Raw genomic sequence first — 210081 nt, 5'->3', positions numbered from 1 at the left:
TACGAGTTCCAAACTTTTGAATCGTTCCGTTACCAAGGGTATGGAAGCGGGACAAAGATTGGTTTCGAATATGATTGCGGAAATTTCCGGACTTAAAAACAAATCGAGACTTTTAAGAAAACTTTTCCTTCCTACGATCCGACCGGAAGAAGGAAAAAGTTAATCACTAAGCGGCTTCTGCGAACCTGATCTTTTTGATCTCCTCCTTTCTTTTTAATTCGGATACCGCGAAGTAATACGATTTTCGGACGGAATGTTCGCTTAACCCCAGATACCAGCCGATCTTTTTAAAACTTTTTTCTCCCGTTACCGCACTGCAGACTTCGACGATTTGTCTTCTGGAAATTTTCCACCTTTCCAAATTTTCAAAATGATGGATTTGCATATTTTGATAAAGCCTGGAAAGTTTTTCGTTTAGTTCCTTTTTCCTGAGCCAGGATCTTCTTTCTTCCTCCATATCCTTGGCGAAATAATCCTTTAATTTTAATTTTTTCTTTTTAAGTTTAGAATAGAATAATCTAAATTCCTTTAGACTCAAAGGAATTCTATGCTTTAGCTTGAGAATGAGAGAGGAGATCGGATCCATTTCGGAAAGAATGTTTCGGACTAAAAGAGAAGTCTCTCTGGTTTGGTTCAATATTTCTTTCGTAAACTCCGACCTTGGATCGTAAAATCTCTCGAAACCATCCGATAAAATTTCATTTTTCTTGAGCCGGAAGTCTTTTCTTCTCTGGTTCCATATTAAATTTTTAGTATATGCGGTGAAAAATGCGGGAAAATTGGAATATCCTCTTTCTTTGAATAGATGTAACACTTCTTCCGCATCCAAAACCAATTTAAGAATGATCTCTGAGCAGGAGTCTTCGTCCAAATGGTATCTTCCTTTTGCAAAAGTCCAGGCCCAGATCCAGGCTTCTTTTAAGAAATTTTCGGTATTCCCTTCCCTAAAATAAAAATCGACGGAAGAGATGAGTCGTCTGTCTTTTTCGGAGTTTTTTTCCATGATCGGATTTCGGAATAGATGACCCGATCTTCCACATATTTTAAAATAGAACCGTTCGCCTTAGATACTATGTTGGCGGCTAAGACGAACTTTTTTGGATTTTTTTATTTCTCGATCCTAGTGCAAGACTTGTGATATATCCTCGGGCGGAAGTATCCAACGGCTCGCTTAATAATCCCAAATCGGAAGAAAAGAATGATGGAGATATTTTTTTGCGTCTAGTTAATCCCGGCCGAAGAAGAAGGTTCCCGAGAAAGGATATAAGAATTTTTTTACAATATTTAAATTCTCTTTATTTGGATATTAATATCACTCAAGGATGAAAAATACAAAATGAAACGAATTCGTAGGAAGATAGGTCGCAATAGAAAACAAATATAAGGGACAAAAATATTTTCCGCAAGAGGACGAACACAATGAAAAAACTAATCCTACATTCCACGTTAGCTCTCGTATTAACCGGAGCGGTATTTTCTCAACCAAACGGCGGTCCAGGAGGACCTCCCGGAGGAGACCCGTGTAAAACGGAAAGACAAACTTATTGTAAAGATTCCAGACCAGGGCCGGAAACGGATCGCTGCCTCAAAGAATATATTTCAAAATTATCCGAAACTTGCAAAAATCACGTAAACGAAATGATCTCTCGTTTCGAAAAATTCAGATCAGCATGCGCTGCGGATGAGGAAAAATATTGTAAAAACGTGGAACGCGGACCAGCTCACATGAAATGTATGAGAGAAAACGAAAGTAAGTTATCCGCTTCGTGTAAGGCGGCACTTCCACCTCCTCCAGGCCATAGGATGTAAAAAGTATAAATCCTTTCGCTTACGCCGGTAAAATTCCCGGATCGTATTCATCCGTCGGTAAAGGTGTACAACCTGGAATTTTACTCCAGTCGGGCTCATCTCCTATATGACGGTATGAATGAGACCAAAGAATTCTGTCTTTCAAAACTAAGAATACGGCAGGCATTCTAAGTAAATGTCTGCCCTGCACTCCGTAGAAATTTCCTTTTGCAAGCGCTCTTACTGCACTCACCCAAACCTCCGGACCTGCCAATTCTATCAAGTTACCCTCTTGTATTTGGATCCGTTCATAAAAAGATGCGCTTGGGTCGGAGATTGCTTTTGCATCCGGCCAGAATCTGGAAAAAAACTCTTCTCCTTCTCTTACTGAGTCTGGATACACGAATAATATCGGTGGGAATGCAGCCATTTCGGAACTGAAAACGCGAAGGTCTTCGACCGTTTCTCTGCAAAATATACAACCAAGATGACGTAAGAATACGACTAAACTAGGTTTTTGCGGAAGATTATCCCCGAAACTTAGGCCGGTTAAATTTCGTCCTTCGACCTGGGATTCCAAAATTTCTTTCGGTAGGAATTTCATCTCTCTTTCAAATCTTCTACGATACCGGAAAGGAAATCGATTGCTTTTCTAGTCCTTAGACGAATTTCTTTCTACAATGGATTTGCATCATGTAGACCTTATCGTGTCTCTTCTGACCCTTACGGCAATGGAAATCGTTCTAGGGATCGATAATATCGTATTTCTTTCCATAGTAGTCGGTAAACTTCCAAAGGAACAACAGCGTAGCGGCCGCACGATCGGTCTTGTCGCAGCCTTAGGTTTTCGGATCGTGTTGTTATTTACGGTAAGTTGGCTTGCGAGCCTAACAAACGGACTTTTTCAAGTGGGAAATTTTACGGTTACGGGAAGGGATCTTATCATGCTCGGTGGTGGACTTTTTTTGATCGCGAAAAGTACCAGTGAGATCCATCACAAAATGGAAGACGGAGGAACGGATCTGGATACAGGGCCATCTCCTTCCTTTTTTAACGTCATTTTGCAAGTTATCATTCTGGATATTATTTTCTCGGTGGACTCTATCATCACGGCTATAGGTCTTTCGGGAAACCTAATGGTAATGGTTCTCGCCGTGGTTATTTCTCTTTTGATCATGCTGGTATTTTCGGGAAAGGTAAGCGATTTTATCAACGAACATCCAACGATGAAAATTTTGGCCCTTTCCTTTTTGATCATGATCGGCGTCATGTTGTTCGCCGACGGTTTACATTTCCATATTCCGAAAGGATATATTTATTTCTCTATGGCATTTTCCCTTCTCGTGGAGTTCATAAATATGCGGATTCGTAAGGCAAATCAATCCCCTTAAGAACTCTGGAATTGATCCTGGCCTTTCGATTCCAGATCGCCCAGCTCAGATTATAAAGTGGAGAAGACCAAAAGTTCGGCAATAAACCGTCGCTTACCGCAAGTTCCAATACTTGGTTTCTCCACTTTCTATAAAGTTTATCCGCTTCCTCCGCAGCTTCTTTAGTGATTGGATCCAGGGAGAGATTCCTGCTTAGGTTCAAAGTATATTCTACTTTTCGAATGTATTTTTCCTGCTTCTCCTTTAATTCCGCATTAAAGACGGAAACAGCCTTATCATAATTTTTTAAACATAATCGATATAAAATTTCATGATTCCACCAAAGAGAAGAATCAGGGTTAGTTCCCGGTTGTATGATATCTCCCTCTAAGAAAGTTTTTCCAGGAATAGAGAACGGAATAAAAATCGATAAAGATGGAATAGAACAACCTGTTGCCCAAAACTGAGAATTAATAGGATTCGTATCCAGTTCGGCGACAAAGGAAGAAGTAGTCTGATTCGGAGAAAAAGGTCCTCCTGCATGAAGACAAACGGAACCCATCCCGGATCGGACCGGAGAGAACCCTATACTTTTGGAAGGAAATCCTCCTTGGCTGATAGTGAGTGGAATACTTCCCTTCTCCTTACCCTCCAATCTTAGGATTTGCATTGCTTCGGAAACACCTAACTTGGATCCGAAAAATTTTCCTCCGCCGGTTACAATTTCCCTTCGTACTTTACATTTACTAAAACTAGTAAAAAGAGAATCCGAGAACGCGTCCTTAAAAGAAAACGTTTGTCCCTTCTTCAACCAACCTTTTGCTCTTGCAAAATCGATCGCATGAGAATGAAGCCCGTCGTAATCCGATCCCAATGTCAGACCGTTCGAGATTGCGTAAAATCCTTTGATCTTCTTCCAAGCCCAATATCTATCTGCAGTTTCCAGAACATACGCTTCTTTAGGATCCGCGATGATAAAACTATTATGATAGAAGAAGTTTCGATTCGAATAACCGCCGCATGCATCTTGTCCGAATCTTTCCAAATATTCTATGATCAAGTCTTTAGCTTCTGCGGCAGTATCGGAACGTTCTAGGCCCAATCTTAAAAGGTCCATCCCGGTCAGACCATCATTCTTCTTTTCGATCCGGATTTTGGTGAAGACCGCTTCGTTCCCGATCACTACATCTTTGGAATTCGCTCCCATCTCCGCTCCCCAAATATGAAGAGGACGAGAGATCAAAATCTCTCTGGATTTTTTAGAACTTGGGACATCGATGAAGGTAAGTCTTTGAATACTTTCCTTATATATTTTTTCAGGAAATCGGACCAAACATTGGGGCTCGTTCGGTTCTCTGTCCGAATTTTTTCCGAAGATCATTTTTCCGGAAGAAGTGGAATCCGGAGTCGCCACAAAAGTATCACACATAGGTAAGGGATACTAACTTTTTCTACGAGAAGAGCAAGACGTTTTTTTATTTAGAGAACTTCCAAAAGTAACATGGTCATATCGTCTTTTAATTCGGAAGAATGTAATCCCAGAACGGCTTCACCTAATGAATCCAAAAATACCCTACCGGAAAGTGATGTATAATCCCGAATGAGATCCAAGAATGCTTCGTATCCGAAAAAATCTTTTTCCCTTTCATAAAATTCGAACATTCCGTCTGAGAACAAAAGCACCCGATCTCCCGACTCTAATAAAATTTCGTAATCCTTATTGAATAGTTTAGGAAGTGCAAGAAGGACGGTTCCTTTCCCTGTCAATTCTTGTACGGAGCCATCGGACTTAATGAGGACCGCGGGATGATGTCCTGCATAAGAATAAGTTAGGCTTTTTTTCTCTCTATCCAATCTCATGTAGACAGCAGTGATAAAAAAACCGCCGATCATGGTCATCAAAGACTCATGGATCAAGGTTAGCCCTTTAGAAGGACTTTCTGCAACCGGTGCAACACTTTTAAATGCCATCACCGCCATCGCGGAAACCATTGCCGCAGAAACTCCATGACCCGCCGCATCCGCGAAAAAAAAGTCAAGCTCACCTTCCTTCCCCAGATTCGTTTTGATCAGATCCCCGCCTACACTTTCCAAAGGTTTAAAATAAGAGTAGATCCTAATATTTCCTGCCTCCGGAAATTCCAGATCCACTAAACTTTTTTGGGTTTTCTGGGCGATGGATAATTCTTCCTCGATATTGATCTGGAATTTTTCCATCTGCACATCCGCTTCCAATAATGTCTCGAATGTTCTCATTCTGAAACCGATCACAAGTACCGACAAAATTCCCGAGGAGATTAGACCGAAATAATACATGCCGACGTCTATCTTAGGATCTTTCACATGAATCCCGACAAAAAATGCGACCGCTATAAATATAAGCAGGACAGGAATGAGCACTCTCCGGTTGTTGATGGAAACTCCCATGCTGAATACGACAAGTATCAATCCGAACAGGTAACCTAGATACAGACCGTTCAGATACAAAAGATAAAAGGAATGGATACTCATTACCGCGAAATGAAAGAGCAAAACGGATTCGGAGTATTTTTTAAAATTTTCGAATTTAAAACTTAAGAATAGCGAAATACAAATTAAAGTAACATGAGTGGCCCGGATCCATTTCGGGTCGGAGATTCCGTTTTTTCCCAGATCGCCTAACAACAAGCCGAATCCCGCAAAAAAAAGGAAAAGGGACATTGCAAACCGAAATCTAGAAAGAGATTCCTCGGAGAGAAATTCCTTTAGGCTTGTGATTGCCGACGACTTATTTATCTTGTTGGAAGAATTGTTCCTTGTAGGCATCTGGGATCGCCGCCGGTTTTCCGGTAGAAAAATTAAACCATAACAGTTCCGCTTTTCCAGTCAACACGCATTCCCCTGCTTGATTCCACATAGAACACACGATAGAAAAAGATCTGTTCTTAACGGATTCCAATTTTACGGAAATATCAATCGTCTCCGGAAAACGTACCTGCTTTCTATAATCCATCTCCAAATGAGTAAGGACCGGTCCGCCTTCCAAAGGTTTCTGAGGAGATTCCCAAAGACGCATATCATTAAAAAAAGAAGCCCTCGCTGTTTCAAAATATCTTGCATAGACGACATTATTTACGTGACCAAAGGCATCCATATCACCCCAAGCCACTTTTTGCTGAACACTGTACGTGTATCTTTCCGGTTTAGACATAAAACTAGAAAAACCTAAGAGATCAATTCTGGAAAGGAAAGAATTTTCAGTAAAAAGAGATTTATGTTGCACTCGGTGAAAATTATGTGCAGTAATTTTAGATCCTATCTTTTACAAAACTTTGTCTTTTGCTTTTGGTGGATTTTTAAAACTTATACAAAAACGCTAAGAACATAATTGTTTTTTTCGTGAATTTTCTACTCTATGTGCTTACTAATATCTGTGCGAAAAAACTCTTCTTAGCTTTGCCTTTTCCATTGAAAGGCAGCTAACCTAATTTTTTTCACAGAATGATTCTAGGGTTTTACTGGAATAAATCCCTCCGATCAACCCGTGAATAATGGAGTCCCAAACCCCGGTGATAATTTTCACTTCAGGAATTTCCTTAGGATTCGGGCAACTGAACTCTATGGGGTCCGAAATGAAATAATATCCGGCCACTAGACTTCCCTGCCTGGCGGATTTCACTTCTTGCGTATTAGGTTTAAATACTAGAGCCTTGGAATCTTTTTGGAACGTAAGAACGGTTTTATGACATCCGAATAAAACCAAAACCAGAATTACAAGAATTTGTTTCACCATGGATAACACTCCACTTCCAGAGTTTGGGGAGAATAAATCCCGAGTGTCGATTGCTCTAATACTACGTCCCAAAATGTCATAAACTGATGCACTGACTTAGGTCCTTGGGGACAAAGAGAAGCGAGATTTACAACCTTTTCATTCGGCAAAAGACCCATTAGATAATAATGGTCCTTCATGCTGAAAGTCTCTCCTACCTTTCCTTTGGTATTTTTTTTCCGTTGGTCCAAAGCCGTTTTACATTCCGAACTTTCCGCATAGGCCAAACATGGCTCGGGCGGAATGGCGGGATACGTTACCCAAGCATGTCTACAATTGAAACCGAATAGGATCATAGTAAGGATATTTAATAAAGTCCGATTGATCATATAATTCATCCTCCCTCGAATTTCAGTTTTCAATTATGCTGCCTATACACTCTGATCGGAACTCCGTCTTTTCCGGTACTGATATAAACGAAATCCGAGCCGAATGTGAAGACCGAAATGGCCGAAAAGATCTGCTGCACGTTACTTGGATCGCCGAGTCCATTGGCTCCGATCTTAGACCAAACGTTCGCGGAATTAGGATTAGTCGAGTTCGTCCTATAAATCCTAATTCCTCCCGGATTATCAAACCCTACATACAAATATGAACCGTTTTTGATCAGCATGGAAATCGTCCGATTCGTAGGATCTCCGAAGTCAACATTCCCGCTTCCGTTATTTGCGATTAAACTCCAATCGCCTGATTCGCAACTGTCTGCCGCTCCGGTAAGGGCCGGACTACATACCCAGATCTGGGCCCTACGATTAGAGTCGTCGGTTCCGCCCGTACAACCGTTTGTTCCCGAGAATGGAGTAGTCCTAAAACCGGTAATTGTTCCGGCATCCGCCAAACATACGTTCCTTGCCACATATAGTTTTCCGTTAAATTCGGCAAAGGCTGGAAATGCCTTATCACCCGGGATCAGATCGAAGAATTTATATAACTCTAAGGAAAACCAGTTATTGCTCGGATTGTCCGTCGGACTCTCCACGTTATGCCAGTATTGATTTGTTCTAGGTCCGACCTCCAACCAATTAGCGCAAGTATCCGGAGCGGAACAAGGGGTAGTAGGATCCGGACTAGTCGAACGTATAATAGATCCGTTATGCCCGATTGCAGGCCCTCCACCATTCGCGGCATAGATCAAATTATTGAAAGTAAATACCGAATCAACATCCAAATAATGTCCCCAATTCGGAGAGGAATTGAGAGCCACTCCATTCGCAGTTCCTCCGAAATACGGAAGATAATTAATATACGTACGTTTTCCCTTGATGGCGACGGTATTTGCGTCGCAGTTATTTCCGGCGATGCAGTATCCGGTATCCGTATCCGCAGAATTAAAACTGATAAAACCGAAATCGGGAGAATCGTTGGCGGTATTTCCATCCCAATTTCGTTTCGCCCAACCTACCAAAAGTCTATTGTTCAACGTCAACATACTGGAAGGTGCAGCAGTAATTCCACCGGTTATATTGGCCCAATCCGTATATTTGAAATTTAAAGTATTATCGGAATCTAATGTATAATATACGTAATCACCGAAATAATATTGTCCTGCGATCAGTTGTGTTTTTGCCCCTGCTGCGAACAGGAAAGAATCCGACCCTAAAGATCCTACCGCAAAAATTCCCCTGCCGCTTTCATTATCGGGACCACATCCCAAAGCCCTGTCTGCGGAATTCGGAGTACATCCGGCATGCCCGAGAGTTTTAATGACCCCGTTTCCGGTATTTGCTGTATTTGTGGAAGTCCAAGAATCGTTTGCTTGGATCCCTACCCCACCCGGAGAAGCAACCGAATCACGGGGAAGACTAAAGCCGATCAGCTCCGGATTAGAACCGTCATAATTGAATCTGAGCGCAGCATTTCCCGCATTATTCGGTCCGCTATAAATTCTTCCTTTATAATCCACTAAATTCCCGAAAGTGGATCCGTAAGGATCAAACAATAGAGGGCCGTCGTCAAAATTTATCGGTGCAGAACCGCATCCTAAAAAGTTTACTCTATCGAAAGGACTAGATTGTATATTTTCCCCGTTTCCTGAATCCCTGATGGATCCCCAGGAAGAATTGTCGAATCCGTCCCCATTCACTCCGTTGGCCGCAATCAAAGAATATTGGCTTCCGGATTGTATATTACTATGGGACAAACAAACCTTGTTAGGATCCGCTGCTGCTCCTCCACAAGAAGTTCCGTCTAACGCAACAGCGCTTTGGATTTCTCCCAACGAAGCGGTATTTAATTTATAACGTTTCGCACATTCAGTCGGACTGGAGCAAAGAGCCGAACCTAAGGCGTCCACTCCACCTAGATACGATTTCGAAAAACCTAATATGACCTGGTTTAAATTTGCACAAGAAGCGGACTTCAATTTGATCTGCTCCGCCGCAACAAAATCGGCTGTGTTCGGGCAAGTTAATGCACCTGAACTGGCGCTAAGGCTGGCTTTATCGGCAATTACAGTATATTCGGTCCCGGCCGTAAGAGCGGTCCCCAGAGTCATAATGAATACCCTGGAATTAGTAGTAGCCGGAGAGAGAGAAGAAATAGCGATCGAATCAGGAGACGGATAAGAAGCCGTGTAATTTGTGTTATCCGAACAGCGGACCTGGTTAGAATCTTCCATTGATGTGATCGCACTGGATTTGACTAACTTATAACGATACGGTGCTCCTGCCTGGGTATTTGCATACATCACTTTAGAATATTCTATTTGTATATGTGTGGAATCGATGTACTGCGCTCTTAAAAGAATCGGTCTCTCCGTATCGCTTATGATAGTAAATGTCGTATTTCCAACGATACCGTCCAGACTAGCTCGAGCAGTTAAAGGGTATCCTTGCGTAGTATTAAATACGGCGGTGACCACCCCCTTTGTCGATGGGTCATTACTAACGGTCGCATTTCCGCTTGTCCCGTTTGCCAGTATGATTTCCCAAAGAACGAGCCCGGTAATTTCCCTAACACCATCCGTATAAGTACCGATCGCTCTATAGGAATATTTTTCTCCGGAAATTAAGATCCATTCTTCCGGGGTAACGGAAATGGAAATCAGTTGGGCCGCATTTACGGTTAAAGTCGCAGTCCCCGTAATGGAACCTAGAACGGACTCGATCGTGGTTTGTCCGACTGCCATACTTGTCACAAGACCTTTTGAACCTGAATTATCGACAAGTGCTACGGATGTGTTTGAAGAGGACCAACTTGCAGAATCTGTAATATTCTGAGTACTTCCATCCGTATAGGTTCCTGTAGCAGTCAATTGAGGATTGATCCCCTTAGGTATCGTTATAGGATTTACCGAATTGTAAGTGATCTGAATTGAGACCAAAGCAGCCGCACTTACGGTCAAAACGGTATTTCCGCTAAAAGATCCGGAAGTAGCGGTAATTGTTGTGGTTCCCAAACTCAGAGCGTTCGCCAGTCCCTTTCCTGAATTCGTATTATTGATCGTAGCAACACTCGTAACGGAAGAAGTCCAAGTAACGGTAGAAGTCAAATCCTGAGTGGTTCCGTCCGAAAAAGAGCCGGTTGCAGTGAATTGACGAGTCAATCCCTTGGCTACATTCGGATTTGTCGGAGTAACCTGGATGGATTCCAGAACTGCAGCGGTAACCGTAAAGGATGCCGTCCCACTTACACCGGAATATTGAGCCGTTATAGTAGTGGAACCTATATCTGCCGCATGTGCAAGACCTATCGTTCCCGCATTATCTACTGTCGCCACGGAAGTAACGCTTGAACTCCAAGTTGCAGAATTTGTTATATTTTGGGTGCTTGTATCGCTATACACGCCGATGGCGGTCAGTTGAGCGGTCCTACCCTTCGCGACCGAAGGCAAAGGATTTTGACCGCTTGCATAAATTTCGATCCGATCCAAAACAGCCGCGGAAATATAAACGATCGCCGATCCGGTAATGACCGTCCCACCTACCAAATTAGGAGGTGCGGAAACTCTAATGGTCGTATTTCCGGAATTGATCGCAGTTAATAATCCTTTGGAACCGCTGGTATCGTTTATTTCCGCAATACTCGTATCATCCGAACTCCACGATACAATCGTTGTAATATCTTGGAAAGATCCGTCGGCAAAAGAACCCGTTGCGATATATTGCATGTTTCTTCCCTTGGGAAGTCCGTTACCGGAAGTTTGTCCGATCGGAGGATCCACGGGAGTGATCTGAATAGAAACTAAACTTGTATCCACTACATTCACTGCAATAGATGCCGAAATTCCCCTATAATTCGCTCTAAGCTGGGTATTTCCTGCCCGGATCCCGGTTATATCTATCGTATCTGGATCATTATTCGGATTATGTAATACTCTTAGAATGGATCCGTTCCCGGAAGTTACGGCAAGTCCGGGATCTCCGGTTAAATCCTGACTCGTACCGTCAGCAAATATTCCTGTGACGGAACATTGACGTACTACACCGATCGCCAAATCGGTATTCTGATTTTGGCAAGTAATCGTGATGGAAGTAACGGGAGCCCTAGTTACTTCTAATTCCATTTCGGAGGTAAAATTCTTAAACCCGATCCTTACTCTTGCTCTACCCATCTCGGCACCGAGCACTTGCCCGGGAACGATTCCGCCGAAACTTAGGATTGAGGGATCAGAAGAAGACCAGTTAGCCTTTTCCGTTATGTCTTCTCGTTCCCCGAAAGTATAGATTGCGGTCGCTTTTAAAGAGAGTGTGGAAGTTTTCGCAAAAGATCCGGAAGGAGAATATATTTCGATCCGTTCTAAACTCCCTTTTCCGAATAGAAGAAAAAGAAAAGGATTCATACCCGAGCCGCCCCCAGCCTGCATCCCCGCCAGAGCGGTCAAACTTGGCCAAATAGTACAGCTTTGAAAAAGAAAAACACCGAACAATACGTATCCGGAAATTCGAGGAAGGATCGATCGAACACGGACAAACATGCCAAATATATTCCTTTTTTATAATTTATTTCCAAATAGAGAGAAAATAAGTATAACGAAAAACAAACGCACTATAACAAGTAGTCGTCCGTTTTTCTACAAATTTTTCGGAACATCGAACAATACACGAAAATATTAATATAACAAATCACGTAAAACTAATCCTAAGTAATTAGAAATAGAATGTTTCAAAACAAAATCCCAAAATTTTTCACACAAAACCGTCGATCGAAATCATAAAATAAGCTTAATAAATTATTTATTTCCATTTTTCTAATGTACATTTACTTAAAATACCAATCCCATAATTACGTCTCCCAAGATCGTTTTATAACAAACGAACACTTTCATCGGACAAAAAACTATTAATAGTTTACTAAAAAATAGAAATTATGCAAATAGGTCGCAAAATGAGGAGGAGAAGAAGGAGATCGTTTAAAAATATGTAAGCGTTTAAAACGCATTCCATTTTTATAAAACGCGTTCAAACTACATATCGCCGAGTAGCCTACGGGAAAATTTAAAAAACCGGTTTCAATGGATCCAAAAAAGAAAGGAGAACTGCTCAATCATGCTTTTACAAAATTTTGTAGTCACCCCGGCAGTGGATGCCAAAAAAACTTCACTTGTTTGGACGATTGGGCTATTCTACTCTTTATTAGCTGCAATAAACATCAGTTTTTTTTCGGTGATGATCTTCGAAAATCAATCCGATCTACTTTTAAGAAACTTTAAATTCCAATCCAAAACGTTAGCGGAAAAACTCCTACAGGAATTAAGTCTGATACAATTGTCCAAAGGGGAAGTTCAGTCTTACGACCTATTCGAAAGAAATCTAAAATTTTTAGGGACCAACTCCTACAAAGTATTCGACGAGAACGGAGAGATCTGGATAGCCCAACCGAAACAACCGTCGGAAGAGAATATTTCTCCGGAGATCATCTCCGAGATAAAACAATTAGCCGATTCCTCCGGAAATTTTGTAGGAACTCCGTATAAGGTGGATCTAGACGAGACGAATTTTTCGATCCGCCTTCTCGTTCCTTTTAAATCCGTTCAAAAAGAACCTTTGTATCTGTTGGGATTCGCCTCCCTTCCTTCGATCCAAGAAAGAGTAACACATATATTCGCGCAGATGGGGATCGCAATTTTTTGGGGAATCGTTTTCCACGGACTGTTCGGATATTATTTGTATAGGAGAATATTCAAAAAGATAGGAATACTAAAAAATACCAGCCATAAGATGTATACGGGAGACTTAAGCTCCAGAGTTGTATGGAATTTCAAGAACCAAGACGAATTGGACGATTTAGGACAAACATTCAACGCGATGGCGTCTCAGATAGATTCGAACATGGAGAGGATCACCAAACTAAATCGAGAAATTTCCAAGGAATTAGCGATCGGCAAAGAAGTTCAACAGATGTTCCTGCCGAACAAGATTACACTTTCCAGAATGGAACGTTACGGCCTATCCATATATTATAAACCCTTGCGAGAGGTTAGCGGAGATTTATACAAATTTTACAGATTAGGCTCCGGCAAGGATTCCTCACAATATTTTTTTCTGGCAGATGCCTCCGGCCACGGGGTTAGCGCCGCGTTGGTCACGGTAGTACTTGGGATTTTTACGGATGCGGTTTCCTTAAAATATGAATCTCCTGAAAAAACATTAAGCAGATTAAGCGATCTGATCGGCACAAAACTACAATCATCATTCTTTGCAACCGCCCTTCTTTTAAGATTATATCCCGACGGGACCTTGGAATTATGTAATGCCGCTCATAATGAACCGTTGATCTTAAGACCCTCTACGGATGAAATACGGACCATACCCACTTCCGGCCCACCTATGGGAACCATCACTGGATATTCATATAAGTTAGAGCGAATAAAACTCGCTCCCGGAGATAAGATACTGATGTATACGGACGGCTTAGTCGAAACGATCGGAGCCGAAGGAACCGAATTCGGGTTACAGAGGGTACAAGAATATTTTTTACTGAACAAGAACAAGTCCTGCAAAGAGATCGTAGACGGACTTTCCTTTGAATTCGAAAAATTCGCCGTCCGATTCAGGGATGATGTGAGCATACTCGCTTTTGAGATCCCGAAATGAAACGTTCCGCATACGTTATCTCCATTCTGATCGTGATCGTTTTCTTTCCGATATCGGCCTATTGGATCGGGAACGCGAAAATTTTAGAGCTTAGGTATCTACTATTAAAAGAAAGGATCATGAATTACGACTTGGCATCGGTCGTTTTAAAATCCAGAGTTCGTCTTACATTTTTGAATTCGGAAAATTTTAAAGAGGAACTCGTCACAGGAATATTAGAAAGTTCCATTCTAAACGAATCCCCTGAAAATCTTAGACTGTCATTGTCACCATGGGAAAGATCCGGAACATGGATCGCCAATGTCGTCAGATTTTTAACCTTAAAACCCCCGATCCATTTGGAGGAAGACCTAGAGCAAATATTCTATCTTCAACTCGCTTTCGAAATGGAAAGAAGCGGGATATACGATAAAGCGGATGAACAATATCGGTCTCTGGAAAAAAAATTAGACGCCCAAACGGACGAGGCGGCATTCGTTTCCCTACATCGGGGTTTTTGTTTAGCGGTAAAAGGAGAATTGGAGAATGCGGTCATAAAACTGAAAGAGACAATAGAAAAATATCCCGGAACACATTATTCGGAAACTGCAGAATTATTACTTTCCTTATTATTACAAAATCTTGATATTCGAACTTCCTTCAAATCCGAGGGAACAAACTCCGAAAAAATCTCCTATTTATTTTCCATTGGAGATTGTTCGGAAACCTTAAAATATCTGGATAATATCCGAAATCCAACCAGAAATGAACAATATATGCGGGCCCGTTGCACCGAACTAAAAGGAGAGATCCCGGAAGCCGTAAAAAAATACACCAACATCATAAAAACAGGCGGTAAAGACAAGGCCTCCGTTCTTTCCAACCGAAGGCTCATGGTTATCGGAAAATTTAAATTTAAGGATAAAGCCGTTACGGAAAATTCCATAAAAACCGCGGAAATACTAAACGATAAAGAAGCGTTGGAAGATTTTCGTACCATAGAATTATCCGGAAAGGACCCATATATCACGTCGGAAAATCCGAAAAAGTTATATAAAACGGGAGCCTTGGCGAATACGATTTCCCAATACGTTGAAAAAGCTTCCGAAGAATTAAAACAAGTCAAAGAGATAATATTAAATTCTTTCCGAAAGCCGGAAGAGAAAAAAACGCAAATAAATAAACTAAGTGCAGCCGAAAATTCCCCCGATCTGTCTCATCTTACTCCCACTTTAAAAATACTCTTAAAGAACGGCAGGACCTTCTTTGTAGACTCCATTCTACTGGAAGAAAAAAAGTTCATTATAAATTCTGAACGTTTCGAAATCAGTATCCCGATTGAAAATATAGATTCCATTTCACTTACAGCGAAAGAAGATCATACAATAGAATTAAAATATGATTGGTTAAGTGTTACCGTGAAATCCCAATCGGAAAAAATTATAGGCTCGAAATTGAATTTCATTTCGGAAAGTTTCCGCGTGGAACACAAAGATCCACTGACCCCAAAGGAGAACTATCCGATCCTAGAGATCCAAGAAGCAAAGGCTTTTAAAATTGTTAAGTAGTTCTATGGAAGGTTGCCTATACTCGCTTCGCTCCTGAAGTTGGATAAATCCTAATAGAAATATTGCCATGGAAGATCCACCTATAAGCCGGATTTTGTACTCTTGCGAGTGATGATCATTTATCTTGGTCTTTCAGTTACCGAAAAGACTCTTTGCTCTCTACCCGCGGCCCTGCAGAACCAACGATGGCCGCCTATTCGAGATTGCACCCGGGAGGGTTTACATTGCCCGCCTTTTTACAAAAGCGGCGGTGGGCTCTTACCCCGCCATTTCACCCTTACTAGAAAACTAGCGGTATATTTTCTGCTGCACTTTCCATATCCGGTTTCTTACGATCCCGAACTCCGGGAATTACCCGGTCCCGCGGTTCTATGGTGTCCGGACTTTCCTCACAAACTCCCCGAATGAGGGAAAAATCCGCTCGATCAGAAAAGAAAGCGCGACCATCCGGCAGACCTTCCAAAACGAGTATAAAAAAAAATCCGCGTAAGGCTATCCGTTTTCATACCATATAACTTGAAAAAAGATCGTTTCGCACAGAGAACACAGAGTGCACGGAGGGACCGAATCATTCCTCTGTGTTCTCCGTGAACTCCGTGTGAAATAAAAATGTAAAGAAAAGACCTTCCCTATTTTGCAACCTTCTCCCCAAAGCTCTCTCATATTTACTAATGTCATCGAAGAAAATACAAAAGCCTCATCCTGGAAGTTCCGAAAAAGCCAGGAAAGCCCTACGCTGGTTCGGAAGACTCTACGGTTCCTTATTTTATAAAACAGAAGTTTATGGATTAGAGAACGTACCTCAAACCGGAAGGGTCCTGGTACTCTCCAAACACCAAAGAAACGACGATATCCCGTTGGGACTCTCCAAAGCATTATATCATAGAAGAATGGATATCTGGGCGATCATGAAAGATTCCCTTGCTTCTCCCATTTATATGGACTATTTTCTAAAATGTGGAGGAATCCCCCTCAATAGAAAAGAACCTAGAAAAAGTAAAAACGACCTACTATTCGCTAAGAAAGTACTAAACGAAGGTAATATGCTCGTGATCTTTCCGGAACAAACCACAATTCCTTATAAAATGGGAAAGGGTCGCCCGGGCGGATTTAGATTCATTGTGGGAAAGCCGGAAGAGCCACTTCCTGTCCTATGCCTGGGATTGGAATATAAGCCAAGAGGATTCTTGCGTAGGACTAGCTTTATCGTCCGTGCTGGAAAACTTAGATACTTAACGGGGGATATGGACCCGGAAGATTTCCTCCATGACTGTATGCACGAGATCGCAAGCCTCACAAATCTCAAATACCCATTCGAACAGGCTAAAAAGACGAACGATTCAAATGGAGATCTAGAACTTCTCGAAACAATCTCCTAGAATCCATGTACTTTGGCTCGCACAGAGAGCACTGAGACCACGGAGGTGGGGTTCACGCCAAGACACTAGGTCGCAAAATTAAATTGTAGGAACTCCTATCGTGGGAATTAGAATCGCATATTGGAGTTCCTAATCACATTCCAACCGTATTTCCTATCTCCGTGTTCTCTGTGAGCTCCGTGTGCCAGCCACTTACCCAGAAAATCCCCACCTAAAATTAAAAAAAATCTAGTTTTTCCCAGAAACTTGGCACGGCGTTTGCACTATATCATACAAAGCCCTGGCTGAGAGATAAAAAGATGAACAGAATAATTAAAATTGCCTTAATTTTAAGCATCTCCACTGCAATTTATGCAGAACCTGAAACCAATGTGTTAGAGAGTTCGCTCAATAATTACACACCGGAGACAGAAGTCCAGCTGGCAAATAAGCTTACTGCCCTGGGAAGCCTAAAACAAAAAACCAGGGATTATGAAGGTGCAATCGCTTTTTATGATCAGTCCTTAGCTGTGAGAACAAAAATCGGTGATAAGGAAAGTTCCGGATACGCTCTAGTCCTGTATCTAAAATCCATCTCCGAATTCCGTCTCGGCAAATCCTGCCAAGCTTTAGAGAACATTAAAGAAGTTATCCATGTATACCAAAAGATTGGTGACCTTGATTCCGCTCTCCACGCAGAGGAAGAAGGTCTTAAAAAATACCAGGAAGCATGCAGCCTGGCTTTTGCGAAATAGCCAAGCCTGACTCTAAACAAGGACTAAGAAGCGCTAGGAAATCATCCCATCTCTAGTTCTAACTTCCCTGGTCCGCCCCTTTCGGGGCGGGCGCTTTTTTTGATTTGACTCCGTTTTTTTCCATCCTAATCTTACAGGAATTCCTGGGTTGGGATGACTCCCTTTCTTTCCCCGTCCAAAATACGTTTCTTTAGTTTTTTCTGAACCGCATCCATGCTATGATAAAACTTTAAGAAGCCATAAATAGAGAACACGGAGGCTTTACATGAAAATCGTTTTTAATTGGAAAAATTTAGATCATTCCGGAACGGCAGAAGATTATGCCGGAAAAAAGTTAGAACGAGTCTCTAAATACATACAAAAATTGGTTTCGATGGAAATTTCATTCGAACAGGTTCATGGACTGATCAGCGCTAATCTGAATTTAGCCGCAGACGGAAGCAAGTTTAACGCACAACATGAAGACAAAGATATTTATTCCTGCATAGACGGTTTAGAAGATAAGATCGTAAAACAAGTAAGTAAACACCACGACAAAAAAGCCGCTCATTGATGGACCAAGACAGGAAGTACGAAGAAGCGATAAAACATTTATCCGAGGGAGAGTTCGAGCTCTCCCGAAACTTATTCGATTCCCTATTGGAAGAAGACCCCGAAAACCCCGAGTTTGCCTCGGGGTTTTATATTTCTTCCTTCTGGGATCATAGAATCGATCGGATCCATCTCACAAAAGAAGGAAGAGAAAGAACGGGACTTTTATTGGAATTCCTGAAAGATTTCGATTCGGTGTATAAAAGTAAATCCTTCCCTCAAGAACTCTCCTATCATTCGGCGATGAGTTCAATTCTACAAGAAACTACGGACCAAGTGCGCATCGCACTTAGAAAAGAAGGCATTCAATCGCTTTCTCCTGGACTCATCGCGGAATTAGCTTACAGACTATTACTTGCTGAAGATACGGAACTTGCTTCCGAAGTATTACGTGATTCTTCCGGACTGGAAAGATTCTCTCCCGAATTATTATTTTTTAGAGCAGAATGTACATACCTAAGTGGGCAACAGGCGCAAGGACTGCTACTCTACAGAGAGGCTTTTTTAAAAGAACCGAGTGCGATCCGACTGGAATCCGTTCGTGCAGAGCCTATCTTCTCCGCGATACGGATCCTAAGAGAGGAATTTAAAGAAGAAGCTGAACTCAAAGAAGCATTACCTGTTCTTCTTCTAGAAAGAGGAGTATTCAAAGAGATCCGTAAAATGAGCGATAAGGAATTGGAAGCGTATCGTTCCGAATTGTTCAGACTTCGCGATTCTTTAGGGCTACGTAAAGGTGGAACGGAATTTAAGGTAAAGTGCAGAATGATCCAACTCTGTTGCGCTTTACTCGACTCCAGAACTTCTATCCTGTATGGAGAAGTAGCCCAGGAGGCTAAACGTATCCTGGATTCTTTAGATCCGAACTTATACCATAAAAGATTGAAAGTGTAAGGTTCGCACGGAGACCACAGGGTTCACAGAGAGACAACTTTCATACGAAAAACCTCTGTGTTCTCAGTGCGCTCTGTGCGAAAAAATTACTTAGAAGTGGATTCCAGAACTTGACGGATCTCTTGAGCAGTTCTATAATCCCCTTTTTCGATAAAGTATTGCTCTAACGCACCTAAGGTTTTAGAAGCTTGGGGATTTCTGGAAATTTCCAGAAGATGACGTGAATTCAGATCCACATCCACTCTTGCAGAAGAAGGAAGATCCACGAATTCGCGGTCTTCACCGACGGTTAGGGTTCCCGATCTTTCTGCCAAACTTGTTTCGTTGGAAGAAGAGAATCGGCCTACTGTTACTGCGAGAACTAAGATTGCAAGAGCTGCACTCAGGGAGTACTGGAAAGAACGGTTCCAGACAAAACTGCGGGAAAACTTGGACCAGGAGGTTTCTTCATCGAATCGGACATCTTTGAGGAGATTCTGCAGTCGAAGATCGAAATCCTTAGAAAGACGGATATCCTTCATCTGTTCCATTCTTAATTCGGAGACTGCTCGAACTAAAGAATTTTCTAATTTAACAAGATCCGGATCTTCTTTCTGAAAAATTGCCGAGAATCCGAATCTCGTGCTCTGCTGTTTACTTGTTTGTTTTTCCATACCTTACTACCTAAAAAAGCCTTCGCCCTTCCCATCTTTCATAATCAGATGTTTCAAAAATTCCTTTGCCTTAAAGAGCCGGCTTTTGACTGTTCCGATATTGGTTCCGAGGATCTCTGCTATTTGTGAATAGGACATTTCCTCGAAATACCGGAGCTCGATGACTTCTTTATATATATCCTCAAGCTCACCTATTTTGTTGATTAGATAGTTACTCTCGTCGGAAAGTTCTACTTTTTTTTCGAAGCTAATACGATCATCGGTGACCTGAAACTCGGAATCATCCATGGAATTCTCCCGGGCTCGTTTCCTTTTGGCCAGAAGGTCCTTGGACTTATTAACTACGATCCGGTACAACCAGGTATAAACCCCGGATTCTGCCCTAAAATTGCGTATTGAACGGTATCCAGAGATCAGGGCGTCTTGGACGATGTCTTCTGCGTCATCCCCGTCTTTTACCATGGAGACAGCTTTTCTATACAATCTCTCCCGATAAGGGCCGGTAAGTTCTATATATGCCTTGTCATCCCCTTCTTTGATCCGTTTTAGAAGCTGGATTTCTTTTTCTCGTACGGTTTGTTTGCGATGAGGATTATCGGTTTCGATCATTAGAAGCCTTTACGACATAGGTAGGCTCTTCCCTGGCCTTTGCAATAAAAATATGACGTAAAGAAGTCTGTGCAACCGTATGCGGTTTTAGGATTTTAACCTTCTAAGGAAAGATTGATGAGTATTAGGGACTCAGTTAATTCCAAAGGATCTCTAAAGCGTATCCCATATAAGAACTTTTGTTTAGAATCTACCTGTTTCGGGATTTTCCAAACTACGTCCCCTAAAAATTCCAAACGTTTACCGGTTCTTCTTTCGATGACAGAACCTTCGATCGGAACGGAGCCCGGCAGATCTTCTCCACTCATTAAAATGCAAATACCTGACTCGGAAATATTGCCTAGTTTTCCTTCCAAGGTAATGAGCCCGGAATCCACCTGCACGATGTACTCATCGAAATCTCTGGGATAAAATCTTGGGCTCCTAGGTTTTTGATCGGGGTCGCTCATCGATAAGGGTTCAAATTAGAAACGAATTCGACAAGTGTCCAGCGTTTTACTTTTTTCAGAAATCGAAGTAAATAAAAGGGATCTCTCCGTCGGGACTTAAGACCGCAAAACAAAATGCGATCAAAGGATAGAGAGAAAATTCCAACCAAGCCGGGATCTTCAACTCCTTTCCTTTTTCGTAAATCAGCCAACCTAGATAATGTCCAATGATCACACAAAGTATCGCAGGGATCCCTTGTTTTAACATATAAGGTCTCAGTTCCCCGCTCTGATATATGTACATTCCATGGATCATTTTCAGAGCGGATTCTATATTTGCGGAACGGAAGATCACCCCGAAGGTGACTGCCACCGAACTTGCGTATAGAACTCTAACGGGGGTTAATAATTTATCCCAAGAATCGGGAACGGTTAGGTTCGGGAATAATTTCGCTTTCCATTCTTTTAATACAGATTCTATTAATAGAAATCCGCCTTGGATAGAACCCCAGATCAAGAAGGTCCAATTGGCTCCGTGCCAAATCCCTCCCACGAACATCGTGAACCAAACGTTAAATCTATGGCGGAAGAGTCCCACACGATTCCCGCCCAGAGAGATATACACATAATCCCTAAGCCAACTAGAAAGAGTGATATGCCACCTTCTCCAGTGTTCCGTAACCGACTGAGAAATATAAGGCATTCTAAAATTCTCTGGTAACTCGTAACCTAAAAGCAGCGCCGCAGAATAGGCCATATCCGTGTAACCGCTAAAATCGCAATAAACCTGGACCCAGAAAAGAAATGCTCCCAACCAAAGAGCCTCCGTAGAATAGGCATCCGGGTTTTTAAAGATCAGATCCGCGATCGGGGAAATATTATCCGACAATACGACCTTCTTAAAATAACCCATTAGAAAATAACGGATCGCTTTTCTGAATGGTATATCTTCTATCTTTTTCTCGGTTTGTAATTGAGGTAAAAAACTTTTGGCAGTAACGATCGGTCCTGCCACCAATTGAGGAAAAAAGGATACGAATAACGCAAATTTTATGAAGTTTTTTTCGGAAGGAATCGCCCCCCTGTATACGTCTATCGTATAACTCAAACTCTGGAAGGTGTAGAAGGAAATCCCAACAGGAAGAACAATTTTAAGAATCGGGAATAAACTCGGGAAACCTAAAGTAACCAAGAACGCATTCAGATTTTCGCTCAAGAAACCGTAATATTTAAAAAAACCTAAAATGAATACAAGGTTCAATACCAGGCTGATTACGATCATCTTCTTGCGGAAACTTTGGTCCTTGGATTCGAAGATCAGGTCCGCTAAAAAGAAATCGATTACCGTGGATAATAAGATCAAACCGCCGAACTTCCAGTTCCAGCTCATATAGAAGATATAACTCATGATGAGTAGGAAGATATGGATAGACGATTTGCGTAACTTTGGCTCCGGGATAAGCGCCGGCAAAATGTACCAATGGGTTACAAATACGAAGGAGAAAAAAAGAAAAAATTCCAGTGTGGGAAAGATCACGTAGGTTCCCTAAATTAGGGGCATCTGCCCCAAAGAACGACTTTATTATTTATAAACCGTCTTTCGGTCCAGAAATACCGAGACAGGAACTAGGTCAAGGGATTCTCTTTCCTTTATCGGGTCGCTCTAGGCCGGAAACCTTTTAGTCAAGATTTTATCTCACAAAACGAAAGGAAGAATGTAAATCTCTTGCAAGATTTTTTCCATACTTTATTCGTAGTTTCGCATTCCATTCATATAAAGGAGTTCCGTTTTCAATGGTGAAAAACGTTTTAAAAAAAATCATCCTGACCTTGGTCCTGGTAGGAGCTAGCTTCGGTTCTTTGGCGAACTGTTTCGGAAAATTCGCACTTGTAAGAGTTTTCTACAATGCCAACGACGGGATCAATGTGGGCGGCGGCCTTCTTGCAAAAATCGTAAAAACGGTTCTGTTCTACATTCCTTTCGGATTTTTAATGGCAATCGGTGGATTTATCGACTTTCTTCTATTCAACCTGATCGAGTTCTGGTCCGGCAGTAACCCGGTAGGATTAAACGAGTACGATAAAGAAGGAAGATTCGCAAAATCTTTCGAACAAGACGGAGAAAAACTGACTTTAGTTTATACCGATTTCGGTTCCAGATTGGATCTGACTGCAGTTTCTAAAGAAGGGAAATCGGAAACCCTGACCGCTTTTCGTTCTCAACCCGGTAAATTTTTCGTAGAGAGAGAAGGAAATCTTTCCGAGATCGAAGTTACATCGCAATCCGTCGGATCCCAAGTGATCTTAAAACTTACCGAGCAAGGTAAATTAAAATCTTCTAAAGTAGTTGAAGCTCAAAGTTTGCAGGATCTGCAATTAAGAGCGGCAGAATCCCTTTAATATAAAGGCCGGGTCTATTCTTCCGACCTGACGTGCAAAAGATCCGCCCCGATTTTAAGGGCGGATCACTTTCCGATAATAACCTTTCAGGCTATTTATTCCCGGATTAAATACGTATCGATACCCTAAGTTTAGGGACGGGCTATAAATCTAGATTCAATCTTTAAAACGGAATTTTTTCCTAGTCCGCGTTTTGCAAACCATCTAGGATTCGCTTCCACCGCATACATTACCTTTTGGGTAGAATGATACAATACTTGCGTTTGGTTCGGGGCCATTTCGTAAACGTCGATGAGCTTTTTATCTTTTGAAAAATAACCGATACTCAATGGAATTAAGGTATTTTTCATCCAAAAAGAAAGGTAGTCCTCATTCGGAAAGATGAAGATCATTCCTTCATTCTCTCCTAACTTTTTGCGGAACATCAATCCTCTTTGTCTGGATTCGTCGGTGTTTGCAACCTCGACAAGCAAAGCATGCTCCCCTATATAGATGGTGGTTTTTTCTAAGTATAAGGGAGAATTATACTCCCCCCAACCCGCCATCGGAAGGCAGAATAGAACAGAAAGTAAGAAAAATCTAAAAATTTTCATGGTCCCTCAAAAATTAGGAGGACGTTTTTCTAAGAATGCTCCCATTCCTTCCTTGGATTCTTTTCCGGAGAATAGATTGGAAAATTCTTTTTTCTCGAATTCTTGTCCTTTAGATAACTGCATGTCTAATCCGTTCAGGATGACGGATTTGGCCGTAGAGACAGCGATTGGTCCTTTTTTGAGAATGGATTCCGCAGTCGCTTTAGCAGTGGAGATCAAATCTTCCCCGTCTTTAACAAGTTTATTTAATATACCGATACGATAAGCTTCTTCCGCACCGATCATATCTCCGGTAAAGATAAGTTCCGCAGCTCTTCCATAACCGATCAATCTCGCAAGTCTTTGGGTCCCGCCGAATCCAGGGATTAGCCCTAAAGAAACTTCGGGAAGTCCTAATTTTGCCTTTTCGGAACCGATACGAATATCGCAAGCAAGCGCAAGTTCCAGTCCTCCGCCCAATGCAAATCCGTTGACTGCCGCGATCGATATAAGTCTACTCTTCTGGATCCTGTCGAATGTGCTTTGTCCCAATGAGGCAAACTTCTCAGCCCCGCTTGTATTTAACTCTTTCATCTTAGCAATATCCGCTCCGGCTACGAAGGCTTTTCCTTGACCGGTTATGATAACAACTCGGATAGCAGGATCTTTTTCTAAGTTGGTTATCTCGCTAGTTAATTCGTTTAATAGTTCTTCGTTTAACGCGTTTAGCGCAGAAGGGCGGTTGATCTCCAGGATTGCCAGTTTGCCTTCTTTTTGCAAATGGATCAGCGATTCGTTCATAAATTTACTCCATCTCGATGATCAGAAAAAGTGTATCGTCTTCGAATTCCGCATCTCTAAAGAATGCGGACAATTCGGTTTGGACGGCTTCTTTAAACTGTTTTAAATCGGTAAAAGACTTATTTCTGTTCAGGATTTCAATAAGGCCTTCGCTTCCAAGCTGTTTTCCTTGCGGATTTCGATTCTCTATCAATCCGTCGGTATATAAAAATAACCTTTCTCCGGACTGGATCGGCAAAGAAACCAGTTCCGCGATAGGCCTTTTAATCCCGAATCCTAATATACTTCCGGTAGTTTCAATTTCCCTAAAGTCATTTCCGTTTCGGGAATGCATCAGATACGGATGTCCTCCATTCGCAAAATGGATCTCTTTAGAAATAAAATCGAAAAAGATATACACAGCGGAGGCATGATGGGATTTAAATTGCCTGAGAAGTGTCTCATCCAGATACTCCAATAATCGGACAGGATGAAGTTTAAGACGATAAGGCATCGTCGCTACCATAATTTTAATAAATGATGCGACTAACGCGGAAGCGATGCCGTGGCCCGCTATATCGGTCAAAAAAACCCCGGTGTTCCCTTCCCTTAACTGTATAAAATCGTAAAAATCTCCGCCGATCTCGTTAGGAGTGGATCTAAATACCTCGTATTTGAATCCTTTAATACTGATATCTTCCGGAAATAAAGTCTCCTGCACTTTTCTCGCAATTTGGAGTTCGTGCTGCAAAAATCTATACTCTGAATCCAGTTCGGAAGAAATACGGACTAATCTTCTGACAATCACTACGATCGTAGTCCCGATCAAACTTAGGATCAGGTAAACCACATCCGGAACGAATAGAACCAACGGGAATCCCGTAAAAGGGCCGTTCTTTAGTTTAAAATATATGAATCCGAGGTGCAATACGATGGAATAAGTCGCCGTTAAGAAACAACCCTTTACCTTAAGGCGGAACATTTGGAATAAGACCAAAAATCCGACTAGCAGGAAATAATTATTATATAGTTGTAAACTATGAAGATCGTCGAAGCTGTAAAACGATTCGTTTAAGATCAGCATCACTAAAAAAGTGATGCTACAATTCGTGCCGTGAATGACAGCAGGAAGATATTTCCTTTGAAAAGAAAGAACCAAGCTAAGTAGGTTTAAACTTAATATAAGGCCGAAATAAATAGTTCCATGAGGAGCATTCCGTATCTCAGGGATCAGGGCTAAAAAATATACTAGGAAATGAAGAAAAAATGCGAGTCGAATGAATGACTGATCGATCCGGACGAAATCTTTCCAAGCGCTTACCTCTCGGTAATTGAATTCGGTTTCCAGGAAAGACCAAGGGTTAAGTATCCCGCTAGCTTTTTTATTGGATAGATTCATCTAATATAAATTCGTAAATTTCAGAACCGTTAAATCTGATCGTCATGTTAAAGCCGGATCTAAGATATCGGTCCAATTTTTCCGCCAATTCCAAACCTTCTTTAGAATCCTTAATATTAGAATAATAGAAAGCAGCTGATTTTGATTTATAGTTATACGGAAATCTTTCGTTGATCAGTAAAGTAACACGAAATCCGCCTGGTCTTGTCTCTAAAACGATATGACTCACATCCTTGCGATTCAAGATCCTCTCATCCTTAGGTAGTTCCCAAGGATTGGTTACATCCGAAAAGATCGATACTCCGTAAAAAAACAGAGCGACCATACATAACAAGAAAGACGTCCGAGCATAATCGCGGGGAAATCCAGAAGTGTTATAATTAGGGACGCCGGTCTTCATGAGAGACAGGCACAAATCTTACAAAGGGCCTATGAAATGCAAATCAATAACCCAATCTTTCTCTTTCCGATTTTTTGCGATGCAAAGAAAAATACTTTTCCTTCTAGCTCAAGTTTCGCATATTCAAAGCCGCATGTTTTCCGAAAATAAATCCAAGCTAAAGACGGAAATGTGTCGATTGTTTGTCGTATTCATTCTTGTTTTTGAAACCTTCTACTCCTGCAAAGAAGAAGCGGGAGATCCGAATCCTTATGCTGATATTCTATCGTCGACTCCTCTTTCAAAGATAGAAAACTATGTCGGTTTGGAGTCCCAGGATTGGGACTCTAGGATTTTCAATTTGGACAAAGTAGCTTTGGAGTATGTAAAAGAACTAAATCGAGTGGATGGATTTACTGAATCACCTTCTCCATTAAAGGATCTTCAACCGTTCAAAACAACTCTATTAAATGCTTTGAATTCTCAATCTGGTCCGGTTGTTTCTCTTTTAAAAAAGAAACTTTTCCGTATTTACTTCTGTGAGGACTTAGGCGGCTCCGCAGTCACAGGGATCGTTCGAAAGGATGGGGATCCGATCGGAGGTTTTGTGATCTTAGATGCGAATACTCTCAACAGGAACGCAAACGATTGGATCAGTTATAAGGAAAATTCCTCCTTTCAAAAAGGAAATGTTAAGATACGAATCCGGATAGAAGAGGAAAAACAAAACTCCAAGTCGAATGCTCTTCGTTATATCCTATTACACGAATTTGGTCATATTCTTTCCGAAACGGAAAAGATAGGTCCAAGCTTTTTCTCCCATAAACGATCCTTTGCAAACTTTGAGTTCTATAAAGGTATTTGGAGATCGGAGAAGGTCAGTTATTTGGATGATTCCGTTTTTACATTCCGACCTCAAATCCGTTTTTATTCCGAATCTCTTTCTTTGGAAGAAAACTGGGAAAAAATTTATCCGGTCCTTTCCAAAACTCCTTTTCCTACACTATACTCTGCCACAAATGCGGACGATTTTTTTGCGGATTCTTTTGTTTCCTATGTGCATGTGATTTTGGAAAAGAAACCCTGGGCATTGGAAATATTAAAAAATAATAAAACGATTTTCAAAATGGGAAACGGTATAGAGAAAGATTCCTTGAGCACACAGAGGAAGATTATAGAAAAGATAATCTTTCCTTAGGTGATTTAAGGAGACACTGAGATGAGAGAGTCTCAAAGTTTAAACTTATCGACGGATTTCAAAAGTCCTTCGGATTGCCCATGCATCTCACTGGAATAAGAAGTCAGATCATCCGCTCCGGAAGCCACTTCCTGGGTTCCTTCCGAGATACTGACGATCGTTTTAGTGATCTCATCTGTAGCTCGTTTCTGTTCCTGGACCGCTTCCTCTATCTGTAAACTGAAACTCATCAGGAAATTCGCGGATTGATGGATGTCTTGTGTGTTCTTCTCTTGGGTCCGGACAGACTCCAATACTTTCTTCGCCGATAATCCGAAGGAATCAACGGAAGTTCTTAGCTTACGAAGGATATCGCTCGCCTCTTTCACCTTAGTGTTTCCGTTATGGACCGCGTTATTCGTCGAATCCACAAGTTCCCCGATCTCTTGCACCGAAGAAGAGGTCTGGGAGGCAAGTTTTCCGATCTCCTCCGCTACCACCGCAAATCCTTTGCCCGCTTCACCTGCACGTGCCGCTTCTATCGCCGCATTCAATGCAAGAAGATTCGTCTTTTCCGAAATCTCGGTTATGATCGATAAGATCTCGTTGATACGACTGGCACTTTCTCCGATCTCATCCATTGCCTGGTTTGTCGCTCCCATCGCGTTCTCACCCGTCAACGCTCTCTCTTGAGACTCGGAAGCCACTTGGGATAATGTCTGCATCTCATTATTGATCGTGCCGATCTGTTCGCGAAGAAGTACAACATTCGTATCGATCTCTTTCATGTTCTCGATCGCTTTCTCCATGGACCTGCGGACATTCTCCGCCGATGCAGCCAGTTCCTCCACCGCTGCGGACGATTCTTCCGCTGCGGAAGCCTGAGCCTGCGCAACATCCGAGAAGTTACGACTCGACTCCGCCATTTGGTCCGAGGTGTTATTCAATTTTGTGGAAGATGTTTTGATATCAAGAATGATCTTGGAAAGATTCACCTTCATTAGATCCATCGACTTGAGAAGCTTACCTATCTCATCCTCTCTCGATATATCCATATGCGATGTCAGATCTCCTTCCGCTATTTTCTCCGAAAAACCGATCGCTTCTAATAAGCCGGAGGTTATCAGTCGGTTAAAGATCAAGTTCAGAATGATCAGGATCACCACCATGATCACCAAAGACGACAAGATCGTCTGTAAGATCACTCCTCTCATATCCGACCAAAAGATCGAATCCGGGATCGACACTTCCACTGCCCAAGGTTTATCATAATTTCCTAATAAAAACGGGAAAAAATGATGGCCTTCTCCTCCTCCATGTAGAGAGAAAGGTTTTCCTGTTGCGATCCCTTCCGTAATCTGCTTCAGCCATTCTTGGTCCGGGTTCATTTTACCGACCAATGAAGGATCCTTTCCATTTGCGGCATAGGTCCCATTGGGAGAAATGAGAGTCAGATAACCTTCTCCCCTAAATGGTCGGATCGGGCCGAGTAGTTCCTGCAAGTTTTCCATGGCAAGGTCAATACCTACCACCCCGGAAAAACTTCCTCCTCGAAACACAGGTTTCACCAAGGAAACCATAAGTACATCTTTTCCACCTACAGGATAAGAAAAAGGGTCCGCAATATAATCATGCAGGGTCTTTTTCGGAATAGTATAGAACGCTCCGGACTCATCCAAATTTTCGTAATATATTACCGGCTCTATTGTGACGGCACCTTTCGATTTGTTGATATACGGTACAAATCTTCCTGTGCCGTCATGGTACGGCGGTTTATTCTTAAATCTTGCATCTTGTCCGTCAAAACCGTTAGGTTCGAATACCACCCAGGTTCCGAAATAATATTCGTTGGCCTCGACTAATTTCCATAACGCGGCGACAACTTCTTCCCGAGCGGGTTTAGAAGATTCTAATAGATACTGGGTCCCTCTGAGAGAACCCAACGCCAAATCCAAAAAATCCTTCACCTCATAAGTGAATCTTTCTCCGGCCATTCTGGAACCGTCTTCCACTTGATACTTCAGACTGAAATAAGATCCGATCGAGTTGATCGCAGTCAAAATGATCGAACCGGAGAGTAAAACCACCGACAGATAAAGTGAAATCCTGAACCGAATACTCATTTTATATATCCCTTATATACCTAGAAGTTTTGGCTGAACCCTATACTGAACCAAACCAAGTGAGAAGGAATTTTCTGAAGAAGATAAGACTCTCTCACGGATTGCCTCAATTGGTCCGGGATGGAAGTAGAGGAATTGATAAAATCCAATACTAACTGATTAGCGGGACCGTTCACCTTTCCCGGGTCCACGATCTTACCGTCCTTACTACTGGTATTTACATAACCTCCCGTCGCCCCGTAGTAATTATCCGTATCATAAATATATAAATTAGGTCTGTAAACGTCCGCAGCTTTTACGAAAAACTTTCCAAAAAAGAAAGTGATCGTGGAGGTGATATCCTGGATCCCGTATCTGTTATCCACGATATTATTGCTCATCGCATAGCCGATATTTACCTGTGGAAGTATCCGGAAAAAATTTCCTTCAAAAAACTCGTGGCCAACTGTCAACGAGAGATAATTCTTACCTGCCATCAAACCTGCGTTCTCTTGCGAAAATTGAGTAAAAAAGGAAACGGTAGGATTCGCCCATTGCAAGAAAGGTAATTTCCAAAAGAAAAAATATTCCTGCCAAGCCAAACGAGTGATCTGAGTGGAAGGGTTATTTGCTCCGGCAACACCTTGCGCGGCAGAAGAGTTGTATGCACCTAACGGAGGGGAAAGATACGCGGGGCTTTTTTGAAAAGTGTTATAAAACCAGATCCCTGCGGTAAATGTTCCCCAACTGGTCTTTTCAAAATTATAATAGAATGCATAGAACAATCCGTCCGAACGTTTCATACCGTTCTGTTCCTTTTTAAAAGCGGGAACGTCCCCACCGCAAGTAGAACCTGTGGTCGGATTTCCCGCTAAAAAGTTACTTTGAGTATCGTAAGGACAAGCAGAGTTTAACGCGTCCGGAGAAGGAGCGGAAAATGGACTCAAAGAACCCGCTGCCCCTTGTCCAGGATAAGCAGGTCCGGCCCCTCCTGGATACATTTGTAATCTTCCATCGCTGTCCCTATCGTTACGTTCCGTTAATTGGAAATTTCCCCAAAACTGGACCTGGAAACCTTTTAAAGGAGTATTAAAGGTGAGCGTAGGTTGATAAGAAGGAACGAAAGTCATAGCTCTATAACTTTCGTTATTTCTGCGGTTCGCGATCTCGCCGGAGAAACTAAGTCCCCGCCAAATAAAGTCCGTAACCACCTCATGAATCACTTCTATCGAAGTATCTCCCCCGTTACCGTTGCTGGATCCCGCACTCGGACCGTACATATTAGGAGGACCGGTCTCCACATGTCCTTGCGGAATATCGGAACCTTTTTGAGGAGGCCCTTTTTTGTCCAAGGTAGATGCCCCAGTATTCTGCCTTCCTTTTTCATAACTTACCTGAGCAACATTTTCCTTGCCTACGAAACGGACGTAGTCGTCATTCTCGGCTACTAATACCTTTTCTTCGTCTTCTAAAATGATCTTACCTCGGACTACTTGTCCGTTCTTCAAACGAACAAAATCAGCCGAGAATAATTCTCCAAAACCAAAAAGAATGAACAATCCTACCGTGAAGGCGAGCAGACGCTTCGGCCAAACTTCAAGGAACATAATTTTGTCTCCAATATAAACTAGGGCGGGCACCCTACTATCTCTAGATATTTCCCAAGTACATAGAGCGATTTCTGCGGGACGAGAATCCTAAAGAAGACGAAAAGAAATGTATATTTATCCGAACTCGTCACTCAAAAAATTTTCTTATAAAAAATATTGATAATTTATTTCTGAACGATTGAAATATTTCGGATAATTTACAAGGATCCAATCTTAGAAATCGGGAAATTTTTGCCTCATTCTTTCCACAAAATCACAACAAACGACAAATGAAAACCCGTGATCTCCAGTATTTTTGTTTTCAAACGAAGGTTTCCGCTTTCTATTCAATAGTAAGTGGATCCCAAAATTAACAAACGATTAAGCAAGGATCTCCTGGCGGAGTTAGAAGCAGCTAAACAAAAGATCTCCGAATTAGAGAAAAAAATAGAATTACTCTCCCGTTCGGAATCCGACAATCGTCTTTTACGGACGTTACTCGATTATTCCCCTTCAGCAATCACTATCGTTAACTACGAGACGGGGATCTTCGAAGAAGTCAACTCGACGGCCGAAATTCTTTTTGGACACACTAGAGAAGAATTCCTACGTTTAGGTCCTGCCGATATCTCTCCGGAATTTCAACCGGATGGAAAAAGTTCCAAAGTCTCCGCTTTCGAAAAAATGTCACTTGCAGTCCGAGGAGAAATTCCCGTATTCAGATGGGATCATTGTGACAAGCAAAACCAACTCATTCCTTGTGAAGTTCATCTGGTAAAGATCCCAGGTTCTAAAAATCTGATTCGCGGAAATATAATCGATCTTCGAAAAGAACTCGCTTCGGAAGCATTGTTAAAAAGTAGAGAGGAACAATTAGACTTAGTCATCAAAAGTGCAGACCTGGGTTTTTGGGATTGGAATATACCGAACGGTATCGTTATACCGAATGAAAAATGTGTGGAGATCCTTGGATTCACCATGGAGGAATTCCAAACTACAAACGAATTTTGGAGATCCAGGATTCATCCGGATGATCGTCCACTTATCGTAGAAGGACTAAAAGAACATATGGAAGGTCATTCGGAATTATTCGAAACCGACTTTCGAATGTTATGTAAGGACGGAAGTTGGAAATGGATCCGGTCCAGAGGAAAAGTTTGGGAGAGGGATAAGGACGGAACCCCTATACGAGCTCTCGGTATCCATATAGATATCACCGAGAAAAAGGAAACGGAAAAGATCCTTGAAGAAAAGGAAAGGACATTGGATTTAGCGGTCCAAGGCGCTAACCTTGGTATATGGGATTATAATATTATAACTAACGAACATCACGTGGATGAGAACTGGCTGAAAATGTTGGGGTATCGTCCTGGAGAAGTGAAACCTACATACGAATTTTGGAATGAAAGTCTTCACCCGGACGATAGAGACAAAACCAATTCCGCTTGGAAAAGTTACGTAACGGGAGAAACAACTTTCTATTCAACAGCGTTTCGTTTAAAGTGTAAGGACGGTTCTTATAAATGGATCTTAACAAGGGGAAAAATAGCCGAGAATGCTCCGGAAGGAAACCCGATCCGAATGATCGGAATCCATATAGATATTTCGGAACAGAAACACATAGAAGATGAATTAAGAGAAACAAAATTGTTCTTAGACAGAGCCCAAAAAACCGCAAAAATAGGGAGTTGGGAATACGATATACCATCGGGAAAAATGACCGCTTCCGAGGGGCTTTACCAAATATTAGAAACGAATGATAGAATGCTTGTACCTGCGTTCGATTACATTCACCCCGACGATCGGGAGAAAGTAGAAAAATATTTTAAACGATCGATAATCGAAGGAGTCTCCGCTGAAATAGAATATAGATCCATCACACCTTCCGGACAAGAGAAGTTCCTTTTAAACAAGACCGATTTTATCAAAGACTCGGAAGGAAAAGTTCTCAAACTTTTAGGAACAATCCAAGACATCAGCAACGAGATTAAAAGAAAAAAGAAAGAAGAATTCAAAAGAAATATAGAAAGACTTACCTCTTCCATCTCCACGGAACTTATCAACAGACCTATATTGGAAATCGAGGAAGCAATCTTCAATGCCATTCAAAAGATCACCCAAGCGTTCAAAATGTCTAGGGGCAATTTAGTATTATATGATACGAAAAAAATGATCAGGACTTTAGTATGCGAATTTATTGTCCCGGAATCGGAAAACAAGGAAGCAAGCTGGCCTCCGGAAAGTCCAGTGGATCCGAATAATTTTCTCACAAAAAAGATATTAAACGGGGAAATAGTAACACTTCAATTAGAGGATTTTCCCGAGTCGGATGCGCGAACCAAAATGCTTTCATTGCAAATCCAATTTTTGATCGCGGTTCCTCTAACCTTAGAAGGAAAAGTAGTCGGAGGTTTAGGAATGACCTCCGAGATACCTTTAAGCCGACTCGAAATGAAGTTTGGAGAGTTCGAACTCGCTAATTTAAAAGCGATCGGTGAAATACTTACAAACGCGATAGAAAGAAAAAGAAAACATAGCGAACTCATCGAGGAAAGGGATCTTCTTGCCGAGATCATGAAAACTTCCGTAGCAGCTATCACCGTTTTAAATCCGGAAGGAGAAATTTTATACGCGAATCCTTCGGCTGAAAAAGTGCTCGGATTGAACTTGGAACAGATCCAAAAAAGAAAATACAATGCACCTGAATGGAAGGCCACCTCGATAGACGGCGGAGAATGGACCGTAAACGACCAACCGTTCGTCAGAGTCCTTACCTCGGGACAACCCGTTTATGATATCAGGCACGCGATAGAGGATCAATCCGGAAATAAAAAATTCCTGTCCATTAACGGCGCACCCATCAAGGACAGGTCCGGTAAGATCAAAAATTTAGTATTTCTAATATTAGATATTACTGAAGCACTTCTGGCCGAAAAAGCCTTAAAACTGAGCGAAGAAAGACTAAGACTCGCGCTGAACGCTTCCAAAATGGGAACTTGGAGCTGGAATTTAAAAGATAGAACGGCCCATTGGTCCACCGACACTGCTTCCATTTTCGGGATAGATACTCATGATTTCGAAAAAGATAGCTCCGTATTCATGAGTCTAGTACATCCGGACGACAAAACCCTGATTCGAAAATCGATACGAAATAGTTTTTCAGGAAAAGAGAATGTAATCAATTTAGAATATAGATTTTTCCATCCGGATGGGACCATCCATTGGCTGGAAGTCAAAGGGCAAGTCTATCGGAACTCCAAAAAAGTCCCGGGACGAATGGCAGGGATCATTGCGGATATCACGGACAGGAAAAAGTCGGAGGAAAAATTAAAAGCTAGCGAAGCAAGATTTCAAACATTCTATAGATTTGCAAATGAAGCGATCATTTTCATTGACCCGAGAACGGAAGGAATTTTAGACACAAACCCGGCCTTCTTAAGAATATTCGGTTTTAAACAGAACGATCTGCACTCGATCTCTCCCGTATCATTATTCACTCCGGATTCATGGGCAACACTACATGCAAGGATACGCTCTTTTGAAAGCTCCGAAAACTTGGAATTGAGAGCGATACGCTGGAATGGTCGGATTTTTTCCGCGATAGGAAGCGTTCATTTTTATACAGAAAGAGAATCCTATGTAGCTGCAATCAGTCTTTTGGATACCTCCGCAATCCAAGAAGTGGAAGAATTAAAAGTGATTAACGACGAGATCTCTGTCAGGAATAGGCTGATCGAGATGCAAAAAAACGAACTACAGGAAACATTAGAAAACCTTAAAAAAGCTCAGGCTCAGCTTATACAATCCGAAAAAATGGCGGCACTCGGACAGTTGATCGCGGGTGTGGCCCACGAGATCAATAATCCGATCGGTGCAGTCCAAGCTTCCAACCAAAACCTTCAGGAATGTCTAATCCGTTTTCAGTCGATTTTACCGGATGTTCAGAACGTATTAACGGGAATGACTACCGAACAGGTTGAATCCTTTCGCCAATTCTTAAGTCTGGTCAGACAACCGAAAGACCAATTGGCAGGGATGGAAGAAAGAACGGCCAAGAAGAATATAGTATCTCAATTACAAGAACTGAATATTCCCAATCCTTATGCGATCGCAGATGCTCTGACTGATATGGGTTTCAGGGAATTACCCAAGACCGCTCTTCCATTCCTGGTCCGTGAAAGAGCGAACGTACTTTTGGAATACTCCACATTAGAAGCGTTCTTTTTCTCGAATACGAATACGATACAAATGGCCGTAGACAGAGTCTCCAAGATCCTTTACGCTTTAAAAAATTTCTCACATTTTGACACCATATCGGAAAAGATCCCGGCCTCCATCACGGAAAATATTGAGACAGTTCTCACAATATACCAGAACCAACTCAAAAAAGGCATCCAAGTCTCCAAGGAATACGAAAATATTCCGAAAATCTTATGTTATCCGGACGATTTGATCCATGTTTGGACAAATCTCATCTACAATTCTCTCCAAGCAATGGAGTTTAGGGGAGAAATCAGGATAAAAGTCTATCGTAAAGCGGACTTTATCAACGTAGAGATCACGGACAACGGTCCCGGAATCCCTGAGAATATTTTAGATAAAATTTTCCAACCGTTCTTTACAACCAAACTTCCCGGAGAAGGAAGCGGCCTGGGTTTGGACATCGTAAAGAAGATCGTGGAAAAACACAAAGGGAAAATCGAAGTAGAAACAAGACCCGGATTTACGATGTTCCGGATCCTGCTTCCTTTTGTAGAAGTTAAAGTTTAAACTTATCGACGGATTTCAAAAGCCCTTCGGATTGCCCATGCATCTCACTGGAATAAGAAGTCAAATCATCCGCTCCGGAAGCTACTTCCTGGGTTCCTTCCGAGATACTTACGATCGTTTTAGTGATCTCATCTGTGGCTCGTTTCTGTTCCTGGACCGCTTCCTCTATCTGTAAACTGAAACTCATCAGGAAATTCGCGGATTGATGGATGTCTTGTGTGTTCTTTTCTTGGGTCCGGACAGACTCCAATACCTTCTTCGCCGATAATCCGAAGGAATCAACGGAAGTCCGTAGCTTACGAAGGATATCGCTCGCCTCTTTCACCTTAGTGTTTCCGTTATGGACCGCGTTATTCGTCGAATCCACAAGTTCCCCGATCTCTTGCACCGAAGAAGAGGTCTGGGAGGCAAGTTTTCCGATCTCCTCCGCTACCACCGCAAATCCTTTACCCGCTTCACCTGCACGTGCCGCTTCTATCGCCGCATTCAATGCAAGAAGATTCGTCTTTTCCGAAATCTCGGTTATGATCGATAAGATCTCGTTGATACGACTGGCACTTTCTCCGATCTCATCCATTGCCTGGTTTGTCGCTCCCATCGCGTTCTCACCCGTCAACGCTCTCTCTTGAGACTCGGAAGCCACTTGGGATAATGTCTGCATCTCATTATTGATCGTGCCGATCTGTTCGCGAAGAAGTACAACATTCGTATCGATCTCTTTCATGTTCTCGATCGCTTTTTCCATGGACCTACGAACATTTTCAGCCGATGCAGCCAGTTCCTCCACCGCTGCGGACGATTCTTCCGCTGCGGAAGCCTGAGCCTGCGCAACATCCGAGAAGTTACGACTCGACTCCGCCATTTGGTCCGAGGTGTTATTCAATTTTGTGGAAGATGTTTTGATATCAAGAATGATCCTGGAAAGATTCACCTTCATTAGATCCATGGACTTGAGAAGCTTACCTATCTCATCCTCTCTCGATATATCCATATGCGACGTCAGATCTCCTTCCGCTATTTTCTCCGAAAAACCGATCGCTTCTAATAAGCCGGAGGTAATCAGTCGGTTAAAGATCAAGTTCAGAATGATCAGGATCACCACCATGATCACCAAAGACGACAAGATCGTCTGTAAGATCACTCCTCTCATATCCGACCAGAAGATCGAATCCGGGATCGACACTTCCACTGCCCAAGGTTTATCATAATTTCCTAATAAAAACGGGAAAAAATATCTAGTATGCCCCGCACCCTTGATCTGAAAATCCTCACCTTTCAAACTTAGTTCTTTTACTTGCGCAAGGATATTTTCTTCCGGGATCACCTTTCCCACTAAGGAAGGATCTCCTCCATTTGCGGCATAAAATCCTTCAGGCGAAACCAATGCCAGGTAACCTTCTCCCCTAAACGGCCGGATCGGTCCCAAAAGTTCCTGTAAATTCTCCATAGCGATGTCCGTTCCGACAGTCCCTACAAATTTTCCGTTCCGTAGGATCGGCTTCACCATCGAAACCATCAGTACATCTTTTCCGCTTACGGAATACACATAAGGATCGGAAATAAAATCTTTTTGGGTCTTCTTCGGAATTCGATAATAAAAGCTGATCGTATCATCCACATCGTACGATTCTGCGAATGTGATCTTTAAATCTCCGGTTGCTCGATTCCAATACGGAATAAATCTACCGGTCGCATCGTGGTAAGGAGTATTTTTATATCGGGCGTCCTGTCCATCGAAGCCGTTAGGTTCGTATAAAACCCAAGTTCCAAAAAAATGAGTATCGGTTTCGGCTAACTTTTTGAGAGAAGCGACCATTTCCTCACGAGAGGGATGAGTAGTTTCCAGCATGAATTGAAAACCTCTCAAAGAACCCAAAACGGAATTCAAAAAGTTCGAAATTTCATATTCATAACGTTTGCCGGCCATGGTAGATCCTGAATCCACCTGTGACTTTAAACTAAAATAAGAGGAAAACGAATTGATACCTGCCAGAACGAAAGAACCGGTCAAAAGTACAATCGATAAGTAAAGTGAAATTCTGTATCTAATACTCATAGTTAAAGCCCAAAAGACTATATTTTATTCCGATTTGGGAAAGGAAAAGCGAAAGATAGTGCATCCGGGTTTACTTTCCCAATCCCAGCTTCCCCCGTATTTTTTAGAAATGGATGCGGCAACGGCAAGTCCGATCCCTGCACCTTCACCTTCCGATTTTCCGGAAGATAGGACTTCCCCCACTTTTTCTCTGATATTTTTTGGAATACCTGAGCCGCTATCTTCCACCTCGCAGATTACCTTGGATTCCGCATCATAGATACTTACCTTAAGTTTTCCTTCCCCCGACATAGCCTGGTAAGCGTTATCCACGACTTGGGTCCAAAGCCTAACTAAATCTTCGGGAACACATCTCAAAGTAGCTTCCGAGACGTAATTTCTTTCTACGGTGACTCGGTTTCCACCCGCTCCTTCGTATACTCCAAGCACAACTTCCATCGTATCGGAAACCTTGACCCATCTTTCCTTATCTTCTTTTGCGATCCCGGAATACGTCTCCAATGCGGACACAATTTTATACATTCTATCAGTGGATCGATGGATTACCTCTTCCGAGATCTCTAACCCCCGAACAGCCATTAGAAATTCGGATATACGATCCCATTCGGAACATCTGCATAATTGAAGAATGAATTCCGGACAATCAACGAATCCAAGCTCAGCAACAACGGCCGCCTTATCACCCGCATTATCTATATCTTCCTGCTTTAAGAAAGCCTCGATAGAATGTCTAGTCTCTCTGAACTTTTTACCGATCTGTTCTTTATGATTTTCTAATGTTTTCTTCAAGGCGATGTTAAAAAATTCCCTTTCAGGATCGCTCGCCCGGCTCAAATATTCGAAAAGAAAAGGAAGAAGAACGGTTATCCTTTTCACATAAAAGGAAATATTCTCTCGAGAAGCTCCAATAGCACCTAATGGATTATTGATCTGATGACTGACCGCACCGGAAATCCTACCTATCGCCGTTAGCCTTTCGTTCCTAAGTAAGGTTTCCTGAGCGGTCTTTAATTCTCCTAATGCAACTTCCAATTCTTCTTTTTGAAGCCGGATAATCTCGTTACGTGAATAAATCTCTGCGGATTCTCTTAATATTTTTTCGGATCGGATCTGTTGGTCGATCGCGGCCAGTAACTTCTCCTTCATATTCTCCAATGTTACGAAAAGATGATGAATCTCGTCTTGGAAGTTCCTTATCGGGATTTGAGCGGAATAATTTCCGGCTCCCAGGGAATCCGCGAAAGTAGTAGCGGCGGATAATCCATCGACTACGTATTTGCAGAAGAACCTATCCAGAAAATACAAACATATCGGCAATAGTGCGAATGTGATGAATAAACATCTTAGAATGATAGGTCCAAGATCGTTCCATAAATAGGAATCCGGAACATAGACCTCGATGGCCCAATTCTTTCCGTATGTTCCCATACCGAAAGGGAATATGTAGGAGTTCCCACCTTCTACTAAATAGGCAAAAGGTTGACCTGAAGATAATGATCTTTGGATGGAATCCTTTAATTCAGGAGTTCCTGCGTCCTTCCCTTGCCGCAACGTATCCGCTCCATGAACCGCATATTTTCCGCCAGGAGAGATCAATGCCAAATGGCCGCCTCCGAACGGTCTTTTCGAAAATAATTCTTCTTCCAGGTCGGAAAGTTTCAGATCCAAACCGACTATTCCTATAAATCTTCCTTGGCGGATGATTGGCCGGATCAAGGAGATCATAAAAACATTCACTCCTTCCAGCGGATAAAAATACGGTTCTCCTACGTAATCTCTTAAGGTAGCTTTCGGGATCTGGTAATAGTTCCCGCTTTCGTCCGTATTATCATAATATACACTTTCTTCTAAGCTGATCTCATCCGGATTTTTGATACTTCTGTGAAAGTACGGGACAAATCTTCCCTTGGAGTTGGAACCCTTACGGCCGATAAAGGATGAATCCTTTCCGTCAAAAAGATTTGTTTCGAAGACCGCGCCTGCTCCTAAAAACCTTTTATCGTTCTGAAAAAGATTCAATAGATCTTTTTCGACGGAATCGCGGGAAGGACGGGAATGCTCCCAACGACTTTTTGCGTCTCCAACTTTAGAAATTGCTTCGGAAAAAATTTTACGTACTTCGAAGGAAGCCCCTTCCGCTTTTGCGAATGCTGCTTCCTGAGAGGAGACTTTGGAATCATAATATGCGGCTGCAGCCACCAACAAAGTTAGTAGGACCGAAAACGCAAATAGAACAATAGCGCAATAAAGAGAAAAGCGCGTTCGAAGGCTCATTATGCCCCCCTGTTTATTTAAGGGCTGAGGTGATAGTGGTTACTAGTTCTTTTTCGTCCCAAGGCTTTTTTAAGTAACTGTATAAATTGATCTCTTTCTTTAAAGCTTCAACGGAAGCGATATCGGCATGACCAGTAATGATGATCTTTTGGATTTCGGGATATCTCTGGTGAACGATCCGTAAAAATTCGTCCCCCTTGATATTTGGCATCAACCAGTCGGAAATTACGATCAGGATCTTGACTCCTTCTGTTACCAATTCTTCAATGATCTGCATCGCTTCGGACGCATCTAGAGCCGTCTCATAACGATAAGTATCTCCCAAATGTCTTTTGACTTGGGATTTCATACTCATCAAAATGAGCGCTTCATCATCAACAAAAAGAATCGCTTTCTCCACCGCTCCCCCGGTACCAACGTATAAATTAGACGAACAAAAACAGTAAAACCCCGGTTCAAAATCCGGAGCAAAACAAGGATACTTACTCTATAAATTATGATTGCAACTAATTTTCGACTTTATCCTCGAAAGAATGAGTTACAAGATCGCTTGGAAATAAATAGACCGAAGTACCTATTCAATAATTTTTATCGAAACCGGGGTTATGTCGGGAGAAGGCTGCATAATTAAGTAACCTTGCGAATATTCTATGCCCAGGGAACGTACAACTTTCAATTCCTCCGGTGTAGATACGAATTCAGCGACTACTTTCGCTCCGATCCGGTGAGCAAGTTCTGTGATGGCAGAAGTTAAAATGAATGCGGTCCGATTTCGCTCCAGGGATTGGATAAATTTTCCGTCGATCTTGATAAAGTCCGGCTGGATCTCCAATAATCTGGAAAAATTGGAATGTTCTACTCCGAAATCGTCGATTGCAATTTTTGCACCTAGCTCCTTCAATTCTGCGATCACTTTCAGACGTTCCGGATTTCCATGAAAACTTGCCGTCTCTAAAATTTCAAAAGTCACTCTAGAAGGATTGATCCCATAATGTTCCATTCTGGACAAAGCCCATTTCGGAAAACTTGGACTTTCCAATTCTGTCTCGGAAAGATTGATGGAAAATGAGTAAGTAGAATCAGAAAATTTTTTAAGCGCTTTTTCAAAAAGGATAGGACTGATCCTTCTCAAGAGCCCGGTGGATTTTGCCAGATACAAAAAACTTGCGGGAGCATAAACTTTTCCGTCTTCAACGATCCGAGCCAGGCACTCGAATTTTTCGACCTTACCGGTTTGGTTGTCCATAATCCCTTGGAAATATGGCACTATGTTGCCGGAATGGATTGCCTGATTCAGTCTTTTACCCAGATCCATATTGATCTTGTACAGATCCTGATCGTCCATCTTCTCTGAATACGAATAGATCCCCGCTTCGGAATCGAACTCGGGCTCTTGGCTTGCTTTAACAAGCGCTAGTCTCGCCTTATAGTACAGATCTTTTTTTCCACCTGCAGTGGCTATGGTTGCATTGATCCGGAAAGAAATCCCGGAAGCGGTAAAATAATCGGAACGGAGAAGGATCCTAAATGCGATCAGATGCGGTAGGAACTCCTCTTCCTGCACCTTGGACAGTATCGCGACCTCGTCCTCGTATACGTGGAAAATTTCTCCGTAGTTCCCTAAGATGGATTTCATGGAGTCCAGAAACTTCTTCATTAAATCCTTATAGAGAGAAACTCCAAAATCTCTTGTGGTCAAGGAAGTGGACTCTATACGTATCAACGCTAGAAGAGAATCTTCCCTTTCTTCCGTGGCAAGATCCAATCTTCTCCTTAAGGATTCCAAATTAGGAAGACCTGAGTCTCGATTATAGAGAAGGGCCTCTTCCAATTTTTTATTCAGTTCAAAAAGAGAAATATCCGACTCGTAAGAACGAACCGCTTCCTTTACCGTCATGAGTAGATCGTTCGAGTCCCAAGGTTTGGAAAGATATCGATATAAGTTCGCCTTGTTCAGTGCATTTCCCACGGACTCCGCACTTGCCTGTCCAGTGAGCATGATCTTTTTGGTGTTCGGATTTGTTTCTTGGATCCGGATCAGGAACTCGTCTCCCCTGATGCCCGGCATTACTTGGTCGCTCAATATCGCCGGGATATGGATCCCTGCCTGGTTACATTCCTCCACAATTTGGAGGGCGAGTTCCGCGCTATCTGCGGCTTCTATTTGATAACTTTTTCCGAAGGCGGATTTGAGCTGTTCCTTTAATCCTCGCAGAATGATCAATTCGTCATCCACGCATAAAATCACCGATCTTTTGGGCGATTCTTCTGATGATCCATTTTCTTGGGTTTTCACGATCGGATACTCGGAGAACTTGGGATTAGACGTGGAAAAAAAGAATTTCCGGCTCGGAGCAAAGAATATTTTTATTCTTATCTTGCGTGTATTTAAGTCTTAGTAATGGTCTTTTAATTGTTTTCATCTGAAATTAAAATGAACAAGGACTAAGGTCCAATATTGATCGCCGGATTCGATCTCCTTTATGATAAAAATAATTTTCGAAAACGATAAGGAAGTTTTCCTCGAACCTTCCGAATTAAACAAGTCATTATTAGAAATTTCCTTGGATGCGGGTATCCCTCATATACACGCTTGTGGAGGTAATGCACGTTGTTCCACCTGTAGGATACTTATCCAAGATGGGGACGAACATCTTCTTCCCCGTAACGAAATGGAAACGACACTTGCTTTGAAGAAGGGTTTTCCGGAGAACGTGAGACTCGCCTGCCAAACAAAGACCTCCGGCGATGTTGTTCTTCGTAGATTGGTCATTGATGAAGCTGACAAGGCCCTTGCATCCACATTCTCGGATCTGATATCAGGCATAGAAAAACCGGTTGCTATCTTATTCAGCGATATCCGAGGTTTCACCGGTTTTTCAGAAAGTCATTTGCCTTACGACGTCATCCACATTCTCAACCGTTACTTTTATAGAATGGGAGATAAGGTCCTAAAATACGGCGGGATCATCGATAAGTACATAGGAGACGGGCTAATGGCGATCTTCGGGTTGGAAGATCCGGACCCTCTTCGTGCCAATCTGAATGCGATCCGTTCCGCATTAGAGATGAGAGCCGAATTAGAAAGTTTGAATACTTATTTGCAAAACCATTTAGGCTCGGAATTCGAAATTGGGATCGGGATCAATTACGGAACGGCGATTTTAGGAAAGTTAGGACATCCTTTGAACATGTCATTCACTGCGATAGGTGACACAGTGAACTCCGCAAGTAGGATCGAAACAACCACAAAAAAAGCCGACGCAAAGATCTTAATTTCCCAAAAAGTTTATGAATCCGTAAAGGATAGGATCCAAAAGGGAAGAAGTTTCGAAACGAAACTGAAAGGTAAAACAGGAAATTATAGGGTCCACGAGGTGTTAGGGACCAAGAATAATTGTGAGGGAAGTGTTTGGCAAGAAACCGGGTACAGGATCTGGGATAAGATTGATCCGACTGAAGTGGGAGCTTGGCTCCGTATGGTGTTTCATGCCGCTTCTATCTTCTCTGCGGATGGAGAATGGTTAGGCTTGGAAGGCTCCATACGTTTTCCAACCATTATGAACGATGAGAACAATCGTGGCGTGGCAAAACAAATAGAAGAGATTATCCATTTAAAAGAAGAAATGGAAGAGGAAGGGAGAAAGAATGTTCCTTCTTTTGCGGACATGGTTGCTCTTTCAGGTGCCCTTGCTCTTCAAAAAGCGGGGGGACCGCAAGTCCATATTCTTCCCGGAAGACAGGACTCCAATTATCCGGCGGGAAGAATGCTTATGCCTGTAGATAGTCCTGACGTAAAAGATTCCTTGAATTATTTTTCCATGATGGGATTTTCCGCGAGAGATACGGTTCTACTGTTGGGAGTACATACATTGGGTTGGCATTCCAAAGGATCTTTTACGGAGACTCCGAATATATTCAATAATCATTATTTTAGGGACCTACTATTGGATGGCGGGGCGAGAATGCTTGCTTCCGACCGAGCCCTACTCGGTTCGGAAGAGACTAAAAGAATGGTGATGGAGTACGCGCTGAACGAGTCTCTATTTTTTAAAGACTTCCAAGGACTTTACCAGAGGTTAGTAGAACAAAAACGATTGGAAGAATCCTGACTCCGTTTTTTTCTGGAATTAGATGCGATTCCTGCCCGCTTTAGACAAGATCCCGGCTTACGAGGCCGGCAAACCGATTGAATTAGTCGTACGTGAATACGGAATTTCGCCTGACAAGGTTCTCAAACTCGCTTCGAACGAGAATCCGTACGGCGTATCTCCCAAGGTTTCCGAGACGATAAAAGAAGCGGTTTATAAGATGCCCTTGTATCCGGACGATTCCTATAAGGCGCTCAAGGATGCTCTTGCCAAAGTACACGGAGTAGATGCAAAAAACGTAATACAAGGGAACGGCAGCGATCAAATTTTCGATTTTGCGACCAGATCGGTCCTGAGTCCCGGGGACAAGATCCTACAGAACGGCAAAACATTCTCTATGTATTCTATATATGCAGGACAATGTGGAGCCGAAACAATCCAAACCGATTCCGAACTGCATGATCTGGACCAGTTTTTGGATCTGTATAAAAAACATTCTCCTAAGATCATATTCATCTGCTCTCCCTGCAACCCGATCGGGGACGCTTTAGACAAGGCAGATATATATACTTTTCTCCAAAATATTTCATCCGAAACCATGGTGGTTTTGGATGCGGCTTATATGGAATTCGGAAAAACCAGAGATCCTAAAAAAGAGATCCAAGCTGCGGATGTAATTTCAAAATTCCCTAATGTATTATATACCAATACGTTTTCTAAAATTTACGGATTAGGCGGGATGAGAATTGGATATGGTATCGCTTCCGAAGAAATGATCCGAGCATTCTATAAGTTACGACCGCCCTTCAATGTTTCTCAACTTTCTCAGTTAGCGGCTGCAACCGCGTTGAGCGACAGGGAATTCGTGGAAAATTATTTGAAGGCAAACCTAAAGGAAATGATCCGTTACGAAAAATTTGCAGAGAAGAAAGGGCTCTTTTACTTCGAATCTTATGCGAATTTTATCACGATCAAATTGGACAAAGCAAAATTGGATTCCACCCAAACCTTCGAGACATTGCTGAAGGAAGGGATCATATTACGAAATCTGAAAAGTTACGGATTGAATGCCTTGAGAATTACGATTGGAAGGCCGGAACAGAACGACCGGGTTTTAGAAAGGTTGTCGGAACTTCTTTAGTCGCTTCGCTTCTGAAGCCTGGGGATTTATTTATCGTATAGGTCTGGCCTCAGTCGGACAACTTTTTCTTCTCTACTTTCTGCCTTTTTAGTGCCGAAGTTCGCTGTTTCCGAGCGAGCAAACTCCTTTCTGACTTGGATCGGCCCTTTGGCTTGGAATTGGCTTTTTTCGTTTTTTTCTCTTTCGGATTGAAACATTCGAAACCTCCTTTTTTCGTCTTGGTGGTAAGACCTGCGATTCCCTTAATTAGTTTCGTCCCGAAACAGCGAATCCCTTACCGTATTATGTCAAAAATTTCCAGTTCTTGGCTAGCTTACTCCTTTTCTAGAACAAGTGAATGACTAAAATATTACAGAAAGATATTTCTTTTAAAGCGAATGAATGGACCTTTGCCCAATTGCTTGCCTATAATTTTTCGCCGGGTAGTTCGCTGGCTTGTTTGATCCAAGAAGAAAGTTGGGCCTCGTCGATTCCGTCTTCTTCTCGAATATCCAAATAACGCGTTCCCGGAACCTTGGAGGAACCCGGAGGCATCGGTTTTAATGAAGCTCCTTTGAAGAATGCTATCTTAACGTATTTGGCAAATACATGCACTCCGAGAAACCATCCGTGGCCTTCGATCCCGTAAAGTGGAGAGTTCCATTTTACCGCTTTACTAACATGAGGGACTGTTCTGACTATCAGTTCGTCGAGTTTACGCCCAATCTCTTTTTTCCAACCGGGCATAGCCGCGATATACTCTTGGACCGGGCCGTCTCCATAACCTTTTGCGATCTGAGGATTTCCTCCGGAAAGTAAGATAGGCTCCTTCTTTCCTGAATTCCGCATCCCAGTGGATTTCTTTGCGCCTGCCTTTTTAAACTTAGGTGATTTATTCATCGAAGTTTTAGTTGGCGCCTTCTTCTTTGCTGAAACCTTCTTTTTAATCATCTAATCCCTTACCTTTTAAAATATGAGGTATATACTTTTCAATCCTCGCCTCTCTAGTTTTAGATTGTTTGGCAGAAGAAAAATAAAGAAGGTATCCTCTTTGCCTACCTGGCGTCAACGACTCAAAAGCCGATCTTAAGTCGGGAGATTCTTCCAATTTACTTAAAAATTCTTCCGGCATATCGAACTCTTTTGTTTTTTTGAAATTCACTTTTTGGCCGGATTTTTCCACTTCGATCGCATTTTTGATATAAGCCTTTAAAGCGGTCTTAAGTTTGTCGATTTCCTTAACGTTAGTGAATCGGATCTGGCGAGCGGACTGCACATTTTTAGTTTGTTGTACTAAAATTCCATTTGGATCCTTTAATAACGCGCCTTTGAAAAACAAAAACGCACAATATTCTTTGAATCCATGTATCAAAACTATATTATTGTTTTGATATGTATAACAAGGTTGACCCCACTTTAATTCTTCGGTGAGTCCTAGGGCAAGAGCGATCTTGCGCAGGGCCTCATATTCTTCCTTCCATTGTTTGGCTTTATTAAAAAAGAAATCAACCTTTGGATTCATATTAGTCTCACTCACACTGAAGGGATCTTCCTATCTGTCGGCCGGAAATACCAGGAAACGATCGTAAGCACAAGTAATAATACGGGTCCGAAATATTCTTTTGCCCCGTCCCCGGCTGCAAAATGAGAGAAAACTGCTCCGGACATCGTAAAGAAAAATCCCGCATAGGCCCATTCCTTGACTAAAGGATATTTCGGGACAATTACAGCGATTACACCTAACAATTTCCAAACACCCAAAATGATCATCAGATAGGCCGGATATCCTAAATGTGCAAACATATCTGCTTCTTCTTTCATTTGGATGATCTGCACGATCCCGGTAGACACCATTCCTAAGGAAAGCCATGCAGTAGCGATCCAATATATAACCTTGTTTCTCATGTCCAATATCCTATTTTAATTTATTTACTACTTCTTGTAATCTATTATGGGCCATATTAATGCCCTGAGCAAACGGTAGCTTAAGCAGCTGGTCTCTAAGTGCAACGGACTTGAAGACAATGTGCATTGTAAGTTTGCTTTTTTCCTCACCGAGTTTTTCGAATTCTAAGAACTCCAGTTGAGGCGGAAAAGGAGAATTTTCCATTTCAAAAGTGCGGGTGATCTTTTGGTTAGGGACAAATTCATGAATAACACCGTTAAATCCGTGTTTGTTGCCATAAGGATCCGTAGTTTCATATTGCCAGCTTCCATGCTTTTTTCCTTCCAGTTTGATCACTTTGGTCCCCATCCATTCCTCTACGATCTCCGGCTCTATATGCGCCTTAAAAAGTAGATCCAAGGGAAGGTCGAATTCCCTGGTGATCAGCAATTCTTGTTTGCCGTCCTCTGCGTCAATTTTGGTTTTTTTTTCCATATCCTATTTTCTTGATCTGTATTTTTTCATTACGGATTCCAGTTTATCGAACCGGTCGTCCCACATTTTACGGAACGGTTCTATAAAGTCGGCAATTTCTTTCATCTTATTCAGATTCAATTGATAATAAATTTCCCTACCGTTCTGTTCTTGATTTAACAATTCACACTCTGTGAGAATTTGTAAATGTTTAGAAACAGTGGGCCTGGCAGTATCGAAATTGGATGCGATCGCCCCTGCAGTCATCGCCTGAGAGGCCACCATCAGGAGTATTGCACGCCTAGTGGGGTCTGCGATTGCTTGGAATACGTCCCTTCTTAAATTCATTATGTAGCCACTTAACTACAAATATAAATGTAGCTATTTAACTACGCAACATTTTTATTAAGTTATTTTACGAAAATCCAGAGACACGGAGGGGCCGCGATGTTGGAACTCCTACACGGATTGTAAGAGAAGGATTTGGTTGACGGAGCTAGGATTTTGTGATATGCGAGAATGCGCGCTCCCACGGGCCACTCCCCCCAATCCCAATGCAGGGTGGGGGCGGTTTTAAAAAAATGCTTTCGATTCTACTGTGCGAGTACCCGAAGTGGCCCACTCGTTTGATCTATCGATCACCGACTCGCATACGCGGTCGGCTTCTCGCTCCTATGGTCGCTGCGAAGGGGTGGGGGCGATCTTCATTTCCTGTCGGAACTCCTACAAGCTATTTCTTCTCCACTTTGCGGCTTTGCGAGACAAACCGCGGCAGTGATGCGCAGGGCTTTAGTCCGGGCTTGTCCGGATGAGCGCTTATGCGCGAACCCGTAGCAGCACGGCCTGAGCGGAGCGAAGGAGCCGCCCAAATTTTTCTTCGTAGAAATTATAAGAGTGGCTTACTCGTACTTTTTGCTAGAAATTTGTTTCCAGATAGAGGCAAGATGTTCCCTGATCTTTCCTTCCATTCCGTTTTTAGTCGGTTTATAGAATTGAGGAGGATTGTCAGAGAGATCGTCGGGAAAATAGGAGAATGGCACAAATCCGCCGAAATCATGAGGATATTTATACCCTTGTCCTGCTCCTTCTTTTTTATGAGTGGCAGTGGGAGCATTTCTAAGTCGATTCGGGATCTTTAAACTTGGCCCTCGTTCTTTCACAAAGGAAAGTGCGGAACCAATTCCTAAATAAGAGGCGTTGGACTTTGGACAAGAGGCTAAGAATGTAGTGACCTGCCCTAATACAATCCTTCCTTCCGGCATTCCGATCGTCTCTATTGCATGAAGTCCTGCAACAGCTAAAGGTAAACCATGAACGGAAGCATTTCCGATATCTTCGGATGCAAGGATAATGAGCCGTCTGGCGATAAAGAGCGGATCTTCTCCGCCTTCTAACATCATTGCTAGATAGAATAAAGCAGCATCAGGGTCGCTTCCTCTCACCGACTTGATGAACGCGGAGATCACATCATAATGACTCTCTCCACTTTGGTCGTATTCGATTACCCGACTTTCCAAAAATGTTTCTATATCGGAGGCTTCTATTTGGGTTCCGGCATCTTTCGAAAGAACAATTCCTTCCAAATTGGAGAGAAGTTTTCTAGCGTCTCCCCCGGAATAACGGACGAGTAGAGAACTTGCCTCTTTTGTAATATTCGGCTTCGGGTCTAAGGATTCTATACCTCTGGAAAGTATCTCTAATAGATCGTTCTCTCCTAAAGGTTCCAGTTTAAGGACCTGGCATCTGGACAATAATGGTCTTGTGATCCGAAAGGAGGGATTCTCCGTGGTGGCTCCGATAAGAACAATCGCTCCGGTCTCCACTCCTTTTAATAAACTATCTTGTTGGGAAGAACTGAATCTGTGGATCTCATCTAGAAAAAGTAAGATACTTCCTTCTTTTTCGGATCTTTCCAACAGCTTTTTGATGTCTGCTACACCGGTGGTGACTGCATTGTATTCCACAAAAGGTAGTTTCCACGTATTACCTAAAATCCTGGCGATCGTCGATTTTCCCGTGCCCGGAGGTCCGTATAGTAGAATACTTATCGGTTCTTTATATTTTTGTAATTGAAGTTTTGCCTTTTCCTGTCCAATGACCTGAGCAAAGGAACTAGGCCTGATCTTATGAGGAAGTGGCGCTCTTTCAAATAGACTGCCCAAGTTCTTCTTCCAATTCTCTTTGGACCTTTCGTATGCAGGAACGGATGGTGGAATTGCATACATCACATGCGCTATGGCAGCATACTAAGGATTGTTCCCTAATCTTCCCGTCCAATACATTCTCCACCAATTCGGAAATACGAACCGGTAAACCGAACCAATCCAAATTTTCTAAGATTAATTCTTTTCTGGTCTTAGGAATGAGTCTGGGAGAATCGTCCATCATCTAAACTTTTGTACCTTTGCTTCTAATATGCGTCAATCCGAATGTTTAGACCCCGATCCATCCGCCCTTTATTAGGTAATAATAAAGAATAAAACGGGGGATCCGAAAAAGTGCAGCAGCGAAAAAAAGATGGATCCTCATTTTCATCGCTCCTGCAGCCACGGAAGTCCAGGAATAAGGTAACGGCGTAAGCGCTGCAAGAACCACCGCCCAGAATCCGAATCGTTTTACATATACTTCCAACTTCTCTTCGTGATTTCGAATGAACTTGGTAAATATGTGCAATTTAGGAAGTAGGAATCTTCCTTGGGAATAAGAACATCCTCCCGCAAGTAAAGACCCAAAAGATGCGAAGAAGATTACCCAAAAATCGGGCATGTTTGCAGCCACTGCCAAGATCAAGAACGTATCAGGGGGAAAGAACACATGCACTGAATCCGCGACAAAGATGGAAAGGCCCACTCCCCATACACCTGTGTAATCCAAAAAGAGTCCGGCGACCTGAGTGACCCTTTCATTAAAAAATCTGGCGAGTATTAAAACGATCAATAATAAGATCACACTTGCGACCAATGTCTGTCGGACCAAGGAAGTGATTACGTTCTCCGTGGAGTTTCTAAGTTCTTGGGATTCGGTTTTCAAATTTTACCTGCGATGAAACATTCTTTCCAGATCTTCTCTGGTTAATTTGACCAAGGTGGGCCTTCCATGAGGACACCGGGACGGGTTCTCACAATAACTCAGACGATTGAGCATTTCCGCGATCAGATGATCCGAAAGTTGGTCCCCTTTTTTTACTGCGGATCTACAGGCCACACATTTTGCCATAAGATCGTATAACTCAGGTTCCGGAACTTCCTTACCTCCGGTGCGATTGAGAAAATCCAGAACGATCTCTTTTTCATGTCCCGGTAGAAAATAACCGGGAACTTCCCGAAGGACCATTGTGTCTTCACCGAGTGAGTCTAGTTTTAAGCCCACTTCTTGGTATTCTCCGAGTCTGTCTTTGATCTCTTCCGCTTCTTGTTTGGAAACAGGAATACGGATCGGAGTAAGAAGAGGTTGTATCCCGTAATTTTTTTTCTTAAGTTTTCTTAATACTTCTTCGTAGCGGATCCTTTCGTGGGCGGTATGTTGGTCTATGATATAAAAACCGTCTTCTCCTTCCGCCAATATGAAAGTCTCGAATAATAAACCGAAATGTTTTTTAGGAATAAATTCAGAATGTTTGATCGGAATATCGGTTAAGTCTTCTAACCTGGAACCGGGACCGACTGCTTCTACGGGAAAGGAAGGAGAATGTTTTACTTCTTCATAAAGCGCCCCTCCTAAAAGTTGTTGTTCCGTTCCGGCAGATGAGGAAGAAGAAAAGGAATACAATGTGGATTCCATCTTTTTTGGCTCGGCCCTTAAAAGCCTGTTTTTCAATTCTAAAAAGCTGACCGGAGTGCTGGACCTAAGTTCTTTTTGGATCAATTGCAGAAAGAACGTATTAAATCCTTCCTCATCCAGAAATCGGATCTCTTTTTTTGCGGGATGAACGTTTACATCTATGGATTCGGGATCCACTTCGAAAAATAAAAAACAGTATGGATGCGCGTTCGGAGGAAGAAGTTCATCATAACATTTTTTTAATAAATGAGAGGAATATTTGATCTCCACCGGTCTTCCGTTCACGAATATGAACTGTCCCGTGCGGTTGGATTTATAAAAATCGGGATCGCTGATATAACCTTTTGCCTTCCAACCTTTTCTTTCCAGTTGGACCTCCAACAAATGATCCCTGAAATTTTCTCCGAATAGGTCTATGATCCTTTCTTTTTTATCTTTGGGAGAAAGTCTATAGATCTCCTTATGATCCTGTACGAATCTAAATCGGATGTCTTCTCGAGCGAGCGCCTGGACAGTTACTTTATCACGGATCTTCTTATCTTCGGAGCGGACCGATTTTAAAAATTTCCTTCTGACTGGAGTATTATAGAATAGATCCTCGACTAGGATCTTTGTACCGTGAAAACCTGGGATGGATTCTTTGGAAATGATCTGTCCTTTTTCCGCTCTAACCTTCCAGGCGGTCGATTGTCCGGTTCCGGTCTCTATCGTAAGTTTGGAAACGGAAGCGATGGACGCCAACGCTTCTCCCCTAAATCCATAAGAAGAAACTAATTCAAGATCTTTTAATGTACGGATCTTGCTTGTGGCATGTCTTTGGATTGCAAGAGGGATATCCTCTTCTTCTATCCCCGAGCCGTTATCCGAAAGAAGTAAGGAGGTCAGGCCCCCGTCTCTGGATTCCACTTCGATCGAGTCCGCTCCCGCGTCCACGGAGTTCTCCATCATTTCTTTCAGGACGGAATGAGCGGATTCAATCACTTCCCCGGCAGCGATTTGATTGATTAATTCCGGACTAAGTTCTTGGATCCTTCCCATATAGTTTGGACCCAGCTTGGAAGGTGGAAATCTTATGTCAAGATTGGATTTCCGGTTTAGAGAGGGCGATTTCTAGGATAAACTCGGAACCTTTGCCAGGCACACTTTGGACCGAGATATCACCGTCCATTTTCTGGGCAAGGGCTTTACAAAGAGCAAGGCCAAGACCTGCTCCCTGGAAAGGTTTAGTCACACCGGAATCCACCTGTTGGAACGGATTAAAAATAGAACTGAGTTTATCTTCCGGAATTCCTATACCTGAGTCTTGGACCTTAAACCGAAGCCTGTATTCTAGATTGGTTTCTTGGACTTTTTCTCCGGAAAGTTTGACGAACCCTTTTACGGTGAACTTTTCCGCGTTCTCGAGAAGGACCAAAAGCATTGTTTTGAATCTTTCTTCGTCTCCATCGACGGTTTCAGGAAGGTTGTCGGAAAGAGTTACGCTGAAATCCAGATTTTTTCTGCGGATCTTATCCTCAACCCTCATTGCGGCTTCATAAATAGAGGCTTTTAGACTGAAACGTTTATTCAAAAGATATAATGTACCTTTTTCTAAACTGGATGCGTCCAACATAGAACCGAGAATTACCATCATTGCGTCCCCGCTTCTTTTAAGTAGTTCCAACATTTCCTTATGTTCCGGTTTGAGATCGGAATCCAATAACATCTGAGTAATCCCGACGATCCCGTTCATAGGAGTGCGAACCTCGTGGTCTACGTTGATCAAAAATTCGCTCTTTGCTTTATTAGCGGCTTCCGCTTCGTCTCTAGCAAATTCCAATTCTCTGGTCCTTTTTCGGACGAGTTCCTCTAAGTTCGTGTTCAGTATCTCTTGGACCTTCTCCCTTTCCCTGAATCCGCTCAACATCTTGTTGGATAAAGAAAGTGAATTTGCAAGCACGAATATTCCTACTCCAATCCCGCTTAATTCCCAGGAATCCAAAAGTTCCGCATGGAATAATATCTCGCTTGTCATAAAGAAGAGAAGGAAGATAAAACCTGCGAGATAAATATAAGCCCCCACCATTTTTTGGGAAACCGCTTTCGCTAAAACGACTAAAGAGCAGGCTCCGTTAAACACAAAAAGTAAGTAGGAAGGGTTGATAAGATAAGAATAGATAGCAGGTCCCGTAAACAAAGTGATAAGCGTAAATATACCTGCAAAAATATAACTGAGTTTCAGAAAATTTTTGCCGAAGTCAGTAGGAAACACAGCTAATAAAAAATGGAAGGCCAAAGGCATCCCCAAAAACCAAGTGATAAATTCAGTCCTTAGATAGATTTCCGGTCTCACTAAAAAATGTTCGGGAAATAATCTCACTCCTGTGGAATATAATCTAAGTCCTACCGTGGTGGAAAGAAGTCCTAAAATGAATGCGGAAGGATCTTTTTTATAAAAAGCGGATACGAAGATATGAAATAAGCCTAAAAAGAAAAGGCCTCCGCAGAGTATTCCTTCCAAGTCCCTTCTATCCAAATAATAACGACCCACACATTCGGAAGTGCCTAAAACGGGAGGTTTCCAAAGTCCACCTTTTCTATATTGATAATTGGAAATTTCAAAGTCTAGATGAGCGACACCTTGCCAAGGAGGAAGAATAGAATAACTGGTCCTAAGTTCCAGCCCATCTTCGGAAGGATCTCCCACTTTTCCCACTTGGTTAATTAGTTTTCCGTTAAATAGGATCCTATAATTCGTTCCTTGGTCGTAAGAAACCAAATGTAAACTTTCCACCGGAATGGAAGAAACCAGGTCCACTCTATACAATGCTTTTCCATACTTAGGAAATTCTCCCTCATCGGAACCCGGCCAATCATGTTTGGTCCAACTCCCAGGAATAACGGCCATGGAAAATTTTTCCGGTTCTTTTGGAAGACTTGTATCCGGAGTGGCACCCAACCAGGCAAACTTCCAATCCCCGGTCATTCGAAAACATTTTCCCTGGTTTAAGGATTTTTCCCAATCTATAACACCATTCTCTAATAGAGCTTTTTTGGGAGAAGGTGAACAATATGCGAAAAATAAGAATGCCGCAATCAGAAAGAACGGATCCTTTTTAGAGAAAATTCCCATAGAGTTGGCTATCTTTTATCGATTTGCCGGAAATCGTCCAGGACAAAATCGGACGCTTGAATCCGATCCAAAATTACACCGAATCCGCTTGAGAGCCGATAAACGGAGCCTTGGGAGATAAGAAATATCCGCTTAAGGAGGCGAATAATACCGGAGTAAAATTGGAAACCCCGGTTAACCCTGTGAGCAATATCGTGGTGCTGATCGGTGTTTTGGTCACGGAAGCGTTTACGGACGCCATAAGGCAGATGAGTAAAAAGGATTCATTCTCGGATGGAAAAAAATCCATGAAGAACCTACCTGCTACCGCTCCTACGAAAAATAAAGGTATGATAATCCCTCCTCTCCAACCGCTGGAAACGGTGATATTGATCGCCAGTATCTTTAATATAGCTAAGGTCCCGAAAAAGATCCAATTCCCTTTGGTGACTACGATCTCGTTCAGTTGATCGTGACCGAAATAGCGAGTCAACGGTTCGTAATATGCGATACAACCGAGTAATAATCCGCCGATCGTGGTCTTTACGAAAATAGGAAGAGTTATTTTAGAGAAAGAAAATTTAGTAATTTTGAATATTCCATAAAAGATCCAACCAACGAGTGCACCGGCCATTCCGAAACCGATTGCGTATTGAAAGTCCTCTATTCCACCAGGAATATATTGCGGGAATTCCCATGTTGGTCCGATCCCCATATCCGTCATAAATAAGAATACGAAGTAGGCACTGCAACTCGAAAGAAATGCCGGCAACAACGCTTCGTAATATTCTACCACATGCCTGTGCTGAAGGATTTCCAGAGCGAATAACGCTCCGCCCAAAGGAGATCCGAATAAAGAAGTGAATCCTGCGGCCATTCCGGCAATCGTCATGGATCTCAATTCTTCTCCTTCTAATCCTATCTTCTCCGCAAACCAACTTCCGAAAGAACCGGTGATCTGCACAAGAGGCGCCTCGGGCCCCACACTTCCTCCAGAAGAAATACTAAGCAAAGAAGATAAACTCATAGAAGAATTGTTCTTCGGGTCGAGTCTTCCTCCCCTAAAACGAATATTATCGATTACTAATGAAATTTCTCCTGGTTCTCCCAAGAAGTAAATGAGAAGGCCTATGCCCAAACCGGACAAGGTCATAATTAAAATTACATAATGTCCTTGGAAACCTGCTAAAAGTTTGGTGAGATATTCCAAAACTTTCCAGAACACTGCGGAGAATACTCCTGCAAATAACCCTAGGAGTACGTATAAAATACTCCATCTAGAAAGCATGAAAGGATTCTTTTTGGATAAGATGAAAACTGGATTTTTTAAAAGAGCTTGGATCCTATCCATATATCTGCCGGTTAGAAAATATCAGACAAAAAGAACAGACTCTTTATTTTTCGAAGCGATTACTCCGATTTTATGGACCAGTTCTCCTTTTTCTTCCAAGGCAGAGATCGCGCCGGATTCGGACTCGGGAGAAACGATGACTATGTATCCGATTCCCATATTAAAAGTGGAATACAATTCCTTTTCGGATAGAGAAGGAAAATCTTTCTGAACTCGGGCAAAGAACGGATTCTCCGGAAGTTTTTCTCTTCGAATTTCTACAGCAAATGCATCAGGAAGCACCCTAGGAATGTTTTCGTAAAAACCTCCTCCGGTGATATGCACCATTCCTTTCACTTCTACCTTCTTGGTCAGGTTCAGTATACTCTGGACATAGATCCTTGTAGGACGAAGTGCGAATTCTTTTAGGAAACCGACTAACTCAGGATCTGCGGGAAGTCTCCTTCCGCCCTCCAAATACAATTTGCGGATGAGGGAAAATCCGTTGCTATGAGGACCGGAAGATTCTAAACCTAAGACGATATCGCCGGCTTTGATCTTGGATCCGTCTATTAAGTCTTCCTTCTCCACTGCTCCTACGACGAATCCGCCTAAATCGTATTCATCCTGGTCCATGGTGCCCGGATGTTCCGCAGTTTCTCCGCCAAGCAGTGCCGCTCCGGAAAGTTTACAACCTTTTACGATACCGGCGACGATCCTTTCCATTCTTTCCGGGATCAATTTGCCGCAAGCTATATAATCTAAGAAAAATAAAGGCTCTCCGCCCGAGACGAGAATATCGTTCACACACATCGCGACCAAGTCTATGCCGATCGTATCATGGATATTGAATAAACGAGCAAGCTCCACCTTGGTGCCCACTCCATCCGTACCGCTTAGTAATATCGGGTTTTTATAATTTTTGAGAAAGGAAACGTCGAAGGCACCAGAAAATCCTCCAAGCCCACCGAGAACTCTGGGGCCATGGGTGGATTCCACATTTTGTTTGATTTTTTTGACGAATTCTTGGCCGGCTTCCGTATCGACTCCGGCGGATTTATAACTGATTTCTTCTTGCATGGACCCGCTCCAGAACAGAATTCCCGGATCGGGTCTAATGCCCAGAAAAAAAGCTATTTCATTTGATCGATTTGTTCCATTGCGGAGAGTTCTCCCGCAGCCGCAGGGCGAACTTTTAATGCCTTGATCCCAGGTCCTAAGTCCACAGCTTCTCCCGCTTTTACCAAAACCCGAGCCTCGTCGTCTTTTCGGGTAATCTGGACACTACCTTCACGAACGGCAAAAGTTCCCGTTTCGTTGGCGGGATTCACTTGGCCCCAAAATTGTGTGCCTCGGACTGCGGCAACCACGGTAGGAGTGTCAATCGAGATGGATTCGTTCTTTTTCAGTTTGGCGACTTTTACCAAAATATTGCCGGAGTTGATCTTAATATAATTTTGATCCGCTCTTAATGCGGCGATAGAAGCCTCGGAACCGCCTAAGAGTCGGACTGTCCCTAAAGTAGTGGTTAAATCTAAGGTGGCATCCTGATCCGTTTTTACGATTTCGGATTCCACAACACGATCGTTTGCTTTCAGAACGGAGCCCGCTTTTTCCGCAGTCGCCTTTCCTACGATGAAGGAAACAATTGCATCCTTAGTTTCTTCCTCTTTAGGTTTGCAGAAGAAAAAAAGGCTCGGAACCAACAGGATCGTAACTAGCTTTGATATGGATATAGAGTTCATACGGATTCATAAAGCTAATACAAAGCGCCTAGACCGGGAACCAAAAAAAACCTCTTTAGGAAAAAAATTTCTACCTCTTATAGGGAGGGAGACCGGAACTCTTCTGTAATAAACTCGATGCAAAACCCTCCGCTTCTTCCCTATTTGTGACGGAAGAAAAGAACAGTGTATAGTTGGGCTGCCCTTGTTTTTCGTCCAAATGAAGAGATCTGACTAAATGGCGGATCGTCCCCTGGTTCCCATCATGAAGAATAGCCTCAGGATACAGTTCTTGTATTTCGCTTTTTAAGAATACGTAATGTGTACATCCCAATACGAGCGATCTGATCCCTTGTTCTTGAGGAATTTTTAATATGTTTTGAAGAAGAAGTCTGGCTTCTTCCCATTTCCCTTGGTCCACCAAGCTAGCTAGCCCGTCGCAATTCAAATGGACCACTCTTTCGAATGCTCCTAATTCGGATTTTAATGCCTGCAATTTTTCTTCTCTATGAGTGACCGAAGTGGCGAGTAACGCAATTTTTTCGTCAGGATGAGCGAGGAGTGCAGGTTTGATCGCGGGTTCCATTCCGAACACAGGTACCGATAATTCTTCTCTTAGTTTGGAAGCGGATGCGGAGGTTGCGGTGTTACATGCGAGAAGGATCGCATCCACTTCTTGCTCTAAGAAGATATTACACACATTACGAGTCAGTTCCAAAACTTCGGAAGTCTGCTTCTCTCCGTAAGGAGCGTTTGCAAGATCACCGTAATAGAGAAAACTCGCGGAGTATGGGAGATCCAAGAGTTCCTTTAGAACGGAAAGTCCTCCCATTCCGGAATCCATCACTCCGATCTTAGGAACTCTTTCTTTATCGTTTTTCATATCCTAAGCGGAAGTTGTGTAATCCTCTATGCTCTTTCTTAAAGTGCTATAGATCCAACGAAACTTCTCTTCGTCTTCTTCCAGAAGAGTGACCCTGAAACCGTCTCGATCCGTGCAGAAAGAAGAAAGTGGCACAACGCAAATCCCAGTAGAAGCCAGAAGATAATACACAAATCTACGATCCGGAGCACAATTCGCAAGCAAAGGACGAATAAATTCTTCCGCTTTCGAATTGGAGATCGGAAGAGTCATCTTATCGCCTAAAACTCCCTTATCAAATGCAACCGTAAGATAGAAAGCTCCCTTAGGTTCAACAACTGTCACACCTTTGAGTCCTTTAAAGGATTCGGTTGCGAGTTTTGCCTTCTTTTTGAACTTCTCATTCCTTTCTTTCAAATGAGGAAGGAACTGAGGATGGGAGTATACTTCCGGAATCGCCATTTGAGGAAGTGTGGTAGAACATACTTCCAGCATCTTAGCATCCAAGAGAGATTTTACATAACGTGCAAAAATAGGATCCTTATCCTTGTTGAATATCTCCAGCCAGCCGCATCTTCCTCCGGGCCAAGGAAATTCCTTGGACACGGAACGAAGTGCCATTCCGGGTACCTTATTTCCGATCACTTCGGAAAGATGGATTGTGCCGGTTTCGGAATAATTCACATGAGCGTAAGTTTCGTCGCAGATAAGCATTACATCGTATTTTTCCGCAATCTTAACGATCTCACGCATTACGTTTTTATCATACACAGCGCCGGTAGGATTGTCCGGGTTGATGAGAAGAATACCTGCGATAGAATCGTTGTATTTGACCTTATTCTCGATATCTTCCAGATCGGGCATCCAACCCTGTTCCGGATTCAAATTATAGGTCATATGCTCATAACCGGAGTGAGCCGCTTCCGCAGAAGAAAGTGTAGAATACGCAGGGCTCGGTCCTATGACCCGCGCTTCTCTTCTTAAGAAGCCGAAAATTTTAGCGACCGCGTCGCCAAGTCCGTTAAAAAATAAAATATCATCTGCGGTGATCTGGGCTCCGCCTCTTTCGTTCACTTTGTCCGCTAAAAAGTTTCTAGTTTTTTCGAATCCTTGGGTAGCCGTATAGGCCCAAGACTTATCTTCGAGGATCAGATCCGAAACGATTTTTTTCATCCAAGGAGCGACCTTCTCTCCTTTCTGGATGGGGTCCCCGATATTCTCGTACGTAATCGGAACTCCGAGTGCTTCTAACTTTTTAGCGACTCCTACGATCTGACGGATCTCGTAAATGAGAGCGTCAGCACCGCTATGAACGATATTTCTTCTCATGTCTAGCCTTATGATTTTAGAAAAATTATTTCTGTATCAATCGAACGGTCAGTTCTTCCAGGGATTTTTCCCTGTAGATCCTAAGTTTTAACCTGCCGCCTAATCCTACTATTCCGACCTGTTCCCTCAGATCATTAATATTTTTCACTTGGATCCCGTTTGCTTCCATAATGAAATCGTATCGTTTCAAACCTGAACTTTCCGCAGAAGATCCTGGATCCATATCGTATACCAAGACGCCATTCCAATCCGCAGGAATTCCGAGAGCCTTTCTGTGATCCGGAAGCGGAACTGTCGCCATCACACCCAGGGTAGCAGGTCGGATAATCCTACCTTTATTCTCTTCGATCAGCTGGATGATCTTTTTGGCGTAATTCATCGGGATGGCAAATCCGATGCCGGTATTCCTACCTGAGTCGCTCCGTATTAGACGATTGATCCCGATCACTTCTCCGTAAATGTTAAGAAGCGGACCACCGCTGGAACCTGGGTTGATCATACTATCTGTCTGGATATGAGTTTGGCCCGTCTCATCCAGATCTTCCCTGTACTTTGCGGAAACTACGCCCACGGAAAAAGATCTTTCCAGACCGAAAGGAGAACCGATCGCGATCGCCCAATCCCCTACTTCAATTTTGTCCGAATCTCCGAAAGAAACAGGCTTGAGTCCGCTTCCTTCTTTGATTTTCAGAAGAGCAATATCCGCTCTTTCATGGCTTCCCACAAACTTAGCGGGGAAAACACTACCATCGGAGGCAATTACTTCTATACTTTCCGCGTCGGAGATAACGTGAAAATTTGTGACAACGTACCCTTTTTCATGGATCAGAAACCCGCTCCCGAAAGAGGAAAGTTTTTCGGTCCGATAATCGAAATATTGATAGGGACTCGTGATCGCTTCCGTTTTTTTGGTCCGGATAGAAACTACGGAACCCTTTGCTGAATTATAAACGTTACGAAAAGCATTCTGCAATTCGATCCCTGCTTTTTGGTCGGAATAACTGAGAGGCTTGCCGCCTCGGAAAAAGGAGGACAAACCTCCTTCTCCCGGGAGAATGAGGACGAATAGGAATAAAACCAAAAGTCCGACATTGACCCAAACGATTTTAGGAAGACGAAAATTCATGCAATCAGACTCAACCCACCTTCTACCTAACGGAAAGAATCGTCGACTCGGATTCTTTTCGGGGATACCCGTTTTGTTTTTTCTATTCTTTTCCGGCCAAGGATGTATTCCCTATCTCTATCATCTGGGAAAAGAACAGGCAAAGATCCTGTTGCAAAGAAAAGCGATCTCGGATGTTTTAGCCGATCCGGAAATACCTGAAACTACCAAAACAAAATTAAAAGAAGTGGAGAAGATCCGAGAATTCGGGATCCAAGAACTCGCACTCTCTCCCGAAGGCGGATTTAAAAGTTTTGTACAATTGGACCGACCAGCAATCGGTTGGCATGTAAGCGCCTGCCATCCATTACGATTCGAATCCTATACATGGTGGTTCCCGATCGCAGGGACGGTTCCATACAAAGGATATTTCCAATTAGAAAAAGCGAAAGAAGAAGAACAATTTCTGAAAGACCAAGGTTTCGATACTAGAATACGGATCACTGCAGGATATTCCACTTTAGGATGGTTCGAAGATCCATTATTCTCTTCTCAACTTTACGAAGATCCGGGAGATTTAGCCTCTATCGTCATCCATGAAATGGCCCACGCGACTGTATATTTCCCGGGAGACTCTATCTTCAACGAAAGTTATGCAAGTTTTGTGGAAGACGAAGGCTCGGACGCATATATCCTAAAGATCGGAGGTCCAAAACTACTTTCGGAAAGAAAAAAATCGGAAGAAGAAACAAAACTTTATAAAAATTTAATTTTCGAAACTGCCAATATACTCAAAGCCGCTTATTCGGAAGGCGGGACAGAAGATCAATTACGAGAGAAAAAAAAGAAGATCATCGGCGACTTCCGTAAAAAACTTCTCCAAACAAAATGGACCAGGATCAATTCCAAAAAACTCGCGGAGAAAGATTGGAATAACGAAGATTTTATCGGAACACTTCGATACAATTCTGGAACTTCCTATTTCAGAAAAAGATTTTTAGAAGTCGGAAAGGATTTTTCTAAATTTCACGAGGAGATGAGGAAGTTACGAGAGAAAACGGCGGAGGAAAGAAAAGTATTGTTGGAGGGGAAGTAATTTTCCTTTTAGACAGTAATTGACGAATAATAGTAACCCAAATGTTGGAATTCCAACATGTAAGAAAACGTAAAATTCGATTGTAAAAAATTAAATTTTATGATATAGGATCCCAGGCTTCTCCCACAAGCCCTCCTCCTCCACCCGAAATTTTGGGTGGGGGCCGGCTTCGTATTCATGTTGGAATTCCTACAAACTAGGCCACAGTACCGTCCAACTACTCCTTCGAAATAAAGGAAGTCGTAAACAGACGATACCCGTTCCAGTATTTATCCACAGGATATACTTCTCTCATAGTATCCATCGTTTTCAAAAAACGATTCCGAAGGGAAGTTTTAGGGTCCTCTTTTCTGGAAGAGATCTCCTTTAAAAATCTAGAGTTATGAGTATCCGTCTGGAATCCCAGATTCACGATTCCCGGGCCTTTCCAGAATTTTCCCAAATAATATAAGGAATCTCTTAAGTTCAGAGAAGCATTCCCAAAACCTTCCAAGAAGGAAGAAGCCAATATCCAAACACCCTGAAAATAACCACTCTCCACTTCGGAAACGGAGCGATTTCCGAACAAGATCCCTTTCTCTCCATCTTCCACCAAAGGAACGCGAACCACATGAAAAGGAGTGATCGCAGGATTTCCTTTAGGAGAAAGTTCCAAGTTCTCCAGTTGCACCAACTGAGAATACCAATCCGGAGAATTCGGATCGTCTTTGGTTACGATCCCGAAACCGTCCCAGAACTCTTGTTTCTCATTGTGGATCGGATTTTTAAGCAAAGTTTCCGGATCCGCAACATAATAGATCTCTTCTTCCGACTTTGGCAAAATAGGAGCTAAAAAATGATAAGAAGAAAGATATAGATACGTAGTCTTGTTTTTAGAAGGACGAATATTCTGACGGATCTCCGTTTCCAAAGCTTCTCTGAGTAATACCTCCGCTCCTCCCTTATCCGCTTCTTCATTATATTTATAAATGGAAGCCTTTATCTTTCGGTTATCCTTGAACGCAAGATCCCCTTTTGACTTTCCTTTTGTAAACTTGATATAGAAAGTTTTTAAGCCTAGATCCATCAAAGCGAGAAACTCTTGATTTTCGGGGATCTTTTCTTCCAAAATAAAGGATACCTTATTAAAATTCGGAAGATCGGAATAAGAAACGGAACGCCCAAATAAAACGGGACGAACGGCGGAAATTTTGTCTTTAATTAATCCCAGATCGAAAAACGTTTCCGAATCGTTTTGCCGAAAAGAAAGAGTCTGCAAATATGTTATAAAATCGTTAAGTTCCCTTCTTTCTGCCGGGCTAAATTTTTTCTTTCTTCTGTGCTTAACAAAACGATTCGCCAATTCCACAAACTCGGCGGACTTTTTAGAAGAGGCAGTTTCGTATTCGGAAAGATATTCCGAAAAATTCGATCCGCGTATTTGTTCCGGTCTTTTGCCTTCCAAATAAGAAATTTTAGAATTAATAAATTCTATCTCGGAAGAATGGAACTCATCCGAAATTCCTTGAGATTTAGAAACCCAATACTTTGCCTTATCGTAATCTCCCCTGGAGAGATACGCTTTTGCAAACTCTAGCATGATCCTTGTTTGTCTAGGGGAATTTTTCTTAAGTTTTTCCAGCTCCACAAAAGAATGTAAAAATTCTTCCATCTCCTTCCCAGTCTCTTCGGGAAGAGAATAACGAAGAAGATCCAAAACGGAAGATCGAGTCTCCGCATCCAATGTCTGGAATAAAGCCGTAGAAGAACTATGGATCTCCGAATACAAAGAAAGTGGAGATATCCTATGTCCGAGTTTTTTACGATTTTCTAAATATGCCAAATGCCTTTGATAATTTCTCTCTTTGGGATCCCTTTCGATTCGATCGGAATATTCGTATAAATCTTCCTCTTCTTCCAAAAGTGCTCGTTCCTTTCGGATCCGAGCCTCCATCTTCTTCCAATTTTCCAGATCCGTACCGGAAGTGATAAATTGTTTTGCAAGTCCAAGCTGAGTAGAAGCTAGATCCGGATAATACGCTTCCAAAGCCAAATTAGAAAGTTTTAATCTAAATAGGAACGGATCATATCTATCCGCGGAAATATTTGCGTTTAAAGATGTGCCGGGGAATTTTCCTTCCTTTAAAGACAAGATTCCGTTTAGAATTTCTATCTTCGCCTCTGGCAAAGGGACCTCACCACACTCCTTAAATTCCGTTTCAAGTAACCTGGACAAACATAAATTTAATCCCAATTCCCTTTGAGAATTTAGATCCCTATTCTCATAACGTAAGGAGAAAATTTTATCCAAAGATAGATCTGGTTTTAATCTTTGATAAGCTCTCAAAAGATCCGATTCAATTTTTAGAGCCAAATGAGAATTCGGTTCCGCGTAAGACCGGGCTTTATGCAGATCGGAAAACACTTCCGATAAATCCGAAATCCTTTCATCTTTTCTAGACTTGGCAAAAAGTTTTTCCGCTTCTATGTTTCTATTTCCAGACTTTTCCGAAAGTATTCCGAAGCGGATCGTAGAATTATTTGAAACTTTCCCTGTAAAAATTTCCTCAAGGGACTCTTTTACACAAGATTCGCCGGGGCATAGATACATTACATTCACACCGGAACCCGAAAGTCCCGTATAGATCTTTAAGATCTGCTGCCAGCTCGGCCTTTCGGAATATGTAAGTATGACTGCGCCTAATCTATGCTCTCTGGAAAAAATTTCCCGGAGTTCCAACGTGTCTCTTTTTCTTTCCCCGAAGGCAGAATCTCCTTTGATCTCCGGAAAAGGGCTTACAAGAACATCAGTATCTTCTAATATAGAAGTCCAAGAGTCGGAATCTACCCTTCTATAATTCCATCCGGAAATCGGTAAAAATGAAGAGATCACTTTGGGAGTTTTTTCTTCCTTATTTAAAACGGAAGAAGAAAGTTTAAAACTGACCCGGAAAAGTTGAGAGTCTAACTTCTCGCCTACGGAAGTATTTCCAGGATCTATAAGCAGACTACGACCTGATTTTTCAAAATGGGATTTGATCCAGCTTTCCGCTTTGGTTTCGTTCTCAAAATCCATAAATTTTAAAGAGGAGGAATTTTTGATACGTACAAATACTGAACCTCTCGATTCTAATAAACGAATTTCAGTTTCGTCCTGGTTTAGACTTTCCTCTAAAACTGCACCGAAAGGATCCAAAAAAGACACCTTTTTCGGGAGCTTGGACCTTAGGATCCCCAAGGTTTTAGTAACCTGAGATGCGGCTTGAGTTAATGCAAGCTCCTCTTTTTTGATATCCCCTCTGGTTTCCAAAGCGATCTGATATTTAAAATAGGTGTTTCTATAGTTTTTCCAATCAGATTCGAATTTTGTATATTCTTCCCGGGCTTCCCTAAATTCCCAATTACCTTTTTGGAAATTACGGAAATTTAATAATCTTTGTAGCCTAGTCCAATCGTTAAAAGCTGCATTCGAGTTTCCGGAGTCGAATTCCGCCCTGATCTTGGTCTCGTATAAATCCCTTAACAGAAAACTTTTATTATCGGAGATCAAATGGAATTGTTTTTTAAGAAGTTCTTCTGCCTTGGTTAATTTTATTTTTGCCTTGTCAGGCCTTTTTGAAATCAGATCCAGTCTCGCTTGTAGGACCCAGGTTTGAATAAGCTCCGCACCGAAATAAAAATCATTGGCCATTTCTTCCGCGGCCCTTAGGCATTCTTCCGCTTTTTCCAAATCACCTAATCTGTAAAATACGCTAGCTCTACTTAAAAAATGTAATACTCTCTCTTTTCTGGGGAACGGATCTTTCGAAAGCCCAATGATCTCTTTCGGTAAACCGGAAGGAGTTTCCAACAAAGAAGAAGAGACCCCTAATCGTTCGAAACCTTCTACCCATTCCCCATTTTTTAGATTTTCCTCCCCTAAATAATAGAGAACAGTCGCTTTCAATATATCAAAATCATAATATTGCCTATAAAATGCCTGGGAACAAACGGTATTTCCCTCTAACGGATCTTCCGACCAGGAAGAAATACAATTTTGCATGGACTCCCTTTTAAATCTGTCCAATTCTTCCAGTGCCGTATTTAATTCTTCCGAATAACCGTTTTTTTCCTTTTTGTCGGAAGCTTCTACTGAGGCGAACAAGGAGTATAAATATCTTTTAAAACTACCGGTGGATCTTCCGGATAGATTCGCCGACTCTTTTAGAAATTCGTTCTCTTCTAAAAAAGCCAATTTAGCTTTTTCGAATTCATTTCTTTTATAGTGAAAAAATCCTAGGTCTCCATAAGATTGGGACTGCACTAATTGCCCGGCCAATGTTTTGCCTAGTCCTTTCTTACTAATGTACCCCAATCGTTTGTTTGTTTCTTCCGCTGCCAAACGATAGTTTTGTTCTAATACAAGATTGTTTACTCGTATCCCGGAAGATAATAACGGCTGGAATACGGGAGGGATCGCTTCCGGAAATCTACCGGAACCCGAAATTCGAACGGAATCAGGAAGTACCGTTTCAAAAACGAGATCCCAAATGGAATCCCAAACAGATTCCCAAAATTTAGGACTCACCTTTTTTGGAAGCCATAGGGTTTTGCGGGAATAGGCTTCCTTCTCCGCTTCTTTCAAATTTTCTTCCGATTTGGAGATATAACCTAATTTTTGATAAGAAATTGCTAATGCGTTTCTGATATTGATCGGATCTACCAATCGGGACGGTTCGTTCAGTTCTAGTGCTTCCGTCAGATACGGAAGCGCCTGCGAATATTCTCCCAATTCCATATAGGACAAACCGGTCAGGGTCCTAAGTAAGGTGAGCTTTTCTCTGTAACTTTGTAGATTTTTCGCGTAATCAGTTCCGGAATACAATTGTAAAAATTCGTTTTTAGAGTATATATCCGAAGCGGTTTTTAACTTCCGGACCGCATCACCATACTTGGACATATACATAGAAGCGCGCGCGGAATTGAATAAGAAGACTGCCTTTTGCCTATAATCCTCGAATTGCGCTTTGGATATTATGTAATTCGAATATGATTCGACCAAAGAATATTGTTCATCCGCTTTAGGATAATTTTTCAGCAAAAAGTAATTATTCCCTAAATTTAGTCTCAGGTCGGAGAGAGCTTTTTTGTTTTGGAAATTTTCGCCGAGTAATTCCAAGATCTGACTATATAACTCTATATTCTCCTCGAAGTTTTTCTCCGGAAAATATTTGGAATATTCGTCCTTATATTTGTCCTCATCGGCGGGTTCCTTATCGTTAGGCCTTCTGGACTTCATGATGTCCACATATTGGTATAACCAACCTAAAAGCTGGTAAGCGTCATGATACGTAGGCTCCGCGAATATGATCCACCTGAGTTCGTATTCAGCCTGTTTATAATCCCTTAAGGCCGCTTCCTTTTTAACTCGATCCATCGTGCCGGAATTATAATAATAGGTCTCTCGGATCACGGATCGATTGATCAGATAGTAAGCGTATCCGTACAATGTAGCAAGATCCAAGAAGGCTCTCGCTCTCGGCAGGATTTTCTCCTTCTCAAAGTACTGATCGATATAAATTAGTCCTTCCTTTTTGTCCAATGGATCAAATTCCAGTGGATTCAAATTCCCTAAAATACCGGATGCATTTTTCTCGCTTACCGATCTCGCCAACTTAAAGGAAGTATCCACCATTAATTTTTGGTAATATATGGCGTAATCCTTATAAACCGTGTCTTGAAAGAGCGACTTACTCTTTGCCAGGAACATATTTTCGGTATTATAAAAATAATGAAGTGATGCCTGGAAAAAATCGGAGCGATTCTCATAGTTTCGGGCAAGATTCTCGAAATAAATAAAGAACCTTTCCATTTCTTTGTCGGAGATCTCTACTCCGGAATCATGATCGTAATTTTCCAAAAATGTGCGTAAAGATTCCAAAGAATAACGAACACTCCCAAGACCTTTAAAATTAGAAGATCTTAATAGATGTATCCTTAAAAAAAGCGGATCTTTGGGAGTTATTTCTTTTAATAAGGGGTCCAGAAGGGAATTACTCTCGGCAAAGCTGCCTTGTCCTGAAAGCCCGGCAGCTTTGGTATACATTAAAAATCTATATAATACCGGAGAACGCTCTTTGATCTTATTGGCGGATTCTATTTTTTCGGAGAGAGAAATTTTTTCGGAATCCGATTTACCCGCTAGGATCTGCTCTTCGAATAGTCCGTATAAATTCCTAAGTTCTATCGTTTTGGATTCGGATTCGTTCGCCGCTTGCAAAAGTGTAAAAGGAATGGTCCAGTCCTTATTCTTTGCTTCCTTAAGTTGCAAAGAGCCGATATTCCTTAAAATTTCATGAATATTATAATATTCCGGAAATCGGTTCGCTAATTCCTGTTTTGAACTCAAAGCCGCTTCTAATCTACCGGCTTTTTCCTCCAGATTTCCGATCTCCTCTAAGATCGCACCGGTCACCTGTGCATCCGCATGAGCGCGAATATTCGACAAATATTCTTTGATCTCCGAGATCCCTTTATTCTCTGATTCCAGATAGAACACGTAGGCAAATCCCCATTTGGGGTCCAAACGGGAAGTAACCATCTCCTTTTTGATCTCCGATGTTTTACCCGACTTTTTAAAAACTGAATATTTTTCGTTTAGGACCTTGGCCCTAAAAATAGGATAGAGTGGATCTTCCTTAAAATACAATTCCAAGGAATCTAAGGCCAATAGATAATCGTCCAAGGATTGTTTTTTTCCGTATTCTTTAGCGAGTTCGAATTGTGCGGAAATATTTGAGGCCTTAGGGATAGATCCGCTCAAAGGTAGGAAATAGATATTTAAGGTTCCATAATATGATGCGGTAAACAGGATACTTCCTCCGTTAAAGGAAGAATATCTAGTATCGAATAATGAAAAATTTCCGGAGGTCAGTTTTCTTTCCTTCATGTCGGAAAGATCCAATCGAATGATCAGACTATTATCTCTTTCATCCAATTTTCGGTTTCCATCCGAATCGGAACGAATGGATGTGTAGAATAAATACCTTCCGTCGGGAGATAAACTGGGAGAAAAATCCAAATAATTATCGTTGGTGAGTCGTTTGGTCTTCCTGGTCTGCAGATCAAAAGAGTAGATCTCTCCTTCTCTGGAATCCGCATAAGAAAGATATAAAATTGTGTTTCCGTCTTGCGACCAATATGGATTTACCGCTCCGGACCTGGTGAGTAAGACCGGCTTTTCTTTTCCTTCCGTATCCCATAAGATAAGATTGGGAGTTCCAGGAGTCAGCCTATCGGAAGAGAACAACAAGACTCTACTGTCCTTCCCCCAAACAGGATCCGAATCCGAAAATCTATCCGATTTAGTAATATCCGAATATTCTGGATTTGTAATGAACTCAAAATCATCACTTAGGAACCTTTTTCCTTCCAACATCCTCTTTGCCCAGACTTCAGGTTCTATTTCTAAAATGACGATATCTCCCGCCGTGTCGTATTGTTCGGATACGAAAGCTAGTTTTTTTCCATCCGGGCTGATCGCCGGTTTGTATTCGGAAGAAGGATGTTCCGTAACCGGAACTACTATGGAACTTTTGAGATCTCTAAACCAAATATCGTAATTTCCTTTTTGACCGGTCGTATAAAAAAGATATCTTCCATCCTTGGTGGTTGAGTTATATAGATTGTTCCCTCTTTGGACCGTTAAGGGAAACGGTTTATCATTTTCGGGATTAAAATAGTTTTTGGAAATCGGACCGTAATCGAACTCGATCGGCCGCACCCGTTCCGAGGATTGAAAAACGGCACAATAAAAGTAAAAGAAAGGTAAAAGGAAAATACTCCGTTTCATTTCCCTTATTCCTTTTTTTTCCAATTGCCGGCGGAAACCTCGTAATATTCTCCCACATCCACAGAACGAACCCAAGTAGTCTGGACACTTTCCTTAATAGCGGTCTTTTCTTTTTCAGTAAGACTGCGATTCGGATCACCAAAAACCTTCTTTAATTTTTCCTTAATTACGATCTCTCTATTTTCATTCGTAAGTTTGACGATATCATCTATACGGGATTTTTGTTTTGGATCTTGAGAGACCTTACCTGCTCCGGCTTCTCTGATCTTAGGATTCCATCTTACTTTTCCATCGATTCCTTCCGCTAACACTCCGAGACTTCTGTATTCTCTCAGCTCTCTCGCCAAATAAGCCAGAATACGAAGCGCCATATAGAATTGGTTATCGGAAGTATTCCCGAATTCCTCTTTGATCAGATCCTTTTCCCAAATTTCCGAACCGGAAGAGGAAGTTTTAATGGAAGCGATAAGCCATCCGTCTTTTTCAAGATTTCGATCCTCTCCCAACATTTGTTTTTCCGCGGCGGTTTGGGTCTGGGTAAACGTGATCGGAGGAGCCTTGATAGGGCAATACACGAATAAAGGGAAGATTACAAAAAGTATAAAATAAGATTTTAGAATATTCTTCATAAGTTCTACTGATTGAAAGTTTCGATCTCGTTCTGGGCGCGTTTTAGGAAATTCGCTAAAGGCATTCTCTGCTGGGAAACCTGGTTATTTTCCAATCGGATGATCGTCCCTAGAATGGAACGTTTAAATAAGATCACAGCATAGACTAACCCCTTGGACAATTCCAATTCAATCTTATCCACCGCATAACTTCCGTAGATAAAATCGGTGAGTATATTGGAAGGTGCAAAAATATTGATCGCACTTTTCCCGAAATCGTTCCCGATCTGATAGATACTAAAAAATAAATTTAAGTTAGGAACTGGATCTCCCAAATTCCTTCCCCAAAGATTCAAGTCGGCTTTCACCTTCCCATCGTCTATTTTAGGTTGGGTCTTAGCAGGTAATAATTGTTTCAGATCTATATCCTTTACTCTCAAGGAGACGGAATATTCCATTTTTTCAGGGTCGCCGGAACCTACGTTAACGATCATATCCTTACCCCAAATTTCCCCGTCCAAAGTATATACCTTTAGATAATCCATCCGTAAATAATTTTCCGAGTATTCCATGTTAGCGGAAAGCCCGGGAGAATCCGCCTTAGGTCTGCTGTATTCGAAAGGTGTTCCTTTTAGGGAAGGATGATTTCCAATGATCTGTCGGATCGTAAAATTCGGTGCAGGAGTCCGGCCGTAATTCATCACGAATTTCCTTTTGCTCCCCTCGATCATATTTTTGGTCTCTTTTACGGAGAGGTCATGCGAGAAAGGAACATCCGCATTCCAACCGTCTATCCTATACAGTTTACAATCGTATCCAGGACAAACCCCGCTTTGCAAAAGTACATTAGAATTTTTAGATATTATATTTCCCTGAATAAGACTTCCGAACCAACTAAATTTGATCCCCGCTTCTCCTTGGAAGAATAGCCCCTTGATCAATCCGCCTTCCTTCGGAGATAAAAGTTTCAGTTCCCCTTTGAGGTTAGGGATAAATTCTCCCATAAAAGGAGGTGGTCCGTTTTTGGAGGCCTTTGTCAATTCTCCACCCAATCCTAAATGTAATTTTCGGGAGAATGCACTTAATTCGAGTTTATCAATTTTGATCTTAGAACTTGGGCCGCCCATCATCTTTAGGTCTAAGGATAGTTTTCCATCTCTCAGATTCATCCCAGGCAGATCGACACCTAGGCTTCCTTGGATATTCTGACTTTGACTCCCGAGTGAATAATAAAAGTCTCCGTCCAAGCCGATCGTTTTTCCTACTTGGTTTCGGACTGGAATTAACGTTTCACGTAACGACAATGGAAGAATCGGAACAAGATGTTCCAAATCCAGATCCAATTCCGCTTTTTTCAGATCTAATACGAACGGTTCTCCAAGTCCGATCCTTCCTCCGGTATTTAATTTTGCTGCGGAGTTTCCTTCAGGCGAGAAGGCTTGCAGGCCCAGACTGGATACTAATATTTCCTCCAGACCCCATGCTTTTTTAGGAAAAAGGAATATAGCTTTTAGACCACCTTCCAGATAGATATTTCCGGAGTTACCTCGATCCATCGGGAATCTGAAACCTTTGGCTTTTAATTTTAAGGACGCATCCAGTTGCGAAAAATCCTTTCCTAAAGCGGAAAGTTCAGCGGAAAATTTACCGGAAAATCCTTTTAAATATTCTCCTAATCCGAAATTGTCCAATTTCAGATTTAGATTCGGTCCTTCTGCTTGAGAATAATTGAGATTTCCCTCTAATAGAATTTCATTATAGATCAATTTCAAATTTTTGAATGTAAAAGACCTTATCCAAGGAAGAGGGATCTTTGGCCCCGGACCCTTTTCGCTCTGAGGATCGATCCGAATATCCCAATCCAAATGGAATACCGGAACAGAATGTCTTTTTTTACCGATCTTAAAATCCAATCCATTAGCTCGGATCTCTCCCAGGACCCTTAGATTGTCCCAACCACCTTCCGCTAAAATCGGAGCCAAGCTTGCTTCTCCACTCATGGAGAACGAATCGAATCCGATACTATGCAAAAAATCCGATAAAGGCGCGAGCCTGATCCTGGATTTTTGAATGGCGAGATTTACGTTACCGGAATCCGCAGCAAAGTCGGAAACTTTTCCGCTTCCTTCCAACCAGGTATCTTCCCCTACTTTCCATTCTAATTTTCTAAGGAGTAGTTCCTTCTTCTCCGGAGAAACATCTAAATCGTATTGGATGGAAAAACCGAAAGGTGCACTGACCCGATTCGCAATTCGTATCGGTATTTTTTCGGAACCAAGGTCGAGTTTGGAATGGAACCCGGATTTGGAACCTTCTGCTCTTTCCCAGATCCACGTACAGCGAAATGGGTGGTCTAATCCACCGGAAGAATCTTGGAATCGTAATTTTATCTGATTCTCCGGATTCAATTTTACCTGGAATTCGTCGATCAGATCCAAAACGTTCAAATCGAATGGGATCCGAGTGAAACGATTCGTATCCAAAAGAAATCCAAGCTCTAATCCTTCCAACCCTGCGGAGTACGACTTCGAACCGTTTTCCGAATTCACTCGAATATTGATATCTTTTAGCTCCAGTTCTAAGAATGCGCTGACCGGTAGATAGGTACGGATCTCCGAAAGAGGTTCCGTTTTTTCGGTACTAACTTCTTCTTTTTTGCCCGGTGGAAAAGCGGAGGAAATATTCCAGAGGTTTCCCCTTTGTAGGAGGTCCAACTCTAATCCATGGATGGAAATTTTGGAAAGTTTTAATCTCCCAAAAATGATAAGAGGAAGGTTGTAGGAGATCCCCAGTTCTTTAGCGATCAGTACAGGCTTCTGACCCCAGTCGGCTCTAGGATACAATTTTACATCAGTGAACCTAAATCCATAGAGTGGTGAAAAACTTTTGACATTTGCCTCGAACTTTCCTGCAAAAGCGGAAGAGGCAATCTTATCGAATAGGATTTGTCCTGTGATTGAGTTGAAAAGAAGGTGATAGAAGAGAAAAATCCCCGCAATGATCCCAAGGCGGAGTTTTTTCTTTTTCAAATACTGTAAGAACTCGGAAGCCAACCGAAATGTTTAGGCTAATACTCGAAGGATTCGATAGCCTCTTCCAGCGTTTTGTAGATCTCGAAAATGCTGGCTAACTTTGTAATCTCCATTAGATTTTCGATATCGTTATTCAAATTGGTAAATACCATGCGACCCTTCAAACCGTCTATATGCTTGTAGATGTTCAAAAACATCCCCAAACCGGCTGAGTTGATGAAAGGAACTTTTTTAAGGTCGATGATAAACTTTGGAACGTCACCTTTCGAGATATACTCCTCGATTTTTTGACCAAGTTCGAATTCATTACCCGCTTTGATCGGGCCTTCGATCTTGATGATGTGAACGTCGTTTTTAGTGGTGACTTTGATTTTCATAACCCTTTCTTGGATTTTTGTGCTTATATAAGATCTGCATTCAGGCCTTCTTGTAAAGCCCTTTTTTGCCGAATTGACCGGTGGAATCCATCGAAAGATCCCAAAAATCAAATGGAAACTAGGTTTCGACTCGGATAGAAATTACCGGAAATATTGTCGACATTTTGACCGAATACAAACATCGTACCAAGGTCAGCATGCCCGCTAAGCCTCCTCTTTTATCCCTAGTCATTCCCGTTTATAATGAGGAAAAAACCATCCCCGAACTTGTAAAAAGACTTCGGGTCCTACTCGGTATTTTAAAAGAAAAGCATCGCTTCGGAAAAGAAGATGCGGAAATTCTTTTTGTAAACGACGGTTCGAGAGACGATACCTTCGACGTATTAAAAAAATTCTGCGAATCGGAACCGGGTTTTTTTCTTTTGAACTTATCCAGAAATTACGGACACCAATTAGCCATCACTGCCGGGATCGATACAGCAAGAGGTGAAACCGTTGCAGTCATGGACGGAGACCTTCAAGATCCTCCTGAGTTTGTCGCAGAACTTTATGCAAAAATGTCGGAAGGTTACGACGTCGTTTATGCAAGAAGAAAGAAAAGAGAAGGTGAGTCCTTTTTTAAACTCGTTACCGCTCACGTATTTTATAGGATCCTAAAAAAGATCACTCGTTTCGATATCCCGATCGACACGGGAGACTTTAGGATCATGAGCAGAAGGGTGACAGATGTTTTAGTCTCCATGAGAGAACAACATCGTTATATCCGAGGATTGATCGCATGGATCGGCTTCAAACAAACAGGATTGGAATACGATAGAGACGAACGTTTTGATGGAGAAACCAAATTTTCCGTCAGCAAGATGTTAAAGTTTGCTTTAGACGGGATCACTTCCTTCTCCTCCGCCCCGCTTAAACTTTCTTCTTATTTAGGATTTGCTTCCGCATTTTTTGGCGCATTATATACCGTCTATATTCTCTACTTAAAACTGTTTACGGACAATACCATCCAAGGATGGACCTCTGTTATGATCGTTGTTCTGGTATTAGGCGGGATCCAACTCATTGCATTAGGAATGATAGGTGAATATCTAAGCAGGGTAAACGATCAATCCAAGAATCGTCCTCTCTATGTGATCGAGAAGATCTACTCGGTAAGACAAAAAAGTAAAAAATGAACCGCAATTGGGATAGAGTTTTAGGGCTTTTATTCGGCGTTATCGCCTTTTTTGCCGTTGGAGTTATGATCTCCAAAAACTGGCAGGCGTTCTTAGAGATCTGCCCGATTACGGACCTTTTGACCTGGGACGAGAATATCCGGCTAACGGCAGTATACGACCAGTTCCAGGATTACAGAGACGGCAAATTTTGGAGAGCAACTCTTCCTTTCTTAGAATCGGCAACCTGGCCGCCTTTACGTCCGATATTTTCGCTTTTACTTTTGGCTAGCCCGGGAGAATGGCCCATCACCTGGAAGGATTCCTTCTTAGGTCTAGCATTCTACGCTTTATGTTTTCCTTCGATCATTTATATCGTTTCCAGGATCTCCGGATCTTTCCTTTTCGGAAGTTTAGTCTCAATCTTTGTATTGGCATTGAGTCTTCATACTTCCGAAACTCCAGCTTATAGTCTATCGTCTATGTTAGAAACCCAAGGGATGTTCATTCTTCTTTGGGTGTATTGGGGCCTCTATAAACTTTATGATTCCGTAAAGGACTTAAAACCGGGAGAAAGTTTACCTGCCGGTTCCAAGGTAGCGGCGTTGGTCTCTGCGGTTTTGATCCTTCTATTTTTTACGAAGTATCCATACGGACTTTTATTATTCATTTCGATCTTTTTATTCGAGCTAATGTCCAGACTTCCGGAATGGATCGGATTTATTCGATTCTCCGTAAAAGTCCACTACAAAGGGCTCAGGCTTTTGTTCCTGATCGTGGTAGTGCTTCTTGTTCTTTCATTACCGGTCTTGAGAGTAGTGACGGATTGGAACCTGGACCAAAGGTCCTTCAAAAAAGTTTTATATTTCCTAACGGTTCTTCTTTTCTTGGATTTTAATTATTTCTTATTTAAGAATAGAAAGGACTTAGGGAAAATTTCTCCCCCTTCCATCAAGATACTGTATTTGTACGCGATCCTCCCTTGTTTTATTTGGTTATTTACGAACCTGGACAGGGTAATGAGCCTTGTAAACGCTCAGATGATCGTGAACAAATTTGTGCGCAGTTTTATCTTAAGTTTATTCGAATCTCCCGAGGATAAATTTCCTGCGAGCCATGTTTTCAATGAACCTTGGATCTTTCGGACCTTCTTCCTATTTTCTTTGGGTGCGATCGGTTATTGGCTCTATTTGAACAGAAAAGAAAAGACTGAGTTCACTCAAGCAAGAGGAGAAGGAAGGATCGATTCTCTACTTGCCAAATTACAGAATATCGGTTGGCCTAAATTCCTAAAAGATCCGTTATTCGCGATCACCATAATCGTTTTCTTACAATACATTGTTATCGATGCGAGTACGGGAAACAAACAGCTTAGACACGTATTCTACCCATTGCCTGCTCTTCTTACGATCCTTAGCTTATGGTCTTTTAGGTTAGTCCAAATTTCTGAAAAGAATAGAAAATTACTCTTCTGCGGAGTTTTCCTAGTTTTCTTACTTTGGGCCTCGAGTCTATTTGTGAGAGAAGGCGGATTACTCAGCCAAACTTATCTTTCCAAAAACCAATTTTGTTTAAAGGGATTCGACACAGCCACATTCCAACCGGCAAGAGAATTTGCGAAAGAGATAGACCCCCAAGGGAAATATATCGCATTCAATGCGTTCCACGATGAGGAGAACTTCCAAGTGGCCGGAAGGATTCTTGCCTCCGAGTTTGATCTTTTATTCAGACAAAAAACGGTTGAAAAGGGAAAATATCGCAACGATAGCAAATACAAATGGAAATCCTGGGACGAATTTGACAAAGCTGTGTATATTGGTCCTTCCTGCGATCTGCCTTCCAAATATCTTTCTAGAGCGGAAAGTTTAGGGATTAACTTGAACGCTATCAAAGAAATTAAACACCCTAATGGAGATTATTGTTTCAAAGAATTTCGTCTTATTAAAAAATAATCGGATCAAACCGAAATCCGTTTCGGTGAACGGCGCAAGGCATCGTGACTCATCCTTGGTTATTACCCACCATCATCACAGCGACACCTTCCGCCTTCTTTCTAATTTTTATTTATCTATATTTATACAAGAAAGAAGGACAGAAAGCTCTGCTTGCCTGGTCCATCTGCTGGATATTCCATCTATTAGGTTATCTAGGAAATATTATGCAAGTAGGAGGAGCGGACGCTTACAAATACTTTCCATCCTTCTCCATTGATTTTTTAAGAGCATTCTTTCAGTTTTTAGGATGTTTTTATTTTTTAAATAAACCTTTCACCAAACCATTTCAGGTTTTGTTTTCGTTAGCGGGTCTTTGGGCATTGTATCTGGATCTAGAAAAGATCACGAATGAATACTTGGCTTGGCCCATCTATATATTGATCGGTGGATCTCAAATTTATACCGGTATCATTTTTCTAAAGACCAAAAATCTGATCCCTAGCCTAGGCAAGATTATCGCAGGCTGGATCTTCATTCTTTGGGGGATCCATGTATTCAATTATCCTTTCCTGAAATTCCATCCTGAATTCGGTTATATCGGTTTTTTTATCGCCGGTCTGTTTAGATTCTCTTCTGCGATTGTGATCTTACTCGTATTCTTCGAAGAAACAAAGGCCGCTCTTTCTAAAACAGAAGGGAACTATAAGAAAATTGTGGACACCACATTAGAAGGGATCTGGCTCATTGACAAGTATGCAAAAACTAAATTCGTAAATTCTAAAATGGCAGAATTTTTGGGGATGAGTGAGAAAGAACTCATAGGTAAGAATCTTTACGATTTTATAACTCCTGATGCAACGGAAGCGGTAAATAAAAGGTTAGAAGAAAGAAAACAAGGGAAAGCGGAAGTTCACGATTTCTATTTCAAACGTCCTGATGGAGAACCTGTCTGGCTCTTGATGTCCACAAATCCGATCTTCGACGCCCAAGGAAATTATGAAGGCGCTCTCGCAATGTGCACCGACATTACGTTTTACAAAAAAACGGAAACCGCATTAAAAGAAAGTGAAAGACAACTCTCTACTCTGATCCGAAATCTTCCAGGAATAGCGTATCGTTGCGCATATGATCCGGATTGGACCATGGAGTTCATAAGCGAGGGGTGTTTTGAACTCACTGGTTATTCGCCTTCCGACTTCGTGTCCAACCGTACGATCTCTTTTGGAGAGATCATCCACCCGGAAGATACCGAAAGGGTGTTTCAAGAAGTTACGGAAGCTGTTAGTAAAAATCTGCCGTATCGACTCTTATACAGGATCCACCGTAGAAGTGGAGAAATACGTTGGGCATTCGAGCAAGGCTCCGGTGTCAGAGGCGAAAACGGTGAATTGATCGCCTTGGAAGGTTTTATCACCGACTTCACCCAAGTCAAACTTGCGGAAGAAATTATGGCAAACGCTCTACAGGAAAAAGACCTATTATTGAAAGAAGTCCATCACAGGGTTAAAAATTATCTACAGGTATTATCCAGCTTACTTTCCATCCAATTGGAGCAAGTAGAAGCAAGTAATCCGACCCAGGTGCTGACCGAATCCCAAAATAGAATATTATCCATGGCTTATGTGCATGAATCCTTGTACGGAAAACATAGGATTAGTGACGAATTTTTTCCCGAGTTCGTAAGTAGGCTTGTGGACAGCTTACTCAAATCATTCGGCCATAAAAAAGAAGAGATCCAAATTTTTCTAAATTGCGAATCATTGCCGATCAAACAAAATTCCGCGATCCCTATCGGTCTGATCCTGAATGAGTTAGTGACGAATGTTCTAAAACACGCGTTCTCTTTTAAAGCAGATTCCGAAGAAAAGATCATCAAGATCTCTTTTTACAAGGAGGGGGACTGGATCCATTTAGACGTTTCAGATAATGGAAAAGGAAAGTCCTCCGATTCTAAACAGGAGGATTCCATGGGTTTGGAACTTGTGGAACTTCTGACTAAACAGTTAAAGGGATCCGTAATCGACCTTTCCTCAAAGCAAGGAACTATTACAAGGATACGGTTCCCGGCCTCTAATTAAAATTTGGGAATCGCACGTAGGAGTTCCTACAGTTTTTGAAGGTCGCCCCCGCCCTAGCTTTGGGTGGAGGAGGAGGGCCCGTGGGAGAGCGCTTACACGCAATATCACAAAATTCGCCTCTTAACAATCAAATTTTGCAGTTCTCTTATGTTGGAATTCCAACACTTTTCGGCACTTAAACTCCTGTCGTTATCGCCGATGTTGGAGTTCCGACGTCTTCTATAACCTCAGGCTCTCGATTCGTTACTTCTCTAAAGGTATCAAAATACTTCTCGTGATTAGTACCCATGATCCGATCCCAAATATTAAAATACAAACTGTAATTACAGTTAAAATATTTATGGTGCATATTATGATGAGTAGTAGAATTATGAAGTCTTAATATTCTATTTTCTATAAAACCTTTAGGAAAAAGTTCGAAAGAAAGATGCCCTAAAACATTCAGGAAATTACTATAAAAGAAAAACACGATAAGGGCGGTCGTATGCACCGGTAAAAAAAGTATTACCAATGGAACGATCCCCGCTTCCACTACGGCTTCGTAAGGATGGAAAGAAAACGCGGCCCAAGGAGAAGGGTTTGTGGACTTATGATGGACCAGATGCATTCTTTTAAAAAGAAGAGGATGATGCATCAAACGATGAGTCCAGTAAAAGTAAGTATCATGCAGGAATATCAGAGCGACAATGCTGAAGAGAAGATAAGGAACTCCGTAATCTTCTACCTTATCATAAATAAAAGTCCAGCCGGCCTTCTTCATTAAGACAACTAAAATCCCGGAGGCGGCAAAGATCGCAAGCGAGATGGCCGAATATTTGAGTTCGTGGGAAATTTTATCTTTTTCCGGAAGTTTATTTTGAATGATCTTATGTTTAAGCTTATCTTTAAAGATCATCCAAATAAAAACATAAGCGATCCCGGCCATCAAAATATAGCGGAACCATAACATTCCTAAGGTCAGAAAATAATAGGCTGTATAGCCAATTTGATCCACGATCTCGTTCATCCCATTCTCTCCGTGTGCACACAGTTTACACGATACGACAAGGATTCGCCTATTCGAATTTTAAAATTCTCTAGCTGATTTCAAAATCGGCGGTACTTTTTAAGGATTCATCCCTACCACGGTTGCGGCGAAATTCGGTGGGTGTGACCCCCGTTAGTTCTTTAAATGCTCGGTTAAAGGGGCCCAGGGATTGGTAGCCCAAATCCATAGCGATCCGGATAATTGGGACTTCATCTTTTCCTGAATCCAAAAGGATCTCGCAGGCTTCTTGGATCCTGTAACGATTTAAAAAATCCGGAAAATTTCGAAAACCCATCGCCTGGTTGATCAGCCTTCGCAGTTTATATTCCTGTATTTCCAGATCCTCCGCAAGTTGCCCGATCGTCAGTCCCTCTTTTCTATAAAGTTTAGTTTCTTCGAATGCAGAGACTAATTTTTTCTTCAACGCCGGATCAGCATAAACCGCTTTTTCTTCTTTGTCCTCGGATTCTTCTGGTCTTGGATCCACCAAACCTTCTTTCAATTCGAAGACCAAATACATGAATGCAAGAATCAGTCCCCAAGCAAGGATCACGTTCGCCAGATCCAAAATTTCGGATAAGACCTTACCTCTTAAGATCAGATGAGAGAACATATTAAAAGTGATCACACTTCCGGTCATTAGAATATGGACTTCACGTAACCTTCTTCTTGCTTCTACAAGATCGTCTTTTCTCCCCGAATAGATCCGAATGATTGCGGCCACTACAAAGCCCAAAGAGAGAAGAGTCGGAATGATAATATGTGCGAGAACCGTTTCAGAAACGATAGGCCCTCTCATATTGATCAGATCTAATACAGGATAGACCGACCAAGCGGAGACCCCAACCTTACTGATAAGCAAAAGCCAATGCCAATATTTGATCTCGAAATGATCTTCAAATATTGCAAGGCTGATCATCCAAAAGAAAAATGGCAAACTGATAAGGCCGGTAAACAGGAATACGCGGATGGAATAAGGGATCTTAAGATCAGGATCTAAAGATAAAAGGATATAACATACGATCCCGAAAGAAAAACCTCCCGCGATACGAATCCTAAGATCGTAATAGTATCTCCATCCGAGAAGTCCGATGATAAAGATTAAATTCGAAAGACAGAATAAATGTAATATGTCCGTGATCTGTGAGATCAAGTGAGTTCTTCCAGTTTTTCCAATTCTCCCCAAAAGTCCTTAGTTTGTAAACCAGGAAGAAATTTCCGGATCAAACCACTGTCAATAAAACAGTCCTCTCTATCCATCTTTTCCTCTGGAACAACCTGGATCTTGCCGTGATCCTCTAAAAATCGGAAGATCTCTAACCAAGTATGCCATTGCCCATCGGTTAAGATCAGCTCGGAAGGCAGGTCATTTCCGGAGTAAGATAGAAGCAAACGTACCGCTTCCGAAATATCGTCCCCATGAATTAGATTCAATTGGCGTTTTGTTTTTTTAACCGAACCCTTTCTTGCCCAATTTGCCGGATTTCTATCTGGGCCATAGATCCCGGAAAGACGGAGGATCCTGCCGCCACGTTCCAAAAATCGTAGCTCGGTTTCGTAACGATCATGTGTCGGATCTAACGGTGTTTTTTCAGTGATATCTGGAGAAAACCTTTGGTAGATACTAGTAGATCCGAACATCCAAACTGTTGTGGAGATTGAGAATATAGTATCGAAAACCTGATCCCTATTTGCGAGTTTCTGGACGGGGAATGTGATAAGACTCGCGTCAAATCCCGAGCCTTCATTCTCTTTACGAAAATTTTCCAAAGCAGCCGCATCGGATAGATCCAGCAAAATGGAACCTTCTACTTTTGTTTCCCGAGAAACTCCTAAAACAGTATTCTCTTTTTGCAATGTATTTAGGATACGTAAGCCGGTATATCCCAGCCCGAAGATAGCAAATTTAGGCATTACTCCAGACCGAGTCTTTTATAGATCAATCCCACCTTATCCAGATACGGTGAAATTTGGAAGATAGAATCCAAATCTCCAGGTTTTAATACCTTCTGCACTTTAGGATCTTCAGCTAATCGAGTCTTCAGATTTTGAGAAACATCCGCCCAAACTGCCATCGCATGGCCTTGCACGATCGTATATGCCTCTTCTCTTGTGATCCCACCCTTCTCAATCAAGTGGAGAAGAACTTTTTGTGAGAAGATCAGACCTCTTGTAGTCCCCAATGTTCTTTCGATCGCATCCGGATACACATGTAGATTTTTTACTACGAATAACATTTTATCCAAAATATATTCAAGAGCGATCGTAGAATCCGGAACCACTATCCTTTCCGCAGAAGAATGAGAAATATCCCGTTCATGCCATAAGGCTACGTTCTGCAAAGCGGTAGAAACGTTAGAACGGATCACTCTAGAAATACCGGAGATCCTTTCACAAATCACAGGATTTCTTTTATGAGGCATCGCAGAAGATCCCTTTTGTCCCGGAGAAAAAGGCTCCTCTACTTCCCTACCTTCGGTCTTTTGTAGAAGACGGACTTCGGTTGCAAAACGATCCAAACTTGCAGCAGTAACGCCTAACGCGGACATATAAGCTGCATGCCTATCTCTGGAAACCACTTGGGTCGCGATCGGATCAGGCTTGAGCCCCAACTTCTCACAAACGTATTCTTCGATATCCGGTTCTATATTGGAATAAGTTCCTACCGCACCGGATAATTTACCGACCGCTACTTCTTCTTTTGCCAGAGCCATTCGCACTCGGTTTCTTTTCATTTCTTCGTAGAACAATGCGAATTTTAAACCGAGAGTCATAGGTTCGGCATGGATCCCATGAGATCTGCCGATACAAGGAAGATCTCTGTATTGGATCGCCTTCTCCTTGATCGCCTCGATGAGTTGGTCCGTTTTTTTTAGGATCAGATCCATCGCTTGGACCATCTGCACGCAAAGTGCGGTGTCCCCGATATCGGAAGAAGTAAGACCGTAATGTACATGGCGACCGGCAGGTCCGATATAAGAATTCATATTCGTTAAGAATGCGATAACGTCATGGTGGACCTTGGATTCGATCTCTAAAATTTCGTCCACGTTGAATCTTGCCTTGGAACGGATCTCTTCGAAGTCCTCCTTAGGGACCTCTCCTTTTTTCATCCGGGCTTCGGTGGCTAATATTTCGATCTCTTTCCAAATATCGAATTTGTTCTCCAATTCCCAAATTTTAGAAATCTCCGGATTCGAATACCGATCAATCATTCCAGCGTCCTCGGGGAAATATCCCCATTGATAGGATTTTTATCCGGTGCTCATACGTAAATCATTTTGGTTCGTACAGAGCACACGGAGTTCACAGAGCCTAAAGGAAAAATAGGAAGAAAAATGGGTCTCGTAGGAGTTCCAACAGGCCTCTCTAAGACTCTGGGCTTTACTCAGCTAAACCCTCAGTGTTCTCTGTGCGAAATAATGTTTTCTAACCTAGCTCAAAAGAGCTTACGAATTCTTTGATCAGATTGATATGATCCACTTCCGGAGAAGGGTTTTCCTTGCTAGGCTCGTATAGATGTTCGTCGAAAACATGATAATCGAAAATTTTGAGTTCGAAGTCGGGGATGGTGATGATGATATTTTCGGAATGGATATCGAAGATCAGTTTTTCTTCGTTCGCAAGATAACGGGTGACTTCAATAACTCTATGGAAGTCCAAGGCGATCTTTTTGAGTTTGGATTTACTGATGATCCCGAATCTATGCGTATCAAAGTTCAATTTCCATTTGGGAAAAAGTGCATCCTGGATCGGGTTCTGCCTTACCTTCTCATTCAATCGGATGAATTCCTTTAGATGTTTTCCTGGTAATAAATTTTGGTTATCGCAAGGAGTGAGTGTGACCACAGGAACGCCGAATGGACTCCTTCTGAAACGTAAGCCCATAAAAAATCGAGTGGGAAGCACAAGATCGGGGATCAGACTTTTTAATTTCCAATAGTGTAGTCTTTCCAATCCTAAACGAGCGAACTTAAAACGGATCTCGTCCCTTTTGGATTCTCCCCAAACTGATTTTTGCAAATGATGCATTAAACCGATCTCTTCGGTTTTTAAATAACGTTCTAGGTTATTCTGCACTTCTTTATATAGAGAACCGAAAATTGGATCGGAAGGAAGTTTGGATTTTCCTATTTTGACTACTTGGTTCCAAGGAAGTGTATATACGAATTTATACGACCCCCTTCCTATATAGTTTTCGGCGGCAAGAGGCATAAAATTATCCAAAAATTCCCGTCCGTATCTATGCGTTATGCGAAACACATGAGATACCGGAAAAAGTTTTTCGTATAATTTTCGAGCTAAGCCGGATTGCCTAAGACGAAAGTCGATAGGTAGATCCTCTTTAGGGATCTGAGAATCCGCTCTGTCCGGATCGAAAAATAATTCTTTATCCAGACCTTTCTCTAAGATCTCGATAAAGCTGGGAATTCCGGGAGAGTTCCAAAAATTCCGGATCGCCTCTCCGAATTCGCTGAATCTTCCCTTTTTCGCCATTAAAATCCCAAACCTTATTTGGAATGGTAGTACAAGTCTCTTTTGTAAGTAGGAAGAGCCGTTTTATTCTTCTTAGCGTTTTCCAATGCCTTGTCTTTTTCCGCATCGATCCACCATAAGGACTTTGCCGCGCCTTCTCCGGAATATCTGGAGAGAGGATTTTCCGGTGTACCGAATCGATTCCAATACAGGACTCTTGTGGATTTAATTCCCCAAAGAAGAACGTATGGAACCTCTTTCGTTAAGATCCTATCTATCTTCTTCAGGATTTCCGTTCTTTTTTTAATATCGAATTCCGTTTTTTGCTGCTCGATGAGTTTATCTACTTCCGGATTTTTGAAACCGTTATAATTGTTCTGCCCATTCTCATTCGCGTATTTGGAATCCCAATGATGTTCCGGATCCGGAAAGGAACTTCCCGCTCCCCAAGCAGCCCAAGTAACATCAAAATCATATTTATCCATCCTCTCCGACCAGTTGGCAAGATCCGTGCTTTCGATAGTGACTTGGATCCCCAACTCTTTTACTCTTTCCATGAACAGAGTAAAATATTTTTCCACACTTCTATCTCTTTCCAGGATATGGATCACGAATTGTTGTCCGTCTTTTTCCAGGAACCCTTTTGCATTTGGTTTCCATCCGGCTTCCGCAAAAAGTTTTTTAGCAGCTTCCGGATCGTAATCGATCGGAGGATTCGGTAATTGTCCTTCTTCCCATACGGATCCGTAATAAGAATCGGTGAGTTGGTATTCTCCGAACGCGAGTTTGTCCACCATGAGTTTTCGGTTAACCAAATGAGCAATCGCCTTTCGGATACGAACATCGTCAAAAGGTTTTCTTCTCATATTGAATGCCCAACCCTGAAAGCCTGACTTTTTATCGTTATAGATCTTTTGTTTTACGATATAATTCTTATCAAAAGGTTCTCCGGTCGTGTCCTGTACCCAAGTCGCCGCCTTATAAACAGGATAAAGATCTATATCACCTTTTTTGAATGCTTGGAATGCGACCGCATCGTCGTTGAATACTTTGAAGATAAGTGTATCGAAATTATCCGTCCCTTTGTAAAAAGGATAAGCCCTCATCCAATAATCGTTCCTACGTTTCATTTTTACGTAGATCCCTTTTTTAGCTGACTGCAATTCATACGGTCCGGACGTAACAGGAAACTCGAAATTCTCCTTATTAAAATCTTTTTCGGCATAATAATGTTCTGGCAGAATAAAGAAATCGTATGCGATAAATTCGAAGTTCTTCCAATGGACCTCTTTTTGAGTGAATTCAACTTCGAATTCATTTACTAATTTTGGAACTTCGAAACGGGAAAGATCGATCCGATGAAGCGCAGTATTATTCTTCTTATTCATGATGGTTTCATATGTGAATAATACGTCCTTCGCGGTGATAGGTTTGCCATCACTCCATCTGGCGTTTTTGTCCAGAATGAACGTAAAAGTTTTTTTATCCGAAGAGATCTTCCAGGAAGAAGCAAGTTTCGGAAGAGGCTCCAGAGTAATAGGATGTCTATCCAAAAGTGGTTCGAACATTTGAGTGAAAATTTCAGCCGTGGTGGAAAAATTTTCCAAATACCAGTTCAAAGATTTTGGATACTGGTGACTGTAGATCCTAAACGTTCCTCCCCTTTTTGCGTTCGGAGAAGTGGAAGGATTCGGTTTCCTTAAAGCTTCCGGAATACTATTCGGATCTCCGTCCCAAGGAAGATCTTCGGTTGCTACGGAAATTTGGACTTCTTCCTTTTCTTTACAGCCGTTCGATGCGAACGTAATTATGGATAATAAAAGTATAAAATAGCAAATTTTCAGTAATTTGGAATTTCTTAGAGTAACGTTCAAAGCACACCTCTTAGGAATGTTCGTGTTCGAAAGCTTCCGGGAAAACCCGATTTCAGGCAAACTTAAATGTAAAATTTTCGATGAAAAGATAGTAGGACGAGACCTATCGTTAATCCTTACTTGACCCTATGAGCAAAAACCACATCCGGGATTCGTTTTAAGTTGCCTAGGATCTCCTTCAATTGGTCCAAATGTTCCACTTCTATCATAAAGCGAGCCATCAAAGTATCCTTTTGCACTGTAGAAGCTCCAGCCTCGAGGATATTTGTCTGGGTCCCGGAGATACTTTTTACCATTTCCAAGTAAATTCCCTGGCGATCCTTTGCCTTCACTTCCACTCGAACCGGCACCGGTTCGGTTTGTCCATAGTCCCAATCCACTGTAATCTGTCTGAGCTGTTCTTCTTCTCTTTGTTTTAATGCAACACTACAATTCTTTTTATGAACAGATACACCTCTTCCTCGAGTCACGAAGCCGATGATCTGGTCTCCGGGAAGAGGAGAACAACAACCGGAAAGCCTCACTGGAATATCCCTTAGTCCAGCGACTAAAATTTTTCCACCGGCGACTTGTCCCTGCGCTTGAGTCTGTTTGGAGACTTTTTCGGAAGGTTTACGTTTAAGTTCTTCGAGTACTTCCGCATTCAGAGTAAGTTCCGCTGCATTTTCGGCACCGTGTTCCAGATCTTTGCTTGTCTCTTCTCTGAGTTTTCTGAAATAAGCGCGTAACTTTTGTCTGGCAGAAGGAGTTTTAACAATACGAAGCCAGATAGGAGAAGGTTTGGACCTTTTATCCACAACTACTTCAACTTGGTCTCCACTGCGCAATTCGGTACGAAGGGGGATCATTCTACCGTTGATCTTGGCTCCCTTACAATGCAGACCCACATCCGTATGGATCCTGAATGCAAAGTCTAAAACCGTAGCACCTTTCGGAAGTTGTATGATTTCTCCCTTAGGAGTGAAAACGAAAACCTCGTCCTCGTGAAGATCGTATTTTAATTCTTCTAAAAATTCTTTAGGATCTAAAGCGGAATCCTGCCAAGTCTGTAGAACTTCCAACCACTTCACGGTTAGATGTCTTTCGTTGGCATGAGTTTTACCTTCTTTGTATACCCAGTGAGCAGCGATCCCATATTCAGCGATCGCATTCATCTCCGCGGTTCGTATCTGGACTTCCAAAGGTTTTCCATCAGGACCGATCACAGTGGTATGAAGCGATTGGTACATATTGGTCTTAGGAGTCGCGATATAATCCTTAAATCTTCCCGGAACGGGGGACCAAAGTGTATGCACAATCCCTAATACTCCGTAACAATCCTTGATCTCGTCCGTAACGATTCGGATCGCCCTTAGATCGAAAATTTCGTCGAAAGTTTTTTCCTTCGTTTTCATCTTACGATAGATGGAGAAAAAATGTTTTGCCCTTCCTTCCACGTTCGCGTTGATCTGAATTTCTGCGAGTCTCTGTTTTAGGATGAGCTGTAGTTTTTCGATATACTCTTCTCTTTCCGACTTTTTGGCGCTGATCCTTTTTTTAATGTCCTGGTATTCTTCCGGAAAGATGACTTGGAAAGCGAGATCTTCTAGTTCGGATTTGATGGAGTAGATACCGAGTCTTCCGGCAATCGGTGCATACAAGGAAAGAGTTTCGTTTGCGATCCTTCTCTGTTTTTCGGGAGGTTGAAAAGAAAGAGTCCTCATATTATGGGTCTTATCAGCTAGTTTGATCAGAATGACCCGAATATCCTGGATGGTCGCAATGATGATCTTTCGTATATTCTCCGCAGCTTCCGTTTCTTTGGACTGGCTTTTGATCTGGGAAATTTTAGTCACACCTTCCACAAGTTGTGTGATCTCCGTCCCGAAATCCCGCACCATTTCTTCTTTTGTGTATTTAGTATCTTCGATCACATCATGAAGAATTCCGGCGGAGATTACTTTCTCATCCAAACCTAATTCGAATAAAATAAAACCTACTTGGAGGGGATGAACTATATAAGGTTCGCCCGAAAGACGGAACTGTCCTTGGTGGGAATCTTCCGAAACTTTATAAGCCTTTTCGATCAGTTCCAAGGCTTCGGGGCCCATGGTTTCCCGAACCCCTTCGATTAACATTTCTTTGGTGGCAGGAGCCTTAATGAATCCCATGTTCTTATTAGGTCCTTATATCCAAACCTAGATCCAAAAATCTGGTGGTATGAGTCAGATATCCCATACTCACCCCTACTCCGGGAAATTCGGACAATGCTTCCAGTTTTTCAGGAGTGATCCCTCCGGAACATTCTATTAGGATTTTAGGATTTTTTTCTTTTGCCCTTTGGAACGCTATTCGTGTATCGGGTATATTAAAATTATCTAACATTAAAACGTCCGGTTCCGCTTCGAGAGCGTCTTCCAATTGGTCCAAGGAATCGATCTCGAGCTCCACCATTCTTCCGGGAAAATTGGATCTGATCTTTCCAACGGGGATTTTTGCCGATGCGAATAATGCCAAATGATTGTCTTTGATCATCGCCATTTCGGAAAGATCCAATCTGTGGTTGGCACCTCCTCCGCAATACACAGCATACTTTGCCAGTTTCCTGTATCCCGGAAGTGTCTTTCTTGTATCCAAGATCATTATCCCTTTAGACCCGTACTGATCCACGATCTTTCGAGTTGAAGTGGAAATACCGGAAAGATATTGTAAGAAATTTAGAAGGATTCTTTCAACACGCAACATGGAGAGGAGGCTGCCTTGGATCTCGGCGACCTTGTCTCCTTTGACGAATTTTTCTCCATCTTTAAAGAAGAAATGAAACTGCAAATCTCCCGCTGAAAGTTTTGAAAGAACTTGCGCGACCCCGCTCCCGCAAAGAATTCCTTCTTCCCTTGCATTTAGATATGCGATCGCCTTTTGGTCCGGAGAGAATAAGGAAACAGACGTTATATCTTGATCAGGACAATCCTCATCCCAGGCCATTTTGGCCAGGGGATAATAATCCTCTGCACTCGTCTCTGCTATAGGCTTAGTGTAAGCCCTCTTCACTTGGAATTCACCGCTAAGTAAAACTGTTTCGGATTATAAATGAGGATCAAGCGGAATTCGAAAATTTAGATCCTGACAAAAAAGAAAGGCCCGGAAAAATCCGAGCCTAGCATGTGTGTGAGTTGCTAAAATGTTAGACCGTATTAACGAGCTTCTTCGTCGCTTTCCTGCTCACCTGAATCGGAAGGTTGCTCATTTTCTGTGGAAGGTGCCGGAGTAGAAGGCTGTTCTTCTTCCGGTTCCGACTCATCCGTAGAGGCTGCAGGAGGAGTTGTAGTCTCTTCCTTTTTCTCTTCCGGAGTAGATGCCTCTACTTTATCGCTACCTGTCGGCTTTTTCGGAGCTTTTTTCGGATCGAACTTAGTGGATCCTTTGGCAGGCGGAATTAGTAATACTTGTTTTGGATAGATCAAGTTTGGATTTTTGATCTTGTTACGGTTCGCTTCGTAGATCCGTTTCCAAAGTTTAGAAGTACCGTAATGTTGCTTGTAAGCGGAAATTCTCCAGAGGCAATCTGCAGGAATTTTCTTACGAACTACGTATTTTTTCCAACCTTCGGGAAGTTCTCCGGAAGAAGAGGATACCGTATCTTCTCCTTTTTTAGTAGAAGGAGTAGAATCTCCTGCATCCCCTTTGCGACCTGCAACGGAAGATCCGGTGCGTAATCTCTCTGCAATATCGTCAGACTGGTCTACAACGATACGGGAAAGTCGAATCGCTTCTTCGGATCGGGCAATAGAATCTTCGTATTTTTCGGAAGAATATAACTCTTCTGCGGAAACTAAAGACTCATCGGCTGCTTTTAGGTTCTCATCCGCTCTTTGGTAAGAAGTTTGGAGATCCTTGCTTGATTTCAGTTTGGATTGGTCTATCGTAGCCAGTTTGTCCTTGGCTTTTCCGATAGAATCTTTTGCTTCTGCCTTCTTCTTGAGTGCGTAAGCTTGGATGTTTTTGGCGACAAGTTCTGCTGATTTTTTACGGATATCGTCAACTTCGGAATAACCTTCTTTGATCTTTCCTTCGTCGATCTTACCTTTTGCAGCATTTAAACGTTCTCTCGTTTGGGCCACTTCAGGGTCGCCACCACCGGCATATCGATCCGCATCATCCAGATTTTTTTCGATATCTGCAAGAGAATCGATTAACTGTTGTTTTTGAGAAAGAGCCAAAGATTTGGCATCAGTTGCCGCCTTTTTGGACTCCAGATATTTTTTATTACTTTGTTCGTACTGATCGAAAGCAGCTAGACGGGTCTTAAGTTTTGCGTCGTCTCCGGATTCCTTAGGATAGGATTCCAAAGTGCGGTCCGCATTATCTCGAAGAGTGTCCCCTTCTTTTTTAAGCTCTACCGCATTATTATAAGGTTCTGCGGCAAGTTGGGAAGCATACGCCTCATCCGCTTCATTGATCGCGGTGCCGGCCTGTGCCTTGGTCTCCTCGGTCAATTGAGGATAAGATCTTTCTAATGCATCATACGCCTTACTTTTTGCGTATTCGGCGCTTTTTTTGGTTTCGCCCAGGTCTTCATTGGAAGCTTTTTCATGAGCGGTCAAAAGACTTTTGCGAGCTTCCTCAAATTCTCCGGAAGCATATTTTTCTGCGCCTGCATCTTTAGCGCGAGTGATAGCGGTTTTTGCTTCCGCTAATTCTTTTACGGGTAGTTCTGAACCACAGGCAACTAGGAATCCTAAAACTCCCAGTACCAATGATGGGAACGATATAGCTCGAAAAGTTTTCATTTGTTTTGCACCAGCCAGAGGAATCGTTTTAATATGCCTTATTTATTTAAAGGCAGCGACAGCGTCAGCTTCGTTATCAAAGATCTCAAAGAATGACGTTAATTTCGTTAATTCGAATACCTTTCTAACGGAACCCGCAACGTTGATAATTTTAAGTCCACCCTGGTATTTTTTTAAGTTAGAGAGGCTGGAAATCAAAGCACCGATTCCGGATGAGTCGATATAAGAGACCTTTTCCAGATTGATAATCGTATAGTATTTCTGCTCTTCGATGAGCTTTGCGATCACATCCTTAATCTCAGGGGCATTGTATAAATCGATCTCCCCATTGATGTCCAGAATGACGATGTTACCGCTTTCCCTTCTGGTGATTTCCATAAAAAATCAGCAACTCCTTTCTTTATCTGTATGAACCATCCTACAATAGGGGGGTCATTCTCTATATAGTCAACGAGAAATTTCCGCTCTTTCGTACAAATTTTTCCATTTAACGAAAAACTCACTGAAATTTCCAACTTCGATGGAATGTCTGAGTTCTTTCATGAACTTTTTCATAAAATACAGATTATGGTACGTGCTCAAGGAGAATGCACTGAGTTCTTTCACGTGATGTAAGTGTCTGATATACCCGATACTGTATCTTTTGCACACTTTACATTCGCATTTCGGGTCCATCGGCTCATCTGAGAACTTCCATTTTTCGTTTCTGAGATTCACTTTTCCTTGAGAAGTGAATACTTGGCCGTTTCTCGCGTTGCGGGTAGGAAGAACACAATCAAACATATCGACTCCGTTTCGGACTCCTTCCAAAATATCCGGAACAGTTCCAACTCCCATCAGATATAATGGTCGATTCCTGTCGGTAGAGGAGGCAATTCCTTCCATCGTGCGGATAAAATCAGGCCTGGGTTCTCCAACAGAGAGACCTCCGATCGCGATTCCGGAGAACGGAAGTGAGCGGATTTTCTCCAAACTCTCCAATCTCAGATCCAAATTTGTCCCGCCTTGGAAAATCCCGAAGAGAAATTGATTTCGTTTGTCCTTCTCCCAATAGTTCACGGCTTCTTCTGCCCAACGATGAGTCCGATCCAGAGCATCTTTGATCCGAGAAACAGTTCCGTCTCCTGGAGGACAATCGTCCAAGACCATCATGATATCGGAACCTATGGATCTCTGAATATCTATCACCTTCTCAGGAGTGAAAAAATGAGGACTGCCGTCGATATGAGAACGGAACTCTACTCCTTCTTGTTTGAATTTCACGAGAGAATTCAGACTGAACACTTGAAAACCGCCGCTGTCGGTGAGTAGAGCCTTTTTGTATGAAACAAAGTTTTTGAGCCCACCGAATTTTTCCAAAACCTCGGTTCCTGGGCGAAGATAAAGATGATACGTATTTCCTAAGATCAGTTCGTAACCTAACTCATCTAAGTCGTCCGAGTCCAAGGACTTAACGGCTCCTCTTGTACCCACAGGCATGAATACAGGCGTTGGAATTTCTATTCCGTTGAGAGATAAGGTTCCGGTGCGAGCAAAAGAATGTGGATCGGAAGCTCTGGATCTAAAGATCATTTTTTGTTCGGACAATTCGGATCCAAACAAGTACCGTAAATATTCAGACTATGACCTGTGATCTTAAACCCGTTACTTGCAGCAGCCTGCTCTTGCAACTGTTCGATCCTTTCGTCCATGAATTCTACGATCCTGCCGCAGTCTCCACAGATGATATGATCATGATGAGTATGGCCTATAATATGTTCGTAGTACTTATAATCTTGGCCGAAATTATGCTCTTGTAATAATTTCGCTTCTACCATGATGGAAAGTATCCTGTAGATAGTGGCCTTGGAAATTTTATCTCTTTGGTCCTTGAATTCTTCCAGAAGACTTTCTGCGGTAAAGTGATTGTGCAGCGAAAAAATACGTTCTGCAACTAACATCCTTTGATTGGTGATCTTCAGGCCCTTCTTCTGTAAATACTCAGAAAAAGTTTTCATCTCCATCCGAATGGAATCGTCTACGGTTTTCAGGATTTCAGCTTCTCTGTCTTTGTTCATTTTTCAGGAGGAAGTATGAGCCTGTTTAAGATTTTCCTTTCGAACCAAGGAATCCGGGAAGGCTAACATTCTTTTTCCACAATTTAAGATCCGGATATGAGAATTATCAAGTGGAATTTCATTTTTAGGAAATGAAATACTTATTCTTCCTCACCTTCGATTTTGCCCGCTATAGAATAGTACCAGGCTCTTTCCATTTCTTCCGCGATACGGACTGCAAGAATTTTAAGTAATCTGGTCTGGGCCTGACTTTCCGTTTCCATGAAACCGACTTGGTCCGAGTAGATGATCCTCGCAGGAATCTCGGTCCTTTCTAAAGGAATTTTTTCCCCGCCTGCTTTTTGGAGTTCTACCTTGCAGACTACGAACATCTCTTTACTGAGCTGCTGTCCACCCTGATCTAAAAGTGCTCCCACTTGTTGGTAATGACTGATCTCTCCGTAGATACGATATGCGGCTTGGGACTTCTCTCTGGTCTGGATAAATCTTCCCCGATAATTGATCTCCTGTTTGACGAGGTCGGAGAGAGTGGTGTGCATTGCAATCCCATAGGAATTATTGCGAAAATTCTGCACATACACGGTACGTTTGGAATCCGGGATAGGAATCCCGTCGATTTTAGGAGGATTGCCGGGCTCCCGAGTCAAATAGGTACAAAAACCCAGGCAAAATACCAAAAGAATCGGAAGGAATATCCTCATATCATCAGGCTTTTCTCCAAGTATGAGGCTGCAAGAAAATTTCTCAGATTTCAGACTTTACAATTTAAGGGAATTGGATCTGAATTCGCAAATGGGAAAAAATTTCCTGAAAGTTTTTCCACAAATTCCGCAGATATACGGTTTAATATTCCTCCTTATTTTGTTTTTCGGGACGGAAGGAAGTGCGGGCGAGACAGGTCCCAAAATTTCCGTGGTCTCCCCCAATCTAAAACCGAGCGCCATTGTCCAAAAAAATATTTGGGACGATCTTACACCGGAGGTTTTAGCGGATCTCGGAAATTTAGGTTTTCCCATGGAAATGGAGACTCCGATCTCCGGTTCTTATGCGGAATATAGAGTGCATCATCTGCACATGGGCTGCGATTTTAAGACATTTCATACGAATGGGATTTCTGCCATTTCTCCTTTCCAAGGATATGTGGATTCTATTGGGCAATCCACAAAAGGTTACGGATCAAATATTATCATAAAGTCTTCCGGTTCTAATTTAAGGGCCAAGTTTGCTCACTTACTGGACTTCAAAGGATTTCGAAAGGATCTAGACCTTCTGCGGGAAGCATTGGCATTACTAAGCGGTGGAGAATTTCAGGTAAAACTTTCTCCAGGTTCTTACCTTCTCCCCAAAGGTGAAAATGTAGCAAGACTCGGAGAGTCGGGAACCGGGGTTAGTCATTTACATTTTGAATTACATTTACCTAATGGGACTTTAAACCCCCTTCCCTATTTACCTTTGCGAGGAAAAGACAGATATTCTCCGGAACTATTACTCTTATACGTGGACTCGGAAGATGGAGTTCAGGCCAGGATCAATTTGGAAAAAAAAGGAGAAGGTAAATTCGCAGTTCCCGGGAACCAAAAATTACATTTGGCGGGAGGTGTCCGTTTTAGATTAGGTGCCTACGACCTAATGACCTCACGGAACAAAAACAATCTTTTCTTTGCAGGAATTTACAAGGAAGATATTCCTTTATACGAAAGATCCTTTAGGGGAATGAGTTATGAAGAAGCAAGGGTCCACCAGGATATATTCGACTCCAACCGCTCTTCTTTAAATCCTCCCGTTTATGTGTATAATCTTTTCCCCGCAAAAGGACCGAGTATAGACCTTAGGAATTTCGAAGTAGGAAGTATAGTCAAACTCATACTTAAAGCATCCGACCATGCGGGAAATCACTCCATCCTTCCCTTAGAAATAGAAGTCGGGGTCGTAAATGGCAAAAGACCATCCATTACAAAAACTGAATTCACTTCTTTGGACGGTGTTCTGAAGATCAGAACTCCGGCAAAGACAACTTACGGCCAGGGCTCGTTACACTTCAAAAAAATGGAAAAGCCGGAAGACGACTTAAAACTTCCGGAAGGACTCAAATCAAAGGGTTCGATTTACGAATTAGAATCCTCCGATCTTTCCTGGGTGGGAGAAGCGGAACTAACCTGGAGAGGTGCAGCACTAGGTAAAAAAGACGGGATTTACATCTTCGACAAAGCTTCCAAAAAATGGTCCGCTTTAAAACAAAAAGGTTCGATTACATTACTCACAAAACTTGGGGCACTTGCAATTCTCACCGACGAGGCAAAACCTTCCGTTAATTATCCATTTTTGATCACAAGACATAGAAGGATCAAAGGCCAGGAAGAAGAAGGAATTGAAGAAAGATTATACACCGTTTCCGACACCGGTTCCGGGTACGCCGGAGGCGCAGAAGTTTTGCTGGAAGGAGAATTGTATCCAAGCGAATTCGATGCGGACCGTAAGATGCTCATCGTCAAATTCCCGAAAACTTTCTCCGCTTGGAAAAAGTATATGCTTCTCCAGATCCGGATTAAGGACAGAGCGGGTAACTTTTCGGATTGGTTTACCGATTTAGTGAGGTTTTAGGTTTAGAGACTCAGAGTTAGCAGAGTCACAAAGGTTTTTCACACAGAGACGCAGAGCCACGGAGAGTTTTTATGGAACGAAAAGTTAAAATTGCAATCATGATTATCGGAATTCCCATTCTAGTCGGATTGATTGCGTTAACTTTATTACCTGCTACGTATTTTTTGGGCAGATTTATCACTTCAAAAGAATATAAACAAGAGCTGGATCAAATTCCCAAAGACCAGTCTTACTTCAGGTTTCAAGAACCATTTTTAATGAATACTAAGGATTCGAAATTTATCAAATTTAAATTAGCCTTGGCTTACAAAGACCAACCCGCATTAACGATGGAATTAGCAAAAAGAATGACTCAGATACGAACCATCCTTAATATTATCATCGTTTCTAAAACGTCCGAAGAATTCCAGAGTATCGAATCACAATTATCGGTGAAAAATGAAATGGAGGCGACGATCAATCATCTTTTAACCGAAGGAAAGATTACCGGAGTGATCATTTCCGATATGGAAATAAAGTGAAGTTTTTTACTTTTAGTGATTTCGCAGCCCCCTGAAATTTTCAGATCGGGCCTCGCGCTGGGAAACGTTCGCACAGAGTTCACGGAGGTCACAGAGTTAATAACTCTAAAAACCCCCAGCGCTCTCCGTGTGCTCCGTACCTCTGTGCGAAAATAAAAAATCCCCACGAGATTGACTCGCAGGGATTTTCTAAAATCACAGAAAGAGATCTTTTTTCTCAGTCCTGGTTTTGGAGAGAGTATCTGCTAATTTGCAGAACCTTAAACTTAGTTTCCGCTCCGCCAAGATTCAAAGAAGCATTATCCCCCACTTTTTTACCTAAAAGCGACTTAGCCAAAGGAGATTGGTAAGAAATAATATTTCTTTCCGTATCCGCGTCCCAAGCCCCCAAGATAGAATAAGTTTGGTCTTCCCCGCTGGACTCGTTTTTGAGTTTTACGGTGGTTCCGATATTGATCCGATCCGTTTTCACATTGGATAGATCTAGAACGATAGCAGCTTTGAGTTCCGCTTCCAGTTTTTTGATCTGAGCTTGGAGCTGGACTTGTTTTTCCATAGCGGCTTTGTATTCCGCGTTTTCCCGCAAGTCCCCTCTTTCCTGAGCCTCTCCGATATCTCTGGAGTTTTCAGGCATCTCTACGTTGACCAAATGATCGAACTCCGCCTTTTTCGCGTTCAGAGCGCGGCGAGTAACAAGAACGGCGTTTTCCGGGATCCTTGCCAGAACATCCTCTTCCTCTTCTTCATCATCCTCTTCTTCCCAGATCAGATCCGGTTTTAGAGTTTGGATCAGAGACATCAATTTGTCTTTTTCAGTCTCTTCTATATAAGGAACTTCTCTATAAAGAGCGTAAACTTTGCGGATATATTCCGAATCTCCGTTTTGGATCGCCTCGCTGATCACAGCCGCCTCATTTCCGAAAAGGATCTCATGGCAGGTGTTCTTAAGTTTGGTCCCTTTTTCCTCTATCTTGTTCAAAGGTTTTAATAATCGAAGGACTCTCAGGATCAGATCCTGTCTGGAAACGTTCATCCACTCTTCTTCCCATGTTTTGAGAAGGATAGATTTTGCCACCCATAGGAATACTTCCGGATTTTCCTTAGCACGGCTGGATGCAGTTTCGATGAATAAATTTAATTCGGCAAACTTTCCGTCGGCTTCCAGCACGGAAACAACGTATTTGTTGTTCTTAACGGGAACTTCAAATAGAAGACCAACCAGGATATTGACCCAGTCGGAATGGGATTTTTTCACTAAGTCCACGAAAGACTTTTTGATATCCAAATTGCTGATCTTGGAAGAATATTCCAGGACTTCTTCTCTTTTCAGAGATTTAACGAGTTTGGAAACATCATCCAATTTCTGGTATCTTTGGAAATCATAAGGACTTCCGTCTTCTCCTTCCATAATGGAAGCGACTTCGTCCAGATATAAATAAGCGACGATCTTGCGGAAAGAATCGTGAGTTTGTTCTTCTTCGAAATAATGATGTGCGAAAGTATCGATCGCGGACTCAGCTTCTTCTTTATTGCGGAGAGCTTCGATCGCGATATCCAAACGTTTGGCCGGGTCGGGGTTGGCGTTGAATTTTTCCGTTAATTCTTCCGAGTAAGTAATCGGTTTTTCCCGATACCAAAGTTCGTCTTTTTTCTTAGGATTAAAGCCAAGATTATCCTCTTTTTTGATTACATTCTTAGCTTTATTCCACCATTTAGACCAATCCGCAGCAGGGATAAATTTTCCAGCGATTTCCGCCTTCATTTCCGCAACCAACATATGGTTTTCGAAAGAAGTTAATAATTCCTTAAAGAAACCAGGAACATCGTTTTCGAATAGAGAAACAACGGAAGCTTTATCTTCGTAGTATCTCACCCAAATATGATCCCCTTTCAAAGGTTTCAAGCTGGTGATCGCCATTTGGATGGAAAGTTTATGGTTCTTCTTATCTTTGAAGTCAACGAAGATAGAATCTCCGTTAGGCGAAATAGAGACGATCTTACCTACTCCCCAGTTCCTATGAAGAACGTAGTTGCCGGTATCGAATACGATATTTCTTTCGAAGTTGGAAATACAGACCTTAACCGGTTTTCTGTTGTTTCCCAACTCGGACATTTTTAAAAAATCTTCCAACAAACTATGGTTGGCATATTTCAGTTTATAAACGCGGATCAATTCGTTCCTTGCTTTGTTGGAAACAGGCTCATGATCCAGGATCTTTTTGAGAAGATAGATCACTCTGTCCCAATCTTCGGTGATCTTAAAAGGATCCACTAAAGGATAAAGATAACCTGCAAGACGGGTTTTCTCCCGATGACCTAAAAGGATCCGTTCTATCTTCTCGACAAATTGGATATCGTCGTAACTGTTAGATACGAAAATCGGCCAGATCTCTTCGAACTGTATATAATCTTTCGTCTTCGCAAAAGTTTCGATCGCTTGTTTAAGGTAAGCGACCGCTTTTTCTTTGTTTTCATCAAGAATTGCTAATGCATATTTTTTAGCGATCTCAGGGTTCTTGCGGTCTTGTTTCGCAAGTTTCTCCAAGATGGGTTTTAGCTCTTTGTTCTTTTTCAGTTTTTCAAGAGCTTCCGCTTTGAAACGAAGAGCGTAACGGTCCTCTCCGAACTTCAAAATATTGTCAGTGATATGTTCTATGATGACCCATTTACCGGCTTGTTTGAAAGAATCCAGTAGGGTCTTGAAGTAAGAAGCTGCGTCTATACTTCCTTTTTGAAGACCCAGTAATCCGAGCATATATCTTGCGGAGATACTTTCCGGATGATCTGCAAGATGTTCTTCCAATTTTGTTTTGGCTGAATCGATAAGACCTGATGATTGAAAGGATTCTATTAGATCGTCGTAAATTTTAAATTTAGATGCGGGAATGGAATTTGCGTCCGAGCGTACATATATCTCCTCGTTAAAAAGAGAAGTCAGCTTGTCCAGTTCGCTGGCAGGCTTAGTTTCCGCGGTTGTCGCAGTTTCGTTAGACATAGGAATTACTCCGCCGACGGGGTCGGCATTCAAAAATAGGTTCGGATGGGCGGTTTTTTTGTCTCTTAAGAGCCCTTTCAGATCAATTATAGCAGCTTAGGCTTATCCGTAAACTAGAATTTGGGCTTAGGCTTGTACAGGCGCCTTTTCGCTATTACTTAGGTATAAATTCACTGAAAAAAAGACATTTTTTGCGCACAGAGCACACGGAGGTCACGGAGTATGTTAAGGTTTAAATTTGCGTAGGAACTCCTACAACGCAAAGCCCTCAGTGCTCTCTGTGTTCTCCGTGCGAACTTCTCTCTCTTAAAACAAAAAACGCGGGAGGTTCCCGCGTTTCATTAGAGTCGGATATGAAGGAAAGGCTTATTTGCCGTTTCCACCACCTTCACACTCTTTCTCTGCTTTCACTTTCAACATCTTATCCAACTTACGTTTAGAACGGCAATCGTCCGCATCGAAATCGATAGAAGCTCCGTCGAAGTGAACCTCGAATACGTCCGATAGAACTCTAAGCTCGTCAAAGAAGAGGTATACGGTTTCTCCACTCGTATCGTTACGAGAGCGAATTTTAAATTGTTTGAATACAAGTGTTTTAACCTGAGGGTAAGAGTTTACGTCCTGAGGAACTCCTGTAGGAATTTCAAAAGTAAGAGGTCTCCAACCGATAAAGTCCAGATCTCCGAATTGGAAGATATGAGAATCACCTTTCCAATCCTCTAACCAACCTTCCAGATTGTATTCGTTACCTCGACCGCAAACCCAAACGGAAACCGCTTTTACGATCCCTGGGAATTCCACACCGTAGATCTTGAATTCTTTTCTTTTGTTGTTCGCATCCAAGTAAGCCATTTTACGAGTGATCTCGTATTCAGGAGTACGAGGAGGACGGATGGTAACGGAGTTGTCTCCAGGGAAAGTGAATGCAAACTTCACTCCCAAAACTTTTCCGGTTCCGGCGTCTACGTTCTTGATATCTCCAGGTTTTCCAGGAAGAAGTTTTACTTCTCTCAAGGCTTGCGCGTTGGAAGCAGCAGGTTGGTATTGAGCCTGCTGTCCTTGCGGAACTTGTGTGTCCTTATCGGTAGTAACTTCCCAACCGTAAGGAGCGGAACCCGAAGGATTATCCCAGGACTCCACAGTGATGGAGCGTAACTCCATCCCGCTTACGTCGATACCGGTAGGAGTTTCGATCCCGCCTTTTTTCTTTTTGATAAATTGCGCGCTCACGGTCCCAAGTAGAAGGATGGAAGAAATACCTACTGCTATTGCCGCGGTGATTTTAGTTTTTTTGCTGAGGTTTTTCATACATGTCCTACCGAAAGATCACCAATTGTCCTTAATTTCAGAACCAGGATACTTTGTATCAGATTTATCGGCACGAACTTCCAAATCATCCACATAAAAGTAGAAGCTTCCTCCCACTTCATGAACATCAGAGGTCACGAAAATGGAAACGAATCTTAGGTTCTTATCCAATAATGCAAATCTGGTACTTTGAGGAACAAATCCCGGAACGGTGGCAGTCAATTTTCTCCAGCCGAAATAGTCCAAACGCCCCATTCTAATATTATGAGTTTTTCCTTTATAGTCTCTCAGTTTAACGAACAGAGTGTGACGGAATTTTCTTCCCAGAGCCCAAATGGAGACCTGGCGAGCTTTTCCTTTTACGATATATTCGTGAGGAGGGAAAACTTCCACTCTATCGAATCCTCGATCGTTATAATAGGTTTTGATACCGAGGATATGGTTCTTTTCCAACTGGTCTCCACCATTGTCCGGAACGGTATTCTCGTCGAATACGTCGCGGATCAGACCTCTTTGAACCATCTTAAGAGTTTTAGTCTCTCCCAGGGGAGTAGTTGACTTAGCTCTCCAGTCTTCGGACTCCTCGAAGTTTTCGAGTATAATTTTCTCGAGGGGATCCGGTGCTTGGCCGCCTTGGCCGCCTTGGTTCCCTCCCGCAGGCTGCTGACCGGAAGTTCCGGTAATCGCCAAGAAAAAGAGAACGCTAGCTAATAAGTACGTCTTTTTCCCCATGAGAACATCTCCTAAAGATTTAGTGCAATCCAATCTAATTCCGAGAGGGAGGGATGTCCGTAATATCCCCATCCTGTATCAGGTTTTGGAACTTACGCAATACCTCGATCATCCTTCCGACACCTTCTGCCGGAATGAATATGGAAGATTTTTTACTATTGGACCATTCGGAAACTTTTAAATAGTATCCGTTCTCGTTCCGTTTTAGATCTACCAGAAACTTTTTGTTCTGGGTTGCGACCTTCTCCGTTAGGATTTCGGGGTCCAAATAGATTTCTCCTTCCCGTCTCTGTGTATAAATATCGGTAGCCCAAGTTCCAAAATTAGCCAAGTAAAAAGTTTTTTGCGCTTCAGGAGAAAAAATCGAAAATTTCGGACCGCGAGACCGAAAAGCCTCCCCCGGGTGAAGGAAATCCTCTAACGCCCGGCAGATTTTATGAGACATAATCGCTATTCTTTTTTTTTCGCACGGAGCACACAAAGTTCACGAAGAGGTTTTGTAGGAGTTCCTACAAACCAAACACCTCTGTGTTCTCCGTGATCTCTGTGCGAAAACCTTCTTCCCTTAGCGGCTTCGCGTGAAACCTAATGTTTTCGTTTATTCCAAACCAAGATCCCGATGATCCAGATATAGTTTAAGGCGAGAAGCCCCGCAAGACCCAGGACTCCCATATTGAACAAAACTTCTTCAGGATTGGAGATTGGTAGTAAGATCCGTGGTTTTTTAGGCGGATCGAATCCGAATTTTTTACAAGCTTCCAGAACCGCCTCCGTATAATACGAGTTCAATCCCGCAATATTGGAGTGGGAGAGAGACTGCCCTACTCTGGTGTTTTGTTTCTCCCAATCACATACTTTTTCGGAGAACTGTGGGCAGACCGCCCATGTTAGGACCTCATCCCCTTCTTTCCAATCGGAGGAGACCCAAGGCGCCACATGAAAATACAATGTTTTCTTAATAGAACCGGGAGTAGTCTTAGTGACCTGGTATTTATATAAAAACTTGGAATCCGTGAATCGGAAGATATGAGAATTGGAAACTCCGCTGTCTATTTGAAAGATAGTTTGTTCGGGAGATTTTAACCCCAGGAAAAATCCGAATGCATGGCTTAAATACAAGGCGGACACGGGAGCGGAGATAAAGCCAAGAAACAAAGCGAAAAATATACTGTTTCCGTAAAACTTAGTCAGCTTCAAGGTAAGGAAGAATAGTGGAAGAAATAAAAAGCCGAGGCAAGCAATGGTGGAGATCAAGGTCCCGAAAAGACCGATGGGCAAAAACAATGCAGCCATTCCGTTTACGAACAAGAGGCCCAAACCCAATAATCTCCAAGGAGGTTCCGGCTTTTTCGGTTTTTGGTTTTCCCAGTTTTTGACTAAGGCAAACATCTCCTCTTATTCTACGACGACAGAGGAAGAAAATCCACTCCAGATTTTAGCGCCCAGGGCCTCTAATGTGCTCGGATAGGCCAAAGAGAATAGTATCCCTCTTGTCCCTCTTAAATAAAATTTTTCCAAAATGATGATCCGGCTCTTACGTCCATCTTCTCCCACAAAATCGAAACTCGTTCTATATAAGTCCCCTTCTTTTTTACGGAGATAATTCCATTCTCTCATGGTCCTGGAATTGATCCCTCGGAGTGAATCCCAAACTAGATAGTAATTTTGTGCGTTAAAGATCGTTGGATGAAAATGAAGTGTTGTGCCGATCGTGAATACGACCCGATCCGGCCGAAAAAATAAGATACCTTCACTACTCTTTCTGTATTCTTTTTCGAAAGGAGAAGGTCCTCCTTCCACCGGAAAGTTTTGGTAGAATCTATGGACCTGCCAGAGATAATCCGAGTCTTCTCCCGAAAATTCCCGATCCTCATCCGGAAATAAGTACGTCAGATCCGAAGGAAGATCCAATGAATAAGCAAAGTCAGAACTTCTGATCTTTAAATTTTCTGGAGTCCAACAGCCGAACGGATCTGTGAGTCTTTGTAGTTCTTTCTCTTTATGGGAATATTGATCTAAATATTTCGCAAGAAGTTTTGCGGTCCTTTCATAACCTTCCGGCACCAGTTTTCCATATCTCAACCTGTAACAGTACATGGATCCCTTTAAGAGACGGATCGCCGAATACGGATTTGCATGCTTTTGCAGACTTTCCGCTTCGCTATAATGCAGATCCAATTCTTGTCTGTTCGGAAAGACTTCCTTATAATTCCGATCCAGGATCATCTCCACTTTTCCGTCTTTGTAAAAACGATAATTGCGGGATCTGGAATCGGTCTTCCAGACATAATGAGCGCTTAGACGAAACGCGGTCTGAAGTCTATTATATAGCAGTTCCTCTTTTTTTTCCTGATCTCCAAACCATGGTTGGCGAAGTAACGGATCTATTTCCTGGGCCGAGGCCGGTAAAACGAAAAAAGCAAGGAAGAAAAACAAAAAATTAATATATAATGATTTTATAATATATAAACAACTTACAAACGAATTTTTCGAAAACCCGACTTTCACTTAAAGAGACCTTCTAATTCTCTGAGTGCGCTGATACCTACGATTTCCATTCCGGGAATTTTTTCTATCTCCGCCAAATTCCCTTTGGGAAGAAATACGGTTTCGATCCCTACACCTTTCAATTCTTTCAAGCGTAGGGAAACCTGGCCAACGGAACGAACTTCTCCGGAGAGTCCGACTTCTCCAATGACCGCATATCCCGACTGTACCGGTCTTTCCGTATAACTGGAAAGTATAGAAGCACAGATCGCAAGGTCGAGTGCAGGTTCGTCCACTTGCAGACCACCCGCCAGATTCCCGAATATATCACATTCCGATAATGTATGCCCCAAGTATTTTTCAATTACCGCAGCAAGCAGTATAAGTCTTCGAGTGTCGGGACCTTCCGCCATTCTTCTTGCTTGGGAGTAATTGGTCCGACTCACCAAAGCTTGGACTTCTACACTGAGTGCACGGCTTCCTTCTAATACCGAGCTGATTACAGAACCGCTTTTTCCTTCCGTTAGCGAGCTGATAAATACCCTTTGTCTGTCTTTTACTTCTTTTAATCCGGATTCCAACATTTCAAAAACGGCAAGATCACCTACCGCGCCGAATCTGTTTTTTACGGCGCGAAGAAGTCTAAAATAATTCAGTTTGTCTCCTTCGAAGTACAATACCGTATCGACTAAATGTTCTAATACCTTAGGGCCTGCAATTGCACCATCTTTCGTGATATGACCGGTCATTAAGATCGGGATACCTGTACGTTTTGCCGTTTCCAAAAGCACTTGTGTACATTCTCTAAGTTGTGTGACGGTTCCCGCTTGGTTCGGAAGAGCCTCTCTTGTAAGAGTTTGGATGGAATCCACGAAAACTAAATCGGGAGAAACATCCTCGACCATTGCGGAAATATTCTCCGCGTAGGTTTCGGAGGAAAGAAGAAGGTTCTCTGATAGAACATTCATCCTAGCTGCTCTGAGTCCCACTTGAGCCGAGGATTCCTCACCGGATATATAAAGTATTTTTTTACCATGAGAGATCATACTTCTGCTGATCTCTAAGATGAGAGTGGACTTACCAACTCCTGGTTCTCCGCCTACCAGGATCAAACTTCCAGGAACAAGTCCCCCGCCTAAAACCAGATCCAGTTCGGAAAGACCCGAACTCAAACGTTTTGTATCATCGGAAGGAATGGAATTGATCGGAACAGGTTCTTTATAAACCGCGGATTTTTTATAACTGGGGGAAGAAGAAAAACGATCCCCTCCCGATTCTTCCACGATCGTATTCCATTTACCGCAGGATTCACATTTGCCCGCCCAACGGGAAAATTCCTGTCCGCAGGATTGACAAAGAAAGACTTTGGAAATTTTCTTTTTCAATGTTCGAATAAATTCTCCATTTGAAGCCAATCGATCTGATTGAATACGGGAAGACATTGGAACGCTTCTTGAGCGAGTTCATATCTTCCTTCTCTGATTAATATTTGAGTAAGCTTTTGTGATAGAGAAATCAGGAATAGAACATCTCCGGAAGCATATTCGATCTGATCCTTAGTGAGAGTTTGAGCTCCCCAATCCGAAGACTGATTTTTTTTGTCCAAAGTCTCGTCGAAAAATTCTCGGATAATATCTCTTAGGCCATGTCTATCCGTATACGTGCGAGCAAGTTTAGATCCGATCTTTGTACAAAAAATCCCCTTGGTCAGAATACCTAGCCTGTATCTTAAGAAGAGGGTATCCATCCTGGCAAAATGGAATACCTTGATAATACCCGGGTTTTCGAATAGTTTTTTGAGTCTAGGGGCCTCTGTTTGATCGGGCAGAATTTGCACCAGGCTCACCCTATTTTTAGAATCACAGATCTGGACCACGCATAGACGATCTCTTCTGGGATTTAAACCCATCATTTCGCAATCCACTGCCAAATGATCTTCTTCTAGATATTCATTAAATCTCTCTTCGGAAAGATCTCCCGGAAACAGATCCGGTTTATTGTTCGCGCGGTTAGATGCCATAAAGCCAAAATAATCGAACCGGATCTCAGGTCCGCAAGAAAAGTCCGACTTCCCCGACGGTTTTTTTCCTTTTCTATCTTTCGAATCAGTAAACCATCGTCCCAGAATGAAAGCAGTTTTGCGCACCCGTATCTATGAAGAAGAACAAAAGTCTCAGTTTGAGTTTCCGGCGGGAAGAGCCGAGACCAAGAGCAATTGCGGGAATTATAAGTTTTCCTTTAAATTAATCAAGTCTCAGGGTAAATCCACGTACGCTCCCGTTTTAGAATGGATCGCAGAAAAAAGACCTCCGGCAGGTTTGGAACTTTTAACCCTGGAATGGGAACTTCCTTCCCATGGGATTAAAGAAGGTAGGATTTTCAGACATGGATACCAGTCCTGGAGTCTATCCGCTTCCGAAAATTTGGAAGCCGCAGATATCTCTCCCAAATTAGGTTTTTTACAATTCTCCCAAGAAAATATCTATTCTGAACATTCCGGAGAAGAAGGCAACTGGATCTCGGAGGCTTACGTTATCCTATTGCCTAAAAACGAAGACTCTAAATTTTTTGCGGGAGCAATCTCCAAGGGAGAAGAAGGAGTTAAGTTTAAAATCCTGACTTCATCTTCTTCCCCAAAAACCTCCGACCATTTTTTTAGCGGAGATATTCGAGTCGTATACGATTTTTACCGGTTCGAGGATTTTAAAGGGAACAAGCTACCACTCACTCAGATCCGCGTTTCCAAATTTACGGGCGACGAAGCGATCTTTACCAAAAATTATTTTGCGGAACTTGCAAAAAACCTAAAGGTAAAACTTCCGGAAACTCAGGTGCCTACAGGCTGGTGTTCTTGGTATCATTATTACACCAAAATTTCGGAGAAGATTATTCTCCAAAATTTAAAAGAACTCAGATCTAAGAATTTAGGATTAAAAGTTTTCCAAATAGACGACGGGTATCAAGCCGAGATCGGGGATTGGCTGGAAACAAACGATCGTTTCCCCGGTGGAATGGGATTACTTGCCGAAGCGATCCGTTCCGAAAAATTACTCCCAGGGATCTGGCTTGCCCCGTTCCTCGTTCGCAAAAAATCCAAATTTTTCCAAAAATTCCCGGAAGCTGTCTTAAAAGATAGGGACGGAAATCCGGTACCGGCGCTTTGGAATCCGAATTGGGGAATGGATTATACTTACTGTTTAGATGTGACCCATCCCGCGTCTAAAGAATTTTTAGCCACAGTTTTCAAAACTATCGTTAAAGAATACGGATACAAATACCTAAAATTGGACTTCTTGTATTCCGCATTATTGCCGGGTTGGACTTACGATCGAAGCGTTTCACCTCACACTCGTTATGCGGATGCAATTAAGTTCATTCGAAAAGTGGTCGGAAAAGATATATTCCTCTTAGGTTGTGGAGCACCTATGCTTCCTTCCATTGGGTTATTTGATGCAATGAGAATTTCCTGCGATGTAGCCCCTTTTTGGTACAGAGAAAAGTCTAGAATTCTAGTAAAGGATAGAAATGGGCTCTGCACTGAAAGAGCGCTTATCAACGATATTACGAGAGCCTCCATGCATAGGACTCTTTGGTTGAATGACCCGGATTGCCTTTTGGTCCGAAAAAAGAAAAACAGCATGACGGAAGCCCAAACAAAGATCATGGCAAGTATCATGTCTGTCTCCGGGGGAATGTTATTCGTTTCAGACGATCTTTCCCTGGTAAACGAAGATCGTTTGGAATTATTACAAAAAAGTTTAGCTCTCCAATCCAAATGTAGAAGTAAAACTCCTCTTCCTGTGGGACTAGGGACCGAATTTTTTCCGAGTGCTCTCTACAATCCATCCGGTTATTTAGGGATTTGGAATCCAAGCGACGAGAAAAAGGAAATTTTACTCTCCTTATTCTTTCCTTGGGACAAAAAAAATTCCATAGATTATTGGACAGGGAAAAAGCCGGACTCCTTGGAAATAGATTCACGTAAAAAAGTTCTCAAAATTGAAATGGAACCTTGGTCCACAGTGGTCCTCTATTCGGGAAAACAAAGTTGACTCTTACTGAAATCGGGTTGAGAATAGACGTGAACGTGTCAGAAACTTTCTTCCAAAATTCGGAAGATCCAAGGCGAGGTGTATCAATGAAATTTTTTCACAAAATTCTGGGAATAGGTTTCCTAACATTCGGGATCCTACTCTCCCAAAATTGTTTTTTAGATACTATATCAAATTCCATTTCAAAATCTTCGGATTCGTTAGAAAGTCTTTCTAAATCCGTGGTTTCCGTAGTTTCTTCCGTTTCTTCTTCTTCCAAGGATGAGGCTGCGGAAAAAAAAGGATTTAAAAGAGATGTAGAAAATCTAACTGCAATTTATTTACAAACCGGATCCACTCGTTCTTCCGAATTCGAATCCGATCTGGCGGAACTCGCTTCTAAAAACGGAGTGACCAACTGGAAAAATTCAGAAAGCACTTATGTTTCAATCGGAAGAGGATTAAAAAAGGCAGGCGTGGGTGCGGAAGAATTTAAAAATTTTGCGGCAAACGTAAATTCTAAACCGGCGATCGTAAAAGCTTTGGAAAGAGGCTATCTTTCCCTCTAATTTGAGATCGAGCATGTTTAAGCGGCCTTTTGAAAAAGGTCGCTTATATCTTCTCCTTTTAATTCTCCCCTTTACCACCGTTCAGTCCCAAGAAACCTATTTGGATTTCATCTATGTGGATGCAAACACTGGACAATCCAGCGGGGGACATTCCGCACTTCGGTTTGAGGATACGGTTATCCATTTCCAATATTATCCCGACGAAATTTTTAGAGTAGTTCGCGAATCCTACGAGAGATTTTCCTATTCTTATAATACTTATTCCAATCGGACAAGTAAGATCGCGCGTGTAGGGATTTCGGAAAACGATCTGGATAAGATCCGGACCGGGTTTGAAAAATTAGCTCTTATACAATTCAAACATCTTAAAAATCTGGAATCCATTCGAGCGGATGTACAATTTCTAAAAGAACTCCAGTCACCGGAAAAAAATATAGGAATCAAAACGTTCGGATATTTTAAAAAAGAAGAAGGAACCAAAATTTCCTCCCTAAAGGAAAAGCTGAACTCCGCACTCGGCAAAGGTTGGCTGGGAAAGATACGGACCCAGATCAAAAAGGAATTAAACTCAGCTTTCACCGACGGAAAATTCAAATTATTCTCCGAGGCTCCTTCCGTCCAAAACGGAAACTATCCATTTTATAAAGAAGGGATTTCATCCTGGTTTTTACCCAGACTAGAAAAACTTTCCGTTTTAGAGATCCTAGATTTGGAATATTCTCTAGATCCCGAAGCGATCTTTCTCTCTTCTGGTAATTCCTTAAACGAAGAAGAAAGAATAAAAATTGTTTCATTACGAGACTCTCTAGAATTTTCTATCATCGAACTTATCAAAGAAGAAAACTCAAACTGGGGTCATAGTGTACTCGTTAATCTGGCAAGATATTTAGTCTTAGAAAAAAGTTTAGAGGACGGAAAACTTTATTTTTTAGTAACCTTCCCTGAATCAGTTTCCCAAATCACTCCCACTACTTGGTCCAAAGATAAAAGAGGAGTCCAAGCAAGTTCGGAGCTATTATTAGAAGCCTCAAAAACGTTCAGGGAAGAAAGACTAAAATCGGAAAGTTTAACGGAGGAAAACTATCTCACTTGGGAGGATCTGGAAAACAGGGATTGGGAATTAAGAACAGGGTTAAGCAGAGGAATTTCGATCCGAAATACGTTCGATAGACTTTCTCCGGATCTTTCCGGAAGTTTCGTGTTTTCCTTTCCAACTCCGGAATCGCAACTGATCTCCGAATACTTGCACCGTTCCGAAAAAGAAGAAGAAGCATATTATGAGAACTTGAAACGTTTTTATACTTTCAAACTCATCACCAAAAACTGCACCTCCGAGATCTTTGATTCCTTGGAATTTATCTTAAACGAAAAGGATTACGAAACGGTTCTTGGAAAAAGAATAGATCCGCATTCTTCCCTTACTTTTATTCCATTTATCGCATACGATTCCATAACCGAAAAATGGAATGTAAAGGAAGAGACCTTGGAACTTTCTCATAGAAAAGCCGCCTTGGAAAAATTATACGGTTCGAATCCCAATTGGAAAACCTATCTAAAAGAATCCAATGTTTTCAGCTCCGAAATTTATCAACCGAACCTTGATGATCACATGTTCGTATTTTTTACGGATGATACTATCCTTCTAAGGCCTATTTATGGGATCGTAAACTTAGGCTGGGGGATCGGAAATTTTGCTTTGGGGATATTTACGAGCCCATTCGATAAAGGCAAAAGAGCAAAGGACGGACTACAGTCTGCATTCTTCTCCCTGCCTGAATTAGTATTTTTTAATATTCGAAAAGGAACGTTTCCTAACGCAAAACCGGATCGCTCCGAAAGAAAATTAGAGCCTCAAAAGTAGATAACTTGAATCGTCTCTGAATTCCCGAGTAGGTAAACTCACTTTACTAAAAGTGCGGATCGCCTCTTGGTATTCTTCTATACCTAGACCTTTTTTGCGCACTTCTTCCAATTCCTTGAATAAAGGACTAGATAAACTATTCAAAAGGCCGTCACTGTATAAGAACAAAACATCCCCGGTCTCATACGGGATCTCATGAGACTCGAATTCCAAGGCATCCATAATGCCGAGTAATTGTCCCGATTTTTCGTTCAGAAGTTTTTGTCCGGAGGCTTGATATAAAACAGGAAAAGGATGCCCCCCTCTCGCATAACGGATCGTCTTTTTTTCCAGATCGATCACCGCAACAGCAGCCGTCAGGCTATGAGTTCCAATCTCTTGGGCAAGTTCCAGGTTCATTCTTTTCAGAACATTCGAAGGGTCCTGGTTTTCTTTATAAGCTTCTCTTGCAATGCTTGTCATGAGAAGTCCTATCAGTCCTGAAGTCACCCCGTGATCCTCTATATCGCCGAGAAGGACCATTATTTTGTTATCTATCTTAGAAAGAACGTAAAAATCCCCGCTCACGAAAGAAGCGGGAGTATTATCGACAGCCACTTCCAAAGGAGAGATTACGGGAACGGAAAGTATCTTTTTTTGGATCTTAGAGGCAAGCCTTAGATCCCTAAGGATATTTTCGTCCCTCGCTTCCTTCTCCTTTAGTAAAGTATAATAATCCAATGCTCTTTGGGCCGCGATGCGCACGGTCTGAAGAGAGAACGGTTTTAAAAGAAAATCGGAAGCCTTATGAGTGAGAGATGTCACCACATTATTGATATCCCTTTCTCCCGTCATCATGATGACCTGAGTGGCAGGATTCAAATTTTTGAAATAAGGTAGGACGTCCAACCCGCTGGTTTTCGGCATATGGATGTCCAGGAAGACGATAGGGTTGGATTCTTTTTCGAAATATTCCTTACCTTTCTCCACTGAATCGAAAAAAGTGGAATTGTAGCCTAATTTGGAGAGAAGAATTTCCAGGGCTTCTCCTACGTCCCGATCATCGTCTATGATCAGAATTTCAGGCTTAATCGTAATTGATGTCATCTAATCGATCCTAGAAAATTCCCGGGTCACGGAAATTCTGGCAACGATAGAATCATACTGCTCGTCAAACAAGGATTTTTCGAGGTACGGATTGGTCGCAGACACCATTTCTCCGTAACTCCATGAGTATACTGCGGATGTTTGGCGATCTAAAATTTTTCCGGAATGGATTGCCGCAGAAAGAGATCTCAGATTTTCTTTTTTAAAACATCTGAGTAGTGCCCTGAACTCCCCTTCTTTTTCAGGAGATAAATATCTGAAATTTTTATGGAACAGGACCGCATCGTGAAAATATTCAGGAATATTAAAAGCGCCCGCTGCTCCGATCTTTCCGGAAAGTAATCGGATAAAAGAAGTGATCTCGTTCATGATATTCAGGCCCGGATATTCCTGGCCTTCGAAAAGTTTTTTCTTTTCTCCTAATTTTCCGAGCCTTACGTTTTGACTTAAGAGCCAATCGATATAGATCATCGGAAAAGATTCGTTTATCTTTTTAAAAAGAAAGTCGGAGAATTTTAAACGCATATGGACTAAAATTTCGTTCTCTTCCGTTTTGATATAGATACGATTATCAACTTCGGAGATCCCTTGGATCTCTAATTTAGTTTTTTGGAATCCTCTGAACTGCAACATCTCGAACATTCCGGATTGTTCCAAAAGTTCATGCACTTCCTTAGTGGAGAATCGATTAAATAAAGTATCTTCGATCCCTAAATGCGTTTTAAATTCTCTGTTAACGTCTATAAGACCTAATGCCTCAGGATCGATATAACTCTGCCCCGAGGTGGATTTATCTGAATTAGAAAATAGGCTCATGTAATCAAATTAAAGAGGCGAAAACCCTGATCGTATTAAAATGGATTCGCACAGTATCGTGGAAATTTCTTGCATAACCGCCCGCAGGCATGATCACCACAGGAATATCCAAAGAATCCGCAAAAGTTTTTACCGTCTTATCCCTCGCCTTCAACCCATCAAAAGTAAGTTTTAGATCCCCAAGAGAATCGTCCTCGAAAGGATCCGCACCCGCAAAATAATAGATCAGATCCGGCTTGAAGTCGTTTCGGATCCTTTCTAAACCTTCGCTTAAACGAGAAAGATAAACTTTGTCACCTGTTCCGTTCTCCAAAGGTACATCCAGATTGGACTTCTCTTTTTTTGGATATAACTCTTCTTGGTGCATGGAAAAAGTCCAAACCGAAGGGTCTCCTTGGAAAATTCTAGCGTTCCCATTCCCTTGGTGAAGATCCAGATCTATAAATAAAACCTTTCGTTCCGGATATTTTTGCAGATAAAGTTTCGTCGCAATTGCAGCGTCGTTCAGATAGCAGAAACCTTCCGCCCTATCCGGCATGCTATGATGGAACCCACCGCCGATATGATACACGTATTTGTAATTTTCAGTCATCTCAGTCGCAAGAATGGTTCCTCCCACTCCAAGACAAAAACTTCTGACCATAGTTTGATTGAGCGGAAGTTCCGAATACATTGTCCGGTCCGTATATCTTAAATTCATAAAATCGGAAATGAATTCCGGAGTATGGACCAGGCTTAATTCTTCCTCTCCGACCGGAGCCGGTTGGAGTGCAGGCAAGGAAGAAAGTTTAGGATCTTCCTTGACTTGATTGTATATCATTGCGTATTTACGTGCGGGGAATACGTGGGGACCCAGGTCCATATTGTATTCCGGATGATAAACTAGAGCGAGCCGTTCTAACTGTTGGCGCAATTGGGTGTGCCTTTTTTTTCCCAAGCTTACCCTTCCGTTTCGCCCCGTAAAGAACGAAATAGCATTCTTAAATACGTCCAAATTTCCGGAGGTTCCCATTCATGTTTAGCCCTGAAAAAAAAACCAAAATGGTTTGCACTATCGGTCCTTCTTCCTCAGATGAAATTACTATCACTGCACTTCTCCGTGCCGGAATGGACATCGCGAGAATGAATTTCTCTCACGGAATTCACGAAGTTCACAAAAAAGTTTTCGAAACTTTGCGCAAATGTGAATCCGAATCCGGCGTTCCTCTTGGCATCATGGCCGATTTGCAGGGACCAAAAATCAGAACCGGAAAACTCCGGGTTCCCCAAATCGAATTAGAAAAGGGAAACAAGATCAGACTTTTACCCGACGCGGAATACTTAGGAGACTCCGAGGCGGTCGGCACTACCTACCCTGCCATGATAGAAGATCTTCGTTCGGGAGACAAACTATTAGTAGATGACGGTAAACTCGTACTAGAAGTCGAATCCAAATCAAGCAAAGAAGCCGTTTTAAAAGTTATAATAGGCGGAATTTTAAAAAGCAACAAAGGAATTAATTTGCCGGGAACCCCTATCTCCGCACCTGCACTTTCCGAAAAAGACCTGCTGGATCTAAAGTTTGCACTAAATTTAGGAGTGGATTACGTCGCATTAAGTTTTGTAAGACGAGCTTCCGACTTGGAACTTGCCAGAGAAATGATGAGAGGAACACAGACCGGGCTCATCGCCAAAATAGAGAGACCGGAAGCGATCCGTAATATAGACGAAATTTTAGAAGCGGCAGACGGGATCATGATCGCAAGAGGTGACCTCGGGGTAGAAGTGGAAACGGAAAGAGTTCCGGTTTTACAAAAAGAACTCATCTATAAAGCGAACCGTGCGGGAAAACCCGTAATCACCGCGACTCAAATGTTAGAATCCATGGTGGACAACCCACGCCCCACTAGGGCTGAGGCAAGCGATGTTGCAAACGCGGTAATGGACGGAACAGATGCAGTGATGTTATCAGGAGAATCCGCCAGCGGAAAATATCCCGTCGAATCCGCAGAGATGATGGCAAAGATCCTAAGAGAAACGGAAAACTTGGATCGTATTTACGAGATCCACTGGAATTTAAAAAAATCAGAATTAGAAATAGAAAGAGCGGCATTAGGCTCCGCTGCAAGAGAAATAGCACATAGTATCAATGCTAAAGCTATCGTTAATTTTACAAGAAGCGGTTATTCAGCGCTCATCACTTCGGAAATGAGACCGAAGGTCCCTATCCTTTCTTTTACTCCGTATTTAGCGACTGCAAGAAAGATGAAATTATATCGCGGGGTACAACCTTACGTTATGCCCTTTATGGAAACTTTTTTCGATATGATCCGCTATATGGAAACAAAACTTCCTGAAGACGGGATGTTGACTCCTGGAGATATAGTTGTAATTCTTTCCGGAGCTCCGGGAGGAGAAGCAAAGTCCGTGGATTTTTTGCAAATTTATAAAATACGATAATTCTCGGTAAAAATCGGAAAATGGATATATATCAATTCCAAAGATCGGTTTTTTTCTTTTTATCTTCAAAGCAGAGGATAAAAACCGATCATGATCAAATATATTCTAAGTTGGTTCCTTCTCCTTTTAGCCGCTTTGCTGAACGCTGCCATTCGTGAACTGGCTTATAAGGATTTTTTCGAAGAGCATCTCTCTCATCAGATCTCCGTTTTTACAGGGATCATACTTATTTCCATACCGGTACTATACGTTTCCAAAAAATGGCCGTTTAATAATAAGACACATGCCTTTAAAATAGGACTTGTCTGGTTTTTTATGACGGAACTTTTCGAATTTCTAATGTTCTTGCGGGTATCCGAAAATCCATATAAGGATTTCCTAAAAGTGCATAACATTTTTGCCGGAGAATTTTGGATCTTGATCCTGATCTGGGTATTGATCTCTCCCGTTTTACTTTACGGCCCCGTCCATAGATCGATCAAGGTAGATTAGATCATCGTAATACCGGCTTCCGCAAATTTTTTTAAAACTTCTCGGGAGATACTTGCCTTTTGATTCCTCACATCTTTGATGTGAGTCAGATAACGAAGAGAGAATAATACCCCTCCCTCTTCCACGTTTACGTACACGATGGGAGTGGTTTTCCCCAAACGGACCAAATAATTTTTGGAAAGCTCTCTTACGGAATAATCTACCTTACGTTGGTCAATTACGGATCTATTCTTAAGAATGCCGTTTAAAATTTTTTCCGCACTCTCCCAATCTGAGCCGTGAGGTATCTTAATCCTGAACTCGTCCCAAACAAACCCTAATTTTTCCTTCACCACATATACTTTATGAAGAATGATCGTATGGTTCGGAAGATGTACTAAACGATTCGTGGACTGTTCCGACTTAGGATCCTGACTCAACTCCATCAAAGTAAATCTGTTGATCCCTATGTTTACCACGTCTCCTTTCACACCTTCGATCTCGATACGATCCCCTACTTCGAAACCGTTACTGCCGTGTATCAAAAGCCAGCCAACATAATTCAAAGTGATATCTTTTAATGAGATAACGATACCCGCTCCGGCAAGCCCCATTACGGTGGGAAGATAAGACAAACCGGAAAAAATTACGGGAAGAAGGGACACTGCCCCCACAACAACAAATAAGATCCGGGTCACCCTTCTGCGATTGTATCTGACCGCATTATCGGCCGGAGGACTGATCCTATCGAAAGTCAATACGAAAGTTTTATAAACGATTACTAGGATCAGAATGAAATACACGACCAAAACGAGTTCTTCCGTTAAGGATCTTTCCTTCGCATTCAGAAGTGAGATCGGATTTAAGAGCCGAAGTATTTCTTCCATGATAAGAGAACCTACACTAGGTATTACTATGACGAAATCAAGGTGTTTTTGGAAGCAAAGACGCAGAGTTTGAAGGAGAGACTGAGTTAATCTCACACAGAGGCACAGAGCCACAAAGAGTTTCTTAAAAGATTTTCATATTAAACCATAAAGAACGCTAAACTTGGACACTTTCTAATTCGATAATTTCCTACCTCTGAGACTCCGCGTCTCTGTGTGCCAAAAATTTTTGCGCCTCTTCTAAACTCTACGTCTTCTAATCCATTTTTTTCTGCTTTCTGAAAGCGGAAGCGATCTCTTCCAACTCGACTGGAATATCCCAGATCGGATTGCCGGGAGATTGAAGAAGAACAAAACGAACCGAGTTGCCTACATTCTTCTTATCATGAAGAGTATGTTTCGCAACTTGTGCGGATTTACTTTTATCGTGATACGGAAGATCATACGCTTTTAATATTCTTTTTAGACCTTCTATCCAAGAAGGATCCAGACCTTGTTTTTCTGCGGATAAAATGATCGCAGTCAAAAGCCCGATAGAAACCGCTTCTCCATGAGAATATCTTCTATAATTCGTGAGAGATTCTATTGCGTGAGCGGTAGTATGTCCTAGATTCAGGACTTTTCTCAAACCCGTTTCTCTTTCGTCCTGGGAAACTATATTAGCCTTATATAAAATAGAACCTACGATCAGATCCAAAAGTTCGGAAGAAGTATGGTCGTAAACGGATTTATCGTTCGAGCGGACCTTCTCCAAATATTCTCCACCCGATAAAAGCGCGTGTTTTACGATCTCAGCCATTCCACATCTCCATTCTCTTTTGGGCAAAGTGGACAATGCGATCAAAGGTAAAAAAACGAACTCAGGTTGGTAGAAGGAGCCGATCATATTTTTCCCAAGATCGGCATTCACTGCTACTTTTCCGCCCACGGAAGAATCTACGGAAGCAAGTAAGGTTGTAGGAATTTGTGCAAAACGTATCCCTCTTTGGAACGTGGATGCGATAAATCCGGCAAAATCGCCTACAACTCCCCCGCCCAATGCAAGGATCAAACTTTTGCGGTCCGCTCCAAGCTCGATCAGTTTATTATAAACTTCTGCGGTACGAAGGATATGTTTATTTTTCTCGCCGCCCTTGATATAAATTTCGTGGTATGGGATTCCGGGACAGGAAAGTTCCGATTCGTAAAACTTGGAAAACAATCCGGCAAGTTTTCTTTCCGTAAGTATAAATATGGAAGAAATAGGATAAAATCTTTTGATCGTTTCTCCCAAACCTCTGAAGTCCGAATGGATCTGGACCTTATATTCTTTTGAAAATGCTCTGATCTGTACTTCCCGGATAGGATTCATTTATCGTATACCCATTGGCTTCGTATAAAGGGAGCCGGTTTATATTTTCCCGAACTAAGAAAATCCTTAATATCCGGTCTTATATCCATTTCTAAAACCGCTTTCAAAGGAAAATAGCCGAATCCTGTGATCGCTTTCTCTTTCAGGTTCACAGTAGGGTCCTGTTTTTTGACGGTTGCTAAGAATACCAACTGTAGAAGGTGACGATTTCCCTTAGGATCTATAGACTCGTTTAAAAATAGAAAATTGGCGCTGGTGATATCGAGAGAAAGTTCTTCTTTCAGTTCCCTTCTTAATGCGTCTTCTGCGCTTTCCCCGAATTCGATCCCGCCTCCCGGTAATAACCAATAATAGGCATCCTTCTTTTTTTGCTGCAAAAGAAGGATCTCCCCCTTTCGATTTCGGATCAATGCGGCCACTCTGACCCTCAAACCTTTCTTTTTAAAAAAGAATTCCATTAGATTTCTTTAAACCTTGATCTTTAGGGCCTTCAATAATTGTTTCGCTGCATCTTGTTCGGCGAACTTTTTGTTCTTTCCCTTACCTTCCGCAGAATGTTTGTCCCGGATAGATACACTAACGTAAAAGGTCTTTTCGTGATCCGGCCCGGTCTCTTTTATTAATCTGTAAGACGGTAAAAGTCTGAATTTTTTTTGGCAGATTTCCTGGAGGATGGATTTATAATCCGTAGCCTCTTTTACCTTATCGGAATTTTTAATGTATTCTATTAGATGTTCTAGTATAAACTTCTCCGCCGCTTCCATTCCTTGGTCTAAATAAATCGCACCGACCAAGGACTCGAATAGATTGGCTCCCAGTTTTTTTTGTGCGCCTCCCTGGCCCTCTCCTTTTCCGAGTAGTACGTAAGAAGTTAGTCCCAACTTTTCACTGAGACCGTTTAACATCGCGGTGGAGACCAAGGTTGCTTTTTTTCTGGATAGCTCGCCTTCACTTGCGGAAGGATTTGTTCGATACAAATATTTTGCGACAACCAGACCTAGGACCGAATCGCCTAAGAACTCTAATCTTTCGTTGTCTTCTTTATATTCGGGATTTTCGTTCCTAAAAGAACTATGTATGAATGCAATTTCTAAGTAAGAAGGTTTATTAAATTTTAAACCTAGTTCGGACGCAAGTAAGGAAGGATCCTTAGGATCGGATTCGGTTTTATTTTGAATGTATTTTTTTTTTATCAAAGGATTTTGATAAAAGGAAGGAAAGACTTCCGAGTTCCCGTAAAAGAACCCGGAGGTCCAGTCAATTAGGACTTTAGAGTGTCGATGAACTTAATTACGTCTCCGACGGTTTGGATCTTTTCAGCATCCTCATCGGAAATTTCAACGCCAAACTCTTCTTCAAGAGCCATAACGAGTTCAACTGTGTCAAGAGAGTCTGCACCGAGGTCATCAATGAAGTGTGCTTCAGGAGTCACTTCGGACTCGTCCACTCCAAGTTGCTCAACGATAATAGACTTAATCTTTTCGAAATCTGCCATTTGTTTCCTCCGTACCACCGGAGTGGTATGTAAGTTTTAGTTAGGTTTAGAATCGGGGATGAATTCATCCACCGATTTTTAAACATTTTTTTCTCAAATGTTTTGGCAAGCGTTAACGGATTGGAAACGGGAAAAAAACAGAATAATATCCAAGTCTCTTTTTCATTTTTTTTCAAAGAAGATGTTCTATTGCTCACGAATTCGATCGACTCAAACTATCGAAAATTCCGATCCAGTCCCTTCCCCATATTCAAATAATCGAAAAGTCACATTTCTAATATTCGATGCAAAAACCGATCTCGTTCATCCATTCGAACGCCGTTCGGGTTTATAATTTTATGCAATATGATGAGAACCTTTCTAAGAAAGGTTTTGTTTGTTCTGCAAAAAAACAAAAGCCCGGAAAATTCCGGGCTCTCTGCCTGATTGATTCGGATTTGGATCCGAATAACTGATTAGGCTTGGACTCCTGGAAGGAATCCCCCACCGTTCACTTCGATCAATTGTCCTGTAATGAAGGAGGAAAGATCGGAAGCTAAGAACGCGATAGTATTCGCGATATCATCCGGTTGTCCTGCTCTCTTCAAAGGGATCGCAGCTACCATTGCGGTGCGGATCTTTTCAGGGATCGCGTCGGTCATCTCCGTAGCGATAAATCCCGGAGCAATCGCATTACAACGGATCTTACGACCTGCCATTTCCAGCGCGACAGCTTTGGTCAAACCGATTACCCCCGCTTTCGACGCGGAGTAGTTGGTTTGTCCGATATTTCCGTTCACTCCTGCGATGGAAGAAAGGTTGATAATGGATCCGCCGTTCGGATTTTTTGCCATAAATTTTACGGCAGCTTGGGTGCAGTTGAAAGTTCCGGTCAGGTTCACTGCGATTACAGCGTCCCATTGTTCCTGTTTCATTCTGAGCATAAGAGTATCTTTAGTGATACCTGCGTTGTTCACTAGGATGTCAATTGAACCGAAATTATCCACTACAGCTTGGATACCAGCTTGTGCGGATTCCGCGTTTGCTACGTTTACAGCGACTCCGATCGCTTTTACACCTGTAACTTTTGCGATCTCTTCCGCAGTAGCTTTACTTGCCTCTTCATTTAAGTCGGCGATAACAACATTTGCGCCTGCTTGCGCCAGTTTAAGAGCGGTTGCTTTACCGATTCCGCGGGCAGCCCCGGTTATAATGGCGTTTTTGCCTTTCAAATCGATCATTGGTTTTTTCCTTACCAGATTCTGCGGTTAGCGTATTTTTCGGGCCTGGGGGGTCAAGTGATTCTGGGCGTAGCGTTCACCTTGGAAGTTTAGGAAAGTTCGCACAGAGACCACGAAGTTCACGGAGATAAGAGCCCACAAAACCTTCTGTGTTCTCAATGCCCTCCGTGCGAAATAATCTTGTTATTGGATTAAAACTTTGCCTTTTCGATATCTTCTTTGATACGCTGGTTCACATCCCTTTCAGCACATTCTACCACCACTCGGATGGCATTTCGGACGGCATGTGCATTGGAAGAACCGTGACCTATCAAACAAGTCCCATCCACTCCGAGAAGAAGCGCTCCACCGTATTCGGCGTAATCCAATCTTTTTTTGATCGCTGTGAATGTAGGTTTGAGAAGAAGGGCCCCCGTTTGGGCAAGGCTTGACTGAGCGATACTTTCTCTTAAGACGCTGAATATGGATTTGGAAAGACCTTCGGTTGCTTTCAGTACGATATTGCCGACAAAGCCGTCGCAGACCACAACGTCCACGTCCCTTCCTCCACCATAAAGATCTCGTCCTTCTACATTTCCAACGAAATCGATCGGTAGTTTTTTGATAAATTCGAAAGCCTTTAAGGTGACCGAGTTTCCCTTCTTATCTTCTTCTCCGTTGGATAAGATCCCGACCTTAGGTCTGTGAATATTAAATATGAGTCTAGAGTAGATCTCTCCCATAATTGCGAACTGGGCCAAATACTCGGGCTTACAATCCACATTTGCACCTGCATCTAAAAGTAGTGTAGGAGCTCCTTTTTCTCTTGGGATCGGAGCGGCAATCGGAGGCCTAAGTACTCCTGGGATTCTACCGAGATACAATAGTGCGGCCGCCATAGTAGCGCCCGTATTCCCAGGAGAAAACATTCCAACGCAAGTTTTGTCCGCAACGAGCTGAGCTGCCTGCACAACGGAAGAATCTTCCATTGCACGCACCGCAATGGATGGAGAATCATTCATGCCTATAATCTCACTGGCATGGACAATCCTGATCTTGTTTGTATCGTATTCGTATTTGAGGAGGATCTCGCTGATATCTTCTTCTTTACCGACGAGTATGACGTTTCTGCCGTCTTGATTTACCGCGCTAACGGCCCCTTCTACGATCCTGTCAGGACCGTAGTCGCCGCTCATTGCATCGACGGCGACCCACATATTGATTAGTTCTCTTCGCTAGTCTTCCTGACTTTCGGTTCTACCACTACACGGTCTTTATAAAAACCGCAAACAGGGCAGATTCTATGAGGAGGTCTGAAGGAATTACAGTTCGGGCAAGGGACTAGATTCGGTTTCCCGATCGCATGATGGGCCCGTTTCATCCTCACTTTTGATTTAGATTTTCGTCTCTTAGGAACTGCCATTGTTTTTCTCTATAGATATAAGGTCGATTTACGACTATGTTTTTTTTAAAGGCGGAATTCACAACCGTTTTTCGGTTAAAGCAAAAGAATCCAGGAATTCACCGGTTTCGGCTCGTTTGGTATATAAAGCGGAACGGTTAAATACCAATCTTGCCGTGGATTCCATGATGACTTCGATCTCTTCCAAATTATTGGCCCTGAGGGTCCCGCCTGTGGACACCAAATCTACGATACAATCGGATAAACCCACCAAAGGAGCGAGCTCAATACTTCCGTACAGTTTGATAACTTCGCAGTTGATCCCCTTTTTCAGGAAGAAGTCCTTGGCAATATTCGGATATTTTGTCGCGACCCGGACCTTTCTTTCGCCAGAACTGAGGTTCCAACCTTTCGGTCCCGCAACGGAAAGTCTACATTTTCCGATTCCCAAATCCAAAGGAAGAAGAAGGTCGTAACCCCCTTCCAATAATACGTCCCATCCCACGATACCGGCATCCGCAGAATTCTGCTCCACGTAAGTCGCAACATCCTGGGAACGGACCAGTAAAATACGGACCTTTCCTTTTGTGTCGTTAAATATAAGTTCTTTGGAATCGGGATCGGGACGACCGGAGAGCCATCCCCGTTCGAGCATGAGCTCGATACTCTCTTCGGCAAGCCGTCCTTTCGGAAGGGCCAAAGTGAGCATCAGTTTCCCTGGCTGCTTTTTAGTAGAAGATATGTAGCGAGTTCTCTGACGGCTTTATATTCTTCGGAAGGAGAAGGGATATCTTGTTCTAAAACTTTTTTTAATAGATCGACCGCTTCTTCTTTTTTGCCGTTTTGAAGTTTCAAGCGACCCGCTTGGTATAGACTCCAAGCGTAAAATCCCGCTACATTCTTACGATTGCTTAAAAGGGATACGGAAACTCCGTAATCGGACTCAGCTTCCGCGAGTTGGTTTGCACTTTCTCTGTAATTCCCTGCGATAAAAAAATAGTAAGCCTTCACTTCTGGAAGTTCGTCGATTTTTTTACCCGCAAATTCTAACTTCTCTGCCGCTTTTTGATATTCACCGTTTTTAGCATAAAGATCTCCCAAAGTTTTGGAAAGTCTGATATCTAAAGAAGGGGAACTATAGGTAGAAGCAATAGTTTCGTATTTTTTAATTTTATCCGTGATTTCCGTCATTGGGGAAAGAGAAAGTTCCTTCTCCAATTTTTCGATGGCAAGAGTTCCTTTGCGGAATTGTTCCGCTCTATATTCATTCCAGCTAACGACAGTTAGTACGGTTACGAATAAAACGCCGATTCCGAATAAAACCTGCTTTTTATTCTCTCCAATTTTGGAGAATAAAATTGCAAAAAATCTTTCTGCGCCGGTAAGACCCGGGTACGGATCGATATCCGTAATAGATGCACCGGTTTTAGGTTCGAATCGTTTCATCGAAAACTCCGAGAGTCGTCCTTACTTTAAGGAAGAATTGATAAAGCTGCCTAAACTTTCTCTGGAAGGAGTGTCGGAAGTTTTCAAATACTTCGCCATTTCTTCTCTTTCTAAAGCCTTATCGAAATCCTTGATAGACAGCGAGATCTTTTTGTTTTTGGAATCGATCTTAACTACTGCACATTTTACGATATCGCCTGGCTTATAAGACTCGGCCAAATTAGTATCTTTTCCACCGGGGATCTCGGAGATATGAACCAACCCTTCGAAACCTGGTTCGATTTCCACGAACATACCGAAGTCCACGATACTTTTGATCTTTCCTTGGACTACCGAACCGATCGGATAACGATTTCTTAATGCTTCATAAGGATGTTCTTGCAGTTGTTTTAATCCGCAAGAAATCCTTTGTGCGTCGAAATTGATGTCTAAGATAATGTATTTAACTTCTTCCCCTTTTTTCAGTAGAGAAGTCGGGTTCTTTTGTTTTTCATCCCAAGTGATATCGCTGATATGGATCAGTCCTTCAATACCGTTTTCCACTTCTACGAACGCGCCGTATTTAGTGATACCGGTAACTTTTCCTGTCAGAACATTGCCCACTCTAACTTCCGGACCTAAAGCGTCCCAAGGATTCGGCTGAAGTTGTTTGAGTCCGAGAGAAAGTCTTCTGCTTTCGAAATCGATATCTAAGATTAGAGCTTCTACTTCTTGGCCTTTTTTCAGAAGTTCTTTTGGATGAGGAGGTTTTTTCGCCCAGGTCAATTCGGAGGTATGGATTAATCCTTCCAAACCTTCTTTCAATTCTACGAAGGCGCCGAAATTAGTAAGCGAAGTAACTGTTCCACGGATGACCATGTCTTTTTCCAAGGAACGTTTTGCCCAGACCCAAGGATCTTCGTACAGTTGTTTGAGACCAAGTGCGAGTTTATTATTTTCTTTCTCCATCTCAAGAACTTGGAGTTCAATTTCTTGTCCGATGGTGAAGTATTGTTTGAATGGTGCGAATTTTTTATAAGAGATATCTCTTTGTCTGAGGAGTCCAACAACTCCTTCTAAATCGCAGAAAACTCCGAAGCTTGCAATTTTGGAAACGGTTGCTTTAACCTTGTCCCCTACTTTAATTTTTTCTGCGAGAGCGTCCCATTTCTCATTATTCACTTCGTCTAGAAGTTTTTTTCTGGAAACGACTCCGGAGCGGGTGCGTTCATTGATCTCGATCACTTTGAAATCGAGTTCCACACCTTTGTAATTTTCTCCTTCGGAGAATTTATAACTAAGCTGAGAAGCAGGAAGGAAAAGTTCGGAACCTTCTACGTTAACGATGTAACCTTTTCCTTTGATCTCGTTTACCAAACGTCCGCTGACTTGGTAATTATTTTTGAATGCGTCCTTAACGACTTCCCAACCTTTTCTTTGGTCGGCTTCTTTTTTAGAAAGAACACATCCGGAGTCCGTGGACTCTTTTCTTTTTACAAGTGCGGTAACTAAAGATCCGATTTCCGGTTTTTCGTCGAATTCGGAACGAGGAATTCTTCCCTCTTGTTTCAATCCTTCGATTGCCACATAGACATTATCATTGTCTACGGATACGACTTTACCTTCGACCACTTGGTCTTTGCGGATTTCAGCTTCGTCGTTTTTCTTTTCTTCCCACTGTTTGAAAACTTCTGCAAAAGTGGACTTGTCTTGTTGGCTACTCATACGGATTGAATTACTCGGTGTTTGATTGGGATTAGTGCGAATCGTTATAAATGCCAGGCTCTAGGCACCCAAGGATCTTACTAATTACACTATTTTTTGGCAGGTTATCTGTGTCAATGAGGATTGCATCCTCCGCTTTCCGGAGGGGGGCGATTTCCCTTTCCATATCGGATTTGTCCCGGACCACGATCTCTTTTTCGATTTCGTCCAAATCCGAACGGATCCCTTGCTCTAATAACTGATTGTATCTTCTTTCGGCCCGAATTCTGGAAGAAGCTGTCAAAAAGAATTTGTAACGGGCGTCCGGAAATACGTGGGTACCTATGTCTCTACCGTCCATAACCAAACGATGAGTCTCGGAAAGTTTTCTCAATTGAGAATTTACGAATTCCCTAAAGACCGCTTTGTCGGCGATGTATTTGATCTCTCTTGTGATCTCCGCAGTTCTGATCTCGGCGGAAACATCTTCTCCATTTAGGAAGATATGATTCTCCCCTGCTTCCGAAAATTCGCAGAAAATTTTTACTCCGTGGGTCAATGGCAGGAGCTCCTTACCGGACAACCAGTCCGAAAAAGATATCGAAGAATTTTTGGATTTGTAGATCCTATAAATATGAAGAGTTAACGCTCGGTAGAATGCGCCGGAATCCAAATATTCGAATCCGAGTTTTTTGGAAAGTTCTCGAGCGACTGTGCTCTTTCCCGTTCCGGCGGGGCCGTCTAAAGCGATCACATTTTCCGTCATTGTACAAAACCTTCCAGTAACGATTCGAATCCCGGAAAGGAAGTTTCTATCCAAGAAGTTTCATCCGGGCGAATTTCCAAACCACTCACCGCTTGGAGGATCATAAAACTCATTGCGATTCGATGATCCATCTTCGTAAAAATATTCACCGGGTTTCCGGAAAGCCAGGAAGAAAGTTCCGAAGAATGTACGGTGGAACCGATTTCAGGGATTTCATACCCGTCCGGATATTCATGTACCGTGATCCCCAAATTTCGGAGATTTTCCACCATGGCGGAAATTCGATCCGATTCTTTTGCGCGAAGTTCTTCCGCATGACGGATCGTAAATCCGCCTTTAGCAAAAAGGCCCGCGATGGTCAAGATCGGGATCTCATCGATGAGAGAAGGTATCCATTCTTCTTTAATTTCAGAAAAACGTAAATTAGAAGAGACCGCTTCCAGATCTCCTACGGGTTCCCCGCATTCTATCCTTTTATTGTGGACAATAATTTTTGCGCCCATTGCCTCGAGCGCGTGTAAGATCCCTATACGAGAAGGGTTTAATCCCACATTTTTCACAAGAACGGAACCTTCTTTTAATAAAACTCCGAGCACCAAAAAGAATGCGGCAGAGGAAATATCGCCCGGCACCTTGAATTCTTTCGCTTCGAAAGTATAAGGGGGTTCCATTTTAAAATGAGTGGGTGAAAGATAAGTCAGTTTGTTTCCTAAAAACCGGAACATATTCTCCGTATGGTCGCGAGAGAGAATATCCTCTTCGTATTCCAAAGAAGTTTCGGAAGCCATTGCTGCGAGCATCAGACAGGATTTCACTTGAGCCGAAGCGATCGGGCTTTTGTAATGAAAGTTAGATAGTTTTTTTCCTATGATTTCTAAAGGAGCCTTATCATCCTTTCCGGAGATGGACGCTCCCATAGAAGTTAAAGGTTTTATAATACGGGACATCGGTCTTTTTTGGAGGGAATGATCTCCCGTTAATGTAGCCTTAATTCCCTGTATCCCGCAAAGTAATCCTGCGGATAATCTGATCCCGGTTCCCGCATTTCCGAAATCTAAAACTCCTTTTGGTGATTGGAGCGAATTTTTACCGGGACTTGTAAAAACATATTCTCCCTTGGAAATTTTCTCCACCTTCAATCCGAGTTGGGTGAAAGCTTTCATCGTATTTAAAGGATCTTCCGCTTCCAAAAATCCGGAAACATGAGAGGTCCCTTTAGACAATACGGAGAATAATACGCTTCTATGAGAAAGAGATTTGTCTCCCGGAACTGTGATCTCTTTTCCGGTAGAACTAAGGATTCTTGGAATCATTTTGTTTCTTTAAAATTGCGTCCCTATCGATACGAGATTTTTCCATGAAGGACTCCCAATGTTTTAGGTCGAGCGGCTTTTGGGGATCCAACTCCGAAAGAAGTTTATCCAATCTATCCTTATAATCCAAAAGCGCCTTATAGATCTCTTCTTGGTTGGAAGAAAAGATCGGTGACCACATCTTAGGATTCGAACCTGCAATGCGTGTCATGTCCCTAAACCCACCGCCTGTCAAAGGTAAAGGGGAATTTTGGGTGAATTCCCTCACACACCCGTTTTCCCAAACCCAATTTGTCATAAGAGAAGAGATCAAATGAGGAACATGGGACACATAGGATAGGATCTTATCATGATCCTTTGCAGGAATTTCCGTGGTAGACATTCCTAAAAATTTCCAAAATTTTTCAATCTCGGCAAAGGCCGCATCAGTCGCACCTTTGGGCCTGGTCAAAATACAAAGCCTGTTCTCATATAAGTCCGCATTTCCGAATTCCAAGCCGGATTCTTCTGAACCGCACATTGGATGAGAGGAAATATATTGGTGCTCTCCCGTCAGAACCGACTCCACCGCATGAACAATCTCTTGTTTAGTGGAGCCCATATCCGTCAAAAGACCTTTAAACCCGGAAGGAAGTTTGGAGATCACTTCCACTGTCGTATTGACCGGAACTCCGAAAACGATCAGATTATAGGATTCCCAATCGGGAGATTTGGAAAATTCCTCTGCGGTATAAATTCGATCCGCTGATTTGAGCCGTATCCCCTTTTCTTTACTGGAAGGTGATCCTACCACTCCCACGATCTCCGCGGAAGAGTTCTTTTTTCGTAAGGCCAAAGAGAGGGAGGCACCCATCATTCCCAGACCATAAATCAGGATTCTAGAAAATTCGATTTTCACGGGTTAGGTGGAGAGATCGGATAGGATCCCAAAATCCTGAGGTAGATTGTGTTTTCTTTTAATACGTTAAGGACCTCTTCTATTTGAGGGTCCTTTTTATGACCTAAAAAATCTATGAAGAAGTTATACTCCCAAGAAGTCCTTCTTGTCGGTCTGGACTCCACTTTGGTCATATTGATCCCCTTATCGAAGATCGGTTTTAAGACATTATATAAAGATCCGGGCTTATCCGGAATGGAGAATACAACGGAGGTCTTATCGTTTCCGGTAGGGGGACATTGGTTTTTGCCTATGATCAAAAATCTTGTAGTATTGTCCGACATATCCTCAATGGATTCTCGGACCAGATCCAGACCGTAAATTTCAGCGGCAATCGAGGAAGCTACTGCGGCGCATGCCTCCTTCTTTTCCGCTACGATGCTGGCCGCTCTGGAAGTAGAAGGAGTTTCAGAAACTTCCACATGTGGAAGGTTTGCAGCGATCCAATTTCGGCACTGCGAATTTGCGATCTTGATCCCATATAAAGTTTTGATCTTGGAAAGATCGTGTTCGAATCCTAGAAGGTTCAGATGGATCTTCAGATAAATTTCAGAATAAATATTTAGATCGGACACTAAGAACTGATCTAAAGTGGAGTTCACAAGTCCTTCGGAAGAATTTTCCACAGGGACCACTCCGTAATCCGCCTTATCCGTTTCCACTGCGCGAAACACTTCCGGAATGGAAGGAAATTCGGTAGCCTCCACGGAAGTCCCGAATCTGGCGCGAACCGCTTGGTGAGAAAAAGATCCTTCCGGTCCCAGATAACCGATCTTCAAACCTTTTTCCACGGAAAAAGAGCCGGACATGATCTCTCTATAAATGGCAAGAAGCACTTTATCCGGAAGCGGCCCTCCATTCAGTCCAAGGATCTTTTCGTATACGTCCTTTTCTCTGTCAGGACGGTAGATAGGCTCGTTATTCTGTCTTTTGATCTCTCCGATCTCGGAGGCGATTTCAGCTCTGGCCTGGATAGCCTTTACGATTTCTTTGTCCAGGGAATCGATCTTTTCCCTAAACTCTTTCAGTTTGTCGTCATTCTTGGCCATTCTCTATCAAATCATCCAGGTTTTCGAATTTTAATTCCTTCACTTCCACAGGAGCAGGTAAATCGGTCAGTTTATTTAATCCAAAATGTATCAAAAATTCCTTCGTGGTACCGTACAACGCCGGTCGTCCGGGAACTTCCTTATTACCCACCGGTTTTACCAGTTTTTTGGAAATAAGAGAAGTTACCATGGCTCTGGAAGAAACCCCACGAATATCGTCTATTTCGGATAATGTGATGGGTTGTTTATAAGCGATGATCGCCAAAGTATCCAAGCTAGAACGCGAAAGTTGTTCTCTCTTCTTCTCTTTGAAGAGCTTTGCTAAAATTTCGGAATATTTTTCGTTCGTGGAGAATTGATATGCGCCTGCGATTTCTCTAAGAACAAAACCTCCGTCCTTCTCTTGGTAATCCAAGATCAGCTCGTCGAGTATATCACGAGCTTCCTGTTTTTCGCAGTCTATGGATTTTGCAATACTGGCTAGTTTCAGCGGTTCTCCGGAAAGGAAAAGCAGCGCCTCTATCAGTCCTTTTAAGCCGGCTTTGTCGCGTTCCACGGTTCTCCCACCAAGAATATACGGATTTCGCCGAAAGTTTTATGCTGGCGGATGGATACAATTCTCTGTTTACAGAGTTCCAACATCGCCAGAAAGACGGCTACTATCTCGGCTTTCTCCGGCTTGACCGTAGAAAACAATTCTTCAAAGGAGATATCCGAACGTTCGACGAGCAGTTCGGAAATGGTACCCATCTTTTCCTCGACAGAATACCGGTGGGGCGCGGTAAGTAAAGCGGGAATCTCGCCTTCGTCTTCCCGTTTTTCCAAGATCTCGTTAAATGCGGAGATCAGGTCTAAAAGGCTTAGATCCAGCCAGGACTCGGACTCGTCTATCACCTGATTGGTTTCTCTCGAGAATACTCCGGCCTGAATCTTGTCCACATCCCCCATTTTTTGGGCGGTTAATTGGAATTTTTTATGTTCAAGAAGTTTTTCGACCAGTTCGGGGGGAAGAGGAGGATCGTAATCCTCTTCTTCGAAACCCGGATCGGGTAATAATGCCTTGGATTTGAGATAAACTAAATTTGCAGCCATAAGAGCGTATTCCGCTCCCATGTCTATATGGATACTTGCAGAAATCTTAATGAAGTTTAGAAAGTCTTGAGTGATCCTAGAAAGGGAAACTTCGAATATATCAACCTTATAACTTTCTATAAGAGACCAGAGAAGACTTAAAGGTCCCTCCGTAATACCGCCTTCGGAATTGTTCCATTGAACTACGAAGGATTGTGTGGCGTTTTCTCTTTCCATCTTTTTAGGAATTCAGTGCTTTTTCTGCCGCCTGTTGCAATCTTTCCGGTGAAAAAGGTTTTACTACGAAATCCTTCACTCCCATCTTGATCGCTTTTGCAAGAAGTTCTTCCTGCCCAAGAGCGGTAACCATAATGATACGCGCTTTCGGATCCAATTTAAAAATTTCCTGGGCTGCTTCGATCCCGTCTTTTTCTCTCATGGTGATATCCATGGTGACTAGGTCCGGCTTGATCGCTTTGTACTGATCGACAGCGATGTTTCCGTTTTCGGCCTCGCCGACGATCTCATGCCCTCCGGCGACGAGTGCGTCCTTCACCATGGTCCTCATGAATTTTGCATCGTCTACTACGAGAATTCTGGCCATAATTAGTTTCCCCTTTCTTTGAGAATGGAAAGTATCCTTGATGTTATTGCGCTTACTGGTTCTACGAACTGAATCCCGCCCATTTCGATGGCTTGGCGATTCATTCCGAAGATCACGGAGCTGTCCTCGTCTTGGGCGACAGTAGAAGCTCCGGTCTCTCTCATTCTGAGAATTGCCGCTGCTCCGTCCTTACCCATGCCGGTCATAATTACACCGACTAAGGCGCTCCCGTATTCCCGGATTGCGCTGTCGAATAAAACTTCGACTGAGGGCCTGTGTCCATTTACCAACGCTTCCCTACCTAAGGCAATCCATTTCCGTCCTGCCCTAGATTCGATCTTTAAATGTGCATCACCCGGAGCAACATAACCGGTTCCGGGACGAATTTCTTCTCCATCCTCGGCTTCCTTTACCTTGATCTTGGAATGATCGTTTAAACGAGAAGCAAAAGCTTTTGTAAAACCCACAGGCATATGTTGTACGACGAAAATTGGTAAATGAAAATTCTCCGGAAAATCGGAAAAAACCGTCTGCAAAGCTTTCGGACCACCGGTGGATGTCCCGATACAAATCGCTTCCACGGCTTTTTTTTCATCTTTGAAAATTTTACTTTTGACCGCATCTACAAGTTTTTTGGGGTCAAGCGTCGCATGACTTGGTCGTATGCTATCGAAATAAGCAAGTATTCTATTTCTAAGAACGGTTCCGATTTCTTCCGGATTGAATTGATTACTCGAAGAAGGTTTCGGAACAAAATCGATGGCGCCGTATTCCAATGCTTTGAAAGTTGCTTCCGCTCCGTGTTGAGTGAGAACGGATAGCATCATTACCGGAATACCCAATTTTCTCTTCTGAAGTTCTTGTAGCGCGGAAAGCCCATCCATCACCGGCATTTCCACATCTAATATCACTATATCGGGTCTGAGTTTTGTGGCGAGTTCGATACAATCCACTCCGGTTTTACCGGTGGCTATAACTTGTATCCTACTCTCCTTTTTGATCTGGTCAGAAATAATATTTCGCACCAAAAGAGAGTCGTCTACGATCACGACCCGAATCGACCCGTCCGCGGGAGTTCCTACCACGACAAAATCCTAGTGTTTAAAATTTCGGAAGTAAATCCATGAGTTCGTCGAAATCCGGCAGGAATAAAAGTACTCCTAACAGGTTGTTTCCCTCATGATTAAATTCGGTGAGCATACTTAAGAACTTAGTTCTTTCCGGTTTTACTACATCCAAAACTTCCAGGAAGGTTCCTTCCACAAGTTCAGGGACAGCCGGCATCACGCTCACCTTCGCCTTGTTGGAAATGGAGTTCAAAACGGAAGCACAAACTATATTTGCGATCTCGGATAGTACACTTTTCGTATCTTCGTCCAAAGTATCTCCGCTTGCGGCGGAATCCAAAAGTTCTCTGGCCAAATTTTTGGCGTTCTCTCTGGAGAACATCATCAGCATGTTTCCATTCAGGTCTCCGGTCATTTTGACTTTCATACCGTAGAATTTATCGTCAGAGAAACGGATCTCGGAAGCCAAACCTTCCTTGTCATTCATGATAATTTCAGGAATAAACAGATCCACATTCCTGTTCAGGATTTGAGAAAGTACCATACCGGCATTCATCATACCGGTGTTTACCACGGATTCAATTTTCTTGATCTGTTCTTTGCTCAGGTTTCCGGTAAATTCCTTAGAGTGAGATACAGCCATCATTCTCTGTTTTTTCTGTTCTAAAAAACCTTCTATTATTTGATCGGCTCTTTTTCTCTCTTCGTCGGAAACCGGAGAATCGGAGATCAATTCGTTGATATGCGATCTATATGCTTCTTCCATTCCTTCTTTTTTAGCGGCAGGTCTTTCCAGAACCGCGGTGTTGGAAGAAAGTTCGGAGGGACTATCCGACGAACTGATCAATTTGTCCTCCGAAGGTCGGATCTCCATACTGGACTTGATCGGAGCGGAAGAAATTTCCCTTTCGAGTTCTTCTTTTGCTACGATCACCTTTTTGGATTCATCCGATTTTTTACGTTCGCTTTTCTTGCGACGTTCCCTTTCTCGCGTGGTGATCTCGTGAAGTTTATGATTATAAACGTTCGTAGGGTTGGAAGTTTTTTGGATATATTTCTCTTCTTCCGTTTCGATGGTGCGGATCGTGCTGATACGTTTCATCGTTTCCAGATGATAATTTATGTATCTTGCATTCTCTTCCAATTCCGCGGCAAATTCCACAAGACCGGGAATATCTAGGACCATAATAATGGTTCCATCTCCCATGATGGAAGCTCCGGTGAGTCCCTTGATATTTTTGAAGTTTTTCTCCAAGGACTTGATGACAGTCTCGTGTTTTCCAACCAGCTCGTCGACCATGAAGCCTAATTTACGGCCCTTGTATTGAACGATAACGACTGGGAATTCCTCCCTGTCCGTTTTATCCTGAAGGCCCAAAATACGATTCAATCTGTAGATCGGAAGAACTTCTCCTCTCAAGTTGATGATCTCGTTTCCTTCCAGAGTGGTTATCTGTTCGTTGTTTACCTTGATGGTCTCGTTCACTTCCGAGAGAGGGAAAGCGTATACTTCTTCTTCCATTACGATCAGGATAGAAGGAATGATCGCAAGCGCCTGAGGGAAAGAGAGAACGAAAGAGGTTCCGGATCCTTTCTGGGATTGGATGAGAATTTTACCTTTGAATTCCTGGATCAGGTTATTGACCACGTTCATACCTACGCCGCGACCGGAGATATCGGTGATCTTGTCGGCAGTGGAAAAACCGGGAGCGAAGATGAATTGATAAATATCACTTTCTTCTAATGCGAGTGCGTCGGTCTCGGAAACGAGTCCTTTCTCTATCGCTTTTTTACGGATCTTTTCCACATCCAAACCGCGACCATCGTCACGGATCTCTACCATAATATTACTTCCGCCTTGGTAAGCGTTTAGCTCGACGATCCCGATCTCAGGTTTGCCTAACCTTTTTCTTTCTTCAGGCGATTCGATACCGTGATCCACAGAGTTTCTGATCAAGTGAAGAAGAGGCTCTCCTAAAGCATCGATCACTTTTTTGTCCAGCTCGGTGGACTCTCCGTTCAAGACTAGATCGACTGTTTTTCCCGTTTCTAAAGAAAGGTCTCTAACTAAACGAGAGAATCGACGGAAGACGGTGGAGATAGGCACCATCCGGATATTCATGATCCCGGACTGGAGTTCCTTGGAGATACGATTGATAAGATCGATGCGGCCTTTGAGTTCGTTGAATAACTGATCGTCCCCGAATGTGCGGAGAAGATCGTCGTAAATTTTCTGAAAGCCGGAATTTGTGATCACAAGCTCGCCCACATTATTCATGAGCTGATCCAGTTTATCGGAAGATACTTTAATACTTTTTAAAGTAACTTTCGCCTCGTTGCTTCTCTCTTCCTCATCCAGTTGGTAGGAAGAAGGAACTCCCGATTCGGAATAACCGCTGAGTTTAAATTCTTGGATCATCAGGTTTTCCACCATATCCACGTTGGCAGCTTTGGTCAGTTCTTCTTGGGATTCGGAACTTACGATCAGGATGGAAAGATACGGGGCTTCGGTCCCATTCTCCAATTCTTCCCCGCTCGGTTTGGTACGGAATACTTGGCCTAAATTTTTCAGGTTCTGCACAATGAGAGTATAACGTAGACCCTTCATTGGGGAATCTTTTTTGAGTCCCACTTTTAAGAGCCAGGGTTTTCCTGAACCGTTGCGAAGGATCTCTTCCAATTCTTTTTGGTCGTCGGCATCCAATTCTATCCCATTCGCGTTAAGTTCCTCATGTTTAGCAACCGGAGTAACCGACTTCGAAACGGATCTTCCGGAAGAGCTAGGAGCGGGTGCGACATCCGGATTTTTTTCGTATGCTTCCAGTCTTTGGATCATATCCGTATACGGAGTATCCACTTTTTTGCCGGCTGCAACATTCACGATCACGTTTTTGATCAGATCGAAACATTGAAAGAGTAGATTTACTAGAGAAAGGTTGACTACAAGTTTTCCATCTCGAATACTTTGGAGAAGATTCTCCATTTTATGAGCAAGGTCGGAAAGATTGTACAATCCGACGAATGCGGCCGAACTTTTTAAAGAGTGAGCCGCACGGAAGATATCATTGATGGTCTGAGGATTGGACTGGTCCTTTTCCAGTTTTAAAAGGTTCGCATTCAGCTCTTCTATCTGGTCTTCGGATTCTTCCAAAAAGAGTTCCGTGTATTCGCCGAGTACTCCTGCCATTTACGCTTCCTCCGCCGCATAATCCATTACCTTGGATAAATTCAAGTTCAGGATCAGAGATTCTTCAAACTGGCTAACGGATTCTATAAGTTCGCTATAATTTACGCTCAGGTCTTCGTCCGCTTGACTGACCTTATCTTTTCGGATCTTAACCACTTGTTTCACGGAATCGACTAGGAGCCCTGCCCTTTTTTCGCCGCTAACAACTACTATAATCCTAGTGGAAGGAAGAATATCACAAAAACCTAATCCAAAAAGTTCCTTTAGATCCATGATCGGAATGATCTCGCCTCTTAAGTTGATCACTCCAAGTATAAAACCTTCCACGTTCGGGATTCGAGTGATAGGTACCGGTTTTAGGATCTCGTGGATATAAAGAATATCGATCCCGAAAATTTCCTTATCCACTTCGAATGTAAGAAATTCCTGGAGCGATTCCAGGTCTCTTTCTTCTTGGTTTTGTTCCGTGTGGTTATTTTTATCTATGGTTTTCACCGGTTCTCCGCCGCTTACTCTTTCAGGACGGAAACCTTGGGCCCAAGTTTCCGGCTTAGTACATTGTCGACATGGAGCCCCCCGAAAAAGAAACTCCTCATCGAATTATCCGACTGATTTTTCCCCCATTTTTCCGGGAAAGCAATGGTTTTTTTTCTCCGTAATCACTGTACCTGCTTTCAGATCATGGGGTTCTGCGGAAAAATCGCAAGGGTATAGGTCCTCAAAAGAAAGGCCAATCATTTTTTCGGAAAGGATATCCTCTAGAGAACGATCGTAAAAACCCTTCCCCCTTCCGAGCCTTGCCCCCTCCCCATTCCAGCCCAGGGCGGGAACGAGTATCCAGTCTGCATCCTTAGGCTGTAAGATATCTTCTCCAGTCGGCTCCAAAATACCGAAAGCACCTTTGGAAAATCCGATCCCGGACTTAAATTCCAATCCTGAATGAGTTACTTTTGGAAAAAATATGTCCAAAACGAAACTTCCCATCTGCAAAGAAGGGCTTAACGGTAGAAAGGGAGAAATTTCAAAATCGTCCGCAATATAGGAGATGATCTTTAGGTGAGAAGAAGATGAGCTATGTCTCAGAAATTCCAGAAGATTGTAGCGGATTCTTTCTTCTTTTTCTTTCCTGGAAGGAACTCCCAAGAGAAGGGATTTCATTTTTTTTCTGGCTTCCGATTTAGAAACCAAATCAAAGATCTCCGATCAAACCTTCTTCCAAAAGAGTGATCAATTTTTTGGTCTTTTCTTCCGCTTCGGGAGAAGAAGGTCCGGCGTCACCAGTTTGATTTTTGGATTGTTCCAATTCGTCTGCGAAGTTTAAAGCTGCGAGAACTGCCAGTTTCAATTTAGGCGCGTTAGGCATCCCTAATTGTAACTCTCGGACTTTTCGATCCACCAATTCGGCGAGCCTTTGGATATACTCCGGATCGGTATCGCCTACTATGGTATAGTCTTCGCCCAGGATACGAGCTTTGACTCTTTCACTCATAAAAATTACTTAGGATCGTCTTCGATGACTAAGAAATCGTCGTCCTCGTCCGCATCGAATACGCTGATCGAATCGTCATCGTCTTCGATAATGATATCATCGTCGTCGGCGGAAACAGGACTGAAGTCGTCGATAGGTTCGTCGGTGATGATGATCTCGTCGTCTCCTCCGGAAGAATCGGAAGATTCGGTCAGAACGGAAATATCATCGTCCTCATCATCTAAAAGAATGATTTCGTCGTCTTCGTTAAAATCCTCTTCGGAAGAATCTCTAACAACGGATGGAGCGGCAGAAGCCGCAGCCGCTCCTGCGGCTGCACCGGCAGCAGCACCAGTAGCAAACGAAGTCGTAGAACTAGGCTTAGGTGAAGAAGAAACACTTGATGATCCGCCGCCGGAAGCTGGAAGACCATCCAAACGTCCCAGAAGCTGATTGATCTTCGCTTCGAGTGCGCGTTCTCTTTCTTTAATTCCTTCCAGTTCAGCGTTTGCTTTTTGGAGTTGTTCGCGGAGGGAAGAAAGTTCTTTTTCTTTCTCTTCCATCGCCAGTTTCATCTGGTCGTTTTCCGCCCGAAGAGATTCGTTTTCTGTTTCCAGGCGACCGTTTTCCGCCCGAAGGTCGCTAATGAGCTCGAGTGCTTTTAGGACTTTACTCTCGAGCTCCTCAATTGTCTCCATAGTTAACATAGTGCGAACCTCGTTCTCCTTTATTGGAGTGGTTTATTTTATAAAAATACACTTAGAGCGAAATTTCGTCTAAATATTTCAGACTTTACGCATCGGCAAAATCCATCCCATTTTTCATCTTTCTGAAAAAGAGAAAAACCTTTTTTTCTAAAAACGAAGAAAGCCCGTAGAATTACGGGCTTTTTCAGGCAAAGAAGGTCCGAAAACCGAACCTCCGTTAGGGCAATATGATTATGCCGCTACCTTAATTTTTTCAACGAGGGCGTTGAAAGTTTCTTTGTCGCTAAATGCAAGTTCTGCCAGGGCCTTTCTGTCCAAGGAAATATTGGCTTTTTTCAGACCATGGATGAACTGAGAATAAGAAAGTCCAGCTTCGCGAGCTGCAGCATTGATACGGATAATCCACAATTTGCGGAAATCACGTTTTTTTGCTCTTCTGTCTCTATACGCCCACTGCCCAGCCTTCATTACCGCGGATTTTGCGGTTCTGTAAAGTTTGGATCTTGCTCCTCTAAAACCTTTTGCGGTTTTTAGGATTTTTTTACGACGATTCTTGTGTATGGTTCCGTTTGTTGCGCGTGGCATTATCGAACTCCGTAAGGCATGAGTCTAACGATTGCTTTCCAATCCGCATCCACTACCAAGGTCATTCCTCGCAGACGACGACGTCTTTTGGGTCCTTTTTTGGTAAGAATGTGACGGGTGTTCATACTCTTCCGTTTTATTTTATTATTTTTGGAAAACTTGAACCGTTTTGCTGCGGCTCTATTTGTTTTAAGCTTAGGCATTTCCTTACCTCGATAACTCCTGACTCTAACTCTTTCTTACTTCGCGGAAAGAGGCGAAATAACTACAACGATCTGACGTCCATCCAGTATAGGTTCTCTTTCGGGAGTTCCTACGGATTTCAGATCTTCTACCATTCTGTTGACTACATTCATTCCGAGTTCGGAATGCATCATCTCACGACCGCGAAAGCGAAGACTGACCTTTACTTTGTCCCCTTTTTGGAGGAACTCCACAGCATGGCGTTTTTTAATTTCGTAATCGTGTTGTTCGATCCGCGGACGGATCTTCACTTCTTTCACGTTGATTACGTGTTGTTTTTTCTTCGCTTCCTTACTTTTTTTAAGTAATTCGAACTTGTATTTTCCGTAGTCGATGATCTTGCATACATGGATTTCTTGGTCTCCGGATACTTCCACGAGATCCAAGTTTTCTTCCTTTGCACGCCGCAGAGCCTCGTCAAAAGAAACGATCACTACACCGTCGTCCGTCACCAATCTTACCTGGGACACCCCGGTAATTTTTTCATTAATTCTATGATTAAATATCTTATCGGTGTTTTTCGGTTGAGGCCTCTTCTGCATTCAATCTCCGGTTTTTTCCAATTTTTTGGCCAATAGGCTGGGTTTCAAGCGATTTTCTCCGCAGATAGGGAGACTGTTCAAGTAGAATTTAGTTCAACCCAAAGTTCCTAAGATAATTTCGCACGGAGCTCAGAGAGATCACGGAGGGGTTAGGATAAAGGTCCTAAAATCGTTCCTCTTCGCGACTTTATGTAAAAACAATCCTCTGTGTTCTCCGTGTCCTCTGTGCGAACCCTTTTTACAGACCCTCTGCGATTTCCTTTTCGAGAATTGCCTGAAACTCGGAATACGACATAGAAATCGTTTCCTCGCTACCGCGTTTTCGGACCGCAACAGTTTCGGAATCCTTCTCCTTTTGGCCCAGAACCAGAAGGTAATTTGCCTTTTTGAGGATGGAATCACGGATCTTGGCCCCGATCTTCTCGTTACGAAAATCGCCTTCCGCTCTAAAACCCAAATCGATCAGTTTTTTCAGGATCTCGGATCCGTAATCCTGCACGGTTTCGGTTACGGTTAGAACACGAACTTGGTTCGGAGAGATCCAAAGTGGGAATTTTCCTTCGAAGTGTTCGATTAAGATCCCTATAAATCTTTCCAAAGATCCGTAGATCGCTCTATGGATCATAACCGGTCTTTTTTTGGCTCCGTCCGAATCGGTATAATCCAATTCGAAACGATCGGGCATGGAGAAGTCTATCTGCACGGTTCCGCATTGCCACATTCTTCCGATAGAATCCTTGATATTAAATTCGATCTTAGGTCCGTAGAATGCACCTTCACCCTCTTTGATGGAGAATGGAATATTTCTTTTTTCCAAAGCTTGCCTAAGAGCGTTGGTCGCAAACTCCCAATCTTCGTCCTTACCTTGTGATTTTTCCGGACGAGTTGCAATATAAGTTTTAAACTCCTGGAATCCGAACTTCTTATATACATTAAATGTGAAGTCGATGATATCCAATACTTCCGTTTCCAAATAATCCAAAGGTGCATAGATATGCGCATCATCCTGAGTGAATGCTCTCACTCGGAACAATCCATGAAGAACTCCATGCAATTCGTGCCGGTGAACACTTCCTAATTCCGCGAATCGAAGAGGAAGTTCCTTATAAGAATGAAGGTGGTGTTTGTAGATCAGGCTACAACCGGGACAGTTCATGGGTTTGATCGCGAATTCTTCTTCGTCGATAGAAACAAAATACATGTTCTCGTTGAAGTTGTCCCAGTGACCGCTCCTTCTCCATAACTCGGAAGAAAGTACGGCAGGAGTTTTGATCTCTTGGTATCCACGTTTGGCACATTCTTTGCGAATAAAATCCGCGAGTGCATTCCATAGAGTGGTCCCTTTCGGATGCCAGAATGGAAATCCGGGAGCTTCCGGTTGGAAGGAGAATAGATCCATTTCCTTTCCGATCTTTCTGTGGTCCCTTTTTTTGGCCTCTTCCATCTGGAAGATATACTCATCCAATTCCTTTTTACTTGGAAATGCGATCCCGTAAATCCGAGTGAGCATTCGGTTGTTTTTGTCCGCTTTCCAATATGCTCCGGAAAGTGCGGTCAACTTGAATGCTTTCAAAAATCCGGAACGAGGAATATGAGGTCCTCTACAAAGATCGAACCATTCTCCCATTCCATAGATGGAAACTTTATCGTCAGGGATCTGACCCACGATCTCTATCTTATAGCTCTCTCCCATTTTTTCGAAAACGGAGATCGCTTCTTTTTTGTCCCAAACTTTGCGGAAAACTTCGTGGTCGGCATCCACGATCTTCTTCATCTCCGCTTCGATCTTTGGAAAATCATCCGGAGTGATCACAGTCTCCGTAAAATCGATATCGTAATAGAAGAACCCCGGTCCGTTTTCGATGACCGGACCCACGGTTAATTTTGCGTCTTTGTATAAATTCTGGACCGCCATTCCGAGCAAGTGAGCTGCGGAATGTTGGAAGGTCTCCCAACCTTCTTTATCTTGGAAGGTCAAAACTTCCAATTTAGGTGTGGTGTTTGGGGTGGTTGTGGAATCAATGGTCCGGCTCAAATCCAAAACGTTTGTGCCGTCTAAGCGGACTGCTAACGCCTTGTTCTTTAAGAACGGAAGTTGGGATTCTATAAAATCCTTATAGGATGAACCGGCGGATACTTCTTTGGAGCTTCCGTCCGGTAAGATAAATTTGACTGACTGATTTTGAACTGACACAGCTACCCCTGCTTCCATTCCGTCGATACACGGTTTTTTTCGCAAGCGTCTTAGGGAGGTCAGTATGTAGGAATTCCAACATGAAGGAGCGTGTTGACGAAATGGGGAATTTGTGGTAGGCGCGTAAGCGCTCTCCCACGAGCCACTCCCCCCACCCAATGCAGGGCGGGGGCGGTTTTAGAAACTCTGTAGGAGCTCCTACATATAGAAAGAATTTTTGACGTTCGAGTTTTGGGGGCGGCTTCTCGCTTCGCGAGAACCAGGCTGCTTCGGGCTACGCTAACGCTTCGGTTCTTCGAACTTCCCCTTCGCATCCTTGCCGCGGAAAAATCTCTGTGATCTTTGTGTCCTCCGTGCGAACAAAAAAATTGGAAAATTTCCCACAGAGACACGGAGCACACAGAGATTGAAACATACGACTCATCTTTACGGCTTGGTCCGAATCCCCTGCGGCAGCGATGCGCAGATCTTTAGTCCGGGCAAGGCCCGGATGAGCGCGAATGCGCGAAATCGAAGCAGCGCGGTCCGAGCGGTAGCGAGTGAGCCGCCCAAATTTTTCCCCTGACGCCTTGTTGGAGTTCCTGCAAAATTCTGGGTGATTCCACTTGACCCTTGCCTTCGGTGCGAAAGCCTGTCCTTAATGAAAGCGTTCTTGGTTTTAGAAAACGGGGACGTATACGAAGGCGAATCCTTCGGCTACGAAACCCAGTCCGTCGGGGAAATCGTCTTTAATACTTCCATGGCGGGTTACCAGGAAATCCTGACCGACCCTTCCTACACCAACCAAATCATAACTCTCACCTACCCGATGATCGGAAACTACGGGATCCATCCGGAAAATATGGAATCCGCTAAGATCCAAGCCGCGGGAATGATCGTGAAGGAATATGTGGATCGTCCTTCCAACTTCAAGGCCCAAAAGACATTATCTCAATTTCTAAAAGAATATAAAATCCCCGGTATCCAAGGTATCGACACCCGAAAGTTAACTCGTTTCATTCGCACGAACGGGGCTCCGAACGGTGGGATCTTCGTCGCGAATGAATACTCCGATTCTTTCTTAGCGGAAGTGAAGAAGTTCCCGGGGATTGCAGACGCGGACCTCGCGAAGGTTGTCACAACCGATAAAAAATATGAGTTCGGATCGAGTGCTGGAAAAAAATACAAACTCGCCGTTTATGATTACGGTGTGAAGACGAATATTCTTCGACTCTTGGATGCGGCCGGTTTTGCGGTTTCCGTTTATCCTGCGCAAACTCCCGCTTCTGAAATTATGAAAGACGGCGTGGATGCATTCTTCCTTTCAAACGGTCCGGGAGATCCGGCAGCCTGCACTTACGCGATCGATTCCACGAAAGCTATATTAGATAATAATTATCCTCTTTTCGGGATTTGTTTAGGTCATCAGATCATAGGTCTGACCCTAGGCAAGAAGACCGAAAAAATGAAATTCGGTCATAGAGGCGGAAACCAACCTGTCAAAAGTTTGGAGACCGGTAAAGTGGAGATCACTTCCCAGAACCATGGCTTTGCCGTGGTTGCCGATTCCAGCGAAAAAGAGCCGATTTCCTTTATCAATCTGAACGATGACACCGTAGAAGGTATTTTGAAATCGGGATATCCTCTTCTTTCGGTCCAATACCATCCGGAAAGTTCTCCCGGTCCGAATGATAGTAGGTATTTGTTCCAGAAATTCTACGATTTAGTGGATTCGACTAAGAAGAAGTAAGAGTTCTGCACGTGTAGGAACTCTTACAAGCCCCGGATCGACTATTTCAGTGTTTCCAAATATTTAGCAAGGTTGCCGATATGTTGTTTAGCGCCTTCGATCGCCCCATATTTCCCATTCACTCTTTCGAGTTCCTCTTTGCTCGGGAAGATCTGCTCCATTATTAAGTTTGTTCCTTCTTCAACTTTTTCGAATATAATTTTCGATTCGAAGTGAACGTCCTGATCACCTTCCCCATCGCCCAAATGTTTATAATAAATATAATGAGGCTCTTTGATATCGGTGAATTGGATCTTGTTTTTAGAATCATGTCCGTCCGGTCCATGCATGACAAATTCCCAAATCCCTCCGTTGATAAAATCCATACGTTTAGTAGTCAGTGTAAATCCGTCGGGTCCCCACCATTCGGAAAGATGTTCCGGCATTGACCACACTTCGAAGAGAAGTTCTGTCGATACATCAAAGTATCTTTTGTAAACGACCTTATTACCTTCGATAATCGTTTCTACGTTATTTTTTATCACGGGTCCTCTCCTTTTTGAGCTTCAATACGTATCGATCCAATTTATCCAGACGTTTTTTCCATAGATCGATTATTTCGAGTATCCAATCTTCCATTTCGCTAACGCTCGAACCGTTTAGACTATAAATACGCTTTTGCGCCTCTTTTTTCATATTTAGGAGTTTCGCACTCTTTAATACCTTTAGGTGATGGGAAATCGCAGGAGCTGTGATATTAAAATTTTCTCCGATCTCGGTCGAGGTGAGTTCGCCGTTTTTAGCCACCAGTCTCACAATTTCCCTTCTTGTATCGTCCGCAAGAGCGGCAAAAGCATTCATAATCCATTATTTAAATAAACGTTTAATTAAGTCAATATTTAAATAATGGATTATGAAAATAGATTATGCCATTAGGGAATGGATTTAAGGGTTCTGAATGAGGCTGAAATTGAAACAGCTTCGTATATTGGATTATGAGGAGAATTTTGAAGGAATCGGAAATGTTGGAATTCCAACATGAGGAAGAAGATTCCGGATTCAGTTGACGGATCGGAGAATTTGTGATATTGCGTGTAAGCGCTCTCCCACGAGCCACTCCCCACCACCCGAACCTGGGCGGGGGCGATCTTAAAACTATTGTAGGAACTCCTACAATAGTATCATGGCAAACTAAATCAGGACTCTTCGATCAGTTCCAACATTCTTTCTTTCTCTCTTGTATCCGCAGGATAACAAAGAGTTTGGTTGGCAGTAGAAGTCTGAAAGTCTTTGTTCTTTTTATCCAACTCTACGATTCTGTTGCGGATCTTACGAACTACGATCTGTGTTTCCTCTCTGTCTTTTCCATCCAGAACCACGACGTACTTTCCTTGACCGACCCTATAACAGTAATCGGTCTCTCCCAGATTTTCTTGGATAGATGACCTGAGTTCTTCACAATAATGAGCAAAAAATCCGGCTCCCTTGATGCGAACCATCCTAGTTGCATTTTGTACTTTGAAAACTGTCAGACTGAATGGAGTTCCGATCTTGGAAGATCTGGAAATCGCTTCGTCGATTCTCGATTCTACAGGACTGAACGGATCCCGGAATACCGCATCTCTTTCTTCCAGCATTAACAAATTGGAAAGTACAGGTGAAGCGATCTCGGAAATCCCGACTGCAGTTTCTCGATCCGTATCCGTCCAAGGCCTTTCCGTTTCGTGAATAAATAACATTCCTACAAGCCAGTTCAGGTTTAAGAACGGAAGAATGTCGAAATCGTGCATGAGCCCGATCTCATCGTTGGATAGTTGCGACAATAGCTCGGGATTTTTTCTGAAATTTGCGATCCGAAACACCCCAGGGACGTTAGCTACGATTCCAACCAAGTTGGAATCCAATCCCAATCTGAATTTTCCGGAAGTATCCGGCGTAAGCAAATTTGTTCCGAATACTTTATATTCTTTCCGAGTAGTTCTGTCCAAAAGTAAAAAACTCCAACGCCTCAGTCCGAGCTCTTTCTTCAATACTTCTACCAGATAATCGTATGCCTCGTCCATATCGCGGACTCCGGCCAGGTCTCTTGCTGTCGCAAGTATTCTTTCGTTACTTTTGACCACCTGGTTCAATCGATCGTTTTCCTGATGGAGGGCTTCCAGATCCATAATCCTTCTTAATACGGATCCCGCCATCTCCCCCACGATCTTCAAGAATTCCAAGTCTTCGATCGTGTAATCTTCGCCTTCAATCGTCTTGCTTAATATTATAATTCCATAAAATTCATCGTAACTTCTGATCGGAACGAGCATCTCCGCTTCGGTCTTCTCTAAGATCTCTTTTTCTTTTTTAGGAGGAGAATGTTTTAAAATTTCCCTTGCATACACTACGGAAGGCGTTTTTAGCGCGGCTTGGTAACTTTCATCCCCTACCTCCAAAACCCAGTCAGTATCCGCACCGATCCCTTGAGCTTCCACGACTCGAAGTACGTCAAATTCTCCATTTGTAGAGGAGAATATGACTATCGATTCCGCGCCGATCTGTCCTTGGATGGAAAAGCTTAAGTTCTCAAAAAAATTGGTAAAATCCTTGGATGCGGAAATCTCTTTAGAAATTTCGAATGCAGATAAATAGTTCTCTAATTTTTTACGGGAAGCGATCTGTAGATCGATAGGCATTGTGGAATAGTCCGAGTCATCATCGAATAAGAACTGGGCATTCTCCGTTTCATTCTGTTCCTTACTGAAAGGACGACTTGCTTCTTGACTTGCTTGGTTCTCGGCATCCTTGACCCAATCGTCGAATGGATCTTTAATTGCCTCAGGTTTAGGAAGCCCGGACGGTATTTTTTCCTCTTCTTTTGCTTCTTCCGCTTTGGATAATAATCCTTTACTTGGAACTTCTTCCGGGAGTTCTCCGAAATCCGCACCTATATCCGAATCTTCTAAACCTAATCCAAGATCGGGATCTATTTCAAAATCCGATCCCTCTTCACCAGAGGGCCCTAAGTCTACGGAAGAAAGATCGAAATCGCTGTTAGCGGTTTCTTCTTCAAAACTTTCTTCTCCGAAAGCGGAATCCGGAAAAGAAACTTCTGCATCTGGACCTTCCCCGCCGAAAGACTCCCCGGAAGGTTCTGCGCCAAAATCGATATCTCCAAAATCAGCGGAAGGAGAATCAAAACTAAAATCATCTTCCGAAGAGGAGGAAGCGGTTGCAGGTTCAAAACTGGTCGGATCGTCGTACGCAGAAGTCGGCTTCTCTTTTCGTCCGCCAAAATCCATTGCCTTTTCCAAAAGCCCTTTGGCACGCAAAGCCATTGACTTTTTCAAAAGGGAAGGTTTTTCTTCTCCGGCAACCGCAACCGAAGAAGTTTTAGCTCCGGTTTCCAAATTTCCGGAACGGATGAGACGAGTAACCTTGTCCAGCAAACCCATCGTCAAACGCCGATTTGTTTCATTAATTTCTTATAAAGTTCGAAATAATCCGAACGAGAGAAGTCGCGGATCATTTCATCAGGGAGGTTTCCTAAAAGTTCATCCAGATAAAGAAGAATACGTTTCATCTCGTCCTGAGTAGGAATCGCCTCTCCGGACTCAGTCTCTTCCGAAGCGGCACCTGCTTGGCGAATTTCTTCCAGAGGAGAAAGTTCATTCTCATCTGCATACTCGTCCAAAACGAAGATCAGTTCCGGTTCCGGAGTTAATCTTTCAATCGTTGGAACGATCTCCGCACCTATGTTTCCCGCAAAATCCAAACCTGAAATTTGGATATCGTCTTCCATGGAGCCTAACGCATCCAAGTCGTTTGCTTCAGGAGGAGAAGATAATAATTGGTCCAAGTCCTCGGAATCCACTTCCTGAGGAGCCTCGTCCGATAATAAATTTCCTAATTCGTCATTGGATAATGTGATCGGCTCGTCCGCTTCCTCTCCCAGATCCCAATCGGAAGGAGCAGCGACGGCATTCTCATCCGCGGGTCCGAGATCGTTCAGATCCGCAACAGGACCATCCCAATCAATATCATAGTTAGAAGATACATCAGGCGTTCCAATGTCTTCTAACTCGTTGATCGGAAGAGCGATCGGTTCATCCGAATCGTCCATCAGATCGGTAGAGGCGGTTTCAACTTCAGGCTCTTCTTCGAGTAAATGACCTAACTCATCTTCGGATAATGCAATCGGTTCATCCGCTTCCGTATCCAGGCTGAAATCACCGAATTCTACGGGCGAAGTATCCTCATGTTCGACAGGCGGAGCATCCGCAAATATATCCGTATCGGAAACTTCTTCTTCTCCGGAAGATAATAGATCTCCCAGTTCGTCGTCTGAAAGTGCAATCGGCTCGTCTTCTTCGGAATCGAGAGAAGAAACCGTTTCTTCCTCTCCGGATAGTAAGTTTCCAAGTTCGTCATCCGAAAGTGCGATCGGTTCGTTATCGTCCATGTCGGAAGAAAGATCTAAGGAAGTACCCGTATGTTCTTCTTCCTCTTCGGTCCCGGAAGATAATAAATTTCCAAGTTCATCGTCCGAAAGTGCGATCGGTTCGTCCGCCTCTTCGGTTTCGGAAAAGAAATCCTGTTCGGAAGTTTCCGTAGATGCAAAATCCATCGAATCGGAAGTCCCTAAAATATCCTCGTCGCTTGCGGAAGTGAAGTCTCCTAAAGATTCTTCGAATACTTTTTCTTCGGACTTAGGACTATCTTCAAAATCTCCCAGATCCAATCCGGTATCCAAAGGGTTTTCTTCTTCATTCATTCCGAAATTTTCAAAATCGGAAACAGGGAGAGAAATGGATTCATCATCTCCACCGAATTCGTCTTTTGTTTCGTCCGGCTCGGAATCAAAATTAAAATCGCTTAGGTCCAATTCGGAGGAAGGATCGGATACTTCCTCCATTCCGAACTCGGATTCGACTGTAGGAGCTCCTACCGAATCCAGATCGTCTAGTTGGATATTTTCGATCTCGTCATCGTCGCCTGATGATAATAGATTGCCTAACTCGTCATCAGAAAGTGCGATCGGTTCATCAGCTTCTTCTTCCATATCCAAAGCGGAAGAAGTATGTTCATCGGAAACGGAACCAAGATCTAAGTCTCCGAAATCTCCCAATTCTTCGAAGGAATTTTTGCTTTCGGAAGAATCCCCATCACCTTCGAGAAGGTGGTCCAGTTCATCGGTAGAAAGTGCGATGTCCTTTTCTTCTTCGTCTTCGAAATGAATGTCTTCCGTCAATTCGGAAGAAGGTGTGGAAATATCATCCCCACCAAGGTCGCCGAATCCGTCTTCTTCTTCCAGGTTAGGGCTAAAGTCCTCCGCCATGATATCGTCTAATTCATGTTCTGAGAGAGAAATCGGGCCCTCGTCATCCGAGATCAATTCATCCTCATAAGATTTAGCGGCGGAATCTTCGGACGCGGAAACTTCTTCCTCCATGGAGAAATCCGAAAGATTGGAACCTATATCAATATTATGTAATTCTTCGTCGGAAAGTGAGATCGGTGTTTCATCATCTAGGTCCGCATCTGAGAATCCCACGATCTCGTCTTGGTCGGAAGATTCCGCGGCCCAATCGAATGGTTGGTCGTCCGAATGGAATGCAGAGGAAGGAATATCTCCCGGTTGAGAAAAATCGCCTAAATCCAAGGAACCTAAGTCCCCGAATGCTTCCTCATGATCTTCCGACACGGAAGGTGCGGATTCTTTCCAAGAAGGAGCGGAGGAGGATGGTGTTGGAGAAGAATTCAGATCGTCGTCTATATCCAGAAGTCGATCGATCTCGGCGTCGATCATCGGATCAGTAAGTTCGAAATCAAAGTCATCGTCCAAGTGAACGGACTCGTCTAGTTGGCTTAGGTCTGAACCGAAATCCGCTTCGTCCGGTTCAAAATTAGGAATATCATCCGGATAATCGTCACCGGATGAAGCGAGTAATTCCTCGAAGCCTTCGCTGTCTATAGAATCTCCCGGAGCGGAATCGAAATTAAAATCGGAGGAGTCGCTGTCATTAGCCAAGAGAGAATCTATTTCGTCCAAGCTCATTTCACTCGGATCAAAATCCTCTCCGTTTCCGGTCGGAAACCCCTCTCCCTCGTCTATCGTAAAATCGTCCGCCATGCTTCCTACAGTATGCTAAAAATCCGACTCTATAATTCGGAGGATCTCCTAAGTTGCAGGAAATACAATCCGAAAATATTTCGAGATGGTTCCCTTATATTATAGGACCTTCTCTCTTATAATCCGCCCCAAAACATAGTTTTTCAAAAATGTCCATTGGAGGGCTTCAAGAACCTGGACCATTGGCCAGCTTCTTAAATGGGAAACTTCTTCGGCCTCGGCCGATAGAAGTATCCCTTAATAATTTTCGGAATTTGGAACCCCTAAATATTAGCGGGAAGCCGCTAAAATTCGGGTTTTTGCTTTTAGGACGAGAGTATTTTTCTCGCTGGAGGCAGGTAGAGCTTCCGCTTCTTCTAGGGCTTTTTGGGCGGCAGCCAGGTCGATATCTTCTTTCAAACTACCGTGGTCCGTCAAAATCGTAACTTTATTGTCTCTTACTTCAAAAAACCCGCCTTCGATTGCGGCAATTTTGGTTTTATTTCCTTGTCGGACTTCCAACACGCCGATCCCAAGCAGGGAAACAAGAGAGGTATGGCCCGGATACACTCCGAAAAATCCTTCGCTTCCAGGCACGACGATGCTGTCCGCATCGCCATGGAAGAGTAGTTTTTCAGGAGAGATTACCGATACGTCTAGCTTGGCTGCCATCGATTATGCTCTCAGGTTTTTGGACTTCTCGATCGCGTCTTCTATGGTTCCTACCATGTAGAAGGCTTGCTCCGGAAGGTGGTCGCAATTTCCGGAAATCAATTCTTTGAAAGAACGAACTGTATCGGAAAGTTTTACGTATCTTCCAGGAGATCCTGTAAATACTTCCGCTACGTGGAAAGGCTGAGAAAGGAATTTCTCGATCTTTCTTGCACGAGCCACCAGAACCTTATCGTCCTCGGAAAGTTCGTCCATACCAAGGATCGCGATAATATCTTGAAGATCTTTATAACGCTGCAGGATCCTTTGAACCTCACGGGCTACACCGTAGTGTTCCGCTCCCAAAACTTCTGCGTTCATCACGCGGGAAGTAGAATCAAGTGGGTCAACCGCAGGATAAATCCCTTTATCGGAAATCGCACGAGAAAGAACCGTAGTTGCATCCAAGTGAGCGAATGCGTTCGCAGGAGCAGGGTCAGTCAAGTCGTCCGCTGGAACGTAGATCGCCTGAACGGAAGTGATCGATCCTTTACGAGTAGAAGTAATACGTTCTTGGAGAGCACCCATCTCTGTGGAAAGAGTCGGCTGATACCCCACCGCAGAAGGCATACGTCCGAGTAGAGCCGATACTTCCGATCCCGCTTGGGAAAAACGGAAGATATTGTCTACAAAGAGTAATACGTCTGTTCCGATGGAATCACGGAAATGTTCCGCCATTGTAAGAGCGGAAAGTGCCACGCGAAGACGAGCGCCAGGAGGTTCGTTCATCTGACCATAACAAAGTACGGTCTTGTTGATAACTCCGGATTCTTTCATCTCTCTCCAGAGGTCGTTTCCTTCGCGAGTTCTTTCACCAACACCTGCGAACACGGAAAATCCACCGTGCTGTTTCGCGATATTGTTGATCAACTCTTGGATAAGAACCGTTTTACCTACTCCGGCTCCTCCGAAGAGTCCGGTCTTTCCTCCCTTGATATAAGGAGCGAGAAGGTCGATGACCTTGATCCCTGTTTCGAATACTTCCGTTTTAGGGGAAAGGTCTTCGTAACCAGGTGCAGGTCTGTGAATCGGCTTACGCTCTTTCACTTGAATAGGAGCGCCTTCGTCGACAGGCTCACCCAATACGTTAAAAATTCTTCCAAGAGTCACGTCCCCGACCGGAACGGAAATAGGAGCTCCGGTATCGGAAACTTCCTGGCCTCTGGTCAACCCATCGGTGGAAGAAAGTGCAATTGCGCGCACTGCGCTATCGCCGATATGCTGTTGCACTTCGGCTACGATTTTTTCCTTTTGGCCGTTGATTACCGCATTGATCTCTAATGCGTTAAAAATTTCGGGCAGATGTCCGGATTCGAACTCGATATCCAAAACGGATCCGATGATTTGTTTTACTTTACCTATGCTCATCCAAGTACTCCAATACCAGAACTAGTTTAGCGAGTCCGCACCCGCTACGATCTCCGAGATCTCCTGAGTGATCTTCGCCTGACGGATACGGTTGTAACCGCGGGTCAGAAGTTTGATCATCTCGGAGGCCGCGTCCGTTGCGGATTTCATGGCCACGCGTTTTGCGATCTGCTCGGAACAATTCGCTTCCAAGATCGCTTTTAAAAATGCAGTTTTTACAACTAAAGGAAGAAGTGATTCCAAAATGTCAGCCGGGCTCGGTTCGTATAGAACGTTGGAACCGACATTCGTTTCTCCTTGTGCTTCGAACGGAAGAACCTTAGTCACTTCTGGTTCTTGGTTTGCGGAAGAACGATACACTGTGGAGATAATTTCCACCGAATCCACTTCTTCTTTTGCAAATAGATCCAAGAAGAAGTCCGCAAACTCTTCCGCTTCCTTGTAACCGGACTTGTCATCGATATGAGTATAGGATTTTTCTATTTTCTCTTTTGCGAATTGAAAATAGGAAATCCCCTTTTTACCTACGACAAAAAGTCGAACATTTACGCCCTGATCCTTCAACTCTTGGATGCGAGTTCTTGCCAAACGGATCGTCTTGGAGTTGTATCCTCCACAAAGACCTCTGTTCGCAGTGATCACAAGAAGAGCGATCGAACGGATCGTATTCGGTTTTCTTAAATAAGGACTTTTTACTACGGAAGCCAAGGAGGCAAGCGCCCCCACCAATTCTTTAATTTTGTTGGAGAATGGATGGGACGCGTTCACCCTATCGCTCAACTTTTTGGACTTGGCCGTAGCGACCATTTCCATAGTTCGAGTGATCTTCCGAGTGTTCTTAACGGAGCTGATCCGCTTCTTTATTTCCCTGGGTGTAGCCAAGATTTTTCTCCGCTTACTTCAGGTTCCTAACAAAGTCGGCTGCGATAGAGGCGATTACCTCTCCCAGTTTTCCTTCGTCCGAAATTTTCTTTTCGGTGCGGATTGCGTTCAATATTTCAGGGTATTGTGTACGAAGAACGTTCAGTAAATGTCCTCCGAACTCTCTCACCTTTGGAACCGGAACCTTGTCCATATGTCCTCTGGTTACCGCAAAAATTTCGACCACTTGCTCTTCCACAGGATAAGGGCTGGAAACAGGTTGTTTCAGCATCTCAACGATACGATATCCTCTGTCCAACTGAGCCTGAGTTACCGGATCCAAATCGGTTCCGAGCTGAGCGAATGCTTCCAACTCTCTGAACTGAGCTAATTCCAGTTTCATTTTTCCTGCGACTTGTTTCATCGCTTTAATCTGAGCGGCTGAACCAACACGGGATACGGAAATACCCACATCCACTGCAGGACGAACCCCGGATGCGAATAAGTTGGATTGCAGATAGATCTGACCGTCCGTGATGGAAATCACGTTAGTCGGAATATAAGCGGAAACCTCGCCCTCTTGGGTCTCGATAATCGGAAGGGCGGTCAAAGATCCCGCTCCGTATTTTTCGTCCAATTTAGCGGCTCTCTCTAATAAGCGAGAGTGAAGATAGAATACGTCTCCAGGATAAGCTTCGCGGCCCGGAGGTCTACGAAGAAGAAGACACATTTGGCGATAAGCAACCGCTTGTTTTGATAAGTCATCATAAACAACTAAGGTAGCCTTTTTCTCGTTATACATGAAGTATTCCGCGAAGGAACATCCGGAATAAGGAGCGATGTATTGCAGAGGAGCAGGATCGGCAGCAGTTGCGGAAACCACGATGGTATATTCCAGAGCTCCAACCGCTTTTAGTTTTTCTACGATAGTCGCTACAGTGGAAGCTTTTTGTCCGATTGCTACGTAAACGCAGATAACTCCGGATCCTTTTTGGTTGATGATCGTATCCAGAGCGATGGAAGTTTTACCGGTTCCACGGTCTCCGATGATCAACTCCCTTTGTCCACGGCCTATCGGGATCATTGCGTCGATACTTTTGATACCGGTTTGAAGAGGCTCTTCTACCGGTTGTCTTTTGGAAATACCGGGAGCAGGGCTTTCTACCGCGCGGGTATGTTTTGCATTGATCGGGCCTTTACCGTCTACAGGCTCTCCGAGCGGGTTTACCACGCGGCCTAATAATTCAGGACCGACCGGAACTTCTAAAATTTTATTGGTTCTCTTAACGGAGAAACCTTCTTTGATGTTCTTATATTCACCGTAAATGATCACACCCACGGAATTGTCTTCCAGGTTGAACGCCTGACCGCGGATCCCGTTTTGGAATTCCACAAGCTCTCCGGCCATTACGTTTCTAAGACCGAAAACTCTCGCAATACCGTCCCCTACTTCCAGAACGGTACCGACTTCTTCGACGGCGAGATCCTTTTTATAATTTAAAATTTCCTGTTTGAGAACCGACGTGATTTCGTCCGTTTTAATTTTCATACACAACTCCGACCGGTAATTTACTATCCAGCAAGGTTTGCCTTACTTTTCTGAGTTGGTTCTTCATAGAACCATCGATTGCCAAATCCTGGAATCGAACCACAAAACCACCGATAAGGCTGGGGTCCTCCTTAACTTCCAAGATAAACTCTGATTTGAATCTTTCTTTTAATACTTCCCGTAATTTGGAGAGCTCAGTCTCACTCAATAACGGATAACTTCTAACTTTAGCGCGAACTCTTCCAGCTTTGCGATCCAGTTCTTCCTTTAAAGCGTCGTGGATTTCGGAAAGAAAGGAAAATCTTCCCCTGCGAAGAAGTACGTGTAAAAAGTTCAGAGTGAGCTCCGAAATTTTTCCTTGGAAGATTTTGATTAAAACCGCTTCTTTTTCTTCTCGTTTAACCGCAGGAGTATCGAAAAAATTACGAAACAAAGGTTCAACGCGGAAAATTCCTACAATCGAATCCAATTCTTGCTCGGCTTCTTCCGGTGAAGAGCTAGCGTCCGCAAATGCGGCCGCGTATGTTTTTGGGATCGCTGAATAGCTCATTTGTTTACGCGCTCAGTTTTTTGATCTTACCTAACTCGTTCTCAATAAAGGACTTGTAATCGTCTGCCTTTAACTGTTTCTCCAAGACCAATCCAGCGACCTGAACGGTCATTTCAACGATCTGTCCTTGGAGTTCCGCCAATGCTTTGGATTTTGCAAGTTCGATGTCTCTGATTGCGCCGTCTTTGAGCGCCTTCACTTCTTTCGAAGCATCATCCAACATTTTGTTTTTCAGGTTAGTAGCGTCCGATTTGGCTTCCGCTACGATTCCGTTAGCTTGGTCCTTTGCTTGTGCGATTCTTGTTTCATAATCTTTCAGCAGAGCTTCCGCTTCGGAACGTACGTCAGCAGCCTTACGAATATCGTTTTGGATGGTCTCAGCTCTTTCATCCAGAGCCTTGAGGATCACATCCCAAGCGAAAACTTTAAGGATAATAACGACTATCGTGAAGGTAATCAGGGTCCAAATGATCAGACCCGGATTAACATCTAATAGTGCGCCTAATCCCCTGTCAGCTGCCAAGAGAAACAAGATTATTTACCTTCAGCCGGTGCAGAAACTTCAGTTTTAGCAGATGCTTTAGAAACTGCTGTGTTCAAAGTTCCGCCTGCGAGGAACGCAATCACGATTGCGAACAGAGCCGCACCTTCGATAAGGGCTGCAGAGATGATCATCGCAGTTTGGATTTTTCCAGCTGCATCAGGTTGACGGCTGATTCCTTCAGCGGCAGAGCCACCGATTCTTCCGATACCAAGACCTGCGCCTAAAATAGCGAGCCCAGCTGCGATTCCTACTCCGATGTATCCTAGTCCGAATTCCATTGTACTATTTTCTCCTATTTGAAATCAAAACGCTTATAATTAAAATTAGTGCCTATGCATACTCGAGCCCACAAAGAGCGAGGTCAGAAGAGCGAAAACGTAAGCCTGCAAGAAAGCCACGAATAATTCTAAGAAATAGATCGCAGTTGCTCCGAAAACCGAGATCGGCGCCACTCCCCAAGATTGGAATTGGAAGATAAATCCGAGTAACGCTAAGATAATTACGTGTCCTGCTGTCATATTCGCTAAAAGACGCACAGTGAGTGCGAACGCTTTCGCAAGAGGAGAAATAATAAACTCCAAAGGCCACATTAAAATGTATAGAGGCCAAGGCACTCCGTTCGGAACGGAATGAAGAATAAACTTCGGTCCTTGGTAAACGAATCCTGTTCCGTAAATCAAAAGTAAAGTAATGAGCGCAAGAGTAACAGTAACCGAAACATCACCTGTTACTGTGATCCCATTCCAAACTTTTGCGATCCAGATGGGCTCGTGGTGACCGGAATCCGCATGTGCGGTTGCCGGAACTTCTTCTCCTGCGTTGATGGATTCTACACCGAGCTGGATCACTTCTCCAACCGGAGGAATGAGCCCCATCAGGTTACAGAAAAGGATAAAGAAAAATAATGTAAAAATATAATGATAATAAGAATGTCCGTGACCGTCCGTATTTGCATCCACCACATCCTTTTTCAAAAAACTCACGAACGCTTCTACTGCGTTTGCGAATCTACTTTGTATTTTTAAAGGATTTTTTGCGATGAGGCGAGCGGCAGGAATGAATACGATCAGAAGAAAGAAGGAAACAATCCACATCATCGTTACGCGACGAGTGATATGGAGATCAATTCCACCCACGAAGTGGAATCTATGACCTGTGGAATGATCCACAAAAATATTTTCCGAATGAGGATCGAAAGCTTCATGGCCTTCGAAAACTTTCTTTCCGCCCACGTTGAAAGGAAACTCAGCATGATCCATCAAGTGGTGAACCAGCACCTCGTTTAGGTCGAAAGGTTTGGAAGCTTCTCCCTCGGAGGCAAATAATGGAAGTGAGAACAATAATAATGCGGTTGCGAAGATTTGTTTCAACATACTTGTAAAGGATCCTCTCGTAAACGACAGGAAGAAAGAGTTTTGGGAGCTGAAACCCAGGGTTCTATTTCCCGCAAAGCATCTCTAAAACGTTTTTTAAAGCGTTTTAAGCGGTCACCTTGCGAATACCAATATTAAAAGGTTGGCGAAATGGGCAATAAAAAAACCAATCACGAAACCTTCACGTTCGCCTCTCCAGATAAACAGTACTAAAACGGCTAAATGAATAAAAAAAGACAGAACAGTCGTTCCAAATTGGAACGGAAAACCTTCTTTGGAATGTTTCCAAAGTAGATAAAATCTAAAATTATAAATGGACAAGGATGCTAAAAGAGATATTACAATTCCCTTCCAGAAGCCAGGGTCGGGAACCGCAAAGAATCGGAACCATACTCCAAAGGCAAGAAGAAGGACGGCAAAACCTAAATAATACTTTTTAGGTTGTAATAACCCGTCGGAGTCTTTCATCCCCTAAACCGGGTTTTAGTCCTTTTTGTCAAACTGGGAAACTCTGGTGAGAAGATAATAAATCCCGTAGCCGAAACCGAAAATCGCCCCGAACAATATCCCGAAAGGAGACCAACCAAAACGTCCATCCAGATACCTTCCTATAAAAACGGAGGCAATGATGATAAAAGCGAACTCGGTTCCTACGCTAGCAAGCTGCCAGGGTGAGGCATCTTTCTTTTCGGGAGGCTTTTGATCCGGCTCGCTCATATTTATTCTAATACGGTTCCGATACGATACCAGCGGACCTGCATTCTGGGAATTCTGTAGAATATAGTACTCTTGAACCAATTCATATTAGAACCGATATCGCCACATTTCGATTTAAATTCTTCCGGATCGTATTTTTGAGCAGAGTCCCCGTTCATTCCGAGGTCTTCCGCACTTTTATAAGCGCAAACATGGTCCTTCCAGTTGATGGAGAAATAGATCAATGCCGCCTTTCCTAGTATATTGTCCCTGGGAACGAATCCCCAAAATCTAGAGTCGGAGGAATTTGTGCGGTTGTCTCCCATCATCATGTAATGATCATCCGGGATCACACAACCCGTAATTTGGAAACATTCCGCATCTTTAAACTCATGGGCATAAGGACGCGTATTCCCTTCGATTACATAATGCTCGAAGCCCGGTTTCTTTTCTTTAAAAAGATAATATTGAACAGCGGCATCGTCGTCCAAGTCGTCGAATAGATTTCCCTTCTCTTCGTCCTTAAAATCATAAGAGGAGAAGGTAGTACTTCCTTTTTCCATGTATTCTATCTTACCATAGACTGTAGGAAATCCATCTCTCTCATGTAATACCTTTACGATACGGATCCTATCGCCAGGAAGACCGATCACTCTTTTTACGAATCTTTTCGGGAACAATCCTTCCTTTTCTTCGGGAGAAACGGCTCCATCGGGAGGGATAAAGGTTACGATATCCCCTCTTTTAGGATCATCATATCTTTTTAGTTCTATATCCGTAAAAGGAAGTCGGAGAGAATATCTCATCTTGTTTACGAATAGAAAATCCCCTATCTTCAAAGTAGGAAGCATGGATCCCGAGGGAATATTGTTCGCATCCAACACGGAAGATTTAAAAGCTAAAACTAATAAAACGATAAAAAAGAAAGAGAGAGTGGAATCTACGGATTCTTCTCCGAATAGTTCCTGGATCCAAGTAGGAAGTTTTTTCAAAAAGGTACTGCCCTTCGGCTGGCTCATAGGTCTATTGATACGGGATCGGCATTTCCCGTCAATTCGGAAGACGAAGCAGCTTTTTTCCCAAAAATCGTTACTGTTTTTTAGAAACGGACGATACTAGAAACGTGAAAGAGCAGATAGACCGCAAAATTATCGAACTTCGCCGCCACCTGATTTCTTTGAAACAGAGTTATCCCATCGTAGGACTGAAGGGAGGCACGGAAACGGAAGATATGGATTCGGACGAGATCCGAGCGCTCCATATCGTGGCGAAGGATCTGGTTCCGGTCACCGTAAAGATCGGCGGGCCCGAAGCTAGGACCGATATTCGTATGCTCGTTAAAGAAGAGATCGAAGGGATTTCCGCACCTATGATCGAATCTTCTTATGCTCTGAAAAATTTTATTTCTACTCTCAAAAGTATGCTAAGTCCTGTGACTTATTCCAAAGTTACTAAGGCCATCAACCTGGAGACGATCACAGGTTATAAAAATTTATTAGAGATCGCCGACTCGAGTGCGTTCGATGATTTGGATCAGGTAACTGCCGCAAGATCGGATCTTTCCGCTTCTATGGGTATGATCCCGGACGATAAAGAAGTGATGAAAGTCACTCGCACAATCATTGCCATATCCAAAGATAGAGGCAAAAAAACTTCCGTGGGCGGAACGATCACTAAGCAGAATTTCAGAAAGATCGCCGAAGAGATCCGCCCGGACAAGATCAACTCCAGGCATGTTTGCGTGGACGCCGTAAAATCTCTGGAAAAATTTCCGGAAGAAGTCGCAGAAGTTATGCTACAATTCGAGATCGAACTGTACGATCTATTCTCTCTATTAAAACCCGAGAAGGCCTACGGTTATAAGAATAGAATGGAAACCAATCGGGAAAGGATCGGATCTAGAAAGGTTCTCTATTCCATTCGGTAAACAATGGCCAAAGATACAAGAGACCTAATCCTAAGAACGTCCCTCAAATTATTTTCCGAACAAGGGTATCACGGCTCTACTATGAGGCAAATCGCACAGAGAGCCGGCTTATCCTTGGGCCTTGCCTATCGTTATTTCGAATCCAAGGAATCGATCTTAGAAGGGATCATCGAATCTCATGATACGATCCTAAAAAAATATCTCCCTGAAAAATTGAACTCCACCGAGAATAAAGCCGAGTTGATCCAATTTTTGGGCGGACAGATCATTAAATTAGTAAAGGAGAACGAGGAATATCTCCGATTGTATTGGAGCCTTATGCTTCAACCCAAGATCCATAGATTAAAAAAACGCAATATTCATTTGGTAAATCTGATCTTTTATGAAAATTCCAAAAAGATCATCCTGGCCTTGAAGCCGAATTACACCGAGTTCGAAGTGAAAAATCTTACCTCCGCCATCATAGGTTATATGATCAATCATTTGACCAACAAGAGAGAATTCACCCTGGAAGATTTCCGCGCGTATATCGTTTACGCATTGGAGAACACCTAAACTCCACAGGTTAGGAAAGAGTCGTATTAGGATAATCTGATGATACGCTTCCTCTCCTTCCCCAATCCAAAAGTAAAAAACTCCTCCACAAAAGCGATAGTCCGAAAAGCGGATGCTACTTTTTTAAAGAACTTCTCATTAAAAAAGACCCTGAACAAGGAAAAAGTCTGGTTAGATGTGGAAGACCCAAGTCCCGAAGATTTGGTTTTCTTATCTAAAAACTGCGGATTCCATGATCTTGCGATAGAAGATTGTATGAACCGAAACCAAAGGCCTAAGTTCGAAGATTATGAGGATCATGCTTTTATTGTTCTACATAGTTTCAGGTCGGAAGGAGAACAGTCGTTTTCCGCGACGGAAACTCACGTATTTTTCAATCGTAAATTTATCGTTTCCGTTCATGAACATAAGGAACCTTTGATTGACTCCCTTTGGAACCGGACTCTTGCCGACCAAAATTTCATCTCCAAAGGAACGGACCACGTTCTCTACCTATTATTCGACCTTTTAGTGGATTCCAATTTTCCGATCCTGGACCAGATCTCTGAACAGATCACGGACTTGGAAAATCAGATCCTGATCAGCGAAATTGAACCGGATTTCATTACGAATATATTATATGTAAAAAGGAATTTGGTCAGGATGAGAAGGGTCCTTTCTCCCCAACGAGAAGTGCTCAATCTGATCATGAGACACGAGGAAAAATTCCTTTCGGAAAGGGTACGTTTTTATTTTAGGGACGTATACGACCATCTGAGTAGGCTCGTGGAAACCATCGATATGGATAGGGATCTGATCGGAAACTCTATGGATGCCTACTTTTCCTTTCTTTCCCAAAAAACAAACGACATTATCAAGCGTCTTACACTGGTCTCCATGATCTTTATGCCGCTTACCTTTTTGACCGGTTTTTTCGGTATGAATTTTACGGAACTTCCCTATGAGAACAAGCTGGTCCTAAGCGCCTCTTTGATCACAATGCTGGCCATCCCTAGCGTTATGATTTTATATTTTAAATATAAAAATTGGTTCAAAGATTAGTCCAACTCTTATGGACAAAAAAATCGCAATCGTAACCGGCGCAAGCCGAGGTATAGGCAAAGAAGTTTCCAAACAACTTGCCAAGTCGGGGATCCACATTGTTTGCGCTTCCCGCAAAAAAGAAGATTCCGAAAAAACGGTCGTCTCCATCCGTCAAGAAGGAGGATCTGCGGAAAGTTTTGCCTTGGACGTCTCCGATCCGAATTCCATCCGAACTTTCCTAAATGATGTGCTTTCTAAATATCCGAAAATCGACATTCTTGTGAATAACGCCGGCGTGTATCTGGATAGCGGATCCATCGAAAATACTACATTAGAAATGTTGCAAGGAACCTTGGATACGAATCTCATAGGTCCTTTCCTTCTTTCCCAAAAGATCTTAGGCGTAATGAAAAAGAACGGTTACGGAAGAATCGTAAACGTTAGCTCCGGGATGGGCCAACTTTACGATATGAGTTCCGGATATGCTGCATATCGTATTTCTAAAACGGCGCTGAACGCTTTGACTCGTATCCTACATTCAGAATCTTCCGGCAAGGATATCAAAGTGAATTCCGTTTGTCCCGGTTGGGTAAGAACGGATATGGGCGGTAAGTCGGCAACTCGCTCGGTAGAACATGGTGCCGAGACGATTGTTTGGGCCGCTCAATTAGATAAGAGTGGTCCTTCCGGTGTTTTTCTGAGAGATAAAAAAGAGATCCCTTGGTGAGCATTTCGCGCGGAGATAGATTTGTAGGAATTCCTAACTCTACAGTTTCGCGTCTCAGCGCGAATAACTCTTACTAAACATTTTTAAAACCTGCGCCTTACTTCCCGAAAAGGCTTTTCACTCCTTCCACAAATTCCCGGCCCACCGGAAGATTGGTCTCATCCTCGTCTTTCAGATAGATCGTATATGCACCACCCGCTTGGGATTTTGCAGCAGAGACAAGATTTCGATTTACCATATGTTTTCTATGAATTCGCAAAAAATCCGTCTTAGGTAATTCTTTCTCTAGATCACCTAGTAACTTTGCAGTCTCATAATCCCCGTCCTTGGTATGAAGAACCGAACGTTTGCCGTTAGCGGTAAGATAGTATAGATCCGCATACAAGACACGATGGATCAAACCTCCGTCACGAAAAACAAATACTGGATCCGGCTCTCCGTTTGCTCTGGAATTGGATATCGACTTTAATTGCAGATGGTGAAGCGCTCTTTCCATACAAGAAGCAAATCTTTCTTTCGTGTAAGGTTTCAAAAGATAATCGCAGGCTCCCACCTCGAACGCCTTTAGTGTATGTTCCCTATAAGCAGTTGTGAATACCAAAACCGGGAGATTTTCCCCTATTTCTTCCAATACCTGTAGTCCCGTTTTTTCGGGAAGATTGATATCCAAAAAGACCAAATCGAATTTTTCTTTTTTTAGGAGATCGATTGCCTGAGAGCCTGTTCTTGCGATCCCGCACACTTCAAATTGGGGCCAATATTCCAAAAATTTTCGGAGCAGGTCCCTGGCGGGGACTTCGTCCTCTATCACTAAAACCTTATATAGCACGCTATTCATCTTGATGCGAATTCCAGTCGTAATGTGGTGATTCCAAATTTGTCTTTTTCTAATTTGAGTTCCGCTTCTCCGAAATTATACTCTAACCTGGATTTTATATTATTTAAGGTACGAGAAAATTCGGATTTTTTATATTCAGGCAAAAGATGATGTTCCTGTTTTTCGTTCCCGTTATTTTTAATCTCTATTTTTATCCTTCCGAAAGTTTCGGTCGCACTGATCTCTAATATCCCTGCCTCGGAACGATTTTCTAATCCGTGTTTAAAACTATTTTCCACTAACGGTTGTAAAGTGAGAGGAGGTATCCTAAGTCTGGAAAAGTCTCCCACTTTTTTGATCTTGATCGTCAAAGAATCCGAAAACCGTATCCTTTGTAATTCCAGATAATTTACCGTAAAATCCCATTCTTCCGAGAAAGGGATAGTTTTTTCGAAGATCCTATCTGATAAAAACCTGTACGTCTCCGAAAGTAGAATAAGTGCGTTATCCGCTTTTTGCGGATCCGTCATGAGTAGGGAATGGATAGTGTTCAAGGTATTGAATAGATAATGTGGATCCATTCGATTCTGAAAGGTCCTGTATTGGATATCCTTCAGTTCAGTTTCCATCTTCTTTCTTCTTTCGATCAGGATCTGCATGGATTTTTCCAAAAAGGAAATGAATAACGCCAATATCAGGCTGCTTAGGAGAATATTATAAGACCCTCCGTGAGGTCTTTCCACCCCTTCTCCGGCCAATAATAATACGTGAATGATCCCGCCTGAAGCGACTCCCAGCACCGATGCAATCACCGAAGCGACGACTAAGAAGGCACCGGTAAAAAATGCTCCCCTGTTCATTCGGTTCAAAAATTCCACCGAAAATTCCACTATGGAACATACACAATGTGTGGTCACCTGGGTGGCCAAGAACACCTTCCAAAAAGGTGCGTGGGAATTATGAGCGACTAACAGCGAATTCATCGTTCCGATCACGGTATTAATGGTTAGCCAGAACAATATCTTGAAAGTGCGCATAGAATAGATGGTCGAAAAATTTTTTCCGGTTCCGACTCCACTGATCTCGTATTCTTGTAACCCGTCGATCCCCTTTTTACAATCTTATTCCAGGGAAAGTATCGTTTATTCCGATCGAGCAGAAACTACGGAAATCGGATCGACCCCTTTGTTAAAAAGAAAGTCTGGTAGACAAGAGAAGAAGGATAGGTTTATCTAAACGAAATTTTTTCTTTACGACTTTTGTCGGCAAGTAATCGAGGGGGACCTCTTTGAAAAAGACATCAATTAGAAAACTGATCACCGCAGCTTGTTTTATTATGGGATCCGTACATTTATCCGCAGAGGAAATCGTAACAACCAAGAAGGACGAACCGGATGGCTTTTACGGTTTGAAGATAGGCGGTATTCTCTCTCCTTCTTATAACCAGAGAATGAGAGATGGGGGCTCCGGTCTTACCAACACCTATTTGAACGAGGAGCCCGGCTTCTCGACACCTTGGACCCTTTTGACCATCAATAAAGAATTTAAGGAAACCGGTGTCAGCCTGGAATTATGGGGAGAATTATTACGTTCCGCACAAGTAAGCGCAGATACGAGAATGGATGGAGGGGCCAAATCCAATCCTTATATTTTAGGGATTAGAAGGGCTCTTGTTCGAAAGACCTGGGAAACCGGATTAGGAGAATATTCTCTGACTTTCGGAATGCAGGAACTTCCCCATACTTATACACAATGGAAAAATTACTGGAGATGGAGGTATGTGGATAGAGGACCTCTGGAAAGCCTGGGATTTGCTCCTGCCCCCGCCGATATCGGGTTAGGTGGAACGGGAAAATGGGATAACGTATCCGCTCAGGTTGTTCTTTCCAATGGAGAAGGTTACAGGCAGACCCAGAACACCGACTCCACAGGTTTCGATCTTTCCTCCAGAGTTTCTTACGAACCTAAAATAGGCGATGAGAATCGGATAGGACTTCATTTCTTTTACCGATCGGCAAATTTAACGGGTGCAACTTCTTCCGATTGTAAGGAAGGAACCGCATGTCTTGCCTCGGATAATAATCTTGCTACCACCCTTAGGAAAGATGTTCGTTCCTTAGAAAGTGACTCTTATGCTCTTGAAGCTAATTTTGATCGTAAAAAAATTCTTAACTTTGGACTTGGATACGTGTTTAGAAAACAAAAAGGCGGCGAAGTCCGAGACATTTCCAATCCGTTCGGAGCTGTTACTCCGGGTTTGGACTCCACCGGCACTGCGGCATACGCATGGTTGTCTCTAGGATGGGGGGATCTTAGGATCGTGGGTAGATTAGAAGGAGGAAGCGGAAGAGACGGAATACTTTCCGCAAACCGAGCTCAAATAAACCAGATCATGCCGGGAAGTCCTGAATCGGATTATTGGAATATACAAACCAATACCATAGGCCCTCAGGTAAATTCTTCCGGTTATTCTGTCCGCTCTTCCTTTAGAAGAGGTTCAGTATTCATGGAATGGAATATTACGGATTCTTTACGTATTGCCCTTGGATATACGGAATCCAGGAACAGGGATAAGGACGGAAACCGAGAACAATCTTATGTGGACGGGTCCGGGAACGAAAGGACTAAAGCGGAATATTTACAACAATTCCAAGGCGGTGCAAATAACGGGATCGTATCCTATGGCCGCCTGTCCAAAGAGCTAACTCTTTGGACCACCATCGAATTTTAAGGAGAAGTTTATGAAACTGAAAGTTTGGATGATCTTGAGCTTAACACTGTCCATCGGTGCCTTGGTTTTAGTGAGCCAAGAGAACAAAGAAAAGGACGCAAGAGTTTCCTTCCTAGTCGGAAAGGTACAATTGCAAAAAGGAGGTAAAGGAGGTTGGAACATCCTAAAACAAGGAGACCTGGTCTCCGAAGGGGATATTGTCTCCACTGGAAATGCCTCCAAAACGACCCTACTCTACAAGGGTTCGGAGTTTAAAATCCTACCGAATACAAAACTGAAAATTTCGAGTCTATATAACGAATCCAAGGACGGTCAACTGGAAGTTCAAAGCGGATTTGCCTGGTTCCAACTTGTGAACCTAAAAGGTAAAAAATTCGAGGTTCGGACTCCGACTACCACTGCAGGCGTTAGAGGAACCGCATTCTCCGCTTTTCACGACCATAAGACCAAGGATTCTTCATTCTGCACTTGTGAAGGCAAAGTTTTGATGAACGGGACAGGTGATCCGAAAGACGGGACTATGCAGGAAAAAGGAAACGGCGGATATTATCCGGGAGACGGAGCGGAACCGAAAAGAAGTTCATACGAGGGAATTATCGTAAAATTCAAATCTCTTCCTCCTTTCAAGGACTTGATGAAAAAGAATATTTCCTTAAAGAACTGTCTATCCTGCCATATTCCTCAAGGTTGGACACCGGAAAATTCGGTTCCAAGTGATGAGACCTATGGCGGAGGAAAGATGTAAATCTTATACCATTAAGATTTTGGAATGCGTAAGAGGCTCGGAAGTCCGAGCCTCTTTTTTATCCTAAGGGCAGACAATCGCGTTTCCAGGATTGGAGGCGAATGTACCTTGGAACTGAAGTCCTCCGAAAAGGTAAGGGTATGATTCCGAATTCGGAATAGGAATAGTGACCAATTTCAACTTATCGGTGGTTGATTGTAGATTACATTTGTTCCCAGAACTGACATTCGTGATCGCGTCCAAGGCCAAGGAACTAGGCAGAGGAACTTGGCGTAATACGTTATTCACCAATGGAACGATCAAAGAGCGGATGAGAGGATCCACTACTTGGAAAATTCCTTTCGGGTCCAGACCGAAGGGATTAAATGTAGGTCCTTCTAAAATATCCATCGTATAAGACATACTAGCTTCATCTTTTCGGATCACTAAACTCATAGCGTTTAAATTATTGTACTGCGGTTTTCCTACAGGATCCGGATTATCAAACGGAATAAAATTGAAAGCTCCGTCTCCTTTTATACTTACACGCACGGTATTGAGTAGATATCGGCAGCTATTTGCCGCGTTATCTGCGGCTGCCGCACTACAAGGTAAAAAACTTCCGTCGCCTACATCCGTTCCGGGAAGCCTTCTTCCATAAATCCTTAATTCCAAATCCGTAAAATTCACTACCAAGATAGGGAGAGCGTTTGCTCCTCCGAATTTAAATTCTCCATTCGGAGCGTGGATCGCATAAACGTCTATATCCACATCATCCGTTGCGCTGACACTTGGGACAAATTTAGTAGGATCGCCGGGTTTTAAACCTACTAAAGGTCTACCTGGAGATAAAATATTCAGCAAGGTCCCAACTTTCACCAACTCTTGGGTCAATTCGAACAATGGATCTGAACCGGCATACTGCTTAATCTGGTTTATAAATTGTTTATTAATCCTTAAATTTAAAGCGCCGTTTTGCCAAAGACTATAAGCTGCTTGAGTAACCGTATCCGCATTCAAAGTAAGAAGTAATCCGGGATTCGCGTTACTTCTGGAGAATGGATAAGTTTTTGCCATTGCAGTACCGGCGGGAATAGGGCGAGTGCTCACAAAACCCGTAGCTAATTGATGCCCATGATAGTTCGGATCCGTATTTGCGATCGGATTTTTAGCCACCAAAGAAACACTTGCGGAAGTGAGTATCCCTTTGTTTGTTCCGTCCGATTTTACCACTGCATCGTTCTGGGCCATAAGTCTTAAAGACAAAGGAAAATTACTCAAAGGAGCAGGCAGGTAATCGGGCAAGGTAACATCCAAGCCGGGATTATTTAGAGAAACCAACACCGCGTTCATCGCTTCCACGGAAACCCTTTCCACAATATCTCTCAGCATAGATTGTGTAATGTAAGGTGTCGCCTGAGGAACCGCGTTATTCGCCACACTTTCCGTAATAGGAGAAAGCCAAGAGCCTAGGGTATCCGTTGCAGCTAATAAATTTACACCCGCTACACTCAGATTATTAGTCCATTCGGAAACGTAAAAATTCCCGGTGATCGGATCCGTAGGTGTATAAGGAGTTCTGATCGCAACTGCGATCTTTCCGTTCGTATCAAAACTTGCGTTTGCCTTCGCTCTCGCCAAACGAGAAGTATATGGAGAGTTCAGGTTTAACGTAGCGGTGGTCGAAAAACCATACGTATCGTCATTACCGAGCAAACAAGCTAAACCCGTACAATCATGTGAATACCCTATCGTAGTCAGATCGATGACCGATCTTTTTCCGTTTAGATCAATCCCCATTACTCCGTCTGCTTGGACGTAGATCGAGTCTGTGATATTCGTACTATTATCCGGAGCTAAAGGAGGAACGACTACATTATTGATATAAACGTCCAACCACATAGGAAGGCTTCCGAGAAAGCTTGCGGTAATATTGAATGCACCAGTATTTCCTGCGATACCGCAATAACCGTTCCCGAATTGGCCGGCCATATCACCATAGGTTCTCACATAATTGACAGAGATCGGAAAATCATTCGCCGTAATGGACCAAAAATCGATACATCGTCTATCCGAAAAGTTACCGTTTCCGTCCGGATCCCGAAGAGGAGCAATGTCAGTGGTTTTTGGTGATCCTGAAAAATCATTAAATGTCTTATTCGTGATCTTAAAATCCGCGCGAGCGAATTTTTGAAGAATATTAGAGAATAATTTTAAAGTCTGAGCTTCATCGAAAACGGCTGCGGATGCGTTGGAAATCAAATCATAGGGTGTAGAATTGACTTTTCCGTAATTGAATCCGAAAGACCTACGGAACGTTTTCCCGTCCGCGGTTAAGATCTGGAACTCGTATGAATTCCCACCCTGGAAAGGTTTTAGACCGGCTTTCGGACCTGTAAAAGCGTTTAAGTTCAAAGAAGAAACAATAGGAGCGGTCATATCGCAAGGAGAAGCGGAACAAATTATATGTTCCGCGTTCGAACCCATATGTTTTAATTTAATGCTTTGGATCTGGTTCGGATTACTAGGATTCGTAAAACTTGCATTCAAGTTCATTCCGATCGTCCCAGGCGTTGCATCCAGATACGTTAAGTCTTTTTGGGAATTTGCCGGCCCCACTCCCGTTCCGTTTAAGGACATCGTAATATAGTAATCAGGCTCGGTAGTAAAACTTACCGTATAAGGCTGCAGGTCCCCGCCCTCTAATCCTTTGGAAGCGGAAGTCAAAGTAAGTTTATAAGTAGTATTCGCTTTTAATTCCCGATAAGGATCGAATACCAATCTTCCGCCGGATTTCCAGTAGAAAGTTCCCCCTTTTTCGGCTGGAGGTCCGGGTAGAAGCGTGCCGTTTTCTTCAGTCAGAACAAAATCCGATTTTACCGTGCTTGCGACCATCGGTTCGGAAAAAACAATCTCCAAACTTTTGTAACGGTCCACCTGAGTCAGGTTCGCTAAATTGAGAAGGACTTGAGGCCCTGTGGTCCCGAAATCGACAGGTAAAGTGGCCGGGGTATCCGTTTCCGTATAATTTATAGTATTGGAAGTTCCGGGAATGGATCCGCCCCCATCTACCGGGATCCCTATAGAACTAAAGAATGAATCGAGTATTCCTCCCCCTTTTTCGGAATCTCTACATCCCGAAAACATAAGAGAAACTGCCAGACAGGTTATAACAACCGTCCGTTTAATAAAAATTCTTTCACTTTCACCCAATCCGGTAACCATTTTTTTTCTCCAGTCTTCAATCGCATAATTTCGTTCGCGTTCGGCGGGAGTCGGCACTCGGCAAGTGCCTAACCAACCTCGGGCTGGACCTTCTTCTTTCGAAAAAACGGCCCTGCCCTTAAGAGTTAATTTTCAATTTTGGAGAAAACTCTTGGTTCAGGATTTATTCTGTTTTTATAATATTATCTTTATACTAATCCTCTTTTATTCCTATTCACACGTCATTAAGGACATTGCACAACTGTTCCAGGGTTCGTAGCCGCCGCTCCTTGGAACTGAAGACCTCCGAATAGATACGGATAAGGTTCCGTATTCGGGATCGGAATAGTGATCAGCTTCAATTTATCCGTAGTGGATTGAAGATTACAAACCGCACCGGATGTGTAATTTGTGATCGCGGACACATTAAGGGACTTAGGCAAAGGCACCTGACGTAAAACGTTATTCACCAAAGGAATGATCAAGGAGCGGATGAGTGGATCCACCACTTGGAAAATTCCCTTAGGGTCCAAACCGAAAGGATTCACAGAATTCCCTTCCAGAATGTCTAGAGTATAAGCCATACTAGTCTCGTCCTTTTTGATCACAAGACTCATAGCATTCAAATTATTATACTGAGGTTTTCCTATAGGATCCGGATTATCGAACGGAATAAAATTAAAGGAACCGTCCCCTTTGATACTCACGCGCACCGTGTTTAGAAGATAGCGGCAACTGTTTGCGGCATTATCCGGAGCCGCAGAGGAGCAAGTAACGGAACTTAAAGTTGGATATCCTATCTGGGTCCCATTTGGCCTTCTTCCGTAAATCCTCAATTCCAGATCCGTAAAGTTCACGACAAGAGAAGGAATAGCGCTCGCTCCCGCAAACTTAAACTCACCGTTCGGGGCATGGATCGCATAAACATCTATGTCCACATCGTCCGAAGATTTTACGTTTTGGATCAGCTTACTAGGATCGCTAGGATTCAAACCTACCAAAGTGGATCTACCTGGAGCCAAAATGTTCAGGAGAGTTCCGACTTTCACTAACTCTTGTGTCAACTGGAAGAGAGGATCCGAACCTGCATAAGCGGTGATAGAATCTATAAACGGTTTATTGATCCTTAAATTTAAGGCACCGTTTTGCCAGAGACTATAAGCAGCCTGAGTAACGGTATCCGCAGTCAAGGTTAAAAGGAGTCCAGGGTTTGTAGAACTTCTCGAGAATGGAAAAGTTTTAGTCAAAGCATCCGCAGCCGGAATAGGACGAGTGCTTACAAAGCCCGCAGCCAACTGATGTCCGTGATAATTCGGATCGGTATTGATGAGCGGATTTTTGGCCACTAACGCCACGGAAGCCGAGCCCACGAGTCCTTTGTTCGCTCCGGATACCGTAGGAGCCACATCCGTTTGGAATTTCAACTTTAAGGAAAGAGGAAAACTTTGAAGAGGAGCGGGAAGGTAATCGGGGAGAACCACATCTAAACCCGGATTAGCCAACGAAGTTACTACCGCATTCAACGCGTTAGGCGCAACCTTTTGCACTACGTCTCTCAACATGGATTGAGTAATTGCAGGTTTTAAGGCCGGAACCATACCGTTCGCAATGGAAGCGGTCACGGAAGATAGAAGGTCCGCTGCCCAAGAAGTGGAGTCTACATAGTCTACCGAATCCAGATCGCCCGCATTGTTTTTTACACGTAAGTGGTCGGACCATTCTTTCGTATAAAAATTGTCCGTTGGAACATTTGTAGGAAGAGCTGCCGCAGTCAGAGGAGTTTTGATCGCGATATTAAATTCTCCGTTGGAATCCACAAGAGTGTTTGTGTTTGCAACCGCAGCACGAGGGTTCGGTGTTTCCCCCAAATTCACTTCCGCGATGGTGGTAAAATAGAATCGATTGCCTGCTCCCACGAGCCCCAGACCGATAGAGTTACGGTTCCTTGCAATAATAGCAAGATTGATAATCGCCTTACGACCGTTAATGTTTACTTTGAGATTATTATTTGCGGGAACACTTAAACTCGCAGTAATCGTAGGATCCGCTCCCGTAGTTGGAGGGATATTTACCCCAGTAATATAAACGTCCATATCGAAATCGGAACAACCCAAGAAACATCCGTTTCCGACAAAAGCGCCCGGATTTGCACCTGATCCACCACAATAACCGTCACCATTGTCAGGGTCGGTAGAATCACCGAAACTACGGATGAAATTCACAGCGGATCCACCGGTCGAATAATAATCTATACAATGGGAAGTTCTCTTAGTGGTAGTTTTAGGAGTGTTGGAAAAATCGGAAAAACTTTTACCGGTGATCTTATAATCATTCTTGGTAAATCTTTCCAAGATCTGACCGAATAATTTTAAGGCCTGAGCCTCATCCACAATGGCAGCCGCGCCGTTTGCGATTAAAGCATACGGAGTGGTATTCACTTTTCCGTAATTGAACCCGAAAGATCTGCGAAATACCTTACCGTTAGTTGTAGTGATCTCGAAAATATAAGAATTCCCACCTTGAAAAGGTTTTAACCCTGCTTTTCCTCCGGAGAAAGAATTCAAATTCAAAGACGAAGCAAGAGGAGCGGTCATATCGCAAGGAGGAGCAGCGCAGATCACATGTTCCGCTGAAGAACTTAAGTGTTTCAGTTTGATAGATTGAATAGTATTCGCGCCGATAACGGGAGAGGTAAAACTTGCATTCAGATTCATCGCGATCGTTCCGGGAGCGGCATCAAGATAAGTCAAGTCTTTGGAAGAATTTGCAGGACCAACGGCTGTTCCGTTTAACGTTGCGCTGATCAAATAATCCGGTTCCGTAGTAAACTCAACAGTATAAGGTTGGAGATCCCCGCCTTCCAAACCTTTCGAAGCTCCCGTCAGAGTCAGTTGATAAGTAGTATTCGGTTTCAGCTCCTTATATGGATCAAAGATCAATCTCCCGCCGGATTTCCAATAAAAAGTTCCTCCCTTTTCTGCACTCGGACCGGGCAATAAGGTCCCGGATTTTTCCTTCAGAACAAAATCGCCGTTCACCGTAGATTGTGTCATCGGTTCCGAGAAAACGATCTCCAAACTTTTATATCGATCCACTTGATCGGTTGCAGAAAGATTAAGTAATGCTTGTGGACCTGCCGTACCGAAATCAACGGGAAGTGTAGCAGGTTCGTCCGTATCCTTATAAGGAGTTAAATTCGCACTAGGAGGAAGACTTCCTCCCGAATCGGAAGCGATCCCGAGACTTGCAAAAATAGAATCGGATAGGCTTCCTTGTTTTTCTCCCCCGCATCCAATGGATACGAAGAATAAAGTGAAACCGATAAGTAAAAATCCCTTGAATGTTTGCGTCTTCATTTGTGTCGGTAGTCCCGTTATATATCTATTTTTCATCTTAGTGAGAATATCGCATTCAGATCGTCCCAGTACGTCGACGTGGGTTGTCCATCATTCCAATTATCATAGAAGAAGGCGTCGGAACCGGAGAAACGACGACCTCTTTCATAAATATCTCCGAATAATCCGATTAGAGTCCCCGCAGAATATAGGAAGGCCCTGTTGTCCATAAGAGGAGTCTGGATCATATCGGATCTCAGAAGTACTTTCGTATTTTCGAATAGATCTTCCACAGTGTATTGAGAAGACATGTTCGCATTCTTCTCTAAAAAACTGAAGAAGCTGCCCGGTTTACCCAATTGGTAACCGGTAGCGTATAAGTTCCTTCCGTAAGGTGCCATAGAATCCAAAACAGGAGGAAGACTAGTGGTCAAAATATCGGAAAGAGTATAAGTTCTCGTATCCAGAGTGGAATTGTTCGGATCGGTTTCATCCCCCACATAGAAGAGAGAAGAGATAAGATCCAATGTATTCGTAATTTCGGAAGCGGTGAGTTGGATATCCAACAAGAGATCCAATAAGAAATCCAAGGATTTCACCAAAGACCAACCGGACGATCTGGAAACGTAATCTCGGATCCGTCTTACCAGATCATCCACTTTCACCCAGGTAGGATCATATAGATCATTACGAGGGCGATCATCGTATTTATCCGCGATACGATACACTAACCAATCGATTCCTTCATCAATTGCAAACTGGTTCGGACAATTGGTTTGGAAATTCGCCTCGCCGCCGCATTCGGACCAAAGTTTTGTTTGGCCTAAGATCCCGGAAAGACCGTCCATCACCTTGTCTCTTGCATCCGTTTTAGCGGGATCTCCAAGATTTGTGGTAAACTTGATAAGTCCCGAAAGAATATCAGTTTTACTTAATAGATCCAACGGACCGTCCGTCATACGATTACGATCTGTGCTTGTAGGTGTGGAAGTCCCTTCGATTAAAACGCTCAATAAAGTCCTGTAATTTTTAGAAGCCTTGTATTCTACAGGAGTGGCCGCTGGGTTTCGCAATCCGGATGCGATCCCTACCGTTCGTACCTGAATAAAGCTTGGCTTTGGAGGCAGATTGTCCCCTATTCTCGCCGTTTCATCCTGTCCAAAAAAAACGTATGGTCGAGAGAAGATCTCAGCGAGGCCGGTAAATAGCTTATAAGGATTTTTTCCTAATGCTCTGTTCGCCGGAATTTTAGCGTCATCACCCAAAGCTTTTGCCAATGCGACGATAAATGGAGTCAGACGATTCCTCTTATTCCAGTTTGTGTTCACTTGAGAAGAAGGAGTATCAGTAGTTCCCAAGAATCCAAGCTGTTTGATCACACCCGCATTTTGGGATATCACCGGCGGGATCATTCCATACACAGTGGTTGGATCAGGGATCAAAAGAGGGAATAATGCGGAATATACCGCAGTCACTTGGAAACCTTCATTACCAGCGAGTCCGTATCCCCAGCCTTCTACTAGGAAAACGGAATCGCCCGGTTCATTGGATAGATCTTGCAAATTTGTATCCTGGACAACCCAAGGCCCAGCCTGCGTTCCAGAATCAAAGGACTTGATGGGAGTCCCCTTCTTGTGCCAGTAACCGTTAAAGTTTGTACAATCGTCTTTTAAAGGACCACAATTGGGACTTAAGTTCATCATTCCCATGATTCCGTTCCCGATCGCAGTAATGAATAATGCCTCTTGGTAGGTAACTGTAGCGGCTAACTTAGCTCTCACCGGAAGAACTGCTACGAATCTTTTTTCGTATAAAAGCCATTGTAAATTTTTATAAAATGCTTCCTCCGCACTTGCTACTAGGATAGGAGCAGGGACGGTTTCCGTAATAGAATAGAATCCCTTGTCGGTTAATACCGCAGACGCAGCAGTTTGATCCACTCCACCCAAATAAATACGTCTTTCTCCGCCTGTACCTGGATCAATTTGAACGTAATATTTGGATGTGTTCCAGCTAGGTTGGTATTGTAAAAGATTACCGTTAGGCGCAATCGGATTCCCTCCGGAGTCTGTTCCACTATAGTATGGTCCATAACCTTCCAAAGTAACCTTGACGATCCAATCCAACATCCAGGGAACTGTCTTATTATACAGTTTATCGAATTGAGACTCGTTCAATGCAGCATTCAAGGTAGAAGTGTCCGTAACCGGATGGGTCTCCCCTCTAGAAGGAGCTTCTAAAATGGAAAGAACCCTAGTATTGAAACCTATTCTGTATTCCAAACCATCTCTGAAAACCTTACCGCTAGTGCGGCTCAATTCGGTAATATTCTTAAAATTGAATGAATCACCGGACCCGATCACGGATCCCATACTGAACATTGCATCACCTAATGTCAGCTCACCACCGGTTGTTACGGAGCCGGTATCAGTTAAAGCGTTATTAACGACTTGAGTTGTACCGGAATTTCCGGAATCTACCGGATTCCAACGAAAACCGTAATTATCCGCAATTGTAAGAACAATAAATAAAGTTTCTAACGCGGAAACCGGACGGCTTTCCACATCCGTCTGGCGGTTTCGTCCATCTCCATCCAACTGCAAAAGATCCTTAAACGTTTGGCTGGAACCGGAAGAATTCCTCATAAAATCCAGTAAATACGCATTCTTAGCGGTCTCTTTCAGAACGTTTACAGTCACATCTCCCTGGGCGAAAATTAATCCTTTAATCGTTTCAAAAAGATCACGAAGCATCGTTCTCAATTCTGCAGGTTTTAAAGTACCCCCAGGGGCATTATACGCTGCGTTCGTAGAATATTCGTTAGCGGTAGGCTCAGCAGGAGAAACAGTATTAGCAGTAAAAAAGTTCTCTGCGTTTATTATAAAATTTTTAAATGAGGTTTGAGGAGTCATTTGATCCTCGAAACCGGCAGCCTTGTACATCATCTCGCCGAAATCGTAAACAAGAGAGATAAAACCTTCTTTTAAAGTGCGATCCGTTAGTAGAGAAGGAGCAAAAAATCCACCTAATAGATTTTCAACTCCGGTTCGGAACGCAGTATTTTTCCGTAATCCTTTATAAAGAAAATCTTCTATATCGTGAAGAGTATCCACAGTATCCGGATCTACAAGAAGGTCAGCTGTATCGTGGATAGAAGTGGTAACCTGATTCGCCGTCTTAGTATTGTATTCTATCAAAAGTTGGTTTGCGCCAAGAGGCATCAAATTACGGACTACAGGCTTTTTATAACGGCGGATCTTCTCAAAAACCGGCTGGATAGAAGAATACGCGGCAGGATTCGAAGTTTGTATCTTTTCGATCATGTCCGCAAGGCCCAAAGAAAGGGTTTGGACGCTCGTTCTACTCTGCAGCATCGCCGATTCTAAGGCGCGAATTGTCCCCAAATTATCCGTTCTAGGTGCTTGAGAGAGTGCATCCCCCAAGGCCTCATTGAAGCCGACGGGGTCCATATTGGTGAAAAAGCTCTTCACCACTGGGTAAGGATTCAAAAAACTGAATAAAGAAATTCCTTGGTAGTCGTCGGTATTATCGGAGAATTGGGAAATCCCGCTTTTATCGGTCCCGGCATGAGAACAGGAACCGAATAATGATAATATAAGAGAAATGAAAATTATATTTTTCTTAAAATCCAGGAGGCGATTACTCCCCCCAGCAAATTCCCTTATTGGCCGCATCTTCATCCCTTAAACCTCTCTGGGTCCGTGTTCGCTTTTTTGAACAATTGTTATTTTTCAGAACCAGAACGGCTTCTATATATACCGTAATTCCAAAAAACCTTCAATCTTTTTTTATATCAACTGTTCGAATCGTGTATCGATCGCTATACTGGTACATATTATAACGGTATAGACAAGGATTTTTTTCACTAGTTTTGGCAGTTTTTTAGAGAACGAACGTTATTTTTAACTGTCTTATACGTCTCTTATTTTCTCGGATTTCCACTTAAAATCATGTTCTAAAGCATGATTTAATATGTGTTATCAGAGTGAACGCACGTTTGCTTTGGAAAGTTTTTATTGACAATCGGTGGTTTCAGGGACTACGGAAAATAAAAAAGGCCGAGATAAATCTCGGCCTTTTCTCTATTACATTTTGAATATGGAATCCTAAGCAGTCGCCGCTTTCTTTTTGTAGATAGCGTAACCGATTGCTGCAAGCCCCAGTATCAGCCAGATATACCAAAACTTCACAAGAAGAATGGTAACTGCGGTGATCACAAATGCCACAACCCCGAACACTATGGATAGAGCGGTTTTTCCCAATTCTCCTACAAGAGGAACAAAACTTAAAAGGGAAAGTAGCGGTCCTGCGAGAAGATTAAAGCTCACCCACATAGCAATAAAACAACCGAGTCTCATAAGCCACTTTTCCGTATTATCGTCGCTTTGGATGTCCTTCATCGTAGTCTGAAAATCTCCTACGGAAGCGTTCAAAAATTTATTACCCTCTTCACTGGTGAACTCTCCTATTGTATTTCCGTTTACGGAACCCACGAAAGTCATATTTTCATCCGGTACGGGAACAAGAGATACACTGATTCTTTCGCAGCCTTCGGTTTGATCGCTTGCACATTTTTGAGATAAATAGATATAATCACCTTCGGCTATCCCTTTGGACAATTCTCCCGATCCGGGATTTACGGAAGGCACTGCGGAAGTCAGATCCACCTTGCTCAAATTTATATTGTAAGTTTTACCTTCATCGGTCTTCACCTTCGCGTCGGAAGCAACGGAACGTTTATCATCCACAGTCGCTTGGTAGAAAGGTTTAGACTTGCATACGGAATCCTTGAAATTTTTAGGATTTTGAGGAGAAGAGATCCAATCCAATTCACAATCGTAATCTTTTTTTTTCGTAGTGGAATTCTCTTTGCTGGTTTCTTTCCAGGCATATACCTCGGAAGATTGAGAATAGGAAATATACTTCCCGGGTTTTACGAACTCTCCACCCAATAGATCTGCACTCAGTTTTCCGGTAACGTAAGACGCAACCCCAGGTTTCGCTTGGGCAGCTGGCACCGCACCTTTAAGGGCCGCACTCGCTTGCTCGCAAGTTTCCACTTGAAATATTAAAAATAAGGAAAGTGGGAATAATACAACCCCGGTCAGCATTCCTTTGAACGAATCGCCGATCGATCCGAATATACTCGTACTTTCTCCTGTTTCTTCAAACGCCATGTAAAAAACCTCCCACTGGCCTTAAAAAAGACGAAAGGGCATTCTACATTCCACACAATTCGGTAGGCAATATCTTTTTTCCAAACCGAAAAGAGAAGATCCTTTCTCCAAACGAACGTTTTGGAAAAATTTTGGGCGGCCCCACTCGCTATCGCTCTGGTCGCGCTGCTACGGGCTACGCTATCGCTTCGGTCCTTCGGACTTTCCCTGCGCATCGCTGCCGCGTTTCTCATGCAAAGACGTTCGTCTGATTTCTATCTCAAAGGACCTTCTTATACGATAACTCTTCGCGGCAAGGATACGAAGGGCGCTAGTCCGGCTTTGCCGGATATTTTCCGCGCCCCATAGGAAGCGGGTAACGCCAAGCGTTGCTGAGCGTAGTGAAGCAAAGTCCTGATCGGACAAACTGGAACTCCATGAAACCGTCCATTTGAATTGCTGAGCGCGAATGCGCGAACCCGCAGTAGCCTGGTCAGAGCGTAAGCGAAGAGCCGCCCAAACCTTTTTAAATATATTCTAATTTCTGAATATTCTAGGAATTAGTATGGAAGAATCAGAATAATTCCAGCCAAGCCTTGCGAATATCCGGTTTTTCCATAAAGTAGGTACCGATAAGTGCAGCGTCCACATGGGAACGGAATTCATCCAGATCGGCTTTACTTTTAACCCCAGACTCCCCTACTTTTACGATATTGGGAGAAAGTTTGGAAGCCACTTTAGGGACCAGGTCTTGGTGAATGGAAAAGTCATCCAGATCCCGAGTGTTGATCCCGACTATATTTGCACCCGCCTTTGTGGCGATAGTCGCTTCTTCTTCCGTATGGATCTCCGTGAGAACATCCATATTATACTTTTTAGCTTCTTTGATAAGTTCTGCGAGTTTTTCGGGTGTGAGTATACGAACGATAAGAAGGATTGCTGCCGCTCCGTATTCGCGAGCCTCAGCGACCTGCTTTGTATCTAGTATAAAATCTTTTCTTAATATAGGTATATTGACCTGAGAAGAAACATTCTTTAGGTCTTCAAGGGATCCGCCGAAATATTTTTTGTCAGTAAGAACGGAGATCGCAGTGGCTCCACATTCGGAGTAAGTTTTAGCGATAGTGACCGCGTCGTATTCTTGCCGGATAATCCCGGAAGAAGGACTCATTTTTTTACATTCCGAGATGATTGAAAATTTGCGGGAGCGTAATGATTGCCATAACCCCGTCCCTGCGTAAGGCGAAGGATTATATTCGGGAATGGTTTCGATTTCCCTTTTTTTTTCCTCTACGATCTCTTGGAGAACCCGATGTAATGCCATCATCGGTTATGCACGAAAGGTTCGAAGCGCCTCGTCTTCCGTATCTCGAATATCAAATAGAGAAGTAAGTTCAATCACATCGAAAATTCTTTTCACTGCAGGTTTGATCCCGCAAATTTTGAGACCGCCTTCTTTTGCGTTCAATTTCCTGAGCGTAGAAATGCAAGCCCTGAATCCGGAGGAAGACATATAGTCCACGTCTTGCATGTTTAAAATAACCTTGGTGTGTCCTTGGTTATCGATTAGATCGTTCAGATTTTCTTCCACCTCGTTTGCGATAGAAACGTCTAAACGTCCCTTGAGGTAAACTATGAGAACTCCGTCCTGTACCTTATGGTCGAGCAAAGGAACCTACCCTAGCGATAAATTAGAGACAATTCTCGATGCGAAAAATAGCCTGTCAACCAAGTTCCCCAAGATGAAGAATTTTCCTACCTCCTTATTAGGCCAAAGAGTCCTGGTTCTCGGCGGGGGAGTTTCCGGCATGGCGGCTCTCCGACTCTTGAAAGAGAGACAGGCGAATGCTGTTCTTTGTAATTCGAATCCTATTCCCGATTTAAATGTTACGTTCGTCGGCGAGGATGTAATTCTAGCGGACCTTCTTCCGATCACGCTCATCGTAAAAAGCCCGGGTATTTCTCCTTCTCATCCCGTAATTTCCCAAGCTCATTCTCTCGCAATCCCCGTAGTTTCCGAAGTGGAATTAGCAAGAGCGTTTTATTCCGGAAAATTGATCGGCGTCACAGGAACGGATGGAAAATCCACAACCACTTCTCTCACTGCACATTTAGTTTCTTCCGATTTTCCGGGAGCGACTGCGGGTGGAAATATCGGTTTGGCCTTCAGCGATTTTTGTCTTAAACCGGTTCCACTTTCCGTTTTGGAACTTTCCAGCTACCAGTTGGAAGATTCCGGTCCTTTAGAACTTAACGTATCCGTAATATTAAATCTTGCTTCGGATCATTTGGAAAGACATAAAAGTTTGGATAATTATTTCGAAGCCAAGACAAGGATCGTGGACCATTCCAATCCTCTTCATACTCTTGTAACGAATTCAAAACTTTTTCAGGAAAGGATCCGAAATCTGGGATGGTCCTGCAAAATTTTAGTCTTCGGGAGAGAAGCAGGAAACGACGCGATCATCTCGGAAGAAGAAAGAAGTATCAAAACCGCAAAGTCGATCTATGATGCTACGAACTTCCCTCTGCCCGGAGGTCATAATTTGGATAACCTGGCAGCTTCTATCTTGGCTGCAGAAGCAATCGGTGCAAAACCGGAACATATCCAAAGTCTGATCGGGTCGTTTAAAGGCCTTCCTCATCGTTTCCAATATGCCGGTAAAGCGGCCGGGATCTCTTTTATCAACGATTCCAAGTCCACAAACCTCCACAGTATGCTTGCGGGTTTAAACACGTGGAAAGACAAAAAAGCGACCTTTTTGATCTTGGGAGGAAGACCTAAAGCCGAACCCTTGGAACCTCTGAAAGAATTTTTAAATTCCGGTATCGGCTGGGTCTTACTGATCGGAGAGGCGAGAGAAACCTGGGCCCCCGTGATCTCTCCTATTTTAGGTTCCCATTTGATCTTAGCGGATAATTTGGAAGAAGGTTTTTCTCAGATCAAAAACGCGGTCCGCTCGGGTAGGGCAAGAGTTTCCTCCGTGGTATTTTCCCCAGCTTGCGCTAGTTTCGATCTGTATAAGAATTTTGAGGAAAGAGGAGAACATTTTTTGAAACTTGTCTCCGACTGGACCAGAGAAGAACCTTAGATTTATTTAATATGTCCTTGGTGGTTTAATTTTTCCCAGACTTTGGACTCTATGAATACTTTTAATAAGTCTCCGTCCAAATGATTTTCCTTCGCTTCCATTTCCAAAATGTCCAAGGCCCTATCCACCGGGACCGCTTTTTTATAAGGTCGATCTTGGTCGGTTAACGCATCGAATATATCGGAGATGGTCATGATCCTGGATTGGACCGGAATATCTTCTCCGGAAAGCCCTCTCGGGTATCCGGTTCCATTCAACCTTTCGTGGTGCGCATGAGCGATGGTTGGTACCATTTTTAGATCGTTTGTCCAAGGGATCTTACTTAAGAATTGGAACGTATGCTCCACATGGGATTCGATCTCTTTTCTTTCATCAAAATCCAAAGAACCTTTTTTGATGGTCAAAAATCCGAATTCGTAAGGAGAAATTAAATCCAGATTTTCTCCTTCCGTAGTGATATACTGCATCTTTGCGATCTCTTCCAAGAACTGAGAGTTTGCCTCTTCCAGAATGGAAGGTTCGTTGCTCTGGCTGATGATCTGGAACATAGAGTTAAGTCTTTTACATTCTTCGCTAAATTCGAAATCAATAGCTTTTTCAAAGTCGGAATATCCGACTGACCCGTGCTTTTTTAAATATTCCACTTTTCTTAAGTTTAATTTCGATTCGAAATCTTTCTTTAAGTAGCGGAATCTCCAGTCGATCAATCCGATCTCCAGGTCTTCCAATTTTTTGGCTTTCACCAAAACCTTTTCTCTTACTCCTACTTTTCCGAAATCGTGAAGTAATGAAGCGTATCTGATCTCTTTGAGTTGTTCCTTGGAAAACTTTGTGTCCTTATATTTTCCGAAACTCACACGATCTAAGGTTTCCGCAAGCCCGACGGTCAACACTGCCACTCTAAAAGAGTGACCGCTAGTGGTCGGATCCCTTGCTTCGATCGCGTTTACGGAGGCGGTCACAAATCCTTCGAATAATGTTTCAATCTCTCTTAATAAATAATTGTTCTGAATGGCGACAGCCGCCTGTCCTGCAACTCCAAGGACTAATTGAGCCGAATAATCGTCGAAAGGTTGGATTTCGTCCCCTTTCATCTGGTCTACGGTCAATTTTTGGTTAAAGTTCCTCTTACGATTGATCAGCTGAAGAACACCCACGACATCTCCCCTATGGCCTTTCATAGGGACTACCAGCATGGATTTAGTATGATAATTCGATAATATATCGAAATTCCCATTAAAGGAAAATTCGGCATCTTCCGGCAGATCATAAACATCTTGGATGTTCAGCACTTTTCCGGTTTCCGCAACATAACCCGCAATACTGGACTTATTGATGGGAAGAATGAACTCTTCCGTATCTATACTCAATGCCGAAATTTTAAAACGTAAATTCCGAACGAATCCTATATCGTCCTGTTCGACTAGATACAAGGAACCGGAGTCGGCATTACAGATCTCCCTTGCACTGTACAATATCTCTCTTAAAAGTTTATCAAAGTCCTTTTCGTTTGCCAGACTGATACCGATCCTGGTCAGTCGGTTGATCTCGTATTTTGCGGTGTTGATCTTATGTAATAGATCGAACTGATCCGTGATCATATGCAAATGTAAAAAGCCGTTAGCGAAAGTTTTTGAAAGGTGGAGATCCGAAGTGATCTCAGGCAAGATCCCAAAAATCAGATCGTCTTCGATCTCGGTATTCTTGTATCCTTCGTAGCTTAGGTCTGCATTTAAAATGAATCTGGCGAGTATCAGAGGATTCATTCTAAGCTGCTCTCTGATCTTACTATGTTCGGATTCTAAGGTTTCGGAAGAGATATAAAATAGAATGTTTACGAATTGCGGAGTATCCCTGATGTCCGAGGACCCGAAAAAATCCTTTAGATCGATCAGTTCTAGCTGGGTCTTATTGCGGAGGATGGAAAGTCTCCCCGCAAGTGTAGCGGAATCCGTCACGATATATTGCTTAAACTTGGATTCCATCCCGATTAACCCATCCTAAGCTTCTTTTAGAATCGTGAAAAGGAGTTTTTTCCAAGTTTTGGCCTTGGATATCCTTCGAAAAACGGCCGTTTGGCTTAAACAAAAAAAGACCAAACCTCATAGCTCATCCATAAGACGGATCTAAAGTCGAATTTTATCATATGGTCATATTTTAATTTAAGGATCCTGCAATAGATCGATCTAATTTTTTTTCCTTTCGGAATATACTTTGTCCTTAATGATCTTTCCCCAATCCTTTACAAATTTTTGAGAATGTTCATAGCCTATCTCATACAATCTTTCGTATTCATCCCAATCGAAGGTGGAAAAATCCCGAACAGGCAACTCCACGAATATATCGGAAGTTTCTTTCGTTTTTAAAAGATTGTTTCGGCTGGACAATAACATGGACCTCATGAACAGCTCGCCTATATGAGGGAATGAATATCTATCTTCCTTTTTCATAAATTGGTTTCCCAAAAGTTTCAGAGCGGAGGGTCCTTCTCCCGGAAATCTGGACTCAACTAATAATCCATAGGTTTGGTCCTTGTTCGGTTGGGATCCTGCACCTAAATCTACCGAGATCAATACGTCCGCTCCTTTTCTTCTCACCAGAGAACCGGGAAGATTATCCCAAAGTCCTCCGTCCACATACAAAGCTCCTTCGTTATAAAATGGAGGAAAGATCCCGGGTATGGAAGTACTGGCTCGGATTGCCTTCCATACCTCTCCTTGTTCGAACACTTTCGGTTTTGAATTTGTTAGATCGCAGGCTACCGCCAAAAAGGGAATCCATAATGTTTCTATTTTTCTATTTCCGAAAAATTCTTTGATCGCCTTGGAATATTTCACTCCTCTTAAAATGGAGACAAACGGAAGAGTATAATCTCTGGTCAGTTTTGCCTCTATCCAGACCTCTTTAATCAAACGGAGAGATTCCTCGAACTCATAACCCATGGCAAATAATCCCGCCATAATGGATCCGGCGCTTGTTCCTCCGATCAGATCTATCGGGATCCCAGCCTCGCTCAGGGATTTAAGTAATCCCAAATGAGCGAACCCTTTTGCCCCTCCGCCCGAAAGTGCGATTCCTACCGATCTACTTTCCAATCTTCTTGCAATACGATCGAATTCACCTGCCCTGTTCTTTCTCATTATAAGTTTTTGTCCGGGTAATTCATGAAGAATGTTTTCTAATTCTTCCCAACGAGTATAAGAATCCTCCAAGTATATTACGGACTCTTTCATGGTTTCGCCGAGACTTCCTCCTTGGATCAGGTTCCAAGAATAGGAATTTTCCAATATTGGGCGCCCAGTTTCGGCTAGAAGAAGAATTCGGTCCGCCTGTCTCAGGCTAGTCTCCGCCCAAAGCGGATCTCCTGTGGGTTCTACTTCAAAAACCACATTGTCGTATTCTTTTTCCAATCCTCCAAACCAGGAGAGAAGGTCCGGTATCCCGAATCGTATTCCATTTTTATGATGTATTTTTTTCTCCTTCAGGAATTTGGAAAGTTTATCCTCGTTTACAGATAATGTAGAGCCGAAGGACTTTAAGGATTTGGAAAGTTCATTGGAAAAATCACGGAGAGGAAATCCTTCCGTCACAGGCACCAGTGCGATCGTATGTACTTTTCTTCCGAATCGAGAGGATTCTTTATTCCGATTTCCCAATCTCCTGGCAATCGTTTCAGTCACATGGAATAAAGCTTCGGGAGATTCGGAGATAAATTTTCGGAATCCGTTACGTGAAATTTGGATCACCTGAGAGGAACGTACGGCATAAACCGAAGCAGAGCGAGGTTCTCCCGTTAACAAAGACATCTCCCCGATGATATCGCCTTTGGCGAATTCCCCTTCTCCCGTAATATTTCCTTGATCGTCCGAAACGGTATATCTGAACCTTCCCGATAAAATGATAAAAAGTGAATTTCCAGGTTCTCCTTGGAGCATCAACCTTTCCCCACCTGGAACATACAACCATCTCAAATACGGAGTCAACTCTCCGATTTTTTTGCGGTCCACATGAAAGAGTAATTCCAGATTGGAAATAAATCCTAAAATTTCCTTTTGACTAGGCTCATAGGAAGCCATTCTGAAAAATCTTTTAGTCTCTAATCTTTCCTTCCAACGTTTGGAAGTTTCCGAATGTTCGGATTCCCACTTATTCCAATTTTTAGAACTGATCCTCAAAAGTTTGGAGTCCGTTTCCGCTCTTATACCGAATTTCCCTTCTTTCCAATGAAAAAATCCTGCCTCCCCGAAATGAGAGCCGGGCACCAGACTTCGTATCATCAACTCTTCTCCGGAAGAAGCGTTCGTAAATTCTTCGCACTTTCCTTCCAAAAGAAAATAAAACCATTCCGAGGTTTTTTCGGGTGATATGAGAATAGTACCGGCGTTTACGGATCTATATTCAAAAAGTCGAGTGAAAGATCCTGTTTCCTCCGGGGTCCAATCCAGGAACATTTCCCGATTGGATAAAAAAATAAATCCAAACCAACCGTCTCTTTCTTCAGATCCTTTTTTAAAGCCGGTCTTTTTCTTTTTTTCTCTCACTGTTTTAGTCTCTGGTATATATTAAAAAAACAGACTGAAAAAAAAGTATATAGACTGCAATCTGAAATAATATCGATTTTCGCTTCGAATTCGATAGGGAGAATTATTTCGCACTGAGCGCACAAAGATCACAGAGTAATCTATTTGTTATTTTCTCTGTGAACTCCGTGCGAACCACCGGGTGAATTCTACTTCTATCGCCTTGTTTCTGCGCGACTATATAAGAAAAACGCCCGAAGGAAAAAATCCCACGGGCGCAAACAAAATGAATAGGAGATCTAATCTAACGATTAACGTTTCAGACCCAGGACTTCCTGTAACATTTGGTCTGTGGTAGTGATCGTTCTGGAGTTAGCTTGGAAACCCCTCTGAGTTACGATCATATCGGTAAACTGATCGGAAAGATCCACATTCGACATTTCTAATAGACCTGCGTTAATCTTCCCTCTACCGGCGATACCTGCTTCGCCGATCATCGGCTCTCCGGAGTTATTGGAAAATGCGAACATTGTATCTCCCGCTTTATCCAAACCGGCCGGGTTATTAAATACCGCAGTCGCAATCCTTGCTAAGGGTTGTTTGATCCCGTTGGAATAAACACCGGTAACGGTTCCGGAATTATCGATGGAGAAGGACTCCAGATATCCCATTGTATATCCGTCTTGTTTCACAGCTTTAGTTGTGAAATCGGAAGAGAACTGGGTGATCCCGTCCACCATTCCAGCCTCGCCTAGAGCCAGGTCGAAACTTTGGACTTGGGGATTTCCGGGAAGTTTAAAGGAAACTTTTGCACTTAGTTTTCCTGTGTTCATCACATCGGTTCCGTCGGAAACATAAACGATCTTACCATCCGGAGTGAATCCGAACTCAAGCTCGGTGAGTCCGGGCATTTGAGTATTCTGTCCGCCGGTGGCAGCCACATCTACGGAAAGTTGAGTGGAATCCGTTAAGGACGTCCTTGCTTTCCAAGTGTTTTCACGCACTTTGTAGAATTCCATTTTGAATTCTCTTTCGGCACCTTGGTCGTCAAAAACTTTGATAGTAGTCACGTGTCCTCTTCTCGCCTTCGGATCCGGATCATTGATCATAGCCGTGATCTCTTCTTGGGTAGCGTCAGGCGGAACGGCTTGCACGGATGAATTCAAGTTGGATCTGAAATCCACTTTGGAAGTTGCTCTTGCAGGCTCTTTAGAATATACCGGAATGATAATATCTTCGATGGAAGCGGAAGAGTTGATATACTTATTCCCTTTTTCATCCAAGCGGGAATTCCACCCTTGGACCTTCAAACCGTTCGCCGGGTTTACATAATAACCGTTCTTATCTAAGTTGAATGCGCCCGCTCTGGTGTAGAACTGTTTGTCTCCGTCTTTTACGATAAAAAAACCTTCTCCGGAAATCGCAACGTCGGTATTCTTACCGGTGGTTTGTAAAGCGCCTTGGGTCATGATCTTGTCGATCGCAGCGATCAATGCTCCGAGACCTACTTGTTGCGGGTTTACCCCTCCTATGTTTTCCTTCGGCTCGGAAGCACCTCTCAACTCTTGGGAGATCATGTCTTGGAAAGTGACACGTTCCGTTTTAAAACCGTGGGTGTTCACGTTGGAAATATTGTTACCGATCACGTCCATCCGCACTTGGTGGTTTTTTAAACCGGAAACTCCTGAATAAAGGGATCTCATCATGGCGCTTATACCTCGAAATTTTCTATTTAATTAATAATTGCTGTCGTTCGGTTTTCCGGGAAAACTCCAGCCTGGAGCCCCGGAACTTGTTTTTTCAAAATCGGGATCTTGGGAAGGACCCATATTCTGATTTTGTAATGTTTCTTGAAATTGTTGACCTTGCTGCGGTTGCGTTGTTGGAGTTCCAACGACGGCACTCGGAGAAGCCCCCGCTGAACCGGAAGGAGTCGCAGCTTTCGGAGCAGGTGCTCCTGTTTGTCCTTCTTGTTGGTTGATGATCGCGGGATCTGTGATCAAAGTGATCGCATCTATCTCTACGGTTCTACCGTTTACTCTCACAAAAGATTTACCTTCTCCGTCGAAGAACAATGCGCCTGCGGTCCCCACCACATTCTCTCCGGTCACAAAATCAGGACCGGATACGATCTTACCTACCAGGGAGAAACTTTGGCGATTGGTCATCTTACCGATCCCTTGGGAGATATTATTCATCTGCTCCAAGGAGGAGAACTGAGCCATTTGCGCGATAAAGTCTTGGTCTTTAACCGGGTTTGTAGGGTCTTGAGAAGAAAGTTGAGTGATCAATAGTTTTAGAAAATCATCTTTTCCTAATGCTTTCGCGGTGGAACGTATCTCGATCCCTTGGAGACCGCTTTTTTCTTCCTTCTCCAATTTATCGAAATGCTTCCTTAAATCGTAACTTCTGTCTCCTTCGAGATAACGGCTACGTGTAGCTTCGTTAGAAACCGCGTTTGTTTCCGGCATGATCCTCTCCTTAAACCAAGATGTTTAAGCGTTTATCAGTATTCTTTTCGGCAAATTCCGTATTTTCGATAGAGTCCATTTCGGGAACTTCTTCCAAATCGGAAGAATTCGAAAAACCGGAAGTTTCAAAACTCCAACCTTCTTGGTCAAAAAAACGGGAAGAATCCTGCCCATCCCAACTCATACGTAAGGAATCCTCGGACTCTACGATCAATGACTGAAGATCCAATCCTTGTTCTTTAAAATCTTTTCGAAGTTGTTCCAGATCACCGGCGAATAATTTTCTCACCTGATCCGACTCTACTAAAATTTTACCCTGGACCTTATCGTCTTCCACTGTAATACGTAAGGAAACTCTTCCTAATTCTCTCGGATTCAATCTTAGAGTGGCTTCCGATCTTCCGTTCTCGACTATATTCAATTTTGCCGATTGAACTAGTCTTTGGAAATTTTCCTTCATCTGAGAACGATCCATGGACGTTCCTGGATTCGATTTGGATGTTTTAGAATTTTGTCCGGTAACTTCTTGGTTTTTTTCTGCTATCCCGAGACCCGCTTTTAACAAAGTGAATGTGGTCTCGTTCCCATTTCTTTGGGAGAAGTCCTGGTTCTGAGAACCTTTCCCGGAAGTATCCGATTTGGAAGCTTCTTCTACTTGAGCCGCTTTCGCTGCTTGGTTTTTGGAAACCATAGAAAGAGTTTCCTGTTTTTTCTCTCTCGTGATCTTCCAGTTTTCCGACTCGGGAATGAAATTTTCTTTATGAGAATCTTTTAATACGGTTAGTATCTTTTCTTCGTTTGCAGGTTTGGAGAATTTACGCGCTTCTTCCAAACTTTTTGAACCTTCATCCAGACTTTCTTTTTCCGGAGTTTTTTTGGTTTCTTTAATAGAACGTTTCTCTTCCGGTTGACTGGATTTTAGAACGGAAACATTTCCCGCTTCTTCTTTTTGTTCCGCCTTAGGAGCTTCTTCCTTTATATGTTTTTGGATCTTTTTAAAGGATACGGATTCTTCTTGGTTTGCCGCGCTCGAAACTTCTTTCTCTTTTTTTGCCTCAAGTCCCGCCAAAAACACACTCATCTGTGTGATAAATGGAGAATCTAATTCTTCGGAGCCGAGTTCGGAGTCGACCTCATCTTCCAGTTCCGAATCGCTTTCTTCCCGTTCTGCCTTTTGGACCTTTCTATCAGAAAGACGAATTAATTTTTCATTCTCTTCTTCTTCGGCAGAGTTGGCCTCTTCTGCTTCTTCTTCGGATCTTATGAATAATTCAGGCTCTTTGGACTCTTCCACTTCGGAAGGTCTTTCTTCTTTGATCTCGGACTTTTGCCCTTCTTCCAAAACCTTCTGGGAGCGAAGTTGGATGGACTTCATCAGATCCATAAAACTTACGGAAGGAGCGGAAGTTTTTTCGGAAACGTTAGATACTCTTGGCTCCGCCGATGAATATCCCTCTTCTCTGCCTGGCCCTTCCGTTCTGATCTGCATAGCACGCCCCTTGCAGTATAAGGATCGTAAGATCAGAGATTTCCTTGATAGAATTATAAGATTATCTTCTTCCTTTATCGGATTATGTCGTATTGAGCGAAAGCGGGGTAGGAACTCCTGGCCTCAATTATACCCAGCAAGTTCTTCCAAGATCCATGCGTGAGCATCCTGAACGGTTTTGTACAAGTCTTCCAACTTATGAAGATCCATTTTCAGGGAACCGTTCTCAAAGTGTAAGTGCACATGTCCGCAATTGGCGCATAGATCCACGACGAAATAGCTTCTTTCTGAGATCCGGATCGGGCGGCAGTATTCTTCCATAGATATCCTCTTTCCGAAAAGGTTCTTTTTTCGTTAGGAATTGTCAAATTGATTTTGAGACTCATTATTGACAATTCCTAACAATACAACATACATTAGCAAAATAAAGGAAAAGGCCTGGGCGGCCCACTCGCTTTGCTCGGTCGCGCTGCTTCGATTTCGCGCATTCGCGCTCATCCGGGCTTCGCCCGGACTAAAGATCTACGCATCGCTGCCGCGGAAACGTTATAACGCAAAGGCACGAAGAATAGAGGATATTTGGAGAAGTTAAGCAAAAGACTCTTCTTATCTTGGCAGCTTTGCATGAGAAACGAATACTAAAGGATCGCTTACACTTTTATCCCGTTTGTATAAACAAAACCTGAGGTTCTATTACAGATATATGAAAAGAAAGGGTCCCATTAAAAAATATCTTGTTCGCTACATAAAAACAACTAACGTTAAACTTGTTTTTTTGATAAACATGATAAACCGAGAGAAATTATATTCGAAAGCCATAATATTTTTATTTGGGCTATTCTTTGCGAATGGTTGTGAATGTCCTTTGCCTTGCACCCCCGCGGCGGACCCGCTCACCCAACTGCTTGTCACAATCCTTTTTCCACCGACACCTCCCTTTTCCGGATCGTGTACATTACAAAACGATTGTATAGATTTCCGTGGAGCAATGTTTGAATCGGTTCATGCAAACATATGCGATTCTCAAGGAGGGATTTATAAATCCAATTTTCGGTGTGATCTGACTGGAAAATCGGCAGAATGTTCCTTATTAAAGGAAACGACTCTTTTTAGATTAAAATACTATTATAATGTTTCTTGGGATGGAAACTCTTCAATAGATCATTGTGAGAATAAATTAAAAGGAGTTTACTCCAGTATATGAGCCCCAAACTTCCATCCAAATTTTTTCTATCATTAGGGATGATCTTGATAATCGGAGTCTATTTATCCGCCCCCTTTCCTAATGACTCTCCAGGATGTTGCTCCGCTACCACTCATCCTATCATTGATTATATGCCGAATACCGCTTATTGCGATACTCCTGACTCATCTAGTTGTAATGAACTTTCTATCGATGGTTCGTATTTAGGTTCTATTAAAAAACTTTGTCCTATCTATTTTCCAAATTCAACAAATGTAGATATTTGTCCGCAAACAAGAGTAGCGACATGTCTTGTTAAAGGGTACTCAATCAAAAAAATTTATTTAAGTACGGGCTCCACGCCCTGGGATCTGAGTTCAGCAACGACAGATTGTTCTAACTTAGGTGGGACCTTAGAATAAACCGAAATTTTATGTCTTACTTAGAACTATGGATCTCTTGCAAAGAACGGATCGTAAATCCTTTATCGGTCATCTCGATCATTCCTCTAATGAGGGCCTTGGCTGCACTTGCAGTGGTCAAACAAGGGATCTTATAACGGATGGCTGCTTGGCGGATCGCAAAACTATCGTCTCTGGTCACTCTACTGAGAGGCGTATTCAGAATAAGATGGATCTTGTTCTCTCTGATATAATCTAACGCAGTCGGGAATTGGTTATCGTATACCTTATTGATCTTAGAAGAAAGTATTCCGTTTTCGGATAAGAACTTATGGGTTCCTTCGGTAGCGATTAAAATGAATCCTAGATCAGAAAGATCCTTGATATACTTTAATAATTCCTTTTTGTCCTTATCGTTTACGGAAACGAATACCGTACCCTGAGAAGGAAGTTCTTCTCCGGCCATGTATTGGGATTTTAAGAATGCCTCACCTGCTGTGTCGGCAATTCCCATGACCTCTCCTGTGGATCTCATTTCAGGTCCAAGGATGGTGTCCACTCCGGGAAATTTATTAAAAGGTAGTACGGCTTCCTTCACGTTCACAGTCGGGAAAGACATTTCTTTCGGGAGTGGGAGTTGTTGTAAAGTTTCCCCCATCATGATACGGGTAGCGTATTTGACAACAGGGTGGCCAAGCGCTTTGGATACGAAAGGAACGGTTCTAGAAGCTCTAGGATTCACCTCGATCACATATACAACTTCTTCCTTGACTGCGTATTGGATATTGATGAGTCCTTTGACTTGTAATTCCAATGCGAGCGCTCTGGTTGCGCTCCTGATATCATCCAATACTTTTTTGGATAAGGATTGAGGAGGAAGAACACATGCGGAATCTCCGGAATGGATCCCTGCTTCTTCTATATGCTCCATGATCCCTGCGATAAACACGTCTTTGCCGTCGCAAAGCGCGTCCACGTCCACTTCGACTGCGTCTTCCAAGAAGGAATCGATGAGAAGGGGCCTGTCTTCCGAAATTTCCTCGGCCTTCTCCATATACTTATCCAACTCTTTTTCTTCGCTGATGATAAGCATGGCTCTGCCGCCCAATACGTAACTTGGACGAACCAGTACAGGATAAGTGATATGATTTGCGATCTTTCTCGCTTCTTCCATGGAAGTAGCGATCCCGTTCTTAGGAGAGATCAATTTCAGTTTTTCTAATACTTCTGCGAAACGTTTTCTGTCTTCCGCCCTATCGATGGAATCGGGACTGGTCCCTAAAATGGGAACTCCCCTACTTTCCAGATCTTTTGCAAGTTTAAGCGGGGTTTGTCCGCCGAATTGGATAATCACTCCTTCCGGTTTTTCCTTTTTGTAGATCTGCATAACATCCTCTAATGTCAGAGGTTCGAAATACAATCTGTCGGAAGTATCATAGTCGGTAGAAACCGTTTCCGGGTTGGAATTCACCATAATGGATTCCACTCCCAGATCTTGCAGAGCAAAGGATGCGTGGCAGCAGCAATAATCGAACTCTATTCCTTGTCCGATCCGATTCGGCCCGCCTCCCAGAATGATTACGGATCTTTTAGAAGTGACGTTTGTCTCGTCCTCTTCGTCGTAAGAAGAATAAAAATACGGCGTATAAGCTTCGAATTCTCCCGCGCAGGTATCGATCCTTTTATAGATAGGTTCTATTTTAGAAGATTCTAATGCTGCTTCCAGGTTCTTTTCTTCTTTTTTGAGAATGGAACCTATCTCCGCTTTTTTCTTATCAGGAGTTTGAGAAGAAGAGAGGACTTTTTCTATCTCAGCTTTTTTGGCAAGATAAGCCAGCTGCCGATTGGAGAATCCCGCTTTTTTCAGCTTTCCTAAAACCGAATTCCCTTTGGTCGCAAATTCTTTTTCCAGATTTTGCAGGTCTTCGAATTGGTATAAGAACCAAGGATCGATCTTACATAGTTCGTGGATCTTTTCTACGCTGTAACCTTCTTCCAACGCTTTTTTAACGTAGAAGATACGTTTATCGTTCGGTCTGCGTAAGAATGAATCGATCCTTTCTTTTCTCTGAGGAACGGATAAAGAATGGAATTCCACCAATTCCGCAAAATTTCCGTCGGAACCGAAACCGAAACGATCGATCTCCAAAGAACGCATCGCTTTTTGGAAACTTTCTTTAAAAGTCCTTCCGATTGCCATAGCTTCTCCCACGGCTTTCATCTGGACTCCGAGAGTATCGTCCGTTCCCGGGAACTTCTCGAAAGCAAATCTTGGGATTTTTGTCACCACATAGTCGATGGACGGCTCGAAAGAAGCAGGAGTCACTCTTGTAATATCGTTTTTGATCTCATCCAAGGAATACCCGATGGAGAGTAACGCAGCGATCTTCGCGATCGGAAATCCCGTAGCCTTAGAAGCAAGCGCGGAAGATCTGGAAACGCGAGGGTTCATCTCGATTACGATCACATCTCCGTCTGCCGGATTCACTGCGAATTGGATATTGGATCCACCGGTTTCGACCCCGATCTCTCGGATGATGCTGATGGACATATCTCGTAAATTTTGGTATTCCTTATCGGAAAGTGTTTGTTGAGGAGCGACCGTGATAGAATCCCCGGTATGAACCCCCATAGGATCTATGTTCTCGATGGAACAAATGATCACTACGTTGTCCGCGAGGTCTCTCATTACCTCTAACTCGAACTCTTTCCAACCCAAAACGGATTGTTCCAATAATACCTGGCTGATAGGAGAAGCCTTGAGACCTTTTCCAACCACTTCGTCGAAAGTTTCTTCGTCGTAAGCGATCCCTCCTCCGGTCCCACCCAGAGTGAATGCAGGTCTTACGATGAGAGGAAGTCCTATCTGGGCTTTGATCTCTGCCGCTTCTTTTAAATTATTTGCGAGCCCGGAACGAGGGACTTTGACCCCGATTTTCTCCATCGCTCTTTTAAAAAGTTCTCTATCTTCCGCTTTTTTGATCGCATCGATCTTGGCGCCGATCAATTCTACATTATATTTTTCTAATAACCCAGCGTTATGACAGGCTAAGGCCAGATTTAATGCGGTTTGACCTCCCACAGTAGGTAGGATTGCGTCCGGTTTTTCTTTTTCTAAGATCTTTTGGACAACCGAGACGGTTAGAGGTTCTATATAAGTCGCGTCCGCCAGATCCGGATCGGTCATAATGGTGGCGGGATTGGAATTGAGAAGGATCACTCGAATTCCTTTTTCTCGTAGTGCTTTGGCAGCCTGGGTGCCGGAATAATCGAATTCACAGGCTTGGCCGATGACGATCGGCCCGGATCCTAGGATCAGAACGGAGCGGAGATCTTCCCTTTTGGGCATATTATTTCCAGGATTTTTATTCCGGCCTGTACTTCAAGTCTTTCCGAACAAGAAAGAAAAAAGCGGTCGGATCAAAGTTCTGATTTTGGGAGGAAATAGTCTCCCGCCTTCTTCCATTTCCCGGAACCCAGTAGTAGGAGCTCCAACTTACGCTGCAAATCACCACAATAAGAAGCAGGAAGCGGTTTCGTATTCCATGGATCGGAAATCCTATCGTAACAGGAATACAACACACCATTCGGGCTCGGAACATAGATCAGCTTTTTGGTCCCGGTTTGGAGCATTCTATGTTTGGAAAAAAGAACGGTCTCTTTTGCATAGGGATCGGAAACTGTCACACTATTTCCGTCATTCGGATCGATCGTATGTAGCTCCAAAATATTCGGATATCGGATACGATCCTTCTGAAAAAAATGCTCTCCCCGATCCGAAAACCAAATCCCGGTCTCGGAATACACAGACCGATCCTCTATCCAAGTATCTTCTTTTGGAAGCCTGGTCAGATCTTTTCCACGGAGAGAAAGTCCTGGGTCTGTAGGAACTCCTACGATAGATAGGATCGTCGGGAAAACATCTACCGAACTTGTAATCCCTTTAAAATTGCGGACTTCCTTTCTTTCGAAAGATTTCGGGAACTTGATGATAAGAGGGATCTTAGTCACACCTTCCCCTCTTAGATGTTCTCCATGACCGTGGCTATGATCCTCTTCGAACAGCGACTCTCCATGGTCGGAAGTGAGAATGATAAGCGTATTGTCGTATAATTCTCTTTTTTTCAGCTCTTCTACAATTTTCCCTACGGAAAAATCGAAAGAAGTCAGAGAAGCGGAATAAACGGAACGGATCTGATCCTGTTCTTTTTTATCAGGCTTTTCAGAATTACTCGGATCCACAAAACGAAAATATTTGGAAGGTCCGTAATAATTTGGATCCGTATTCTTATAAAAGGGATACGGAGGACTATAAGGAAAATGAGTTACGGAAGAAAAATACAGGGCAAAAAACGGCCGATCTTTTTTATCGAACACCGAGAATAGATCCGGAAGAATCCGAGAATCATCCCCCAGGCTCGGAAGAGATCGGATAGAAGAAAGATATTCCCCTCCCCCGAAAAAAGTCCCGGTCAAAACGGGTAGAAAGAAAACTTGAGACTCGATCGTTCTCTGTTGAGTCAACGTCTCCGCACTAAAATTAGGAGCATATACATTTTGAAATCCCCAATTCGCTCTCGGAAAAATATCGCCTGCAAAAGAAGAGACAACGAATGTTCTATGAGATTTTCCTAAAATACCTGGAAGTGTAGCGACCGTATTTCCTAATTTAGAACGATCTTCTTTATCCGGGAACATATCCTGGATCCCATGTTCAAAAGAATATTTACCGCTTAAAAAATCCGCCCAAGAAGGAAATGTCCTAGGGATCGTGGAATGATGGTCCAAAAACACGAGAGATTCGGAAGCTAGGCGATCTATATTCGGGGTCTTATCCTTCTCCCCTCTTACAAATCCCAATCGGTCCTGGCGTATACTGTCCGCAGAAATGATCAGGACATTTATATCCGAAGAATGTCTCAAGCCTTCTTTAGATACCGCGCTCTCCCGCTTCTCCAAACCGGATCCTGTAAAAAAAGAAAATCCGAAACCTAAGAGCACGACCGCAGCAAAGACGAGATCCTTTTTAGAAGGAGAAAATCGAATATCGAAAGAATATAAAGCGGAAGCGCTTAAAATTCCCCAAGTAGATCCCAAAAGATGAAAAGAATAAAATAATATTATAAAAACCGTATATCTGATCAAAGATTCGTAAGACTTAGATTTCCAAAAACCGAATCCGGTCCGAACTACCTGCACCGCTAAAAATAAAAATAGGACGGACTTAAAGAAGAATGGAGAAAAATTGTCCGTAATAAAATATAAAAAACCTACCGCCCAAGCATGCCTATAATAGAAAAATTCCCCGTATACTTGAGGATATTCGGAAACAGATCCGCAAAATAGAAGGAACAATACGGAAAATAAAATTAAATAAATCTTATATATTGGGATTTTTTTTCGGTTCCTCCAATCTGAATGATCGGGACCTAAAAATAAAATGACCACACCAACAAAAAACGCATAAGAAGAAACGATTACTCCCCCTAAATCTTTAAGCAATAAAGGTACAAGTCCGTAAAAAAGAGAAATAAATTCGCTGATATCCACTCCCATCACATGCAAAGATGTATTTGTGAGTAGACAAAGAAGTGTAAGAACAAATACGAAAACCCCGGAATGGACCCATGGATTCCCGGAGTGAAATTCGGATCGAAGAAGATTTTTAAATTTAGACCAGAACTCGGACATTCAAGGTATTCCTTCCGAAGGAACGAGGAGTAAATCCTTCCCAATCCAAAGGAAGCGGAGACTGAACAATAATTGCAGCCACACCCGGTTCGTTTTTGATGATCTCCTCCACTATCTTTTTCAATTTTTCCGTCTTCTTCTCCCAGAAAGAATAAGGAGGGTCCATAAAATATACTTTTGTTTTTTCAGGAATATCGAAACCGGAATAGAACCGGAACGCATCCTTGCGTAAAACTAAATGAGGTTTTCCTAATTTATCCAAAACACCTTTCAGGCTTTCAAATCTATCCCATGCAAGTTCCAAAAATACCGCTCTGGCAAAACCTCTACTCAAGGATTCGATGCCCATCTGGCCGGAACCTGCAAATAAGTCCACAAAGGCGGAATCTTCCAGGTTCAAACGACCTTGGAGTTGTAAGGACTCAATGATATCAAATAATGATTTTTTAATGATCGCCGGAGTAAAATTACTCTTACCCTCGGGACTAACTGGAGAAGGGATCAATCTCCCTTTTAATTCCCCGGTTTGTATCCGAAGACCTTTCGATTTTTTTCCCGGTTTCATTTTTCCTCTTTTTTCTTTTCCAGACCGATCTCTAAGATCCGGATCCGTTTTCCCAATTTGGAATCCGCCGGCACTGATTTAAGTTTTGCCAAAACGGAACTCGCCGCCTCGTATTCCTGGGAAGAATACAATATACATGCGTATGTGTAAACACCTTCGGAGTATCGAACCGAAGACTCTCCCTTATATAGGAAAATTTTTCCCCAACGACTTCCGGATTCGTATGATTCCAAAACAAGTGCGCGTTCTAAAAATAAAAAAACGGAATTATAAAAAATGGAAGGTTGTTCCTTGGATCTGGAATAAATACTTAAAAGAGTTTTATCTATCTCCTCCAGATTGGATTCGGAAGCTACATATAATAAAAGGATCTTATAATCCAATTCTCCGGATCTAAGTCCCGATCGGGAAACTTTTACTAAGGTGTCATAGTTTCCTTTTTTATAATATTCATATATTTGGTCGAAATCCACCGAATAAACGGGAACCGAAAATAAAAAGATAACGGTAAGATGAATTAAGGCGGTCCGAAACGAAATTTTGGGGAAAAAGCCGGACCGCTGAAAGATTAGAGTTCTATTACGTTTGAAGAGCCGCACATGGAGCAGATATGATTTTCTGGGCCGTCGTAAGATCCGTCTGCATCATCTTCCCAACGATGATCACAATCCTCGCATACAAAAGTTACGGCGTCCTCGTCGAGGTAATCCTCGTCGCCGTCTGTTTCGTAATCCTCGTCAAAATCATAATTATAAGGCATATTTACACGGAATCCAGGAGGGGTTCGAGAGTCAAGCTAGAGTAGGAATTCCAACCCTAAAAAATAAGTGAAAGGTCCGGGCTTTTTTTAGAATCTGACTTTAGACATGCTCTACCAAGCCAACCACAGAAGTTACAGAAAAAAAGCGAATTACAAACCTTTAGTGTTCTTTTTGATCCTGCTAGGTTTGGCAGGGATCGCCTTTTTTTTCAGACAAGATATCAAAAACCTGTTCGCGGGAGACAGGCGTTTACTTCTGGAGAAAGAGAGAAAACTACTCCAAGAAGGAATCGTAAAAGGTGAGCCAAAAGAAGGGGAGATTAAAGAATTCAAATCTACCGCAAAAGATTTTGTGACTTCTAATCCTAAAGAAGGGATCTCTTACCATTATGCGGCTCTTTCGGGATATTACGAATTTTTACTATTAGGTTTTAGATTTGATTCGGTCACTCTTTCCAAAATCGCATATACCGGTTTCCAAGAATTTTTAGAACAAGATAGTTCTTACCTCCCTCTTGTGGAAGATTCGTATAGACAAGCTCTTAGGGCACAAGCAATCGATCCGGAATTTTTAGAATCGACCGATAACCGATATCTGATCGCATTCGGAGAATCCATTCGACAAAAACTCAGTCGTTCGGCTTTGAATAAACTTCTGATCTCCATAGAACCCGAAAAATTAAGTCCCGAATTAAAATCGGGTTATGCTTGGACCTGTTTGGTAGGAAGTGCACTTTCCGGAAATACCGAGTTCTTGAAAAAGATACTCTCCAGGCAGGACATCTCCGGCTCCTTACTGCTTTCCGCAAGAGAATCCGATTTTTTGATCGCTTTGTCCGAATTCAGGGCAGGACAATACGTTTCTTCCTTAGATTATTTAAGAAGGGTCAAAAATGTGAACGAGGACTTTCTAACGGGAAGTTCTAAAATTTTAGAAGCTAGGATCTTCTATTACCAAAATCTTTCACCGAAAGCGATCGCATTATTGGAGGAATATTATCCTAACTCGGGAGACAGAAAGGAAGAAGTCCTTGAACTCGCAAAAGAAATACTCTCCAAGAACCAAACCCTGAAAACGAAATTGCCCGTAGAGGATTAAGAAAATGAAATATTCTTTCTTTCTATTTCTTTTGACTTTTTTGGCTTGCGGGGTAAAACCTGTGCCTCCTCCCGCAGGAAAATTCTGCGAGCCTATGCTCAAAAACACTCAATGTGTATATCTGGATTTCAGGAATTCTAAGGCGATCTTAGAAGATAAAGAATATCCGATGAAATCCACAAGCACCTTGAATTTTTCTTATAAAGTGGACGAGGTTTTTTACGAAGTGCAAGTCCTGAACGAGAACAGAGTCAAGATCACAGGCACAAACGGGTTCCAAAAAACATTATTAAAACTGAAAGATAAAGACGAGAGAAAAAAAGAATACGCTAAACTTTGGAAGGCGATCCAGGATCTGTTTTAGATCGTGTTATAGTCGCCTCGCTCCTGAAACCCGCGTGGCGGGCTATATAGAGATCACCTTTAAGTTTCCCTTTTTACTATATTTAATGATTTCCTTATCTTTAGTGACGAGCTCCGCATTTAGAACTCTTGCAGTGGCTACGATAATCCTGTCTGCAGGGTCCCCGTGAAAGGAATCGGGCAAATTTACACTTTCTACGATTACTTCCGGAGTTAAACGATAAGGCTGGATCCCCGGAGCAGTATACGCATCTTGCAACCATCGATTCAAGGTTCCGGAGATCTGGATCCTTTTTTTGACTATAAGCATTCCTACCTCCCAGCCGGATATTTCGGAGATATAAATCCCTCTGTGAGGAATATGCCTGTATAATTTCCTCAGAATGGGTTCTTTTTCCATCTTAGGATCTCCTTCCATGAGCCAAATCCAGGCGTGAGTATCGAGAACGATCATCTATTTGGAATCCGCATCCCAACGTAATCCTAAACTAGGAACGATATCTTCATTCTCTTGGATCCGTCCTTTTAGATAACCGAATAAGCGTGCCGCGGTGTTATCTTTGATGGTCACAAGCTTGGCCACAGGTTTTCCGTGTTTAGTGATGATCACTTCTTCCTGGGTTTCTTGGACCATGTCCATTAGGCTTAGACATTTGGTTTTAAATTCGGCTGCGGATAGTTGCATACGCCAAATCATAATATGACCAGTCATGGATGTCCAGTTTTTTATCAAAAATTGCTCGGAATCCTTGTTCGGCTTGAATTTTGGAAGTATATAAGCCTGAAATTCCGGAATACTACTCGAACGAGCGATACGCATATTCTTCCATCAAATAATTTCGGAAGAATCGACCGGGTCGCAAAAAATGCTCGCTCGAATGAGTTTTTTCTCCCCTATTGATCTACGCATATGAGTGATTCAGGCCGTCGAATTCGTTTTTTCATTTTTGCTATCCTTATTTGTTTTCTATCTTTCTTTTCTTGCGCCGAAGCCAGAGGTAAGGAAAGACCTATTGCGGAAAATGGGAACCTCGATTTAAGTAACTGGGATTTTACAAAGGACGGAACGTTAGAATTAAACGGAGACTGGAGATATTATTGGAAAGAATTCATTCCTCCTAAAAATTTTCAAGACGATCTTGTTTCAGAACCAAGCGGGTTCATTCCGGTTCCAGGAGTTTGGAACGGTCATCTTTTAAATGGAAACCCCTTACCTGCTGTAGGGTACATTACGTATCATTTAAGATTATATCTTCCGGATCACTCTCCCGATCTTGCGATACGAATAGATGACGGCCAAGGTTCCGCATATTCCTTATATTGGAACGGCAAGTTAGTCGCCTATAATGGGCATCCGGGATCTTCTCCGGAAGAAGAAAGTCCGGAATATCTTGCTCAAACTAGTTTTGTTCCCCATTCCAAACAAGTGGATCTAGTGATGTATATTTCAAATCACTATCATCGTAATGGCGGCTTCCAAATGCCGATCTTACTCGGAGACTCCGCCGAAATTTTCTCAGCGAGAGACAGGAACAGGATTACGAGTGCGTTTTTGGCGGGAGCATTACTGATCATGGGGCTGTATCATATAGGCCTCTTTCTATTTCGCAAAAAAGAAATGGAGATCCTTTGGTTCTCCCTTACTTGTATAGTTATTACCTCCAGAGTACTTACCAGCGGAGAAAGATTTATAGGAGAATTATTCCGAGATGTTCCATGGAACTTTATGGTCAGAATAGAATATCTTTCCTTTTATCTAGGAGTACCTTTTATGGCGATGTTTCTCAGAACTTTGTATCCCGCTCAGTTTAACAAAACCGCTATGATTGTCATTTTCACTCTATCTATTCCTCCTTGTCTTTCCATCATATTGCTTCCTCCCGCAATTTTCAGTTACACTCTCCCTTACTACCAAGGCCTAATCGTATTTTCGGGAATTTACAGCATGATCATGTTGACGATAGCCATATTCAAAGGGCTACAGGGAGCAAAATTAATGTTACTCGGCTTGGGGATCTTCTTCGCGGCAGTATTGAACGATTTTATTTTTTACCAATTCCATATAGGGCCCGGATATCTTACTCCCGCTGGTTTATTTCTTTTGACATTTGCTGATGCGGCGACTTTGGGCAGAAGGATCGCAAGCGCATTCAATACCAGCGAAGAATTATCCGTTAATTTGGAGAAGAAGGTAATCGAAAGGACGAAAGAACTCGCAGAAGAAAGAGACCGAACGGATTTACTATTGCTGAATATTCTTCCCAAAACCGTTGCGGAAGAATTAAAATCCAAAGGATCGGTCACTCCCGTATATTACGAATCTGCGAGCATACTATTCACAGACTTTGTCGGATTTACTAAAATTGCGGCGGAAATGTTGCCGAAAGATCTGGTCGAAGATCTACATAATTGTTTTTCCGAATTCGATTCGATAGTTTCTCGTTACGGTTTGGAAAAACTAAAAACGATCGGCGATTCTTATATGTGCGCGGGAGGAATTCCGAATACCAACTTTACCCATGCGGTGGACAATTGCCTTGCCGGTTTAGAATTTCTGAGATTTATGCAAAAGACGGCAGAGATGAAATCTAAAATGGGTCTTCCATTCTGGGAGTTGAGAGTGGGAATTCATACAGGACCCGTAACATCCGGAGTGATCGGTTCCAATAAATTCGCCTACGATGTTTGGGGGGACGCAGTCAATCTTGCAAGTAGAATGGAATCTTCGGGTAAACCTGGATATTTAAATGTCTCCGGTTCCACCTACGAACTAATCAAAAATTTCTTCGTATGCGAACATAGAGGAAAGATCCAAGCAAAAGGTAAAGGAGAAGTGGATATGTATTTCGTAAGTTCTATCCACCCCGAACTCTCAGCGGAATCCAAAGGAATTACACCGAACGAAAAATTCGAAACCTTAAGAAAGGAATTAAATTTGAAACTAAGCGCCGTATGATCTTCGAAGCGGACGTTTCGGAAGAAATATTAGATATTTATTATCTTCGGTAAATACGAGGAAAGATAAAAGTAATTCCGTAGATCATTCCCTGTGCTTTTACTTCTTCCGGGACCCTTCCGAAGTTTTGTCCCCTAAGTGCATCCACACAGGATTGGTCCACAAGAGGTTGCCCTTGAGAAGAGATCAATTTCGTATCGATTACCTGGCCTGCGTCGTTCAATAAAAATTGGACTTTTGCTTCGCCTGGTTCGATCGCTTCTCGGATTACCGTTCCCGCACCGTCACGATAACCGTAGTTTCCGCCACCCGGAGGAGAAAAACTTTGTTCGATCTGGCGAAGCATTCTTTTGAAATACTCATAACCTACTAACTTCTTAGTAGGAACACTCATGGAAGAACTCCCATCCCAACGAAAAAGCATGTCTTGCTGGAAACGATAATTGAACGGGATCTTCGTGAGTCTTCCGGTGGCCGGGGTTTGCTCCGGAGTTTGTTCGTTCGGATTGGTAAATTCCACCGGATCCTGTTTTAGGATAGCGACTTCGTATACTTTTTCCTCTTCCGTTTTCTTTTGGGAATTCTCGGGAGTCGCCTTAGAAGGATTTCTAAAAATATTTCCCATCACGAATTCGCGAAAAGGAGAGAGTGTATGAAATCCCTTCTCTTTTGTGATCCCGCCGGAGCCCGCGGACTCTACATTAGATAAAGCTTTGTATTCGTCCTTGATCCTTTTGTCCACGAACTCCTGTTCTAAGAGGACTTCGTAGATTTTTTCTCGTTCTGATCTTTCTTTTACCTGAACAAGCGGATCTTCTCCCAAGATCTTAAATAGAATATTACGTGTGAATAAGTGTGCTACTAAGAAAGAAGCGAATGCGAATACAAAAAACGCGGCAAATAGAAGGCGACGATCGTCCTCTCCTAAATCTCCTGTAGTATCTATTTCACTTTTAAAAAAGGCCGGGAGCCGCATCTTCTTCTATTCTTTTGCCGAAAGCCGGGGGAACTCTATCCATCAGCTTGTAAGCCTTCTCCGTGGCAACTCTACCGGAAGAGGTTCTATTGATCAAGCCAACTCTTACCATATAGGATTCGTAATGGTCTTCCAGAGTCCTTTCTTCCTCTCCGATGACCGCAGCGATCGGTTTCAGGCCGACTGGGCCGCCTTTGTATCGATCGATCATACATTCCAAGATCTGGCGATCCATTCTATCCAGACCCAATTCGTCTATTCCGAGGCGGGAAAATGCCTCTTCGCAAGCGGGAATTCGGATCTGTTTTTCTCCTTTTACCTCTGCAAAGTCCCTCACTCTTTTGAGTAGATGATTTGCAATCCTAGGAGTTTTTCTGGATCTTCGTCCTATTTCAAAGGCTGCATTCTCTTCAATTTCATAACCCAGGATCTTGGAAGATCGGAGAACGATATCTTTCATCTCGGCATCGTCATAATATTCCAAACGGAAATGGATCCCGAATCTGCTCTTGAGGGGATCCGAGATGAGCCCACTTCGAGTGGTAGCGCCGATCAAGGTGAACGGTTTTAATTTGATTTGGATTGTCTGAGCAGTGATCCCTTCCCCCACGAGAAGATCGATCATGAAATTTTCCATCGCAGGATATAAGATCTCTTCTACCTTGCGGCCTAGGGAATGTATTTCATCGATAAATAATATATCTCTTTCTTCTAGATCGGTCAGAAGTTTTGCAAGATCTGCCCCTCTCGTTAAAACGGGAGCAGAAGTAACTACGATCCTAGTGCCAAGCTCCTGGGAAATAATACCTGCGAGTGTGGTCTTACCTAAACCGGGTGGCCCGGATAGAAGTACATGATCCAGGGCCTGCCCTCTTTTTTTAGCTGCGCCTACGAATACGCCTAGATTAGACAGGATCTCTTTTTGTCCTATAAACTCGGAGAATAAGGAGGGACGAAGAGATATCTCATCGTCGAATTTATCCTCCGGATTTAAGGTATGTCCTGCCAAAAGATTATATTACTCCGCCAGCTTGACCGAAATTTTTAGGACCTGGCCTTTTCGGAAGACTAGGACGGAAATACGCTGGCCCACTTTAGAAGCCCTGATCTTAGAAACCACTTCATTCGCGTTTTTAATCTTGGTTCCGTCGATCTCCAAGATCACGTCTTCCACGTCGATACCTGCTTCTGCCGCGGCGCTACCATTCTGTACCTGGCGAACGAATGCACCTTCCGGTCCGGAAAGTTTAAGCTCTTTAGCAGTCTCTTCGGTAAGATCGTCTAACGCGACTCCGAGGCGGGCACGTTTGACTTTTCCGCCCGATTTTAATTCTTCTACGATCGTCTTCGCTTCGTTGATCGGGATGGCAAAACCTAAACCGATGGAGCCGCCGCTCGGAGAAACGATCATACGGTTGATACCCACTACCCTTCCGTTGATATCCAGAAGTGGTCCTCCCGAATTTCCTTGGTTGATCGCAGCATCCGTCTGGATATAATGTACTCCGGAATTATCGATCCCACCTCTTCCTACTTTGGAGATCACTCCCACTGTCATGGATTGTTCCAGACCGAATGGAGCGCCGATCGCGATCGCCCAGTCTCCCACTTTGACTGCCGAAGAATCCCCAATCTCGATCGGTTGTAGATCTTGGCTTGCCTCCACTTTTAGAAGTGCAACGTCGATCATCGGATCCGTTCCGATAAGCTTTGCCGAAACGGGTTCTTTTACATTTTTGAAAACTACTTTAAATTTATCGAAATTACGAACTACGTGATCGTTGGTAAGAATATATCCTTCTTTGTTGAGGATAAAACCGGAACCAAGTCCGCTCACTTTTCTTTTTTGGTTTCTGACCCTACCTTGTGGTCCGTAAAAAAATTCCTGAAACGGATCGTTGTATTGGGGAACGTTGACTGTCCCTTCGGTTGCGATCAGCACTACGCTTGGAGAAACGTTTTCGTAAACTTCTTCGAATGCTTTTTGAATAGAGACTGCGGCTTTTGCGGATGCGCTCGGTTCTCTATCCGATTTTGCATTTAAGAATAAAGCGCTGTCACTTCCTGTTCCGCAATATAAGATCGGAGAAAGGATCACTCCGGCCATAACGGATATGCCTATCACCAGGAAATTTTTGAATCTGTCGTTTTTTTTCATGGATTCCTGCCCTCGGGAATGGGATTCCGGTAGATGAGCTTTCAGCATTCGAAGCAAAACCACTCATGTCAAGTGGCTTTCCGATTCAAAGGCATGGCACAAATACCTGGATTTTACGTTTTTGAAGGTTTGGACGGAAGTGGCAAAAGTACCCTTTCCGTCCGGGTCTTAGACCTTCTTACCTCCAAACATGTTCCAGCAATTTGTTTTGCGGAACCGACTCGATACGAATCCGGGCTGTACTTGCGAAAATTTTTAAGCGGAGAAATAGAACTTTCTCCCGAAAAACAGATCGAAGCGTTTCTGGAAGATCGGGAAGTCTCGCTTCAAAGGAATATTCTACCTTCCATCGCTGAAAAAAAGATCGTGTTATTGGATCGATATATGTATTCTACGGCCGCTTACCAGTCCGGAGAATTTTTTTCCGCAAAGGAGATCCTAAAAAAAAATTTAGACAGGGGATTTCCGGAACCTGAAAAAGTTTTTTATCTGGAGATTGAACCGGAAGAAGCTCTGGCAAGACTAAAAGGAAGAGATACTACAAAAGACAGATTCGAAACGATCAGCGCTTTGACAAAGATCAAAAAAGCATACGAGGAAATTCTTCCGGAGAATACAGTCCGTCTAGATGCCAAACTATCTACGGAAGAATTATTAAAACTTGTATCCGAAAAAATCCCTTATTGAACCTGAGATTGTTGCAAAGTTTTTAAAGTTTCTTCGTGAATAGAAGCTTCCTTTTCCAATTGAACCGCTAGTTCTATTAACTTCTTCTTACGAGCCCCAGAGTGATTCGGTTCGGAAGAAGCAAGTTCCCTCAAATGACTCGCCTCGTTCCTTTTTTTCTTGGATAGATTGGTCAGGTATTTTTTAAATGCCTCTTTTTGTTCTTGTGTGGTCAAACTTTCCACTAACGCCTTTTCGATCAGTTTTGTTTCTTCCTCTGCGGAGAAGGACGAAAGTGTAAATGGGAATAGGGACAGAATTGAAATTAGTCCGACAAAAAATTGGATCTTCATCTTGACTCTCTTTGATTGTTCTTAAGGCCGATTTGTGTATTTGGTCCGGCCAAACTCAAGTGTTTACAGAATACAAATTCTGAACAGCAAATTTCTATGCTCCATGATTCTCAGAGCCAATCCCCAAAAATCGAATGAAACAGTTTATTGAAGTATTTTCGGTGATTGGCTCTAGAAGATCTGGCCTATGTCTATGAATAGCTGGGAATCTTCCCTGGACTTGGCGTAATCTATCAAGATCACTGTGGCTTGGTTCCAGATGATTCTCAAACCTGCGCCGTAAGAAAATTTATAACCTTTCGTGCTGATATCATGATATCCGTTGATGAGATCTGCTTGGTAGTCTTGTGTACGCTTTGAGGTCCCGTTCGGATAATCGTATGTGCGGATCACATTCTGAGAAAACTCGGGAGCGACAATCCAACGAAAGGCACCCCAAAAAGTTTTATCCACGGAAAATGTAGCGGTGGTAGAACAAAATTCATACGTATTATACAAACGATTACTTTCATACGGATATATAGATCCGGAAGAAGAAGGTCTGCGATCGAAAAAATCGAAACAGGAAGTAAGAAGCAGGCTAGAAAAAAGCGGTAAAATGTAAGCAAAAAACCTCGGATACCTCTCCTGAAATTTCCGTAAAATCCATGCTCCAGGAATCAGATTGACTGCTTGGGTAACTCCCAAAAACTCACCTACATAAGTACCTATAGCTCAACGGATAGAGTACAGGCCTCCGGAGCCTGGGGTCCGGGTTCGAGTCCCGGTAGGTACAGAGGACTCGAAGCTTTTGCACGAAAGCATTTGCAGCGATCCGTAGAGAGCGTCGCAAATGCGCCGCGAGCCCATGGATGGCGAAGCGAGTGCAAAAGACGCCGTGGAGCCAAATCGAGCAGGATGCGAGATTGCGTAACGGCGAGTCCCGGTAGGTACAGAGGACTCGAAGCGAAAGCTGGAAAGCGATCTTAGCGACCCATAGGGAGCGTAAAAGATCGCGTGCGAAACACAGGATGTGTTGAGCCCAGCTTGAGACGCCCCAGAGCTTAGTTGGCCAGGATGGACAACTGCGTCGGGGCGAGTCCCGGTAGGTGCATTCCGGCAATTATAAATTTTTGTTCGGTTTTAATCATTCTCGCAATTCAATCGGCTCACTCGTTTGACCTTCGGTCACCGACTCCTTCGGGTCGTCTTCTCGCTCCTAGGGTCGCTGCGAAGGGTACAAAATTCCAAGCAAGAAACGTATTGGACTCGAAGCGAAAGCTGGAAAGCGAGCTTAGCGACCCATAGGGAGCGTAAAAGATCGCGTGCGAAACACAGGATGTGTTGAGCCCAGCTTGAGACGCCCCAGAGCTTAGTTGGCCAGGATGGACAACTGCGTCGGGGCGAGTCCCGGTAGATACACTCCTGCAATTACAACTTTTCGTCCGGTTTTAACCATTCTCGCAATTCAATCGGCTCACTCGTTTGACCTTCGGTCACCGACTCCTTCGGGTCGTTACCTCGCTTTACAACCAGTTATCCAGCTTTAACTCTTTAATCCTTTTGAACTCTTTTTCATTATTAGTCACAAGGATATAATCATGGGAAATAGCTTGAGACGCGATTAATAGATCGAAAGGGCCTATCGGTTTCCCCGATTTTTCTAAACGGAAGCGTATTTTAGCCGCAATCTTCGATGAATTGCTATCGAATGGTAATATATTTAAATATCCGATAAAATCAGATAATGCTCTTCTGTTTCTCTCATTATGAAGGCTTTTTTCGACTCCAAAATATAATTCAAATTCCGTAATAGAAGAGATATAGATATTCTCTAAAGCTACCTTTTTTAATTTTTTATAAACCGGATCAGGTCTTTGATTTATGATATAAATACAAATGTTCGTATCTAAAAGATACTTTTTCATATAGGATCGCGCCTATCGTAATCCTTAGGCTGAGCTCTTTCTATTTTGAAATCGGCGGAAAATCCATTTAGAGCATTCCAAAATCTATCTACAGCATCTTCGATCGGGGTCAATACTACGGTTTCTCCTTCCTTATGGATATAGACCTCTTTGCCTTTAAATCTATATTCTTTCGGAAGACGAACTGCCTGGCTATCTCCATTTTTGAATATTTTGGCTCGATTCATAAATATATATACTGAAATATATATTTATGAATATGTCAAGATCTTTGTTTCGCACAGAGTTTACGAAGGCCTCAAGAGGGGCTTGGTATAAAAGGAAAACTTTTCTAGCAATACCCGCGAAGGATCGAGCCGGGGTCACAAAAATCGCGAATGCGATTTTTTGACCGGAGGCGAGAGCCTGACCCGAGCGAAGCGAGTGGGCGCGGCCCTCCCGTAAAACACATTCTAAATATGACCAATCAGTCATTTTTTCTTGACATTTCTCTATACTGTAGTATATCACTCCCTCTAAATATAGAATACGGAGAGAAAGATGTTCCTTCCTAAAGCTCCCCCTTATGATGCCTTGGCCTGGGCGAAAATGTCATTCGCAGATAGGGCCCGTTTGTCCTGCCAAGCCTGGGCAGTCCAAGGTTACGGCTCCCCTCTCGGGGCATATATCGTATATGTTTTAAAAATCGCATTGTACATTGCAGGTTGGATCTATTTCTGTTCTTTTAGTCCAGGACTCGGAACATGGGGAACTGTTACTTGGTGGTTTGTTCCGGTGGCGTTTCAAAAAGCGATCGTATGGAGTTTGTTATTCGAGGTTCTGGGACTTGGGTGCGGAAGTGGTCCTTTAACCGGAAGATATTTCCCTCCCATTGGAGGATTCTTATACTTCCTAAGACCTAAGACCACCAAAATGCCTTTATTCGAAGGAGCTCCTATCATAGGAGGAAAGACCAGAGGAATTCTGGAAATCGTTGCTTACGCTTCCGTTTTGGTTTATTCCGTTCTCTGTTTGATCCACCCTGCGCCGGGATTCGAACAATTTTTGCCGATCATCATCAGCTTGGTAATCGCAGGTATATTAGATAAAACTGTTTTTCTTGCTGCAAGAGCGGAACACTACTGGGTAACAATAGTTGTGTTTGCATTCGCACAAAACTGGATCGCGGGTGCGATGATAGTCCAACTTTCCATCTGGTTGTTTGCAGGATTTTCCAAACTTAACTCCCACTTTCCGAGCGTTGTCTGCGTGATGGCAAGTAATAGCCCATTCACACCTTTCGCTTGGTTCAGAAAGGCGATGTATAAGAATTACCCGGAAGATCTTCGTCCTTCTTCCACGGCCGTAGCGAAAGCGAATATGGGAATCGTTCTAGAAATGGGAACTCCAATCGTTTTATTTACGGCGATCATGACCGGTTCCCAAACAGTTCTATACTTAGGACTCGGAATGATGGTATTCCTACATAGTTATATCACAAGCAACTTCCCGATGGGAGTTCCGATTGAATGGAACTTCCTCGTGGTTTACTCAGGGTTCTTCTTATTTGGAGCGAATCCGACCATCACTCCTTTCCAATTGGAGTCCGCACCTGTTGCCGCTTTCTTATTCGTGTTCTCTTTAGCTCTTCCGTTGATCGGAAATATCAGACCGGATTGGATCTCCTTCTTACTTGCGATGAGATATTACGCAGGAAATTGGGCGGTAAGCGTATGGATGTTCAAAGAAGATAGTTATAAAAAATTGGAGAAGCTTACCAAAACTTCCGGATGGTTGTACGACCAGTTGGATATGTTTTACGAAAGAAAAGTTTCGGTAGGTTTGGTGAGTAAGGTGATGGCGTTTAGACTCATGCACCTACACGGAAAAGCATTCCAAAAATTAGTTCCGAAAGCGGTCAAAAATTTTGAAAAGTACGAATGGGTAGAAGGTGAACTGATCGCCGGTATGGTGGTAGGATGGAACTTCGGAGAAGGTCACTTACATAGCGAACAACTACTTAGATCCGTGCAGGCACAGTGCGGTTTCAAAGATGAAGAACTACGTTGTATCTTTATAGAAGGGCAACCGTTAGGAAAATCCACAATTCACTACAGAATCCACGACGCTGAGAAAGGATTGTTAGAAGACGGAAAGATAGAAGTTGCCGATTTGAAGGAACTCCAACCCTGGCCGACTAAATAATGGATTTCAGCTCCGAAGAATATGATATTTGTATCATAGGTTCCGGCCCGAACGGACTAGCGGCAGCATCCGTTCTGGCTAATTCCGGACTTTCCGTTTTGGTATTGGAAGCTTCTGATACGATAGGCGGCGGTTTGCGAACGAAAGAGTTAACCTTACCCGGTTTTCTCCATGATGTTTGCTCCGCCGCTCATCCTATGGGAATTTTATCTCCATATTTAAAAACACTTCCTTTGGAAAAACACGGATTAAAATGGATAGAACCGGAAGCTTCCGTAGCACATCCTTTGGATGGGGAATCCGCGGTATTACTAAAATTATCTTTAGAGGAAACCGCAAAAGATTTAGGTGCGGATAAAAAATCCTATATAAAATTGATCTCCCCTTTTCTCAAAGATCCGGAAGGACTTTTGTCCGATGCGTTAGCTCCTCTTGGCATACCGAAACATCCTTTTTTACTGGCGAGATTCGGATTATTAGGACTACGTTCCGCAAAATCGATCGCTAATTCTTGGTTTAAAGAAGAAAGAGCCAAGGCCTTATTCGCGGGTTGCGCGGGACATGCGATCTTTCCATTGGAGAAATTTTTAAGCGGAGCTCTAGGACTTTTGTTCTCTTTGACTGGACATGTACGCTCCTGGCCGGTAGTAGAGGGCGGATCCGCAATGATCGCAAAATCCCTGGAGTCCTACCTAAAAGGTCTCGGAGTAAAGATCCAAACGAATTATAAGGTCTCAAGTCTTTCCCAACTTCCTAAAACAAAGGGTATTCTTTTTGATACAAGTCCGGATCAATTAGCTTCGGTAGCAGGAAATACATTATCCTCCTCTTATATAAAAAGAATATCATCTTATAATTACGGACCGGGAGTATTCAAGATGGATTGGGCCTTAGATGGACCTATCCCTTGGAAAGATTCCCGTTGTCTGCAAGCATCCACAGTTCACTTGGGTGGAAAATTTTCCGAAATTGCAAAGGCCGAATCGGAAGTATGGTCGGGAAAACATCCGGATCGTCCCTATATGTTGGTTGTCCAACAAA

General features: G+C 42.8%; 178 protein-coding genes, 1 tRNA gene and 1 other RNA gene (2 of these 180 running past the window's edge). 41 read left to right on the top strand and 139 right to left on the bottom strand.

Annotated elements, in window-relative coordinates; translation table 11 throughout:
- On the top strand, window positions 1-163 hold the end of the coding sequence (locus AB3N61_RS05475) for a patatin-like phospholipase family protein (protein ID WP_020771202.1). It extends 848 nt beyond the left edge of the window; only the last 163 of its 1011 coding nucleotides appear in the window; its start codon lies off the left edge, out of view; the stop codon is at window positions 161-163.
- A gap of 3 nt (window positions 164-166) precedes the next feature.
- Here AB3N61_RS05475 and AB3N61_RS05470 read toward each other — a convergent pair whose 3' ends face one another.
- Window positions 167-1003 (bottom strand): RNA polymerase subunit sigma-70, encoded by an 837-nt coding sequence (locus AB3N61_RS05470; RefSeq protein ID WP_367898678.1) that lies wholly within the window; start codon window positions 1001-1003, stop codon window positions 167-169.
- 416 nt (window positions 1004-1419) lie between these two features.
- On the opposite strand from AB3N61_RS05470, the gene AB3N61_RS05465 reads away from it, so the two are divergent.
- Window positions 1420-1809 (top strand): hypothetical protein, encoded by a 390-nt coding sequence (locus AB3N61_RS05465; protein WP_367898677.1) that lies wholly within the window; start codon window positions 1420-1422, stop codon window positions 1807-1809.
- A 19-nt stretch (window positions 1810-1828) separates the two neighbouring features.
- Here the strand turns inward: AB3N61_RS05465 and AB3N61_RS05460 are convergent, their stop codons facing one another.
- Window positions 1829-2392, bottom strand: a complete 564-nt coding sequence (locus AB3N61_RS05460) for a SelL-related redox protein (RefSeq protein ID WP_020771215.1) — start codon at window positions 2390-2392, stop codon at window positions 1829-1831.
- A gap of 76 nt (window positions 2393-2468) precedes the next feature.
- Between AB3N61_RS05460 and AB3N61_RS05455 the strand changes: the two genes are divergently transcribed.
- Window positions 2469-3179, top strand: coding sequence for a TerC family protein (locus AB3N61_RS05455; protein ID WP_367898676.1), 711 nt, complete (start codon window positions 2469-2471; stop codon window positions 3177-3179).
- Here AB3N61_RS05455 and AB3N61_RS05450 read toward each other — a convergent pair.
- From AB3N61_RS05450 to AB3N61_RS05425, 6 genes are all read right to left on the bottom strand, one after another.
- Window positions 3139-4587: an acyl-CoA--6-aminopenicillanic acid acyltransferase gene (locus AB3N61_RS05450; RefSeq protein ID WP_367898675.1), complete on the bottom strand. Its 1449-nt coding sequence runs from the start codon at window positions 4585-4587 to the stop codon at window positions 3139-3141. The genes AB3N61_RS05455 and AB3N61_RS05450 overlap by 41 nt on opposite strands.
- 50 nt (window positions 4588-4637) lie before the next feature.
- Window positions 4638-5858, bottom strand: a complete 1221-nt coding sequence (locus AB3N61_RS05445; protein ID WP_367898674.1) for a PP2C family protein-serine/threonine phosphatase — start codon at window positions 5856-5858, stop codon at window positions 4638-4640.
- A 67-nt stretch (window positions 5859-5925) separates the two neighbouring features.
- A complete protein-coding gene (locus AB3N61_RS05440) occupies window positions 5926-6348 on the bottom strand; it encodes an acyl-CoA thioesterase (RefSeq protein WP_020771459.1) in 423 nt (140 codons plus the stop codon).
- Window positions 6349-6621: 273 nt separating this feature from the next.
- Entirely contained in the window at window positions 6622-6930 is a 309-nt protein-coding gene (locus AB3N61_RS05435; protein WP_020771362.1) for an LIC_10461 domain-containing protein, read from the bottom strand.
- Window positions 6924-7298, bottom strand: a complete 375-nt coding sequence (locus AB3N61_RS05430) for a Bor/Iss family lipoprotein (protein ID WP_020771210.1) — start codon at window positions 7296-7298, stop codon at window positions 6924-6926. Before AB3N61_RS05430 ends, AB3N61_RS05435 begins: the two co-directional genes overlap by 7 nt.
- 29 nt (window positions 7299-7327) lie before the next feature.
- A complete protein-coding gene (locus tag AB3N61_RS05425) occupies window positions 7328-11749 on the bottom strand; it encodes an Ig-like domain-containing protein (RefSeq protein ID WP_367898673.1) in 4422 nt (1473 codons plus the stop codon).
- Between the two features lie 706 nt (window positions 11750-12455).
- Between AB3N61_RS05425 and AB3N61_RS05420 the strand changes: the two genes are divergently transcribed.
- On the top strand, window positions 12456-14003 hold the full coding sequence (locus AB3N61_RS05420; protein ID WP_367898672.1) for a SpoIIE family protein phosphatase: 1548 nt from the start codon (window positions 12456-12458) through the stop codon (window positions 14001-14003).
- Entirely contained in the window at window positions 14000-15550 is a 1551-nt protein-coding gene (locus AB3N61_RS05415; protein WP_367898671.1) for a hypothetical protein, read from the top strand. Before AB3N61_RS05420 ends, AB3N61_RS05415 begins: the two co-directional genes overlap by 4 nt.
- Window positions 15551-15617: 67 nt before the next feature.
- Here AB3N61_RS05415 and rnpB read toward each other — a convergent pair.
- Window positions 15618-16009, bottom strand: an RNA gene (gene rnpB, locus AB3N61_RS05410) — RNase P RNA component class A.
- 212 nt (window positions 16010-16221) lie between these two features.
- On the opposite strand from rnpB, the gene AB3N61_RS05405 reads away from it, so the two are divergent.
- From AB3N61_RS05405 to AB3N61_RS05390, 4 genes are all read left to right on the top strand, one after another.
- Window positions 16222-16929, top strand: coding sequence for a lysophospholipid acyltransferase family protein (locus AB3N61_RS05405; protein WP_020771351.1), 708 nt, complete (start codon window positions 16222-16224; stop codon window positions 16927-16929).
- 299 nt (window positions 16930-17228) lie between these two features.
- The gene (locus tag AB3N61_RS05400; RefSeq protein WP_020771266.1) at window positions 17229-17663 is read left to right on the top strand and encodes a tetratricopeptide repeat protein; all 435 of its coding nucleotides are present in this window, start codon (window positions 17229-17231) and stop codon (window positions 17661-17663) included.
- A 265-nt stretch (window positions 17664-17928) separates the two neighbouring features.
- Entirely contained in the window at window positions 17929-18216 is a 288-nt protein-coding gene (gene hpf, locus AB3N61_RS05395; protein WP_020771476.1) for a ribosome hibernation-promoting factor, HPF/YfiA family, read from the top strand.
- Window positions 18216-19148, top strand: coding sequence for a hypothetical protein (locus tag AB3N61_RS05390; RefSeq protein WP_020771258.1), 933 nt, complete (start codon window positions 18216-18218; stop codon window positions 19146-19148). Before hpf ends, AB3N61_RS05390 begins: the two co-directional genes overlap by 1 nt.
- 86 nt (window positions 19149-19234) lie before the next feature.
- Here AB3N61_RS05390 and AB3N61_RS05385 read toward each other — a convergent pair whose 3' ends face one another.
- The 4 genes from AB3N61_RS05385 to AB3N61_RS05370 form a co-directional block, all read right to left on the bottom strand.
- The gene (locus tag AB3N61_RS05385) at window positions 19235-19801 is read right to left on the bottom strand and encodes an LIMLP_12425 family protein (protein WP_367898670.1); all 567 of its coding nucleotides are present in this window, start codon (window positions 19799-19801) and stop codon (window positions 19235-19237) included.
- A gap of 6 nt (window positions 19802-19807) precedes the next feature.
- Complete coding sequence (locus AB3N61_RS05380; protein ID WP_020771118.1) at window positions 19808-20410, bottom strand: RNA polymerase sigma factor; 603 nt, start codon at window positions 20408-20410, stop codon at window positions 19808-19810.
- A gap of 95 nt (window positions 20411-20505) precedes the next feature.
- Window positions 20506-20859 (bottom strand): PilZ domain-containing protein, encoded by a 354-nt coding sequence (locus tag AB3N61_RS05375; RefSeq protein ID WP_036090943.1) that lies wholly within the window; start codon window positions 20857-20859, stop codon window positions 20506-20508.
- A 55-nt stretch (window positions 20860-20914) separates the two neighbouring features.
- Window positions 20915-22375 carry an MBOAT family O-acyltransferase gene (locus AB3N61_RS05370; RefSeq protein ID WP_367898669.1) on the bottom strand — a complete coding sequence of 487 codons (1461 nt, stop codon included), beginning with the start codon at window positions 22373-22375 and terminating at the stop codon, window positions 20915-20917.
- A 257-nt stretch (window positions 22376-22632) separates the two neighbouring features.
- Here AB3N61_RS05370 and AB3N61_RS05365 point away from each other — a divergent pair, with 257 nt between their 5' ends.
- On the top strand, window positions 22633-23238 hold the full coding sequence (locus AB3N61_RS05365) for a DUF3332 family protein (RefSeq protein WP_020771454.1): 606 nt from the start codon (window positions 22633-22635) through the stop codon (window positions 23236-23238).
- A gap of 131 nt (window positions 23239-23369) precedes the next feature.
- Here AB3N61_RS05365 and AB3N61_RS05360 read toward each other — a convergent pair whose 3' ends face one another.
- Genes AB3N61_RS05360 through AB3N61_RS05345 form a run of 4 tightly spaced genes read right to left on the bottom strand, consistent with a single transcriptional unit; the run spans window position 23370 to window position 26389 of the window.
- Window positions 23370-23831: a DUF192 domain-containing protein gene (locus tag AB3N61_RS05360; RefSeq protein WP_020771452.1), complete on the bottom strand. Its 462-nt coding sequence runs from the start codon at window positions 23829-23831 to the stop codon at window positions 23370-23372.
- Window positions 23832-23837: 6 nt separating this feature from the next.
- Window positions 23838-24611, bottom strand: coding sequence for an enoyl-CoA hydratase-related protein (locus AB3N61_RS05355; RefSeq protein ID WP_367898668.1), 774 nt, complete (start codon window positions 24609-24611; stop codon window positions 23838-23840).
- Window positions 24612-24615: 4 nt separating this feature from the next.
- Window positions 24616-25989 (bottom strand): PP2C family protein-serine/threonine phosphatase, encoded by a 1374-nt coding sequence (locus AB3N61_RS05350; protein ID WP_020771156.1) that lies wholly within the window; start codon window positions 25987-25989, stop codon window positions 24616-24618.
- A complete protein-coding gene (locus tag AB3N61_RS05345; protein ID WP_412758391.1) occupies window positions 25973-26389 on the bottom strand; it encodes a hypothetical protein in 417 nt (138 codons plus the stop codon). Before AB3N61_RS05345 ends, AB3N61_RS05350 begins: the two co-directional genes overlap by 17 nt.
- Before the next feature lie 178 nt (window positions 26390-26567).
- Here AB3N61_RS05345 and AB3N61_RS05340 point away from each other — a divergent pair, with 178 nt between their 5' ends.
- On the top strand, window positions 26568-27566 hold the full coding sequence (locus AB3N61_RS05340; RefSeq protein WP_367898666.1) for a hypothetical protein: 999 nt from the start codon (window positions 26568-26570) through the stop codon (window positions 27564-27566).
- Between the two features lie 32 nt (window positions 27567-27598).
- Here the strand turns inward: AB3N61_RS05340 and AB3N61_RS05335 are convergent, their stop codons facing one another.
- Complete coding sequence (locus AB3N61_RS05335) at window positions 27599-29668, bottom strand: methyl-accepting chemotaxis protein (RefSeq protein ID WP_367898665.1); 2070 nt, start codon at window positions 29666-29668, stop codon at window positions 27599-27601.
- A 20-nt stretch (window positions 29669-29688) separates the two neighbouring features.
- Complete coding sequence (locus AB3N61_RS05330) at window positions 29689-31254, bottom strand: LA_0442/LA_0875 N-terminal domain-containing protein (RefSeq protein ID WP_257588010.1); 1566 nt, start codon at window positions 31252-31254, stop codon at window positions 29689-29691.
- A 339-nt stretch (window positions 31255-31593) separates the two neighbouring features.
- Between AB3N61_RS05330 and AB3N61_RS05325 the strand changes: the two genes are divergently transcribed.
- The gene (locus tag AB3N61_RS05325; RefSeq protein WP_367898664.1) at window positions 31594-36006 is read left to right on the top strand and encodes a PAS domain-containing protein; all 4413 of its coding nucleotides are present in this window, start codon (window positions 31594-31596) and stop codon (window positions 36004-36006) included.
- On the opposite strand, the gene AB3N61_RS05320 is transcribed toward AB3N61_RS05325, so the two are convergent.
- The 4 genes from AB3N61_RS05320 to AB3N61_RS05305 form a co-directional block, all read right to left on the bottom strand.
- A complete protein-coding gene (locus AB3N61_RS05320; RefSeq protein ID WP_367898663.1) occupies window positions 35996-38062 on the bottom strand; it encodes a methyl-accepting chemotaxis protein in 2067 nt (688 codons plus the stop codon). The genes AB3N61_RS05325 and AB3N61_RS05320 overlap by 11 nt on opposite strands.
- Window positions 38063-38086: 24 nt before the next feature.
- The gene (locus tag AB3N61_RS05315) at window positions 38087-40336 is read right to left on the bottom strand and encodes an ATP-binding protein (protein ID WP_036090934.1); all 2250 of its coding nucleotides are present in this window, start codon (window positions 40334-40336) and stop codon (window positions 38087-38089) included.
- A gap of 13 nt (window positions 40337-40349) precedes the next feature.
- Window positions 40350-40736 carry a response regulator gene (locus AB3N61_RS05310; RefSeq protein WP_008597002.1) on the bottom strand — a complete coding sequence of 129 codons (387 nt, stop codon included), beginning with the start codon at window positions 40734-40736 and terminating at the stop codon, window positions 40350-40352.
- Window positions 40737-40910: 174 nt separating this feature from the next.
- Window positions 40911-42632 carry an EAL domain-containing protein gene (locus tag AB3N61_RS05305; RefSeq protein WP_367898662.1) on the bottom strand — a complete coding sequence of 574 codons (1722 nt, stop codon included), beginning with the start codon at window positions 42630-42632 and terminating at the stop codon, window positions 40911-40913.
- Window positions 42633-42819: 187 nt separating this feature from the next.
- Here AB3N61_RS05305 and AB3N61_RS05300 point away from each other — a divergent pair, with 187 nt between their 5' ends.
- Together AB3N61_RS05300 and hisC are read left to right on the top strand one after the other, a co-directional pair.
- Window positions 42820-44448 (top strand): peroxidase family protein, encoded by a 1629-nt coding sequence (locus tag AB3N61_RS05300; RefSeq protein ID WP_020771306.1) that lies wholly within the window; start codon window positions 42820-42822, stop codon window positions 44446-44448.
- Window positions 44449-44470: 22 nt separating this feature from the next.
- Window positions 44471-45568 carry a histidinol-phosphate transaminase gene (gene hisC / locus AB3N61_RS05295; protein WP_367898661.1) on the top strand — a complete coding sequence of 366 codons (1098 nt, stop codon included), beginning with the start codon at window positions 44471-44473 and terminating at the stop codon, window positions 45566-45568.
- Between the two features lie 26 nt (window positions 45569-45594).
- On the opposite strand, the gene AB3N61_RS05290 is transcribed toward hisC, so the two are convergent.
- The 17 genes from AB3N61_RS05290 to AB3N61_RS05210 all read right to left on the bottom strand — a co-directional run bounded on the left by AB3N61_RS05290 (window position 45595) and on the right by AB3N61_RS05210 (window position 61148).
- The gene (locus tag AB3N61_RS05290) at window positions 45595-45765 is read right to left on the bottom strand and encodes a hypothetical protein (RefSeq protein ID WP_020771449.1); all 171 of its coding nucleotides are present in this window, start codon (window positions 45763-45765) and stop codon (window positions 45595-45597) included.
- A 208-nt stretch (window positions 45766-45973) separates the two neighbouring features.
- On the bottom strand, window positions 45974-46498 hold the full coding sequence (locus tag AB3N61_RS05285) for a DUF1801 domain-containing protein (RefSeq protein ID WP_367898660.1): 525 nt from the start codon (window positions 46496-46498) through the stop codon (window positions 45974-45976).
- On the bottom strand, window positions 46491-47069 hold the full coding sequence (locus AB3N61_RS05280) for a YdeI/OmpD-associated family protein (RefSeq protein ID WP_367898659.1): 579 nt from the start codon (window positions 47067-47069) through the stop codon (window positions 46491-46493). The genes AB3N61_RS05285 and AB3N61_RS05280 overlap by 8 nt, the downstream gene beginning before the upstream one ends.
- 11 nt (window positions 47070-47080) lie before the next feature.
- On the bottom strand, window positions 47081-47452 hold the full coding sequence (locus AB3N61_RS05275) for a DoxX family protein (protein ID WP_367898658.1): 372 nt from the start codon (window positions 47450-47452) through the stop codon (window positions 47081-47083).
- Window positions 47453-47462: 10 nt separating this feature from the next.
- Window positions 47463-47927, bottom strand: a complete 465-nt coding sequence (locus AB3N61_RS05270) for an SRPBCC domain-containing protein (protein WP_020771348.1) — start codon at window positions 47925-47927, stop codon at window positions 47463-47465.
- A gap of 3 nt (window positions 47928-47930) precedes the next feature.
- Window positions 47931-48254 carry an ArsR/SmtB family transcription factor gene (locus AB3N61_RS05265; RefSeq protein WP_036090927.1) on the bottom strand — a complete coding sequence of 108 codons (324 nt, stop codon included), beginning with the start codon at window positions 48252-48254 and terminating at the stop codon, window positions 47931-47933.
- Window positions 48255-48805: 551 nt separating this feature from the next.
- Entirely contained in the window at window positions 48806-50068 is a 1263-nt protein-coding gene (locus tag AB3N61_RS05260) for a replication-associated recombination protein A (RefSeq protein ID WP_367898657.1), read from the bottom strand.
- Window positions 50052-50294 carry a hypothetical protein gene (locus tag AB3N61_RS05255; protein WP_020771298.1) on the bottom strand — a complete coding sequence of 81 codons (243 nt, stop codon included), beginning with the start codon at window positions 50292-50294 and terminating at the stop codon, window positions 50052-50054. Before AB3N61_RS05255 ends, AB3N61_RS05260 begins: the two co-directional genes overlap by 17 nt.
- 45 nt (window positions 50295-50339) lie before the next feature.
- Entirely contained in the window at window positions 50340-50936 is a 597-nt protein-coding gene (locus tag AB3N61_RS05250) for a YqaA family protein (RefSeq protein WP_367898656.1), read from the bottom strand.
- A gap of 3 nt (window positions 50937-50939) precedes the next feature.
- Entirely contained in the window at window positions 50940-52724 is a 1785-nt protein-coding gene (gene mutL / locus AB3N61_RS05245) for a DNA mismatch repair endonuclease MutL (protein WP_367898655.1), read from the bottom strand.
- A 37-nt stretch (window positions 52725-52761) separates the two neighbouring features.
- Window positions 52762-54798 carry a sensor histidine kinase gene (locus AB3N61_RS05240; RefSeq protein WP_367898654.1) on the bottom strand — a complete coding sequence of 679 codons (2037 nt, stop codon included), beginning with the start codon at window positions 54796-54798 and terminating at the stop codon, window positions 52762-52764.
- Window positions 54799-54871: 73 nt separating this feature from the next.
- Window positions 54872-56128 (bottom strand): chloride channel protein, encoded by a 1257-nt coding sequence (locus AB3N61_RS05235; RefSeq protein ID WP_367898653.1) that lies wholly within the window; start codon window positions 56126-56128, stop codon window positions 54872-54874.
- A gap of 21 nt (window positions 56129-56149) precedes the next feature.
- Window positions 56150-57187, bottom strand: coding sequence for a phosphoribosylformylglycinamidine cyclo-ligase (purM, locus tag AB3N61_RS05230; RefSeq protein ID WP_367898652.1), 1038 nt, complete (start codon window positions 57185-57187; stop codon window positions 56150-56152).
- 53 nt (window positions 57188-57240) lie between these two features.
- Window positions 57241-57852 carry an adhesin Lsa19 gene (lsa19, locus tag AB3N61_RS05225; RefSeq protein WP_367898651.1) on the bottom strand — a complete coding sequence of 204 codons (612 nt, stop codon included), beginning with the start codon at window positions 57850-57852 and terminating at the stop codon, window positions 57241-57243.
- A 70-nt stretch (window positions 57853-57922) separates the two neighbouring features.
- Entirely contained in the window at window positions 57923-58714 is a 792-nt protein-coding gene (gene murI, locus AB3N61_RS05220) for a glutamate racemase (protein ID WP_367898650.1), read from the bottom strand.
- A gap of 3 nt (window positions 58715-58717) precedes the next feature.
- Window positions 58718-60022 (bottom strand): pyridoxal phosphate-dependent aminotransferase, encoded by a 1305-nt coding sequence (locus tag AB3N61_RS05215; protein ID WP_367898649.1) that lies wholly within the window; start codon window positions 60020-60022, stop codon window positions 58718-58720.
- Window positions 60023-60047: 25 nt separating this feature from the next.
- Window positions 60048-61148, bottom strand: coding sequence for a S1C family serine protease (locus tag AB3N61_RS05210; RefSeq protein ID WP_367898648.1), 1101 nt, complete (start codon window positions 61146-61148; stop codon window positions 60048-60050).
- On the opposite strand from AB3N61_RS05210, the gene AB3N61_RS05205 reads away from it, so the two are divergent.
- On the top strand, window positions 61147-62223 hold the full coding sequence (locus tag AB3N61_RS05205; protein WP_367898647.1) for an aminopeptidase: 1077 nt from the start codon (window positions 61147-61149) through the stop codon (window positions 62221-62223). The genes AB3N61_RS05210 and AB3N61_RS05205 overlap by 2 nt on opposite strands.
- A 217-nt stretch (window positions 62224-62440) precedes the next feature.
- On the opposite strand, the gene AB3N61_RS05200 is transcribed toward AB3N61_RS05205, so the two are convergent.
- The 4 genes from AB3N61_RS05200 to AB3N61_RS05185 are packed head-to-tail and all read right to left on the bottom strand — an operon-like array spanning window position 62441 to window position 74050.
- Window positions 62441-70033: a translocation protein TolB gene (locus tag AB3N61_RS05200; RefSeq protein WP_367898646.1), complete on the bottom strand. Its 7593-nt coding sequence runs from the start codon at window positions 70031-70033 to the stop codon at window positions 62441-62443.
- 5 nt (window positions 70034-70038) lie between these two features.
- Window positions 70039-70662, bottom strand: a complete 624-nt coding sequence (locus AB3N61_RS05195) for a DUF1318 domain-containing protein (protein WP_367898645.1) — start codon at window positions 70660-70662, stop codon at window positions 70039-70041.
- A 5-nt stretch (window positions 70663-70667) separates the two neighbouring features.
- Entirely contained in the window at window positions 70668-73694 is a 3027-nt protein-coding gene (locus AB3N61_RS05190) for an LIC_11026 family protein (protein ID WP_020771460.1), read from the bottom strand.
- 14 nt (window positions 73695-73708) lie between these two features.
- Window positions 73709-74050 carry an STAS domain-containing protein gene (locus tag AB3N61_RS05185; protein WP_008594836.1) on the bottom strand — a complete coding sequence of 114 codons (342 nt, stop codon included), beginning with the start codon at window positions 74048-74050 and terminating at the stop codon, window positions 73709-73711.
- A 197-nt stretch (window positions 74051-74247) separates the two neighbouring features.
- Here AB3N61_RS05185 and AB3N61_RS05180 point away from each other — a divergent pair, with 197 nt between their 5' ends.
- Genes AB3N61_RS05180 through AB3N61_RS05170 form a run of 3 tightly spaced genes read left to right on the top strand, consistent with a single transcriptional unit; the run spans window position 74248 to window position 79216 of the window.
- A complete protein-coding gene (locus tag AB3N61_RS05180; protein ID WP_020771124.1) occupies window positions 74248-75225 on the top strand; it encodes a glycosyltransferase family 2 protein in 978 nt (325 codons plus the stop codon).
- Entirely contained in the window at window positions 75222-77156 is a 1935-nt protein-coding gene (locus AB3N61_RS05175; RefSeq protein ID WP_367898644.1) for a hypothetical protein, read from the top strand. The genes AB3N61_RS05180 and AB3N61_RS05175 overlap by 4 nt, the downstream gene beginning before the upstream one ends.
- A 44-nt stretch (window positions 77157-77200) precedes the next feature.
- Complete coding sequence (locus AB3N61_RS05170; protein WP_367898643.1) at window positions 77201-79216, top strand: PAS domain S-box protein; 2016 nt, start codon at window positions 77201-77203, stop codon at window positions 79214-79216.
- A gap of 175 nt (window positions 79217-79391) precedes the next feature.
- Here the strand turns inward: AB3N61_RS05170 and AB3N61_RS05165 are convergent, their stop codons facing one another.
- From AB3N61_RS05165 to lptE, 13 genes are all read right to left on the bottom strand, one after another.
- On the bottom strand, window positions 79392-80222 hold the full coding sequence (locus AB3N61_RS05165; RefSeq protein ID WP_367898642.1) for a sterol desaturase family protein: 831 nt from the start codon (window positions 80220-80222) through the stop codon (window positions 79392-79394).
- A gap of 70 nt (window positions 80223-80292) precedes the next feature.
- On the bottom strand, window positions 80293-81396 hold the full coding sequence (locus tag AB3N61_RS05160; protein WP_020771087.1) for an AraC family transcriptional regulator: 1104 nt from the start codon (window positions 81394-81396) through the stop codon (window positions 80293-80295).
- Entirely contained in the window at window positions 81393-82157 is a 765-nt protein-coding gene (locus tag AB3N61_RS05155) for a hypothetical protein (protein ID WP_367898641.1), read from the bottom strand. The genes AB3N61_RS05160 and AB3N61_RS05155 overlap by 4 nt, the downstream gene beginning before the upstream one ends.
- Complete coding sequence (purB, locus tag AB3N61_RS05150; protein WP_367898640.1) at window positions 82157-83458, bottom strand: adenylosuccinate lyase; 1302 nt, start codon at window positions 83456-83458, stop codon at window positions 82157-82159. The genes AB3N61_RS05155 and purB overlap by 1 nt, the downstream gene beginning before the upstream one ends.
- Window positions 83459-83672: 214 nt before the next feature.
- Window positions 83673-84740, bottom strand: coding sequence for a hypothetical protein (locus AB3N61_RS05145; RefSeq protein ID WP_020771427.1), 1068 nt, complete (start codon window positions 84738-84740; stop codon window positions 83673-83675).
- A 14-nt stretch (window positions 84741-84754) separates the two neighbouring features.
- A complete protein-coding gene (locus AB3N61_RS05140; RefSeq protein WP_412758390.1) occupies window positions 84755-86593 on the bottom strand; it encodes an extracellular solute-binding protein in 1839 nt (612 codons plus the stop codon).
- A gap of 116 nt (window positions 86594-86709) precedes the next feature.
- The gene (locus AB3N61_RS05135) at window positions 86710-88743 is read right to left on the bottom strand and encodes a RelA/SpoT family protein (protein WP_020771165.1); all 2034 of its coding nucleotides are present in this window, start codon (window positions 88741-88743) and stop codon (window positions 86710-86712) included.
- Window positions 88744-88750: 7 nt separating this feature from the next.
- Complete coding sequence (gene nadC / locus AB3N61_RS05130) at window positions 88751-89623, bottom strand: carboxylating nicotinate-nucleotide diphosphorylase (RefSeq protein WP_036090919.1); 873 nt, start codon at window positions 89621-89623, stop codon at window positions 88751-88753.
- A gap of 143 nt (window positions 89624-89766) precedes the next feature.
- Window positions 89767-91362 (bottom strand): lipoprotein LipL71, encoded by a 1596-nt coding sequence (locus tag AB3N61_RS05125; RefSeq protein ID WP_036090917.1) that lies wholly within the window; start codon window positions 91360-91362, stop codon window positions 89767-89769.
- Window positions 91363-91404: 42 nt separating this feature from the next.
- Window positions 91405-91740 carry an STAS domain-containing protein gene (locus AB3N61_RS05120; protein ID WP_008595243.1) on the bottom strand — a complete coding sequence of 112 codons (336 nt, stop codon included), beginning with the start codon at window positions 91738-91740 and terminating at the stop codon, window positions 91405-91407.
- Between the two features lie 69 nt (window positions 91741-91809).
- Window positions 91810-92934, bottom strand: coding sequence for a tRNA guanosine(34) transglycosylase Tgt (gene tgt / locus AB3N61_RS05115; protein ID WP_367898639.1), 1125 nt, complete (start codon window positions 92932-92934; stop codon window positions 91810-91812).
- Window positions 92931-93419, bottom strand: a complete 489-nt coding sequence (locus AB3N61_RS05110; RefSeq protein WP_020771531.1) for a Fur family transcriptional regulator — start codon at window positions 93417-93419, stop codon at window positions 92931-92933. Before AB3N61_RS05110 ends, tgt begins: the two co-directional genes overlap by 4 nt.
- A gap of 140 nt (window positions 93420-93559) precedes the next feature.
- A complete protein-coding gene (lptE, locus tag AB3N61_RS05105; RefSeq protein ID WP_367898638.1) occupies window positions 93560-94120 on the bottom strand; it encodes an LPS assembly lipoprotein LptE in 561 nt (186 codons plus the stop codon).
- A 91-nt stretch (window positions 94121-94211) separates the two neighbouring features.
- Between lptE and AB3N61_RS05100 the strand changes: the two genes are divergently transcribed.
- Together AB3N61_RS05100 and AB3N61_RS05095 are read left to right on the top strand one after the other, a co-directional pair.
- Window positions 94212-96020 carry a M23 family metallopeptidase gene (locus AB3N61_RS05100; RefSeq protein WP_367898637.1) on the top strand — a complete coding sequence of 603 codons (1809 nt, stop codon included), beginning with the start codon at window positions 94212-94214 and terminating at the stop codon, window positions 96018-96020.
- Between the two features lie 71 nt (window positions 96021-96091).
- Entirely contained in the window at window positions 96092-96541 is a 450-nt protein-coding gene (locus AB3N61_RS05095; RefSeq protein ID WP_020771299.1) for a flagellar basal body-associated FliL family protein, read from the top strand.
- 217 nt (window positions 96542-96758) lie between these two features.
- On the opposite strand, the gene greA is transcribed toward AB3N61_RS05095, so the two are convergent.
- The 8 genes from greA to AB3N61_RS05055 all read right to left on the bottom strand — a co-directional run bounded on the left by greA (window position 96759) and on the right by AB3N61_RS05055 (window position 106083).
- Entirely contained in the window at window positions 96759-99536 is a 2778-nt protein-coding gene (greA, locus tag AB3N61_RS05090; RefSeq protein WP_020771420.1) for a transcription elongation factor GreA, read from the bottom strand.
- Between the two features lie 366 nt (window positions 99537-99902).
- Window positions 99903-100844 (bottom strand): flagellar filament outer layer protein FlaA1, encoded by a 942-nt coding sequence (flaA1, locus tag AB3N61_RS05085; RefSeq protein ID WP_020771092.1) that lies wholly within the window; start codon window positions 100842-100844, stop codon window positions 99903-99905.
- Window positions 100845-100862: 18 nt separating this feature from the next.
- Window positions 100863-101576, bottom strand: a complete 714-nt coding sequence (gene flaA2 / locus AB3N61_RS05080) for a flagellar filament outer layer protein FlaA2 (protein ID WP_020771391.1) — start codon at window positions 101574-101576, stop codon at window positions 100863-100865.
- Between the two features lie 34 nt (window positions 101577-101610).
- On the bottom strand, window positions 101611-101844 hold the full coding sequence (locus AB3N61_RS05075) for a PurA ssDNA and RNA-binding domain protein (RefSeq protein ID WP_020771237.1): 234 nt from the start codon (window positions 101842-101844) through the stop codon (window positions 101611-101613).
- A 317-nt stretch (window positions 101845-102161) separates the two neighbouring features.
- Entirely contained in the window at window positions 102162-102965 is an 804-nt protein-coding gene (locus tag AB3N61_RS05070) for a hypothetical protein (RefSeq protein WP_020771411.1), read from the bottom strand.
- A gap of 6 nt (window positions 102966-102971) precedes the next feature.
- Window positions 102972-104084, bottom strand: a complete 1113-nt coding sequence (locus AB3N61_RS05065; RefSeq protein WP_412758389.1) for an LIC10775 family protein — start codon at window positions 104082-104084, stop codon at window positions 102972-102974.
- The gene (gene radA, locus AB3N61_RS05060; protein WP_020771191.1) at window positions 104081-105448 is read right to left on the bottom strand and encodes a DNA repair protein RadA; all 1368 of its coding nucleotides are present in this window, start codon (window positions 105446-105448) and stop codon (window positions 104081-104083) included. The genes AB3N61_RS05065 and radA overlap by 4 nt, the downstream gene beginning before the upstream one ends.
- Window positions 105445-106083 (bottom strand): ribonuclease D, encoded by a 639-nt coding sequence (locus AB3N61_RS05055; protein ID WP_036091041.1) that lies wholly within the window; start codon window positions 106081-106083, stop codon window positions 105445-105447. The genes radA and AB3N61_RS05055 overlap by 4 nt, the downstream gene beginning before the upstream one ends.
- A gap of 106 nt (window positions 106084-106189) precedes the next feature.
- Here AB3N61_RS05055 and AB3N61_RS05050 point away from each other — a divergent pair, with 106 nt between their 5' ends.
- The 3 genes from AB3N61_RS05050 (at window position 106190) to AB3N61_RS05040 (ending at window position 110524) form a co-directional block, all read left to right on the top strand.
- Complete coding sequence (locus tag AB3N61_RS05050) at window positions 106190-108115, top strand: glycoside hydrolase family 36 protein (protein WP_367898635.1); 1926 nt, start codon at window positions 106190-106192, stop codon at window positions 108113-108115.
- 86 nt (window positions 108116-108201) lie between these two features.
- Complete coding sequence (locus AB3N61_RS05045; RefSeq protein WP_020771464.1) at window positions 108202-108663, top strand: putative lipoprotein; 462 nt, start codon at window positions 108202-108204, stop codon at window positions 108661-108663.
- A 100-nt stretch (window positions 108664-108763) separates the two neighbouring features.
- Window positions 108764-110524 carry a hypothetical protein gene (locus tag AB3N61_RS05040; protein WP_367898634.1) on the top strand — a complete coding sequence of 587 codons (1761 nt, stop codon included), beginning with the start codon at window positions 108764-108766 and terminating at the stop codon, window positions 110522-110524.
- On the opposite strand, the gene AB3N61_RS05035 is transcribed toward AB3N61_RS05040, so the two are convergent.
- The 3 genes from AB3N61_RS05035 to AB3N61_RS05025 are packed head-to-tail and all read right to left on the bottom strand — an operon-like array spanning window position 110507 to window position 113339.
- Window positions 110507-111610, bottom strand: coding sequence for a SpoIIE family protein phosphatase (locus AB3N61_RS05035; protein WP_020771160.1), 1104 nt, complete (start codon window positions 111608-111610; stop codon window positions 110507-110509). The genes AB3N61_RS05040 and AB3N61_RS05035 overlap by 18 nt on opposite strands.
- Window positions 111611-112426 (bottom strand): hypothetical protein, encoded by an 816-nt coding sequence (locus tag AB3N61_RS05030; RefSeq protein ID WP_020771377.1) that lies wholly within the window; start codon window positions 112424-112426, stop codon window positions 111611-111613.
- A gap of 4 nt (window positions 112427-112430) precedes the next feature.
- Window positions 112431-113339 carry a histone deacetylase gene (locus tag AB3N61_RS05025; protein ID WP_198289335.1) on the bottom strand — a complete coding sequence of 303 codons (909 nt, stop codon included), beginning with the start codon at window positions 113337-113339 and terminating at the stop codon, window positions 112431-112433.
- A gap of 101 nt (window positions 113340-113440) precedes the next feature.
- Here AB3N61_RS05025 and pyk point away from each other — a divergent pair, with 101 nt between their 5' ends.
- Complete coding sequence (gene pyk / locus AB3N61_RS05020) at window positions 113441-114865, top strand: pyruvate kinase (protein WP_020771213.1); 1425 nt, start codon at window positions 113441-113443, stop codon at window positions 114863-114865.
- Between the two features lie 90 nt (window positions 114866-114955).
- On the top strand, window positions 114956-115357 hold the full coding sequence (locus AB3N61_RS05015) for a hypothetical protein (RefSeq protein ID WP_367898633.1): 402 nt from the start codon (window positions 114956-114958) through the stop codon (window positions 115355-115357).
- Here the strand turns inward: AB3N61_RS05015 and AB3N61_RS05010 are convergent.
- From AB3N61_RS05010 to thrS, 28 genes are all read right to left on the bottom strand, one after another.
- Window positions 115354-116223: a mechanosensitive ion channel family protein gene (locus AB3N61_RS05010; protein ID WP_020771173.1), complete on the bottom strand. Its 870-nt coding sequence runs from the start codon at window positions 116221-116223 to the stop codon at window positions 115354-115356. The genes AB3N61_RS05015 and AB3N61_RS05010 overlap by 4 nt on opposite strands.
- Window positions 116224-116479: 256 nt before the next feature.
- Window positions 116480-117574, bottom strand: a complete 1095-nt coding sequence (gene aroB, locus AB3N61_RS05005; RefSeq protein ID WP_367898632.1) for a 3-dehydroquinate synthase — start codon at window positions 117572-117574, stop codon at window positions 116480-116482.
- A complete protein-coding gene (locus tag AB3N61_RS05000; protein WP_020771136.1) occupies window positions 117571-118032 on the bottom strand; it encodes an NUDIX domain-containing protein in 462 nt (153 codons plus the stop codon). Before AB3N61_RS05000 ends, aroB begins: the two co-directional genes overlap by 4 nt.
- Before the next feature lie 9 nt (window positions 118033-118041).
- Window positions 118042-118770: a ribonuclease III gene (gene rnc / locus AB3N61_RS04995; RefSeq protein ID WP_020771440.1), complete on the bottom strand. Its 729-nt coding sequence runs from the start codon at window positions 118768-118770 to the stop codon at window positions 118042-118044.
- 65 nt (window positions 118771-118835) lie between these two features.
- Complete coding sequence (acpP, locus tag AB3N61_RS04990) at window positions 118836-119069, bottom strand: acyl carrier protein (protein ID WP_008594933.1); 234 nt, start codon at window positions 119067-119069, stop codon at window positions 118836-118838.
- Between the two features lie 455 nt (window positions 119070-119524).
- The gene (fabG, locus tag AB3N61_RS04985; protein WP_020771203.1) at window positions 119525-120289 is read right to left on the bottom strand and encodes a 3-oxoacyl-ACP reductase FabG; all 765 of its coding nucleotides are present in this window, start codon (window positions 120287-120289) and stop codon (window positions 119525-119527) included.
- Between the two features lie 191 nt (window positions 120290-120480).
- On the bottom strand, window positions 120481-121485 hold the full coding sequence (gene plsX / locus AB3N61_RS04980; protein WP_020771335.1) for a phosphate acyltransferase PlsX: 1005 nt from the start codon (window positions 121483-121485) through the stop codon (window positions 120481-120483).
- Window positions 121486-121490: 5 nt separating this feature from the next.
- Window positions 121491-121691, bottom strand: a complete 201-nt coding sequence (gene rpmF / locus AB3N61_RS04975) for a 50S ribosomal protein L32 (protein WP_008593555.1) — start codon at window positions 121689-121691, stop codon at window positions 121491-121493.
- A 58-nt stretch (window positions 121692-121749) separates the two neighbouring features.
- Window positions 121750-122379, bottom strand: coding sequence for an ATP phosphoribosyltransferase (gene hisG, locus AB3N61_RS04970; protein ID WP_020771095.1), 630 nt, complete (start codon window positions 122377-122379; stop codon window positions 121750-121752).
- Window positions 122379-123116 (bottom strand): tetratricopeptide repeat protein, encoded by a 738-nt coding sequence (locus AB3N61_RS04965; protein ID WP_020771416.1) that lies wholly within the window; start codon window positions 123114-123116, stop codon window positions 122379-122381. Before AB3N61_RS04965 ends, hisG begins: the two co-directional genes overlap by 1 nt.
- Before the next feature lie 21 nt (window positions 123117-123137).
- Complete coding sequence (locus tag AB3N61_RS04960) at window positions 123138-124820, bottom strand: 30S ribosomal protein S1 (protein ID WP_020771475.1); 1683 nt, start codon at window positions 124818-124820, stop codon at window positions 123138-123140.
- Between the two features lie 31 nt (window positions 124821-124851).
- Window positions 124852-125565, bottom strand: coding sequence for a (d)CMP kinase (cmk, locus tag AB3N61_RS04955; protein ID WP_367898631.1), 714 nt, complete (start codon window positions 125563-125565; stop codon window positions 124852-124854).
- A complete protein-coding gene (gene aroA, locus AB3N61_RS04950) occupies window positions 125562-126878 on the bottom strand; it encodes a 3-phosphoshikimate 1-carboxyvinyltransferase (protein ID WP_367898630.1) in 1317 nt (438 codons plus the stop codon). The genes cmk and aroA overlap by 4 nt, the downstream gene beginning before the upstream one ends.
- Complete coding sequence (locus AB3N61_RS04945; protein ID WP_020771116.1) at window positions 126859-127776, bottom strand: prephenate dehydrogenase; 918 nt, start codon at window positions 127774-127776, stop codon at window positions 126859-126861. The genes aroA and AB3N61_RS04945 overlap by 20 nt, the downstream gene beginning before the upstream one ends.
- Window positions 127773-128864, bottom strand: a complete 1092-nt coding sequence (gene pheA / locus AB3N61_RS04940) for a prephenate dehydratase (RefSeq protein ID WP_020771110.1) — start codon at window positions 128862-128864, stop codon at window positions 127773-127775. Before pheA ends, AB3N61_RS04945 begins: the two co-directional genes overlap by 4 nt.
- Window positions 128851-129390: an SMC-Scp complex subunit ScpB gene (gene scpB, locus AB3N61_RS04935; protein ID WP_306819259.1), complete on the bottom strand. Its 540-nt coding sequence runs from the start codon at window positions 129388-129390 to the stop codon at window positions 128851-128853. The genes pheA and scpB overlap by 14 nt, the downstream gene beginning before the upstream one ends.
- Before the next feature lie 5 nt (window positions 129391-129395).
- Window positions 129396-130172: a segregation and condensation protein A gene (locus AB3N61_RS04930; RefSeq protein WP_367898629.1), complete on the bottom strand. Its 777-nt coding sequence runs from the start codon at window positions 130170-130172 to the stop codon at window positions 129396-129398.
- Between the two features lie 4 nt (window positions 130173-130176).
- On the bottom strand, window positions 130177-130539 hold the full coding sequence (locus AB3N61_RS04925) for a response regulator (protein ID WP_008594408.1): 363 nt from the start codon (window positions 130537-130539) through the stop codon (window positions 130177-130179).
- A gap of 2 nt (window positions 130540-130541) precedes the next feature.
- Window positions 130542-131624, bottom strand: a complete 1083-nt coding sequence (locus AB3N61_RS04920) for a protein-glutamate methylesterase/protein-glutamine glutaminase (RefSeq protein WP_020771300.1) — start codon at window positions 131622-131624, stop codon at window positions 130542-130544.
- A 16-nt stretch (window positions 131625-131640) separates the two neighbouring features.
- A complete protein-coding gene (locus AB3N61_RS04915) occupies window positions 131641-134793 on the bottom strand; it encodes a chemotaxis protein CheW (RefSeq protein ID WP_367898628.1) in 3153 nt (1050 codons plus the stop codon).
- Window positions 134794-135288, bottom strand: a complete 495-nt coding sequence (locus tag AB3N61_RS04910) for a chemotaxis protein CheW (RefSeq protein WP_020771152.1) — start codon at window positions 135286-135288, stop codon at window positions 134794-134796.
- A gap of 105 nt (window positions 135289-135393) precedes the next feature.
- Complete coding sequence (locus AB3N61_RS04905) at window positions 135394-135951, bottom strand: 5-formyltetrahydrofolate cyclo-ligase (RefSeq protein ID WP_367898627.1); 558 nt, start codon at window positions 135949-135951, stop codon at window positions 135394-135396.
- 31 nt (window positions 135952-135982) lie between these two features.
- Window positions 135983-136282: a cell division protein ZapA gene (locus AB3N61_RS04900; RefSeq protein ID WP_020771344.1), complete on the bottom strand. Its 300-nt coding sequence runs from the start codon at window positions 136280-136282 to the stop codon at window positions 135983-135985.
- Between the two features lie 5 nt (window positions 136283-136287).
- Window positions 136288-136968: a hypothetical protein gene (locus AB3N61_RS04895; protein WP_036090902.1), complete on the bottom strand. Its 681-nt coding sequence runs from the start codon at window positions 136966-136968 to the stop codon at window positions 136288-136290.
- 231 nt (window positions 136969-137199) lie between these two features.
- Entirely contained in the window at window positions 137200-137553 is a 354-nt protein-coding gene (rplT, locus tag AB3N61_RS04890) for a 50S ribosomal protein L20 (RefSeq protein ID WP_020771497.1), read from the bottom strand.
- Window positions 137553-137756, bottom strand: a complete 204-nt coding sequence (gene rpmI, locus AB3N61_RS04885) for a 50S ribosomal protein L35 (protein WP_010514334.1) — start codon at window positions 137754-137756, stop codon at window positions 137553-137555. Before rpmI ends, rplT begins: the two co-directional genes overlap by 1 nt.
- 36 nt (window positions 137757-137792) lie before the next feature.
- Window positions 137793-138338 carry a translation initiation factor IF-3 gene (gene infC / locus AB3N61_RS04880; protein WP_367898626.1) on the bottom strand — a complete coding sequence of 182 codons (546 nt, stop codon included), beginning with the start codon at window positions 138336-138338 and terminating at the stop codon, window positions 137793-137795.
- Window positions 138339-138576: 238 nt separating this feature from the next.
- A complete protein-coding gene (gene thrS, locus AB3N61_RS04875; RefSeq protein WP_367899058.1) occupies window positions 138577-140550 on the bottom strand; it encodes a threonine--tRNA ligase in 1974 nt (657 codons plus the stop codon).
- A 622-nt stretch (window positions 140551-141172) separates the two neighbouring features.
- On the opposite strand from thrS, the gene carA reads away from it, so the two are divergent.
- Window positions 141173-142261 (top strand): glutamine-hydrolyzing carbamoyl-phosphate synthase small subunit, encoded by a 1089-nt coding sequence (carA, locus tag AB3N61_RS04870; RefSeq protein ID WP_367898625.1) that lies wholly within the window; start codon window positions 141173-141175, stop codon window positions 142259-142261.
- A gap of 41 nt (window positions 142262-142302) precedes the next feature.
- On the opposite strand, the gene AB3N61_RS04865 is transcribed toward carA, so the two are convergent.
- From AB3N61_RS04865 to lepB, 15 genes are all read right to left on the bottom strand, one after another.
- Window positions 142303-142785 carry an SRPBCC domain-containing protein gene (locus AB3N61_RS04865; RefSeq protein WP_367898624.1) on the bottom strand — a complete coding sequence of 161 codons (483 nt, stop codon included), beginning with the start codon at window positions 142783-142785 and terminating at the stop codon, window positions 142303-142305.
- Window positions 142772-143101, bottom strand: coding sequence for a metalloregulator ArsR/SmtB family transcription factor (locus tag AB3N61_RS04860; protein ID WP_020771379.1), 330 nt, complete (start codon window positions 143099-143101; stop codon window positions 142772-142774). Before AB3N61_RS04860 ends, AB3N61_RS04865 begins: the two co-directional genes overlap by 14 nt.
- 335 nt (window positions 143102-143436) lie before the next feature.
- Window positions 143437-145677 carry a GAF domain-containing protein gene (locus tag AB3N61_RS04855; RefSeq protein WP_367898623.1) on the bottom strand — a complete coding sequence of 747 codons (2241 nt, stop codon included), beginning with the start codon at window positions 145675-145677 and terminating at the stop codon, window positions 143437-143439.
- 2 nt (window positions 145678-145679) lie between these two features.
- Window positions 145680-148355, bottom strand: coding sequence for a hypothetical protein (locus tag AB3N61_RS04850; RefSeq protein WP_367898622.1), 2676 nt, complete (start codon window positions 148353-148355; stop codon window positions 145680-145682).
- A gap of 270 nt (window positions 148356-148625) precedes the next feature.
- A complete protein-coding gene (atpC, locus tag AB3N61_RS04845; protein WP_020771277.1) occupies window positions 148626-149006 on the bottom strand; it encodes an ATP synthase F1 subunit epsilon in 381 nt (126 codons plus the stop codon).
- Window positions 149007-149009: 3 nt separating this feature from the next.
- Complete coding sequence (atpD, locus tag AB3N61_RS04840; protein WP_367898621.1) at window positions 149010-150413, bottom strand: F0F1 ATP synthase subunit beta; 1404 nt, start codon at window positions 150411-150413, stop codon at window positions 149010-149012.
- Window positions 150414-150434: 21 nt separating this feature from the next.
- Window positions 150435-151295: an ATP synthase F1 subunit gamma gene (gene atpG / locus AB3N61_RS04835; RefSeq protein WP_367898620.1), complete on the bottom strand. Its 861-nt coding sequence runs from the start codon at window positions 151293-151295 to the stop codon at window positions 150435-150437.
- Between the two features lie 13 nt (window positions 151296-151308).
- Window positions 151309-152823, bottom strand: a complete 1515-nt coding sequence (gene atpA, locus AB3N61_RS04830) for a F0F1 ATP synthase subunit alpha (protein WP_020771125.1) — start codon at window positions 152821-152823, stop codon at window positions 151309-151311.
- Complete coding sequence (gene atpH / locus AB3N61_RS04825; protein ID WP_020771376.1) at window positions 152813-153373, bottom strand: ATP synthase F1 subunit delta; 561 nt, start codon at window positions 153371-153373, stop codon at window positions 152813-152815. Before atpH ends, atpA begins: the two co-directional genes overlap by 11 nt.
- A gap of 4 nt (window positions 153374-153377) precedes the next feature.
- The gene (locus AB3N61_RS04820; RefSeq protein WP_020771267.1) at window positions 153378-153905 is read right to left on the bottom strand and encodes a F0F1 ATP synthase subunit B; all 528 of its coding nucleotides are present in this window, start codon (window positions 153903-153905) and stop codon (window positions 153378-153380) included.
- Between the two features lie 2 nt (window positions 153906-153907).
- Entirely contained in the window at window positions 153908-154195 is a 288-nt protein-coding gene (gene atpE / locus AB3N61_RS04815) for an ATP synthase F0 subunit C (protein WP_020771187.1), read from the bottom strand.
- Window positions 154196-154240: 45 nt separating this feature from the next.
- Window positions 154241-155290, bottom strand: a complete 1050-nt coding sequence (gene atpB / locus AB3N61_RS04810; RefSeq protein WP_367898619.1) for a F0F1 ATP synthase subunit A — start codon at window positions 155288-155290, stop codon at window positions 154241-154243.
- 114 nt (window positions 155291-155404) lie between these two features.
- The gene (locus AB3N61_RS04805) at window positions 155405-155758 is read right to left on the bottom strand and encodes a hypothetical protein (RefSeq protein ID WP_367898618.1); all 354 of its coding nucleotides are present in this window, start codon (window positions 155756-155758) and stop codon (window positions 155405-155407) included.
- A gap of 15 nt (window positions 155759-155773) precedes the next feature.
- Entirely contained in the window at window positions 155774-156007 is a 234-nt protein-coding gene (locus AB3N61_RS04800; RefSeq protein WP_020771472.1) for an AtpZ/AtpI family protein, read from the bottom strand.
- 2 nt (window positions 156008-156009) lie between these two features.
- The gene (lepB, locus tag AB3N61_RS04795) at window positions 156010-157005 is read right to left on the bottom strand and encodes a signal peptidase I (RefSeq protein ID WP_367898617.1); all 996 of its coding nucleotides are present in this window, start codon (window positions 157003-157005) and stop codon (window positions 156010-156012) included.
- A gap of 104 nt (window positions 157006-157109) precedes the next feature.
- Here lepB and AB3N61_RS04790 point away from each other — a divergent pair, with 104 nt between their 5' ends.
- Genes AB3N61_RS04790 through AB3N61_RS04775 form a run of 4 tightly spaced genes read left to right on the top strand, consistent with a single transcriptional unit; the run spans window position 157110 to window position 160218 of the window.
- On the top strand, window positions 157110-157913 hold the full coding sequence (locus AB3N61_RS04790; protein WP_367898616.1) for an aldolase/citrate lyase family protein: 804 nt from the start codon (window positions 157110-157112) through the stop codon (window positions 157911-157913).
- Window positions 157914-157916: 3 nt separating this feature from the next.
- Window positions 157917-158468, top strand: a complete 552-nt coding sequence (locus AB3N61_RS04785; RefSeq protein WP_020771102.1) for a TetR/AcrR family transcriptional regulator — start codon at window positions 157917-157919, stop codon at window positions 158466-158468.
- Between the two features lie 39 nt (window positions 158469-158507).
- Window positions 158508-159509, top strand: a complete 1002-nt coding sequence (gene corA, locus AB3N61_RS04780; RefSeq protein ID WP_367898615.1) for a magnesium/cobalt transporter CorA — start codon at window positions 158508-158510, stop codon at window positions 159507-159509.
- 10 nt (window positions 159510-159519) lie between these two features.
- Entirely contained in the window at window positions 159520-160218 is a 699-nt protein-coding gene (locus tag AB3N61_RS04775; RefSeq protein WP_367898614.1) for an SDR family oxidoreductase, read from the top strand.
- Between the two features lie 97 nt (window positions 160219-160315).
- Here the strand turns inward: AB3N61_RS04775 and AB3N61_RS04770 are convergent, their stop codons facing one another.
- Both AB3N61_RS04770 and AB3N61_RS04765 read right to left on the bottom strand, forming a co-directional pair.
- A complete protein-coding gene (locus tag AB3N61_RS04770; protein ID WP_020771100.1) occupies window positions 160316-161056 on the bottom strand; it encodes a LytR/AlgR family response regulator transcription factor in 741 nt (246 codons plus the stop codon).
- On the bottom strand, window positions 161053-162018 hold the full coding sequence (locus AB3N61_RS04765) for a sensor histidine kinase (RefSeq protein WP_020771250.1): 966 nt from the start codon (window positions 162016-162018) through the stop codon (window positions 161053-161055). Before AB3N61_RS04765 ends, AB3N61_RS04770 begins: the two co-directional genes overlap by 4 nt.
- A 305-nt stretch (window positions 162019-162323) precedes the next feature.
- Between AB3N61_RS04765 and AB3N61_RS04760 the strand changes: the two genes are divergently transcribed.
- Both AB3N61_RS04760 and AB3N61_RS04755 read left to right on the top strand, forming a co-directional pair.
- Window positions 162324-163766, top strand: a complete 1443-nt coding sequence (locus AB3N61_RS04760) for a hypothetical protein (protein WP_367898613.1) — start codon at window positions 162324-162326, stop codon at window positions 163764-163766.
- 10 nt (window positions 163767-163776) lie between these two features.
- Complete coding sequence (locus AB3N61_RS04755; protein WP_020771518.1) at window positions 163777-164511, top strand: FecR domain-containing protein; 735 nt, start codon at window positions 163777-163779, stop codon at window positions 164509-164511.
- 63 nt (window positions 164512-164574) lie between these two features.
- Here the strand turns inward: AB3N61_RS04755 and AB3N61_RS04750 are convergent, their stop codons facing one another.
- The 6 genes from AB3N61_RS04750 to AB3N61_RS04725 form a co-directional block, all read right to left on the bottom strand.
- A complete protein-coding gene (locus AB3N61_RS04750; protein ID WP_412758388.1) occupies window positions 164575-167715 on the bottom strand; it encodes an Ig-like domain-containing protein in 3141 nt (1046 codons plus the stop codon).
- 224 nt (window positions 167716-167939) lie between these two features.
- Window positions 167940-171050 (bottom strand): Ig-like domain-containing protein, encoded by a 3111-nt coding sequence (locus AB3N61_RS04745; protein ID WP_367898611.1) that lies wholly within the window; start codon window positions 171048-171050, stop codon window positions 167940-167942.
- 32 nt (window positions 171051-171082) lie between these two features.
- Window positions 171083-174730, bottom strand: coding sequence for a hypothetical protein (locus AB3N61_RS04740; protein WP_412758387.1), 3648 nt, complete (start codon window positions 174728-174730; stop codon window positions 171083-171085).
- Between the two features lie 426 nt (window positions 174731-175156).
- Window positions 175157-176227, bottom strand: a complete 1071-nt coding sequence (locus tag AB3N61_RS04735) for a TMEM43 family protein (protein ID WP_367898609.1) — start codon at window positions 176225-176227, stop codon at window positions 175157-175159.
- A 553-nt stretch (window positions 176228-176780) separates the two neighbouring features.
- A complete protein-coding gene (locus AB3N61_RS04730) occupies window positions 176781-177533 on the bottom strand; it encodes an indole-3-glycerol-phosphate synthase (RefSeq protein ID WP_367898608.1) in 753 nt (250 codons plus the stop codon).
- Between the two features lie 3 nt (window positions 177534-177536).
- Complete coding sequence (locus AB3N61_RS04725; RefSeq protein ID WP_036090879.1) at window positions 177537-177875, bottom strand: STAS domain-containing protein; 339 nt, start codon at window positions 177873-177875, stop codon at window positions 177537-177539.
- Between the two features lie 73 nt (window positions 177876-177948).
- On the opposite strand from AB3N61_RS04725, the gene murD reads away from it, so the two are divergent.
- A complete protein-coding gene (gene murD, locus AB3N61_RS04720; protein ID WP_367898607.1) occupies window positions 177949-179298 on the top strand; it encodes a UDP-N-acetylmuramoyl-L-alanine--D-glutamate ligase in 1350 nt (449 codons plus the stop codon).
- A gap of 2 nt (window positions 179299-179300) precedes the next feature.
- Here murD and AB3N61_RS04715 read toward each other — a convergent pair whose 3' ends face one another.
- The 6 genes from AB3N61_RS04715 to AB3N61_RS04690 form a co-directional block, all read right to left on the bottom strand.
- Window positions 179301-181283 (bottom strand): HD family phosphohydrolase, encoded by a 1983-nt coding sequence (locus tag AB3N61_RS04715; RefSeq protein ID WP_020771139.1) that lies wholly within the window; start codon window positions 181281-181283, stop codon window positions 179301-179303.
- 201 nt (window positions 181284-181484) lie between these two features.
- Window positions 181485-183839, bottom strand: coding sequence for a patatin-like phospholipase family protein (locus AB3N61_RS04710; RefSeq protein ID WP_367898606.1), 2355 nt, complete (start codon window positions 183837-183839; stop codon window positions 181485-181487).
- A 290-nt stretch (window positions 183840-184129) separates the two neighbouring features.
- Window positions 184130-185524, bottom strand: a complete 1395-nt coding sequence (flgE, locus tag AB3N61_RS04705; protein ID WP_008595159.1) for a flagellar hook protein FlgE — start codon at window positions 185522-185524, stop codon at window positions 184130-184132.
- Between the two features lie 30 nt (window positions 185525-185554).
- Entirely contained in the window at window positions 185555-186289 is a 735-nt protein-coding gene (locus tag AB3N61_RS04700; RefSeq protein ID WP_020771462.1) for a flagellar hook capping FlgD N-terminal domain-containing protein, read from the bottom strand.
- A gap of 10 nt (window positions 186290-186299) precedes the next feature.
- Window positions 186300-187778 (bottom strand): flagellar hook-length control protein FliK, encoded by a 1479-nt coding sequence (locus AB3N61_RS04695; protein ID WP_367898605.1) that lies wholly within the window; start codon window positions 187776-187778, stop codon window positions 186300-186302.
- A 123-nt stretch (window positions 187779-187901) separates the two neighbouring features.
- The gene (locus tag AB3N61_RS04690) at window positions 187902-188099 is read right to left on the bottom strand and encodes a hypothetical protein (protein WP_020771387.1); all 198 of its coding nucleotides are present in this window, start codon (window positions 188097-188099) and stop codon (window positions 187902-187904) included.
- A gap of 667 nt (window positions 188100-188766) precedes the next feature.
- On the opposite strand from AB3N61_RS04690, the gene AB3N61_RS04685 reads away from it, so the two are divergent.
- Window positions 188767-188982: a hypothetical protein gene (locus tag AB3N61_RS04685; protein ID WP_367898604.1), complete on the top strand. Its 216-nt coding sequence runs from the start codon at window positions 188767-188769 to the stop codon at window positions 188980-188982.
- 417 nt (window positions 188983-189399) lie between these two features.
- Here AB3N61_RS04685 and carB read toward each other — a convergent pair whose 3' ends face one another.
- From carB to AB3N61_RS04660, 5 genes are all read right to left on the bottom strand, one after another.
- On the bottom strand, window positions 189400-192711 hold the full coding sequence (gene carB, locus AB3N61_RS04680; RefSeq protein WP_367898603.1) for a carbamoyl-phosphate synthase large subunit: 3312 nt from the start codon (window positions 192709-192711) through the stop codon (window positions 189400-189402).
- A 71-nt stretch (window positions 192712-192782) separates the two neighbouring features.
- A complete protein-coding gene (locus tag AB3N61_RS04675; protein ID WP_367898602.1) occupies window positions 192783-195053 on the bottom strand; it encodes a sulfatase-like hydrolase/transferase in 2271 nt (756 codons plus the stop codon).
- Entirely contained in the window at window positions 195034-195618 is a 585-nt protein-coding gene (locus tag AB3N61_RS04670) for an RsmD family RNA methyltransferase (RefSeq protein WP_367898601.1), read from the bottom strand. The genes AB3N61_RS04675 and AB3N61_RS04670 overlap by 20 nt, the downstream gene beginning before the upstream one ends.
- Window positions 195615-196157 (bottom strand): hypothetical protein, encoded by a 543-nt coding sequence (locus AB3N61_RS04665; protein ID WP_036091029.1) that lies wholly within the window; start codon window positions 196155-196157, stop codon window positions 195615-195617. Before AB3N61_RS04665 ends, AB3N61_RS04670 begins: the two co-directional genes overlap by 4 nt.
- Window positions 196158-196186: 29 nt before the next feature.
- Complete coding sequence (locus tag AB3N61_RS04660; protein ID WP_367898600.1) at window positions 196187-196378, bottom strand: hypothetical protein; 192 nt, start codon at window positions 196376-196378, stop codon at window positions 196187-196189.
- A 106-nt stretch (window positions 196379-196484) separates the two neighbouring features.
- Here AB3N61_RS04660 and AB3N61_RS04655 point away from each other — a divergent pair, with 106 nt between their 5' ends.
- Together AB3N61_RS04655 and AB3N61_RS04650 are read left to right on the top strand one after the other, a co-directional pair.
- Window positions 196485-197477 carry a hypothetical protein gene (locus AB3N61_RS04655; protein ID WP_367898599.1) on the top strand — a complete coding sequence of 331 codons (993 nt, stop codon included), beginning with the start codon at window positions 196485-196487 and terminating at the stop codon, window positions 197475-197477.
- A 4-nt stretch (window positions 197478-197481) separates the two neighbouring features.
- On the top strand, window positions 197482-197841 hold the full coding sequence (locus AB3N61_RS04650; protein WP_367898598.1) for an LIC12806 family lipoprotein: 360 nt from the start codon (window positions 197482-197484) through the stop codon (window positions 197839-197841).
- 42 nt (window positions 197842-197883) lie between these two features.
- Here AB3N61_RS04650 and AB3N61_RS04645 read toward each other — a convergent pair whose 3' ends face one another.
- Together AB3N61_RS04645 and AB3N61_RS04640 are read right to left on the bottom strand one after the other, a co-directional pair.
- Window positions 197884-198294 (bottom strand): type II toxin-antitoxin system VapC family toxin, encoded by a 411-nt coding sequence (locus tag AB3N61_RS04645; RefSeq protein ID WP_367898597.1) that lies wholly within the window; start codon window positions 198292-198294, stop codon window positions 197884-197886.
- Window positions 198295-198525 carry a type II toxin-antitoxin system Phd/YefM family antitoxin gene (locus AB3N61_RS04640; RefSeq protein ID WP_036091026.1) on the bottom strand — a complete coding sequence of 77 codons (231 nt, stop codon included), beginning with the start codon at window positions 198523-198525 and terminating at the stop codon, window positions 198295-198297. It lies immediately after the preceding gene.
- 225 nt (window positions 198526-198750) lie between these two features.
- Here AB3N61_RS04640 and AB3N61_RS04635 point away from each other — a divergent pair, with 225 nt between their 5' ends.
- A complete protein-coding gene (locus AB3N61_RS04635) occupies window positions 198751-200796 on the top strand; it encodes an adenylate/guanylate cyclase domain-containing protein (RefSeq protein ID WP_367898596.1) in 2046 nt (681 codons plus the stop codon).
- Window positions 200797-200836: 40 nt separating this feature from the next.
- Here AB3N61_RS04635 and AB3N61_RS04630 read toward each other — a convergent pair whose 3' ends face one another.
- The 3 genes from AB3N61_RS04630 to AB3N61_RS04620 are packed head-to-tail and all read right to left on the bottom strand — an operon-like array spanning window position 200837 to window position 203930.
- On the bottom strand, window positions 200837-201772 hold the full coding sequence (locus AB3N61_RS04630) for an energy transducer TonB (protein WP_367898595.1): 936 nt from the start codon (window positions 201770-201772) through the stop codon (window positions 200837-200839).
- Window positions 201750-202781 (bottom strand): Holliday junction branch migration DNA helicase RuvB, encoded by a 1032-nt coding sequence (gene ruvB, locus AB3N61_RS04625; RefSeq protein WP_100722984.1) that lies wholly within the window; start codon window positions 202779-202781, stop codon window positions 201750-201752. Before ruvB ends, AB3N61_RS04630 begins: the two co-directional genes overlap by 23 nt.
- 9 nt (window positions 202782-202790) lie before the next feature.
- Complete coding sequence (locus tag AB3N61_RS04620) at window positions 202791-203930, bottom strand: S1C family serine protease (RefSeq protein ID WP_036091020.1); 1140 nt, start codon at window positions 203928-203930, stop codon at window positions 202791-202793.
- A 93-nt stretch (window positions 203931-204023) separates the two neighbouring features.
- Here AB3N61_RS04620 and tmk point away from each other — a divergent pair, with 93 nt between their 5' ends.
- The gene (tmk, locus tag AB3N61_RS04615) at window positions 204024-204617 is read left to right on the top strand and encodes a dTMP kinase (RefSeq protein WP_020771399.1); all 594 of its coding nucleotides are present in this window, start codon (window positions 204024-204026) and stop codon (window positions 204615-204617) included.
- Here the strand turns inward: tmk and AB3N61_RS04610 are convergent.
- On the bottom strand, window positions 204611-204949 hold the full coding sequence (locus AB3N61_RS04610) for an LIC10421/LIC12816 family protein (RefSeq protein WP_020771365.1): 339 nt from the start codon (window positions 204947-204949) through the stop codon (window positions 204611-204613). The genes tmk and AB3N61_RS04610 overlap by 7 nt on opposite strands.
- A gap of 171 nt (window positions 204950-205120) precedes the next feature.
- Window positions 205121-205447 (bottom strand): hypothetical protein, encoded by a 327-nt coding sequence (locus tag AB3N61_RS04605; protein ID WP_367899121.1) that lies wholly within the window; start codon window positions 205445-205447, stop codon window positions 205121-205123.
- Window positions 205448-205652: 205 nt separating this feature from the next.
- On the opposite strand from AB3N61_RS04605, the gene AB3N61_RS04600 reads away from it, so the two are divergent.
- A tRNA-Arg gene (locus AB3N61_RS04600) sits at window positions 205653-205724 on the top strand.
- A gap of 730 nt (window positions 205725-206454) precedes the next feature.
- Here the strand turns inward: AB3N61_RS04600 and vapC are convergent.
- Window positions 206455-206856 carry a type II toxin-antitoxin system tRNA(fMet)-specific endonuclease VapC gene (gene vapC, locus AB3N61_RS04595; protein WP_020771126.1) on the bottom strand — a complete coding sequence of 134 codons (402 nt, stop codon included), beginning with the start codon at window positions 206854-206856 and terminating at the stop codon, window positions 206455-206457.
- The gene (vapB, locus tag AB3N61_RS04590) at window positions 206853-207083 is read right to left on the bottom strand and encodes a type II toxin-antitoxin system antitoxin VapB (protein WP_020771312.1); all 231 of its coding nucleotides are present in this window, start codon (window positions 207081-207083) and stop codon (window positions 206853-206855) included. Before vapB ends, vapC begins: the two co-directional genes overlap by 4 nt.
- A 313-nt stretch (window positions 207084-207396) precedes the next feature.
- Between vapB and AB3N61_RS04585 the strand changes: the two genes are divergently transcribed.
- Window positions 207397-209040 (top strand): DUF3556 domain-containing protein, encoded by a 1644-nt coding sequence (locus AB3N61_RS04585; protein ID WP_020771318.1) that lies wholly within the window; start codon window positions 207397-207399, stop codon window positions 209038-209040.
- Window positions 209040-210081 carry the 5' portion of a phytoene desaturase family protein gene (locus tag AB3N61_RS04580; protein WP_367898594.1) on the top strand. The gene runs 416 nt beyond the window's last position, so the window shows 1042 of its 1458 coding nt (coding positions 1-1042); it begins with the start codon at window positions 209040-209042; its stop codon lies off the right edge, out of view. Before AB3N61_RS04585 ends, AB3N61_RS04580 begins: the two co-directional genes overlap by 1 nt.

Origin of the sequence: Leptospira sp. WS58.C1 (assembly GCF_040833995.1) — a bacterium.
In the GTDB taxonomy this organism is placed as follows: domain Bacteria; phylum Spirochaetota; class Leptospiria; order Leptospirales; family Leptospiraceae; genus Leptospira_B; species Leptospira_B cinconiae.
This window is presented reverse-complemented; position numbering and strand designations above follow the sequence as displayed.

Coding starts and splice junctions, on each gene's coding strand:
- AB3N61_RS05470 (WP_367898678.1), bottom strand. CDS start 1,003: ATGGAAAAAAACTCCGAAAAAGACAGACGACTCATCTCTTCCGTCGAT.
- AB3N61_RS05465 (WP_367898677.1), top strand. CDS start 1,420: ATGAAAAAACTAATCCTACATTCCACGTTAGCTCTCGTATTAACCGGA.
- AB3N61_RS05460 (WP_020771215.1), bottom strand. CDS start 2,392: ATGAAATTCCTACCGAAAGAAATTTTGGAATCCCAGGTCGAAGGACGA.
- AB3N61_RS05455 (WP_367898676.1), top strand. CDS start 2,469: ATGGATTTGCATCATGTAGACCTTATCGTGTCTCTTCTGACCCTTACG.
- AB3N61_RS05450 (WP_367898675.1), bottom strand. CDS start 4,587: ATGTGTGATACTTTTGTGGCGACTCCGGATTCCACTTCTTCCGGAAAA.
- AB3N61_RS05445 (WP_367898674.1), bottom strand. CDS start 5,858: ATGTCCCTTTTCCTTTTTTTTGCGGGATTCGGCTTGTTGTTAGGCGAT.
- AB3N61_RS05440 (WP_020771459.1), bottom strand. CDS start 6,348: ATGTCTAAACCGGAAAGATACACGTACAGTGTTCAGCAAAAAGTGGCT.
- AB3N61_RS05435 (WP_020771362.1), bottom strand. CDS start 6,930: ATGGTGAAACAAATTCTTGTAATTCTGGTTTTGGTTTTATTCGGATGT.
- AB3N61_RS05430 (WP_020771210.1), bottom strand. CDS start 7,298: ATGATCAATCGGACTTTATTAAATATCCTTACTATGATCCTATTCGGT.
- AB3N61_RS05425 (WP_367898673.1), bottom strand. CDS start 11,749: ATGAATCCTTTTCTTTTTCTTCTATTCGGAAAAGGGAGTTTAGAACGG.
- AB3N61_RS05420 (WP_367898672.1), top strand. CDS start 12,456: ATGCTTTTACAAAATTTTGTAGTCACCCCGGCAGTGGATGCCAAAAAA.
- AB3N61_RS05415 (WP_367898671.1), top strand. CDS start 14,000: ATGAAACGTTCCGCATACGTTATCTCCATTCTGATCGTGATCGTTTTC.
- AB3N61_RS05405 (WP_020771351.1), top strand. CDS start 16,222: ATGTCATCGAAGAAAATACAAAAGCCTCATCCTGGAAGTTCCGAAAAA.
- AB3N61_RS05400 (WP_020771266.1), top strand. CDS start 17,229: ATGAACAGAATAATTAAAATTGCCTTAATTTTAAGCATCTCCACTGCA.
- hpf (WP_020771476.1), top strand. CDS start 17,929: ATGAAAATCGTTTTTAATTGGAAAAATTTAGATCATTCCGGAACGGCA.
- AB3N61_RS05390 (WP_020771258.1), top strand. CDS start 18,216: ATGGACCAAGACAGGAAGTACGAAGAAGCGATAAAACATTTATCCGAG.
- AB3N61_RS05385 (WP_367898670.1), bottom strand. CDS start 19,801: ATGGAAAAACAAACAAGTAAACAGCAGAGCACGAGATTCGGATTCTCG.
- AB3N61_RS05380 (WP_020771118.1), bottom strand. CDS start 20,410: ATGATCGAAACCGATAATCCTCATCGCAAACAAACCGTACGAGAAAAA.
- AB3N61_RS05375 (WP_036090943.1), bottom strand. CDS start 20,859: ATGAGCGACCCCGATCAAAAACCTAGGAGCCCAAGATTTTATCCCAGA.
- AB3N61_RS05365 (WP_020771454.1), top strand. CDS start 22,633: ATGGTGAAAAACGTTTTAAAAAAAATCATCCTGACCTTGGTCCTGGTA.
- AB3N61_RS05360 (WP_020771452.1), bottom strand. CDS start 23,831: ATGAAAATTTTTAGATTTTTCTTACTTTCTGTTCTATTCTGCCTTCCG.
- AB3N61_RS05355 (WP_367898668.1), bottom strand. CDS start 24,611: ATGAACGAATCGCTGATCCATTTGCAAAAAGAAGGCAAACTGGCAATC.
- AB3N61_RS05350 (WP_020771156.1), bottom strand. CDS start 25,989: ATGAATCTATCCAATAAAAAAGCTAGCGGGATACTTAACCCTTGGTCT.
- AB3N61_RS05345 (WP_412758391.1), bottom strand. CDS start 26,389: ATGAAGACCGGCGTCCCTAATTATAACACTTCTGGATTTCCCCGCGAT.
- AB3N61_RS05335 (WP_367898665.1), bottom strand. CDS start 29,668: ATGAGTATTCGGTTCAGGATTTCACTTTATCTGTCGGTGGTTTTACTC.
- AB3N61_RS05330 (WP_257588010.1), bottom strand. CDS start 31,254: ATGTTCCTTGAAGTTTGGCCGAAGCGTCTGCTCGCCTTCACGGTAGGA.
- AB3N61_RS05320 (WP_367898663.1), bottom strand. CDS start 38,062: ATGAGTATTAGATACAGAATTTCACTTTACTTATCGATTGTACTTTTG.
- AB3N61_RS05315 (WP_036090934.1), bottom strand. CDS start 40,336: ATGAGCCTTCGAACGCGCTTTTCTCTTTATTGCGCTATTGTTCTATTT.
- AB3N61_RS05300 (WP_020771306.1), top strand. CDS start 42,820: ATGATAAAAATAATTTTCGAAAACGATAAGGAAGTTTTCCTCGAACCT.
- hisC (WP_367898661.1), top strand. CDS start 44,471: ATGCGATTCCTGCCCGCTTTAGACAAGATCCCGGCTTACGAGGCCGGC.
- AB3N61_RS05290 (WP_020771449.1), bottom strand. CDS start 45,765: ATGTTTCAATCCGAAAGAGAAAAAAACGAAAAAAGCCAATTCCAAGCC.
- AB3N61_RS05285 (WP_367898660.1), bottom strand. CDS start 46,498: ATGATTAAAAAGAAGGTTTCAGCAAAGAAGAAGGCGCCAACTAAAACT.
- AB3N61_RS05280 (WP_367898659.1), bottom strand. CDS start 47,069: ATGAATCCAAAGGTTGATTTCTTTTTTAATAAAGCCAAACAATGGAAG.
- AB3N61_RS05275 (WP_367898658.1), bottom strand. CDS start 47,452: ATGAGAAACAAGGTTATATATTGGATCGCTACTGCATGGCTTTCCTTA.
- AB3N61_RS05270 (WP_020771348.1), bottom strand. CDS start 47,927: ATGGAAAAAAAAACCAAAATTGACGCAGAGGACGGCAAACAAGAATTG.
- AB3N61_RS05265 (WP_036090927.1), bottom strand. CDS start 48,254: ATGAATTTAAGAAGGGACGTATTCCAAGCAATCGCAGACCCCACTAGG.
- AB3N61_RS05255 (WP_020771298.1), bottom strand. CDS start 50,294: ATGATGGACGATTCTCCCAGACTCATTCCTAAGACCAGAAAAGAATTA.
- mutL (WP_367898655.1), bottom strand. CDS start 52,724: ATGGGAAGGATCCAAGAACTTAGTCCGGAATTAATCAATCAAATCGCT.
- AB3N61_RS05240 (WP_367898654.1), bottom strand. CDS start 54,798: ATGGGAATTTTCTCTAAAAAGGATCCGTTCTTTCTGATTGCGGCATTC.
- AB3N61_RS05235 (WP_367898653.1), bottom strand. CDS start 56,128: ATGGATAGGATCCAAGCTCTTTTAAAAAATCCAGTTTTCATCTTATCC.
- purM (WP_367898652.1), bottom strand. CDS start 57,187: ATGCAAGAAGAAATCAGTTATAAATCCGCCGGAGTCGATACGGAAGCC.
- lsa19 (WP_367898651.1), bottom strand. CDS start 57,852: ATGAACTCTATATCCATATCAAAGCTAGTTACGATCCTGTTGGTTCCG.
- murI (WP_367898650.1), bottom strand. CDS start 58,714: ATGAAAAACGATAAAGAAAGAGTTCCTAAGATCGGAGTGATGGATTCC.
- AB3N61_RS05215 (WP_367898649.1), bottom strand. CDS start 60,022: ATGAGAAGAAATATCGTTCATAGCGGTGCTGACGCTCTCATTTACGAG.
- AB3N61_RS05205 (WP_367898647.1), top strand. CDS start 61,147: ATGCAATCAGACTCAACCCACCTTCTACCTAACGGAAAGAATCGTCGA.
- AB3N61_RS05210 (WP_367898648.1), bottom strand. CDS start 61,148: ATGAATTTTCGTCTTCCTAAAATCGTTTGGGTCAATGTCGGACTTTTG.
- AB3N61_RS05200 (WP_367898646.1), bottom strand. CDS start 70,033: ATGAAACGGAGTATTTTCCTTTTACCTTTCTTTTACTTTTATTGTGCC.
- AB3N61_RS05195 (WP_367898645.1), bottom strand. CDS start 70,662: ATGAAGAATATTCTAAAATCTTATTTTATACTTTTTGTAATCTTCCCT.
- AB3N61_RS05185 (WP_008594836.1), bottom strand. CDS start 74,050: ATGAAAATCAAAGTCACCACTAAAAACGACGTTCACATCATCAAGATC.
- AB3N61_RS05180 (WP_020771124.1), top strand. CDS start 74,248: ATGCCCGCTAAGCCTCCTCTTTTATCCCTAGTCATTCCCGTTTATAAT.
- AB3N61_RS05175 (WP_367898644.1), top strand. CDS start 75,222: ATGAACCGCAATTGGGATAGAGTTTTAGGGCTTTTATTCGGCGTTATC.
- AB3N61_RS05165 (WP_367898642.1), bottom strand. CDS start 80,222: ATGAACGAGATCGTGGATCAAATTGGCTATACAGCCTATTATTTTCTG.
- AB3N61_RS05155 (WP_367898641.1), bottom strand. CDS start 82,157: ATGCCTAAATTTGCTATCTTCGGGCTGGGATATACCGGCTTACGTATC.
- purB (WP_367898640.1), bottom strand. CDS start 83,458: ATGATTGATCGGTATTCGAATCCGGAGATTTCTAAAATTTGGGAATTG.
- AB3N61_RS05145 (WP_020771427.1), bottom strand. CDS start 84,740: ATGGCGAAAAAGGGAAGATTCAGCGAATTCGGAGAGGCGATCCGGAAT.
- AB3N61_RS05135 (WP_020771165.1), bottom strand. CDS start 88,743: ATGGGATTCATTAAGGCTCCTGCCACCAAAGAAATGTTAATCGAAGGG.
- AB3N61_RS05125 (WP_036090917.1), bottom strand. CDS start 91,362: ATGAAAACTTTTCGAGCTATATCGTTCCCATCATTGGTACTGGGAGTT.
- AB3N61_RS05120 (WP_008595243.1), bottom strand. CDS start 91,740: ATGGAAATCACCAGAAGGGAAAGCGGTAACATCGTCATTCTGGACATC.
- tgt (WP_367898639.1), bottom strand. CDS start 92,934: ATGATCTTTAGATCCAGAGCTTCCGATCCACATTCTTTTGCTCGCACC.
- AB3N61_RS05110 (WP_020771531.1), bottom strand. CDS start 93,419: ATGAACAAAGACAGAGAAGCTGAAATCCTGAAAACCGTAGACGATTCC.
- lptE (WP_367898638.1), bottom strand. CDS start 94,120: ATGAGGATATTCCTTCCGATTCTTTTGGTATTTTGCCTGGGTTTTTGT.
- AB3N61_RS05100 (WP_367898637.1), top strand. CDS start 94,212: ATGGGAAAAAATTTCCTGAAAGTTTTTCCACAAATTCCGCAGATATAC.
- AB3N61_RS05095 (WP_020771299.1), top strand. CDS start 96,092: ATGGAACGAAAAGTTAAAATTGCAATCATGATTATCGGAATTCCCATT.
- greA (WP_020771420.1), bottom strand. CDS start 99,536: ATGTCTAACGAAACTGCGACAACCGCGGAAACTAAGCCTGCCAGCGAA.
- flaA1 (WP_020771092.1), bottom strand. CDS start 100,844: ATGAAAAACCTCAGCAAAAAAACTAAAATCACCGCGGCAATAGCAGTA.
- flaA2 (WP_020771391.1), bottom strand. CDS start 101,576: ATGGGGAAAAAGACGTACTTATTAGCTAGCGTTCTCTTTTTCTTGGCG.
- AB3N61_RS05070 (WP_020771411.1), bottom strand. CDS start 102,965: ATGTTTGCCTTAGTCAAAAACTGGGAAAACCAAAAACCGAAAAAGCCG.
- AB3N61_RS05055 (WP_036091041.1), bottom strand. CDS start 106,083: ATGGCATCTAACCGCGCGAACAATAAACCGGATCTGTTTCCGGGAGAT.
- AB3N61_RS05050 (WP_367898635.1), top strand. CDS start 106,190: ATGAAAGCAGTTTTGCGCACCCGTATCTATGAAGAAGAACAAAAGTCT.
- AB3N61_RS05045 (WP_020771464.1), top strand. CDS start 108,202: ATGAAATTTTTTCACAAAATTCTGGGAATAGGTTTCCTAACATTCGGG.
- AB3N61_RS05035 (WP_020771160.1), bottom strand. CDS start 111,610: ATGACATCAATTACGATTAAGCCTGAAATTCTGATCATAGACGATGAT.
- AB3N61_RS05030 (WP_020771377.1), bottom strand. CDS start 112,426: ATGAGCCTATTTTCTAATTCAGATAAATCCACCTCGGGGCAGAGTTAT.
- pyk (WP_020771213.1), top strand. CDS start 113,441: ATGTTTAGCCCTGAAAAAAAAACCAAAATGGTTTGCACTATCGGTCCT.
- AB3N61_RS05015 (WP_367898633.1), top strand. CDS start 114,956: ATGATCAAATATATTCTAAGTTGGTTCCTTCTCCTTTTAGCCGCTTTG.
- AB3N61_RS05010 (WP_020771173.1), bottom strand. CDS start 116,223: ATGGAAGAAATACTTCGGCTCTTAAATCCGATCTCACTTCTGAATGCG.
- aroB (WP_367898632.1), bottom strand. CDS start 117,574: ATGAATCCTATCCGGGAAGTACAGATCAGAGCATTTTCAAAAGAATAT.
- AB3N61_RS05000 (WP_020771136.1), bottom strand. CDS start 118,032: ATGGAATTCTTTTTTAAAAAGAAAGGTTTGAGGGTCAGAGTGGCCGCA.
- acpP (WP_008594933.1), bottom strand. CDS start 119,069: ATGGCAGATTTCGAAAAGATTAAGTCTATTATCGTTGAGCAACTTGGA.
- fabG (WP_020771203.1), bottom strand. CDS start 120,289: ATGATCGATTTGAAAGGCAAAAACGCCATTATAACCGGGGCTGCCCGC.
- plsX (WP_020771335.1), bottom strand. CDS start 121,485: ATGTGGGTCGCCGTCGATGCAATGAGCGGCGACTACGGTCCTGACAGG.
- rpmF (WP_008593555.1), bottom strand. CDS start 121,691: ATGGCAGTTCCTAAGAGACGAAAATCTAAATCAAAAGTGAGGATGAAA.
- hisG (WP_020771095.1), bottom strand. CDS start 122,379: ATGCTCACTTTGGCCCTTCCGAAAGGACGGCTTGCCGAAGAGAGTATC.
- AB3N61_RS04965 (WP_020771416.1), bottom strand. CDS start 123,116: ATGAAACGATTCGAACCTAAAACCGGTGCATCTATTACGGATATCGAT.
- AB3N61_RS04960 (WP_020771475.1), bottom strand. CDS start 124,820: ATGAGTAGCCAACAAGACAAGTCCACTTTTGCAGAAGTTTTCAAACAG.
- cmk (WP_367898631.1), bottom strand. CDS start 125,565: ATGACGGAAAATGTGATCGCTTTAGACGGCCCCGCCGGAACGGGAAAG.
- aroA (WP_367898630.1), bottom strand. CDS start 126,878: ATGATTCCAAGAATCCTTAGTTCTACCGGAAAAGAGATCACAGTTCCG.
- pheA (WP_020771110.1), bottom strand. CDS start 128,864: ATGGCCAAGAATGACGACAAACTGAAAGAGTTTAGGGAAAAGATCGAT.
- AB3N61_RS04930 (WP_367898629.1), bottom strand. CDS start 130,172: ATGGAAAGAGAAAACGCCACACAATCCTTCGTAGTTCAATGGAACAAT.
- AB3N61_RS04925 (WP_008594408.1), bottom strand. CDS start 130,539: ATGGCCAGAATTCTCGTAGTAGACGATGCAAAATTCATGAGGACCATG.
- AB3N61_RS04915 (WP_367898628.1), bottom strand. CDS start 134,793: ATGGCAGGAGTACTCGGCGAATACACGGAACTCTTTTTGGAAGAATCC.
- AB3N61_RS04905 (WP_367898627.1), bottom strand. CDS start 135,951: ATGAAATCCCTTCTCTTGGGAGTTCCTTCCAGGAAAGAAAAAGAAGAA.
- AB3N61_RS04900 (WP_020771344.1), bottom strand. CDS start 136,282: ATGAGTGAAAGAGTCAAAGCTCGTATCCTGGGCGAAGACTATACCATA.
- AB3N61_RS04895 (WP_036090902.1), bottom strand. CDS start 136,968: ATGTTAACTATGGAGACAATTGAGGAGCTCGAGAGTAAAGTCCTAAAA.
- rplT (WP_020771497.1), bottom strand. CDS start 137,553: ATGCCACGCGCAACAAACGGAACCATACACAAGAATCGTCGTAAAAAA.
- rpmI (WP_010514334.1), bottom strand. CDS start 137,756: ATGCCTAAGCTTAAAACAAATAGAGCCGCAGCAAAACGGTTCAAGTTT.
- infC (WP_367898626.1), bottom strand. CDS start 138,338: ATGCAGAAGAGGCCTCAACCGAAAAACACCGATAAGATATTTAATCAT.
- thrS (WP_367899058.1), bottom strand. CDS start 140,550: ATGGAAGCAGGGGTAGCTGTGTCAGTTCAAAATCAGTCAGTCAAATTT.
- carA (WP_367898625.1), top strand. CDS start 141,173: ATGAAAGCGTTCTTGGTTTTAGAAAACGGGGACGTATACGAAGGCGAA.
- AB3N61_RS04860 (WP_020771379.1), bottom strand. CDS start 143,101: ATGAATGCTTTTGCCGCTCTTGCGGACGATACAAGAAGGGAAATTGTG.
- AB3N61_RS04855 (WP_367898623.1), bottom strand. CDS start 145,677: ATGGGTTTGCTGGACAAGGTTACTCGTCTCATCCGTTCCGGAAATTTG.
- AB3N61_RS04850 (WP_367898622.1), bottom strand. CDS start 148,355: ATGGCGGACGATTTTACGATAGACGAGGGAGAGGGGTTTCCGACCGGA.
- atpC (WP_020771277.1), bottom strand. CDS start 149,006: ATGGCAGCCAAGCTAGACGTATCGGTAATCTCTCCTGAAAAACTACTC.
- atpD (WP_367898621.1), bottom strand. CDS start 150,413: ATGAGCATAGGTAAAGTAAAACAAATCATCGGATCCGTTTTGGATATC.
- atpA (WP_020771125.1), bottom strand. CDS start 152,823: ATGAAAATTAAAACGGACGAAATCACGTCGGTTCTCAAACAGGAAATT.
- atpH (WP_020771376.1), bottom strand. CDS start 153,373: ATGAGCTATTCAGCGATCCCAAAAACATACGCGGCCGCATTTGCGGAC.
- atpE (WP_020771187.1), bottom strand. CDS start 154,195: ATGGAATTCGGACTAGGATACATCGGAGTAGGAATCGCAGCTGGGCTC.
- atpB (WP_367898619.1), bottom strand. CDS start 155,290: ATGTTGAAACAAATCTTCGCAACCGCATTATTATTGTTCTCACTTCCA.
- AB3N61_RS04805 (WP_367898618.1), bottom strand. CDS start 155,758: ATGAAAGACTCCGACGGGTTATTACAACCTAAAAAGTATTATTTAGGT.
- AB3N61_RS04800 (WP_020771472.1), bottom strand. CDS start 156,007: ATGAGCGAGCCGGATCAAAAGCCTCCCGAAAAGAAAGATGCCTCACCC.
- lepB (WP_367898617.1), bottom strand. CDS start 157,005: ATGAGCCAGCCGAAGGGCAGTACCTTTTTGAAAAAACTTCCTACTTGG.
- AB3N61_RS04785 (WP_020771102.1), top strand. CDS start 157,917: ATGGCCAAAGATACAAGAGACCTAATCCTAAGAACGTCCCTCAAATTA.
- corA (WP_367898615.1), top strand. CDS start 158,508: ATGATACGCTTCCTCTCCTTCCCCAATCCAAAAGTAAAAAACTCCTCC.
- AB3N61_RS04775 (WP_367898614.1), top strand. CDS start 159,520: ATGGACAAAAAAATCGCAATCGTAACCGGCGCAAGCCGAGGTATAGGC.
- AB3N61_RS04770 (WP_020771100.1), bottom strand. CDS start 161,056: ATGAATAGCGTGCTATATAAGGTTTTAGTGATAGAGGACGAAGTCCCC.
- AB3N61_RS04765 (WP_020771250.1), bottom strand. CDS start 162,018: ATGAATTCGCTGTTAGTCGCTCATAATTCCCACGCACCTTTTTGGAAG.
- AB3N61_RS04755 (WP_020771518.1), top strand. CDS start 163,777: ATGAAACTGAAAGTTTGGATGATCTTGAGCTTAACACTGTCCATCGGT.
- AB3N61_RS04750 (WP_412758388.1), bottom strand. CDS start 167,715: ATGGTTACCGGATTGGGTGAAAGTGAAAGAATTTTTATTAAACGGACG.
- AB3N61_RS04745 (WP_367898611.1), bottom strand. CDS start 171,050: ATGAAGACGCAAACATTCAAGGGATTTTTACTTATCGGTTTCACTTTA.
- AB3N61_RS04740 (WP_412758387.1), bottom strand. CDS start 174,730: ATGAAGATGCGGCCAATAAGGGAATTTGCTGGGGGGAGTAATCGCCTC.
- AB3N61_RS04735 (WP_367898609.1), bottom strand. CDS start 176,227: ATGGCGTTTGAAGAAACAGGAGAAAGTACGAGTATATTCGGATCGATC.
- AB3N61_RS04730 (WP_367898608.1), bottom strand. CDS start 177,533: ATGATGGCATTACATCGGGTTCTCCAAGAGATCGTAGAGGAAAAAAAA.
- murD (WP_367898607.1), top strand. CDS start 177,949: ATGAAGAATTTTCCTACCTCCTTATTAGGCCAAAGAGTCCTGGTTCTC.
- AB3N61_RS04715 (WP_020771139.1), bottom strand. CDS start 181,283: ATGGAATCCAAGTTTAAGCAATATATCGTGACGGATTCCGCTACACTT.
- flgE (WP_008595159.1), bottom strand. CDS start 185,524: ATGATGAGATCCCTTTATTCAGGAGTTTCCGGTTTAAAAAACCACCAA.
- AB3N61_RS04700 (WP_020771462.1), bottom strand. CDS start 186,289: ATGCCGGAAACAAACGCGGTTTCTAACGAAGCTACACGTAGCCGTTAT.
- AB3N61_RS04695 (WP_367898605.1), bottom strand. CDS start 187,778: ATGCAGATCAGAACGGAAGGGCCAGGCAGAGAAGAGGGATATTCATCG.
- AB3N61_RS04690 (WP_020771387.1), bottom strand. CDS start 188,099: ATGGAAGAATACTGCCGCCCGATCCGGATCTCAGAAAGAAGCTATTTC.
- AB3N61_RS04685 (WP_367898604.1), top strand. CDS start 188,767: ATGTTTGAATCGGTTCATGCAAACATATGCGATTCTCAAGGAGGGATT.
- carB (WP_367898603.1), bottom strand. CDS start 192,711: ATGCCCAAAAGGGAAGATCTCCGCTCCGTTCTGATCCTAGGATCCGGG.
- AB3N61_RS04675 (WP_367898602.1), bottom strand. CDS start 195,053: ATGTCCGAGTTCTGGTCTAAATTTAAAAATCTTCTTCGATCCGAATTT.
- AB3N61_RS04670 (WP_367898601.1), bottom strand. CDS start 195,618: ATGAAACCGGGAAAAAAATCGAAAGGTCTTCGGATACAAACCGGGGAA.
- AB3N61_RS04660 (WP_367898600.1), bottom strand. CDS start 196,378: ATGCCTTATAATTATGATTTTGACGAGGATTACGAAACAGACGGCGAC.
- AB3N61_RS04655 (WP_367898599.1), top strand. CDS start 196,485: ATGCTCTACCAAGCCAACCACAGAAGTTACAGAAAAAAAGCGAATTAC.
- AB3N61_RS04650 (WP_367898598.1), top strand. CDS start 197,482: ATGAAATATTCTTTCTTTCTATTTCTTTTGACTTTTTTGGCTTGCGGG.
- AB3N61_RS04645 (WP_367898597.1), bottom strand. CDS start 198,294: ATGATCGTTCTCGATACTCACGCCTGGATTTGGCTCATGGAAGGAGAT.
- AB3N61_RS04640 (WP_036091026.1), bottom strand. CDS start 198,525: ATGCAACTATCCGCAGCCGAATTTAAAACCAAATGTCTAAGCCTAATG.
- AB3N61_RS04635 (WP_367898596.1), top strand. CDS start 198,751: ATGAGTGATTCAGGCCGTCGAATTCGTTTTTTCATTTTTGCTATCCTT.
- AB3N61_RS04630 (WP_367898595.1), bottom strand. CDS start 201,772: ATGCGGCTCCCGGCCTTTTTTAAAAGTGAAATAGATACTACAGGAGAT.
- AB3N61_RS04620 (WP_036091020.1), bottom strand. CDS start 203,930: ATGAAAAAAAACGACAGATTCAAAAATTTCCTGGTGATAGGCATATCC.
- tmk (WP_020771399.1), top strand. CDS start 204,024: ATGGCACAAATACCTGGATTTTACGTTTTTGAAGGTTTGGACGGAAGT.
- AB3N61_RS04610 (WP_020771365.1), bottom strand. CDS start 204,949: ATGAAGATCCAATTTTTTGTCGGACTAATTTCAATTCTGTCCCTATTC.
- vapC (WP_020771126.1), bottom strand. CDS start 206,856: ATGAAAAAGTATCTTTTAGATACGAACATTTGTATTTATATCATAAAT.
- vapB (WP_020771312.1), bottom strand. CDS start 207,083: ATGAATCGAGCCAAAATATTCAAAAATGGAGATAGCCAGGCAGTTCGT.
- AB3N61_RS04585 (WP_020771318.1), top strand. CDS start 207,397: ATGTTCCTTCCTAAAGCTCCCCCTTATGATGCCTTGGCCTGGGCGAAA.